Annotated in this window: 211 protein-coding genes, 1 tRNA gene, 5 pseudogenes and 1 other annotated feature (2 of these 218 running past the window's edge); of the genes and pseudogenes, 139 read left to right on the forward strand and 78 right to left on the reverse strand. The window is 71.2% G+C overall.

The genetic code is table 11. The features are described from left to right. Positions 1–402 carry the end of a TauD/TfdA family dioxygenase gene (locus ACQEVB_RS36355; protein WP_432982828.1) on the forward strand. The gene continues 591 nt to the left of window position 1, outside the view, so only the last 402 of its 993 coding nucleotides appear in the window; the start codon falls outside the window, past its left edge; the stop codon is at positions 400–402. After that, on the forward strand, positions 399–1,442 hold the full coding sequence (gene sbnB / locus ACQEVB_RS36360) for a 2,3-diaminopropionate biosynthesis protein SbnB (RefSeq protein WP_432982831.1): 1,044 nt from the start codon (positions 399–401) through the stop codon (positions 1,440–1,442). The genes ACQEVB_RS36355 and sbnB overlap by 4 nt, the downstream gene beginning before the upstream one ends. 106 nt (positions 1,443–1,548) lie before the next feature. On the opposite strand, the gene ACQEVB_RS36365 is transcribed toward sbnB, so the two are convergent. Beyond that, the gene (locus tag ACQEVB_RS36365) at positions 1,549–2,265 is read right to left on the reverse strand and encodes an SDR family NAD(P)-dependent oxidoreductase (RefSeq protein WP_432982834.1); all 717 of its coding nucleotides are present in this window, start codon (positions 2,263–2,265) and stop codon (positions 1,549–1,551) included. A 118-nt stretch (positions 2,266–2,383) separates the two neighbouring features. Between ACQEVB_RS36365 and ACQEVB_RS36370 the strand changes: the two genes are divergently transcribed. Genes ACQEVB_RS36370 through ACQEVB_RS36380 form a run of 3 tightly spaced genes read left to right on the forward strand, consistent with a single transcriptional unit; the run spans position 2,384 to position 5,340 of the window. Beyond that, on the forward strand, positions 2,384–3,178 hold the full coding sequence (locus ACQEVB_RS36370) for an alpha/beta fold hydrolase (protein ID WP_432982837.1): 795 nt from the start codon (positions 2,384–2,386) through the stop codon (positions 3,176–3,178). Positions 3,179–3,202: 24 nt separating this feature from the next. Continuing rightward, positions 3,203–4,555 (forward strand): MFS transporter, encoded by a 1,353-nt coding sequence (locus ACQEVB_RS36375; RefSeq protein WP_432982840.1) that lies wholly within the window; start codon positions 3,203–3,205, stop codon positions 4,553–4,555. Next, positions 4,552–5,340 (forward strand): class II aldolase/adducin family protein, encoded by a 789-nt coding sequence (locus tag ACQEVB_RS36380; RefSeq protein WP_432982843.1) that lies wholly within the window; start codon positions 4,552–4,554, stop codon positions 5,338–5,340. The genes ACQEVB_RS36375 and ACQEVB_RS36380 overlap by 4 nt, the downstream gene beginning before the upstream one ends. A 37-nt stretch (positions 5,341–5,377) precedes the next feature. Here ACQEVB_RS36380 and ACQEVB_RS36385 read toward each other — a convergent pair whose 3' ends face one another. Next, positions 5,378–6,454, reverse strand: a complete 1,077-nt coding sequence (locus ACQEVB_RS36385; protein WP_432982846.1) for an iron-containing alcohol dehydrogenase family protein — start codon at positions 6,452–6,454, stop codon at positions 5,378–5,380. A 2-nt stretch (positions 6,455–6,456) separates the two neighbouring features. Continuing rightward, positions 6,457–6,954, reverse strand: a complete 498-nt coding sequence (locus tag ACQEVB_RS36390; RefSeq protein WP_432982849.1) for a MarR family winged helix-turn-helix transcriptional regulator — start codon at positions 6,952–6,954, stop codon at positions 6,457–6,459. A gap of 223 nt (positions 6,955–7,177) precedes the next feature. Between ACQEVB_RS36390 and ACQEVB_RS36395 the strand changes: the two genes are divergently transcribed. From ACQEVB_RS36395 to ACQEVB_RS36515, 25 genes are all read left to right on the forward strand, one after another. Next, a complete protein-coding gene (locus tag ACQEVB_RS36395) occupies positions 7,178–8,716 on the forward strand; it encodes a class I adenylate-forming enzyme family protein (RefSeq protein WP_432982852.1) in 1,539 nt (512 codons plus the stop codon). A gap of 2 nt (positions 8,717–8,718) precedes the next feature. Then, positions 8,719–9,501: an enoyl-CoA hydratase/isomerase family protein gene (locus ACQEVB_RS36400; protein ID WP_432982855.1), complete on the forward strand. Its 783-nt coding sequence runs from the start codon at positions 8,719–8,721 to the stop codon at positions 9,499–9,501. Beyond that, positions 9,498–10,235: an SDR family NAD(P)-dependent oxidoreductase gene (locus tag ACQEVB_RS36405; RefSeq protein ID WP_432982858.1), complete on the forward strand. Its 738-nt coding sequence runs from the start codon at positions 9,498–9,500 to the stop codon at positions 10,233–10,235. The genes ACQEVB_RS36400 and ACQEVB_RS36405 overlap by 4 nt, the downstream gene beginning before the upstream one ends. Before the next feature lie 17 nt (positions 10,236–10,252). Continuing rightward, the gene (locus ACQEVB_RS36410; RefSeq protein ID WP_432982861.1) at positions 10,253–11,425 is read left to right on the forward strand and encodes an acyl-CoA dehydrogenase family protein; all 1,173 of its coding nucleotides are present in this window, start codon (positions 10,253–10,255) and stop codon (positions 11,423–11,425) included. Positions 11,426–11,433: 8 nt separating this feature from the next. Beyond that, the gene (locus ACQEVB_RS36415) at positions 11,434–12,222 is read left to right on the forward strand and encodes an SDR family NAD(P)-dependent oxidoreductase (protein ID WP_432982864.1); all 789 of its coding nucleotides are present in this window, start codon (positions 11,434–11,436) and stop codon (positions 12,220–12,222) included. Continuing rightward, entirely contained in the window at positions 12,219–12,548 is a 330-nt protein-coding gene (locus ACQEVB_RS36420) for a Zn-ribbon domain-containing OB-fold protein (RefSeq protein ID WP_432982867.1), read from the forward strand. The genes ACQEVB_RS36415 and ACQEVB_RS36420 overlap by 4 nt, the downstream gene beginning before the upstream one ends. After that, positions 12,545–13,687 (forward strand): thiolase family protein, encoded by a 1,143-nt coding sequence (locus ACQEVB_RS36425; protein ID WP_432982870.1) that lies wholly within the window; start codon positions 12,545–12,547, stop codon positions 13,685–13,687. The genes ACQEVB_RS36420 and ACQEVB_RS36425 overlap by 4 nt, the downstream gene beginning before the upstream one ends. A 12-nt stretch (positions 13,688–13,699) precedes the next feature. Further along, entirely contained in the window at positions 13,700–15,226 is a 1,527-nt protein-coding gene (locus ACQEVB_RS36430; protein WP_432982873.1) for a class I adenylate-forming enzyme family protein, read from the forward strand. Then, positions 15,223–16,320: a CoA transferase gene (locus ACQEVB_RS36435; RefSeq protein ID WP_432982876.1), complete on the forward strand. Its 1,098-nt coding sequence runs from the start codon at positions 15,223–15,225 to the stop codon at positions 16,318–16,320. The genes ACQEVB_RS36430 and ACQEVB_RS36435 overlap by 4 nt, the downstream gene beginning before the upstream one ends. Beyond that, positions 16,317–17,192, forward strand: coding sequence for a 2-dehydropantoate 2-reductase (locus tag ACQEVB_RS36440; RefSeq protein ID WP_432982879.1), 876 nt, complete (start codon positions 16,317–16,319; stop codon positions 17,190–17,192). The genes ACQEVB_RS36435 and ACQEVB_RS36440 overlap by 4 nt, the downstream gene beginning before the upstream one ends. A 150-nt stretch (positions 17,193–17,342) precedes the next feature. Beyond that, complete coding sequence (locus ACQEVB_RS36445; RefSeq protein ID WP_432982882.1) at positions 17,343–18,140, forward strand: alpha/beta fold hydrolase; 798 nt, start codon at positions 17,343–17,345, stop codon at positions 18,138–18,140. Positions 18,141–18,152: 12 nt separating this feature from the next. Further along, entirely contained in the window at positions 18,153–19,871 is a 1,719-nt protein-coding gene (locus ACQEVB_RS36450; RefSeq protein WP_432982885.1) for an N-acyl-D-amino-acid deacylase family protein, read from the forward strand. Further along, positions 19,868–21,379 (forward strand): flavin-containing monooxygenase, encoded by a 1,512-nt coding sequence (locus tag ACQEVB_RS36455; RefSeq protein WP_432982888.1) that lies wholly within the window; start codon positions 19,868–19,870, stop codon positions 21,377–21,379. The genes ACQEVB_RS36450 and ACQEVB_RS36455 overlap by 4 nt, the downstream gene beginning before the upstream one ends. A 60-nt stretch (positions 21,380–21,439) precedes the next feature. Continuing rightward, the gene (locus tag ACQEVB_RS36460; RefSeq protein ID WP_432982891.1) at positions 21,440–22,417 is read left to right on the forward strand and encodes an AraC family transcriptional regulator; all 978 of its coding nucleotides are present in this window, start codon (positions 21,440–21,442) and stop codon (positions 22,415–22,417) included. A 115-nt stretch (positions 22,418–22,532) separates the two neighbouring features. Then, positions 22,533–23,453, forward strand: a complete 921-nt coding sequence (locus ACQEVB_RS36465; protein WP_432982894.1) for an alpha/beta hydrolase — start codon at positions 22,533–22,535, stop codon at positions 23,451–23,453. 27 nt (positions 23,454–23,480) lie between these two features. After that, positions 23,481–24,329 carry a mycofactocin-coupled SDR family oxidoreductase gene (locus ACQEVB_RS36470; protein WP_432982897.1) on the forward strand — a complete coding sequence of 283 codons (849 nt, stop codon included), beginning with the start codon at positions 23,481–23,483 and terminating at the stop codon, positions 24,327–24,329. A gap of 299 nt (positions 24,330–24,628) precedes the next feature. Continuing rightward, a complete protein-coding gene (locus ACQEVB_RS36475) occupies positions 24,629–24,820 on the forward strand; it encodes a hypothetical protein (RefSeq protein ID WP_432982900.1) in 192 nt (63 codons plus the stop codon). A 122-nt stretch (positions 24,821–24,942) separates the two neighbouring features. After that, on the forward strand, positions 24,943–26,823 hold the full coding sequence (locus ACQEVB_RS36480; protein ID WP_432982903.1) for a hydantoinase/oxoprolinase family protein: 1,881 nt from the start codon (positions 24,943–24,945) through the stop codon (positions 26,821–26,823). Beyond that, positions 26,820–27,203, forward strand: a complete 384-nt coding sequence (locus ACQEVB_RS36485; protein WP_432982906.1) for an acetone carboxylase subunit gamma — start codon at positions 26,820–26,822, stop codon at positions 27,201–27,203. The genes ACQEVB_RS36480 and ACQEVB_RS36485 overlap by 4 nt, the downstream gene beginning before the upstream one ends. Beyond that, positions 27,200–29,404 carry a hydantoinase/oxoprolinase family protein gene (locus ACQEVB_RS36490; protein ID WP_432982909.1) on the forward strand — a complete coding sequence of 735 codons (2,205 nt, stop codon included), beginning with the start codon at positions 27,200–27,202 and terminating at the stop codon, positions 29,402–29,404. Before ACQEVB_RS36485 ends, ACQEVB_RS36490 begins: the two co-directional genes overlap by 4 nt. A 2-nt stretch (positions 29,405–29,406) precedes the next feature. Beyond that, positions 29,407–31,461, forward strand: a complete 2,055-nt coding sequence (locus ACQEVB_RS36495; protein WP_432982912.1) for a hydantoinase B/oxoprolinase family protein — start codon at positions 29,407–29,409, stop codon at positions 31,459–31,461. Between the two features lie 13 nt (positions 31,462–31,474). Next, positions 31,475–32,104: a hypothetical protein gene (locus ACQEVB_RS36500; RefSeq protein ID WP_432982915.1), complete on the forward strand. Its 630-nt coding sequence runs from the start codon at positions 31,475–31,477 to the stop codon at positions 32,102–32,104. Between the two features lie 99 nt (positions 32,105–32,203). After that, positions 32,204–33,391 carry a thiolase family protein gene (locus ACQEVB_RS36505; RefSeq protein ID WP_432982918.1) on the forward strand — a complete coding sequence of 396 codons (1,188 nt, stop codon included), beginning with the start codon at positions 32,204–32,206 and terminating at the stop codon, positions 33,389–33,391. 2 nt (positions 33,392–33,393) lie between these two features. After that, on the forward strand, positions 33,394–35,256 hold the full coding sequence (locus ACQEVB_RS36510; RefSeq protein ID WP_432982921.1) for a feruloyl-CoA synthase: 1,863 nt from the start codon (positions 33,394–33,396) through the stop codon (positions 35,254–35,256). Positions 35,257–35,590: 334 nt separating this feature from the next. Beyond that, positions 35,591–36,907 carry an MFS transporter gene (locus tag ACQEVB_RS36515; RefSeq protein WP_432982924.1) on the forward strand — a complete coding sequence of 439 codons (1,317 nt, stop codon included), beginning with the start codon at positions 35,591–35,593 and terminating at the stop codon, positions 36,905–36,907. A 257-nt stretch (positions 36,908–37,164) separates the two neighbouring features. Here ACQEVB_RS36515 and ACQEVB_RS36520 read toward each other — a convergent pair whose 3' ends face one another. From ACQEVB_RS36520 to ACQEVB_RS36535, 4 genes are all read right to left on the reverse strand, one after another. After that, on the reverse strand, positions 37,165–38,109 hold the full coding sequence (locus tag ACQEVB_RS36520) for an RICIN domain-containing protein (protein WP_432982927.1): 945 nt from the start codon (positions 38,107–38,109) through the stop codon (positions 37,165–37,167). A gap of 147 nt (positions 38,110–38,256) precedes the next feature. Then, the gene (locus ACQEVB_RS36525) at positions 38,257–38,514 is read right to left on the reverse strand and encodes a hypothetical protein (RefSeq protein WP_432982930.1); all 258 of its coding nucleotides are present in this window, start codon (positions 38,512–38,514) and stop codon (positions 38,257–38,259) included. 76 nt (positions 38,515–38,590) lie between these two features. Beyond that, positions 38,591–40,081, reverse strand: a complete 1,491-nt coding sequence (locus tag ACQEVB_RS36530; RefSeq protein WP_432982933.1) for a protein kinase domain-containing protein — start codon at positions 40,079–40,081, stop codon at positions 38,591–38,593. Between the two features lie 84 nt (positions 40,082–40,165). Continuing rightward, positions 40,166–40,390 carry a CGNR zinc finger domain-containing protein gene (locus ACQEVB_RS36535; protein WP_432982936.1) on the reverse strand — a complete coding sequence of 75 codons (225 nt, stop codon included), beginning with the start codon at positions 40,388–40,390 and terminating at the stop codon, positions 40,166–40,168. 390 nt (positions 40,391–40,780) lie between these two features. Between ACQEVB_RS36535 and ACQEVB_RS36540 the strand changes: the two genes are divergently transcribed. The 10 genes from ACQEVB_RS36540 (at position 40,781) to ACQEVB_RS36585 (ending at position 54,501) form a co-directional block, all read left to right on the forward strand. After that, positions 40,781–43,276 (forward strand): hypothetical protein, encoded by a 2,496-nt coding sequence (locus ACQEVB_RS36540; protein WP_432982939.1) that lies wholly within the window; start codon positions 40,781–40,783, stop codon positions 43,274–43,276. A 179-nt stretch (positions 43,277–43,455) separates the two neighbouring features. Further along, positions 43,456–44,277 carry a PaaX family transcriptional regulator gene (locus ACQEVB_RS36545; RefSeq protein WP_432982942.1) on the forward strand — a complete coding sequence of 274 codons (822 nt, stop codon included), beginning with the start codon at positions 43,456–43,458 and terminating at the stop codon, positions 44,275–44,277. A gap of 108 nt (positions 44,278–44,385) precedes the next feature. After that, entirely contained in the window at positions 44,386–45,717 is a 1,332-nt protein-coding gene (locus ACQEVB_RS36550) for an MFS transporter (RefSeq protein ID WP_432982945.1), read from the forward strand. A gap of 44 nt (positions 45,718–45,761) precedes the next feature. After that, positions 45,762–46,847 (forward strand): cupin domain-containing protein, encoded by a 1,086-nt coding sequence (locus ACQEVB_RS36555; protein WP_432982948.1) that lies wholly within the window; start codon positions 45,762–45,764, stop codon positions 46,845–46,847. Further along, positions 46,844–47,656: a fumarylacetoacetate hydrolase family protein gene (locus ACQEVB_RS36560; RefSeq protein ID WP_432982951.1), complete on the forward strand. Its 813-nt coding sequence runs from the start codon at positions 46,844–46,846 to the stop codon at positions 47,654–47,656. Before ACQEVB_RS36555 ends, ACQEVB_RS36560 begins: the two co-directional genes overlap by 4 nt. A 3-nt stretch (positions 47,657–47,659) precedes the next feature. Continuing rightward, the gene (locus tag ACQEVB_RS36565) at positions 47,660–49,234 is read left to right on the forward strand and encodes an FAD-dependent monooxygenase (protein ID WP_432982954.1); all 1,575 of its coding nucleotides are present in this window, start codon (positions 47,660–47,662) and stop codon (positions 49,232–49,234) included. Then, positions 49,231–51,297: an acetate--CoA ligase family protein gene (locus ACQEVB_RS36570; protein WP_432982957.1), complete on the forward strand. Its 2,067-nt coding sequence runs from the start codon at positions 49,231–49,233 to the stop codon at positions 51,295–51,297. Before ACQEVB_RS36565 ends, ACQEVB_RS36570 begins: the two co-directional genes overlap by 4 nt. Beyond that, a complete protein-coding gene (locus ACQEVB_RS36575) occupies positions 51,297–52,979 on the forward strand; it encodes a (2,3-dihydroxybenzoyl)adenylate synthase (protein WP_432982960.1) in 1,683 nt (560 codons plus the stop codon). The genes ACQEVB_RS36570 and ACQEVB_RS36575 overlap by 1 nt, the downstream gene beginning before the upstream one ends. A gap of 32 nt (positions 52,980–53,011) precedes the next feature. Continuing rightward, entirely contained in the window at positions 53,012–53,668 is a 657-nt protein-coding gene (locus ACQEVB_RS36580; RefSeq protein ID WP_432982963.1) for a maleylpyruvate isomerase family mycothiol-dependent enzyme, read from the forward strand. A 41-nt stretch (positions 53,669–53,709) separates the two neighbouring features. After that, on the forward strand, positions 53,710–54,501 hold the full coding sequence (locus ACQEVB_RS36585) for an alpha/beta fold hydrolase (protein WP_432982966.1): 792 nt from the start codon (positions 53,710–53,712) through the stop codon (positions 54,499–54,501). Positions 54,502–55,129: 628 nt separating this feature from the next. Here ACQEVB_RS36585 and ACQEVB_RS36590 read toward each other — a convergent pair. Together ACQEVB_RS36590 and ACQEVB_RS36595 are read right to left on the reverse strand one after the other, a co-directional pair. Further along, positions 55,130–56,101, reverse strand: a complete 972-nt coding sequence (locus ACQEVB_RS36590; protein ID WP_432982969.1) for an NAD-dependent epimerase/dehydratase family protein — start codon at positions 56,099–56,101, stop codon at positions 55,130–55,132. A gap of 101 nt (positions 56,102–56,202) precedes the next feature. Then, positions 56,203–56,343, reverse strand: a complete 141-nt coding sequence (locus ACQEVB_RS36595; protein WP_432982972.1) for an NlpC/P60 family protein — start codon at positions 56,341–56,343, stop codon at positions 56,203–56,205. A 724-nt stretch (positions 56,344–57,067) separates the two neighbouring features. On the opposite strand from ACQEVB_RS36595, the gene ACQEVB_RS36600 reads away from it, so the two are divergent. Further along, positions 57,068–57,268 carry a cytochrome P450 gene (locus tag ACQEVB_RS36600; protein ID WP_432985490.1) on the forward strand — a complete coding sequence of 67 codons (201 nt, stop codon included), beginning with the start codon at positions 57,068–57,070 and terminating at the stop codon, positions 57,266–57,268. Positions 57,269–57,336: 68 nt separating this feature from the next. On the opposite strand, the gene ACQEVB_RS36605 is transcribed toward ACQEVB_RS36600, so the two are convergent. Further along, a complete protein-coding gene (locus ACQEVB_RS36605) occupies positions 57,337–58,902 on the reverse strand; it encodes an MFS transporter (RefSeq protein WP_432982975.1) in 1,566 nt (521 codons plus the stop codon). 377 nt (positions 58,903–59,279) lie between these two features. Between ACQEVB_RS36605 and ACQEVB_RS36610 the strand changes: the two genes are divergently transcribed. From ACQEVB_RS36610 to ACQEVB_RS36620, 3 genes are read left to right on the forward strand one after another with little or no spacing between them, the layout of a single operon-like run. Next, positions 59,280–61,031, forward strand: a complete 1,752-nt coding sequence (locus ACQEVB_RS36610) for an FAD-dependent monooxygenase (RefSeq protein WP_432982978.1) — start codon at positions 59,280–59,282, stop codon at positions 61,029–61,031. 36 nt (positions 61,032–61,067) lie between these two features. After that, entirely contained in the window at positions 61,068–61,934 is an 867-nt protein-coding gene (locus tag ACQEVB_RS36615; RefSeq protein ID WP_432982981.1) for a fumarylacetoacetate hydrolase family protein, read from the forward strand. 33 nt (positions 61,935–61,967) lie between these two features. Continuing rightward, the gene (locus tag ACQEVB_RS36620) at positions 61,968–62,699 is read left to right on the forward strand and encodes a GntR family transcriptional regulator (protein ID WP_432982984.1); all 732 of its coding nucleotides are present in this window, start codon (positions 61,968–61,970) and stop codon (positions 62,697–62,699) included. Here the strand turns inward: ACQEVB_RS36620 and ACQEVB_RS36625 are convergent. After that, positions 62,647–63,477 (reverse strand): SDR family oxidoreductase, encoded by an 831-nt coding sequence (locus ACQEVB_RS36625; RefSeq protein ID WP_432982987.1) that lies wholly within the window; start codon positions 63,475–63,477, stop codon positions 62,647–62,649. The two genes, ACQEVB_RS36620 and ACQEVB_RS36625, sit on opposite strands and share 53 nt — an antisense overlap. 71 nt (positions 63,478–63,548) lie before the next feature. Between ACQEVB_RS36625 and ACQEVB_RS36630 the strand changes: the two genes are divergently transcribed. The 4 genes from ACQEVB_RS36630 (at position 63,549) to ACQEVB_RS36645 (ending at position 68,419) form a co-directional block, all read left to right on the forward strand. After that, on the forward strand, positions 63,549–64,682 hold the full coding sequence (locus ACQEVB_RS36630; protein ID WP_432982990.1) for a DUF3500 domain-containing protein: 1,134 nt from the start codon (positions 63,549–63,551) through the stop codon (positions 64,680–64,682). Between the two features lie 76 nt (positions 64,683–64,758). Continuing rightward, positions 64,759–65,976 carry an acetyl-CoA C-acetyltransferase gene (locus ACQEVB_RS36635; RefSeq protein WP_432982993.1) on the forward strand — a complete coding sequence of 406 codons (1,218 nt, stop codon included), beginning with the start codon at positions 64,759–64,761 and terminating at the stop codon, positions 65,974–65,976. A gap of 120 nt (positions 65,977–66,096) precedes the next feature. Beyond that, entirely contained in the window at positions 66,097–66,855 is a 759-nt protein-coding gene (gene fabG, locus ACQEVB_RS36640) for a 3-oxoacyl-ACP reductase FabG (RefSeq protein WP_432982996.1), read from the forward strand. Positions 66,856–66,898: 43 nt separating this feature from the next. Then, positions 66,899–68,419 (forward strand): long-chain-fatty-acid--CoA ligase, encoded by a 1,521-nt coding sequence (locus ACQEVB_RS36645; protein ID WP_432982999.1) that lies wholly within the window; start codon positions 66,899–66,901, stop codon positions 68,417–68,419. Positions 68,420–68,670: 251 nt separating this feature from the next. Here the strand turns inward: ACQEVB_RS36645 and ACQEVB_RS36650 are convergent, their stop codons facing one another. Next, a complete protein-coding gene (locus ACQEVB_RS36650) occupies positions 68,671–69,345 on the reverse strand; it encodes a hypothetical protein (RefSeq protein ID WP_432983002.1) in 675 nt (224 codons plus the stop codon). Between the two features lie 128 nt (positions 69,346–69,473). On the opposite strand from ACQEVB_RS36650, the gene ACQEVB_RS36655 reads away from it, so the two are divergent. The 8 genes from ACQEVB_RS36655 (at position 69,474) to ACQEVB_RS36690 (ending at position 79,588) form a co-directional block, all read left to right on the forward strand. Next, a protein-coding gene (locus tag ACQEVB_RS36655) for an IS3 family transposase (protein ID WP_432983005.1) occupies positions 69,474–70,750 on the forward strand; the annotation gives its coding sequence in 2 pieces (ribosomal slippage) (positions 69,474–69,777 and positions 69,777–70,750; 1,278 coding nt in all). After that, positions 69,764–69,895, forward strand: a sequence feature (AL1L pseudoknot). It overlaps the preceding gene by 132 nt. A gap of 561 nt (positions 70,751–71,311) precedes the next feature. Beyond that, positions 71,312–72,043 (forward strand): carboxymuconolactone decarboxylase family protein, encoded by a 732-nt coding sequence (locus ACQEVB_RS36660; protein WP_432983008.1) that lies wholly within the window; start codon positions 71,312–71,314, stop codon positions 72,041–72,043. Further along, positions 72,040–72,813: an SDR family oxidoreductase gene (locus ACQEVB_RS36665; RefSeq protein ID WP_432983011.1), complete on the forward strand. Its 774-nt coding sequence runs from the start codon at positions 72,040–72,042 to the stop codon at positions 72,811–72,813. Before ACQEVB_RS36660 ends, ACQEVB_RS36665 begins: the two co-directional genes overlap by 4 nt. Before the next feature lie 52 nt (positions 72,814–72,865). After that, complete coding sequence (locus ACQEVB_RS36670; protein ID WP_432983014.1) at positions 72,866–74,869, forward strand: ABC transporter permease subunit; 2,004 nt, start codon at positions 72,866–72,868, stop codon at positions 74,867–74,869. After that, positions 74,866–76,494 carry an ATP-binding cassette domain-containing protein gene (locus tag ACQEVB_RS36675; protein WP_432983017.1) on the forward strand — a complete coding sequence of 543 codons (1,629 nt, stop codon included), beginning with the start codon at positions 74,866–74,868 and terminating at the stop codon, positions 76,492–76,494. The genes ACQEVB_RS36670 and ACQEVB_RS36675 overlap by 4 nt, the downstream gene beginning before the upstream one ends. A gap of 13 nt (positions 76,495–76,507) precedes the next feature. Then, on the forward strand, positions 76,508–77,767 hold the full coding sequence (locus tag ACQEVB_RS36680) for an ABC transporter substrate-binding protein (RefSeq protein ID WP_432983020.1): 1,260 nt from the start codon (positions 76,508–76,510) through the stop codon (positions 77,765–77,767). Positions 77,768–78,342: 575 nt separating this feature from the next. After that, positions 78,343–79,377 (forward strand): alpha/beta hydrolase, encoded by a 1,035-nt coding sequence (locus ACQEVB_RS36685; protein ID WP_432983023.1) that lies wholly within the window; start codon positions 78,343–78,345, stop codon positions 79,375–79,377. 61 nt (positions 79,378–79,438) lie between these two features. Further along, complete coding sequence (locus ACQEVB_RS36690; protein WP_432983026.1) at positions 79,439–79,588, forward strand: hypothetical protein; 150 nt, start codon at positions 79,439–79,441, stop codon at positions 79,586–79,588. A gap of 6 nt (positions 79,589–79,594) precedes the next feature. On the opposite strand, the gene ACQEVB_RS36695 is transcribed toward ACQEVB_RS36690, so the two are convergent. Continuing rightward, complete coding sequence (locus ACQEVB_RS36695; RefSeq protein ID WP_432983029.1) at positions 79,595–80,497, reverse strand: LysR family transcriptional regulator; 903 nt, start codon at positions 80,495–80,497, stop codon at positions 79,595–79,597. A 214-nt stretch (positions 80,498–80,711) separates the two neighbouring features. On the opposite strand from ACQEVB_RS36695, the gene ACQEVB_RS36700 reads away from it, so the two are divergent. The 18 genes from ACQEVB_RS36700 (at position 80,712) to ACQEVB_RS36785 (ending at position 99,587) form a co-directional block, all read left to right on the forward strand. Next, a complete protein-coding gene (locus tag ACQEVB_RS36700; protein WP_432983032.1) occupies positions 80,712–81,950 on the forward strand; it encodes an acyl-CoA dehydrogenase family protein in 1,239 nt (412 codons plus the stop codon). Then, on the forward strand, positions 81,947–82,519 hold the full coding sequence (locus ACQEVB_RS36705; RefSeq protein WP_432983035.1) for a flavin reductase family protein: 573 nt from the start codon (positions 81,947–81,949) through the stop codon (positions 82,517–82,519). The genes ACQEVB_RS36700 and ACQEVB_RS36705 overlap by 4 nt, the downstream gene beginning before the upstream one ends. Positions 82,520–82,773: 254 nt before the next feature. Beyond that, positions 82,774–83,298, forward strand: coding sequence for a MarR family winged helix-turn-helix transcriptional regulator (locus ACQEVB_RS36710; protein WP_432983038.1), 525 nt, complete (start codon positions 82,774–82,776; stop codon positions 83,296–83,298). Between the two features lie 188 nt (positions 83,299–83,486). Further along, a complete protein-coding gene (locus ACQEVB_RS36715) occupies positions 83,487–85,070 on the forward strand; it encodes an FAD-binding oxidoreductase (protein WP_432983041.1) in 1,584 nt (527 codons plus the stop codon). 103 nt (positions 85,071–85,173) lie between these two features. Then, positions 85,174–86,496, forward strand: coding sequence for an ABC transporter substrate-binding protein (locus ACQEVB_RS36720; RefSeq protein WP_432983044.1), 1,323 nt, complete (start codon positions 85,174–85,176; stop codon positions 86,494–86,496). Positions 86,497–86,498: 2 nt separating this feature from the next. Further along, a complete protein-coding gene (locus ACQEVB_RS36725; protein WP_432983047.1) occupies positions 86,499–87,374 on the forward strand; it encodes a branched-chain amino acid ABC transporter permease in 876 nt (291 codons plus the stop codon). Positions 87,375–87,384: 10 nt separating this feature from the next. Beyond that, on the forward strand, positions 87,385–88,524 hold the full coding sequence (locus ACQEVB_RS36730; RefSeq protein WP_432983050.1) for a branched-chain amino acid ABC transporter permease: 1,140 nt from the start codon (positions 87,385–87,387) through the stop codon (positions 88,522–88,524). After that, positions 88,521–89,237, forward strand: coding sequence for an ABC transporter ATP-binding protein (locus ACQEVB_RS36735; RefSeq protein WP_432983053.1), 717 nt, complete (start codon positions 88,521–88,523; stop codon positions 89,235–89,237). The genes ACQEVB_RS36730 and ACQEVB_RS36735 overlap by 4 nt, the downstream gene beginning before the upstream one ends. Next, positions 89,234–90,004 (forward strand): ABC transporter ATP-binding protein, encoded by a 771-nt coding sequence (locus ACQEVB_RS36740; RefSeq protein ID WP_432983056.1) that lies wholly within the window; start codon positions 89,234–89,236, stop codon positions 90,002–90,004. The genes ACQEVB_RS36735 and ACQEVB_RS36740 overlap by 4 nt, the downstream gene beginning before the upstream one ends. Next, positions 90,001–91,707, forward strand: coding sequence for an FAD-binding oxidoreductase (locus ACQEVB_RS36745; protein WP_432983059.1), 1,707 nt, complete (start codon positions 90,001–90,003; stop codon positions 91,705–91,707). The genes ACQEVB_RS36740 and ACQEVB_RS36745 overlap by 4 nt, the downstream gene beginning before the upstream one ends. Before the next feature lies 1 nt (position 91,708). Then, entirely contained in the window at positions 91,709–92,464 is a 756-nt protein-coding gene (locus ACQEVB_RS36750) for an SDR family NAD(P)-dependent oxidoreductase (protein ID WP_432983062.1), read from the forward strand. Beyond that, positions 92,461–93,315, forward strand: a complete 855-nt coding sequence (locus ACQEVB_RS36755) for an SDR family oxidoreductase (protein WP_432983065.1) — start codon at positions 92,461–92,463, stop codon at positions 93,313–93,315. The genes ACQEVB_RS36750 and ACQEVB_RS36755 overlap by 4 nt, the downstream gene beginning before the upstream one ends. After that, entirely contained in the window at positions 93,312–95,117 is a 1,806-nt protein-coding gene (locus tag ACQEVB_RS36760; protein ID WP_432983068.1) for a thiamine pyrophosphate-binding protein, read from the forward strand. The genes ACQEVB_RS36755 and ACQEVB_RS36760 overlap by 4 nt, the downstream gene beginning before the upstream one ends. Before the next feature lie 21 nt (positions 95,118–95,138). Beyond that, entirely contained in the window at positions 95,139–95,603 is a 465-nt protein-coding gene (locus tag ACQEVB_RS36765) for a VOC family protein (RefSeq protein ID WP_432983071.1), read from the forward strand. Further along, positions 95,600–96,355, forward strand: a complete 756-nt coding sequence (locus ACQEVB_RS36770; RefSeq protein ID WP_432983074.1) for a glucose 1-dehydrogenase — start codon at positions 95,600–95,602, stop codon at positions 96,353–96,355. The genes ACQEVB_RS36765 and ACQEVB_RS36770 overlap by 4 nt, the downstream gene beginning before the upstream one ends. Before the next feature lie 55 nt (positions 96,356–96,410). Beyond that, positions 96,411–97,028: a hypothetical protein gene (locus tag ACQEVB_RS36775; protein ID WP_432983077.1), complete on the forward strand. Its 618-nt coding sequence runs from the start codon at positions 96,411–96,413 to the stop codon at positions 97,026–97,028. A 39-nt stretch (positions 97,029–97,067) separates the two neighbouring features. Then, positions 97,068–98,528, forward strand: coding sequence for a benzaldehyde dehydrogenase (locus ACQEVB_RS36780; RefSeq protein ID WP_432983080.1), 1,461 nt, complete (start codon positions 97,068–97,070; stop codon positions 98,526–98,528). A gap of 87 nt (positions 98,529–98,615) precedes the next feature. Beyond that, positions 98,616–99,587 (forward strand): oxygenase MpaB family protein, encoded by a 972-nt coding sequence (locus ACQEVB_RS36785; RefSeq protein WP_432983083.1) that lies wholly within the window; start codon positions 98,616–98,618, stop codon positions 99,585–99,587. Between the two features lie 381 nt (positions 99,588–99,968). Here the strand turns inward: ACQEVB_RS36785 and ACQEVB_RS36790 are convergent. After that, a pseudogene (locus ACQEVB_RS36790) lies at positions 99,969–100,085 on the reverse strand (hypothetical protein); the annotation flags it as partial. A gap of 24 nt (positions 100,086–100,109) precedes the next feature. Beyond that, entirely contained in the window at positions 100,110–102,062 is a 1,953-nt protein-coding gene (locus tag ACQEVB_RS36795) for an acetoacetate--CoA ligase (RefSeq protein WP_432983086.1), read from the reverse strand. Positions 102,063–102,132: 70 nt separating this feature from the next. On the opposite strand from ACQEVB_RS36795, the gene ACQEVB_RS36800 reads away from it, so the two are divergent. The 10 genes from ACQEVB_RS36800 to ACQEVB_RS36845 are packed head-to-tail and all read left to right on the forward strand — an operon-like array spanning position 102,133 to position 111,924. Beyond that, entirely contained in the window at positions 102,133–103,128 is a 996-nt protein-coding gene (locus ACQEVB_RS36800; RefSeq protein WP_432983089.1) for a VOC family protein, read from the forward strand. Between the two features lie 29 nt (positions 103,129–103,157). Continuing rightward, positions 103,158–104,345 carry a CaiB/BaiF CoA transferase family protein gene (locus ACQEVB_RS36805; RefSeq protein WP_432983092.1) on the forward strand — a complete coding sequence of 396 codons (1,188 nt, stop codon included), beginning with the start codon at positions 103,158–103,160 and terminating at the stop codon, positions 104,343–104,345. Further along, entirely contained in the window at positions 104,338–105,135 is a 798-nt protein-coding gene (locus ACQEVB_RS36810) for an enoyl-CoA hydratase/isomerase family protein (protein ID WP_432983095.1), read from the forward strand. Before ACQEVB_RS36805 ends, ACQEVB_RS36810 begins: the two co-directional genes overlap by 8 nt. Continuing rightward, positions 105,135–106,358, forward strand: coding sequence for an acyl-CoA dehydrogenase family protein (locus ACQEVB_RS36815; RefSeq protein ID WP_432983098.1), 1,224 nt, complete (start codon positions 105,135–105,137; stop codon positions 106,356–106,358). Before ACQEVB_RS36810 ends, ACQEVB_RS36815 begins: the two co-directional genes overlap by 1 nt. Continuing rightward, positions 106,355–107,110 carry an SDR family NAD(P)-dependent oxidoreductase gene (locus ACQEVB_RS36820; RefSeq protein ID WP_432983101.1) on the forward strand — a complete coding sequence of 252 codons (756 nt, stop codon included), beginning with the start codon at positions 106,355–106,357 and terminating at the stop codon, positions 107,108–107,110. The genes ACQEVB_RS36815 and ACQEVB_RS36820 overlap by 4 nt, the downstream gene beginning before the upstream one ends. Positions 107,111–107,127: 17 nt before the next feature. Continuing rightward, entirely contained in the window at positions 107,128–108,003 is an 876-nt protein-coding gene (locus ACQEVB_RS36825; protein WP_432983105.1) for a 3-hydroxyacyl-CoA dehydrogenase family protein, read from the forward strand. A 22-nt stretch (positions 108,004–108,025) separates the two neighbouring features. After that, the gene (locus ACQEVB_RS36830) at positions 108,026–108,901 is read left to right on the forward strand and encodes a 3-hydroxyacyl-CoA dehydrogenase family protein (protein ID WP_432983108.1); all 876 of its coding nucleotides are present in this window, start codon (positions 108,026–108,028) and stop codon (positions 108,899–108,901) included. Beyond that, positions 108,898–109,677 carry an enoyl-CoA hydratase-related protein gene (locus tag ACQEVB_RS36835; RefSeq protein WP_432983111.1) on the forward strand — a complete coding sequence of 260 codons (780 nt, stop codon included), beginning with the start codon at positions 108,898–108,900 and terminating at the stop codon, positions 109,675–109,677. Before ACQEVB_RS36830 ends, ACQEVB_RS36835 begins: the two co-directional genes overlap by 4 nt. Then, positions 109,674–110,669, forward strand: a complete 996-nt coding sequence (locus tag ACQEVB_RS36840; protein WP_432983114.1) for an acyl-CoA dehydrogenase family protein — start codon at positions 109,674–109,676, stop codon at positions 110,667–110,669. The genes ACQEVB_RS36835 and ACQEVB_RS36840 overlap by 4 nt, the downstream gene beginning before the upstream one ends. A 46-nt stretch (positions 110,670–110,715) precedes the next feature. Then, a complete protein-coding gene (locus tag ACQEVB_RS36845; protein WP_432983117.1) occupies positions 110,716–111,924 on the forward strand; it encodes an acyl-CoA dehydrogenase family protein in 1,209 nt (402 codons plus the stop codon). Positions 111,925–111,962: 38 nt separating this feature from the next. Here the strand turns inward: ACQEVB_RS36845 and ACQEVB_RS36850 are convergent, their stop codons facing one another. Beyond that, a complete protein-coding gene (locus ACQEVB_RS36850) occupies positions 111,963–112,715 on the reverse strand; it encodes a FadR/GntR family transcriptional regulator (RefSeq protein WP_432983120.1) in 753 nt (250 codons plus the stop codon). A 90-nt stretch (positions 112,716–112,805) separates the two neighbouring features. Between ACQEVB_RS36850 and ACQEVB_RS36855 the strand changes: the two genes are divergently transcribed. After that, a complete protein-coding gene (locus ACQEVB_RS36855; protein ID WP_432983123.1) occupies positions 112,806–113,966 on the forward strand; it encodes an alcohol dehydrogenase catalytic domain-containing protein in 1,161 nt (386 codons plus the stop codon). Here ACQEVB_RS36855 and ACQEVB_RS36860 read toward each other — a convergent pair. Next, positions 113,957–115,144 carry a flavin reductase family protein gene (locus ACQEVB_RS36860; protein ID WP_432983126.1) on the reverse strand — a complete coding sequence of 396 codons (1,188 nt, stop codon included), beginning with the start codon at positions 115,142–115,144 and terminating at the stop codon, positions 113,957–113,959. The two genes, ACQEVB_RS36855 and ACQEVB_RS36860, sit on opposite strands and share 10 nt — an antisense overlap. A 203-nt stretch (positions 115,145–115,347) precedes the next feature. Here ACQEVB_RS36860 and ACQEVB_RS36865 point away from each other — a divergent pair, with 203 nt between their 5' ends. The 6 genes from ACQEVB_RS36865 (at position 115,348) to ACQEVB_RS36890 (ending at position 122,337) form a co-directional block, all read left to right on the forward strand. Further along, positions 115,348–116,925 (forward strand): ABC transporter substrate-binding protein, encoded by a 1,578-nt coding sequence (locus ACQEVB_RS36865; RefSeq protein ID WP_432983129.1) that lies wholly within the window; start codon positions 115,348–115,350, stop codon positions 116,923–116,925. A 23-nt stretch (positions 116,926–116,948) separates the two neighbouring features. Further along, positions 116,949–117,539 carry an SDR family NAD(P)-dependent oxidoreductase gene (locus ACQEVB_RS36870; RefSeq protein WP_432983132.1) on the forward strand — a complete coding sequence of 197 codons (591 nt, stop codon included), beginning with the start codon at positions 116,949–116,951 and terminating at the stop codon, positions 117,537–117,539. 103 nt (positions 117,540–117,642) lie between these two features. Further along, positions 117,643–118,584, forward strand: coding sequence for an ABC transporter permease (locus tag ACQEVB_RS36875; protein WP_432983135.1), 942 nt, complete (start codon positions 117,643–117,645; stop codon positions 118,582–118,584). After that, the gene (locus ACQEVB_RS36880; protein ID WP_432983138.1) at positions 118,581–120,536 is read left to right on the forward strand and encodes a dipeptide/oligopeptide/nickel ABC transporter permease/ATP-binding protein; all 1,956 of its coding nucleotides are present in this window, start codon (positions 118,581–118,583) and stop codon (positions 120,534–120,536) included. The genes ACQEVB_RS36875 and ACQEVB_RS36880 overlap by 4 nt, the downstream gene beginning before the upstream one ends. Next, on the forward strand, positions 120,529–121,512 hold the full coding sequence (locus ACQEVB_RS36885) for an ABC transporter ATP-binding protein (protein ID WP_432983141.1): 984 nt from the start codon (positions 120,529–120,531) through the stop codon (positions 121,510–121,512). The genes ACQEVB_RS36880 and ACQEVB_RS36885 overlap by 8 nt, the downstream gene beginning before the upstream one ends. 21 nt (positions 121,513–121,533) lie before the next feature. Beyond that, on the forward strand, positions 121,534–122,337 hold the full coding sequence (locus ACQEVB_RS36890) for a nuclear transport factor 2 family protein (RefSeq protein ID WP_432983144.1): 804 nt from the start codon (positions 121,534–121,536) through the stop codon (positions 122,335–122,337). Positions 122,338–122,397: 60 nt separating this feature from the next. Here ACQEVB_RS36890 and ACQEVB_RS36895 read toward each other — a convergent pair whose 3' ends face one another. After that, positions 122,398–123,288, reverse strand: coding sequence for a fumarylacetoacetate hydrolase family protein (locus ACQEVB_RS36895; RefSeq protein WP_432983147.1), 891 nt, complete (start codon positions 123,286–123,288; stop codon positions 122,398–122,400). Positions 123,289–123,506: 218 nt separating this feature from the next. On the opposite strand from ACQEVB_RS36895, the gene ACQEVB_RS36900 reads away from it, so the two are divergent. Further along, a complete protein-coding gene (locus ACQEVB_RS36900) occupies positions 123,507–125,750 on the forward strand; it encodes a zinc-binding dehydrogenase (protein ID WP_432983150.1) in 2,244 nt (747 codons plus the stop codon). A gap of 25 nt (positions 125,751–125,775) precedes the next feature. On the opposite strand, the gene ACQEVB_RS36905 is transcribed toward ACQEVB_RS36900, so the two are convergent. Beyond that, positions 125,776–126,312 carry a cupin domain-containing protein gene (locus tag ACQEVB_RS36905; RefSeq protein WP_432983153.1) on the reverse strand — a complete coding sequence of 179 codons (537 nt, stop codon included), beginning with the start codon at positions 126,310–126,312 and terminating at the stop codon, positions 125,776–125,778. 121 nt (positions 126,313–126,433) lie between these two features. Between ACQEVB_RS36905 and iolM the strand changes: the two genes are divergently transcribed. Beyond that, positions 126,434–127,603, forward strand: coding sequence for a scyllo-inosose 3-dehydrogenase (iolM, locus tag ACQEVB_RS36910; protein WP_432983156.1), 1,170 nt, complete (start codon positions 126,434–126,436; stop codon positions 127,601–127,603). Positions 127,604–127,799: 196 nt separating this feature from the next. Here iolM and ACQEVB_RS36915 read toward each other — a convergent pair whose 3' ends face one another. After that, complete coding sequence (locus ACQEVB_RS36915; protein ID WP_432983159.1) at positions 127,800–129,323, reverse strand: FAD-binding oxidoreductase; 1,524 nt, start codon at positions 129,321–129,323, stop codon at positions 127,800–127,802. Positions 129,324–129,476: 153 nt separating this feature from the next. Between ACQEVB_RS36915 and ACQEVB_RS36920 the strand changes: the two genes are divergently transcribed. The 5 genes from ACQEVB_RS36920 to ACQEVB_RS36940 all read left to right on the forward strand — a co-directional run bounded on the left by ACQEVB_RS36920 (position 129,477) and on the right by ACQEVB_RS36940 (position 135,529). Continuing rightward, the gene (locus tag ACQEVB_RS36920) at positions 129,477–131,123 is read left to right on the forward strand and encodes an FAD-dependent monooxygenase (RefSeq protein ID WP_432983162.1); all 1,647 of its coding nucleotides are present in this window, start codon (positions 129,477–129,479) and stop codon (positions 131,121–131,123) included. Positions 131,124–131,128: 5 nt separating this feature from the next. Next, complete coding sequence (locus ACQEVB_RS36925) at positions 131,129–131,536, forward strand: carboxymuconolactone decarboxylase family protein (protein ID WP_432985493.1); 408 nt, start codon at positions 131,129–131,131, stop codon at positions 131,534–131,536. A 254-nt stretch (positions 131,537–131,790) separates the two neighbouring features. Then, positions 131,791–132,921 carry a sugar ABC transporter substrate-binding protein gene (locus tag ACQEVB_RS36930; RefSeq protein WP_432983165.1) on the forward strand — a complete coding sequence of 377 codons (1,131 nt, stop codon included), beginning with the start codon at positions 131,791–131,793 and terminating at the stop codon, positions 132,919–132,921. 35 nt (positions 132,922–132,956) lie between these two features. Next, the gene (locus ACQEVB_RS36935; protein ID WP_432983168.1) at positions 132,957–134,441 is read left to right on the forward strand and encodes a sugar ABC transporter ATP-binding protein; all 1,485 of its coding nucleotides are present in this window, start codon (positions 132,957–132,959) and stop codon (positions 134,439–134,441) included. Then, positions 134,438–135,529 (forward strand): ABC transporter permease, encoded by a 1,092-nt coding sequence (locus ACQEVB_RS36940; protein WP_432983171.1) that lies wholly within the window; start codon positions 134,438–134,440, stop codon positions 135,527–135,529. Before ACQEVB_RS36935 ends, ACQEVB_RS36940 begins: the two co-directional genes overlap by 4 nt. A gap of 45 nt (positions 135,530–135,574) precedes the next feature. Here ACQEVB_RS36940 and ACQEVB_RS36945 read toward each other — a convergent pair whose 3' ends face one another. The 12 genes from ACQEVB_RS36945 to ACQEVB_RS37000 form a co-directional block, all read right to left on the reverse strand. Next, positions 135,575–136,837 (reverse strand): MFS transporter, encoded by a 1,263-nt coding sequence (locus tag ACQEVB_RS36945; protein ID WP_432983174.1) that lies wholly within the window; start codon positions 136,835–136,837, stop codon positions 135,575–135,577. 35 nt (positions 136,838–136,872) lie between these two features. Beyond that, positions 136,873–137,382 carry a VOC family protein gene (locus tag ACQEVB_RS36950; protein WP_432983177.1) on the reverse strand — a complete coding sequence of 170 codons (510 nt, stop codon included), beginning with the start codon at positions 137,380–137,382 and terminating at the stop codon, positions 136,873–136,875. Between the two features lie 13 nt (positions 137,383–137,395). Beyond that, positions 137,396–139,075 carry a thiamine pyrophosphate-binding protein gene (locus ACQEVB_RS36955; protein ID WP_432983180.1) on the reverse strand — a complete coding sequence of 560 codons (1,680 nt, stop codon included), beginning with the start codon at positions 139,073–139,075 and terminating at the stop codon, positions 137,396–137,398. Next, on the reverse strand, positions 139,075–139,848 hold the full coding sequence (locus tag ACQEVB_RS36960; protein WP_432983183.1) for an SDR family NAD(P)-dependent oxidoreductase: 774 nt from the start codon (positions 139,846–139,848) through the stop codon (positions 139,075–139,077). The genes ACQEVB_RS36955 and ACQEVB_RS36960 overlap by 1 nt, the downstream gene beginning before the upstream one ends. Then, complete coding sequence (locus ACQEVB_RS36965) at positions 139,845–140,720, reverse strand: SDR family oxidoreductase (RefSeq protein WP_432983186.1); 876 nt, start codon at positions 140,718–140,720, stop codon at positions 139,845–139,847. The genes ACQEVB_RS36960 and ACQEVB_RS36965 overlap by 4 nt, the downstream gene beginning before the upstream one ends. A gap of 5 nt (positions 140,721–140,725) precedes the next feature. Beyond that, positions 140,726–142,132, reverse strand: coding sequence for an FAD-binding oxidoreductase (locus ACQEVB_RS36970; RefSeq protein ID WP_432983190.1), 1,407 nt, complete (start codon positions 142,130–142,132; stop codon positions 140,726–140,728). 141 nt (positions 142,133–142,273) lie between these two features. Beyond that, on the reverse strand, positions 142,274–143,563 hold the full coding sequence (locus tag ACQEVB_RS36975; RefSeq protein ID WP_432983193.1) for a PucR family transcriptional regulator: 1,290 nt from the start codon (positions 143,561–143,563) through the stop codon (positions 142,274–142,276). A gap of 92 nt (positions 143,564–143,655) precedes the next feature. After that, positions 143,656–145,122, reverse strand: coding sequence for an aldehyde dehydrogenase family protein (locus tag ACQEVB_RS36980; protein WP_432983196.1), 1,467 nt, complete (start codon positions 145,120–145,122; stop codon positions 143,656–143,658). A gap of 49 nt (positions 145,123–145,171) precedes the next feature. After that, positions 145,172–146,008, reverse strand: coding sequence for a fumarylacetoacetate hydrolase family protein (locus ACQEVB_RS36985; protein ID WP_432983199.1), 837 nt, complete (start codon positions 146,006–146,008; stop codon positions 145,172–145,174). Between the two features lie 7 nt (positions 146,009–146,015). Then, the gene (locus ACQEVB_RS36990) at positions 146,016–146,957 is read right to left on the reverse strand and encodes a VOC family protein (protein ID WP_432983202.1); all 942 of its coding nucleotides are present in this window, start codon (positions 146,955–146,957) and stop codon (positions 146,016–146,018) included. Positions 146,958–146,995: 38 nt separating this feature from the next. Continuing rightward, positions 146,996–148,633, reverse strand: a complete 1,638-nt coding sequence (locus tag ACQEVB_RS36995) for a bifunctional 3-(3-hydroxy-phenyl)propionate/3-hydroxycinnamic acid hydroxylase (protein ID WP_432983205.1) — start codon at positions 148,631–148,633, stop codon at positions 146,996–146,998. 48 nt (positions 148,634–148,681) lie between these two features. Beyond that, positions 148,682–150,193, reverse strand: coding sequence for a carotenoid oxygenase family protein (locus tag ACQEVB_RS37000; protein ID WP_432983208.1), 1,512 nt, complete (start codon positions 150,191–150,193; stop codon positions 148,682–148,684). A gap of 164 nt (positions 150,194–150,357) precedes the next feature. Here ACQEVB_RS37000 and ACQEVB_RS37005 point away from each other — a divergent pair, with 164 nt between their 5' ends. Beyond that, positions 150,358–151,143 carry an IclR family transcriptional regulator gene (locus ACQEVB_RS37005; RefSeq protein ID WP_432983211.1) on the forward strand — a complete coding sequence of 262 codons (786 nt, stop codon included), beginning with the start codon at positions 150,358–150,360 and terminating at the stop codon, positions 151,141–151,143. A gap of 16 nt (positions 151,144–151,159) precedes the next feature. Here ACQEVB_RS37005 and ACQEVB_RS37010 read toward each other — a convergent pair whose 3' ends face one another. The 5 genes from ACQEVB_RS37010 to ACQEVB_RS37030 are packed head-to-tail and all read right to left on the reverse strand — an operon-like array spanning position 151,160 to position 156,089. Further along, positions 151,160–151,942, reverse strand: coding sequence for an ATP-binding cassette domain-containing protein (locus tag ACQEVB_RS37010; RefSeq protein WP_432983214.1), 783 nt, complete (start codon positions 151,940–151,942; stop codon positions 151,160–151,162). 5 nt (positions 151,943–151,947) lie between these two features. After that, positions 151,948–152,997 carry an ABC transporter permease gene (locus ACQEVB_RS37015; protein WP_432983217.1) on the reverse strand — a complete coding sequence of 350 codons (1,050 nt, stop codon included), beginning with the start codon at positions 152,995–152,997 and terminating at the stop codon, positions 151,948–151,950. Positions 152,998–153,002: 5 nt separating this feature from the next. Continuing rightward, entirely contained in the window at positions 153,003–153,950 is a 948-nt protein-coding gene (locus ACQEVB_RS37020; protein WP_432983220.1) for a sugar ABC transporter substrate-binding protein, read from the reverse strand. Continuing rightward, a complete protein-coding gene (locus ACQEVB_RS37025; RefSeq protein ID WP_432983223.1) occupies positions 153,947–154,894 on the reverse strand; it encodes an alpha/beta hydrolase in 948 nt (315 codons plus the stop codon). Before ACQEVB_RS37025 ends, ACQEVB_RS37020 begins: the two co-directional genes overlap by 4 nt. 37 nt (positions 154,895–154,931) lie before the next feature. Then, positions 154,932–156,089 carry a flavin reductase gene (locus ACQEVB_RS37030; RefSeq protein ID WP_432983226.1) on the reverse strand — a complete coding sequence of 386 codons (1,158 nt, stop codon included), beginning with the start codon at positions 156,087–156,089 and terminating at the stop codon, positions 154,932–154,934. Positions 156,090–156,190: 101 nt separating this feature from the next. On the opposite strand from ACQEVB_RS37030, the gene ACQEVB_RS37035 reads away from it, so the two are divergent. From ACQEVB_RS37035 to ACQEVB_RS37060, 6 genes are read left to right on the forward strand one after another with little or no spacing between them, the layout of a single operon-like run. Further along, on the forward strand, positions 156,191–157,717 hold the full coding sequence (locus ACQEVB_RS37035; RefSeq protein WP_432983229.1) for an SDR family oxidoreductase: 1,527 nt from the start codon (positions 156,191–156,193) through the stop codon (positions 157,715–157,717). A gap of 52 nt (positions 157,718–157,769) precedes the next feature. Continuing rightward, positions 157,770–158,879 (forward strand): LLM class flavin-dependent oxidoreductase, encoded by a 1,110-nt coding sequence (locus ACQEVB_RS37040; protein WP_432983232.1) that lies wholly within the window; start codon positions 157,770–157,772, stop codon positions 158,877–158,879. After that, complete coding sequence (locus tag ACQEVB_RS37045; protein ID WP_432983235.1) at positions 158,876–160,120, forward strand: hypothetical protein; 1,245 nt, start codon at positions 158,876–158,878, stop codon at positions 160,118–160,120. The genes ACQEVB_RS37040 and ACQEVB_RS37045 overlap by 4 nt, the downstream gene beginning before the upstream one ends. Further along, entirely contained in the window at positions 160,120–160,962 is an 843-nt protein-coding gene (locus ACQEVB_RS37050) for a hypothetical protein (RefSeq protein ID WP_432983238.1), read from the forward strand. The genes ACQEVB_RS37045 and ACQEVB_RS37050 overlap by 1 nt, the downstream gene beginning before the upstream one ends. A 34-nt stretch (positions 160,963–160,996) precedes the next feature. Further along, positions 160,997–161,725: a helix-turn-helix domain-containing protein gene (locus tag ACQEVB_RS37055; RefSeq protein WP_432983241.1), complete on the forward strand. Its 729-nt coding sequence runs from the start codon at positions 160,997–160,999 to the stop codon at positions 161,723–161,725. 44 nt (positions 161,726–161,769) lie between these two features. Beyond that, the gene (locus tag ACQEVB_RS37060) at positions 161,770–162,681 is read left to right on the forward strand and encodes an SDR family oxidoreductase (protein WP_432983244.1); all 912 of its coding nucleotides are present in this window, start codon (positions 161,770–161,772) and stop codon (positions 162,679–162,681) included. A gap of 274 nt (positions 162,682–162,955) precedes the next feature. Here the strand turns inward: ACQEVB_RS37060 and ACQEVB_RS37065 are convergent, their stop codons facing one another. The 6 genes from ACQEVB_RS37065 to ACQEVB_RS37090 all read right to left on the reverse strand — a co-directional run bounded on the left by ACQEVB_RS37065 (position 162,956) and on the right by ACQEVB_RS37090 (position 169,327). Then, a complete protein-coding gene (locus tag ACQEVB_RS37065; RefSeq protein WP_432983247.1) occupies positions 162,956–163,747 on the reverse strand; it encodes an SDR family NAD(P)-dependent oxidoreductase in 792 nt (263 codons plus the stop codon). Positions 163,748–163,766: 19 nt separating this feature from the next. After that, a complete protein-coding gene (locus ACQEVB_RS37070; protein WP_432983250.1) occupies positions 163,767–165,056 on the reverse strand; it encodes an acyl-CoA dehydrogenase family protein in 1,290 nt (429 codons plus the stop codon). Continuing rightward, positions 165,053–165,886, reverse strand: a complete 834-nt coding sequence (locus ACQEVB_RS37075) for a hypothetical protein (protein ID WP_432983253.1) — start codon at positions 165,884–165,886, stop codon at positions 165,053–165,055. Before ACQEVB_RS37075 ends, ACQEVB_RS37070 begins: the two co-directional genes overlap by 4 nt. A gap of 45 nt (positions 165,887–165,931) precedes the next feature. Continuing rightward, on the reverse strand, positions 165,932–167,209 hold the full coding sequence (locus ACQEVB_RS37080) for an MFS transporter (RefSeq protein ID WP_432983256.1): 1,278 nt from the start codon (positions 167,207–167,209) through the stop codon (positions 165,932–165,934). A 172-nt stretch (positions 167,210–167,381) separates the two neighbouring features. Then, positions 167,382–167,840, reverse strand: a complete 459-nt coding sequence (locus tag ACQEVB_RS37085) for a nuclear transport factor 2 family protein (protein WP_432983259.1) — start codon at positions 167,838–167,840, stop codon at positions 167,382–167,384. Between the two features lie 5 nt (positions 167,841–167,845). Next, positions 167,846–169,327: a carotenoid oxygenase family protein gene (locus ACQEVB_RS37090; RefSeq protein WP_432983262.1), complete on the reverse strand. Its 1,482-nt coding sequence runs from the start codon at positions 169,325–169,327 to the stop codon at positions 167,846–167,848. A 201-nt stretch (positions 169,328–169,528) separates the two neighbouring features. Here ACQEVB_RS37090 and ACQEVB_RS37095 point away from each other — a divergent pair, with 201 nt between their 5' ends. Continuing rightward, the gene (locus tag ACQEVB_RS37095) at positions 169,529–170,632 is read left to right on the forward strand and encodes a FadR/GntR family transcriptional regulator (protein WP_432983265.1); all 1,104 of its coding nucleotides are present in this window, start codon (positions 169,529–169,531) and stop codon (positions 170,630–170,632) included. Between the two features lie 27 nt (positions 170,633–170,659). On the opposite strand, the gene ACQEVB_RS37100 is transcribed toward ACQEVB_RS37095, so the two are convergent. Beyond that, positions 170,660–171,301 (reverse strand): 3,4-dihydroxy-2-butanone-4-phosphate synthase, encoded by a 642-nt coding sequence (locus ACQEVB_RS37100; RefSeq protein WP_432983268.1) that lies wholly within the window; start codon positions 171,299–171,301, stop codon positions 170,660–170,662. Further along, positions 171,298–171,915 (reverse strand): TetR/AcrR family transcriptional regulator, encoded by a 618-nt coding sequence (locus ACQEVB_RS37105; RefSeq protein WP_432983271.1) that lies wholly within the window; start codon positions 171,913–171,915, stop codon positions 171,298–171,300. The genes ACQEVB_RS37100 and ACQEVB_RS37105 overlap by 4 nt, the downstream gene beginning before the upstream one ends. 55 nt (positions 171,916–171,970) lie before the next feature. Here ACQEVB_RS37105 and ACQEVB_RS37110 point away from each other — a divergent pair, with 55 nt between their 5' ends. After that, entirely contained in the window at positions 171,971–172,117 is a 147-nt protein-coding gene (locus ACQEVB_RS37110) for a hypothetical protein (RefSeq protein WP_432983274.1), read from the forward strand. Between the two features lie 182 nt (positions 172,118–172,299). Here ACQEVB_RS37110 and ACQEVB_RS37115 read toward each other — a convergent pair whose 3' ends face one another. Together ACQEVB_RS37115 and ACQEVB_RS37120 are read right to left on the reverse strand one after the other, a co-directional pair. Further along, the gene (locus ACQEVB_RS37115; RefSeq protein ID WP_432983277.1) at positions 172,300–172,434 is read right to left on the reverse strand and encodes a hypothetical protein; all 135 of its coding nucleotides are present in this window, start codon (positions 172,432–172,434) and stop codon (positions 172,300–172,302) included. A 354-nt stretch (positions 172,435–172,788) separates the two neighbouring features. Beyond that, on the reverse strand, positions 172,789–173,490 hold the full coding sequence (locus tag ACQEVB_RS37120; RefSeq protein WP_432983280.1) for an ArsR/SmtB family transcription factor: 702 nt from the start codon (positions 173,488–173,490) through the stop codon (positions 172,789–172,791). A 29-nt stretch (positions 173,491–173,519) separates the two neighbouring features. Here ACQEVB_RS37120 and ACQEVB_RS37125 point away from each other — a divergent pair, with 29 nt between their 5' ends. Further along, positions 173,520–174,161 (forward strand): class I SAM-dependent methyltransferase, encoded by a 642-nt coding sequence (locus tag ACQEVB_RS37125; protein WP_432983283.1) that lies wholly within the window; start codon positions 173,520–173,522, stop codon positions 174,159–174,161. Between the two features lie 116 nt (positions 174,162–174,277). Here ACQEVB_RS37125 and ACQEVB_RS37130 read toward each other — a convergent pair whose 3' ends face one another. Then, positions 174,278–175,405: a flavin-containing monooxygenase gene (locus ACQEVB_RS37130; RefSeq protein ID WP_432983286.1), complete on the reverse strand. Its 1,128-nt coding sequence runs from the start codon at positions 175,403–175,405 to the stop codon at positions 174,278–174,280. Beyond that, a complete protein-coding gene (locus tag ACQEVB_RS37135; protein ID WP_432983289.1) occupies positions 175,402–176,028 on the reverse strand; it encodes a class I SAM-dependent methyltransferase in 627 nt (208 codons plus the stop codon). The genes ACQEVB_RS37130 and ACQEVB_RS37135 overlap by 4 nt, the downstream gene beginning before the upstream one ends. Positions 176,029–176,089: 61 nt before the next feature. Here ACQEVB_RS37135 and ACQEVB_RS37140 point away from each other — a divergent pair, with 61 nt between their 5' ends. Continuing rightward, positions 176,090–176,680 carry a TetR/AcrR family transcriptional regulator gene (locus ACQEVB_RS37140; protein WP_432983292.1) on the forward strand — a complete coding sequence of 197 codons (591 nt, stop codon included), beginning with the start codon at positions 176,090–176,092 and terminating at the stop codon, positions 176,678–176,680. 40 nt (positions 176,681–176,720) lie between these two features. Here the strand turns inward: ACQEVB_RS37140 and ACQEVB_RS37145 are convergent, their stop codons facing one another. From ACQEVB_RS37145 to ACQEVB_RS37190, 10 genes and pseudogenes are all read right to left on the reverse strand, one after another. Next, complete coding sequence (locus tag ACQEVB_RS37145) at positions 176,721–177,368, reverse strand: maleylpyruvate isomerase family mycothiol-dependent enzyme (RefSeq protein WP_432983295.1); 648 nt, start codon at positions 177,366–177,368, stop codon at positions 176,721–176,723. A 5-nt stretch (positions 177,369–177,373) separates the two neighbouring features. After that, positions 177,374–177,709, reverse strand: a complete 336-nt coding sequence (locus tag ACQEVB_RS37150; RefSeq protein ID WP_432983298.1) for an SRPBCC domain-containing protein — start codon at positions 177,707–177,709, stop codon at positions 177,374–177,376. Positions 177,710–177,884: 175 nt separating this feature from the next. Beyond that, positions 177,885–178,196, reverse strand: a complete 312-nt coding sequence (locus tag ACQEVB_RS37155; protein ID WP_432983301.1) for an ArsR/SmtB family transcription factor — start codon at positions 178,194–178,196, stop codon at positions 177,885–177,887. A 153-nt stretch (positions 178,197–178,349) separates the two neighbouring features. Next, positions 178,350–178,841 carry a YdeI/OmpD-associated family protein gene (locus ACQEVB_RS37160; RefSeq protein ID WP_432983304.1) on the reverse strand — a complete coding sequence of 164 codons (492 nt, stop codon included), beginning with the start codon at positions 178,839–178,841 and terminating at the stop codon, positions 178,350–178,352. A gap of 144 nt (positions 178,842–178,985) precedes the next feature. Next, positions 178,986–180,017 carry an alkylmercury lyase family protein gene (locus ACQEVB_RS37165; protein ID WP_432983307.1) on the reverse strand — a complete coding sequence of 344 codons (1,032 nt, stop codon included), beginning with the start codon at positions 180,015–180,017 and terminating at the stop codon, positions 178,986–178,988. Further along, positions 180,014–180,256, reverse strand: a pseudogene (locus tag ACQEVB_RS37170) (MerR family DNA-binding protein); the annotation flags it as partial. The gene ACQEVB_RS37165 and the pseudogene ACQEVB_RS37170, both read right to left, overlap by 4 nt. A 21-nt stretch (positions 180,257–180,277) precedes the next feature. Continuing rightward, the gene (locus ACQEVB_RS37175; RefSeq protein ID WP_432983310.1) at positions 180,278–180,763 is read right to left on the reverse strand and encodes a hypothetical protein; all 486 of its coding nucleotides are present in this window, start codon (positions 180,761–180,763) and stop codon (positions 180,278–180,280) included. Further along, a complete protein-coding gene (gene istB, locus ACQEVB_RS37180; protein ID WP_432983313.1) occupies positions 180,760–181,584 on the reverse strand; it encodes an IS21-like element helper ATPase IstB in 825 nt (274 codons plus the stop codon). The genes ACQEVB_RS37175 and istB overlap by 4 nt, the downstream gene beginning before the upstream one ends. Continuing rightward, complete coding sequence (gene istA, locus ACQEVB_RS37185) at positions 181,581–183,314, reverse strand: IS21 family transposase (RefSeq protein WP_432983316.1); 1,734 nt, start codon at positions 183,312–183,314, stop codon at positions 181,581–181,583. Before istA ends, istB begins: the two co-directional genes overlap by 4 nt. Positions 183,315–183,515: 201 nt before the next feature. Further along, positions 183,516–183,698 (reverse strand): MerR family transcriptional regulator, encoded by a 183-nt coding sequence (locus ACQEVB_RS37190; protein ID WP_432983319.1) that lies wholly within the window; start codon positions 183,696–183,698, stop codon positions 183,516–183,518. 303 nt (positions 183,699–184,001) lie between these two features. Between ACQEVB_RS37190 and ACQEVB_RS37195 the strand changes: the two are divergent. Both ACQEVB_RS37195 and ACQEVB_RS37200 read left to right on the forward strand, forming a co-directional pair. After that, positions 184,002–184,292: pseudogene (locus tag ACQEVB_RS37195) on the forward strand (arsenate reductase ArsC); the annotation flags it as partial. Next, positions 184,289–184,732 carry a low molecular weight phosphatase family protein gene (locus ACQEVB_RS37200; protein WP_432983322.1) on the forward strand — a complete coding sequence of 148 codons (444 nt, stop codon included), beginning with the start codon at positions 184,289–184,291 and terminating at the stop codon, positions 184,730–184,732. The pseudogene ACQEVB_RS37195 and the gene ACQEVB_RS37200, both read left to right, overlap by 4 nt. On the opposite strand, the gene ACQEVB_RS37205 is transcribed toward ACQEVB_RS37200, so the two are convergent. Next, positions 184,699–185,226 (reverse strand): hypothetical protein, encoded by a 528-nt coding sequence (locus ACQEVB_RS37205; RefSeq protein ID WP_432983325.1) that lies wholly within the window; start codon positions 185,224–185,226, stop codon positions 184,699–184,701. The two genes, ACQEVB_RS37200 and ACQEVB_RS37205, sit on opposite strands and share 34 nt — an antisense overlap. A gap of 113 nt (positions 185,227–185,339) precedes the next feature. Here ACQEVB_RS37205 and ACQEVB_RS37210 point away from each other — a divergent pair, with 113 nt between their 5' ends. The 3 genes from ACQEVB_RS37210 to ACQEVB_RS37220 all read left to right on the forward strand — a co-directional run bounded on the left by ACQEVB_RS37210 (position 185,340) and on the right by ACQEVB_RS37220 (position 188,255). Continuing rightward, positions 185,340–185,678: a PadR family transcriptional regulator gene (locus ACQEVB_RS37210; protein ID WP_432983328.1), complete on the forward strand. Its 339-nt coding sequence runs from the start codon at positions 185,340–185,342 to the stop codon at positions 185,676–185,678. Further along, complete coding sequence (locus tag ACQEVB_RS37215) at positions 185,660–186,328, forward strand: permease prefix domain 1-containing protein (protein WP_432983331.1); 669 nt, start codon at positions 185,660–185,662, stop codon at positions 186,326–186,328. The genes ACQEVB_RS37210 and ACQEVB_RS37215 overlap by 19 nt, the downstream gene beginning before the upstream one ends. A gap of 712 nt (positions 186,329–187,040) precedes the next feature. Beyond that, positions 187,041–188,255, forward strand: a complete 1,215-nt coding sequence (locus ACQEVB_RS37220; RefSeq protein WP_432983334.1) for a recombinase family protein — start codon at positions 187,041–187,043, stop codon at positions 188,253–188,255. 409 nt (positions 188,256–188,664) lie between these two features. Here the strand turns inward: ACQEVB_RS37220 and solA are convergent, their stop codons facing one another. The 4 genes from solA to ACQEVB_RS37240 all read right to left on the reverse strand — a co-directional run bounded on the left by solA (position 188,665) and on the right by ACQEVB_RS37240 (position 193,668). After that, positions 188,665–189,792, reverse strand: coding sequence for an N-methyl-L-tryptophan oxidase (gene solA, locus ACQEVB_RS37225; protein WP_432983337.1), 1,128 nt, complete (start codon positions 189,790–189,792; stop codon positions 188,665–188,667). Between the two features lie 61 nt (positions 189,793–189,853). Then, positions 189,854–191,194, reverse strand: a complete 1,341-nt coding sequence (locus ACQEVB_RS37230; RefSeq protein ID WP_432983340.1) for an aspartate aminotransferase family protein — start codon at positions 191,192–191,194, stop codon at positions 189,854–189,856. 52 nt (positions 191,195–191,246) lie between these two features. Beyond that, positions 191,247–192,185, reverse strand: coding sequence for a phosphotransferase (locus ACQEVB_RS37235; protein WP_432983343.1), 939 nt, complete (start codon positions 192,183–192,185; stop codon positions 191,247–191,249). A 31-nt stretch (positions 192,186–192,216) separates the two neighbouring features. Continuing rightward, a complete protein-coding gene (locus ACQEVB_RS37240; protein WP_432983346.1) occupies positions 192,217–193,668 on the reverse strand; it encodes an APC family permease in 1,452 nt (483 codons plus the stop codon). Positions 193,669–193,860: 192 nt separating this feature from the next. Between ACQEVB_RS37240 and ACQEVB_RS37245 the strand changes: the two genes are divergently transcribed. From ACQEVB_RS37245 to ACQEVB_RS37275, 7 genes are all read left to right on the forward strand, one after another. Beyond that, complete coding sequence (locus tag ACQEVB_RS37245; protein ID WP_432983349.1) at positions 193,861–194,496, forward strand: TetR/AcrR family transcriptional regulator; 636 nt, start codon at positions 193,861–193,863, stop codon at positions 194,494–194,496. Positions 194,497–194,856: 360 nt separating this feature from the next. Then, positions 194,857–195,186, forward strand: a complete 330-nt coding sequence (locus tag ACQEVB_RS37250; RefSeq protein WP_432985496.1) for a helix-turn-helix domain-containing protein — start codon at positions 194,857–194,859, stop codon at positions 195,184–195,186. Positions 195,187–195,682: 496 nt separating this feature from the next. Beyond that, on the forward strand, positions 195,683–197,401 hold the full coding sequence (locus ACQEVB_RS37255; protein WP_432983352.1) for an APC family permease: 1,719 nt from the start codon (positions 195,683–195,685) through the stop codon (positions 197,399–197,401). A gap of 38 nt (positions 197,402–197,439) precedes the next feature. Then, positions 197,440–198,756, forward strand: a complete 1,317-nt coding sequence (locus ACQEVB_RS37260; RefSeq protein ID WP_432983355.1) for a flavin monoamine oxidase family protein — start codon at positions 197,440–197,442, stop codon at positions 198,754–198,756. A 21-nt stretch (positions 198,757–198,777) separates the two neighbouring features. Continuing rightward, positions 198,778–199,071: an antibiotic biosynthesis monooxygenase gene (locus tag ACQEVB_RS37265; RefSeq protein WP_432983358.1), complete on the forward strand. Its 294-nt coding sequence runs from the start codon at positions 198,778–198,780 to the stop codon at positions 199,069–199,071. Between the two features lie 28 nt (positions 199,072–199,099). Further along, on the forward strand, positions 199,100–200,539 hold the full coding sequence (locus tag ACQEVB_RS37270; protein ID WP_432983361.1) for an aldehyde dehydrogenase family protein: 1,440 nt from the start codon (positions 199,100–199,102) through the stop codon (positions 200,537–200,539). A gap of 43 nt (positions 200,540–200,582) precedes the next feature. Beyond that, the gene (locus tag ACQEVB_RS37275) at positions 200,583–201,191 is read left to right on the forward strand and encodes a TetR/AcrR family transcriptional regulator (protein WP_432983364.1); all 609 of its coding nucleotides are present in this window, start codon (positions 200,583–200,585) and stop codon (positions 201,189–201,191) included. Between the two features lie 113 nt (positions 201,192–201,304). Here ACQEVB_RS37275 and ACQEVB_RS37280 read toward each other — a convergent pair whose 3' ends face one another. After that, positions 201,305–201,496, reverse strand: coding sequence for a hypothetical protein (locus tag ACQEVB_RS37280; RefSeq protein WP_432985520.1), 192 nt, complete (start codon positions 201,494–201,496; stop codon positions 201,305–201,307). Between the two features lie 86 nt (positions 201,497–201,582). Beyond that, positions 201,583–202,089: pseudogene (locus ACQEVB_RS37285) on the reverse strand (NAD(P)/FAD-dependent oxidoreductase); the annotation flags it as partial. Between ACQEVB_RS37285 and ACQEVB_RS37290 the strand changes: the two are divergent. Further along, positions 202,070–202,951: an IS5 family transposase gene (locus ACQEVB_RS37290; protein ID WP_432983367.1), complete on the forward strand. Its 882-nt coding sequence runs from the start codon at positions 202,070–202,072 to the stop codon at positions 202,949–202,951. The pseudogene ACQEVB_RS37285 and the gene ACQEVB_RS37290 overlap by 20 nt on opposite strands. A 13-nt stretch (positions 202,952–202,964) precedes the next feature. Here the strand turns inward: ACQEVB_RS37290 and ACQEVB_RS37295 are convergent, their stop codons facing one another. Further along, positions 202,965–203,468, reverse strand: coding sequence for an FAD-dependent oxidoreductase (locus ACQEVB_RS37295; RefSeq protein WP_432983370.1), 504 nt, complete (start codon positions 203,466–203,468; stop codon positions 202,965–202,967). Between the two features lie 206 nt (positions 203,469–203,674). After that, on the reverse strand, positions 203,675–204,268 hold the full coding sequence (locus ACQEVB_RS37300) for a TetR/AcrR family transcriptional regulator (RefSeq protein ID WP_432983373.1): 594 nt from the start codon (positions 204,266–204,268) through the stop codon (positions 203,675–203,677). A gap of 209 nt (positions 204,269–204,477) precedes the next feature. Here ACQEVB_RS37300 and ACQEVB_RS37305 point away from each other — a divergent pair, with 209 nt between their 5' ends. Genes ACQEVB_RS37305 through ACQEVB_RS37335 form a run of 7 tightly spaced genes read left to right on the forward strand, consistent with a single transcriptional unit; the run spans position 204,478 to position 211,692 of the window. Further along, the gene (locus ACQEVB_RS37305) at positions 204,478–205,737 is read left to right on the forward strand and encodes a cytochrome P450 (RefSeq protein ID WP_432983376.1); all 1,260 of its coding nucleotides are present in this window, start codon (positions 204,478–204,480) and stop codon (positions 205,735–205,737) included. Next, positions 205,734–206,057 (forward strand): 2Fe-2S iron-sulfur cluster-binding protein, encoded by a 324-nt coding sequence (locus tag ACQEVB_RS37310; protein WP_432983379.1) that lies wholly within the window; start codon positions 205,734–205,736, stop codon positions 206,055–206,057. Before ACQEVB_RS37305 ends, ACQEVB_RS37310 begins: the two co-directional genes overlap by 4 nt. Continuing rightward, on the forward strand, positions 206,054–207,346 hold the full coding sequence (locus ACQEVB_RS37315; RefSeq protein ID WP_432983382.1) for an NAD(P)/FAD-dependent oxidoreductase: 1,293 nt from the start codon (positions 206,054–206,056) through the stop codon (positions 207,344–207,346). The genes ACQEVB_RS37310 and ACQEVB_RS37315 overlap by 4 nt, the downstream gene beginning before the upstream one ends. Continuing rightward, positions 207,343–208,812: an NAD-dependent succinate-semialdehyde dehydrogenase gene (locus ACQEVB_RS37320; protein ID WP_432983385.1), complete on the forward strand. Its 1,470-nt coding sequence runs from the start codon at positions 207,343–207,345 to the stop codon at positions 208,810–208,812. The genes ACQEVB_RS37315 and ACQEVB_RS37320 overlap by 4 nt, the downstream gene beginning before the upstream one ends. Beyond that, positions 208,809–209,297, forward strand: coding sequence for an HtaA domain-containing protein (locus ACQEVB_RS37325; RefSeq protein ID WP_432983388.1), 489 nt, complete (start codon positions 208,809–208,811; stop codon positions 209,295–209,297). Before ACQEVB_RS37320 ends, ACQEVB_RS37325 begins: the two co-directional genes overlap by 4 nt. A 44-nt stretch (positions 209,298–209,341) precedes the next feature. Beyond that, positions 209,342–210,622, forward strand: coding sequence for an alpha/beta fold hydrolase (locus ACQEVB_RS37330; RefSeq protein WP_432983391.1), 1,281 nt, complete (start codon positions 209,342–209,344; stop codon positions 210,620–210,622). Beyond that, on the forward strand, positions 210,619–211,692 hold the full coding sequence (locus ACQEVB_RS37335; RefSeq protein WP_432983394.1) for a hypothetical protein: 1,074 nt from the start codon (positions 210,619–210,621) through the stop codon (positions 211,690–211,692). Before ACQEVB_RS37330 ends, ACQEVB_RS37335 begins: the two co-directional genes overlap by 4 nt. A 475-nt stretch (positions 211,693–212,167) precedes the next feature. Here ACQEVB_RS37335 and ACQEVB_RS37340 read toward each other — a convergent pair. The 3 genes and pseudogenes from ACQEVB_RS37340 to ACQEVB_RS37350 form a co-directional block, all read right to left on the reverse strand. Then, a pseudogene (locus ACQEVB_RS37340) lies at positions 212,168–212,506 on the reverse strand (Crp/Fnr family transcriptional regulator); the annotation flags it as partial. A 111-nt stretch (positions 212,507–212,617) separates the two neighbouring features. Next, positions 212,618–213,784 carry an acyl-CoA dehydrogenase family protein gene (locus ACQEVB_RS37345; protein WP_432983397.1) on the reverse strand — a complete coding sequence of 389 codons (1,167 nt, stop codon included), beginning with the start codon at positions 213,782–213,784 and terminating at the stop codon, positions 212,618–212,620. Next, positions 213,781–214,491, reverse strand: a complete 711-nt coding sequence (locus ACQEVB_RS37350) for an ABC transporter ATP-binding protein (protein ID WP_432983400.1) — start codon at positions 214,489–214,491, stop codon at positions 213,781–213,783. Before ACQEVB_RS37350 ends, ACQEVB_RS37345 begins: the two co-directional genes overlap by 4 nt. A gap of 97 nt (positions 214,492–214,588) precedes the next feature. Between ACQEVB_RS37350 and ACQEVB_RS37355 the strand changes: the two genes are divergently transcribed. After that, positions 214,589–215,956 carry a recombinase family protein gene (locus ACQEVB_RS37355; protein WP_432983403.1) on the forward strand — a complete coding sequence of 456 codons (1,368 nt, stop codon included), beginning with the start codon at positions 214,589–214,591 and terminating at the stop codon, positions 215,954–215,956. A gap of 47 nt (positions 215,957–216,003) precedes the next feature. Here the strand turns inward: ACQEVB_RS37355 and ACQEVB_RS37360 are convergent. Further along, positions 216,004–216,088: transfer RNA gene (locus tag ACQEVB_RS37360), tRNA-Leu, on the reverse strand. 95 nt (positions 216,089–216,183) lie between these two features. Between ACQEVB_RS37360 and ACQEVB_RS37365 the strand changes: the two genes are divergently transcribed. Genes ACQEVB_RS37365 through ACQEVB_RS37375 form a run of 3 tightly spaced genes read left to right on the forward strand, consistent with a single transcriptional unit; the run spans position 216,184 to position 219,247 of the window. Further along, positions 216,184–217,494, forward strand: coding sequence for a M20/M25/M40 family metallo-hydrolase (locus ACQEVB_RS37365; RefSeq protein WP_432983406.1), 1,311 nt, complete (start codon positions 216,184–216,186; stop codon positions 217,492–217,494). After that, positions 217,494–218,270, forward strand: a complete 777-nt coding sequence (locus tag ACQEVB_RS37370; protein WP_432983409.1) for an SDR family oxidoreductase — start codon at positions 217,494–217,496, stop codon at positions 218,268–218,270. Before ACQEVB_RS37365 ends, ACQEVB_RS37370 begins: the two co-directional genes overlap by 1 nt. Continuing rightward, a complete protein-coding gene (locus ACQEVB_RS37375; protein WP_432983412.1) occupies positions 218,270–219,247 on the forward strand; it encodes an NADPH:quinone oxidoreductase family protein in 978 nt (325 codons plus the stop codon). The genes ACQEVB_RS37370 and ACQEVB_RS37375 overlap by 1 nt, the downstream gene beginning before the upstream one ends. A 6-nt stretch (positions 219,248–219,253) precedes the next feature. Here ACQEVB_RS37375 and ACQEVB_RS37380 read toward each other — a convergent pair whose 3' ends face one another. The 3 genes from ACQEVB_RS37380 to ACQEVB_RS37390 all read right to left on the reverse strand — a co-directional run bounded on the left by ACQEVB_RS37380 (position 219,254) and on the right by ACQEVB_RS37390 (position 222,103). Next, positions 219,254–220,645, reverse strand: coding sequence for a hypothetical protein (locus tag ACQEVB_RS37380; protein ID WP_432983415.1), 1,392 nt, complete (start codon positions 220,643–220,645; stop codon positions 219,254–219,256). Between the two features lie 115 nt (positions 220,646–220,760). After that, positions 220,761–221,015, reverse strand: coding sequence for a DUF5703 family protein (locus tag ACQEVB_RS37385; RefSeq protein WP_432983418.1), 255 nt, complete (start codon positions 221,013–221,015; stop codon positions 220,761–220,763). A gap of 137 nt (positions 221,016–221,152) precedes the next feature. Further along, the gene (locus ACQEVB_RS37390; RefSeq protein ID WP_432983421.1) at positions 221,153–222,103 is read right to left on the reverse strand and encodes an aldo/keto reductase; all 951 of its coding nucleotides are present in this window, start codon (positions 222,101–222,103) and stop codon (positions 221,153–221,155) included. A gap of 52 nt (positions 222,104–222,155) precedes the next feature. Here ACQEVB_RS37390 and ACQEVB_RS37395 point away from each other — a divergent pair, with 52 nt between their 5' ends. Continuing rightward, entirely contained in the window at positions 222,156–222,986 is an 831-nt protein-coding gene (locus tag ACQEVB_RS37395) for an undecaprenyl-diphosphate phosphatase (protein ID WP_432983424.1), read from the forward strand. 21 nt (positions 222,987–223,007) lie between these two features. Further along, complete coding sequence (locus ACQEVB_RS37400) at positions 223,008–223,712, forward strand: histidine phosphatase family protein (RefSeq protein WP_432983427.1); 705 nt, start codon at positions 223,008–223,010, stop codon at positions 223,710–223,712. A 6-nt stretch (positions 223,713–223,718) separates the two neighbouring features. Here the strand turns inward: ACQEVB_RS37400 and ACQEVB_RS37405 are convergent, their stop codons facing one another. Then, positions 223,719–224,042 carry a hypothetical protein gene (locus ACQEVB_RS37405; RefSeq protein WP_432983430.1) on the reverse strand — a complete coding sequence of 108 codons (324 nt, stop codon included), beginning with the start codon at positions 224,040–224,042 and terminating at the stop codon, positions 223,719–223,721. Between the two features lie 175 nt (positions 224,043–224,217). Between ACQEVB_RS37405 and ACQEVB_RS37410 the strand changes: the two genes are divergently transcribed. Together ACQEVB_RS37410 and ACQEVB_RS37415 are read left to right on the forward strand one after the other, a co-directional pair. Continuing rightward, positions 224,218–224,784 carry a DUF3090 domain-containing protein gene (locus ACQEVB_RS37410; protein ID WP_432983433.1) on the forward strand — a complete coding sequence of 189 codons (567 nt, stop codon included), beginning with the start codon at positions 224,218–224,220 and terminating at the stop codon, positions 224,782–224,784. A gap of 16 nt (positions 224,785–224,800) precedes the next feature. Further along, on the forward strand, positions 224,801–225,592 hold the full coding sequence (locus ACQEVB_RS37415) for an SCO1664 family protein (RefSeq protein WP_432983436.1): 792 nt from the start codon (positions 224,801–224,803) through the stop codon (positions 225,590–225,592). A gap of 4 nt (positions 225,593–225,596) precedes the next feature. Here the strand turns inward: ACQEVB_RS37415 and ACQEVB_RS37420 are convergent, their stop codons facing one another. After that, the gene (locus tag ACQEVB_RS37420; RefSeq protein WP_432983439.1) at positions 225,597–226,124 is read right to left on the reverse strand and encodes a hypothetical protein; all 528 of its coding nucleotides are present in this window, start codon (positions 226,122–226,124) and stop codon (positions 225,597–225,599) included. Between the two features lie 52 nt (positions 226,125–226,176). Between ACQEVB_RS37420 and ygiD the strand changes: the two genes are divergently transcribed. Both ygiD and ACQEVB_RS37430 read left to right on the forward strand, forming a co-directional pair. Beyond that, positions 226,177–227,037: a 4,5-DOPA dioxygenase extradiol gene (gene ygiD / locus ACQEVB_RS37425; RefSeq protein ID WP_432983442.1), complete on the forward strand. Its 861-nt coding sequence runs from the start codon at positions 226,177–226,179 to the stop codon at positions 227,035–227,037. Positions 227,038–227,080: 43 nt separating this feature from the next. Then, positions 227,081–227,683: a DJ-1/PfpI family protein gene (locus tag ACQEVB_RS37430; protein ID WP_432983445.1), complete on the forward strand. Its 603-nt coding sequence runs from the start codon at positions 227,081–227,083 to the stop codon at positions 227,681–227,683. Here ACQEVB_RS37430 and ACQEVB_RS37435 read toward each other — a convergent pair. Continuing rightward, positions 227,680–228,100, reverse strand: partial view of a hypothetical protein gene (locus tag ACQEVB_RS37435; RefSeq protein ID WP_432983448.1) — the 3' portion only. The gene runs 320 nt beyond the window's last position; only the last 421 of its 741 coding nucleotides appear in the window; its start codon lies beyond the right edge, outside the window — the gene reads right to left on this strand; it ends in the stop codon at positions 227,680–227,682. The two genes, ACQEVB_RS37430 and ACQEVB_RS37435, sit on opposite strands and share 4 nt — an antisense overlap.

Consider the following 228,100-nt stretch of genomic DNA (forward strand, 5'->3'; position numbering starts at 1 on the left):
GACGGCGGGCTGCGCACCTGGCAGCGCCGCTCGGCCGTGATGACCCACGCCCCCACCGGCCGCCGCAGCTGGTTCAACCAGATCGCGTTCCTCAGCGAGTGGACGATGGACGCCGACGTCCGGGAGTTCCTGGTGGACACCTACGGTCCGCAGGGCCTGCCGTTCACCACCCTGTTCGGCAACGGCGAGCCCGTCGGCAAGGGCATCGTCGACCTCATGACCGAGGTCTACAACGCGCACACGATGCGCGAGCCGTGGCGGCCCGGCGACGTGCTGCTGGTGGACAACCTGCGCTGCGCGCACAGCCGGGAGCCCTACGAGGGGCAGCGCGAGGTGCTCGTCGGGATGGCCGAGCCGATCCGTCCGGCGCTGCCGGCGCCGCTGCCTGGGCGGCCGGCATGACCGCGCCGCTCATGCCGCCGCCGTTCGCCGTGATCTCCGGGGCGCAGGTGCAGGGCGCCCTCGCCGGGCGCGAACGGGAGATCGTCGACCTCGTCGAGGCCACCTACCACTGGCACGGCGCCGGGGACTCGGTGAACCCGCCGTCGTACTTCCTGCGGTTCCCGGACCGGCCCACCGCGCGCATCATCGCCCTGCCCGCGTCGCTGGGCGGCAAGGTGCGCGTCGACGGCCTGAAGTGGATCTCCAGCTTCCCGGACAACGTCGCCGCCGGCATCCCGCGCGCCTCGGCCGTGCTGATCCTCAACGACCACGACACCGGCTACCCGTTCGCCTGCCTGGAGAGCTCCATCATCAGCGCCACCCGCACCGCGGCCTCGGCCGCGCTGGGCGCGCAGACCCTCTCCTCCGGCCGGCCGCGGCCGCGTCGCGTCGGGTTCATCGGCACGGGACTCATCGCCCGCTACATCCACACGTTCCTCGCCGGGACGGGCTGGACCTTCGACGAGATCGGCGTGCACGACACGCACGCCGAGAGCGCCGCCGGGTTCGCCGCCTACCTGGATCAGTCCGGGTCGGGCAAGGCCACCGTGCACGACAGCGCCGAGTCGCTCATCCGCGCGTCCGACCTCGTGGTGTTCGCGACGATCGCGCCGAAGCCGCACGTCGAGGACCCGACGTGGTTCGAGCACCACCCGCTCGTGCTGCACATCTCCCTGCGCGACCTGGCGCCGGAGATCCTGCTCGACGCCGTCAACATCGTCGACGACATCGAGCACTGCCTGAAGGCCGACACCTCCCCGCACCTGCTGGAGCAGCTCACCGGCAACCGCGACTTCCTCGGCGGTGATCGCGGGGGCACCCTCGACGACGTCATGACCGGGCAGGTGCAGATCCCGGCCGACCGCACGGTGGTGTTCTCACCGTTCGGCCTCGGGGTGCTCGACCTCGCCGTCGGCAAGTACGTCTACGACCGGGTGCGCGCGGCGGGCGACCTGCACGTCGTCGAGGACTTCTTCCACGACCTCCGCAGGCACGGGTGAGGTCTCCGACCCGACAGCGGCGGCGGGGAGCGCCCAGGACGAGCAGGTCGCCGCTGCTGGTGACGGGTCGCGGAGCGATGTCGCCCGCTCTCGGTCTGCGGTGCTGTCAGGCGCAGCGGCCACCGTCGACGAGGTACGTCTGGCCGGTGACGTAGGACGCGGCGTCGGAGAGCAGGAACGCGACGAGTGATGCGACTTCGGCGGGTGTGCCGAGCCGACCCAGCGGGGTCCGCGCGGCCGTCTCGGCCCGCATCTCCGGGGTCAGGTCCCCGGCGAGCGGGGTGTCGATCAGCCCCGGCGCCACCGCGTTGACGCGGATCCCGTCGCCGGCGTACTCGAGCGCGGCCTGCCGGGTCAGCATGCTCACCGCCGCCTTGGACGCGGTGTAGGCGGCGAACCCGGGCCGCGCCCGGACCGCTCCGACCGAGGCCGTGTTCACCACCGCGCCACCGCGGGCGAGCATCAGCGGCAGTGCGGCGCGCAGCACGAGGAACGCGCCCCGCAGGTTGACGGCGAGCACGCGGTCCCACTCCGCGGCCTCGTACTCGTGCACCCGCCGGGCGGGCGCACCGCTGATCCCGGCGTTGTTGAACAGCAGATCCACCCGCCCGAACCGCTCGCGGCACACGTCGAACAGCCGTCGCACGTCGCCTTCGTCGCTGACGTCGCACGCCACGCGGACCCAGTCCGGTTCGGTGATCTCGCTCCGGTCGGCGGCCACCACCGTCGCACCCTGCTCGCGGAGCCGTCGCGCCACTTCGGCGCCGAGCCCGCTCGCGGCGCCGGTGACCACCCCGATCCTGCCCTCGAACTCGTTCCGCATGCGCGCTCCCGTCGGCAACTCGTCCTAAATCTAATGATGGGATCCTTGACAATCACAGACCACGCTTCCTACCGTTCTGCGGGTCGCCGGTCAACGCCGACCTGGTTGGAGGTCAGAGATGACGCGCTTCGCCTCGGTGGCCACGGGCCCCCGGATCGCCTACCGCGACAGCGGAAGGGGTGTTCCCCTCGTGCTCGGGCACGGGTTCATGCTGGATTCCGACCTGTTCGACGAGCCGTCCGCGCTGCTGGCCGACCGCTTCCGGGTCGTCACCTGGGACGCGCGCGGCCACGGGCGCACCGCGCACGACGGCGGGCCCTTCACCCTGTGGGACAGCGCGCGCGACCTGATCGCCCTCCTCGACGCCCTCGGCATCGACCAGGCCGTCGTGGGCGGGCACAGCCAGGGCGGCTTCGTCGCGATGTCGGCCGCGCTGCTCGCGCCGGAGCGCGTCGCCGGTCTCGTCCTGATCGACACCACGCCCGCCGGTCAGGACGGCAGCTCCCTCGGCGAGCTGACGGCGTTCGGCGACGCCTGGCAGGCCGCCGGACCCACCCCGGAACTGTGCCAGGTCCTCGGCGCGATGGTCTTCGGCGACGGCGATGTCGAGCCCTGGATCGAGAAGTGGATGAAGCGGCACCCCGCGGAGTTCGCCGACCCGTTCCGCGCGGTGATGGAGCGAGACGACCTGTCGCCCCGCCTGTCCGAGATCACCGCACCGGCGCTGGTGGTGCACGGGAGCGCGGACTCGGCCGTTCCGGTGGCCGAGGCGCGGCAGTGGGCGTCGCACCTGCCCGGCGCTGATCCGGTCGTCGTGATCGACGGCGCGCCCCACGCCAGCCCGGCCACCCATCCCCGGGAGGTGGCGTCCGCCATCGCCCGGTTCCTGTCCGAGCGCTCGCCCGCGCTCTGATCCGCCCTGCGAACGGACGACACCATGCCCGAGATCAGCTCGGCACCCGACCTCCCGAAACTGTGGCGCAAGGTCGCCCTCCGCACGTTCCCCCTGCTCGGCGCCGCCTACGTGCTCGGCTACATCGACCGCGTCAACATCGGCTTCGTCGCCGCACCGATGTCGCGCGACCTCGGCCTCACGAACATCCAGATCGGACTGACCTCCACGCTGTTCTTCATCGGGTACATCGTCGCGACCGTCCCGAGCAACCTGGCGCTGCGGCGGTTCGGCGCGCCGACCTGGATCGGGTGCACGCTGCTCGCCTGGGGGACGGTCACGGCGGTGATGGCGGCCGTCGACTCGGCCGGCGAGCTGTACGTCCTGCGGGTCCTGCTCGGACTCGCCGAAGCCGGCCTCGCCCCCGGGGTCCTGCTCTACATCACCTACTGGTTCCCGGCGAAGCAACGCGCCTGGGCCTACCCGGTGTTCGTGTCGGTGATCGCGGTGTCCGGCATCGTCGGCGCGCCGCTGACCGCCGGCCTGCTCGAATGGGGGCAGCACCTCACCGGGATGGTCGGCTGGCGCTCGGTGTTCCTCGTCGAGGGCGCGATCACGGTGGTCCTCGGGATCCTGCTGATGACGCGCCTCGCCAGGAACCCTGCCACCGCGAAGTGGCTCTCCGCCGCGGAACGACAGCACATCCAGGACCAGCTCGACGCCGAGGCCGCGCAGAAGCGGGACACCGCGGTGCCGGCCCGCATCGCCGACGCGCTGCGGAGCGGACGGGTGTGGGCGCTGGCCTTCGCGTTCTTCGCGCTCACCTTCGGCATCTACGCCTTCAGCTTCTTCCTGCCCCAGATGCTGCAGCTGCTCACCAACACCCGCGGCGCGTCCCCGACCGATGCGACCAGCGTGCTGCTGTCGGCCATCCCGTCGGCCTTCGCACTGCTGGTCATGCTGGTGTGGCCGAAGGTGTTCGCCCGCCGCAGCGCCGTCTTCTCCACCGCTCTCCCGCTGTGCGTCGGCACGGCCGGTGTGGTCCTCGCGGCGATGACGGACGACCGCGTCGCGTTCCTGGTCGGTACCTGCCTGAGCTTCGCCGGGATCTACACGTCGCTGTCGCAGTTCTGGCGCATCCCGGTGCTCGGCCTAACCGGCGCCGCGGCGGCGGCCGGGATCGCGGTGATCAACTCGGCGGGCAACCTGACCGGCATCGTCAGCCCGCTGCTGACCGGCAGCATCCAGCAGGCCACCGGCAGCTTCCGCGCAGCCCTGCTGCTCATCGCGGTGGTCATGGTCCTGGGGGTCGTGACGGTGCTGGCCGTCGGGCCCCGGATCGAGCGGATGAACGGCGGATCCCCCACGCAACCGCAGGAGAGAAGGGAAACCGTATGAGCACGGTCCTGCCGACGTTCGACGACGCCGCCTACCGGCTTCCGACGCCACCCGTGGCGAGCTCTCCGGAGGAGGAGCGCCTGCGCCGCAAGCGCGAACTGGCCGCGACGTTCCGGCTGTTCGGAAAGTTCGGGTTCGGGGAGGGCGTCGGCGGGCACGTCACCGCCCGTGACCCGATCCATCCCACCTGCTTCTGGGTGAACCCGTTCGGCGTGCCGTTCGAGCACATCCGGGTCTCCGACCTCCTGCTGGTCGACGAGCACGGGCGGCTGGTGGAGGGCGCGGGGCTGGTCAACCTGGCTGGCTTCTACATCCACTCGCGGGTGCACGCCGCCCGACCCGACGTGCAGGCGGTGGCGCACGCGCACTCCCTGCACGGCAAGACCTTCTCCGCGTTCGGTCGCCCGCTCGATCCGATCACCCAGGACTCGCTCGCGTTCTACGGCGACCACAGCGTCTACGACGGGTTCGGCGGGCTGGTGTTCGACCCGGAGGAGGGCAACCGCATCGCCAAGGCGCTCGGTGACCACAAGGCCGTCGTCCTGCAGAACCACGGTCTGCTCACGGTCGGGCGGACGGTGGCCGAGACCGCGTGGTGGTTCATCTCGATGGAGCGGTCGTGCCAGTCGCAGCTGCTCGCGATGGCCGCCGGTGATCCGATCCTGATCGACGAGGCGGAGGCGCGTCAGGTCGCGAGTGTCACCGGCACCCCGGAGTTCGGGTGGTTCAACTTCCAGCCGCTGCACCAGAAGATCCTGCGGCTGGAGCCGGACCTCCTCGACTGACGGACGGGAGCGGGCCGCGGGGCGCGGCCCGCTCCCGTCACCAGTCCTGCGGCAGTTCGCCGCTCCAGGCGTGGTCGAGGATGCGCAGCAGCCCGTCGCGGCCGTCGATCGGGCGCGGGTTGCCCGGCAGCCCGGACTCCAGCAGTGCGTCGGCGACCAGGGACAGCTGCGCGCGGTCCACCCCGGCCGCGCGCAGCCCGCGCGGCACGCCGAGGGTGTCGAGCACCGAGGTCACGCCGTCGAGCGCGGTGTCGGCGCGCAGCGCGTCGGCGATCAGGGCGTGCCGGTCGGGCACCGCCGGGGCGGTGTAGCTCATCACCGTCCGGCCCACGACGCCGTGGGCCACGGCGTGCCCGACCCTCGCCAGCGGGGCGAGGACGTGCACGACGGCGTGCGCGGCCGCCATCCCGACGCGGGGGAGGGCGGCGAGCACGGCAGCGGACTGGAACGCGCTCATCGCCTCGCCCGGCTCGTCCAGCCGGTCCACGCCGTCGCGGATCAGCGCCAGTGAGCGCAGGTAGAAGGCGTCCGTCAGCGGCGAGCGGCCCGTGCCGACCAGTCCTTCCACGCAGTGGGCCAGCGCGTTGGCGACGGAGACGTGCGTGAGCCGGGACGGCAGCGCGGCCGGCACCCGCGGATCGAGCACGACGGCGGCCGGCACGATCCGCTCGTCGCTCAGCCCGACCTTGCGGCCCTCGTCGGTCACCCCCGCGCGTGGGGTGACCTCGGCGCCGCCGAACATCGCCGGGACCGCGACCGTCCGGCGGCGCGTCGTGTCCAGGTCGAGCCACATGGCGGCCTTCGCGGTATCGATGACGCTGGACCCGCCGAGCGCGACGTAGCCGTCGGCCCCGCGCGCGACGGCCATGTCGCGCAGCGTGCGCACGTCCGTCATCGGTGAGTGCGGGGTGACCGTCGCGTGCACGCCGACGATCCGGTCGCCCGCCTGCTCCCGCAGCGTCGCGAACACCGGGCTGCGGGCCATCGACGGGCTGGTCACCAGCACGACGCCGGCCAGGTCCAGATCGGCCAGCAGCCCGGCGAGCGAGTCCAGGGCCCGCGGCGCCGAGACGATCCGGCCGGCGACCGGTGGCGACCAGTCGAAGGTCTGCACGATCAGCCGGCGTGGTGCTCGATGAGGCGGCGCAGGAGGTCGGCGAGCGTGCGGCGGTCGGCCGGTGAGAGCCCGCTCGTCCACGCCCGCTCGCGGTCGTGGTGGCTGCCGAAGGTCTCCAGCACCGTCTCCAGGCCGCGCTTGGTCAGCTCCACCGTCACGATGCGGCGATCGCTGGAGTCCCGCCGCCGCGCGACGAGCTCGGCGTCCTCCAGGGTGTTGAGCACGCTCGACACGCTCGACCTGGTGACGGCGGCCAGCTGCGCGAGCTGCCGGGGCTCGCTCTCGCCCACGACCCACAGGGCGAACAGCACGCGGAAGCCCGCGTAGCTCACCCCGCGCGCCCGGTAGACGTTCTGCTCGAGGTCCGCGACGAGCTTGTTCGCCGCGCGGACGAGGTTGAACGTCACGGCGAGCACGTCGAGGTCGACCTCGACGCCGGAGCGCTCGGCGCGCTCGACCATCAGCTCCTCGTACTCCTTGGCGTGGATGTGGTTCATGAACACCCCTGTCGTCACTGAGGCGCCGGTCGAGGTCTGACCATCAGCACCCACTCCATCCGAGCTCTCGTCATCCTACGGGATCCTGGCCAAGCCAGATAATCAGGATTGCGATGATTCGATCCTTGACGAGCCGGGGGCGATGGGGGACCGTAGAGGCGTCCGGGCCGCTGCTCGGGCGCCGACCACGTGCAACGGTGCCGGGAAGGAAGTGGATGCTGGCGTGCGCACACTGACCGATGTCACGCGCCGGGGAGCGAGACGGTTCGCAGACCGGACGGCGGTCTCGACGAGCGGGTCCGCCCTCACCTACGCCGAGCTCGACCGCGACACCGACCGGTTGTCCGCGGCGCTGCGGGAGCTGGGGGTCCGGCGCGGCGACCGCGTCGCGATCATGGCGGAGAACTGCGTCGAGCTCGTGGTGGTGGCCTTCGCCGCGATGAAGGCGGGCGCCTGGTTCGTCCCGCTCAACTTCCGGTACGGGCCGGAGGAACTGGCCTACGTCCTGGCCGACACCACGCCGCGCGTGGTGGTGACCGGCCCGGGCTACACCGACGCCGTCGAGGCCGCGCTCCCGCAGGACCGGCCCACGGTCGTGGCCGTCGACGACCGCGAAGCCACCCGGGGGCGGCTGTCCTATCGCGACCTCCTCGCCGCGCACCACGACGCCGCGCCGGAGGACCTCAGCGAACCGCTGGACATCGCCACGGTGCTCTACACCAGCGGCACCACGGGATTCCCCAAAGGGGTGCTCGCCACGCACGACTCGACCGTGCGGCTCCTGCCGGTCTACGCGATCGAGGGCGACCTCGGCGAGGGCGACGTCATGCTGATCTCGATGCCGCTGTTCCACGGTGGTGGCCTGGTCATCCAGCTACTGCCGGCGCTCGCGCTCGGCGCGACGGTCGTGCTCACCGGTCGGGGCTTCTCCGCCGACGGCGCGCTCGACCTCGTCGAGCAGGAACGGGTGACCGTCACGCTCTGGTCGCCGACGATGCTCGCGATGATCGTGCGGGACGCGGACGTGGCGGCCCACGACACCAGCTCGCTCACCAAGATCTGGTACGGCTCCTCCGCCATCGCCGCGGCGACGTTGGAGCGGGCGCGGCGCGCATTCCCTCGGGCCGGGTTCTACCAGTGGTACGGCACCACCGAAGCCACCACGATCGCGGTGCTGCGCCCCGACGACCACCGCGACCGCGCTGCCCAGACCGGCCGCGAGGCCTACGGGGCCCATGTGCGCATCGTGGACCCGTCGGGCACGGACGTGGCGGTGGGGGAGACCGGCGAGGTCGTCGTCAGCACCGCCGGCACCTGCATGGTCGGTTACCACCACCGACCCGACGCGACCGCCGAGGCCATGCGCGATGGCTGGCTGCACACGGGCGACCTCGCGGTGCGCGGCACGGACGGCTACTTCACCGTCGTCGACCGCATCGACGACGTGATCATCTCCGGCGGGGAGAACATCTACCCGCGCGAGGTGGAAGAGGCGCTGCACAGCCACCCCGCGGTCGCGGAGGCGTCCGTGTTCGGCGTGCCGGACGAGGTGTACGGCGCGGCGGTCGCCGCCGCGGTCGTCCTCGTCCCGGGCGCGGAGGCGACCGCAGAGGAACTCGGCGCGCACGTCGCCGGCCGCATCGCCCGCTACAAGCGCCCCACCCGGTGGCAGCTGGTGGATCAGCTGCCGCGCAACGCCTCCGGCAAGGTGCTCAAGCGGGCACTGCGCGACCAGGTCGCCGGGTGGGCGGGGGCGGTGTGATCGTGCCGGAGCTGGAGACCGTCCTCGTCACCGATCGCGAGCAGGTCCGGTGGATCACCCTGAACCGGCCGGAGCGGCGCAACGCGATCTCCCCGCTGATGCTCGACGAGCTGGAATCCGTCCTGACCGCCACCGCGGGCGACGACGCCGTCCGCGCGCTCGTCGTCACCGGAGCCGGCAGCGCCTTCTGCGCCGGCGCCGACCTCACCGTCGACCCGGGCGACCCGGACGCGCTGCCCGACGTCGACCTGGCCCGCAGCGACGCCGTGTTCGCCCTGCTGGAGCGCCAGCCCCAGCCGGTGATCGCCGCGGTGAACGGAACGGCCGCGGCCGGCGGCCTGGAACTGCTGCTGTGCTGCGACGTCGTCCTCGCCGCCGAAGGTGCCCGGATCGGTGACCTGCACGCCAACGCCGGTCTCCTGCCCGGCGCCGGCGGGACCTACCGGCTGCCCCGCCGCATCGGGCGCAACCCCGCGCTCTGGCTGATGTTCAGCGGTGACACCGCGCCGGTGGAGGACTTCCAGCGCTGGGGCCTGATCCACCGCGTCGTACCGGGGGCGGAGCTGATGTCCGAGGCCGAGCGGCTGGCCGTCGCGCTGACCCGCAAGAGCCCGCTCGGGCTGCGGCGGATGAAGGAACTGGTCCAGGACGGCTTGGAGCAGGACCGGTCGACCGGGCTCGCCCATGCGCTCGACATCGCCCAGGCGCACCAGGGATCCGCCGACTACGCCGAAGGAGTGCGGGCCTTCGCCGCCCGCCGCGCACCGAGGTTCACCGGACGATGACGAACCTCGCTGGGAAGATCGCCCTGGTCACCGGCGCCTCCTCGGGTCTGGGGGCGCACATCGCCCGCGTCCTCGCCGAGCGGGGCGCCACCGTGATCGGCGCCGCGCGGCGGCCCGATCGCGTCCCCCGCGACGGCGACCGGATCGTGCCGCTGGCACTGGACATCACCGACCGCGCGGCGGTGCGGGAGGCGGTTCCGCGGGTCGCCGAGGAGCTCGGCTGGCCCGAGGTGCTGGTCAACAACGCCGGAGCCGGCGCCGTCCTGCCGGCGCTCGAGCACACCGACGCCGACTGGGACGACGCGCTGGCGGTCAACCTGACCGGCGCCTGGACGGTGTCGACCGTGGTCGCCGACGGTCTGCGCCGGCTCGGGCGTCCCGGCTCGATCGTCAACGTCGCCTCCGCGGCCGCGCTGCAGCCGGTGGCCGACACCGCTGCCTACGGCACCAGCAAGGCGGCGCTGGTCCACCTGACCCGGCAGCTCGCCCTGGAGTGGGCGCCGCTGGGCATCCGCGTCAACGCGATCTGCCCCGGCCACTTCCCGACCGAACTCAACGCGGACTTCCTCGCCGACGACCGCTTCCGTGACCGGATCACCCGACGCGTCCCGCTGGGCCGCCTGGGCCGGCTCGACGACCTCACCGGGCTGGTGCTCCTGCTGGCCTCCGACGCCTCGGCCTACCTCACCGGGGCCGTCATCCCGCTCGACGGCGGACTGAGTCTGCGTTCCTGACACCGACAAGGACAGCCATGGACGACACCGACCACCAGAAACTGCGCCAGGCGATCGCCAAGGCGATGACCGAGCTGATCCCCCCGATGGAGGAGCGGATCGAGGACACCGACTGGATCCCGAAGGACGTCCTCGTGCCCGCGCTGCGCGAGGTGAACGCGTTCGGGCTGCTGCTGCCCGAGCGGTACGGCGGCTCGGGTCTCACCGTGTCGCAGTACCTGCCGATCCTCGCCGACCTCTCGCGCATCCACGGCGGACTGCGCGGGTTCGTGCACGCGCACAACTCCTCGGCGCACGTCTTCGAGATGCTGGCCGGCGAGGAGCAGAAGGACGCGCTGCTGCCTGCGGTGGCCACCGGCCACGCCTCCTTCGGCATGGGCATCACCGAACCCGACCACGGCACCGGCGCCGACATCGGCACCCGTTGCCTGCGCGACGGCGAGGACTACCGCATCGACGGGCAGAAGTGGCTGACCACCAACTCCGACTGGGTGAGCCACTTCATCGTCTTCGCCAAGACCGACCCCGACGCCGGGGCGCGAGGGGTGAGCGCCGTGCTCGTCGAACGGGACCGGCCCGGCCTGACGATCGCGCCCCTGCCGGGCACCCTCGGCACCCGCGGCCTCCAGCACGGCCACCTGACCTTCGACGACGTCGTCGTCCCGGTGACCAACCGGCTCGGGGAGGAGGGCCAGGGACTCGGCCTGATCGAGCGCGGCATGGAGGTCAGCCGCGTCTTCGTCGCCGCGTCGTCGCTCGGCACCGCGGAGGAGGCCCTCGCGCTGAGCGTGGCCCGCGCCAACGAGCGGGTCACGTTCGGCAAGCCGATCGGCACCCGCCAGTCCATCCAGCGCTACCTCGCCGAGATGGCCACCGACGTCTACGCCCTGCGCACCATGCTGGAGGACGCCGCCGCCAAGCTCGACGCCGGCCAGCGGATCCCCATCGAAGCCTCGGCCTGCAAGCTGTTCGGCTCCGAGGCGGTCTGCCGCGTCACCGACCGGGCCCTGCTCGTGTTCGGCGGGATCGGGTTCACCCGCAGGTTCCCCGTCGAACGCATGTTCCGCGACGCGCGCGCGAACGTCGTCGAGGAAGGCCCGCCCACCATCCAGCAGTTCGTGATCGCCCGCAGTCTCCTGGACGGCAACACCCTGAGCGGTCCGTCCATCTTCGAGCCGACGCACCTGTGAGGCACGTGATGAACCAGAACCCACTGTCCATGCAGGGCCGGGTCGCCCTGGTGACCGGCGCCGGCCAAGGCGTCGGCCGGGCGGTCGCCCTGCACTTCGCCGCGCACGGCGCCCGCGCCGTGGTGGTCAACGACTTCTACGCCGACCGCGCCGAGAAGACCGCCGAGGAGGTCCGCGGCCAGGGCGTCGAGGCCCTTCCGCTGGCGTTCGACGTCACCGACTACGCCCAGGTCGCCGACGCCTTCGGCCGTGTCGAGAAGGAGTACGGCGAGCTGCACGCACTGGTGAACAACGCCGGCAACGCCGGACCCGGCGGCCGCGCCGGGTTCTCCGACTTCTGGTCCGAGGAACCGCAGGACTGGGACCGGTGGCTCGGCACCAACCTCTACGGGGTGCTCAACTGCGTCCGGCACGGGGTGCCGCTGATGCGCGAGCACGGGACCGGCCGGGTCGTCACCGTGATCTCCGACGCGGGCCGGCAGGGCGAGCCGGGCCTGGAGGTGTACTCCGCGGCCAAGGCCGGCGCGGCCGGGTTCACCCGTGCCGTGGCCCGCAGCTCCGGCCGATACGGCATCACCGCCAACGCCGTGTCGATCGGCGCCACCCGCACACCCTTCGTCGAGGACATCCTCAACGACGAGGCGACGGCGAAGGCGCAGCTCAAGCGGTACATGATCCGCCGCTTCGGCGAGCCGGAGGACATCGCCAACATGATCCTCTTCCTCAGCTCGAACGCGGGCTCGTGGGTGACCGGGCAGACGATCCCGGTCAACGGCGGCTACTCGGTGGCGCTGTGAGCGCGCCCGGCCTCGATGCCCACCGCTGTGCCCGCTGCGGGACGGTCTTCCCGTCCGCGGACACCAGCGGCCGGTGCCCGTACTGCGGCGGCACCCAGCTGTCGGACACCACCCTCGCACCGACCGGGGAGGTCGTGACCAGCACGGTGGTCCGCGTCGCGCCTCCCGGGACCGACGTGCCGTACACGCTGGCCTACGCCGACTTCGCGCCCGGTGCGCGGCTGTTCGCGCGGGTGCGCGGCAGCGCGCCGATCGGCTCGACCGTCCGGCTGGTCGCCGCGTCGGCACCCGACCACTACGTCTTCGAGGCGGAGGAGAAGCGATGACGACCAGGCGGGTGGCCGTGATCGGCACCGGTCTCGTGCCGTTCGGCAAGCACGAGGACACCGCACTCGAGGAGCTGGGGATCGCCGCGACGGAGGCCGCGCTCGCCGAGGCGGGGTTCGGGCCCGACCGGATCGGCGCGGTCTGGTCGTCGAACGTCCTCGGCGGCGGTGGTGCCGGGCAACGCATCCTGGCGGGCACGGGGGTGTTCGACGTGCCCGTGGTCAACGTGGAGAACGCCTGCGCGAGCGGGACGACCGCGGTGCACCTCGCACGCCTGGCGATCGAGGCCGGCCAGCACGACGTCGTCCTCGTGGTGGGGGCGGAGAAGATGACCGGCAGGTTCCAGGGCGGGATCACCCTGGACCGGACCGACCGTCCCACCGCGCTGGGCCTGACCATGCCCGCGATCTACGCGCTCAACGCCCAGCGCTACGCCCACGACACCGGGGCGGACCCGGACGACATCGCCGAGGTGAGCGTGAAGAACCGGGCTGCCGGTGCGCGCAACCCGCAGGCGATGTTCCGGAAGCCCGTCACCCGTGAGGACGTGCTGGGCTCCCGGCCGATCGCCGACCCACTGACCCTGCTGCAGTGCTGCGCCAACGCCGACGGCGCTGCGGCGCTGGTGCTGGTCGCCGAGCACGTCGTGGAGTCCCGGCACGATCCGGTGTGGCTGCTCGGTTCCGGGCTCGCGTCGGGCACCACGACGGGCCCGCGGACGGAGTTCGGGACCTCCCGACCCTCGGCACTGGCGGCCAGCCGGGCCTACGCGGCTGCCGGACTGGCCGCAGCCGACATCGACGTCGCGGAGGTGCACGACGCGTTCACGATCGGCGAGATCACCTCGGTCGAGGCGCTGGGCCTCGCGAGCCCGGGCAAGGCGCTGCCCGCGGTGATGGCCGGCGAGCTCAGCCTGGGCGGGCGCGTGCCGGTCAACGCCAGTGGCGGGCTGCTCGCCAAGGGGCATCCCGTCGGCGCCACCGGAGTCGGGCAGGTCGTCGAACTGGCCACCCAGCTGCGCGGGGTCGCGGGGGAGCGACAGGTCGCCGGTGCCCGGATCGGCTTGTCCCACACGGTCGGCGGCGGGGTGGCGACGCTCGACGCGATCGCCAGCGGCGTCGTGATCGCGGGCGTGTGAGCGGGGCCCGTGATGGCTGTCCCTCCGACCCTCGCCGGCCTGCTCAGCCGCGCGCACGACCGGTACGCCGCCCTCGTCGCCCTGCGCGACGGGCCCACCGCTTCGACCTACGGCGAGCTGGGCTCGCTGGTGCGCCGCGCGATCGCCGGGCTGACCGAACGCGGACTGCGCCCCGGTGACCGGGTGGTCACGATCGCCGCGAACTCCCTGGAGTACGCGGTCCTGGACCAGGCCTGCTTCCTCGGCGGGTTCGTGCGGGCCGGCGTGAACCGGCGCCTGAACCCGCAGGAACTCCCGTCGATCCTGGCCACCGCGAAGCCCGCGCTGCTTTGCGCGGACGCGGAATGGGCCGCGCGGCTCGCCGCCGATCCGCACGTGCGGGGCGGCCTCCCGGTGCTCGACCTGGACACCGACGTCGCGGCGCTGACCGACCGTGCCGACCCGGGGCCCGTACCGCTGCCGTCGCCGGACGCCCCGGCGGCCCTGCTGTTCACCTCCGGCACCACCGGGGAGCCCAAGGCCGTGGTCGCCACCCAGCAGGCCATGGCCTCGATGGTCCGCAACGTCCTGGTCGCCTTCCCGGTCCAGCCCGGCGACCGGGTCGTGCAGGCGATCCCCCTGAGTCACGCCGCGGGGCACCTCGTGCCCGCGTTCGCCTGCCACGGGGCCGACCAGGAGGTGTTGCCCGCGTTCGTGGTGGACGACGTGCTGCAGCGGCTGATGCGCGACCGGGTCTCGGTGGTCACCGCGGTGCCCACCGTCGTGGGGCCGCTGGCCCGCGCGGCCCTGGCCGGTGGGCACGATGTGTCCGCGTTGTCGGCGATCGTCTACGGCGGGTCGCCGATCGGCCGGGCCGACCTCGCGGTCGCGGTCGAGGCGTTCCCGCACGCCCTCCACCAGGTGTACGCGCAGAGCGAGAGCCTGCTGCCGGCCACCGTGCTCACCCCCGCCGACCACCGTGCGGCAGTGGGTGACCGACCGGAGCTGGCCGGTTCGGCCGGGCGTGCGGTGCCCTTCCTCGACCTGCGCATCATCGACGCCGCCGGGAAGCCCTGCCCGGCCGGCGAACCGGGGGAGGTGCAGCTGCGCGGCGACACCGTGATGACCGAGTACTTCGAGAACCCCGCGGCGACGGCGAAGGCGCTGGACCCGGACGGCTGGCTGCACACGGGCGACGTCGGGTACCTGGACACCTCGGGTTACCTCCACCTGGTCGACCGCCTCAGCGACGTGATCATCACCGGCGGGTTCAACGTCATGCCGTCGGAAGTGGAGCAGGTGCTGACCACGATGCCCGGCGTGCGCGGCGCCGCCGTGTTCGGGCTACCGGATCCGCGGTGGGGTGAGACCATCTGCGCCGCGCTCGCGGTGGACGGCCCCGCCCCGGAGCTGGCGGAGGTGCAGGAGTTCTGCCGGGCGCAGCTCGCCCGGTTCAAGGTTCCGCGGCGGCTGGTCGTCCTCGACGAGCTGCCCCACAACGCCACCGGCAAGCTCGATCGGCGCGGCCTGCGGGCCCGGTACCGGACGGTGCCGGCGTGAGCGGGGCCCCGCTCGACGGGGTGCGGGTGGTCAACCTCAGCGAGACCGTGCCCGGCCCGCTCGCGGCGCTGCTGCTCGCCGACCTGGGCGCGGACGTGGTCACCGTCGAGCGCCCGCCGCCGGGGGATCCCGCCCGCCGGTTCCCGGCGGTGTTCGCCGCCCTGTCGCGCAACCAGCGGTCGGTCTCGCTCGACGTGGCCGACCCGCGCGGCCTCGAGCTCCTCGACCGCCTGGCCGAGGGCGCCGACGTCGTCCTGACGGGTGCTCGACCGACCACCGCGCGGAAGCTGGGCGTGCATCCGGACCAGTTGCGGGCCCGCTGCCCGCAGGCCTGCGTCGTGAGCGTGTCCTCCTACGGGCTGACCGGTCCCGGCGCGTCGCGACCTGGTCACGACCTGGTGTTCCAGGCCGTCGCCGGGCTGCTCGACGGCCCGGCGGCGGCGGTGCCCGTGGTGGACATGGTGTCTGGGTTCCTGACCGCGCTCGCCGCCGTCGCCGCCGTCGCGGGCCGGTGCCGCGACGGGCGGGCACGCACGATCGAGACCGCGATGGTCGACGGCGCACTGGCGCTGAACGCCTTCGCGCTCACCCGCGAGCTCGCCGGCCTGCCGGCGGACGCCACCCCCGTCGCGCCCGCGGGGTACGGCGTCTACCGGCTCGACGACGGTTCGCGACTGTGCCTGGCGGTCTCCTACGAGACCCACCACTGGCGCGCCCTCTGCGCGGCCCTCGACCTCGCGGACCTGGCGGGCCTGTCGTTCGAGGAGCGCGTGGCGGACCGCGACCGGATCGACCGGAAGCTCGCCGAGCGGCTGCGTCGGCAGCCCGCGGACGAGGTCCGCGACGTCCTCGCCGCGGCCGGTGTGCCGGCGGAACCGGTCCGCCGGCCCGCGGACGTCGTGCGCACGGCCGAGTTCGCCGAACGCACCGTGGGCGGCCACCTCGCCGCCCCGTTCCGGATCGACGGGCGGCGCGCGGGCGCGGCGCGGGGCGTCCCGAGGATCGGTCGCGACACCGCGGACGTGTTCGCGGAGCTGGGCATCGGGACGGCCGAGCTCGCCCGGCTCGCGGACGAGGGAGTGATCACCCTGTGACCTCGGTCGCCGTCGTCGGGGCCGGCGGCATCGGCACCGTCCTGGCCGCGACGGTCGCCGACGCCGGGCACGACGTGGTCGTGTGCGCCCGGTCCGGGCCCGGGCCGCTGGTCCTGGACCGCGACGGGACGTCGACCACGCTGGACGTGCGCGTGCTGACCGACCCCGACGGGCTCTCGCACGTGGACTGGGTGCTGCTCTGCACCAAGGCCCACGACACACCGACGGCGGCCGCGTGGCTGGAGCGGTCCTGCGCCGCCGCGACGACGGTGGTCGTGTGCCAGAACGGGATCGGCCATGCCGAGCGCGTCGCCGGCATGATCGGGCCCGCGCAGGTGCTGCCCGCGCTGGTGTACATCGCGGCGGAGCGGGTCGCGCCCGGACGGGTGCGCCACCACCGCGGCGCGCGGCTCGTGGTGCCGGCCGGGGACGCGGCCGCCCGGCTGGCGCGGCTCGCCCCGGGCCTCGACATCGCCGTCGAGGCGGACTTCCGCACCGCGTCGTGGCGCAAGCTGCTGACCAACGTCGCCGCCAACGCGGTGACGGCCCTGACCTTGCGGCGGATGGACGTGCTGGGGGAGCCGGAGATCCGTGACCTGGTGACGGCCCTGCTCACCGAGGCCGTCGCCGTCGGGCGGGCGGTGGGCGCGGACCTCGGCCCGGCGGACGTCGCCGGCATCCTCGCCTTCTACGACCAGCTCGGGCCGGAGGACGGAACGTCGATGCTCTACGACCGCCTGGCCGGACGGCCCACGGAGTACGAGTTGTTCAACGGCGCCGTGACCCGCCTCGGTCGCCGGCACGGCGTCGCGACCCCGGCCAACCAGGCGGTCTACGCCCTGCTGGGCGCCGGCGATCCCGCCATTCATTAGGTCTGAGATGATGTGATTCTTGACTATGTGACCTGCTACATCTATGCTCTGGTTCACATCGGCGACCATCCGGGCGGGCATCCACGACCCGCCGACGGCATGCCCTGTTCGGCGACTCCGAGACGCCCGTTCCGTACCGCAGAGGTGCTCATGGCTACCGCGACGCTGCCCACCGGTCCGACGATCGCCTACACCGACACCGGGGGGCCGGGACTGCCGGTCGTCCTCGCCCACGGCTTCATGCTCGACTCCGACCTGTTCGCCGCCCAGGTCGAGGCGCTGTCCTCGCAGTTCCGCGTGATCACCTGGGACGCGCGCGGACACGGCGGCACGACCTACGACGGCCGGCCGTTCACCGAGTGGGACAACGTCGAGGACCTCGTCGCCCTCATGGACGCCCTGGGCATCGATCGGGCCGTGATCGGCGGCCACAGCCAGGGCGGGTACATCTCGCTGGCCGCAGCCCTGCGGCACCCCGGCCGGGTGCTCGGCCTGGTGCTCATCAACACGACCTCGCACAGCCAGGTCGCCAGCACCGCCGACACCGGCGAACGGGAGCACCTGGCCGCCCGGTGGGAGATCGAGGGTCCGACCGACGAACTGTGCCGCGCGCTGGCGCACATGGCCTTCGGCGGCGACGACGTCGAACCGTGGATCGCGAAGTGGAAGGCCCGGCCGCCGGACAGCGTCCTCGTGCCGTTCCGCGCCGTGCTCCACCGCGACGACCTCACCGACCGGCTGAGCCGGATCACCGCGCCCGCCCTCGTCATCCACGGCACGGCCGACGCCTCCATCGCGCTCGACGAGGCCCGCGACTACGCCGCCCGGATCCCGAACGCCGGCCCGGTCGTCGCCGTGGACGGAGCGCCGCACGCGAGCTGCTACACGCATCCGCGGCCGGTGAACGAAGCGATCCTCGAGTTCCTCGGCGGCCTGCCCGCACAGTGAAAGGACTGCACCGTGGCAGACTTCGACCTGATCATCCGCGGCGGATCCGTCGTGGACGGCACCGGCGGACCCGAGTTCACCGGTGACGTCGCCGTCACGGGCGGGCGCATCGCCGCCGTCGGCCGCGTCGACGGCGCAGGACGGCGGGAGGTCGACGCCGACGGCGCGACCGTCACCCCCGGCTTCGTCGACATCCACACCCACTACGACGGCCAGGCCACGTGGGACTCCACCCTGCAGCCATCGTCATGGCACGGCGTCACCACGGTGCTGGCCGGCAACTGCGGCGTCGGTTTCGCCCCGGCGCGCGCCACGGATCACCACCGGCTCATCAAACTGATGGAGGGCATCGAGGACATCCCCGAGGTCGCCCTCACCGAAGGGCTGCGCTGGGACTGGGAGTCCTTCCCCGAGTTCATGGACGTGCTGGCCCGGCGGCCGCGCGACATCGACATGGCGGTGCAGATCCCGCACGCGCCGCTGCGGGTCTACGTCATGGGCGATCGCGCCGCCGCCCGGGCCGACGCCACCGACGACGAGATCGCGCAGATGGCTCGACTGGTCCGGGAGGCGATCTCGGCCGGCGCACTCGGGTTCAGCACCTCCCGGACGCTCAAGCACAAGGCGAAGGACGGGGAGAACACCCCCTCCTACGGGGTCGGCGACGCCGAGCTCTCCGCCATCGCGCGAGCCCTCGGCGAGACCGGCACCGGAGTCCTCCAACTGGTCGCCGACTTCGTCGACCTGGACGACGACTTCCGCGTCATCGAGGGCATGGCCCGCTCGTCGCGTCGTCCGGTGTCGGTGTCCCTCGCGCAGGAGCGGGACCGCCCCGACACCTACCGCGCGGTGCTGGCGCGGATCACCGCACTCAACGCGCAGGGGCACCAGGTCAAGGCGCAGGTCGCCGCGCGCGGGATCGGCATGCTGCTGGGCCTGCAGTGCTCCCTGCACCCGTTCATGACGAACCCGGTGTGGAAGGCCGAACTGGCCGGCAGGCCGGTGGCCGAGCAGGCCCGGCTCATGGCCGAGCCGACCATGAAGGCGAAGGTGCTGGCTGCGCACACGGGGCACGCCGACCCGACCGTACTCGGCGGCGACCGCATCTACCGGTGGGAGGCGATGTTCCCGCTCACCGATCCGCCGGACTACGAACCGCCGTTGGACCGTTCGGTGGCCGCGATCGCGAGCCGCACGGGGCGCAGCGCGGTCGAGGTCGCCTACGACCTCGTCGTCCAGGACGGCGGACGGGCGATGATCTACGAGCCGTTCACCAACTACGCGGACGGATCCCTCGACCCCGTCCGGGAGATGCTGGTGCACCCGCACAGCCTCCCGGGGCTCTCCGACGGCGGCGCCCACATCGGCGTGATCTGCGATGCCAGCTTCCCGACCAGCCAGCTGCAGTACTGGGCGCGGGAACGACCGTCCGGCCGCCTCCCGCTGACCTACGTCGTCCAGCGGCAGGCCCGCGACACCGCCCGCTTCGTCGGCCTGGGCGACCGCGGCGTCATCGCGCCCGGGTACAAGGCCGACCTCAACGTCATCGATCTCCCCCACCTGCGGCTTCGGCTGCCGGAGGTCCACTTCGACCTCCCGGCCGGGGGCCGGCGACTCCTGCAGCGGGCGGACGGCTACGTGCACACGTTCGTGTCCGGTGTCGAGACGTACTCGCACGGTGCGGCCACCGGGGAGCGCCCGGGGCGCCTGGTGCGTGGCGGAACCTCGTGAACGCCCCGGACCACGAGATCGCGATCATCGGCGCGGGGATCTCCGGCATCGGCGCCGGAGTCGCGCTGCTGCGGCACGGCCGTCGTGACTTCGTCGTCTTCGAGCGCAAGGGCGACATCGGCGGGGTGTGGCGGGACAACACCTACCCGGGCGTCGGCGTCGACATCCCCTCCCACGCGTACCAGTTCGGCTACCACCTGGGGAGGTGGTCGCGGATGTACGCCAAGGGACACGAGGTGAAGGCCTACGTCGACGAGCTCGCCGACCGCTTCGGCGTCCGCGGCCACGTGCGCCTGAACAGCCCGGTCACCGGCCGGCGGTGGAACGAGGACAGCCACTGGTGGGAGCTCACCGTCGGGGAGGAGGTGGTGACGGCCCGTTGGGTGATCAGTGCGATCGGCAACTTCCCGATGGTGCGTGAGCCCTGCCTGCCCGGTCTGGACACCTTTCGCGGGCAGGTCCTGCGCAGCGCCGACTGGGACCACGGGTACGACCTGACGGGCAAGCGCGTGGCCCAGATCGGCACCGGCGCCAGCGGGGTCCAGCTCCTCCCCGAGATCGCCCGGGTCGCCGACCACGTCACGGTGCACCAGCGGACCCCGATCTGGGTCATGCCGAAGTTCGACCCGCGGTTCGGCCCGCTCACGCGCGCGGCGTTCCGCCGGTGCCCCGGCATCGAGCAGGCGCTGCAACGGCACATCACGACGGCGATGCGGGCGATGATCGCCGCCTGGGTCGAGTTCGAACGGCCGTCGGTCCGCCGACCCGTGCACGCACTCACCTGGCTGCTCCGCGACGTGTTCTACCGGCTCAGCGTCCGGGACCCCGAGCTGCGCAGGAAGCTGACCCCGAGCTACGGCCTGCTGTGCAAGCGGCCGTCACTGTCCAACGCCTACCTGCGCACCTTCAACCGCCCGAACGTCGAGCTGGTCACCGAACCGATCGAGAGCATCACGCCGCGGGGCGTGCGCACCGCAGACGGCGCCGAGCGCGAGGTGGACGCGCTGGTCCTCGCGACCGGGTTCTACAACGCCTACGACCCGGAGCCCTACCGCGCAGAGCCGGTCCGCGGCGCCGGCGGATTCGACCTGGCGACCTTCTTCGCCGAGGAGCGCATCGTCTGCTACGAAGGCGTCACCGTTGCAGGGCTGCCCAACACCGTCCTCATCTGCGGCCCCTACTCGCTGACCGGCGGGACGTGGCACGACATCGTGGACGTCTCGGTCCGGCACGCGATCCGCCTGATGGACGAGGCCGGTTCGCGGGACGCGACCCGGGTCGAGGTGCGCCGTGCGGCTGCCCAGGCGTGGACCGACCGGGTGCGGGCCAAACTGGCGAGATCGCTGCTGCAGCTCAACTCCTGCGAGACGTCCAACAGCTACTACTTCGACCGGCACGGCGACACCCCGTTCCTGCGACCCACGACCTTCGCCGAAGCCGTCGCTGCGCACGAGAACTTCCCGTTCGACGACTACAGCTTCCAGCGGCTGCCGGCCGCGGTCGGCTGACACGGCGTCTGCGTGACGGCGGGGGTGTGCGGGAGGCGGAGGGTGTCCTACATTCCGCGGATGAGCGCCACCACCGGTCCGCGGCCGGGAGGGGAGTGGGTGAACAGCGGTGAGGTCGCCGACCTCGTCGGTGTCCCGGCTGCTGATCGAGAGGCCCGCCTGGAGGACCTGGTCTCCGCCACGCACCTCGACATGGCCGTCCGGATCGATCCGGGGTGGTCGCCGGCGGTCTTCCGGGCCTCGATCCGCCGACGGTGGGTGGAGGACCTCGTCCTCGTCGAGGTCGCGTGCGATCCGTGCAGCGGCGCGCGCGGCCGGCGGCGAGCGGCTCGCACTGACGGCCTCCACCTCGGTGTCATGGTCGTGCGCGACGGGCGGGAGAGCGTCGCACTGGACGGTGTCGTCGCCGAGCTCCGCGCCGGCGACGTGCTGGTGTGGCGGAGCGACCAGCCGGCGCGGTTCCGCGTGCACGAGCCGCAGCACAAGCAGACCGTGATCATTCCGGCCATCGCGCTGACCGAGGTCACCGGCCCGAAGGACCTGCTCGGTCCCGCGGTGCTCCACGGGGATGCGCCCGCCACGCAGCTGCTCACCGGGTACCTCGACGTCCTGTCCCGCACGCTGGACCAGCTGGCTCCTGCCGCGTTGTCCGCTGCTCGCCGGGCGACGCTGGACCTCGCCGCTGCCGCGCTGCAACCCGGTGCGCCGGTGAGCGCCCCCCTCGTGGTCATGAAGGCGTGGATCGAGCGTCGCCTCCCGTCGGGAGACGTGACCCCGGCGGCGATCGCGGCGGCGCACGGGATGTCGGTGCGCAGCGTGTACCGGGTCTTCGAGGAGACCGGCGAGACGGTGAGCGCCTTCGTCCAGGCGCGGCGGCTGGTCCGGGCGCGGCGTGACCTCGCAACCGGTCGGGATGCCGTGTCCGACATCGCGGCGCGGTGGGGGTTCGCCGACGCCAGCCACTTCAGCCGCGCCTTCCGGGCGCGGTACGGCCGGACGCCCCGCGACTTCCGCGCGGAGGTGGCGGCGCGGCGCTGATCGTCGCGGCGGCCGCCCTGGCAGGGAGAGTCCAGCCCCTGACAGCCAGGTACAAGCACCCGGAGCGCTGGTCGGCGACCCTTCCTCCACACCGTCGACAGCCGAGGAGGGTTTCGTGGTGCGTGAGGATGTCGAGTTCACGGCGCAGGGCACGACGCTGCGCGGGTGGTTCTACCCGGCCGAGGGGGCGACCGGCGAGTCCCCGTGCGTGGTGCTCCAGCACGGGTTCTCCGGGGTCAAGGAGATGTACCTCGACGACTTCGCCGAGGTGTTCCAGGCGGCCGGCCTGAGCTGCCTCGTCTACGACCACCCCGGGTTCGGTGCCAGCGATGCCGTACCGGGGTGTCCCCGCCAGGAGATCGATCCCTGGCAGCAGATCCGGTTCATCCAGCACGCGATCACCTACGCACAGTCCCGCCCGGACGTCGACGCCGAGCGCATCGGGCTGTGGGGTTCGAGCTTCGGAGGCGCACACGCACTGGTGGTGGCGGCGACGGACCGGCGGGTCAAGGCCGTCGTCAGCCAGGTTCCCCCCGTCTCCGGGGCGGCGACCTTCAAGGAGCTGATCCGCATCGACCACTGGGCTGCCCTGGATGCCGCGTTCGCGGGGGAGCGGCTGGCTCGCCTGAACGCGGCGGACCCGACGATGCTGCCGGTCGTCACGGCGGACCCGGAGACGAACGCGGCGCTGCCCACCCGCGACTCCTACGAGTGGTGCGCGACGGCCGCGAGGGACCGGGCACCGAGTTGGCGCAACGAGGTCACGTTGCTCTCGATGGAGTTCTTCCGCGGCTACGAGCCCGGGAGCTGGATCCCGCTGATCGCGCCGACCCCGCTGCTCATGATCGTGGCACCGCACGACCGGCTGGCCGACGGGCAGCTGGCGACCGCGGCGTACGAGACGGCGCTGCACCCCAAGAAGCTGGTCCTCGTGCCGGGCGGGCACTTCGACGCCTACACCGGTCCGGGGTTCGCCGCCACGTCCGCGCCGGCGCGCGACTGGTTCGTCGAGCACCTGCTGACCAAGCACATCTGACCGGATCCGCCAGGAGGAGGAGTCCACATGGGACGATTCGAGGGAAAGGTCGCCTTCGTGACCGGCGCTGCTCGCGGTCAGGGCCGCTCGCACGCCATCCGGTTGGCGGAGGAGGGAGCCGACGTCGTCGCTGTCGACATCTGCTCCGACGTCGAGACGGTGCCCTACCCGGGGGCCGACGACAGCGATCTCGCGGAGACCGTCAAGCAGGTGGAGGCGCTCGGTGGACGCATCGTCGCCCACCAGGTCGACGTGCGCGACCTCGCCGCACTGGAATCGGTCGCCCGACACGGCGTCGAGGAGTTCGGCAGCCTCGACATCGTGTGCGCGAACGCCGGGATCGCGAGCTTCGGGCAGGCGCTCGAGCTGGACGAACGGACCTGGCAGACGATGATCGACATCAACCTGACGGGGACGTGGAAGACGGTCAAGGCGACCGCACCGCTGATGGTCGAGGGTGGTCGCGGTGGCTCGGTGGTCCTCACGTCCTCGGTCGCCGGTCTCATCGCGTTCCCCAACATCAGCCACTACGTCGCCGCGAAGCACGGCGTCACGGGCCTGATGCGCGCGTTCGCGATCGAGCTCGCGCCCTTCGGGATCCGGGTCAACTCCGTCCACCCGGCGACCGTGGACACCCCGATGGTGGCCAACCAGGCGTCCTGGTCGCTGTTCCTCGGCGGGGTGGAGGGGGCGACGCGAGAGCAGGCCGCCGCCGGGATGACGGCCATGAACGCACTGCCGGTGCCGTGGGTCGATCCGGTCGATGTCACCAACGCGGTGCTGTACCTCGCCTCGGACGAGGCTCGCTACGTCACGGGGACGACCACCGTGATCGACGCCGGAGCCATGGCGCCGTTCAAGATCCCGCACGCGTGAACCGCGCCGGGGTGGCCGCTGGGCGGTCCTCGGCACCGGCGACGACCTGTCCTCCCGGGTACGCCGCAGGTCAGGGCGGGCGACCGGTGTCGGATCCGGCCCTCGCGAGCTGGCCGCGCCTGCCCAGGGCCGAGATCGATCACTGAGCGCCACCCCGGCGCCCGCGCGTGCAGCGAAGGTGAACGGGTCGACTGGGTCGACGGCGCCGAAGGTGAACTCGTCGTCGCGCACCTGCGCCGGGAATGCGTGCCGCTGGTCCGCTTCCGGGTCCGGGACCGGGTGATCGTGCGGACCGACCCGTGCCCGTGCGGCCGCCGCTGCGGGTCCAGGTCGAGTACGGACCCGGCGAGGAGGACCTCGACGGGCTGCGCGGCGCGGTGGAGCAGGAGCTGCGCGACAGGTTGGTCGTGAAGGCGGCGGTGGAGCTCGTCCCGCCGAACGCGCTCCCACGGTGGGAGATGAAGGCCCAGCTGGTGAGGAGACGGAGATGAAGGCGAGCGCAGCGAGCCGGAATCGACCATGGAGACGGAGATGAAGGCGAGCGCAGCGAGCCGGAATCGACCCTCGGGGAGGAGGTAGGCGTGACGCCGAAGTCAGCAATGGAGGTGACGAGGTGCTGAACATCGACATCGACACCGGCGGGACCATGACCGACGGTCTGGTCAGCGGTGACGGCACGGTGTTCTCGGTGAAGGTCGAGACCACTCCGCACGACGTGACGATCGCGTTCGTCGAGGTCCTGGAGGCCGCGCGAGCGCGGGTCGGGGCGGCCAGCCTGCGTGACCTGCTGGACGACGTGGCTCTGATCCGCTGGTCGTCGACGATCACGTCGAACGTGCTGGCGCAGAGGTCCGGGCCGAAGCTGGGGCTGCTCGTGAGCGCCGGCCACGAGGACGACCTCTACACGAGCGCGGGCGAGGCCGCGACGGTGGTGGGGCCGCTGATCGACCGGGAGAACATCACCGGCATCTCCGACGACGCGGACGACGACGAGGTCCGCACCGCGGTGAAGGGGCTGTTCGACAAGGGCATCCGGCGGATCAACATCTCGCTGAAGGGCGCGTTCGAGGACAACTCGCGCGAACGCAAGGTCGTCGCGATGATCGACGCCCAGTACCCGGACCACTTCCTGGGCTCGATCCCGGCCCTGCCGGCGAGTGAGATCCTGCTGCGGCCCGACGACGCGACCCGCACGTTCGTCTCGTTGATCAATGCCTACGTCCACCCCTCCTTGGCGACCACCCTCTACCGCGCGGAGGAGACGCTCAAGCAGGAGCACTCCTGGCGCGGCAACGTGCTGGTCGGGCACATCAACGGCGGTGTGGCGCGGATCGGCAAGACCACGGCCTTCGACACCATCGAGTCCGGGCCGCTGTTCGGGACGCACGCCGGCGCTCACGAAGCCGCGGCGCGGGGCGACGGCAAGGTCCTCGCCATCGACGTCGGCGGCACCACGGCGAAGGCGTCCGCCGTCGAGTCCGGCCGTGTCGTCGACCGCGACGAGGGGCACCTGTTCGGCATCCCCGTCCGCACGAACCTCCCGCTCCTGCGCTCCATCGCGCTGGGCGGCGGCTCGGTCGCCCGGGCGAAGGACGGCGAGGTCACCCTCGGTCCCGACTCGATGGGTGCCGCACCGGGCCCGGCCTGCTACGGCCTCGGTGGGCGCAACGCCACCACGACCGACGCGTTCGTGCTGCTCGGGTACCTGTCGCCGACGGCGTTCCTCGACGGTCGCCGCACGCTGGACCTCGACGCGGCCCGGGACGCGATCGCGCGCACCGTCGGTGATCCGCTGGGCGTCACGGCCGAGGAGGCGGCGCGGCGCATCGTCGACAAGGCCTTCGACATGACCGCCGAGCTCGCTCGCGAGACGGCGCGAGAGATGGGCTGGGACCCCGCGGACACCGCCGTCTACGCCTTCGGCGGCAACGGCCCGCTCTTCGCGACCGGCGTGGCCGAGCGGATCGGTGCGCAGAAGGTCCGGCTGTTCGCCTTCGGCAACGTGCTCTCCGCCTACGGCTCGGCCATCTCCGACGTCGTGCACGTCTACGAGTCCGCCGTGAACTCCGACGACGCGGCGCGGGCCGCCGCCGCGAAGCTCACCGACGAGGCGCGCCGGGACCTGCAGGGTGAGGGATTCGATCCCGGCGCCGCGTCGCTGCACTGGGAGGTCCGGCACGACGACGGTTCCCGCACGACGGCCGACGGAGCGATCGACGCCGCGCTCGGTGGCGCACCCGCGGGCCTCGTCAGGCTCACCGCGCGCTATCCGCTGCCGAGCCTCGACAAGGTCGCCGCAGCGCAGGCCGACGGGACCGCCGGCGGCGACCGCGGGGGGATCCCGACCCGGTCGTGGGCGTCGGTGGCCGGCGAGACGGTCACCGGCCCGGCTCTGATCGACGGCGGCAGCTTCACCTGGCTGGTCGGGGCCGGGTGGGCCCTGGAGGTCGATCAGCACGGTGATGCCCTGGCGACGAGAGGAGAGCAGCGATGACGCAGCCGAGGAAGATCCACGTGGCGGAGTACCTCGACCTCGACGTCGACTCCGAGAGGTGGTCCTGCCATTCGTGCGGTCACGACATCGGTGACGCCCGGGACAACTACAAGAAGGGCCTGCTCATCCACGAGCGGGACCCGGGCGAGGTGCACCCGCCGCTGATCGAGGGCGCGTACACGTTCGCGCCCAACCCGGAGTGGATCCGCATCCTCGAGTTCTACTGCCCCGGCTGCGGCCGCCAGGTCGAGACCGAGTACCTCCCGCCCGGTCACCCGATCACCCACGACACCGAGATCGACCTCGACAGCCTCCAGCGCAAGCTCGCCGACGGCGCGCTGTGCATCGACGCCCACGGCAAGCTGGAGGTGACCGCATGAGCGCCACCCACAAGACGATCGACATCGACGTCGGGGGCACCTTCACCGACCTGGTGCTGACCTGGGGCGACCGCCGGGTCACCGCGAAGGCGCCGACGACCCCCTACGACCTGTCGGTGGGGTTCCTCGACGTCCTGACCGACGGCGCCGACCAGCTCGAGATGTCGATCGACGACCTGCTTCCGCAGATCGAGCTGGTCCGCTACTCGACCACGGTCGCGATGAACCGGCTCATCGAGCGGAAGGGGCCGCGACTGGGGCTGCTGACCACCGAGGGCCACGAGGACGCGATCCTCATCGGCCGTGGTGCGCAGTGGACCGACGGCACCCGGATCTCGGAGCGGCGCAACGTCGCCGTGCAGAACAAGCCGGCGCCGCTGGTCACCCGCGACATGATCGCCGGGGTGCGCGAGCGCGTCGACTCGTTCGGCCAGGTCCTGCGTCCGCTGAACGAGGACGATGTGCGGGCCAAGCTGCGCAGGCTCGTCGACGGCGGTGCCCGCGCCATCGCGGTGTCGCTGCTGTGGAGCTTCGCGAACCCGGCGCACGAGCTGCGGATCCGGGAGATCATCCGCGAGGAGTACAAGGCCTACCACGTGGGCTACCTGCCGGTCGTGCTCTCGCACGAGGTCGTCGGCAAGGTCGGCGAGTACGAGCGCACCATGACCGCGATCCTCGACGCCTACCTGCAGAGCTCGATCAAGGCGGAGATGGAGGCGACCTGGGACCAGCTGCGCGAGCACGGCTACCGCGGCAGCTTCCTGCTCACCCACAACACCGGCGGCTCGGCGGAGATCTTCAAGACCACCGCGTCGCGCACCTACAACGGCGGCCCGATCTCCGGGCTCATGGGCAGCTTCCACATCGGCAAGGCGCTGGGCTACCGCAACGTCATCGCCTCCGACGTCGGCGGCACCAGCTTCGACCTCGGGATGGTCGTGGACGCGTCGGTGCGCTCCTACGAGTTCCGGCCCATCATCGACAAGTGGATGGTCGGCATCTCGATGCTGCAGTCCGCGACGATGGGCGCGGGTGGCGGCTCGATCGCCTGGATCAACGAGCTGCTCGGCGGGCGGCTCGAGGTGGGCCCGCGTTCGGCCGGTTCCTACCCCGGTCCGGCGTGCTACGACCTGGGCGGCACCGAACCGACCACGACCGACGCCGACGTCGTGCTCGGCTACATCTCCCCGGACGGCTACTTCAACGGCCGGATGCCGCTGAACCGGGACAAGGCCGTCGAGGCGATCGAGCTGAAGATCGCCAAGCCGCTCGGACTCGGCGTCGACGAGGCCGCCGCGCTGATCCGCCGGATCGTCGAGAACAACATGGCCTCGGCGATCAAGCGCGAGGTGCACCTGCGCGGCTACCACCCGGAGGACTTCGTCCTGTTCGCCTTCGGTGGTGGCGGCCCCACGCACGTCGCGGGCTACGGCGCGGACGTCCCGACGTCGGTGATCTTCCCGCAGGCGCCGGTGTTCTCGGCGCTGGGCAGCTCGGTGATGGACATCATGCACGTCTACGAGCAGTCGAAGCGGCTGCTGTTCCTCAACGGGATGACCCAGCAGTACACCGACGACTACGCCGCCTACAACGCGCCGATCGAGCAGATGATCGCCCAGGCCAAGGCCGACCTCACCTCCGAGGGGCTCGACCCGGACAGCGCCGTGTTCACCGTCGAGCTGGACATGCTCTACGGCGGTCAGGTGCAGGTGAAGCGGGTCGCGTCACCGCTGTTGGCGATCCACTCCCCGGAGGACGCGCAGCGGGTGTACGAGGAGTTCGAGAAGGAGTACTCGGAGGCGTTCAGCCCGCACGTGGTCAACAAACCCGGTGGGGCCTACATCGAGAACATCGTCGTCAAGGCGACCGTGCCGACCGAGAAGCTCGACCTGCCCGTCCACGATCTGCAGGGCACGGACCCGTCAGCGGCGCAGACGGGCCACCGCAACGCCTACTGGCCGGAGCTCTCCCGCCGGCTCGACACCCCGGTGTACGCGTTCGACCAGCTGCAGCCGGGCAACCAGGTCGACGGGCCGGCGCTGGTGGAGGCGGAGTTCACCACGATCGTCCTCCCACCGGGCAAGAGCTTGTCCATCGATCGCCACGGCCTCGGGCTGATGCAGAACACCGACGTCGCCGGCACCGACGCGGCCCTGCCGGGCGCGGCGGTCACAGCTGCGCCTGCCCTGGAAGGGGTCTGATCATGGGGTACCCGAGCCTGGAGGAGAAGCTCGGCGCGCTGAAGGTGAGCGAGCCGACCGACTACGAGAAGGCCTGCCTGGAGAAGGTCGGCGCCGGTGACTACGAGATCGGCGTGCAGCGCACGGCGGACATCCTCGACGAGGGCTACGAGGTGTTCATGCGCAGCTCGCGCTCCCAGATGGGGGTCGCGGGCGACTCCATCGTCGCGCTGTTCAACGCCCAGGGTGACCTGGTCAACGCCTCGGCAGGCACCTACCTGCACGCGGTGATCCCGCCGATCGTGATCAAGTACATCCTGAAGAACTTCCGGGAGAACCCGGGCATCGCCGACGGCGACATCTGGTACACCAACGACGCCCTCTACGGCGGGATCCACAACCCCGACCAGGTCGCGATCATGCCGGTGTTCTTCGAGGGCGAGCTCGTCGCCTGGACCGCGGCCCTGTCGCACACCACCGAGACCGGCGCCTGCGAGCCCGGCGGGATGCCGGTGTCGGCGAAGTCACGGTTCGACGAGGGCATGAACCTGCCGCCGATGAAGATCGGGCACAACCACGTCCTGCGCCACGACGTGATCGAGATGTTCGCGGCGTTCGGGCTCCGGTCGGAGACCAGCGTGACCGTCGACCTGCGCGCCCGGTGCACGACGGCGGACCGCGTGCGGGTGCGGTTGCTGGAGATGTTCGCCCGCGAGGGCAAGGACTTCGTCACCGGCCTGTTCCGCCGGATGCTGATCGAGGCCGAACAGGGTGCCCGCAAGCGGCTCGCGTCGTGGCCCGACGGGGTCTACCGGTGTGCGACGTTCTCCGACGCGGCCGGTACCGAGCACGGCCTGATGCGCAACTGCTTCATGACGATGACGAAGAAGGACGACACCCTCCACATCGACTTCACCGGCACCAGCCCGGAGAACGGGTCGTCGTACAACGCGCACCCGCAGGCGGTCATCGGCCACCTGGCGAACTACATCTACGAGTACGTCTTCCACGACCTGCCGATCTCCTCGGCGACGTTCCAGCCGATCGACTTCGAGTTCCCGCCGAACTCGATGCTGTCGCCGGCGCCGAACGCCGCGACCAGCTGCGCGGTCATGGCCGCGACGGGCGCGATGAGCGCGATCGCCAACTGCGTCGGCCGGGCCCGGTTCGGCACGGTCGAGTGGCGGCAGGTCACCGCCTCGCTGGGCAACGGCGGCAACGCGTCGGTGCTGGCCGGGGTGTCGCAGTGGGGCATGCCGTTCGCCGACATGCTCGCCTACACGATCAACACCGAGGGGCAGGGCGCGCGGTCGCACTCCGACGGCATCAACGCCTACGGGTTCCCGTGGTGCGCCTTCGGGCGTGCACCGGACGTGGAGAACATGGAGAACGAGCTGCCGATGCTCGTGCCGTTCTCCCAGCACTGGCCCGACTCGGGCGGCGCCGGGAAGCACCGCGGGGGAGTGGGTACCGCGCAGCTGTGGGTGGCCCACCACGTCCCCTACGTGGTCTTCATGTCGATCGCGGACAACTCCATCGTGCAGACGCCGCAGCCGCTGTTCGGCGGCTACACGATGTGCACCTGCCCCGGGTTGTCGATGGAGGGCGTCGACATCCCCGAACTGCTGCGGGCCGGCGAGGAAGGGACGCTCGACCTGGCCAGCCTGCTGGCCGGGAAGTACGGCGGGCGGATCGTGTCGGAGACCTACGCGCGCACGGCCCGTCCCGTGATGGGCGACCAGGTGATCACGCTCGGGATCTCGACGGGCGGCGCCGGCTACGGCGACCCGCTCGACCGTGACCCGGCCGCCGTCGAGAAGGACGTCGTCGACGGGCTGATCTCCGACTGGTCGGCCACCCACGTCTACGCGGTGCGCTTCACCGAGCGCACGGGGCGCGTCGACCCGGCAGCCACGCAGCAGGTCCGCCGCGAGGTCCTCGAGGCGCGCAAGGCCCGCGGGAAGACCTGGGACGAGTTCCACGCCGGCTGGTCGCAGCGCAAGCCGCCCGAGGAGGTGCTGGCGCTGTACGGCTCGTGGCCGGACGGCGAGGTCGTCACCCCGCTGATGCGGATGTGAGCGGGGCCGGGTGATGAGTCTCGCGCCCCGCGCCCGAGCGCAGGCGATCGCGGCCCAGGGCCGACGGGTGGGGGGCGGCCAGCACACGCTGGCCGTCCCGCTGGCCCCGCGGCTCGCCGCGAAGATCGCCGAGCGCCCCTGGGACGCCTTCCTCTCCGACCCCACCCAGCTCGCCAACGGCCTCACCGACTTCATCGAGGCGGTCCGACCGGACGGCGTCGCGGTCACGCTGCCGTCGATCCTCGCCGAGGACCCCGGCGGTGTCCGCCGGGACACGGCGCTGGAGGCCACCCGCAGGCTGCGCAGCACCGTGGGGGACCACGCGGTGCTGGTGGCCGTGCTGCCCGGCGCGGATCCGGGCTTGGTGGACCAGATCAAGCTGTTCCTCGAAGCCGGCGTGGACGGCGTCGTGCTCGCGGGAGACGCCGAGCAGGCAGTGGCGCGCACCGTCGGGAACGTCGCGAGGTTCCATCGGGCGATGGCCCATGTGCTGGGGGCCGGCAGCTGTGGGCTGCAAGGAGCCGAGCTGGTGCCGCTGGACGCGCCCGTCGCGAAGACGGGCCTGGTCCTGACCGACGGCGAGGTCCCGGAGACCACCACGATCCCGGCTGTCCAGGACTGGATCCTCGCCGTCACCGGCTGACCGCATCAGCAGCGTGGACAGGGAGTCGGACGCATCGTGTGCGGACCGGCTGCCCCCGTCTCTCCGCGCTGCGAACCACGAGATCCGAGGGAGCACCACGTGCAGTACACCGATGTCGCCATCCCGCTGGGGCAGGCCTGGTCCTCGCCCTTCGCGAGGTGGCAGGGCTCGCTCAGCGAGGTCTCCAGCCTCGACATCGCCGTGGCCGTCACCTCCCGGGCACTCGCGGACCGCGGCGTCGATCCCGCCGAGTTCGACGGGCTCGTCCTGGGCTGGACCATCCCGCAGCCGGAGATCTTCTACGGCGCGCCGACCGTGGCCGCCCGGCTCGGCGCGACCGGCGTGTCGGGCCCGATGGTCAGCCAGGCCTGCGCCACGAGCGTCGCTGCGCTGCATGCCGCTGCCTGCGCCGTCGCGGCAGGTGCCGGGCCCCAGCTCGTCGTCACCACCGACCGGACCTCGAACGGGCCGACGCTGTCGTGGCCGGCCCCGTCGAGCGCGGGCGGGGCCCCCGTCAGCGAGCACTGGGTACTGCACAGCTTCGAGCGTGACCCGTGGGCCGGGGCGTCGATGATCGAGGCCGGCGAGGCCGTCGCGGCCGAGGTGGGCGCCACCCGGCGCGAGATCGACGAGCTCACCGCCCTGCGCTGGGAGCAGTACACCGCAGCGCTCGCCGACGACCGAGCGTTCCAGCGCCGCTTCATGGTGCCGGTGACGATCGCGAAGAAGCGCGGCGAGCTGCGGCTCGACGCCGACGAGGGGGTCAGGCCCAAGGAGCTGGAGACCATCGCCAAGCTCAACGCGGCGACCCCGGACGGCGTGCACACCTTCGCCTCGCAGACACATCCCGCCGACGGCAGCGCCGGCGCGGTCGTCACCACCACCGACCGAGCCCGCGAGCTCTCCGGCGGTGCCGGCGTGGTGCGGATCCTCGGATCCGGTTTCGCGCGGGTCGGCACGAGCCGCATGCCGCAGGCACCGGTGCCCGCCGCGCTCTCCGCCCTGCGCGCGGCGGACAGGACGATCAGCGACGTCGAGGCCGTCACCACCCACAACCCGTTCGCCGTCAACGATCTCTACTTCGCCGCCGAGACCGGGTTCCCGCTCGACCGGATGAACGCCTTCGGCTGCAGCCTGGTGTTCGGACACCCGCAGGGTCCGACCGGGCTGCGCTCCATCGCCGAGCTGATCGAGACGCTGCGGGCGCGCGGCGGCGGCCTCGGCCTGTTCACCGGATGCGCTGCCGGCGACACCGGAGCAGCGGTCGTCCTCGAGGTCACGGACTGACCATGGCCTCGAACATCGACGCGGGCGTGCGCACCTTCGCCCGTCCCGCGATCGTCGCGGAACCGCGCCCGGACAACTCCGTGCTGCTCCGGTCGGCAGTCCCGCTCGGACCACACGCCGAGCACCTGGGCCAGGAGCTGCGGCGCTGGGCGACGGCGACCCCGGACGCGGTCCTCGCCAGCGCCCCGCAGCCGTCGGGAGAGCGACGGACACTGACCTTCGCCCAGGCGCGACGGCAGGCCGACTCGGTGGGACAGGCGCTGCTCGACCTGGGTGCCGGGCCGGACCGGCCCGTGCTCCTGCTGTCGGGCAACTCGCTCGATCACCTGCTCCTGACGCTGGGCTGCTACTGCGCAGGCGTGCCCGCCGTCCCGGCGAGCGTGGCCTACTCGCTGATGTCGGCCGATCACCGCCAGATCCGCGCCATGGCGGAGCTCGTGTCTCCCGGCGTGGTCCACGCCGAGGACGCCGCGCAGTTCGGCGCGGCGCTCGACGCCGTACTCGCCGCGTCTCCGTCGCCGCCGGCCGTCGTGGTCTCGAGGGGGACGCGCGCCGGCGCGCACAGCTTCACCGATCTCGTCGCCACCGATGCGGGCCCGCGACTGGACGCTGCGTTCGATGCGGTCACCGCCGACACCGTCGCCAAGATCCTCTTCACGTCCGGGTCCACCGGCACGCCGAAAGGCGTCATCACCACCCACCGCATGCTGACGAGCAACCAGCAGATGATGCGGCAGGTGTGGCCGTTCCTGGTCGACGAGCCACCCGTGCTCGTCGACTGGCTGCCGTGGAGCCACACGTTCGGCGGCAGCCACAACCTGAACCTGGCGCTGACCAACGGCGGCACCCTGCACATCGACGCCGGCCGCCCGACCCCAGCGGGGTTCGACCAGACGATCGCCGCCCTTCGCCGGCACGCGCCGACCGTCTACGTCAACGTGCCGGCCGGGTACGCCATGCTCGTCCCGCGCCTGGAGCAGGACCCGGAGTTCGCCCGGCACTTCTTCTCCCGGCTGCGCCTGCTGTTCTACGCCGCCGCGGCGCTGCCGCAGGCGTTGTGGGACCGCCTCGAACGGCTGGTGGAGCAGCACTCCGACCACCCGGTGCCGTTCACCTCGTCATGGGGCACCACCGAGACGGCGCCCGCCGCCACCTCGGCGCACTGGACGGGTTCGCGCTGCGGGTGCATCGGCGTTCCGCTGCCCGGCGTGACCGTGAAGCTGGTCCCGGAAGGCGGCAAGCAGGAGATCCGCCTGAAGGGCCCGAACGTGACCCCCGGCTACCACGGCCGGCCCGATGCCACCGCCGCGGCGTTCGACGACGAGGGCTTCTACCGCACCGGGGACGCCGTCGTCGTCGTCGACGAGTCCGATCCCGACATGGGGCTGATGTTCGACGGTCGCATCGCCGAGGACTTCAAGCTGACCACCGGCACGTGGGTGAGCGTCGCGGCGGTGCGCGGCGCGCTCCTGTCGGCGACTCGGGTGTTGGCCGACGCCGTCATCGCTGGTCATGACCGAGCCGAGGTCACCGCCCTGGCCTGGCTGCATCCCGCCGAGGCGAAGGAGCTGTGCGGCGTCACCGCCGACGACGGCCTCCCACTCGATCACCCGGTCCTGCGCAGCCACCTCGCCGACACCCTCGCCGCGCTGGCCGAGGGCTCGGGCTCCGCGGGTCACGTGGCTCGCCTGCTGCTCTGCGCCGAACCACCCGACCTCGACGCAGGCGAGATCACCGACAAGGGCTACCTCAACCAACGCGTCGTGCTCGAGCGCCGCGCCGACCTCGTCGAGCGGCTGTATGCGCCTGCTCCCGATCCGGACGTGATCGTGCGCGCGCCGGCGCAGGCCCGCTCTGGCCGGTGATGGACGCGGCCGCGTCGGAGAGCAGGACACCACGCGGACTGGGCCTGGACCGAACCGCTGCCCGCAGGTGTCGGCGATCTTGCCGGCGACGGTCCCGGCGCCACACCTCCACTAGGTCATCACAGGTCTAATCATCGCAACCTTGACGATGAGAATACGACACTGTTACCGTCTACTCGATCGTTGGCACCCCGATCTGAACGTCGAGCCACGCGCCACAACCGCGGTCCCCGACGTGCTCGCGGCCGCCGCGCGCTCGGCCCGCCCACCGTCCCCCGGATCCCGGTCGCTCCGACCGACTGCTCCGGACCCCGCTTCCTCGAAGGGCAGCGCCATGAGTGGTTCCACCGTGATGACGCCGACGTTCCGGGACCATCGCCGGGTCGCCATAGCCGGCGGCATCGGCACGATGCTCGAGATGTACGACTTCCTGCTGTTCGGCACGGCAGCAGCGCTCATCTTCGACGGCCTGTTCTTCCCGACCTTCGACCCGAGCGTCGGTGTCCTGCTCGCCTTCGCCACCTTCGGTGCCGGTGTCCTCATCCGGCCCATCGGAGGCGCGTTCATCGCGCACTTCGGGGACCGGCTCGGGCGGAAGCGGATGCTCGTGCTCACGCTGTCCGTGACGGGCGCCGCCACCGTCCTGATCGGCCTGCTGCCGGGCTACGCCACCATCGGGGTCTGGGCCCCCATCCTGCTCACGGTGCTCCGGCTCGTGCAGGGGTTCTTCGTCGGCGGTGAGCAGCCCGGCGCGTTCGTGCTGGTGAGCGAGCACGTCCCGGACGAGCGCCGCGGCTGGTACGGGGGTTTCGTCTCGCTCGGCGCACCCGCTGGCCTGCTGCTCGGCACCGCGGCGTTCACCCTCTCCTCGGTGCTGACCGGCGACGCCTTCCTCAGCTGGGGATGGCGGATCCCCTTCCTCGCCAGCGTCGTCCTGATCGGCGTGGCCCTCTACATCCGCCTGCGGCTCGCCGAGTCGCCGGCGTTCGTGGACGTCCAACGGCAGAGCGCCGAGGCCCGCATCCCGATCGTGGAGGCCTTCCGCACCGCGTGGCGCCGGATCGTGCTCGGCTGCCTGGTGGGTCTGGGCGCGGCGGCCGGGGTCTACGTCGTCAACACGTTCGCGATCAACTACATGACCGCGAGCCTGGGGATCGCGCGGAACCTCGTGTTGAGCGCCCTGCTGGTCGGGACCGTCTTCATGATCGTCGGCGTGCTGGCCGGTGCGCGGCTGTCCGATCGCATCGGCCGCTACCGCGTCATCCTCGCCGGCAACCTCCTGACCATCCTGTGGGTGTTCCCGTTCTTCTGGCTGCTCGAGACCCGGTCCGTGCCGCTGTCCTTCGTGGCGATGGCGGTCGCGCTCGGCGTCCAGGGCGTGATGTACGGCCCCATCGCGGCGTACTTCTCGGAGCTGTTCGACTCCGCCCGGGTGCGCTACTCCGGCGTCGCGGTGAGCTACGGCCTGGCCACGCTGCTGGGCGGTGGGCTCTCCCCGGCGATCGCGGGCTCGCTGTTCGCCGGCAGCGGCGGGTCGTGGTACCCGGTGGCCGCCTACGTCATCGGCGTGCTGATCGTCAGCGTCGTCGCGCTCGCCGTCGGCGGCGAACCCTCCCGCGTATCTCCCGTGCCCAGCCACGCCGGGTCGTGAGCGGCCCGTGGACATCACCGAGGTCGCCTCGCGCTCGCGGCGCCGGCTGAGTGGACGTCCGCCGTCGTCGTGACGCGGCGGAAGCTGCTCCGCAGGCGAAGCCCGCCGTGCGCCGGCGGATGAGCGGGCCACAGATCGCGACGGGTTCGCTGGCGGGTTGGTCGGCGTGCTCGCCGACCGTACGTGCGAGCTGTACGGCGAACTGGGAGTGTCGATGACCTACCAGCAGCCGGCCTGCCCCGCCGCGCGGCGGCCGTTCAGAACGAGTTCCACCTCCGCGACGGGTCGGTGTCGCAGGTGTACTGCACGGCCGCCAGGCCCGCGGTCGGGCTGGTCCCGCCGGCGATGGTCAGGCACTTGCCGGTCTGGACGTTGCGGAGCTGGAAGTTGCCGTCGCCCGTGCGCACCCAGCGCCGCGATGGGTCGGTGTCGCAGTTGTACTGCACCGCCTCGACGTTGTTGTCCGCGCTGGTGCCACCGGCGATGGTGAGGCACTTGCCGCTGCGCGCGTTGCGGACCTGGAAGGCGCCGTCCGGCTGCGCGTCGAAGGCCCACTGGATGAGGGGCCCGCTGCTGCACGGGGTCTGCAGGATGCGGGCGTTGTTCTCCACCGACGACCCTTCCGGCGTGACGCACTGGCCGGTCTTCATGTTGATCAGCTCGCCGCTCTCCGGTGGGTAGTCGATCGTCCACTGGCGGGAGGTGTCGGCGTCGCAGTCGTACTGCACGGCCTCGATGTTGTTGTCGGAGCTGGTGCCGCCCGCGATGGTGAGGCACTTGCCGGTCATGACGTTCTTCAGCTGCGTGTTGCCCGCGTAGCTGATCATCTGCCACTGCCGGGACGGGTGTGAGTCGCAGGTGTACTGGACGGCGACGAGGTTGTTGGCGGAGCTGGTGCCGCCGGCGATGGTGAGGCACTTGCCGGTCTTGACGTTGCGGATCTGCACGCCGGCCCCGTACCCGGTGATGTCCCAGCGGCGGGAGGCGTCGTTGTCGCAGGTGAACTGGACGGCGTGGATGTTGTTGTCGGGCAGCGTCCCGCCGGCGATGGTGAGGCACTTGCCGGTCTTGACGTTCTTGATGAAGACGTTCGGGATGCCGTAGAGGGCGGGCCGCAGCCCACCGTCCGTGACCTGTCCGTACGCCGGTGCGGCCAACAGCAGGGCGAATGCCGATGCCAGCGCGAGCACGGCGGCTCTCATGAGCATGTCCCTCCTCGGGGATGGCGCCGGGTGCTGGCGCTGACCCGATGATCGGGACGCGAGCGCGTGCTGACATGCGTAGCGGGCTACTCGACCAGCCCCAGGTAACCAGGCACGGCGTCGGGGACCGACCCAGGCGGGCGGCGATCAGGTCGCGCGCGGCGCGGGCGGCGACCTTGACCGAGCTCCGCGGATCCATCGCCAGCACCGAGGCCGGGCCGTCGGTGAAGGGGCACTGGGCGATCGTGGCGGCGATGCCGCCGTCGCGGGCCGTGGCGACGATGGCATGGCCCTCGCCCCGAAGTGGCGGTAGTCGGAGACCAGGCAGGCGTAGCCGGCCGCGGCGAAGCGCTCGGCGTAGGCATCCAGGCGCATCTGGCGGATGCCGCCCAGGCCGTGGGCCATGACGATCACCGGATGGGGCTGCGGGCCTTGGGGCAGGTACAGCCAGGCCCGGCACTTCTCGTCACCGGACGGCAGGTCAATAGCGGAACGCGATCGACCGCACCTTCGCGAGGTCGAACCTGTGGATCGTGTTCCCGTCCTCGGCGTAGACGTCGCAGGGACGGTCGACGTCCTCCGTCGTGGGTTCCCGGCCGGCCACGACCCACCGCACCGCGACGGCCTTGGGGCCGACGAAGTACACCTCGAGGCGGACGAGGTCGAAGCCGAGGTCATCGCTCATGGGTGAGCCGCACAGCTGGACGCTCGACGGGAGGACCCGCGTCTGCGTGCCGTCCACAGCGGTGATCACTGCGTAGGTGTTTCGTGGCGGGACGGTCGGGGTCGGTTGCGCGGTCTGCTGCGCGGTGGGCTGCGACGCGGCGGCCGTCGCGTCTCCACCGCCGGGGCCGATCGGGGTCTCGGTGCGGGGCGACAGCAGCATGGCGGCGGCGAGGGTGGCCGCAGCCACGAGCACTGCGCCCACCGCGATCAGTGGGCCCCGCCGGCGCGCGCCCGGTGCCGGCTGGTGACGGTCGGTATCGGCGGCCGCCCGCACGGTCTCCGTCAGCGGGCGGGGGACGGGCCGGGCCGTGACGGTCGGCGGCGGGCTCGGGGCGACCGGCGGGGGTACCTCGGTCGTGCGGGTCGGCTCGGCGGAGCCGGGATCCGTGGTTCGCGAGGGAACGTTGAGGCACGCCTTGGCGGCGGCGCTGAGCCCGGTCGCCGTCGCGTAGCGGGCGTCGGGGTCCTTCGCGAGCGCCGTCGCCACCACGGCGTCGAGACCGGCCGGCAGTCCGGGCACCGCCGCCGAGGGGCGGGGCGGCGGGGTGTGCACGTGGGCGTACATCTTCGCCGCCGAACCCTGCACCGGGAACGGCTTCGAGCCGGTGAGCGCCTCGTGGAGCACGCACCCGAGCGAGTAGACGTCGACGCGGTGGTCACAGTGCTCGTGCAGCAGCCGCTCCGGTGCCATGTAGTCGATCGTGCCGATCGTGGAGCCGGTGGCGGTCAGTGCCGTCGAGCCGCGGTCGTGGACGATCCCGAAGTCGACGAGGTGCACGAAGTCCTCGCCGGATTCGTTGACGCTGACCAGCACGTTCGACGGCTTCACGTCGCGGTGGACCAGCCCTTCTGCGTGCGCGGCGGCCAGCGCGCTCGCCACCTGGGCGATGATGCCGATCGCCCGCGCAGCAGACAGCCTGCCGGAGCGGGAAATGACCTCGCCGAGGTCGCGGCCGCTCACCAGTCGCATGTCGATGAAGAGTTGGCCGTCGATCTCGCCGAAGTCGTGGATCGGGACGATGTGCGGCTCGGTGAGCCGAGCAGCCACCTCGGCCTCCCGACGAAACCGTGCCTCGTACGCCGGATCACCCGCGAGGTGCCGCGGCAGGCGCTTCAGCGCCACGGTCCGCCGGCGCCCGGTGTCGAACGCCCGGAAGACCTCCCCCATGCCGCCCCGGCCGAGCAGCGCCACCAGCTCGTACGGCCCGAACCGCTCGGCGCGGGCAACGGGTTCGTCGCGCCCCATCGTCAGATCCCGTCGTTGGGTGCTGCTGTGGCCCCGCATGCTCTCACGGGGCCCGGTCGTGTGACCCCAGCCGTGGGACGCCGGTCAGCGGTGGCGGCGGGCGCGCGCCCGGTTGCCGCAGTCGGCGGAGCTGCACCGGCGCCTACTGCGATTGCGGCTGCGGTCGACGAACAGCCGGCCACAGGTGTCATCGGCGCGCAACCGGACCGCCCCAGGTCCGGTGAGGTCAGGAGCTCGGCTGCTCCTGCCGGTTCGGATGGTCTGAACAGCGGTCGCGATCGGTGACGTGGGATCGGCGCGCCGAAGCATCGCGATTGCTGGCCGCGGGGACAGCAGGGACGCGCGCGGCCTGCTCGATGCCGCACTCGTCCATCAGCCGCAGCCGCGGATCCAGTCCTGCACCGGGCCGAGCAGGCCGTGGACCGGGCCCAGGACCCCGACGTCGCGACCGCCGAGATCCGCCGTGCGGTCGGCGACGAGAACACCGTCGTCTACCTCGACGACACGAGGTGCGCGCGGAAGGCGCGGCTGACGATCTCGTCCCGAGGTCGCATCCAGGTGGCCTCACCCGTTCAGCCTAATAAGTGCCACTTTCTCTCCGATCGTCACTGAGGCGTCACTTCTCGTGGATCGGCTCGTTGAGCGGTCGAACCTCGCACGGCGGTGTGCGGGGCGAAGGAGGGGCGAGGTGAACCCCACGTGAGAAGGCGATCGGGCTGGGTGGTCGTGGTGGCCGCGGTGCTGGGGGCGGGCATCGCCGCGGCAGTGCCGGCAGCAGCCGCCGACCCTGCAGCGGACGGGACCGGTCCCGAGCTGCTGCGCGCTGCGGCGTTCGACGCGCCCCAGCTGCAGAACACCGGGATCTGGCGGGCTGATCCGATCGGGATCTGCATGACCAGCGCCTACCGGGCCGGCGAGTACGTGCACCAGGGCTGCGTGTACGACGACCAGGGCGGCGGCACGCAGTGGCGCTGGCCCAACGACACGATGCTGCGCAACTACACCTATCCCGAGGACCCGGCCTACCGGCGCAACGCGGCCGACATCGTCGAGGTGCGCATCCGACCCGACGGCGACGCGACCGCGTTCCGGGTCACGATGAACACGATGACCGATCCCGAGCTGCTCGGTCTGACGCTGGCGCTCGGCGGCGATGCCCCGCGTCCGGCGCCGCACGGCGCGAACACGGTGCTCCCGGCCGACAGGTTCGTCACCGTCCACGGGACCGGGGGCGACATCATCGACGCAGGGACCGGAGCGGTCGTCGGATCGCCGCAGGTCAGCGTCGACGTCGAGCGGCGGCAGGTGCAGATCCGGGTTCCGCACGCCACGTGGGATCCCGGCGCGGGGAAGCAGCGGATCGCCGCGGCCGCCGGGCTGTGGGACCGCGCCCGCGACGCCTACCTCGTCCCTCAGGCCGTCGCCGATGCCACGCACCCGGGCGGGGCGATCGCCGGTGACCCGACGCCGTCGGCGTTCTTCGACGCGGCGTTCCGGTTCCACGAGCCGTTCGAGGCGCCCTACCGCGACAACGACCAGAAGAAGGCGATCGCCGACGGCGACCTCTCGCCGTTCTTCGCCGACGTGGACTTCGGCAAGCTCGCCGCCGGCGCCGACGACGAGTCCGGGGTCCCCAGCAGCGGCTACCTGACGCGGATCTTCGCGTCGCAGTTCGAGAAGGCGCAGGGCCGGCGGCTGCCCAGTGACCCCGGCGGCCCGCCGGCCGGCACCGGCACCCAGCAGAGCGGCATCCAGACCGGGACGGGTGCGGGCAGCGAGGGCCGGCCGAGCCTGGCGTTCGGCTGGCCGTGCCGCGACGACTGCGTGCCCGACCTGCCCGGCCGGTTGCAGCGCTACATGGTCTACGTGCCCGAGGCGCCCGCGCCGGCGGCGGGCTACTCGTCGCTGGTGTGGACCAACGGCTACGCGCTGCGGCCGGGCGACGACGTGGCCGGTGACCGCGACATCTTCCGGCAGTTCGCGCAGCGGCCGGGCGACCCGACGATGGTGATCGACGTCGACGCCCGTGGCCAGGACGAGTGGGGCTACGGGGAGAGCGGCGCCGCAGTGTTCGAGGCGATCGCCGACGCGCGGCGGCACTACGACCTCGATCCCGACCGCACGGCGATGGGCGGCTTCTCCTCCGGCGCCTACATGGCCAACAAGCTGTCGCTGAGCTTCCCGGACGTGTTCTCCCGCGCGTTCATCTGCGACGGGCTGAACGTGGCCCCGTCGTTCCCGGGGTTGAACGCGGTGGCCGACCAGGTCGGCGACGTGCTCGGCGTCGACACCCTCACCAAGCACGAGGCCGGATCGCGGGTCTCGGACATGCTGCCCAACCGGCGCAACCAGCCGGTGATGGAGTGGGCCGGGGTCAACGACGACTTCATCCCGTACAACATCACCCGCGAGCGCGCGGCGGCGTACGCGGCCGGCGAGTACGACTACGAGTTCTACAGCTGGGTCGGGCTCGCCGCCGAGCACCTCACGATGTGCAAGAACGGCATGTGGGGCATCGCCACGAAGTGGTTCGGCGACGGGCCGCGCGCGGTGGACCCGCCGCACGTCACGTTCGTGCGCAACCCGCTGATGGACGACCCGCAGTCCGGGCTGGTGGCGGACCGGGCCTACTGGCTGTCGGGCATCGACACCCGCGGAGCCGAGCTCGGCGCGATCGACGTCGTGAGCAAGGGGCTCGGGCTCGCCGACGCGCCGGTGCCGGCGGCGCAGCGCGAGGTGGGATCGACCGACGGGCACTTCTCGCCGGTCAACCCGTACCTGCGTGAGCACCGCAGCCTCGCGGCACCGGTGCCGGCGCCGAAGGCCGACGCGCTCGTGATCCGGTCGGCCGGGGTCGGCCGGGTGACGGTCGACCCGGAGCGGGCCGGGGTGAGCTGCGGGGCCCGGCTCGAGGTGGCCACCGACGGCCCGCTGACGGTGACGTTGCTGGGCTGCGACCGCACGGAGTCGTTCAACGGGACCGATTCCGGCGGCCTGGCGAAGCCGGGCACCTACCGGCCGGCCGATCCGCTGGCACCGGCCGGCGGGATCACGAAGGGCCTGCCGCTCCCCGCGGAGGTCGGCAACGCCCCGCAGCTTCCGCTGCAGGTGCTGCCCCCGCTGCGCGTGCCGCCCAACCAGCCCGGGCAGAACCCGGCGCCGGGCGACGGCGCGCAGGAGGATCCCCAGGAGTGACCGCCGGTCCGCGGCACTCGTCGGTGAATGGCGGACGGGGGACGGGCCGGCTCGACCTCGCCGCCAGTGATGCTGCGTGCGGCGAGCGACCGTCGGAGAAGTGACACGCTCGACCCTGCGCGTGGATGCGGTGGCCACCGCCTACCCTCGTCGAGGGCAAGCTGCGGAGGTGGGCCGGCATGAAGGCGCGGTCGCTGGTGTTCGACCTGTTCGGTGACTACCTCCGGTACCGGGGTGGCGAGGTCCGGCTGCGTGCGCTGGTGGCGTTGATGGGCTGCTTCGACGTGCCGGAGACCACGGTGCGGGTGGTGGTGACGCGGCTGCGCAAGGAGGGGTGGCTGCAGAGCAGGCGTGACGGCCGGGAGACGGTGTACGCGCTGACGCCCACGGCGTGGGAGCTGCTCGACGAGGGACGGGCCCGGATCTTCGACCGGGCGGCGGGGCCGTGGGACGGCTACTGGCGCACCGTCATCTACTCGGTCCCCGAGACCGATCGTGCACTGCGCGAGCAGCTGCGGAAGAAGCTGGCCTGGCTGGGTTTCGGGCCGATCGCGCCGTCGGTCTGGCTGAGCCCGCACGACCGGCTCGACGCCGTCCGCGCCGCCTTCGCGGCCGAGCCGTCCGTGCGGCTCGACACCTTCCTCTCGCGCTCGACGGGGCTGACCTCGGACCGGGACATCGCCTCCCGGGCGTGGGACCTGGAGGCGCTCGACCGTGACTACGCGGACCTGCTCCTGCGCTACCGCCCGGCTCTGGCCGGCTACCGGGCGGGAGAGCTGGCCGGCGCGGACGCGCTCGTGGAGCGCATGCGGCTGGTGATCGACTACCGGCACTTCCCGTTCCGGGACCCGGACCTGCCCGCGGAGCTGCTGCCGGAGGGCTGGTCGGGGAGGAGCGCCCACGAGGTGTTCCTCAGTGCCCACGGGTTGCTCCGCGCGCCGGCCGAGGCGTTCGTCGACGACCTCCTGCGTGGGGACGTCCCGCTCTCCGACACCGGGTGACCTCAAGGCCGAATAGTTTCACACTCTGGACGTCCGTCGGCTATTCGTTGTAGCTTCCTCCGCGCCTGCCATGGCGGCAGGAGGTGCGTCGACGGGAGTGTGGGCGACATGTCGGACCCGACCAGGAGCGCCGGACGTCGCTCACCACTGCTCGTCGTGGCGCTGTGCTTCCTCACGATCGTCTTCGACGGCTACGACCTGATCGTGTACGGGTCGATCGTGCCGAGCCTGCTCGGCGACTGGGGCCTGACCCCGGCGCAGGCGGGCGCGATCGGTAGTTACGCACTGGTGGGGATGCTGATCGGGGCGCTCGGTGCCGGCGTGCTGACCGACGCGCTCGGACGGCGACGGATCCTGCTCGTCGGCATCACGTGGTTCTCGCTCGCGATGGTCGCGTGCGCGATGGCGCCGAGTCCCGAGGTCCTCGGCCTGCTGCGCTTCGTCGCGGGGTTGGGCCTGGGCGGGGTCATCCCGAGCGCCATCGCGCTGACCGTCGAGTACGCACCGCGCGGCCGCCGCCAGTTCTACAACGCGGTGATGTTCGCCGGGTACTCGGTCGGCGGCGTGCTGGCCGCGGTGCTCGCGCTCAACCTGCTCGCCGACCACGGCTGGCGGCTCCTGCTCGGGCTCGGCGCCGCACCGCTGGTGCTGGTCCTGCCCCTGGCGTGGTGGTTCCTGCCGGAATCGGTCGGCTACCTGATGGCCAAGGGTCGCGTCGACGAGGCCGCCGCCACGGCGACGACCTACGGCCTGGACCTGGACGCGGTCCGCGCCGAGGCCGGCGGATCCGCAGCGGTCCCCGCGCAGGGTCGCGGCGTCCGCTCCCTGTTCGGGCCCTCGCTGGTCCGCGCGACGCTGCTGTTCGGTGCGGCGAGCTTCTGCGGGCTGCTGCTGGTCTACGGGCTCAACACGTGGTTGCCGCAGATCATGCGCCAGGCGGGGTATCCGCTGGGCTCGGCGTTGACGTTCCTGCTGGTGCTCAACCTCGGCGCGATCGCCGGCGCGCTGGCCGCTTCGCGGCTGGCCGACCGGTTCGGGCCGAAGTCGGTCACCGTCGCGGCGTTCGTGCTCGCCGCTGCGTGCCTGCTGGTGCTGAGCCAGCGGGTCGGCACCGGGCTGCTCCTCGTGGCCGTCGCCGTGGCCGGGCTGGGCAGCGTGGGCACCCAGATCCTCGTGAACGGCTACGTCGCCGTGCACTACCCGGCGGCCGTGCGCGCCACGGCCCTGGGGTGGGCGCTGGGAGTGGGCCGGGCCGGCGCCGTCGTGGGGCCGCTGTTCGGTGGCTGGGTGCTGGCGTCGGGGATCGGGTTCGAGTTCAACTTCTACGGGTTCGCCGTGCCGGCGCTGGCCGGGGCGCTCCTGATCGCCCTGGTCCCGCGCGTGCGAGCGGACGCGAACGCGCAGCTTCCGGCCAGTTCGTCACCCGCCGCAAAAGCGTGACAAATCATGGACGGTCGTCGCAGATTGGTTGTATTCTGGTGAGCGTGTCAGCAACGGTGCCCGAGATCACGCCGGAGGAGCAGAAGCAGCTCGACGAGCTGTACGCGAACTTCGCGGCGGCCCACATGACTCCGCTCTGGACGCAGATCGGTGGGCTGATGCCCACCAGCCCGCGGCCGGACGCGGTGCCCTTCCTGTGGCGCTGGTCGACCCTGCTGCCGCTGGCGGAGCAGGCGGGCGAGCTGGTCCCCGTCGGTCGCGGCGGGGAGCGGCGCGCTATCGCGCTGGCCAACCCAGGCCTGCCGGGCACGCCGTACGCCACCCCGACGCTGTGGGCGGCGATCCAGTACCTCGGCCCGCGCGAGGAGGCGCCCGCGCACCGGCACGTGCAGACCGCGTTCCGGTTCGTCGTCGAGGGCGAGGGCGTGTGGACCAACGTGGAGGGCGACCCGGTGGCGATGCGGCGCGGTGACCTGCTGCTCACCCCGGGCATGCACTTCCACGAGCACCACAACACCACCGACCACCCGATGGCCTGGATCGACGGGCTGGACATCCCGCTGGTCCGCACGCTCGACGCCGGCTTCTTCGAGTTCGGGCCGGACGTGCTCGCGACGAAGGAGACCCCGGCGGTCTCGCGCAACGAGCGGCTGTGGGGCCATCCCGGGCTCACCCCGGTCGGCGCGCCCGCCCCTAAGGCATCCCCGCTCATGGCGTACCGCTGGGAGCACACCGACGCGGCTTTGACCGCCCAGCTCGAGCTGGAGGCCGAGGGGTATCCGGGCGTCGTCGAGCCCGGGCACGCCGTCGTGCGGTTCACCAACCCGGCGACCGCCGGCGACTGCCTGTCGACGATGCGCTGCGAGATGCACCGGCTGCGCGCCGGCACCTCGACCGCGCTGACCCGCACCGCCGGCTCGTCGGTCTGGCAGGTGTTCGAGGGCTCCGGCGCCGTGACCGTCGGTGCGGAGCACTACGAGATCGGCAAGGGTGACCTGTTCTGCGTCCCGTCCTGGGCCGGGCTCGCCCTCGACGCCGGCCCCGACGGGCTCGACGCCTTCGCCTACTCCGACGCCCCCGTCTTCGAGGCACTCGGCCTCTCCCGCACCGCTCGAGAGGACCGTTCGTGAAGCTCGCGACCATCCGCACCACCGCCGGAACCGCCGCGGTCCGCGTCGACGACGAGGCGGCTGTGGAGCTCGGTGCCGCCGACCTGGGCGAGTTCCTGGCCCGCCCGGACTGGCGCGCCACCGCGGAGTCGGCGTCGGGCACCCGCCACGAGCTGGCCGGGCTGGACTACGCCACGCTCGTCCCGCGCCCCGAGAAGGTGTTCTGCGTCGGGCTGAACTACCGCAACCACATCCTGGAGATGGGCCGCGAGCTGCCGGAGTACCCGACGCTGTTCGCCAAGTTCGCCCGCGCGCTGGTCGGCGCCTACGACCCCGTCGAGCTGCCGGCCGGCTCGGAGCAGGTGGACTGGGAGGCGGAGCTGGGCGTCGTCATCGGCGCCGAGGTGCGCCACGCCTCTCCGGAGCAGGCCGCGGCCGCGATCGCCGGCTACACGGTGGTCAACGACGTGACCGCCCGGGACTTCCAGTTCCGATCGGTGGAGTGGTTGCAGGGCAAGACCTTCGAGCGCAGCACCCCGGTCGGGCCGTGGCTGGTGACCGATGCCCTGCCGGGGGAGATCTCCTGCACGGTCGACGGCGACGTCGTGCAGCAGGCGGACACGTCCGACCTGGTGTTCTCACCGGCGGACCTGGTCGCCTACATCTCGCAGATCATCACCCTGGTGCCGGGCGACCTCATCGCCACCGGCACGCCGGGCGGGGTCGGGCACGCGCGCAAGCCGGCCCGCTACCTCGCCGAGGGCTCGGAGCTCGTCACCCGCGTCGAGGGCGTCGGCGAGCAGCACAACGCCGTCGTCAAGGGGGACTGAGCGATGCGGGTCGCCGTCGCGGGTGGCGGGCCGGGAGGGTTGTTCTTCGCCACCCTCCTGCGCCGCGCCGACCCGTCGATCGAGGTCACCGTCTTCGAGCGGAACCGCGCCGACGACACGTTCGGCTTCGGCGTGGTGTTCTCCGACCGCACGCTGGCCGGGATCCACGAGGCCGATCCGGTGCTGCGCCAGGCCCTGACGGAGCACGGCAAGCACTGGGACGAGATCGAGGTCCGGCTGAAGGGCGAGCGCATCCGGTGCGGCGGCAACGGCATGGCCGCCGTCGTGCGCCGGACGTTGCTGGCGTTGATGCAGGCTCGCGCCCGCGACGTCGGGGCGGAGCTGCGGTTCTCGACCGAGGTCACGCTGGCCGACCTCGACGAGTACGACCTCGTGGTCGCCGCTGACGGCACCGGCTCGCGGATCCGGGAACAGTTGGAGGCGGACCTGGGCGTCGGTCTGGGTACAGCAGTCGAGACCGCCACCGCGAAGTTCATCTGGTTCGGGACCGACTACCTGTTCGACGGGTTGACCTTCGTCCACGAGCGCAACCCGGACGGGGTGTTCGCCGTGCACGGCTACCCGATCTCCGACGAGGTCTCCACCTTCATCGTGGAGACGGATGAAGCGTCCTGGCGCCGGGCCGGACTCGACGAGTTCGACGTCACCGCGCCGCCCGGCGCCAGCGACATGATCACCAAGGAGTACCTGGAGAAGCTGTTCGCCGAGCAGATCGACGGCAAGCGGCTGCTGACCAACAACTCGCGGTGGGGCAACTTCCGCACTCGTCGGACCAGCCGCTGGCACGCCATGAGCCCGCGCCCGGTCGCGTTCCTCGGCGACGCCGTCCACACCGCCCACTTCTCGGTGGGATCGGGCACGAAGATGGCGATGGAGGACGCGGTCGAGCTGGCCCGCGCGGTCGCCGCGTCGGCGGACGACCTGGGGGCGGCGCTGGCGGCGTACGAGGCGGCGGCCCAGCCGTCGGTCCGCAGGATCCAGGACGCCGCGCGACCGAGCCTGGCCTGGTGGGAGCACTTCGGGCGCTACCACGACGAGTTCGAGCCGTGGCAGTTCGCCTACCACTTCCTGTCGCGCAGCATCTCCGACGCGCGCCTGGCCCGGCGGGCGCCGGAGTTCGTGGCGGCCAGCCACCGCGGCTGGGTCGGCGCGCACGGCGCGGAACCGCTGGAGACGCCCTTCGCGCACCGCGGATGGTCGACGCCGGGCCGGTTGGTGAGCACGTCGCCGACGGCTGTCGCGGGTGACCTCCCCCTCGGAGATGAGCCGATGGCCGGCGCGTGGGCCGCCCGCATCACCGCCCCGGACGGCGAGGACGGGCTGCCCGAGGCGTTCGGGCAGCTGCGCCGGTGGGCCGCATTGGGGGAGCGCGCACCGGTGCTGGTCGCCGTGCACGGCGGGACCCCGCTGACCCGCACCCTGGTCTGCGAGCAGGCCCGGATGCAGGAACGCCTGCCCGCACTGCTCGTGGACGCCGACGGTGCCGATGGCCTGCGCGACCGTGCGATCACCACGGTCCTGTCCGGCCGTGCCGACCTGGTCGGGGTGCCGACATGAGCGAACTCGACGCGCTGTTCGCGCCCAAGGGGATCGCCGTCGTCGGCGCCTCCCGCACCACCGCCAAGCTCGGGGCGGCGATGGCCCGCTCGCTGCGCGGCTTCGCCGAGCGCGGCGGCCGGCTTGCCCTGGTCAACTCCCGTGACGACACGATGTACTCGAGCGTGGCGGCCGCCGTGGAGGACGGCCCGGTCGATCTCGCCGTCGTCTGCGTCCCGGCCGCCGCGAGCGCGGCGGTCGTGGCCGAAGCCGCAGCGGCCGGTGCCCGCGCGGCCGTCGTCTGCGGGGGCGGGTTCGCCGAGGCCGGCGGCCCCGGCGTCGGCTTCCAGGCCGGCCTCGCCGCCGTCGCGGCGGAGTGCGGCATCCGGGTGCTCGGCCCCAACACCAGCGGCTTCCTCGCTCCGCACGCCGGCGTCACCGCCAGTTTCGTGCCCGGCGCGGCGCAGGTGCGGCCGGGGCGGGTCGCCGTGGTCGCGGCCAGCGGCGGGGTCAACCACGCCCTGTCGTTCCTGCTCGCCGAGGCCGGCCACGGCATCAGCCTGGCCGTGGGCCTGGGCAACGCCGTCGACGTCTCCGCCCCGGACGTGCTCGACCACCTCGCGGACGACCCGGCGACCGGTGCCGTCGCGCTGCACGTCGAGTCCGTCGCCGACGGGCCGCGGCTCGTCGAGGCGGTCCGCGGGCTCTCCGCCGAGCGGCCGGTCGTGGCGCTGGTCGTGGGGCGCCACGACATCGGGGCGTTCGCCGCCTCGCACACCGGGGCGCTCGCCACCTCGTGGCGCACCACCCGCGCCGCGCTGGCGCAGGCCGGTGCCGTCGTCGTCGACGACATCCGCGAGCTGGTCGACGCCGTCGGGGCGCTGTCCGTGGCCCGCGCGCGGCCCGCACGGGCGGCTGGGGTGGGGGTGGTGACCGCCCAGGCGGGGCCGGGGCTGCTGCTGCTCGACGACCTGCGTGGCCGCCGGGCGCGGGTGCCGGAGCTGGCCCCCGCCACCCGGAACACGCTGGCGACGCTGCTGCCACCGCTGACGTACCAGGCCAACCCGGTCGACACCGGCCGCCCGGGGCCGGAGCTGGGGCGGATCCTGCACACGGTCGCCTCGGATCCGGAGATCGACGTCCTCGCCGCGTACGCGCTCCACGAGCCGGACGCGGTCGACCTGGTCACCGCCGCGCTGCAGGGCCGGGTCCCCGGTGTCCCGGTCGTGGTCGGCCTCGGCGGAACCGGCACGGACGTCGTCCAGCAACGCCGCGACCTGCTCGCGGCCGGCATCGCGGTCGCGACCGACCCGAGCGGCGTGGCCGCCGCGGCCGGGGCCCTGCTCGCCGACGCCCGCATCCGGGACCGCTCCGCGGTGCCGCTCAGCCCGGCCGAGGTGCCGACCGGGATTCACGGCCCGCACGACGAGGACCAGGCCAAGAGCCTCCTCGACCGGATCGGCGTCGGGACCACCCCGCGCCGGGCATGCGGTTCCCGGGCGCAGGCCCACGCGGCGCTCGGAGCGCTCGGCGGGCCGGTGGCGGTGAAGATCCTCGACGCCGCCGTCCTGCACAAGACCGAGGTCCGCGGCGTCCACCTCGGGATCCGGACCGCAGCCGAGCTCGACACCGCGCTCGACGCCCTCGCGTCGATCGGCGCCGAGCGCTACCTCGTCGAGTCCATGGCCCCCGGCGGCGTCGACCTCGTGCTCGGTGCCCGCCGCGACCCCGTCTTCGGGCCGATCCTCCTGCTCGGCCTGGGCGGCACCACCGCCGAGGCACTGGCCGACGTCGCCATCCGGCTGGCGCCGGTGGGCCCCGCCGAAGCCGCCGAGATGCCCGCCCAGCTCGCCGGACACGCACTGCTGGACGGGTGGCGCGGCGGTCCCGTGCTCGATCCCGCCGAGCTCGGCCGGGTCGTCGCGGCACTGGGCGACCTGCTCGTCGCGAACCCCGACCTCGCCGAGATCGAGATCAATCCGCTGCGCCTCACCGCGACGGGCCTGGTCGCCCTCGACGCCGTCGTCATCCCCAGCACTGTCGTCATCCCCAGCACGGCCGACTCCCCCGATGGAGGCCGATGATGCCCAGCCCGATCCGCAGCCACACCGTTCCCTGGCCACCCGACCTCGCCGCGGAGTACGTCGCGAAGGGCTACTGGGCCCAGGTCCCGATCGGCGCCGCGCTGCGACAGGTTGCTGCCGCGCACCCGGACCGCCCGGCCCTGATCGACGCCGCCGCCGGCGTGCGCCTGACCCACGCCGAGCTCGCCGACCGCGCGGACGCCGCCGCGGCGCGCCTGCTCGACCTGGGCATGGCGCCGGGGGAGCGGATCGTGGTGCAGCTGGGCAACGGGTGGGAGTTCGTGGTGCTCACCATGGCCTGCCTGCGGGCCGGGATCGTGCCCGTCATGGCGCTGCCCGCGCACCGCCGCACCGAGCTCGCCTACCTGGCGCGGCACGCGGAGGCCACCGCGATCGCCGTGCCGGACCGGATGCGGGACTTCGACCACCAGGCGCTGGCCCACGAGCTCGCCGACGACGTCCGCGCGGTGACCGACGCGCCGTGGCACGTGCTCGTCGCGGGCGACGACGTCGCCCCCGGCAGCGTCGACCTGCGCGAGCTCTGCGGTCCCGGCGACCCGCAGGCGGACCGGGTCCTGCTCGACGCGCTCGTGCCGTCCAGCACGGACGTCGCGGTCTTCCTGCTCTCCGGCGGGACCACAGGGCTGCCCAAGCTGATCGCCCGCACGCACGACGACTACCTCTACAACGCGCGGCGCAGCGCGGAGCTGGCCGGCGTCGACGCCGACACCGTCTACCTGGTCAGCCTCCCCGCGGGGCACAACTTCCCGCTGGCGTGCCCGGGCATCCTGGGCGCGCTGCTGGCGGGCGGCCGGGTCGTCATGCTCGCCTCGCCCGAGCCCTTCCGCGCCTTCGCGACGATCGAGGACGAGGGCGTCACCCACACCGCGGTCGTCCCCGCGGTCGCCGGGCGCTGGCTCGACCACGCCACCGAACACGGATCGGCGCAGGTCGCGAGCCTGCGGGTGCTCCAGGTCGGCGGCGCCCGGCTGGCCGACGAGCTGGCCCGTCGGGTCACCCCGGTGCTCGGCTGCACCCTCCAGCAGGTCTTCGGCATGGCCGAGGGGCTGCTCAACTACACCCGCCTCGACGACCCGGACGACGTCGTCTGCGGCACCCAGGGCCGCCCGATGTGCCCCGCGGACGAGGTCCGCCTCGTCGACGAGCTCGACCAGGACGTGCCGGAGGGTGCCCCGGGCTCGCTGCTCACCCGCGGCCCGTACACCCCCCGCGGCTACTACCGGGCCGCGGAGCAGAACGCCCGCGCGTTCACCGACGACGGCTGGTACCGCTCCGGCGACATCTGCCGCCGCACCCCCGAGGGCAACCTGATCGTCGAGGGCCGGGACAAGGACATGATCAACCGCGGCGGCGAGAAGATCTCCGCCGAGGAGGTCGAGAACCTCGTCTACCAGCTGCCCGCGGTCTCACAGGTGGCCGCGGTCGCGATGCCGGACCCGCAGCTGGGGGAGCGGGTCTGCCTCTACGTCGTGCCGCGGCCCGGCGCGACCGTCACCCTCGAGGAGATCCGCGGGTTCATGGACGCGACCGGGGTGGCCCGGTTCAAGCTGCCCGAGCACCTCGTCCTGGTCGACGAGCTCGCCGCCACGAAGGTCGGGAAGATCGACAAGAAGGCCCTGCGGGCCGACATCGCCGTCCGGCTCAGCGGCGCGCCGGCATGAACCGCCACGACACCTCCCGGACGCTGCCGTGGATGCGCGAGGGCACCGCGCACCTGCTCGCCGTCGTCGACAAGCTGACCGACGAGGACCTCCGCGGCCCCAGCGCACTGCCGGACTGGACGTGCGCCCACGTCGTCGGGCACGTCGCCCGCAACGCGGAGGCGCTGCACCGGCTCGCGACGTGGGCGTGCACCGGGGTGGAGACCCCGATGTACGCCGACCGCGAGCAGCGGGCGGCGGAGATCGAACGGTCCGCGACGCATCCGGCGGACCGGCTCCGTGCGGAGCTCGCGAGCACGGCCGAGGTGCTCGACGAGGCGCTCCACGCCTTGAACCCCGCCCAGTGGCAGGCCCCCGTCCGCAGCGCACTCGGCCGGGCCATCCCCGCGGCCGAGGTGCCGTGGATGCGGATCCGCGAGGTGTGGCTGCACGCCGTCGACCTCGGCGCCGCCATGGACGATCTGCCCAGCGGCGTCGTCGACCTTCTCCTCGACGATGTGAGCGCTGCCCTGTCCGCGAAGGACGGCTGCCCCTCGCTCACGCTGCACCCGACCGACCGCGACCGGACATGGTCGCTCGGCGGGCACTCCCCGCGCAGGACGGTGACGGCGAGCGCCGCCGACCTCGCGGGCCTGCTCACGGGGCGCGTCACGGTCCCGGACCGCACGGCACTTCCGCGCTGGCTCTGACCGGTTCTACCTCGACACATCAGCCCAACGAAGGGTCCGCCATGTCCGACATCGAGTTCGAGTCGACCACCTCCGCCGACGGCACCGAGATCGGCTACTTCCGCCGCGGCACCGGCCCCGCACTCGTCATCACCCACGGCAGCGTGGCCACCTCCGAGCAGTGGATCCCCGCCACCGAGCACCTCGCCCAGCACTTCACCTGCTTCGTCCACGACCGCCGCGCCCGCGGTCGCAGCGGCGACACGGCGGCCTACGAGCTGGCCACCGAGGTCGCCGACATCGCCGCGCTGATGGCCGTCGCCGGACCGGGCGCCCATCTGCTCGGCCACTCCTACGGCGCGCTCTGCACGCTCGCCTACGCCGAGCACGAGACGCTGGACGGCACGCTGGTCCTGTTCGAGCCGCCGCTGGCGATCGACCGACCGGTCGCAGGCGAGCGGCTGCCCGGCTACCGCGCACTCGTCGAGGCGGGCGACCTGGACGCGGCGTTCGAGTACGCGCTGGTCAACTTCGTGCGGGTGCCGCCCGTGGCGGTCCCGGAGATCCGCAAAACCCCGCTCTGGGATGCGTGCGCGCCGCTCACGCCGACCTGGGTCCGCGAGCTGGAGCAGATCGACGCGCTCGGCGACGACCTCAAGCACTACGCGGCGATCACCGCGCCCACCCGCCTGATCGCCGGCACCGCCACGACCCCGTTCCTGCTCGAGTCCGCCCGCGCGCTCGTCGAGGTCATCCCCGGAGCATCGATCACGGAGCTCCCCGGTCTGGATCACTTCGCCCACCTCGTCGACCCCGCCGGGTTCGCCGAGGTTGTGCGGGCCGGCATCGCCTGAGCCGTCACCTCAGGGGTAGGCGTCGAGGTCGACGACGACGCCGGGGGCTTCCCATGTGTGTCCGAGGGAGGAGCTGAACCCCCACTGGGAGCGAACCCGCGCAATTTGCGTCCATGGGACGAACTCCAGCTGTACGAGGTCCTGCCCTGTGGAAGACGCCCAACTCGTTCGAGCAGGCTGTCGATGTCATCTCGGGCTACTTTGCGCCGATGCCGCCCGGTGTCGCCGGATCCGAGGCCCAACCTGGATCGCAATGCTTGAGCTTCAGGAAGCAGGCGTGGGGACCCGTCGTAGCGCGCTGCTGGCCAGCAGCTGGACTCGCGTTGCGGCTAAATGAACAGCGGCCTGTCCTTCGGCGGGAGTCTGGTCTCGGTTGCCGGCGCCGCCGCCATGCCTGGAGACTTGCTCGTCCTAGAGCCGTGCACTACTTCGACTGTCCTGTCGGAGCGAACTTGTCGGTGTTCGGGCAAGTTGTCGGTGCTGGTGTCGGCGGGGAACGGGGTCGGTGCCCGCTTCGAGCACGCGGCGACCATTGCGCTCCTTCACTGCCCCGACTGCCGTACCCCAGGAAGCAGGCGGTGGACAGATCAGCTACGTCAGCTCATCGACGACGTCGAGTCCAGGATGCTCACTGCGCGAGAGCGGAGAGCCCGTCGTCCCGGGTGATGACCGGGGTGTAGCCGAGGTCGGTCCGGGCGCGGCTGATGTCGATGGTGCACTCGTGCGCGGAGAGCCAGTACCGCAGGCGGGTCAGCGGTGGAGTACTCGTCACCCGGGCCGCCGACCACACTGTCTCGGCCACCGATGCCAGCGGTGCAGCCACGGATGCCGGCAGGCTCCTCGCCGGTGGGACGTGGCCTGCGGTGGAGACGAGCCGGGTGACGAAGTCACGGAACTCGACGGGATCGCCGTCGGTCACGAAGTAGACCTGACCGCGCTCCCCCTGCTCTGCGGCGCGGATCAGGCCTTCGACGGCGTTGGCGACGTGCGTGGTCGCGGTCAGGTGCCGGCCGCCGCCGATCCACGTGAAGCGGCCACGCCGGATGCTGTCGACGAGTCCGGGCAGGATCGTCGTGTCCCGCGGACCCCAGATCAACCGCGGCCGCACCACGACCGTCTCGAACACGCCGTCGTCGGCGGCACGGACCAGCTGCTCGGCCATTGCCTTGGTCGCGACGTAGGGGACGGGCGAGGCCGGCTGCAGCGGTGCTGTCTCGTCGACGCGGACCAGGGGTCGGCCGTTGAGGAGCACCGCCTCGGTGCTCACGTGGACGAGCCGCTGAACCTCGGCGTCGCGGGTGCCGGCGATGACGTTCGCAGTGCCGGTCACGTTGCCGGCAACGAACTCCGCGCGTGGTGCCCACTCGCTCACGGTGGCCGCCGCGTGGAACGCGAGCTCGGCACCCGCCGCGCCGGCCCGCACGGACTCGGCGGACGCTAGATCACCGCGGACCGGCTCCGCACCGCGCGCGGCGACCGCGCTGGCCGCAGCAGCCGACCGCGCGAGGGCCCGTACCGTCCAGCCGGCACCGACCAGCCGCTCGATCAGGTGCCCGCCGACGAACCCGGAGCCGCCGGTCACGAACGCGGTACCGACCATCCACGCAGCGTAGGGGACACGAACACCCTCTACGCATGCCGATGGCGCTGGCCCGGACAGTTCAGCGCCAGGGTGCGGGTCGGGCGGCACCGACATAGCAGTCACCCTGGTAGCGGGCCGGTTGTACTCGGACGGGCTGGCCGAAACGTGGGGGCGTTGATGATCTGGCTGTTGCCCAGGTACAACGCGACGTGGGTGACCCGCTCGGTTGAGCCGTAGAAGATCAAGTCGCCGGGAAGCAAGGGTTGTCCGTCCGGGACGGGTGGTTGGGACCGGTGTCAGGCCGTAGTCGGAGTCGTTGGCGATGCGGATTGCCTCGGCGCCGCACTCGACGACCCGATCGCGCTGGTGGACCGGATCCGCGGCGCCCTCCCGGTCGGCGACGGCAGAGTCTCCGCCGGCGCGGCGGCCCCAGCCGCCCGGTGACGGCAGGTCCCCGCGTCACGCCGTCCCGACCTGTGCCTGCACCGACCGGACTGCGATAACAGTGGCGGACTGCGCGAGCCCTGTGGACGGTCGGGAGCACCGGCAGCATCGCGAGCACCGACCCGGCCGAGCGCGATCACCCACAACTGGCAACACGCAATCGCGGGTGTCCGATGCACGAACGAGGGGGCCGACGGTCGCCGTCTCCGGCCGATCGACGCCTCTGAGCAGCTGCGGTGGATCCGGCGCTGCTTGGCGTCCGCTGCAGCTGTCGGGGGTGGCGCCGCCGGGTGGTGTAGCTCGGGCGACGGCGGGAACCGCGAGCGGGTGCGCCGGCACGCGCGCCGGCAGTGGGTCGTCCGTTCTGAGTAGCCGCTACCGCGGCTTCGCCCGCACGGTGTCGCGACCGGTGACCCTGCACGGCATCGGGATCGAGCCGAACCAGCTGATCGCCCTCGCCTACGCGGCCGCGAACCGTGACCCGACCAGTTCCCGTCTCCCGACGAGTTCCGCCTCGACCGCCCGAACATCCACCAGCACCTGGGATTCGGACGCGGGCGACACCGCTGCGCCGGAGCGCCGCTGGCGCGCCTCGGCATCAGGGTTGCCCTCACGCACCTCCTGCGCGCAACGGAGTCCTTCCGCGTCAGCGGCCCGACCGTGGGCGCGCGCATGCCTGAAGTGGGCCTGACGTCGGTGCCGCTCGAGCTCTGCCCCAGCACTGCTCGAACGCAGGGTTGACGGCGATCACGCAGGAGGCGGAAGGGTCAGGGCCAACGGCCGGACGCGTCTGCGGACATGCCGGGGATTCACACCCTTGCGGTCGCGTCGGGCTTGACCACCAGCAGGGCGATCAGCGCGCCGATCAGGGATGCCACGCCGCACGCGATCAGGCCGGTGGTGAGGCCGTGGGCAAGTGCTTCGCGGGCGGCGGTGAAGATCTTGTCGGTCGCGGGGCCGAAGTCGGCCGAGACGAGGGCCAGTGGTCCGCCGTGGGCGAGCGCGCCGTCGGCCACCGCGCGGTCCGCGGCGGACAGTCCGGCCTGGTCGAGCCGGCTGCCGAGGACCGAGTCCGCTGAGCTCATCGCGACCGCGCTGATCACTGCGGCGCCCAGCGTCTGCCCGAACTCGCGGACGAGGTTGGTGCTGGCGCTGGCCATTCCGGTCAGGTGCGGCGGCACGGTGTTGATCGCCGCAGCGGTGAGCGACGTGATCACCAGGATCAGGCCGATGCCGAGCAGGAACACCGGTCCGGTCACCGACGACAGCGAGGTGTCGGTGATCGGGAGGAACGCGAGCCAGAACTGTCCCGCCGCCATCGGCACGAGACCCCCGACCAGCAACGACCGCACGCTCACCTGGTGCAGCAACCGGCTCAGAACGGGGGCGAGCAGCAACGACACCCCTCCCAGGATCACGAACGGCAGCGCGATCCGCAACGGGCTCTGGTGCTGGATGGCGCCCATCCGGATGGACAGCGAGTATCCCGCGCCGACCACGCCGAACATCCCGATCAGCCCCACCCCGGACGAACCGGCGAAGGCCGGGATCCGCAGCAGGCTCAGGCGCAACATCGGAGACTCCGACCGCAGCTCGGCGAGTACGAACAGGACGAGGAAGACCGCCGCCACGGTGAACCCGATGATCGCGGCGGCAGAGCCGAAGCCCTTCTCCGAACCTTCCTGCACCGCCCACAGCACGCTCAGCAACGCGATGGCCACGGTGATCTGCCCCGGCCAGTCCAGAGAACGACCCTCGGGCGCCTTCGAGTCGGTCACGAACACCTGGCTGATCACGGCGACGACCAGACCGATCACCAGTGCGGGCACGAACGCCCACCGGAAGCTCAGCCATGTCGCGAGCCCTCCGGACACGAGCGGTCCCAGCGCCCCGGCAGCCGTCATGCTCAGCGCCCACCGGGCCACCACCTTCGCCCGCGGCTTCGCCTCCGTCGTGCCGGCCGCGATCACCGCGAGCGAGGACGGGAACAACGCCGCCGCACCGATACCCGCGATCACCTGCCCGGTCCACAGCCATTCGATCGATCCGGAGAACACATTCACCGCGTTCCCCACCGCCATCAGCAGACCGCCGAGCACGAGCAGCCGTTTACGGCCGAAGATGTCCCCGATGACGCCGAAGTTCAACTCCAGGACCGCGGTCGGCAGAATGAACGCGGTTGCCACCCACGCCAGCTGCGACCCCGACGCCTGGAATTCCTGCTGGATCGCACCGTTGATCGGGGCCGGCAAGGTGAGGCACAGCTGCGCGATCGCCACCGACAGACAAGCCGCGAACAAGGTCCCCTTGGTCAGTTTTGCGGCGCGGGACGCATCGGCGGATGGTGAGTTGCTCTGCTCGGGTGGCGCTGACATCTCGGGCTCCTTTGCTCGTTTGTCTCGATGACTCAGACGCCCCCGGCGTCAAGCAGCAGCACGCCTCAGTGGGCGGCCTCGGACGGGTCCGGCACGGGTGAATCGCGGGCGACGGCGATGTCGAGGACGGCGGGACGCCGCCGGTGTTCGCGGCGAGCGCGCTCCAGTGCGGGCATGAGGTCCTGCTGCGCGTGACCGCCGTCGTCGCCGCCGCGTGCTCATGTCGTACGAGTACGTGCTCCAGGCCCGTGGCCTCCACGCCCTCGGCCCGGAGGATCTGGACCTCCTGGACGCTGGACGCAGCCGGATCGGAAGCTGTTTATATATATGTTTTCTTGCTACGCTCTGTCAACCTTCGATCCAAGGGAGAGGTGCGCATGCGCGACGAAGAAGTCGGGGTGCTCGTCGTGGGCGGAGGGCCGGTCGGGCTCACCGCCGCGATGCTGCTCAAGCGCCTCGGGGTGGACGTACTCGCGATCAACAAGGGGTTCCGGACGTCGGACCGGCCCAAGGCGCACATGCTGAACCAGCGCTCGATGGAGATCTTCACCGAACTCGGGCTCGCCGAGGCCATCTACGTCCACAGCGCGCCCCCGGACCGGATGGCTACCGCCGCCTGGTACGCGGGCTTCGCCGGGCCCGACCCGGACCACGGTCGACTGATCGGGAAGATCCCGGCCTGGGGAGAGGGTTATCGCGACCCGGACTACGTCGCCGCCAGCCCGTGTCGAACCGCCAACCTGCCGCAGCTGCGTCTGGAGCCGCTGCTGCACCAGCGTGCGGTCGAGCTGGTCGGTGCGGACCGGATACGTTTCGGGCACGAGCTGCTGTCCCTGGAGCAGGACGCCGACCAGGTCACCGCACTGGTCAGGGATCTTCGGTCCGGAGCCGAGTTCGCGGTCCGCGCCCGTTATCTCGTCGCCGCGGACGGTGGTCGTACAGTCGGGCGTTCGCTCGGGATCGGGATGACGGGCACCGGTGACCTGGCGCGCGTCACCACGGTGCACTTCACCGCGGACCTGTCCCCGTGGGCGCCCGATGACGACGCCATCATCCACTACCTGGTCAATCCCGCCTTCGGCCGTTCCGTCGACGGCGGCGTGCTGCAGCCCGTGGGGCCTCGGCGGTGGGGCCCGGACTCCGAGGAGTGGTCCATCAGCTTCGGGCTGCGGGACGGGGAGAGCTACGACGAAGCGAGCGTGGTGCCACGGCTCCGGGCGATGCTCGGCCTGCCCGACCTCGACTTGCAGGTCCAGGTCGTCAGCACGTGGACCATCGCCGGTGCGGTCGCCGACCGGTTCGCGGCCGGCCGGGTGTTCCTGGCAGGCGATGCGGCACACCGCAATCCACCGACCGGCGGCCTGGGCATGAACACCGGCATCGGCGATGCGTACAACCTGGCCTGGAAGCTCGCCCAGGTACTGGACGGCCGCAGTGCCGCGGACCTGCTGAACAGCTACGAGAGCGAGCGCCGGGCCGTCGCGGAGGACGTTGTCCGCGCCGCACTGGCCAACGCCACGGCGGTGTTCGAGCTCGACGCGGTCCTCGGCCTGTCCCCGGAACTGTCCGAGGCGGAGAACTGGCAGCGAATCAAGCAGGTGTGGCGGGAATCCCCGGAAACGCTGGCGTTGCGCACGGCGGTGGAAGACGCGCTGATGCAGCAGACCGCGGACTTCCGGGACCACAACCTGGAGGTCGGCCTGAGCTACGCGGCAGAGCAGTGCGACTCTCCCGATCCGGTCCGGATCTTCCGGCCCAGCACCGTTCCCGGCAGCCCGCTGCCGCACGCCCCGCTGACCCGGCTGGGCCGGCACTGCTCGGTGCGTGATCTGGTCGCCGGCGGGCGCTGGGTGCTCATCATCGGAGCGCGCGGCGCCGCCTGGCGCACGGCCGCTTCCGCACTGCGTTCGTCCCTGACACCCGCGGTGGTGCACATCGAGCACGCCCATGGCGACTGGCTGGACGTCCGGTGCGCATGGACCAAGGCGCGCGGAGTGTCCGCCGCCGGGGCGGTGCTGGTCCGACCCGATCGCTACGTGGCCTGGCGCTGGGACGAGGTTCCGACGGACCCCGTGGCGGCCCTGGCGGACGCACTGACCACCACGGGACATGCCCGGTCGACGCTCTGATCCGTGATTGCCACCTCGATTCTCCGGGAGAACTCCATGAACGACATCTTCGCTGGTACCTGGGTCGCCCGCGCCGCTCTCGCGGACGGTCCGGCTGTCCTGCTGGGCCGGGACGGCCGGACCGGCCGCGCCCTGGTGGACGGCCGGGGCTTCCCGGACCTGCCCGAGCTGATCGAAGCCTCCGGCGCGGACTGGCAGCACATCGACATGGGCGAGGACGTCGACCTGGACGCCGGTCGACTGCTCAGCGCGGTCGGCCGCCCAGGCAGGATCCTCTGTGCGGGGCTGAACTACACGGCCCATGCGGAGGAGGCGGGCCAGCCCGTCGGGGCCCACCCGGTGATCTTCCCCAAGTGGCACAGCGCGCTGACCGGCCCGTACGCCAGCATCCCGCTGCCGCCGGAGTCGGAATTCGTGGACTGGGAAGCCGAACTCGCCGTCGTGATCGGGAAGAACTGCCGCCGGGTCTCCCGCGAGGACACCGGTAGCGTCGTCTTCGGGTACACCGCGACCAACGACGTCTCCATGCGGGACTTCCAGAACCACAGCTCGCAGCACGGGCCCGGGAAGTCCTGGGATGCCGCCACCCCCTTGGGCCCTGTCGTGGCACCACTTCCGGTCGCAGATCCGGCACAGGTCGATCTGCTGCTGGAGGGCCTGCTGAACGGCGAGGTCGTGCAGAGCACCCGGACCAGCGACATGGCGCACGATGTGGCAGCTCTGATCTCCTACGTGAGCACGTGGATGACGCTGGAGCCCGGCGACGTCATCCTGACCGGCACCCCTGGCGGGGTCGGGCTCTCCTTCTCCCCGCAACGCCGGCTCATCGAGGGCGACGCGTTCGAGGTACGCCTCGAGGGCGTGGGGAGTCTGCGCAACACCTTCTACGTGGAAGAATGCTGAGGACGGTTGCCGTCGGCGCAGGATGTTCGAGCGATGAGGGGCCAGTTGAACGGCGACCGAGCCACGCAGACCATGGTCGACCGGGCAACGGCGACCATTCGCGCCGAGATCCTGCAAGGCGTGCTCGAGCCGGGAACGCGGATCCACCTGGTCCGGACCGCAGAACGGCTCAACATGAGTACCGTTCCGGTGCGCGAGGCCCTCGGCTCCCTGGTGGCCGAGGGCCTTGTGGTGGCGGTCCGGCAGCGCGGCTTCCGGGTGGCCGAGCTCGATCCGCAGGAGCTCTTCGACGTCTATCAGATGCGGCTGGTGCTGGACCCGCTGGCGGTGCGGTGGGCGGTTCCGCGGCTGACCGAGCAGGACAAGGCGGTCATCGAGGAACGGCACGCCGTGCTGGCGAACGCTCCCTTGCCCACAGCACTGCCGGACGCCGATCTCGATGCGCACCGCAGGCTGCACTTCGCCATCTACGAGCACTGCGGTTCCGAGTGGCTGCTCCGCTTCCTGAACACGCTCTGGGACCGCAGCCAGCGCTACCAGCTGATCTCGGCCGGCGAGCGCGAGCATCTGCGGCCGGGGCAGCGCACCCACTCCCATGCGCTGATCGTGCAGGCGTGCCTTGCCGGGGAGGCCGAGGCCGCGGCCTCCCTGATGGCCAGCCATCTGCGGGGGACGGTGGACCGGCTCGGCCGGTTCCTGCCCGGCGCCCAGGTCAGATCAACGCCGGATAGTTTCCGCCGTCCAGGTGCAGATTCTGTCCCGTGATGAACCCGGCATCCACCCCGCACAGGAATGCGCAGGTCGCGCCGAACTCCGCCGGGCGCCCCAGCCGGCGGGCGACCATCATCTCGACCTGACGCACCCGCGCCTGCTCGTAGCTGAGGCCGTTCTCCCCGGCGATGCGGTGGGCCATGAACTCCTGGCGTGGAGTGTCGAACCGCTCCGGCAGCAGGTTGTTGATGGTGACCCCGTCGGCGATGACCTCCCGTGAGACGCCCTTCATCACGGCCGTCAGCCCGGCCCGTGGACCAGCCGAAAGGATCATGCGCGGATCGGGGGTGGTGACCATCGCCGAGGTGATGTTGACGATGCGGCCGAAGCCGCGCTCCCGCATCGGGCCGAGGGTCGCGGAGATCAGGTCGAGCTGCGCCAGCATGGTGGACTCCAGCGCGTCGAGCCACATCTCCCGCGACGTCTCCGCCAGCGGGCTCGGTGGGGGGCCGGCGTTGTTGGTCACCAGGATGTCCGGGTCCGGAAGGGCGTCCATCAGGAGCGCGCGCCCGTCGGCCGTCGTCACATCGGCCGCGACTCCACTGACGCCACCCCCGGTACGCTCCGCCACTCCGCGCACCGCGGCGGCCAGGCGGTCGGCGTCCCGCCCGTTCATGAACACGTGCACGCCTTCGCGGGCCAGTGCTTCGGCACAGGCGAGGCCGAGCCCGCCCGTGGAGGCGCAGACCAGTGCCCGGCGTCCGGCAATGCCGAGATCCATGGTGTCTCCAGTCGTTTCGCTGGCGGATGAGCCGCGCGGCGAGCCACTCACTCAGGGTGGCGCAGCCAGGCCAAAGTGTATATATTTCTGACTCATGGTCAACGGTGATGGCAGGAGGCGACATGTCCACGCCCGACGAGCCCGACGTCTACGAGGCGCCCGAAACGATCATTCGCATGCTGTTCACGACGTGGTCGCTCCTCAACAGCCTCACCCCGGAGCTACGGGCGCAGGCGGAGTGGCCGATGGATCACCCAGGGCGACTCGACTGGGACTTCATCCCCAAGCCTGACCGACTGGGCGTTCCGCTGGCCGCCATGGACGGTCACCAGCGCACCCTGGCGCACAGCCTCCTGCGCGCCGGCTTGAGCCTGGACGGCTACACGCAGGCTTTGCAGATCATCGCCATGGAGAACGTTCTTCGCGAACGGGAGGCCGACTTCCTCCGTGTCATGGCCGGCGACTTCCGCAACCCCGACAACTACTATTTCGCCTTCTTCGGCCGTCCCGGGTTCGAGGACACCTGGGGATGGCGCGTCCTGGGTCACCACCTGTCGCTCAGCTACACCATCGTCGACCAGCGCCATCTGACCGTGACTCCGTGCAACCTCGGTGCTCAGCCTGCCAGTTGCGGCGTGCTGGCACCGCTGGCCCGCGAGGAGGATCTAGGGTTCGCGCTGCTGCACTCGCTGGACACCGCCCAGTCGGCCACAGCCGTCATCCACACGGTCGCACCGCCCGACTACGCCACCCGGCAGGTCCCCTTCGTCGGCAAGGTCGAGTACCCCGATTACGCCGACCTCGGCATCCCCTGGTACCAGATCAACGACGAGGACCGTGAGCTGCTGAAGTTCAGCAAGGACGAGCCCGCCGGCATCTGTGCCCGTGACCTTTCCACGACGCAGCAGGACCTGCTGTACTCCCTCGTCGCGCAATACCTCAAGCGGTCCCCTGAGGAACTGTGGACCAAGCAACTTGACCGCGTGCAGGCAGCCGGACCCGACGGCCTGCACTTCGCCTGGGCCGGCGGGCTGGAGAAGGGGACGCCCCACTACTACCGGATACAGGGAACGCACGTCGTCATCGAGTTCGACAACGCCATCGACAGTGGCAACCACATCCACTCCGTGTGGCGCGACTACCGCAACGACCTCGGCCACGACCTGCTCCGCGAGCACTACGCCCGGGAACGCCGCACCGGCCACCACCAGCTGAACACCCGCCTGACCTCCTCGGTCCCCGACGACGACCGCTAACGAATGCCCGTCGCCACCGGTGCCACGGCACGTCAATTGCGACTGATCAACGGCTCAATTGCAAGGAGGTGTATCGATGCCCGAAGCGGTGATCGTCGCCACCGCCCGCTCGCCGATCGGGAGGGCGATGAAGGGGTCGCTCAAGGACATGCGTCCGGACGACCTGGCCGTCCAGATGGTCCAGGCCGCGCTGGCGAAGGTGCCCCAGCTCGACCCGGCCGAGATCGACGATCTGGTTCTCGGCTGCGGCCAGCCCGCCGGCGAGTCCGGCAACAACCTGGCGCGGGTCGTCGCGGTGCTCGCGGGCATGGACCACCTGCCGGGCGTGACGGTGAACCGCTATTGCTCCTCGAGCCTGCAGAGCACCCGGATGGCGATGCACGCGATTCGAGCGGGCGAGGGTGACGCCTTCATCTCCGCAGGGGTCGAGACGGTGAGCCGCTACTTCAAGGGCAACGCCGACGGTCTGCCCGACACCCTGAACCCCGTCTTCGCCGACGCGCAGGCGCGCACCGAGAAGCTCGCCCTCGACGCCCAGGCCTGGATCGACCCGCGTACCGAGGGTCTGCTCCCCGACGTCTACATCGCGATGGGACAGACCGCGGAGAACGTCGCCCAGCTCAAGGGGATCACCCGTGAGGAGCAGGACGCGTTCGGCGTCCGGAGCCAGAACCTCGCCGAGAAGGCCATCGCCGACGACTTCTGGGCCCGTGACATCACACCGGTGACGCTCCCGGACGGGACCCAGGTCACTCGGGACGACGGTCCGAGGTTCGGCGTCACGAGGGAGGCGGTCTCCGCGCTACAGCCGGTTTTCCGGCCCGACGGGACGGTGACGGCAGGCAACTGCTGCCCGCTCAACGACGGTGCCGCCGCCCTCGTGATCATGTCCGACACCAAGGCGAAGCAGCTCGGCATCACCCCGCTGGCCCGCATCGTCAGCACCGGAGTCACCGGACTGTCCCCCGAGATCATGGGGCTCGGCCCGGTCGAGGCGTCGCGGCAGGCCCTGGCCCGCGCAGGCCTGTCCATCGACGACATCGACCTGGTCGAGATCAACGAGGCCTTCGCCGCCCAGGTGATCCCGTCCGCCCGGGAGCTGGGCATCGAAGAGGACCGGCTGAACGTGAACGGGGGCGCGATCGCGATCGGCCACCCGTTCGGCATGACCGGCGCGCGGATCACCAGCACGCTGATCAACTCCCTGCAGTACCACGACAAGCAGTTCGGCCTGGAGACCATGTGCGTCGCCGGCGGCCAGGGCATGGCGATGGTCCTCGAGCGACTCAGCTGAGAAGCAGCGCCCTCGCGCAACGCCTCCGAAGGAACGCCGATCCACCGGCTACAGACCGGTTCGCCGCTCTCCCGGCGACGGAGCTGACAACCGTCCCCTTCATCGACAGGAGCATCCGACATGGCCACCACACCTCGCACCGCTGTCGTCACCGGCGGGGCTCGCGGCATCGGTGCCGGCGTCGCGAAGCGGCTCGCCGCGGACGGATTCGCTGTCGCAGTCCTGGACCTGGACGAAGCGGCAAGCAAACCGGTGGTCGAGGAGATCGAGCGCGTCGGCGGCCGAGCGCTGGCGGTCGGCGTCGACGTCGCCGACGAGCAGGCCGTGCGGGCCGGCGTGGACCGGATCGCCGTGGACCTGGGCGAGCCCACGGTGCTGGTCAACAACGCCGGGATCCTCCGCGACAACCTGCTGTTCAAGATGACCGCCGACGACTGGGATGCCGTGATCGGCGTGCACCTGCGCGGCTCGTTCCTGATGACCCGCGCGGTCCAGGGCTACATGACCAAGGCGGGCTGGGGCCGGATCGTCAACCTGTCCAGCACGTCGGCGCTGGGCAACCGTGGCCAGGCCAACTACGCCGCGGCCAAGTCCGGCCTGCAGGGCTTCACCAAGACGCTCGCCATCGAGCTGGGCAAGTTCGGTGTGACCGCGAACGCGATCGCCCCCGGTTTCATCGAGACCGAGATGACCGCGGCGACGGCCGAGCGGGTCGGCGTGCCGTTCGAGGAGTTCAAGGCGGCCGCCGCGGCTCAGATCCCGGTTGCCCGCACCGGTGTGCCGGCCGACATCGCGCACGCCGTGTCGTTCTTCGTCAGCGAGGGTGCCGGTTTCGTGTCGGGTCAGGTGCTGTACGTCGCGGGAGGGCCGAAGGCATGAACGTCGAGCACCGGCCGGCGCCGTCGGGAGGGAACTGACTCAGATGTCCTTCAACCTGGCGACGATACTGCGCGAGTCGGCCCTCACGGCTCCCGACAGGCCCCTGGTGCACGCCGGCGACCGGTCGCTGACCTACGCCGAGGTCGACGAGGCCTCGGGGCGGGTCGCCACGACCCTGCTGGGGCTCGGCCTGGAGCCGGGCAACGCCGTGGCCGTCCAGCTGCCCAACCTGCCGGAGTTCCTGTTCAGCTACTTCGGCATCCTCAAGGCCGGGCTGGTCATGGTGCCGCTGAACCCACTGCTCACGGCGCGCGAGGTCGCCTACCACCTGAGCGACAGCGACGCCAAGCTGCTGATCACGTTCGAGCAGTTCACCGGTCCGGCGGTCGCCGGTGCTCGGGCCGCCGGCGGGGTGCCGACGTACGTCGTGAGCTCGCCCGGCAGCGCTGCGCGCCCGGAGGGCACCCACGACTTCGCCGAGCTCTGCCGCGCCGAGGACTCGGGCGAGATCCACCCAACCCGCTCGGACGACACGGCCGTGCTCCTCTACACCAGCGGCACGACCGGCAAGCCCAAGGGCGCGGAGCTGACCCACTTCCAGCTCTACATGAACTGCACGGTGTCGGGGGAGGGGTTCGGCCTGGGCCGCGATGACGTCGCGATGGCGGTGCTGCCCTTGTTCCACGTGTTCGGCCTGTCCAGCGTGCTGAACGTCGCCGTGCGGTTCGGCGGCAGCCTCGTCCTGGTCCCGCGCTTCGAGGCCGGTGCGGTGGTGGACGCGATCGAGCGGCACAGATGCACCGTGTTCTCCGGCGTGCCCACGATGTACGTCGGCCTGCTGCAGCACGACACCAGGGGGCGTGATCTCAGCAGCCTCCGCATCGCGCTCTCCGGAGGCGCCGCCATCCCGGGCGAGGTCATCCGCGCCTTCGAGGAGAAGGTCCCGGGCGTGGTGGTCCTCGAGGGCTACGGCCTGTCGGAGACCGCGAGCGCCACGACGTGCAACGTCGACGCGGAGCGGCGCAAGGTGCTCTCGATCGGCAAGCCGATCTGGGGCGTGCAGGTGCGCGTGGTCGACGGCGACGGCGCGGAGCTGCCGCCCGGCGAGGACCACGTCGGGGAGATCGTCGTCCGTGGCCACAACGTCATGAAGGGCTACTACAAGAAGCCCGAGGCCACGGCGCGGGCCATCCACGACGGGTGGTTCCACACCGGCGACCTGGCATACCGCGACGAGGACGGCTACTTCTTCGTCGTGGACCGGTTGAAGGACCTCGTCATCCGCGGCGGCTACAACGTCTACCCGCGCGAGGTCGAGGAGGTGCTGTACACCCACCGCGCCGTGGCGGAGGCGGCGGTCGTCGGCCGACCCGACGCCCGGCTCGGCGAAGAGGTGCTCGCGTACGTGGCGCTGAAGCCGGGCGAGACCGTGGAACCGCAGGAACTCGTCGCCCATTGCCGGGAGCAGCTCGCCGCGTACAAGTACCCGCGAGAGGTGCGGATTCTCGCCGAGCTCCCCAAGGGGCCGACCGGAAAGCTCCTGAAGAGAGAGCTGCGTGGCTGAGACCGCGCCGCATCCCGGCGTCCGCAAGGCTCGGCACGTGATGAACCGCACCCCGGTGAGCGGCGGCCGGGAGCCGGCCACTCGCCCAACCTTTACCAAGATCACGTGGAGACGATCTTGTACACACCTCCGTCGGGGCAGTCAGGGACAAGATCGCGCAACTCGCATCGGCTGGCGCTGCGTCTTCGATGGTGAGTTGCGTGGCCACGTCAGCGTCGGTCCGACGATGCCGATGACGAGCGCAACGATCGTCAGAGCGGCAGCACGCGATCGGCCGCACGCGTCGCGGCGGATCGCGCGTCGGCATGCACGTGCAACGCGCCGGCGCGCACGACGGCGATCGGCTGCGTCCAGTCCTCGTGCGCTGCCGGCACCAGCAGCGCGCTGCGTCGACGCTCCCGCGCGTGCCACACCAGCAGGCTGCGCACGCGGCCGAGGGCACCGCCGAAAGAGCTGAAGTCCTGGCCCGGGTGATCAGCGGGGCCGGCGACGGCGAGCGCGTAGAGATCCTCGTCGGCCCAGTAGCCGGGCGGGTCGGCATCGACGTCCAGCGGCGCGCCGTCGACCCAGACCTGTGCCGCCGACCAGGCCGCCTCGCGCCACGCCACCGCGCGGTGGGTCTGCCGGGGCGAGAAGTGCACGCTCAGTTCGACGGTGTCGCAGACGAGGGTGGCCAGCGCACCGTCGATCTGCAGGCCGGCCGCAGCGCAGTCCTCCGGTCGCGCCGCGGCCAGCCACTCGAGCATCTGCGCGCGGTAGCCGTCGGTGCCCAGCATCGCCGTGTAGCGGTCTGCCTCGCGCAGCCAGTCGAACAGATGGATCGCGCGCACCGAGCGGCGCAGCCAGTGCCGGTGCTCCCACCCGAGAGCACCCCAGCCCAGCCAAGCCTGTCGTTCAGCTTCGGACAGCTCGCCTCCGGCGCTCACCGCATCGATGGTAGGGCCGGATGGAACCGTTTAGGGCGGTCGGTGAACACGGTCGGGTCGGGAGCTGCCCGAACTGAACCGCCCTGGGCGCGGGAGAGGCTCCTGATCTAACCAAGGAGACTGGGGCTATGTCCGCTCCCCGGAAGTTCGACGACGAGACACGTGCCCGTGCGGTGCGCCTTTATCAGGACCGGTTGCGTGAGCACGGTGACTCGAAGCTGGCCGCGCGTCGCCATGTGGGCGCGCTGTTGGACATCAACCAGTCCACGATCCGGAACTGGATTCGCGCCGAGGAGGGCGAGGGATCGGCATCGGCCCGACCTGTGGCGGCTGCGGATGATGTACAGGCAGAGTTGCGGCGGTTGCGCGCGGAGAATGCGGAATTGCTCCGCGCGAACGACATCTTGAAGACGGCGTCAGCGTTTTTCGCCCAGGCGGAGCTCGACCGTCGACTTCGCTGATCTGCGAGTACATCGCAGACCATCGTGACCGTTTCGGGGTCGAGCCGATCTGCGCCGTGCTGTCGCAACACGGCGTCACGATCGCCCCGGGCACGTTCTACCGCTGGCTGACACGGCCGGTGACTGATGCACAGTTGGAGGAAGCGTATGTGGTGAACGCCATCGTCACGCTCTATCGAAAGAACAGGTCGGTGTACGGGGTGCGGAAGCTGTGGCGTGACGCCCGTCGTGCCGGGCTGCGCGTGGGCCGGGACCAGGTCGGGCGGCTGATGCGGATCGCCGGCATTCAGGGTGTCCGCCGCGGAACGCACCGGACCCGGACCACCACCCGCGACCAGGCGGCCGTGCGGCATCCCGACCTGGTCAAGCGGGGATGGTCAGCGCCGACGAAGCCGGACGCGATCTGGGTGGCGGACTTCACCTACGTGTGGACCGCGGCCGGGTTCTGCTACGTCTCGTTCATCACCGACGTGTACTCACGTCGTATTCTTGGCTGGCGGGCGTCGATGGACAAGACCGCAGATCTGGTGACCTCGGCGCTGGAGCAAGCATTGAGCACCCGACGTCGGACGGTCTATGGTTTCACCACCGATGGGCTGATCCATCAGCCCGACGCCGGCTCCCAATACACCGCCATTGCGATGACCGAGGCGTTGGCCGAGGTCGGTATCTCCGGGTCGATCGAGACGGTCGGCGATGCGCTGGACAACGCGCTGATGGAATCGACGATCGGACTGTACAAGACCGAGCTGATCAACACCCGTGACCGGGGGCGGAACTGGACCGGACGCCTCGAGGTCGAACGCGAGACCGCCGACTGGGTTCACTGGTACAACAACGACAGAATCCACTCATCAATCGACTACATGACACCCGTAGAACGGGAAATGGTGTACGCTGACACCATCACCCAACGGGTAGCCCACCCAGCCGAGGTGGCCTGAACCCGAGCCTCTCGCGAACCCAGGGCGGTTCATCCGCGCGGTGGCCGGCCGCTTCGCCGGCGAGCGCCTGCGCGTGCGCCGCACCAGCACGGGTCAGGCTTGGTCAGCTGGGCGATCAACTGCTCGTCCACGGCGTCGAGCACGTCCGCCCCGCAGCGACGGGCTTGCTGGGCTCAGCACCGGTGAGGACGTCGAGTTCAACCACCGGTTCGGGCATCACGTCTGTCATCGGGTCCACACTCCATGGTCGGAGCTGCACCGATGTTCTTGGAGTCCCATCCGTGACGCCGGTCGGGTAGCGCCCCATCACTTCGCGGTATCGCTGGTGAGTCGATCGGTGGAAGCGGGTCGGTCAGGGCAGCTCCGCGGGTCGTCGGGCTGGAGCACACAGGCGGTCATCTATCGGACATTAACAAGCTCTCGGATGTCCGACGGTGCCCCCAAGTGGGCGAACAGGGTCCCCGGCGCCTGGTCTTGGATGCGTGGTGGACCATTGACGCGAGTGGTGACCGGCGTTACGTTGGCCATCGATAAAGATCGAACATTAGACAGAGGTGTCTCGTGTCCGTCAAAACCACCCGGCGCCGTGTGGCGTTGGCATCCGGCGTCTCCGCCGTCTCGAGCGGCTCCTCGGCCGGGGGCGCGAGCGGCGGGACGTTGACCATCTCGGTCTCGGGCGATCTGCTCGATCTCGACACGGCGAACTGCGTCCCGCTGGTCTTCTGCAGCGTCGCGTACGACTCCTTGATCCACGTCTCGCCCGCCACCGGCGAGCTGCAGCCGGGTCTGGCGACGTCCTGGGAGTGGGTCGACAAGGAGCACCGCACGTTCCGCCTGACATTTCGCCAGGGGGCGAAGTTCGGGGACGGCACGCCGCTGGACGGCCAGGCCGCGGCTGCGTCGCTGAACTCGTACCTCCAGGCGCCGGGGCCGTTCGCCTCCCTGAGCTACCCGCTGCAGAAGGCTGCGGCCGCCGGGCCGGACAAGGTCGACGTGCAGTCCGCGGAGCCCGTCTCCACCCACCACGCCCTCTACCTGCTCGCCGGCCAGAGTGGTGTCGGACACGTAGTGGATCCCAAGAGCTGCATCAACCTCGCGAGCCTGACCGCCCTGGGCCGAGAGGACGCGATCGCGCTCCACATCGAGGTCGCGCTGAGGAACGGGCTCACTACTGACGACATCCGCGAGGTTCTGCTGCACACCACGCCCGATGCTGGTGTCCCCCTGGCCCGTGGAGCGGTCCTCGTTGCCGAGGAGGCGCTCGAGCGGCTCGCCACGGAGGTTGGCGAGTGACCGGCGAACCGGCGGACCGCCCGGTCGTCGTGGTGCTGGGCGCGCGCAACCTCGGCGGTGCCGTGCTGCGGCATTTCGTCGAGCAGGGGTGGCGGGGTGCTGCGATCGCGCGCACCGAGGACACGCTCGAGCAGGTGCGGGCGTCGAGAGCGCTGGGGGTCGCGGCGGACGTCACCGACCCACTGCAGCTCCGCACCGCGCTCGAGCATGTGCGTCAGGTTCTGGGGCGGCTCGACGCGCTGGTCAACGCGGCCGGCGTCGGGATCCCCAAGCCCGGTGAGCAGTACGGCGGCGGCCAGATCGCCGACGCCGACCTGGGCAGCTGGGAGCGATGGGCCGACGCGATCGGGCGGCAGGCGTTCGTCTTCCTCTCCGAGGGGGCTCGTGCCCTGCGTGCTGGCGGGGGAGGTGCTCTGGTGCAGATCGGCAACGGCCTGGCACTGCGCCCCAAGATGGGGGAGGGCCTGTGGGCCGCCGGACAGCAGGCCGCGCGGAGCCTGGTCCACGCTGCGGCGGAGGAGCTGCGCCACGACGGAGTCCGGGTGGCGACCGTCCTGGTCGATGCGCTCGTGGACTCGCCCAAGCTCGAGGCGCTGCGCGCCGATCCTCCGAAGATCGCTGCAGGGGCTCCGTACCTGCCGGATCACGAGGCGCTCGCCGACATGGGGGCCATCGCCGAAGCTGTCCACTTCGCGGCCACCCGCGACCCGCGTGGTCTCGTCGTGGAACTCGTCGTCACGGCCGCCGGCCGCCCCCCGGTCCCGAGATGAGGGTCCCGTGCGCTGAGCGTTCCCACCCGACAGAACTCCGCAAAGGACCCCCATGGCTGAATTGATGGCCTTCGCGTTGACCGGACTCGGTGCCGGCGCCCTCTTCGCAGGGCTCGCGCTCGGCGTCGTCATCAACTTCCGCGGCTGCGGTGCCGTCAACCTCGGCCTCGGTGCGGTGGCGATGCTCGCCGCCTTCGGGTTCTACGAGTTGCGGACCAACGTGGGTCTTCCGACGGTCGTCGCGGTGGCACTCACGCTCGTGGCCGCCGGCCTCGCCGGCGCGCTCTTCGACTGGGCGGCGTTCCGCCATCTCCGCGACGCACCGGCGATGAGCAAGCTGATCGCGACCCTCGGACTCCTGCTCTCTTCCCAAGCGTTCATCGCCGAGTTCTACGGCGGCACGGTGCTCAAGGCGCCTGAGGTCCTGCCCTCGGGCCCGACCGATGCCGTGATGATCGCCGGAATCCCGGTGCCGATCGACCGCTTCGTCCTGGCTGGGTTGATCGCCGTCGTCACGCTGGTGCTGATCGCCGTCTACCGCTGGACGCGCTTCGGCCTGGCGACCCGCGCGGCGTCGGAGAACGAGCGCTCGGCGCTCCTCGCCGGGTACTCCACGAACCGATTGTCCCTCACCAACACGACAGCCGCCTTCGTGATCGCCGCTGGATTCGGCGTCCTGATCGCCCCGATCACGCAGCTGGACTCGAGCACCATCTCCCAGGCGATCGTGCCGGCGCTCGCTGCGGCACTCATCGCAGGGTTCACTCGGTTCGGTGTCGCTGCGATCGCCGGCCTGTCGCTCGGCATGATCGAGGCCCTCATCGTCTACCTGCAGACGATGACGTGGTTCCCCACGGCCGAGGGCATCCCAGTCGCCGGCATCGCGGACGTCTTCGTCCTGCTCGTGATCGTCACGACCCTGTTCCTGCGCGGCAAGTCCCTCCCGCAGCGAGGGAGCGAGCTGTCGCAAAGACTGCCGAAGGCGCCGGCGCCCGGCCGGGTCGCCCGACCGGCGGTTCTCATCTCGGCAGTGGTCGTCCTCGTGCTGCTTGTCTCGTCAAGTGGTTGGCGGCAGGCGGTGATCATCTCCCTGATCGCCTTCGTCGCGATCCTCCCGTTCGTCGTCCTCGTCGGCTACGTCGGCCAGCTCTCCGTGGCACAGCTGGCCTTCGCCGGGGTGGCGGGATTCGCGACGTCCCGCATCGCCGACGCCTGGGGACTGGGCTTTCCGCTCGCGCCGGCACTGGGTATCGCACTGGCCACCGCCATCGGCACGCTCCTCGCCCTGCCCGGGCTCCGCGTCAGGGGGGTGAACCTGGCCATCGTGAGCATGGCGACCGCGGTCGCGATCGCCAGCTTCGGGTTCGGCAACGAGACTTGGGGTGCTCGGTTGGCCGGGGACCCCGTCGAGTCCCCGCACGTCTTCGGAGTCAACCTCGGGCCGGACGCGTCGTTCTTCCTCGGTGACGACGCGCTGCCCAGCGCGGTGTTCGGCTTCTTCTGTCTCGCGGTGTGCCTGGTCCTCGGGCTGCTGACCGTGAACCTCCGCCGGGGCCACCTGGGCCACTGGATGCTGGCGGTCCGCGGCAACGAGCGGGCTGCGGCCGCGAGCGGTCTGAACGTGCGCAACATCAAGGTCATCGCCTTCGCGATCTCCTCCATGCTCGCCGGTTTCGCCGGCGTTCTCTACGCCTACAACTTCAACTCCGTCTCCACACAGCGCTACGAGCTCATGGGCGCGCTGGTGTTCTTGGCGTTCGCCTACATCGCAGGGATCGGGAGCGTGGAGGCCGCCGTCATCGCGGCGATCATGGCGCTCGACGGGGTGGTCATCCACCTCACCAAGATGGCGGTGCCGATCTCCAGCCAGTGGTGGCTCATCATGGGCGGCCTGGTCCTGGTCCTCGTCGTCGCCCGCAATCCGGACGGCCTCGTCCACGCAGAGGGTGACGAACCACCGCCGCCGTTCAACTGGATCGATCGCGGGGTCAAGCGCGCCTTCCGCAGGATCCGTGAGGGCGCGCCCTCCGACGAGGTCCAGGAGGTGGCCCGATGACATCGACGTCGCCTGTTCTCGAGGTCAGGTCGCTCTCCGTGCGGTACGGCGGGGTCCGTGCATTGACCGATGTCGACCTCGAGGTTCGGCCCGGTGAGCTCGTCGGTCTGATCGGCCCCAACGGCGCCGGCAAGACGACGCTCATCGACGCCGTCACCGGCTTCGCCGCGTGTTCGGGCTCCGTCGTGCTGGACGGTCGTGAGCTCGGCGGCCAGGCGCCGTACCGACGTGCCCGGGCGGGTCTGGCACGGACGTTCCAGGCCGCCGAGCTGTTCGACGACCTCAGCGTGGCCGAGAACGTGGGCGTCCCGCGCCGGCGTTCGGTCCGCCAGGTGGCGATGGAGCTGCTGTCGGGACGCCGGATCCCCGAGCCCGTCGTGGAGGAAGCCCTCGTGCGGGTGGGCCTCGGGTCGCGGGCCGACGATCTCCCCGAGGCCCTCAGCCATGCGCAGCGCAACCTCGTCGGGGTGGCGCGGGCACTCGCCGCGGAGCCGCGACTGCTGCTGCTGGACGAGCCGGCAGCAGGTCTGGACACGACCGAGTCCGCGGAGCTGGGAAGCCGGCTGCGAGCCCTCGCCGACGAGGGCCAGGCCATCTTGATGATCGACCACGACATGAGTCTCGTCCTCTCGGTGTGTGACCGCGTCGTCGTGCTGGACTTCGGCCGGGTGATCGCGCGCGGCACCCCGAGCGAGATCCAGCTGGACCCCAAGGTCCGGTCCGCCTATCTCGGCACCGGCGACGAGGACGGCGAAGGCGACCAGGACTTCGCGAGCCTCGACGAGAGCCTCCAGGCCGCGGTCGACGCCGCGGTGGTCGAGGAGTCCGACGTCGCCACGGCCGAGTCCGACGAGCCGGGCAAACCCCTCCTCGTGCTGAATGGTCTCGCCGCCGGGTACGGCGGCGGCACGGTCGTCCGTGGCGTCGACCTGGAGGTGCGGGCCGGTGAGGTGGTCGCCCTCCTCGGCCCCAACGGTGCAGGCAAGACAACCACGCTGCGTGCGGTGTCGCGCCTGATCGAGCCCACCGCTGGCTCCGTCGACTTCGATGGCGAGGTGCTCGCGGGCACGGCCGCGCACGAACTGGTCCGGCAAGGCCTGGTCCAGGTGCCCGAGAACCGCGGCATCTTCTTCGGTCTCACCGTCGCCGAGCACTTCAAAGGTGCGCCGTGTGGCCCGCTGGACTTCGGCAAGGCTGCCGACTACTTCCCGGAGCTCGAGGTCCTCGAGCACCGGCGGGCAGGCCTGCTCTCCGGAGGTGAGCAGCAGATGTTGGCCCTCGCGCTCGCCCTCGCCCGGCAGCCAAGAGTGCTCCTGCTCGACGAGCTCAGCATGGGTCTGGCTCCGGTGGTCGTGCAACGCATGCTCCCGGTGGTCCGTTCCTACGCGAAGGAGCAGCGGGCGGGAGTCCTGCTGGTGGAGCAGCACGTGCCGCTGGCCCTCGGCGTCGCGGATCGCGCCTACGTGCTCGCTCACGGTTCGATCGTCCTGTCAGGCGACGCCCGGGACCTCCGGAGGGACGTGCACGCCCTCATGGCGAGCTATCTCGGCGAACCGCCCGCTGCTCGCAGCGGAGCACTGGAAACGGACCGTGGCGAGGCCGGCAGGCACTCGGTGATCTCCTGATGAAAGGAGCAATGTGAAGTCGACCAAGAAATGCGTGTCGGCGGCCTTGCTGGTCCTCGGCCTCGGCCTCGCCGGGTGTGCAGACAACGGCAACGCGGCAGCCGGTAAGTCCGACGTGGCCCTGGCCGACGTCGACCTCTCTGTGGCCGTTCGGTACACCGGCGGGACCGCGAGACCTGCCGACGACGGCCTCAAGCCGGTGAAGATCGGCTGGGTCAACGAAGAGGGCGGAGCGACCAGCCAGCCGGAGGCGACGGCGGGCGTCCGAGCCGCAGTGTCGCTGATCAACGACTCCCTCGGTGGCATCGGGGGCCGCCGCGTGGAGTTGGTCGAGTGCTTCGTGGCCTCCTCGGAGGAGGAGGGCCAGCAGTGCGCTCAGAAGATGCACAACGATGACGACATCGCCCTGGTGCTGACCGGTTCGACGTCTGTCGCCGCGGGATCGCTCCACAACGTGCTCGCACAGAGCAAGCCGATCCTCGGCTCCACCCCGTCGAGCCCGTCAGATCTCACCGCCGAGAACTCCTACTACGTCGGAGCGGGCCCGTTCGGCCAGAGCGCACTCGCGAAGTACCTCATCGACCACGAGAATGCGAGGAAGATCGCCCTGATCGGGCCCGACTTCGCCGGGACGACCATCGCCCTCGACACCATCAAGAAGGTGGCCGAGCCCGCAGGCGCAACCGTCAGCGCCGGCACGTACAAGCAGGGATCGGCCGACGTCTCGCCGGCTGTGCTGGCGTCGAAGGCCCGCGAGGCCGACGCCATCCTGGTCCTCGAGCCCACCGGCGCCGGTTGTGCCTCGGTCGCCAAGGCGCTGGCGCAGTACGCCGTCACTGCGCCGGTGCTGTCGCTGTCCAGCTGCGCCGAGGAGGAGACCGTGGGCGCTGCGCTGGGCGACCTGCCGAAGTGGACGTTCCCCTTGCCGACGCTGATTCCGTCGACGTCCGTCAAGGACGACACGGGTGAGGCGGCCGTCTACCTGGGCGCCATGACGGAGTACCAGCCGAAGGCGTCCCGCTGGGGACTCGCGCCGGCGAACTTCTCCCTCGGGATCTACGCGGCCAGGATCCTCAACGGGCTGGGCGGCGTCATCACCCCGGAGGCAGTGTCGTCGGCGCTCAAGGCCGGCACCGGGCCGGTGTTCATGGCGACACCGACGCTGAAGTTCGGCGGCCCGCTGCCCGCGGTCGGTTCGACATCGTTCCGCTTCTACACCTATGAGGGCGAGGGGAACTGGAAGATCGCGGCCGACGGCGAGTGGGTCTCCTGATCGAATCGTGAGCGGTGCGGTCACGGTCGCTGCCTGCGTTGTCGCCCGACCGGCGCTCCAGCGGCGTGCCCATCCGATCGGTCCAGAACGGCACATGACTGCCCCCTTCAGGCGGTGACGTCCTGGGCGGGGGTCCCGCCGGTGCGGTCGTCTCCGTCGCGGCGGTGACTGGCCGTTCCTGGTCTCCTTCAGCGCGAGGGAGACCACGACGACGAGGTACGCCACCGCGGCCGCGGCCATCACCGCACCGAGGCCGTAGCGGTCGGCGGGCGAGGTCGGCGTGATTCTCGGCGTTCACCTGGCAGCCGATGAGGTTCGCCTCAGCGTCACGTACTGCCCGGCGCGCCGTCCGTCGTCGCCGCGTCCGTGGAGTCACGCGCACCTTTCGGTGACGTAGCCGCCCTCAGGGACGCTGATGAGCGCCATGCATCACGGCGTCCCCAACCGGCATTGGACCGCCCCGGAGACGGTCACCAATAGTGCTGGGCATGGGCGCAGACGCCGTGACGGAGGTTCGCCGATGACCATCTCCCCACCACCCGGAACCGCCGAGCCGGCCCCTGCCGGCCCCGCCGTTGACGATCAGCGACCAAGGCGCGTTCTGGGTCGGTGTCGGGCGCAAGCCGACCGAGGCCGGGGCCGCCGCCGAGGCCGCGATGTACGTGCAGTACCAGATCCCGGCCGATCTCCGTCATCCGCTGCCCGTGGTGATGGTCCACGGGGGCGGCGGCCAGGGCACGGACTACCTCTCGACGCCGGACGGGCGCCCCGGCTGGGCCACCCGGTTCCTCCAGGCCGGTTACGCCGTGTACGTGGTCGACCGTCCAGGTCACGGGCGCTCCCCGTACCACCCCGATGTCCTCGGGCCCATGGAGGGCGCAGCTCCGACGTACGAGTTCATCCGCTGGCTGTTCTGCGACGGGGCGGGGCGACCCGGTAGCCAGTGGCCCGGCAGCGGCGAGATCGGCGCCGACTCCGCGCTGGACCAGTTGATGGCGAGCCAGGGACCCGCGTTGCCCACGTTCACCGAGAACGAGGAGCAGATGCGGCGCTGCGGGGCCCAGTTGCTGGACCGCATCGGGCCGGCTGTGCTCATCACCCATTCGATGGGCGGCCCCTTCGGGTGGCTCGTCGCCGACGCCCGGCCCGGGCTGGTCAAGGCGATCATCGCGGTGGAGCCGATCGGGCCGCCGTTCACCGAGCTGCCCGGCTTCGGCCGGCTGGACTGGGGGCTCACCGCGGCCCCGATCACCTACGAGCCGCCGGTCCGGGAACCGCAAGAGCTGCGCACCAGGCTCCGGGCAGCCGGAGCCGACGGGGTGCAGGACTGCCTCGTGCAGGACGAACCCGTCCGGTCCCTGCCCAACTTGAAGGGCCTCCCGATCGCCGTCGTCGTGGCCGACACTTCGCCGTTCGCGCCGTCCGGACACGGCGTCGCCGACTACCTTGCGCAGGCCGGTGCGGATGCCGAGCTGCTTCGCCTGCCGGAGATGGGGATCACCGGCAACGGTCATCTGCCCATGGGCGAGAAGAACTCCGACGAGGTGGCGGAAGCGCTGATGGCCTGGCTGGACAAGCGGCCGACAGCGGTGGAGCAGGACGCCCGATGACGATGGTGGAGGCCGATGTGCTCATCGTGGCGGGGTCAGACGCACCGGGCGCGACCCGAAGGTGTTGCCGCGCAGCGTCGTGCACGACCCGCTGCTCACGCTCACCATGCCGCCCGTGGAGTCCGCGACGAGCGGCATGAATGCGATCGCGCACGCCGTCGAGGCTCTGCAGGGCCGCGCCTGGGCGGGCGAGCCACCGTACGGCGGCTGACCCCTTCTACCGGGAGATCTCGGCGTGTGGAACGCCGGCCGCGCGTCGGGCCACCCGGCGTGCGACCTCGGCGAACGCCGGGGCGGCTGGCGAGTGGCCCGTCTTCCGGTAGGCGACCGCAGCCACCGCGTCGAGCGGCTCTTTCGGAGCGACGGTCTCCACTCCCGGGTGCTGGAACATCCGGACGCCCGACAGCGGCATCAGTCCCACCATGTGCTGGTAGGCGATCTTCAAGGCCATGTCCAGGGGCGAGCGGGCGTGGGAGCCGACCGTCGGAGCCTCGTGGTCCTCCTGGCGTCCCCCCACCCACAAGTCGTCCTCCGGGTGGGGGGTGACCCAGGGCTGGTCGTAGACCTCGGCCATGTCCACCGCGGCGGCCGAGGCCAGCGGATGCCCCTTCCGCAGCGCGAGGGAAACGGGCTCGGTGAAGATCGGGACGCGTGTCAGGCCCGGCATGTCGACGCTCAGACACAACAGCGCGACGTCGCACTCGCCGGCCAGCAGCGGAGCGAGACCCTGGTGGAAGTCCGCTTCGTGCACCCGGATCATGGCATGGGGATACCGCTCGCAGAACGCCTCGATGACCGGATGCGTCAGCTCCGCGAGAGCCACCCCGTAGAGCGCGACCCGCACCTCGTCCCGTCGCCTGGCCGTGATGGCGTCGGCCGCGGCGGCGAGCCGGTCGGCATCGGCCAGCACCTCGCCCGCCCGTTCGAGCAGTTCCGCGCCTTCGGCGGTGAGCGCCACATGCCGTTTGTCGCGGTCGAACAGCCGGACGCCCAGCTCACGCTCGAGGGCGACGATCGATCGCGTCAGCGCGGGCTGGGTGAGGTGCAGACGCTCAGCGGCGACCCGGTAATTCAAGGTCTCGGCGAGTGCCGAGAAATGGCGCAGGCTCCGGAGTTCCACTCAGCCCTCCAGAACGGCGAGGTCCACGGCGTTGTCCCCCGCGCCAGGTTACAGCGCCCTTCCGCGCACGTCACCGGGCAGAAATCCGGCCTCCGACCTGCTGTGATGCACGGCACTCATCACGCCCACGGCTACCGGCATTGGACGGTCCTTCGCCGCGCTGCCAACACTCCCTTCAGACCGACCCGGAACAGCAGCCAGGATGAGGTGCGAATTGTCCGAGACAACCGAGGTAGCCGAGAAAATCGTCGAGATTCCTCAGCCGGAGCCGGACCTGACACCGGAGGAACTGGTGCGCCGGGCCGCCGGTATGCGGGCCTGGCTACGTGATCATCAGGACGAGACCGAACAGCGGACCGGTATCTCCGAGGACACGCACAAGGCGTTCCTGGAGGCGGGTTTCTACCGGTCCCTCCAGCCGCGCCGCTTCGGCGGCTACGAGTTCGACCTGCGGACCTACTCCCGGATGGTCACCGAGGTGGCCCGCGGCTGCCCGTCCAGCGGCTGGAACCTGTGTCTGGCCGCCTCCCACAGCCTGGTGGTGGCCGGCCGCTTCCCGGAGAGCACCCAGCGCGAGGTGTTCGGGCCGGACGGTGACTTCCGGACCCCGCTGCCGATCGCCCCGAGCGCCACCGCGACGCGGACCCCCGACGGGTACCTGGTCAAGGGACGCTGGGACTACGCCTCCGGGGTCAACGTCTCCACGCACTTCCTGGGTGGCGCGCTCATCTTCGACGACGAGGGCGGCAAGCCCACCCCGGGCCTGGTGCTCGTGCCCTCCGGCTGGCGGATGCTCGACAACTGGGGCGAGATCCTGGGCTTCCGCGGCAGCGGCTCCAACAGCGTCGTGGCCGAGGACGTCCTCGTACCGTACGAGTACGTGTCCAGGATCCACCTGGCGAACGACGCCACCGACGGGCCGGGTGTGGAACTGCACGGCAACCCGATGTACGCGGGTCGGCTGATGTCGTTCTTCAACATCCAGCTGTGTTCGATCGTGGCGGGCACCGCCTGGGCCGCAGTCGACGAGTACCGGCGGATCATCACCACCAAGAGCAGCCCGCTGCCGCCCTTCACGCCGCGCAGCCACGATCCGGAACACCAGCGCAACCTCGGCCTGGCCACGGCCCTGGCCGACAGCGCGCAGCGGATCATCCTGTCGGTCGCCGACGACTACACCGCGTACGCCGCCCGGGGCCTGGCAGGGGGCGAGCCCTTCTCCGAACTGGACGACCAGGCTCTCTCCCTCACGGCCCGGCAGTCCGGCCAGCTCGCCTGCCGGGCCGTCGAGATGCTGGCCGCGGCCAGTGGCTCCAGCGCGCTGGCGAACGGCCAGCGCATGCAGCGGTACCTGCGCGACGTCGCCACGTACAAGACACACATCAACGCGCAGCACGGCTCGTGGGCTACGGGGTACGCCCGTTCGCTGCTCAGGCTGGAGACCTCGGCGTGATCCGGTCGACGCCCGCCGCGACGGCGCCCGGCAGTGGCCCGGCGGACGACCCCGAACGGTTCCGGCACGTGCTCGGCCACTACCCGACGGGTGTCACGGTGGTCACCGCGAAGGAACCCGACGGCACCCCGGTCGGCATGGTGATCGGCTCGTTCACCTCGGTGTCCCTGGATCCTCCGCTCGTCGCGTTCTTCCCCGGCCACTCCTCCATGACCTGGCGAAGGATCAGGGCCGGCGGCGCCTTCTGCGTGAATGTGCTGGCCGCGGGCCAGGAGGACCTCTGTCGGGACGTCACCGCCAAGGCACCCGACGTCTTCGACCGCCACCCGTGGCGCGACGCGGCCTCGGGCAGCCCCGTCCTGGCGGGCGTCGTCGCCTGGATCGACTGCGACATCGCCGACGTGTGGACCGTCGGCGACCACCACTTCGTCCTCGGCCGCGTCCGGGAACTCGGGGTGGAGAAGATCGGCGCCCCACCGCTGGTCTTCTCCCGGGGGCGGCTCGCCCCGTTGCCGCCCCGCCGGGACCACGACGAATCGGCCGACTACACGTGGCCCGATTGGCTCTGAACGACGTCGGGCGTCGCGAGCGTGGTGGAATGCCGCGACCCTGACCGTGTCCAGGTGCAAGATCTCGACTGCCCAGGCGGGCTGGCCGGATCTCCGGCGTCCGGGTCGCGCGGGCTCAGTTCGTCGGGGTGCGGGTGCGTGGTGAGGCGGTCCGCGGCGGCGGAGGCGAGCCGGACCGTCGCGCCGCCGGTCCGCGAGTCGACGGCGGGCGTCGTCTACAGTCGCCCTCGGACTCGCTGGCTCCGGGATGGGTGATGACGCGCTTGGCTGCTTCGGGCTCGGGCCGCCAGGGCGTGCCACCGCAGGAGTACGACGAGCTGGCACGTGAAGCGGTCCGCCAGGTCGTCCCCAACGCCGACCTGGAGGCGATGGCGTTCGGGTTCGGCATCGTCCGGGTGGCCAACCGGTTCCAGCAGGACGTCGAGGCGCATGTCATGCGTCCCGTCGGCCTGACCTACGCAGCGTTCCGGGTGATGTTCTGCATCCGGACCGTCGGACCGGTGCCGCCCAAGGAGATCGCCCGGCACTCCAACGTCTCGCAGGCGACGATCTCCAGCGTGGTCAACACCCTCGAACGCCGCGAGCTTGTCACGCGCACGCCGTCGACCGACGACGGACGCGGGGTCATCGTCGGGCTCACGCGCGCCGGCGAGACGACGGTGACGCAGCTCCTGCGCGAAATCAACGAGCGGGAGAGCTGGTGGCTCGCGGCGCTGCCCGCGGACGAGCGTGGCCGGCTCGTCGGAACGCTGCGGACTCTCCTGCACCGGGAGTTCTGAGCTTCCCTGCCCGGCGCTGTCGGTCCGGGGACCCCGAGGCCGAGGCCCTGCGGGCGGCCCCGGCCTGCCCCGGCATGCGCGGGCAGCCGGCTCTTGACGACGTCCCATGCGCGCCGTACGGTCTCGCAACAACTTAGAGGTCTAAGTACTTTTGGGGTTCGGCCGACGGCGACCGAAAGGGCAGCGCGATGACGACGACCCAGGGGCGTGCTGCTGCCGGCCTGTCCTCCGCGGCCCGCGCCGATCTCGTCGCGCTGCTCGGTGCGGACGCGGTGCTGGACGAGGATGCCTCGGGCCGTGAGTACGGCGATCCGTTCACGTTCGCCGGGTGGCACAGTCGTCGGATCTCGGCGACGGTGCTCCCTGAGACGGTTGCGGATGTACAAGGCATTCTGCGGCTCGCGGGCCGTCACGGATTCCCGCTGTGGGTCGTCTCCCAGGGACGCAACAACGCGTACGGCGGCTCGGCGCCGCGGGTGCCCGGTTCGGTCCTCGTGAGTCTGCGCCGGATGAACCGGGTGCTCGAGGTCGACGAGGAGCACGCGGTGGCCCGCGTCGAGCCCGGCGTCCGTTTCTTCGACCTGTACGACCACTTGCGGGCGGGCGGGCACCGGCTCTGGTCGTCCGCCCCGGACCTCGGGTGGGGCAGCGTCGTCGGTAACGCGCTCGAGCACGGCGTCGGGTACACCGTCCACGGCGACCACGCGGCACGGCTGTGCGGCCTCGAGGTCGTGCTCCCGGACGGCGAGGTCGTCCGCACCGGGATGGGTGCGATGGACGGCAATCCCGCCTGGAACCTGCACCCGCGCGGCTTCGGCCCCACGTTCGACGGCTTGTTCGGGCAGTCGAACCTCGGGATCGTGACGAAGGCCGGCGTGTGGATGATGCCCGAGCCGGAGCACTACTTCTCCGGGAGCATCCGGGTGCCGCGCCGCGAGGACCTGCCGGCGCTCGTGGACGCCGTGCGCCCGCTGCTCCTGTCCGGGGTCATGCAGAACCCGCCCGCCATCGGGCATCCCGCGTTCATCGCTGCACTCGTCCCGGGGGCTCCGTCCCGCAGCGAGGTGCACTCCGGTCCGGGGCCGATCCCCGAGGCCGCGGTCGAGGCGCTGGCCGCCCGCCTGGACCTCGGCCGCTGGACGATGCGGTTCGCGCTCTACGGGACCGAGTGGGTCGTCGCCGCACGGCTGGCCGCGGTCCGGGCGGCGGTCGCCGTCATCGACGGCGCACGGGTCGACGGCACAGCGTTCGCGGGGCACGAGGTGCACGACCTCGCTCGCGACCAGAACGCCCAGGTGCAGGCAGGCATCCCCAGCCTGGACCTCATGAAGGCCCTGGACTGGTACAGCGGTCCGGAGGGCGGCCATCTCGACTTCTCCGTGGTGGCTCCCTTGCGCGGCAACGACATCACCCGTCTGCACGACCTGCTCGACGGGCTGATGGCCGGCACCGGCCTGGACTTCGACTGCGCGATGATCCTCGGCCGCCGGTACGCGATCAACGTCATGCAGCTGTACTTCCACCCCGAGGACGAGGCCACGGTCTCGCGCGTCTGGGAGCTCTACCCGCGGCTCGTCCGCGCGGCCGCAGCAGAGGGGTTCGCGCTCTACCGGGCGCACCTGGACTTCATGGACGTCGGGGCGGAGCAGTTCGACGCCCACGACCACGCCCAGCTCCGCTTCAACGAACGGCTCAAGGACGCACTGGACCCCGCGGGGGTCCTGGCACCCGGCAAGCAAGGGGTCTGGCCGGCGGCCTACCGGGCCGGCTGACCCGCGCGGTCCGCACCGGACCGTGCGCACCTGCAACCCCGCTCTGCCGCGGGGGTCCTTCTTCTGCGCTCCGCCCGAACGCCTGTCTCGATGAGGAGATGCCGTGAACATCCGTATCCACGCCCGGCGGTGGCCCGCCGTCGCCGCCGTCGCAGCGGCCGCGTTGGTCCTCGCCGCCTGCGGCGGCGGCTCGACGAACGCCGCGTCCGCCACCGCATCGGGGCCCGCGAACACCGGGCCGGCGTCCTCCTGCGGGGAGGGGACGGGACAGAAGGCGACCGGGGAGCCGATCAAGCTCGGCGGTGTCGTCACCAACATCCCCGGGCTGAGCTTCACCGACGCGACGGGCATGGTGAAGGCCTACTTCGACTGCGTCAACGACAACGGCGGCATCCACGGCCGGCCGCTCGAGTACGTCCTCAAGGAGGACGCCCTCGACCCGCAGCTCACGGCCTCGCAGGCGACGAACCTGCTCGACAGCGAGAAGGTCGTGGGGCTCGTCGGCTCGATGAGCGTGCTGGACTGCGTCGTCAACGCCAAGACGTATGCGGACCGCGGTCTGCGGGCCATCAACCTGGGCAGCAGCCTCGAGTGCTTCAGCACCCCCGCGATCGCCCCGGTCAACGACGGGCCGAGCTTCAGCGCGCTGTCGACGGCGAAGTACCTGCTCGACTCCGGGGCGAAGAAGCTCGTCATCTTCACGAGCAACACCCCCGGGTCGGACGCGATCAACGAGTCGATCACGCTGCTGGCCCAGCAGGCGGGGGTGCCGGTCGAGGCCTGGCTGGAGAACGTCCCGGTGAACGACGCCAACGGGCTCGCGCTGCGCGCCGTCCAGTCGGCCGGCGACGGCGGTGGGGTCGTCGTCAACCTCAACCCCGGTGAGGCCATCAAGGTCTTCAAGGCGGTCCAGCAGCAGGGCCTGCTCGACCGGGTCAAGTGGGGCTGCCCCGCCGGCTGCAACGACGCGTCGTTCGCCAAGCAGCTCGGCGGTGCCTGGGACGGCAAGCTCGGGATCGACGCCGAGATGAACATCGTCGGCTCTGGCGGTCCTGACGACCAGCTCTACCGCACCGTCCAGGCGAAGTACGGCCCGAAGACGGCGGTCGGCAACTTCGGCCAGCTCGGCTTCACCGCCGCGAGGATCGCGACCAAGGCGCTGCTGACGATCCCGGCGGGCGGCGACGTCACGGTGTCCACCGTGTCAGCGGCCTTCCAGGGCCTCACCAACTACACGTCCGACCTCTACTGCAAGCAGTGGTACTTCGGCACCCAGGGCTTCCACGCGGCCAACAACTCCACCCGGATCGTCACCCCGAGGAAGGGTGGCTTCGAGCAGGTCCGGGGCTGCCAGGAGATCCCCGCCCTGCCGAACAACAAGTTCGCCGACGCCCGCGCGTACGAGAAGACGCTCGGGATCGGCTAGGGATGACCGTCTCGCAGTACGTTCCCTTCCTGGTCCTCGGAGTGTCGCTGGGCAGCGTGTTCGCGCTGTCCGGCGTGGGGATCGTCGTCCTGTACCGGGCCACCGGTGTGCTGTTCCTCGCCGGAGGTGCGGTCGGAGCGTTCGGCACCCTCTGCGCGTGGAGCCTGGTCGACGGGGCTGGGCTCCCGGTGGGGGTCGCGGCGGCGGTGGCGGTCGCCGTCGGCGTCGGCGTCACCCTCGCCTACGGCCTCGTGGTCGGCCCCCGGCTGGCCGACCGCGAGCCCGTGGTGAAGTCCACGGCGACGCTCGGGCTCCTGCTGGCCCTGCTCGGCACGATGTCGACCGTCTGGGGAGCGGACACGTACGACCTCACGCTGCCGAGCACGGAGTGGGGCCTGCGGCTGGGAGAGGCCTACGTCAACGGGACCCAGCTCGCGGGCCTGGTCCTCAGCCTGCTCGCGACCGTCGGGGTGTCCTGGTTCCTGCGCCGGACGAGGACGGGGACGGCGATGCGTTCCCTCGCCGAGGACCGGCAGACCACGGCGATGCTCGGCGTCGACGTGGGCCGGCTGGAGGCTCTCGCCTGGGCCGGATCGGGGCTGGTCTTCGCGGTCAGCGGCCTGCTGCTGTCGAACATGGTCGGGCTCGACATCACCGGCCTCACCTTCCTCGTGGTGTCCGGGCTGGCCGCGGCTCTGCTGGGCGGCCTCTCGTCGCTGTCCGCGACGTTCGCGGGCGGGATCGCGATCGGCGTCATGCAGTCCCTGCTCACGCCGATCTCTGCGGTGTCGTCGTACCGGGCGCTGACGCCGTTCGTCGTGGCGGTCGTCGTCGTCCTCGTCATGGCGGGCCGCCGGCCGGCCACGGCCCGGGTCTGAGGAGGCTGGAGTGCACGGGACGACCGAACAGGTCCGGCGAGTCGTGGGCGCGCCGCTCGCCGTGGCGGTGACCGCGGCCCTGGTGCTGCCGCCCGTCGTCGGGAGCTACTGGCTCCAGATCCTCACCGCCGCGGCCGTGTACTCCGTCGTGGCGCTGGGGCTGGGCATCCTCTACGGCCGGGTCGGCCTCATCTCCATGGGGCAGATCGCCATCCTCGCGATCGGCGGATGGACGGCGTTGCGCCTCGACCAGGCGTTCGCACTGCCCTTCCCGCTCCTGCTCCTGGCGGTCGGGCTGGTGACCGCAGTCGTGGGAGTGCTCATCGGCCTGCCCGCGCTGCGCCTGTCCGGTCTGCACCTGGCACTGGTGACGCTCATGCTCGCCGCCGCCCTCACCATCGTGCTGACGAACGCCGGCTTCCCCAACGGGGGCAGCGGGCTGCTCGGACACGACCCTTTGAAGCCCGGCAACGTGGCCCTGCCGCGACCGTACTGGGCGACGACGGACGAGGCGTACTTCCGGCTCACCGTGCTCGTCTGCGGGCTCATGTTCGTCCTGGCGCTGGCGCACCTGCACGGCCGTCCGGGGCGGGCGTGGGCCGCGATCCGGCAGAGCGAGTTCGCGGCGCGGGCGGCCGGGATCAACGTGACGCTGTACAAGCTCGTGGCCTTCGCACTGGCCTGCTTCATGACCGGGGTGGCGGGCGGTCTGCTCGCGGCGAGCAGTGGCGGGCTCAGCGTCTACCAGTTCGCCGCGCAGGAGTCGATCTCCCTGCTGGCCGTCGTGCTCATGGCGGGCATGGGATCGCCGTGGGGCGCGGTGCTCGCGGGCGTCCTCATGAAGGTGATGCCGGCTGTGTTCGACGGCCTCGGGGTGAGCAGCAACCTGCTCCTCGTGCTCTTCGGGCTCGGCCTCGTGCAGACCCTCGTCACGTCCCCCGGCGGGATCGTGGGGAAGCTCGGGCACGACCTGGGCCGGCTCCGCCGCACGCTGCGCGCCCGCCGTGCCGGTGCCCCCGCGCCGGAGCCCCCGGACGCCGTCCCGGCGGCCCGGCCCGGCACGTCGCCGCCGGCCCGCGTGCCCGACGACGGGCACCCCGCCGCGGGCGCCGCACCGGCGGTCACGTCGAGCCGGCAGGGGGGACGATGATCCTCATCGACGACCTCACGGTCCGGTTCGGCGGCGTGGTGTCCCTGAACGCGGTCCGGGCCGAGCTGCCGATGGGCACCGTCGGGCTCATCGGCCCCAACGGCGCCGGCAAGACGACGCTGCTCAACGTGCTCTCCGGGTTCGTCCGGCCGACGGCGGGACGGGTCGTCGCGTTCGGCGAGGACCTCTCCGGCATGCCGGCTCACACGAGGGCCCGGTGGGGCGTGCGCCGCACCTTCCAGACCGAGCAGGCGATCGGAGCGCTCTCGGTCGCGGAGAACGTCGCCATGGTCCACGAGCACTGCGGCAGCGGACGTCGCGACCGGCGAGCCGCAGTCGACCGGGCGCTGGAGTTCACCGGTCTCACCGGGCAGCGCGACCGCCCGGTCGCCGGGCTCTCGGCGGCCGACCGCCGGTTCGTCGAGCTCGCGCGCGCGGTGGTCGGACGGCCACGGGTCGTCCTGCTCGACGAGCCGGCTGCCGGCCTGCCCGAGGCCGAGACCGCGCGGATGCGCGACGCCATCCGGGAGATCCCCGAGCAGTTCGGGGCGTTGGCCATCCTCGTCGACCACGACATGGCCCTCGTGTCGGCGTGCTGCGCACGTGCCGTCGTCCTCGACTTCGGTCGGGTCATCGCGGCGGGCCCCACCACGGAGGTCCTCCGGGACGAGCACGTCCGGCGGGCCTACCTCGGGACCGAGGAGGTCGCGTGAGCACCACCGACGAGACGCCGAGCGGTCTGCGGCTGCGTGGGCTGCGGGTCGCGCGCGGCGGGAGGGAAGTCCTCCACGGCGTCGACCTCGACGTGCCGGCGGGCGAGGTGACGGCTCTGCTCGGCGCGAACGGCGCTGGCAAGTCGAGCCTCGTCCTCGCCGTCGGGGGCCTCGTCCCCGTCACAGCGGGGGAGGTGAGCCTCGGCGGTCGCCCGATCACGGGCCTGCGGCCGGAGCGGATCCGGCGGCGGGGGGTCGCCGTCGTCCCCGAAGGCCGGCGGCTGCTGAGGACGCTCACCGTCGGCGAGAACCTCGAGGTCGCCACGAGCAGCGTCTCCAAGCAGGTGGCGAAGGACCGCATCGAGGGTGCGCTGGAGCTGTTCCCCGAGCTGCGTGAGCGGTGGGGCCAGGTGGCGTCCACCCTCTCGGGCGGCCAGCAGCAGATGGTCGTGCTCGCCCAGGCGCTCGCGGGGCAACCCGAGGTCCTCGTCGTCGACGAGCTCTCGCTCGGGCTCGCGCCCGTGGTGGTGCGCAGGCTCGCACCGGTGCTCTCGACGGTGGCGCAGGCCGGCACGGCGGTGCTGCTCATCGAGCAGTTCGCGCACGTGGCGCTCGCGGTGTCGACGACCGCCCACGTGCTGTCCGGCGGGTGCGTCATCGCGAGCGCCGCCTCGCGGACCTGGCAGGACGACCCCGAGGCCTTGAGCGCCGCCTACGCGCTCGGGGCTGCGGCAGGCACCGCGCCCACGGAGAGGCAGAGCGCATGAACACCCGGACCGACGACCCGTCGACGCAGACCCGACGCAGCGGCCTCGACGTCGCCGTCGACCGCTTCGCCGCAGCACTGGGGGCAGAGCACGTCACGACCGACCCGTTGCAGGTCAGGCAGTTCCGCGACCCGTACGCCCATCCGGCCTGGGTCGAGCACCAGCCGGCCGCTGTCGTGTCGCCCGCGAGCACCGCGGAGGTCCAGGAGGTCGTCCGGATCGCCGCCGCGACGGGCGTGCACCTGTGGCCGATCTCCCAGGGCAGGAACAACGGCTACGGCGGGCCGGCCCCTCGGGTCGGCGGCGGCGTAGTCGTCAACCTGCGCCGGATGAACCGCATCCTCGAGCTCGACGAGGAGCTCGCCTACGCCGTCGTCCAGCCCGGCGTGCGCTTCTTCGACCTCTTCGAGGAGATCCGCCGTCGGCGCCTGCCGTTGTGGCCCTCGATCCCCGACCTCGGCTGGGGCAGCATCGTCGGCAACACCCTCGACCACGGCATCGGCTTCACCCCGCTCGGCGACCACCAGGCGCGGCAGTGCGGCATGGAGGTCGTGCTGGCGGACGGCTCGTTGCTGCGCACGGGGCTCGGCGCCATGACGACGGCCCGCACCGGAGCGTTGCGCAAGTACAGCTACGGGCCGTCCGCGGACGGCATCTTCATGCAGTCGAACTTCGGCATCGTCACCGAGATGGGCTGCTGGCTGGTCCCGCAGCCGGAGGTCTACGTCGCGGCGGACGTCGTCGTGGAACGGGACGAGGACCTGGCTGCGCTCATCGACGCGGTCCGGCCGCTGCTCCTCGACGGCACCATCCCCAACCACCCGATCGTCTACAACACGGCGCTCGTCGCGGGGGCGCTCAGCGACGTGCCCCGCAGCCACTGGCAGCAGGACCCGGGGCCGCTCACCCCCGAGACGCTGCTGCGGATGCGTGCCGAGACCGGGTGCGGAGCCTGGTTCATGCGGTTCGCGCTCTACGGACCGGCGGCGATCGTCGACGCTCAGCAGGCGCTGTGCGAGCAGGCGCTGGCACGGGTGCCGTCGGCGCGGACGAGCCTGCGGCGCAGGGACGGTGCCACCGCGGTCGACGAACTCCTGGACCGCGCCCGGTCGCACACACCGCCCACGGGTCCCGAGGGCGCCGTCGCGCGACTGCGCCAGCAGTCGGACTCGACCCAGGCCGGCGTGCCGTCGCTGGACCTGCTGGAGCACCTCAGCTGGGACGAGCAGGGCGCCGGCGGCCACCTCGACTACTCGCCGGTGGCACCGCTGGACGGTCGCTCGGCGCAGGACCTCTGCGACTTCCTCGACGGAGCGTGTCGGGACCTCGGCGTCGACTTCGCCGTGTCGCTCATGCTCACGCCACGAGTCATGATCGCCGTCGTGTCGCTGTGGTTCGCCACGGCGGACGAGGCCGGCACCCGGGCTGCCTACACGACGGTGCGCTCGCTCGTGCATCGCGGCGCCGAGCGGGGGTACGGCGCGTACCGGACGCACCTGGAGCACATGGACGACGTCGCCGCGACGTACGACTGGAACGACCACGCGGGGCTGCGCCTCGCCGAGCGGCTCAAGGACGTGCTCGATCCACGGGGCGTCCTGGCCCCGGGCAGGCAGGGCATCTGGCCGGGGTCGATGCGTGACCCGGCCGATCGGCCGCTGCGACCGCTGGGAACGCACGTCGACGACGGGACGGTGGACTGAGATGACCGGACATCTGGCCGGCAAGGTGGCACTCGTCACCGGCGCCTCCGGCGGCATCGGCAGGGCGAGCGCCGTCGCACTCGGGGCGGCCGGGGCCACCGTCGTCGTCACCGACGTCGGGCAGCGCGCCGACGACGGGGAGAAGACCGTCGCGCTGGTCCAGGAGGCGGGCGGCGACGCCTGGTTCGAGCCCCTCGACGTCACCGACGAAGCTGCGTGGGAACGGACGGTCCGGGACGTCGTCGCCCGGGCGGGGCGGCTCGACCTGGCGCACAACAACGCCGGCGTCGGACACGCGGCCCACCTCGTCGACACCAGCATCGAGGACTTCCATCGGGTCCTCGCCGTCAACCTCACCGGCGTCTTCCTCGGCCTCAAGCGCCAGATCCCGGCCATGCTCGCCGGTGGCGGCGGGAGCATCGTCAACACCGCCTCCCTCGCCGGGCTCAAGGGCCTGGAACGCGGCAGCGCCTACTCGGCGAGCAAGCACGCGGTGGTCGGTCTCACCCGCAGCGCGGCCCTGGAGCTGGCGGGCAGCGGGATCCGGGTCAACGCGGTCTGCCCCGCCGCCACGGAGACCCCGATGACGGCGGAGCTCCCGGCGGACCTGCGAGCCGCGATCGTCGCGCCGCAGGCGATGAAGCGCTTCGCCGCGCCGCGGGAGATCGGTGCAGTGGTCGCGTGGCTGCTCTCCGACGAGGCATCCTTCCTCACCGGGGTCGCCTTCCCCGTCGACGCCGGGGCGACCGCGGGATGACACCACCACACACACTCGGGTCCCCGGTCACCGACCGGCCGCCCGCACCGGCCGAGCTCGACGGCCTGGTCGTGCTCGTCACCGGCGGCTCCAGGGGCATCGGTGCGGCCGTGGCCGACGCCGTGCTCGCCGCCGGCGGCAGTGTCTGCCTCACCGGGCGGGACGCCGGGACGCTCCGCGAGACGGCGGATCGTCTCGGCGGTGGCGACCGGGTGCTGTCCGCGCCGGGAGACGCCGCCGAACCCGGCCATCGCGAGCGCACGGTCGACCGGCTGATGGCCCGGTTCGGCCGGCTCGACGCGGTCGTCAACAACGCCGCGGCGGCCGGGACCCCGACCCTGCTCGTCGACTCCCGGGCGGAGGACCTGCGGCAGGCGTTCGAGACGAACGTCGTTGCCCCGTGGGACTGGGTCCGGCTTGCGTGGGAGGTGTGGATGGGCGAGCACGGTGGCCGGGTCGTCAACGTCTCCTCCGTCGCCGGGCTGCACCCCGAACCGGGGATCGGGGCCTACGCGGTGAGCAAGGCCGCCCTCCACCACCTCACGCGGGCGATGGCCCTCGAGCTGGCTCCGGGCGTCCGGGTCAACGCCGTCGCCCCGGGGCTCGTCCGCACCGATGCCACCCGCCCGATGTGGGAGGGCCGCGAGACCGAGGTCGCCGCCGCCCACCCGCTCCACCGTATCGGCCGGCCGGACGACATCGCCGCCGCCGTCCGGTTCCTCCTGGGCCCCGGGGCGTCCTGGATGACCGGCCAGACGCTGGCCGTGGACGGCGGGCACACCGTCCGCCTCGCCCCCGCCGGCGACTGGCTGCAGCGCCGGCCGAGCACGTCCGCAACAGGAGCACCATGACGTACACCACGACCACCTCCGCGACCGGTGGGCAGGCAGCGAACCGCGGCGGCGCACGCCCGGACCGCACCGCCGAGCCCGGGGCCACCGTGCCGGTGGGGAAGGCGATCGTCGACGCCCTTGTCGCAGAGGGGGTCTCCCTGGTCGTCGGGATGCCCGGCGGGCACATCCTGCCGATCTACGACGCGATCCTCGACGAGCCGGCGATCAGCAGCGTGCTCGTCCGGCACGAGCACCAGGCCGCGGCGATGGCGGCGGCGCACGCCCAGCTCACCGGCCGGCCCGCCGTCGTCCTCGTCACCGCGGGACCGGGGGTGACGAACACGCTGACCGCCGTCGCCGAGGCGTGGGTCGGGACGCTGCCGCTGGTCGTGCTGGGCGGGCGGGCGTCCACGGTCACCGCGCACCGCGGGGCGAGCCAGGAGATCCCCACCGACCACGTCTTCGCGCCGGTCACCAAGTGGTCCGTCCGGGTCGACCGCGCCGAGCTGGTGCTGGACACCCTGCGCCGGGCCTTCACCCTCGCCAAGAGCGGGCGACCCGGCCCGGTCCTCGTCGACCTGCCACGCGACGTCCTGCTGCAGAGCGTCCGGGACGAGCGCTACGCGCCCTCCGCGGCGCCGGCCCGCCCGGCTGCCGACCCCGGCGCGGTCGCGCGCGCGGCGGAGCGGCTCGCGGGGGCCGCCAGCCCGGTCGTCGTGGTCGGCGGCGGGGCGATGGCCTCGGACGCCTCCGCGGCCGTCGTCCGGCTGGCCGAGTTCCTCGACGCCCCGGTCCTCACCAGCCTCGCGGGGCGGGGTGTCGTCCCCGAGGACCACCCGCTCGTCGCCGGCGGGCTCGGTGCGCACCGCAACGCCGTGTCCAAGCGCGTGCTCGCCGAGGCCGACGTCGTCATCGGTCTCGGGACGCGGTTCGAGGAGATGGAGACGAACTGGCAGCTGGGGGCCGTTCCCGGCCCGAACGCCAGCTACCTGCAGGTCGACATCGACCCGTCCGAGATCGGCCGCAGCGTCGGGGCGGACGTCGCCCTCATCGGGGACGTGCGCACCGTGGTGGAGCAGCTGCTCGGCGAGCTGTCGTCCGGATCGTCCGCGGTGCTGCGGGACGCCGCGCGCGGCGCCGCGCGGCGGGCCCGGCTCGCCGTCGACCTCGCCGAGCTCGAGGAGCACGTCGCTGCGCTGGCGCGGTCCCCCCAACGGCCCCTGCATCCGGTCCGCGTCATCCGGGCCGCGACGGAGGTGTTCGGTCGCGACGCCGTCCTGGGCTTCGACGTGGGTGCCCTCGCCCAGCAGATCGGCGGGGCCTTCCCCTTCACCAGGGTGCCCGGCCCGCGGGCCGCCGTCGTGCCGTCCAGCTTCTACGGCATGGGGTTCGTCGCCGGGGCCATGCCGGTCGCGCGCTTCGTGCACCCGGAGCGGCCGGCACTCTGCTTCGTCGGTGACGGGTCCTTCCAGATGGTGATGCCCGTGCTCCCGACCGCGGCGCAGTACCGGCTCGGGGTGACGTGGGTCGTGCTCAACGACGACGCCCTCGGTTCGATCTGGGACCAGCAGCACCTCAGCTACGGCGACCGGATCATCGACACCCTCTTCGAGCACCAGCCCGACCTCGCGGCGGTGGCGGTCGCCTGCGGCTGCGTCGGTGAGCGGGTCGAGGACCAGGACGACCTTCCGGCCGCGCTGGCCCGTGCCGCCGAGGCGAACCGGCGGGGGATCCCCGCGGTCGTCGACGTGGCCGTCGCCCGTGAGCGGTTGCCGCAGACGCTCGAGCACGCCCCCAACGTCTATCGCCAGCAGACCTGACCCGAACCACCAGGAGAACCCATGTGTGCATCCCACTCGCCCGGGCCACCGGCGACGGCGCTCGACCACGTCGGGCTGTCCGTCCGCGACCTGGAGGCGGCGATCACCTTCTACCGCAACGCCTTCGGGCTCGCCGAGGAGTTCCGGTTCACCGTCGACGGCGCGGGGATGACGGCCGTGGTGCTGCGCAGCGAGGACGGCTGGGCGGTGGAGCTGATGCACCGGTCCGACTCCGTCGACCCGGTGGCCCGGTACACCCAACCCGACGAGGCGGTCCGCAACCGCGGCTACGGCCACCTGTGTGTCCGGGTCCAGGAGCTGGAGACGGTCTTCGACCGTCTCCTGGCTGCAGGTGCCACGGTCGTCGTGCCGCCCGGGCCCGCGTGGCACCCCGCTGTCCGCTACTCCTACGTCGCGGACCCGGAGGGCAACCTGGTCGAGCTCGTCCACTTCCGCGCCGGGGTCGACCTGGCGGCGCCGGCATGACCGGCTGGTTCGACGGGCGCGCGGGCATCGTCACCGGTGCCGCCGGCGGGATCGGCCGGGCGACCGCCCTCGCCTTCGCCCGGCGTGGTGGCGCGGTCCTCGTGACCGACCTCGAGGCCTGCTCCGAGGAGGGCGAGCGCACCGTCGAGGCCATCCGCGCCGACGGCGGCACCGCGGAGTTCGTGGCGGGTGACGTCACGAGCGCCAAGGACCAGGAGAACCTCGTCGACGAGTGCGTCCGCCGGTTCGGACGGCTCGACTTCGCCCACAACAACGCGGGCATCGAGCACTCTGCGTCGCTGACGGACATGGAGGAGGTCGACTTCGACCGCGTCCTTGCGGTGAACCTCAAGGGTGTCTGGCTCGGGATGAAGTACCAGCTGCGGCACATGCTCGCCGCCGGGTCCGGTGCCGTCGTCAACACGTCCTCCCTGGCTGGGCTCGTCTCGCCGCCGCTGCTCGGTGCGTACGTCGCGAGCAAGCACGCGGTGCTCGGCCTGACCAAGACCGCCGCCGTCGAGTGCGCCGACGCCGGGGTCCGGGTCAACGCGGTCTGTCCCGCGTCGATCCGGACGCCGCTGATGGACGTCCTCACCCCGGACCAGCTCGAGCTGTGGGTCGGCCGGATGGCCATCCACCGGCTCGGCGAGCCGTCCGAGGTGGCTGCGGCCGCCACCTGGCTCTGCTCGGACGAGGCCACCTTCGTCACCGGCGTCGCGCTGCCCGTCGACGGAGGGGCGACGGCCAAGTGAACGACGTCGCCGGGCCGCCCACCTGCCCCGAACGCCCCACACCCTAGGAGCACCCGTGTCTCTCGCCCTGTCCGAGCAGCCCGCGCCGAAGCTCGACGTCCTCGCCGTCCCGCGGGAGGCGGACCGGCTCCTCGGGATCGTCACCGACGAGCGTCAGCGCACCATCCTGGAGAACTTCCGGCGGCACGCCATGCTCGAGGTGGCCGGCCGCTGGCCCGAGATCCTCGCGCCCGAGCTCACCAGCTCCCACCCGGTCTACCGGGTGGCCGCGGGGACGACGACCGAGGTCTTCGACGGCTACGACGCCGTCGCCGGCTTCTACCGCGGGATGACCGACGTCGGGCTCAACCTCATCATGCCCCTCTCGGAGCGGATGGCCGTGGCCGACTGGGGGCTCGCCTTCGAGTCCTTGCTCGCCCACGTCGTCCCGGGCCCTGCGCTGCCCCTGCACGGCGTCGTCGTCGACGGTGTCGACCCGGCAGCGACCTACGTCCTCACCGAACGGGTGGCCAACGTCTGGCCGTACGACGCCGACGCGAAGCTGTTGGGGGAGAACGTGTTCATCGACGTCGGGTCGCGCAACCTCTACCTCCTGGAGCCCGCCGACGTCATCACGACCGACCAGGCGCGGCAGGCACTGGAGCCGCTGCTGGAGGCGGCACGGACCAGCTGACGTCCACACACATCGATCTCGAGCACAGGAGGAACGGTCATGGGTCTGTTGGATCCGGCGGTCTGGTCGGAACGGGTCTTCTCGGTGGGGGGCTGGGTATCGGGCAGCGGTGGCGCGGCGGACGTCGTGGAGCCGGCGACGGGTGACGTCCTGGGGCGCGTGGGGGTGGCGACGCAGGACGACGTGACGAAGGCGGCTGCCGCCGCGGCACAGGCGCAGCGGGAGTGGGCGGCGGCGTCGTACGAGGAGCGGGCGGCGGTCCTGCGGCGTGCGGGGCAGCTGTGGCTGGACCATGCGGCGGAGATCGAGTCGTGGATCGTCCGCGAGGCAGGCTCGATCCCGCCAAAGGCCGCGCTGGAGACGCACGTGGCGAGCCAGGAGTGCTTCGAGGCGGCGGCGCTGCCGTCGTTGCCGGCGGGGTCGGTGCTGCCGAGTGCGGAGCCGCGGTGGAGCTTCGCGCGGCGGCGGCCGGTGGGGGTGGTGTCGGTGATCGCGCCGTTCAACTTCCCGTTGATCCTGTCGATCCGTTCGGTGGCGCCGGCGTTGGCGTTGGGGAACGCGGTGCTGCTGAAGCCGGACCCGCGGACCGCGGTGTGCGGTGGTGTGGCGTTGGTGCGGGTGTTCGAGGAGGCCGGGCTGCCGCCGGGCCTGCTGCACCTGCTGCCGGGCGATGCGTCGATCGGGGAGGCGGTGGTCACCGCCTCCGAGGTGCGCGTGATCTCGTTCACCGGCTCCACCCGGGCCGGGCGGATCGTCGGCAAGATCGCCGGGGAGCACCTCAAGCGGGCGCACCTGGAGCTCGGCGGGAACAACGCGCTCGTCGTCCTGCCGGGGGCCGACCTGGCGAAGGCGGCGTCGGCGGGGGCGTTCGGGTCGTTCATGCACCAGGGGCAGATCTGCATGACGACCGGTCGGCATCTGGTGCACACCAGCGTCTACGACGCCTACGTCGAGGCTCTCACCGAGAAGGCACGGCACCTGCCGGTCGGTGACCCGGCGACCGGCCAGGTCGCGATCGGTCCGCTGATCGACGCCGGTCAGCGGGACCGGGTGGATGCGCTCGTGCAGGACACGGTGCGGGCCGGTGGCCGGCTCGCGGCCGGCGGGACCTACGACGGGTTGTTCTATGCGCCGACCGTGCTGGCGGACGTGACGCCGGACATGCCGGCGTATGCAGAGGAGGTCTTCGGTCCGGTGGCGCCCGTCGTCGCGTTCGACACCGTGGAGGAGGCGGTGCGGCTGGCGTCGGACAGCGAGTACGGGTTGTCGTTGGGGATCCTGGGGGATGTGGGGTTGGCGATGCAGGTCGCCGACGCAGTGCCGTCAGGGATCGTGCACATCAACGAGCAGACGGTCGCGGACGAAGCGAACGTGCCGTTCGGTGGCGTCGGCGCGTCCGGCACCGGCTCCCGGTTCGGTGGCCCGGAGGCCAACCTGGAGGCGTTCACCGAGACGCAGTGGCTGACGGTGCGGGGCAGCATCGCCCCGTACCCGTTCTGATCCGGACCCGCAGGTAGCCGTACCAGACGATCCAGCGCTGATGCCCGACGACATCACCAGGCCCGATCAGGAACCCGAGGAGGACACGTGCCCACCAGAGTGCCCAGGGAGAAGCCGCGCAAGTGGATCGACGCCGAGATCGAGTCGCTCGACCCGGACGTCGACCACGCCCGGATCTGGCAGCTCGGCAACGCCTACCGGACCAGCCCGATGATCCTCAACATGGCGGTGTGCCAGGGCTTCCTGCGGCTCGTCGGGCCGGCCAGCGGCGCACGCACACTCGTCCGCGGCGGCACGGGCAAGGTCGTCCTGCACCAGCAGCGTCGGATAGAGCACACCATGCGGGAGGTGTGGACCTGGTACACCGGCGAGGGTGCGCACGACCCGCGCGTGCGTGAGTCGGTCGAACGGGTGAACAAGCAGCACGACGCCTGGGCGGGGAAGTACCCCGACGCGATCCTCGACGTGCGCCAGTACACGAACACGATCTGCATCATGGCCGCCGAGCCGCACCGCGTGATGCAGCGGCTCGGCCTGCCCGGCTTCAGCGCCAAGGAGCAGCGGGCCGCCTACCGGCACTGGTCGGAGATCGCCCAGCTGTTCCGCATCGGCTCGGACCAGGGCGTTCCGCTGCCGGCGGACTTCGACGGGATGCTCGACTTCCTCGCCGACTTCGAGCGCAACGACTACTCGACCGGTCCGGAGAGCAACGTCGTCGCCGAGGCGCTGCTGCAGCAGTTCAGCGACCGCTGGTTCCCGCGCCCGTTGCACGGGCTCGGTCGTGGCCTTGTGCTGTCCCTTGCGACCCCGGAGCTGCTCGCCGTCCACGGGCTCACGGCCCCGCGACCGCTCGTGGCCCGGATCCTGCGGTGGGCGCTGCGCACGCTCATCACCGTCGGGCAGCGATGGGCTCCCGATCCGGTCGAGGTGGCGCCGATCCCCGCCGCGTTCGCCGAGCCCCGCCCGGAGTCCCCGATGGGCGGCCGGCTGAAGGCCGCTCTGTCCAGCATGAGGGAACGACGGCCCGGGCCGGACGGGTCGACGAGTACGAGCGTCTGACTCGTCGGCCGGGACCGGTACACGGTCGTCGGGATCCTCGCCCGTCCGCACCGGCTCCCGAACGCGACCCGGGGCCCGAATGAGCGATCCCTCGATCCTTGCCGCGCCGCGATCGGTGCCGGCGTCGACCAGCAGCATCCAGTCACGGGTACGGAGGCCGAGTTGGTGGCGGATGCGGGCCGGCAGGCGCAGGGGACCGCGCGCTGTGCTCCTGCTGGCGCTCGCGCTCGGGATCAGCAACGCCATCTGGCCTGCACGTCGATCCGCCGGCGGCTGACGCACCCCGGGACGTCGCCCGCCGAGAGCTCCCAGGAGTGCGCGGCGAGCGGGGTGATGGGAACGGTCATGTGTGGCAACAGATGCAGGCCCGAGGATGTCGTGGAGCTGCTGGTTGTCCTCGACGGCGAAGATGCCGAGGTTGGCGTACCGGCCCGCGCACCGCCAGATCGGGCGAGAGCCTCGATCGGAGGTGGCGGTGGCGTGTCCCGAAGGCAGGATCCAACGTCACAAGAAAGATCTGGGCTAGGCGGATGTCCTGGGCACGTCGATCTTCTCGAACTGTTCCAGGAGGGTCGGGTCGTCGACCGCGTCCCGGCTGACGACGTGCTCCGGGTCGGCGCCCTGGAGGATCCGCTTGACGGGCACCTCGAGCTTCTTGCCGGTCCTCGTGTGGGGAACGGCGGCCACCTGGAGGATCGCGTCCGGCACGTGCCGCCGCGACGCGTGCACGCGCAGTCCGTCGGAGATGCGGGCGCGCAGGTCGTCGTCGAGGACGCGGTCGCCCGCGAGTGCGACGAACAGGACCATCCAGTAGCCGCCGTCCGGCTGGTCGACGCCGACGACCAGCGCCTCCGCCACTTCCGGCATCTTCTCGACGACCTCGTAGATGTCGGCGCTGCCGAGGCGGATGCCGTTGCGGTTCAGGGTCGCGTCCGAGCGGCCGTGGATCACGACGGTCCCGCGTTCGGTGATGGTGGCCCAGTCGCCGTGGCGCCAGACCCCGGGGTAGACGTCGAAGTACGCCGCTCGGTACCTCGACCCGTCCGGGTCGTTCCAGAGCTGCACCGGCATCGTCGGCATCGGCTTGGTCACCACCAGCTCGCCGACGGTTCCCCGGACGGGTTCGCCGGCTTCGTTCCACGTGTCGACGGCGACGCCCAGCGGCCGCGCCGAGAGCTCGCCGGGCCAGATCGGCTTCGTCGGAGATCCGGTGGCGAGGGCCGAGACGATGTCGGTTCCGCCGGACATCGAGACGAGCGGCATGTGGTCGCCCAGCTGCGCGCGAACCCAGTGGAACGCGGCCTGCGGCACGGGTGAGCCGGTTGCCCCGATCATGCGGAGCCGGTGGCCGGAAGGCACCCGGGTGCCGTGCCGCTCGCACGCCTGGAGGTAGCCCGGGCTCGCGCCGAGGATGGTGGCGCCGTGCTCGACGGCGACCTCCCAGAGCCGGTCCGGCGTCGGGTGGGTCGGGCTCCCGTCGTAGGCCACCATCGAGCCGCCGACGAGCAGCATGTTGACGGCGAAGTTCCACATCATCCAGTTGGTCGTCGTGTACCAGAGCATGCGGTCGGCCGCGCCGGCGTCGAGCTGCAGCCCGACGTGCTTCTGGTAGTCGAGGGTCACTGCGCCGTGACCGTGGACGAGGCCCTTCGGGATTCCGGTCGTCCCGGACGAGTAGAGCACCCACAGCGGGTGGTCGAACGGCACCGGGCTCGGCGCCAAGGCGTCGTGCGCCGTCGCCAGGACCTCGTCCCACGTGGCCACGTCGCGATCGGCCACGATCGGCGGAAGGCCGAGATGCGCCACGTGCACGACGTGCTCGACGGTCGGCAGCAGTTCGAGGAGCCGGGCGCCTTCGGCGCGGCGATCGAAGGCCCGGCCGCCGAAGTGGTAGCCGTCGGCGACGAGCAGCAGGCGCGGCTCCAGCTGCGCGAGCCGGTTCGCGGCGGCCTCGGCCGCGTAGTCCGGCCCGCAGCACGACCACACCGCTCCGACGCTGGCGGTCGCCAGGAACGCGACGACCGCAGCGGCGCAGTTGGGGATGTACGCGACGACCCGGTCACCGCGTTCGATCCCACGCTCCGTCAGTGCGGCCGCGACGGCGGCGACCTGGTCTTCGAGAGCACCCCATGTCAGCGAGCGGCTCGCCCCCGGCTCGGTCACCTCGACGACGGCGACCGCGTCGACGTCGCGTTCCCGGAAGACATGGCTGACGTAGTTGAGGTTCACGCCGGGGAACCAGGTCGCGCCGGGCATCTCTGCCGAGGCGAGCACCGTGGTCGGCGCCGGTTCGGAACGCATGTCGAAGTAGTCCCACGCGGCCGCCCAGAACTCCTCCAGGTGCTCGACGGTCCAGGCCCAGAGGTCGTCGTAGTCGCGGAACCGGATGCCGTGCGCGTCCTCGACGAGCGCCGTGAACTCCGCGAGCCGGCTGCGGGCGGCGTCCTGCGGATCGGGGACCCAGATGGGGGGCATGAGGTGCTCCAGTCACTGGTAGCCGGGGAGGAAACCTACGACGCCAACACCTTGACGCATCGTCTGAGGTTTGTCAGCATCATCATGTGGCAAATGTCAGACAGATACGGCCGAGGGAATCCGCGGCCCTCGAGGGAGAGTGATCGTGGTGTCAGCAACCGCGGCAGGCCGGCCTGCGCCGCTGGTGTCGAGCCTTGGCTATGTCGGCGTGACCGCTGCCGACCTGGGCGCCTGGGAACGGTTCGGCACCGATGTGCTCGGCCTCGAGATCGTCGAATCCAGCCCCGATCGCCTGTTGCTGCGCGCCGACGAGCGCGCGTTCCGGGTCTCGGTGACCCCCGGCGACGGGAGTTGCGAGTTCATCGGCTGGGAGGTCGCGGACGCCGCCGCGCTCGACGACGTGGTGTCGGCGCTCGGCCGCGCCGGCGTGGAGACCACGCGCGATCCGGTGCTCGCCAAGGAGCGGGGTGTCGCCGACCTCGTCCGGGCCGTCGATCCGGCCGGGACGAACCTGGAGTTCTTCCACGGCCAGGAGACGCCGGCGACGCCGTTCACGTCGCCGACGGGCGCCACCTTCGTCACCGGAGAGCTCGGGCTCGGGCATGCGGTGCTCGTCGTGCCGGACATGGACGAGGCTGAGCGCTTCTACCTGGAGACGCTCGGCTTCCGCGAGTCCGACCGCGTCCGGACGCCGCGTTTCGACGTGCTGTTCACCCACTGCAACCCGCGGCACCACAGCCTGGCGATGATGCCGACGAAGACCGGACTCGAGCCGGGTCTCCACCACTTCATGATCGAGGTCGACGACCTCGACACCGTCGGTCACGCGCTCGACGTGGTCCTGGACGGCGCCGCGCAGCTCAACAGCTCGATCGGCAAGCACATCAACGACCTGATGGTGTCGTTCTACTGCCAGACGCCGTCGAAGTGCGAGGTGGAGTACGGCGTCGGGGGCATCACGATCGACGACGCGACCTGGGTCCCGAGCGTCCACACCATCGAGAACGTGTGGGGGCACCGCCGGATGCCGGGCGCCCCGTCGGACGGCATGCCGGCCGGGATGTGAGCGCGCAGCCAGCCGGACCGCTCAGTGGTTTGCAGGTCGTCGACCTCTCCACCTCGTACGCCGGTCCGACGGCCACGATGTACTTGGCGGACCTCGGCGCTGACGTGATCAAGGTCGAGCGCCCGGGTTCCGGGGACGACGCCAGGGCGTGGGGGCCGCCGTTCGCCGACGGCGCGTCGGCGTGGTTCGCGTCGGCCAACCGCAACAAGCGGTCGATGTGCCTCGACATCCGATCCACCGCCGGTCGCGAGGTGCTCGCCCGGCTGATCGATGCGGCGGACGTGCTCGTGCAGAACACCAACCCCGCCAAGCTCGTCGAGCTCGGGATCGATCCGACGTCGGTGCTGGCGCGCAACCCGCGCATCATCTACTGCGCGCTGTCCGGGTTCGGCCTGGACGGTCCGGATGCGCATCTCCGCGGATACGACCTGGTCGCCCAGGCCCGCTCGGGCCTGATGTCGGTCACCGGAGAGGAAGGGCGCAGCCCGCAGCGCGTGTCGACGGCCCTGTCCGACATCGTCACCGGGATCTGCGCGGCGCTGGCCGTGTCGGCTGCTGCGGTCCGGCAGGCGACCACCGGCCAGGGCGACGTCATCGACGTCTCGTTGCTCGACACGGACCTCGCGCTGATGGCGCCGAGACTCGCCGCGTTCCACGCCGGCGAGCCGGAACCCCGCCCCAGCGGCGGCACCGACTCGGTCCTCGCCGTCTACCAACCGTTCCAGGCCGCCGATGGCTCGATGGTCATCGCGGCGGGGAACGACCGGATGTGGGCGCGGTTGTGCGCGGTGCTCGGGTTGGCGGAGATGGCGGCGGACCCGGCCCTGTCCGACAACGCGGGCCGGCGACGGCATCGGTCCGAGATCACGGCGCGCATCGCCGAGGTCATCAGGACCAGGCCGGTGGTCGCATGGCTGACCGCCTTCGACGCCGCCGGCGTGCCGGCTGCGCCGGTCCAGACCCTGTCGAGGGTGGTGTCCGATCCGCAGGTCCGAGCGCGACGCGGGCTGTTGCCGGTCCCGGGATCGGACGGCTCGCTCATCACGGTCCGCCCACCGTTCCGGCTCGCGTCGAACGCCGAGCCCAGGAACGAGCGGTTCCCCGAGCTCGGCGCCGACACCGAGTCCGTGCTGGCCGGCCTCGGTTTCCCGCGGGCAGAGATCGAGTCGATGTTGAGCGAGGTCGGCATCGTCGCCGAGGAGGAGTCCCATGTCTGATCTGCCCCCTCCGGTGGTCCTCATGGAGGATCAGGGGCCGGTCCGCGTGGTGACCATCAACCGGCCGAAGGCCTACAACGCGCTCAACCGGAACGTCCTCCGTGAACTGCGGTCGGCGATCGTGGACGCCCCTGGCGCAGGGGCCCGCGCGATCGTCCTGACCGGTGCCGGCACGAAGGCGTTCTGCGCCGGCGCCGACCTCAAGGAGCTCGCCGGCCTCGGGCCGGACGATGCCTACGCCGTTCTGGCGGATGGTCAGGCGACGCTGCGCGCCATCGAGCGCTCGACCGTTCCCGTGATCGCCGCGGTCAACGGGCTCGCCTTGGGCGGTGGGTTCGAGCTCGTGCTGGCGTCGACCTTCAGCGTCTTCGCCGACCACGCAACCGTCGGGCTCCCGGAAGCCGGTCTGGGCCTGATGCCGGGCTACGGCGGGACGCAGCGCCTGCCCAGGCTGATCGGCCGAGCGGCCGCGGCGCACGTCATGGTGACGGGAGCGCGGATCGACGCGGCGCGGGCCTTCGCGTGGGGGCTCACCCCGGTCGAGCCCGTGGCGGGGGACCCGTGTGCGGTGGCGCTGCACCTCGCTCGAGAGGTGGCGACCAAGGGCCCGCAGGCGGTACGGGCGATCCTCACAGCGCTCGACATGGGCGCGGGCGCGGCCATCGATGCCGGACTCGCCGTGGAGACCGGGCTGGCTGCGGTCGCGACCAGCGGTCCGGAGGGCGCCGAAGGGATCGCCGCGTTCCTGGCCAAGCGTGCCCCGGCGTTCGCGGCCGGGGGCGATGGCTGATGCAGATGCAGCCGCTCGACCTCGACAGCGTGGCCGACACCTACATCGGGCTGCACGACCTCCTCGACGAGCCTGCTGTGGACCAGTCGCTCACCGAGCGCGAGATGACGGTGCGCCGCGTGGCGCGCGGCATCGTCGCGCGCGACGTGGCTCCCCGCGCACCCGAGCTGGATCGTGCAGAGGCGTTCGCGCACGAGAGCTACCAGGCGTTGGCCTCGGCCGGGCTCGGCGGGATCGGCTTCCCCGAGGAGCACGGTGGCACCGGCGACTCCACCGTGGCCTACGCGGTGGTCGTGGAGGAGATCGCCGCAGCCTGCGGGGCGACGAGCCTCGTCTTCATGACGCAGACCCACGCCGCGTACCCGATCCTGGTCGCCGGATCGGAACCCGTCCGCGAGCAGTACATCCCGCCGCTGCTCTCGGGGACCGCCTACGGATCCATGGCGATCACGGAACCCGATGCGGGCAGTGACGTCTCCAGCCTTCGCACGACTGCGGTCCCGCAGGGCGACGGATACCGCCTCAACGGCACCAAGACCTTCATCACCACCGGTGATCGCGCGGACGTGATCGTGTGCTTCGCGACCACCGACCGATCGTCGAGGCGAGGCGGCGTGAGTGCCTTCGTCGTGGAGGCGTCGTGGCCCGGTGTCACCCACGGCAGCCCGTTCGACAAGCTGGGCATGCACGGGTCGTCGACCGCCGAGCTGTTCTTCGACGACGTGGCCGTGCCTGCCGCGAACCGCCTCGGCGACGAGGGCGAGGGCTGGTCGATCGTGATGCGGTCGGTCATCAAGTCCCGGATCAGCGCCGCGGCGCAGGGTGTCGGGTTCGCCCGGGGGGCCTATGCCCGGACGCTCGCGGTGCTGCGGCGCATCCACGGCAGCAGGGTGCCGGCCGACGCGCTGCACGAACTGGCCGGGTGGCGGAGCCGGATCGCGCAGGGGCGGCTGCTGCTGCACGCGGTCGCCCGTCAGGTCGACGCCGACCCCGACACGAGCCCGGGCCAGATCGGGCTCATGAAGCAGGCCTGCACGGACCTCGGCTGGGACGTCGCCCTCGCCGCCACGGCGCTGCTCGGGCCGTACGGCGACCTCGCCCTGCTCGGCGTCGAGCGATGCCTCCGGGATGCCCGCGTCACCCGGATCTACGACGGGACCAACGAGATCCAGCGGCTGCTGATCAGCCGCGAGATCGCGAACGTGATCAAGGAGATGCCATGACCGGGGTGCTGGACGGCAAGGTCGCCGTCGTGACAGGGGCCGGCCGCGGCCTCGGGAAGGCGATGGCTCTCGCGCTCGCCGAGGCCGGTGCTGCCGTCACCCTCGCCGGGCGCACCGCCGCGCACCTGGACGCGCTGTCGGCCGAGATCAAGGCAGCGAACGGCGAAGCACTCGCCTGCCCGACGGACGTCACGGACGAGGCCGCTGTCGAGCGGATGATCGCGGCAACCGTCGAGACGTTCGGGCGCGTCGACATCCTGGTCAACAACTCCGGTGTCCTCACCACGACGCCGCTGCTGGACCAGCCCGCCGACGACTGGGACCGGATCATCGACACCAACCTCCGCGGGACCTTCCTCGCCACGAAAGCCGCTGGTCGCCACTTCGTCGGCCAGAGATCGGGCAAGGTCCTCAACGTGGCGTCGAGCTTCGCGCTCAAGGGCACTCCGCACCACGCCGCCTACTGCGCTTCCAAGGCCGCGGTCATGGCGTTCACCAGGTCGATGGCCGTGGAATGGGCGCGCCACAACGTGCAGGTCAACGCCGTTGCGCCGGGCTACTTCGTGACCGACATCAACGCGGACGTGCGCGCGGACGAGGAACTGACGGGCAAGGTGCTCAAGACGATCCCCGCTCGCCGCATGGGCAGCCCTGACGAGCTGGCGCCGTGGCTCCTGCTCCTGGTCGGACCCCGGTCCGCGTACACCACCGGCTCGATCGTCGTCATCGACGGCGGCCAGTCCCTTCAGTGAAGGTCGACGGGAAACCCATGAACCAGCGCAGCACGGTGGCCGTCCTCGGGGCGGGCACCATGGGATCCGGTATCGCGACCGTCATGAGCCGGGCGGGCCATCGCACCCTCTTCTACGACGTGGACGAAGCGAATCTGCGTCGAGGTGTCGCCACCGTCAACGGCTTCTTCGATCGCAGCGTCGAGCTCGGCAAGCTCGACGACGAACAGGCGCTGGAAGCCAGGTCGAAGCTGGTCGGCGTCACCGACCTGCGGGAGATCGCCGATGCGGACGTCGTCGTGGAGGCCGTCTTCGAGGACCTGTCGCTCAAGAAGGAGCTCTTCGCCCGCCTCGACGAGATCGTCTCGACGAGCGCTCTGATCCACACCAACACCTCGACGCTCTCCGTCACCGGGATCGCCGCAGGTTCACGCCACCCGGAGCGCGTCGTCGGCACGCACTACTGCAACCCGGCGCCCCTCATGAAGCTCGTGGAGGTGGCGCGGGGGCGGCACACCGCGGACTGGGCGCACAAGGCCACGGTCGACTTCCTGGACGCGCTCGGCAAGACGACGGTCGTCACGAAGGATCGCCCCGGATTCATCGTGAACAGGTTCCTCATCCCGTGGGAGAACCGGTGCATCGCCGCCCTGGAGTCGGGGCTCGGCACGACGGAGTCCATCGACGCAGCGGTGACCGGTGCGCTCGGGCACCCCATGGGGCCGTTCCGGCTGCTCGACATCGTCGGTCTGGACATCCATCAGCAGGTCGCCACGAGGCTCTACGAGCAACTGCGCGACCCGCGGTTCTTCCCGCCCCCGATGGTCGAGCGCATGGTCGCGGCCGGAGACCTGGGCCGGAAGACCGGCCGCGGCTTCTACACCTACGACGACACCCGACTGTTCGGGTCCTGACGCGACGGCCGAGGAGAACCAGATGACCGACATCAACCTCGACTTCGCTCGCACGGGCGTCGTCGGATTCGGAACGATGGGCGCGGGCATCGCCCAGGTCGTCGCGCAGTCGGGGCGGGCCGTGACCGTCCTCGAGTTGGACGCGGGCCGGCTCGCGACTGGATCGGCAGCAGTGCGCACGTTCCTCGACGGCGGCGTCGCGCGCGGCAAGCTGACGGAGGACGAGCGCGACACCGTCCTGGGCAGGATCACGGGCACCACCGACGTCCGGGACCTCGCGGGCGCGGATCTCGTCATCGAGGCAGCCACCGAGAACGCCGGCACCAAGCGGGAGATCCTCGCGCGAGTCGCTGCCGAGGCCGGCGACTCCGCCGTGATCGTGACGAACACCTCGGCGCTGTCCGTCACGGACCTCGCCACCGCCCTGCCCCGTCCGGGGCGGTTCGCCGGACTGCACTTCTTCAACCCTGCGCAGCTGATGCGCGTGGTGGAGGTCGTGCGCGCGCTGCAGACCGACGAGGGCGTCGTCGAGCGGTTGGTCTCCCTCGTCGAGTCGTTCGGGAAGGACCCGGTCGTCGTGAAGGACCGTCCCGGGTTCCTCGTCAACCACCTGTTGATGCCGTACCTCAACGATGTCGTCCAGGAGTACGACGACGGTCTTGCCACCGCCGAGGACATCGACACGGCGCTCAAGCTCGGTCTGGGCTACAAGCTCGGTCCGCTCGAACTCCTCGACCTGATCGGGCTCGATGTCCATGACCATGCGACGACGAGCGCCTACGCAGCCACCCTCGATCCGTGCTACGCATCGCCGCCGCTCCTGCGTCAGATGGTGGCGGCCGGCCGTCACGGGACCAAGAACGGTCGGGGCTTCCGGACGGGGCAGGGGCCGGCATGAATGCCTACGAAGACATCCTCGTCACGGTCGACGGTCCGGTCGTCACCTGGACCATCAACCGGCCGGACGCCGGCAACAAGCTGCGCGACCGGACCTGCCGTGAGCTCACGGACGCCGTGCAGAGGTTCCGGCTCGATCCGGATCTGCGCGCGGCGGTGCTGACCGGTGCAGGGGACAGGTTCTTCTGCATCGGTGGCGAGCACGATCCGATGACGGCACTCGACCATTCACAGGTCCTGCCCATCATCGATCTCTACCAGGCGATCGACACCACGATGAAGCCCGTCGTCGCGGCCGTGAACGGGTTCTGCGTGGGCGGCGGAAACGTCCTGCACACCGTCTGCGACCTGAGCGTCGCCAGCGACAACGCCGTGTTCCGGCAGGTCGGACCCATGGTGGGCAGCTTCGATGCCGGCTACGGGACCTGGTACCTGGAGGACACGATCGGCCGGAAGCGGGCGAAGGAGATGTGGTACCTCAACCGCAAGTACACCGCTGATCAGGCGCTGGCGATGGGTCTCGTCAACGAGGTCGCCCCCGCCTCCGAGCTGGTCGGTCGCGCGCAGGAGGTCGCCGCCGAGATCGCGTCGCGGAGCCCCCTCGCGATCGCCGGGCTCAAGGCGGCGTTCTCCGGCCGCCACAACGGTGTCGCCGGTCAGGCCCGCATGGCCCACGACCAGCTCCTCACCCTCTACCTGACCACGCAGGAGGCGCACGAGACGAGCGCCGCCTTCGCCGACCGGCGATCGCCGGACCCCGGGAAGTTCTGGTCGTGAGCTGGTTCGGTCCTGCGCTGAGCCCCGACCAGCACGACGTCTGCAAGGTCGTCGACGAGTTGCTCGGTGGCGTCGATCCCGACGACGTCGCGACGGTCCGCGAGCTGCCCGGTGCGCTGGCTGCTCTCGGGTTGTGGACGGTCGGGGTGCCCGAGGAGTTCGGGGGTGGCGGCGCCGACTGGCCGATCACCGCGCTGGTGATCGAGCGGCTCAGCCGCGTGGTGCCCGAGCTGGGCGTGGCGTGCGCGCACGCCCACGCGGCGGCGCTCGCCGTACCCGGGGATGCGCACGACGACCTCCGCGCGCTGCTGCACTCGGGCGCGATCGAGGTCGTCGTGCTCGATTCCTCGGCGCGCCACGTGCGGGTCGATCGCGCAGGTGGGCAGTGGACGGGGCAGATCGATCGGTTCGACGCGTTCGATCCCGACCGCGCGCACGTCGTGGTGCTGGGGGACGAGTCGGTGCTGATCGAGCCTGCGGGGATCTCCGTCGGCCGAACACAGCGGACGACCGGTCTCACCAGCCTGCGCACGGTGACGCTCACCCTCGACTGCACCTCGACCTCCGTCCGCCCGTTGCCGTCCGACGCGGCGGCAGTGCGGTCGATCCTGCTGAGAGGACTTGCGGTGGTGGCGGCGGGGATCGCCGGCGCCGCCGTGGACGCGGCGAGCGGTTACGCCGCGCAGCGACACCAGTTCGGCGGCCCGTTGGCTGCCCTGCCCGTGGTGCGGGCGTCGTTGGACGACCACGTGCAGCGCACAGCCGCCCTCACCCACGCGGTCTTCGCCGGTGCGCCGGACTCGCTGGGTGCGATCGCTGTCGTGAGGCTGAGCTGCGACCTCGCTCTGGAGGTCGCGGACGCGGCGCTGCAGGTCCACGGCGGCTACGGCTACCTGCGCGAGTACCGGGCCGAGCGGTCGCTGCGCGACGCCCTGTCGCTGCGTGCGTCCGTCGACATCGCTGGCGCAACATCGATCCTACAATTAGGATGAGTGGATAATGTCTGACAACATCGCGCTGGACGTTCGGCGGAGTTCCGTGCCTGCCGAGCAGCACCTCACGCTCGACGTGGCGCTCGGGATCGCGCGTTCGCTCCGCCCGCAGCTGGTCGCCGAGCAGGCCGCTACCGAGGTCCGCACCACCTACTCGCCCGAGATGCACCACGTCTTCAAGGACGCCGGCTTCTACCGGCTCCTGGTGCCCAGGGCCTACGGCGGCCTGGCGTGGACGATGCCCGACTTCGTGCGACTGATGGGCGAGGTCGCGCGCGGCTGCATGTCCACCGGCTGGTGCCTGTGCCTCGGCGCGAGCCATGCGCTGCTGGTCAGCTCACTCTGGCCGAAGTCGGCCCAGGACGCGGTGTTCAAGGACGGGCACGTCGTGATCCCGTCCACGGCGCGACCGGGTGGCCCGGCGATCCGGGTCGACGGGGGATGGCGACTCAACACCACGCATCCCTACTCGTCAGGGGCGCCGTACTCCACCCACTACGTGGGCCAGGCGTTCGAGTACGGGTCGGCCGGAGGCGCGCCGGTCCAGCAGATGCTCTTCGTCGCGCCGCGGGACGCCTACGAGATCAAGGACGACTGGGGGAAGACGCTCGGGCTGAAGGGCAGCGGGTCGAACACCATCGTCTTCCACGACGCCTTCGTGCCGGACGACCACGTCCGTGAGGGCACCATGCAGGTCGACATCAGGACGTCGAACACGTCGCCGGGTTTCGAACTGCACGGCAACCCCATGCATCTGGCGCCTGGCCAGGGCTTCTTCGGCCTGGACCTGGCGACCGTGTTCGTGGGCGGGGCGTTCGGCGCGCTGGACGAGTACGAGATCCTCATGCGGGAACGACGGACCGCAGGCGACGCCGGGCGGGCGCCGGCCGCACGGCTCACCGACCCCGACTACCAGCGCTGGTTCGGCCTCGCCACCGCCCGGCTGAACTCGGCGCAGGCGATCATCCACGACGCGGCGGAGCGCTGGATGGAGACCTGCCACCGCGCCGCAGCCGGCGGCGAACCGTTCACGACGACCGACGACATGATGCTCAACATGATGTGCCGCGAGGCGACCCGGCTCGCCTGGTCGACGGTGCAGGACACGATCTTCCGCACCGCGGGCTCGTCGGCGGCGGTCAACGGGGAGCGGATGGAGCGCGCCTACCGGGACCTGTCGCAGGCGTGGGGCCACGTGAACATGATCATCGAGGATTCGATGGCCCGGGCGTGGACGGCCCGGACCCTGGACTGAGCTGATGTGCGGACGCTCTGGGCGGAGCAGGTCTCCGCTCAGAGCGCGTGGGGCTGGACGATGTCGAGCTGCGAGGTCATGGCTGCGGCCGCCTTGTCGCCGTCGCCCCGGACGATCGCGTCGACGAGCTCGCCGGTCAGGTCGCGGGCGGCTGCGGCATCGTCGGCCGACAGGTCGCGCATGTACACGGGGATGGTGACGCCACTCATCGCGGAGACGAAGGACGCGAGCAGCCTGTTGCCGCTCGCCTCGGCCACCAGCGTGAAGATGGACTGACCGAGCTCGAAGAGCTCGGGGTCGCGTGAATCGCGCGCCGGCTTGCTCATCATCTCGTTCTGCCGGTCGATCAGCCGCTTGAACTCGGCCACCTGATCCTCGGTGCGGTTCTGCGCGGCGAGCCGTGCGGCAGGCACTTCGAGCATCCGGCGGACGTCGTTGATCTCTGCCATCGTCAGGCTGCCGAACTTGAGGATGGTCTCCAACGAGCCCGAGATCAGGTTGGTGAGCGACTCGTGGTCGACGCTCTGGACGAAGCTTCCGCCGCCGGCGCCGGGGACCTTGGAGATGAGCCCCTCCGACGCGAGTACGCGCAGTGCCTCCCGGACCGTGGAACGGCTGACCTGGAACTCGCGCGACAGCTCAGCCTCGCTCGGCAGGCGCTCGCCGCGCTTGAACGTCGAGGACACGATCGCGTCGCGGAGCTGCCTCTCGACCTGCTCGCGGGGGCGACGCACCGGCTCGGGACTGAAGGGCATAACTTCGATTTTATCCACAATGCTCTTCCCTGCCACTCGGCGGATTCGTCGGCTGTTTCCACACCGAAGGCCCGTCTGGCAGCCTACCATCAGACTGTTATTTGTTGGATGTTTGGAGGTGGGGCGATGCGAGCCCTTGTCGTCACCGGAGACTGGCAGCCCCGGCCGGAATACGTGCCTGACGAGGAGGAGATCGCGAGCCGTTGCGCGCGCAACGCGAGCCAGGTGTGGCGGCACCCCCGATGGGCTGCCGCCACCGTTCCGGATCCCGTCCTGAGGTCGGCGACGGATGTGCTCGTCCGCGTCCGGGCCAGCGGCGTCGCCGTGTCGACGCTACGAATGGCAGCCTCCGATGGCGACGGCTACGTCACCCTTCCCTATCGCATGGCTCTCCCGCTCGTTCCGGGGCACGAGTTCGCGGGGGAAGTCGTCGAGGTCGGCGCCGCGGTGCGTGACCTCCGGGTCGGTGATGCGGTGGCGGTCGAGGCGCTCCGGCCGTGTGGCCGTTGCCCTGCCTGCCGGCGTGGCCGGGTCAATGCGTGCCTGGACGGACAGTTCGCCGGGTTCGACATCGACGGTGGCCTCGCGGAATACGCGGTCGTGCCGTCCGTCCACGCTCGTTCGCTGGAGGCGCTGCGCGAGTGCTTCGACGACGACGGCGTCTTCCAGGTCGGAGCTCTCTGCGAGCCCGCCGCGATCGTGTACAACGCGCTGTTCGAGGTGGATCGGCACCTGCGGCCGGGCATGCGGGTCGGGGTACTGGGGTGCGGCCCGCTGGGGCTCGCGGCGGTGGCGCTGGCCAGAGCGGCGGGGGCGGTGCACGTCCTGGCGTTCGATCCGGTGCCCGAGCGCGTCGGCCTGGCCGAGCTGCTCGGTGCGGATCGCGGCTGGTCGGAACGCGAGCTGGAGCCCGCTGCGCTGCCCGCCGCCGTTCGAGAGGAAACGGCGGGGCGCGGCGTCGATGTCGTCGTCGATGCCAGCGGAGCCCCCGGGGAGGTCCTGCCCGTTGCGCAGCAGCTGGTCGCCGTCGGCGGCCACGTGGTGCACCTTGGTGTCGGTGGTCCGCCTGGTCCGTTCCGGCCGATGGCGACGATGGGGCACGCGGTGACCCACACGTTCAGCATGGGGCACATCGGTGGTTTCGACCCGGTCATCGCGCTGCACGCCGTCGGGAGGATCGACCTGACGCCGATGGTGGGAGGTCGTTGGGCCCTCCAGGACGGCCTGACCGCGGTCGAGCACGCCGCCGACAGGAAGGTCGCCAAGACCCTCGTCGTTCAGACCTGAAGGAGGTCGCTCGCCGGCAGGCTCGCCTCGACCTGCGCCGCGGCGGTTCGCAGATCCGCGGCCCAACGCTTGATCTGCTCGCCCGAGGTGGGCGTCGGCAGCTGGGCGAGCCGGAGGAGCAGCACGACGTTGCCGTCCTTGCCGAGGACGGGCGCCATGAGACCGCCGATGTCGTAGTCCTGCTCGTCGGCGAAGTCGGCGGTGTCCAACGACGGCATGGACTCCGCCATGCGCGCCAACAGCGCTCGCTCGCGCGCCGGGGTGAGGTCGCCGGCGGCGTACTCGACCATCATGGCCGCGACGTCGGCCTGATCGCGGGAGGCGATCTGCCACGCGGCGTAGCCCCGTGCGCGGATCGCGGCCAGTCGCCGCCGGTGGGCCTCGAGCCGGTCCGGGTCCTTGCCCACCATCCTCAGCCAGCGCGCCGCAGCCTCGTCCGATGCCCATGCCGCATACGCCTCGCCGAGCGGCGGCTTCATCGGCAACCTCTCGCCGAGGAGCTCCCGCATGACGGCGGATCCGCCGTGCGCAGTCGCCGCGGTGGTCAGCTCGAACTCGTTCACGGCGACGAGCACGGCGGCCTCGCACGCCAGATCGCGGGCCAGTACCTCGATCTGCGGGCGAGCCAGGTCGGCGAGCCGGATTCCCGAGATCAGGTCGGCATCGCCGCCGGCCGTCATGCCGTGCGGCGAGAAGCCGCCGTATCCGCCCTGGAAGAAGAGCAGGGGTGTCACCTGCCGGTGCACCTCCATGGACTCGACCTCGCAGAGCTGGATGAAGTGATCTCCGGCTTCGACGGCTCGTTGCGGCGCGCAGTGGACGTGCGCCACTGCTCCGGCGATCACCGGCGCTCCGGTGGGGGACGCACGCCACTCGACGTTCGCGAACTTGCCCGGCGCCGGACTCGACATCGTCCGGCACAGCTCCACCTGGTCGTGCGCGAGCACGTTGATGCAGAAGGAGCGCGCGGTCCGCAGTCGCGCGAACGTCCTGGACGCTCGGGTGGGCAGGAACGCGACCAACGGCGGATCGAGCGAGACCGAGGTGAAGGTCCCGACGACCATGCCCACCGGTTCACCGTCGTCCGCGATCCCGGTGACGACGGTGACGCCGGTCGGGTAGTGCCCCATCACTTCGCGGTACCGCAGTGCGTCGATCGGCGGAGGTGGGTCCGTCATGGCAGCTCCTCGGGACGTCGGTACGGGTGCACATGGTCGGGCATCTGTCAGACATTCGCAAGCGATCGAATGTTCAGTACGGACTTCCCGGTGTCGGCGCCGTACAACCTGGGCCTGAGCTGGTGCATGCGGCCGTTGACGCGGGTTGCGATCGAGGTTACGTTGACGAGCGATAAACATCGCACATTAGACAGAGGTGTCTCGTGTCCGTCAAAATCACCCGGCGCCGTGCGGCATCGGTGCTCGCCGGCTTCGTGGCGTTGGCGTCCGCCGTCACCGCCTGCTCGAGCGGTGCCTCGGCCGGGGGCGCGAGCGGCGGGACGCTGACCATCTCGGTCTCGGGCGATCCGCTCAATCTCGACACGGCGAACTGCGTCCCGCTGGTCTTCTGCAGCGTCGCGTACGACTCCTTGATCCACATCTCGCCCGCCACCGGCGAGCTGCAGCCGGGTCTGGCGACGTCCTGGGAGTGGGCCGACAAGGAGCACCGCACGTTCCGCCTGACGCTTCGCCAGGGGGCGAAGTTCGGGGACGGCACGCCGCTGGACGGCCAGGCCGCGGCCGCGTCGCTGAACTCGTACCTCCAGGCGCCGGGGCCGTTCGCTTCCCTGAGCTACCCGCTGAAGGGAGCGCAAGCCGCTGGGCCGGACAAGGTCGACGTGCAGTTCGCGGAGCCCGTCTCCACCCACCACGCCCTCTACCTGCTCGCCGGCCAGAGCGGTGTCGGGTACGTGGTGGATCCCCGGAGCGCCGCCGACCGCAAGCGCCTGCTCGCGGACACGGCCGGCATCGGGCCCTACAAGCTCGATCCCGCCCAGACCATCAAATCGGTCCAGTACGTCTACGTCCCGAACCGCCAGTACTACAACCAGGACGCGATCAACTACGGCAAGGTCGTCCTGAAGCCCGTGATGAACCCGCAGACCCGGCTGAACTCGATCAGGTCGGGCGAGGTGGACTGGGCCCTCAACATCGCCCCGGCGGACGTGTCCGCCGTCAAGCAGAGCGGCGCCTCGATCGCTCGCGGGCCGCTCGGATCGTTCGCCGCGATGGCGCTGGTCAAGCGCGCGGACGGCCCGTTGGCCGACCAGCGGGTCCGCCAGGCACTCGCCTACGCGACCCCGCGCCAGGACATCGCCTCGGCGATCTTCGGAGCCGACACGGTCCCGACCGGTTCCGTGGTCGCCGAGGGCGCGGAAGGCTACAACGCCGGCGACCAGAACCTGTACGCCTACGACCCGCAGAAGGCACGGCAGCTGCTCGCGGAGGCCGGGTACGCCAACGGGCTGAAGCTCCAGGTGTTCGACCCCGCGTTCTTCGATCCCGCGAGCGCGGTCGGTCAGGCGCTCAAGGCTGCCTATCAGCAAGTCGGAGTGACGCTCGATCTCGTGCCCAGCGACGCGTCCCCGGGAGTCGTCGCCCAACAGGTGGGCAAGTACGACGCGGTGATCATGACCAACGGCGCGAACGGCCTCTCGCAGGCGGTCTACACCATGTTCCGGCCGATGGGGCTGGCCAACCCGCTGGGCGTCCCCCTCGATCCCCAGCTGACCACCCTGATGCAGGCGGCTGCCGCTTCCGCGGACCCGCAGGATCAGGAGGCGAAGATCAAGCTCGCCACGGCGCGCCTCGACGAGCTGGTCTACGCGGTCCCGATCGCCAGCATCCCGACACTGCAGGCGGTCAGCTCGAAGGTCGCCAACGTGGGCGAGAAGTTCTGGACCATCGAGATGAACCCGTTCAGCCCCGTCACGAACGAGGCCTGGCGTCCGGCGAGCTGACGAAGAAGACGGAGAGCAGGTCGATGTTCGACGGCGAAGGTCGCGTCGCGCTCGTCACCGGGGCGGCGACCGAGCCGGCGCGGCGGATCGCCACAGCCCTCGCCGGGCGCGGCATGACCCTGGTGCTCACCGACATCAACGAGGAGCACCTCGACCTCGTCGCGGCGGAGTGGCCGGGTGTCGAGAAGCCCTTGACCCGGCGCCTGGACGTGACGGACAGCGCGGGCTGGTCGAGCCTCGTCGCCGAGATCGAGGCAGCCGTGGGTCCCCTGCACGCGCTCGTCAGCGCCGCCGAGTTCGACCCGGGAGCCGTCGCCGTCGACCTCCCGCCCGCGAGCTGGGAGCGTGCCGTCGCGATCAACCTGATGGGGGTCGTCCGCGGGATCGCGGCGGTGCTCCCCGTGCTCCGCCGGCACGGCGCCGGCGGCCTCGTCGTCACGACCGTTCCTGATCGGGGTGCGGCGAGCAGTCCGCACGAGGCGACGCGGATCGGCACTGCTGTCGTGATGGAGGCTCTCGCGGTCGAGCTGGAGGACGAATCGATCCGGACCGTCGTGGTGTCGTCAACGGGCGACGCAGGGGCTTCCGTGCTCGCGGCCCTTGACGGCGCTTGAAGCATCAGAACCTCAGTGTCGAGAGTCGAGGAGAAGTCGTGTCAGCCGTTCGTACCCCGTCTCCGAGCGATCGTCCCAGATCGGACCGAACTGGTCGGCTGCGGTGACCCGGCTGGTCGTGCGCCGGCTGCTGCTCGCGGTGCCGCTCCTCCTGATCGTCTCCACGCTGACGTTCGTGCTCACCGCCGTCGCACCCGGGGATCCGGCGGCGACCATCCTGGGCAGCTCGGCCACGCCGGAGTCGATCGCCGAGCTCAACGCGAAGCTCGGTCTGGACGATCCGATCCTCGTGCAGTACGGGCGCTGGCTCGGAGATGCGGTCACGGGTGACCTCGGCACGTCGGTCGTGACCTCCCAGAGCGTCGGGCAGGCGATCGGAGCCCGGCTGCCGACGACGCTCTCCCTGGTGCTGCTCGGCACGCTGGTCGCCGCGGTGGTCGGTATCGGGCTCGGCATGGTGAGCGCTCTCGGCGGCCGCGCGCTGAGCCGCGTGACCGACGTCCTCGCCGTGGTCGGCTACGTCATCCCGAACTTCTGGCTCGGCCTCATGCTCGTCTACGTCCTGTCGGTGAAGCTCGCCTGGTTCCCGGCTACGGGATATGTCGCACTCAGCGATTCGCCGGGGGGCTGGCTCCGCTCGCTCGTCCTGCCCGTCACCGCGCTCGCGGTCATGGGAGCCACCGCCGTGGCGAAGCAGACGCGCGACGCGATGCGCGAGGTCATGGGTCGCGAGTTCATCACGGCGCTGCGCGCTGACGGCTTCTCCGAGAAGCAGATCGTGTTCCGGCATGCGCTGCGCAACGCGGCGATCCCCATCGTGACGGTGACCGGGGTGCTGTTCATCGGCATGTTCGGGGGAACCGTCCTGGTCGAGTCGGTCTTCGTCCTGCCCGGCCTGGGCGGGCTGGCGGTCACCTCTGCTCAGGCAGGTGACCTGACGATGCTCCAGGGCGTCGCCGTCGTGTTCTGCCTCGCGGTCGTCGCAGCGAACCTCGTCGTCGACCTCGCGTACGGATGGCTCAACCCGAAGGTGCGTGTCCAGTGAACGCCGCCACCACCGCCGTGCCGGTCCCGCCGCCGAACCCGCTGCAGACCGTCCTGCGCCAGTACTTCCGCAACGGCGTCGCCACCGCGTCGCTGATCCTCCTGGCCGTGATCGTCGCCGCGTGCGTGCTCGCGCCCGTGGTGACGTCGGGCGGGCCGGACCAGGTGGATCTGGGTCAGAGCCTCGCGGGGCCGAGCGCGCAGCACCTCCTCGGAACCGACCAGCTGGGACGCGACCTGTTGACCCGCCTGCTGTACGGCGGCCGGACCACGCTCCTGAACGCCTTCGTCGTCAGCGTCGTCGCCGTGGTAGTCGCGGTCCCAATCGGCGTGGTGGCGGGGTACGCCGGCGGGTGGGTCGATCGCGTCGTCATGACGGTGACCGACATCGGACTCTCGCTTCCCGCCATCGTGGTCATGCTCGTCGTGATGTCGACGTTCTCCGGGCAGCTCGGCCTGGCGATGATCGCTCTGGGGCTCCTCCTCGCACCGCCCATCGTCCGCAACGTCCGTGGCCCGGCATTGGCGGTGAAGGGCGAGCTCTTCGTCGATGCTGCTGTCGTCGCCGGTCTGCCGTCGCGACGGATCATCTTCAGGCACGTCCTGCTCAGGATCCTCGGACCGGTGCTGGTCCAGGGTGCCCTCGCCACGGCCATCGCGCTGCAGTTCACCGTCGGCCTGGCGTTCCTGGGATTCGGGGCGAAGCCGCCGAACCCCGACTGGGGCTCGATGATCTCCGAGGGGTCCCAGGTCCTCAACTCGAGTCCCTGGCCCCTCGTGTCCGGCGGCGTCGCCCTGGGGCTGGTGTCGCTCGCACTGGTGCTGATCGGTGACGGCGTCCGTGACGCTACGGCCGAGGCATGGAGCGGCGCACCGCGGAAGTCGAGCCCCGGGGTCCTCGTCAGCGATCGGGCGCAGCAGCCCGAGGACGCCGCACCGGCGCCGGCCGACGAAGCGCTGCTGACGCTCCGCAACGTCTCCGTGGCGTACTCCGGCAGCGACGGCCCGCGGTGCGTCGCGAGTGACGTCAGCTTCTCCGTCGCGGCCGGGGAATCGGTCGCCATCGTCGGCGAGTCGGGTTGCGGCAAGAGCTCGATCTCGCGCGCCATCGCACGCCTGCTCCCGCAGGGCGGGGAGATCGTCGCGGGCTCCATCCTGTTCGACGGCCACGACGTCGCGACACTGCAGGGCCGCTCCCTCCACGACCATCGCCGCAACGCGGTCAGCTACATCGCCCAGGATCCGATGACGGCCCTGGACCCGACCCTGCGCGTGGGCGTCCTGCTCCGCCGGATCGTCCACCCCGGCGGCGGACTCTCGCGCAAGCAGGCCGAGGCCCGCGTGCTCGAACTGCTCGAGCTGGTTCAGCTCCCGGATCCCGCCGGCGTGGCCAAGCGCTTCCCGCACGAGCTCTCCGGCGGCATGGCACAGCGGATCGGGATCGCGCGCGCGATCGCGACCCGACCACGCCTGCTCATCGCGGACGAGCCGACGACCGCCCTCGACGTCACCGTCCAGTCGGAGATCCTGAGCCTCCTGCGCTCGCTGCAGAAGGACCTGGGCATGGCGCTCCTCCTGGTGAGCCACGACTGGGGCGTGGTGGCGCAGGTCTGTGACAGGGCACTGGTGATGTACGCCGGCGAGCTGGTCGAGCACGGGCAGCTGGCGAGGATCACGCACGAGCCGGCGCATCCCTACACCTCGGCGCTTCTCGCGTGCCGTCCCTCCACCATCGTCGACGACGACCTGCCGCTCCCGACGATCCGCGGTTCGGTCGCAGCGCCGGGGGAGTGGTCGACCGGGTGCCGCTTCGCGTCGCGCTGCGACTTCAGCACTGACCAGTGCCGGTCGGCAGCTGTTCCTCTCCTGCAGGTGGACGGCGACCACGGTGTGCGCTGCCTGAACCCCCTCCGCGTCGGCCGCGAGCACGAGGAAGTGTCGGAACGTGTCTGAGTCCCCCCTGCTCGAGGTCGTCGACCTGGCGATCGAGTACCGGCGCGGCATCCACCGGGTCACCGCGGTCTCGGACGTGAACTTCACGGTCCGAGCCGGCCAGACCCTCGGGCTGGTGGGCGAGTCCGGCTCGGGCAAGACGACGATCGGTCGCGCCATCCTCGGCCTGGTGCCCATCAGCGCCGGACGCATCCTGTTCGACGGGCAGGACGTCAGCGGCGACGCCCATCGTCGCCGGCGCCAGGAACCGGGCCAGATCCGGGCGATCTTCCAGGACCCGTACAGCTCGCTGAACCCGTCGTTGCCGGTCGCGGTCAGCGTCGCCGAGGAGGTGCCCAGGAGCCGGCGCGTGCGGAGCGAGGCGTTCGCCAGGCTCTCCGACCTGTTCGAGCGCGTGGGGCTGCCCCGCGCGGTGGCGGCGAGCTACCCGGGGCGGCTCTCGGGAGGGCAGCGCCAGCGCGTCGCCATCGCTCGCGCGCTCATGAGCGATCCGCGCCTCATCATCTGCGACGAGCCGGTCAGCGCGCTCGACGTGTCGGTCCAGGCGCAGGTGCTGAACGTCCTCAAGGACGCGCAGCGTGCCAGCTCGCTCAGCTACTGCTTCATCGGTCACGACCTCGACGTCGTGCGCTACATGTCCGACTGGATCGTGGTGCTCTACCGCGGCCGGGTGCTCGAGGACGGGCCCGCGCAGACGGTGGCCCGCCACCCCCGCCATCCCTACACCCGGGCCCTGGTCGCGGCATCGCCCGAGCTCGACCGGCCGGCGAAGCCGGATCAGCCGATCCGCGATCCGCGCCCCGAGCCACCGCGGGGCGGCGGCTGCCCCTTCGCACCCAGGTGCGGGTTCGCCGAGGCCCGGTGCTGGGTCGAGCAGCCGCCCGTCCACCTCGCGCCCGACGGCGGACACGTCGCCTGCCACCGCTACGACGCCGCCGCGGACAGGACGGCGGCAGACCTCGTGCCGCACCTCTGATCGACCGGAGAACCACTGCTCATGCTCGAACCCGAAGGCCGACGTCGGTCGGTGCTGCGCATCTACGGCGCCCTGACCGCCGGACACCTCGACGTCGGGAGCGGCGATGTCCTCGAGACGATCTTCTGGCCGGAGGCCCGCCATCACCGCTCCTCGCAGCCGCTCGGCGACGGGCCGGCCGGAGCGCGTCAGCTCTACCGCGAGCTGCAGGCTCGCCTTCCCGGAGTCGTCGCGACGGTGAAGCGAACCGTCTCCGACGGCGAGTTCGTGGCCGTGCACTGGCACGCTGCGACGGATCCGCGGGACGAGTTCAGCGGCGAGTCCTGGTGCGAGTTCTTCCGCTTCGTCGACGACCGGGTCGCGGAGCACTGGCAGCTCCACGTCGCCGTGCCGTCGAGCACGGTCAGCGGGAGGTCGGTGTTCAGCGACGCCTACCAGCGCACGGGGCACGAGGAAGCCGCCATGGCGGCGATCAACCGCGAGGTCGCGGCGGCGGCCTTCGCCCGGTTCATCGCGTTCGACCACACCGTCGTCGCTGATCACTGGGGCGAGGTCTACCTCCAGCACAACGAGGTCATCCCCGACGGTCCTGAGGCCATCCGCCGCTCCCTGGAGGAGGTCGGCGGCCTTCCCGATGAGGTCAGACCGAGCTTCACGGTGGTCGTCACGGTCGCCGAAGGCGATCTGGTGTGGTTCCTCGAACGCGTCCGCGTCGGCGATCTGACCGGCCTCGGCGTCGACATCTTCCGGCTGGCCGATCGCCGGATCGTGGAGCACTGGGACATCCCGGCACTCAGACCGGCATCCGCCGACGCCGGGCGGTGACGGGCCTGGGGCCGACCGCCGGGGTCGAGCCAGCCCGCCCCGGCGATCGTTCCTGGCGTGTCAGACCGCGGCCGCCGCCTCGTCGTCGATCCACTCGACGGGCTCGCCCTCCTGGACGATGCGGTTCTCGACGTGACCGATCCCGTCGATCTCGACCCGCACGATGTCACCGGGCACGAGGAAGCGGTTCTCCATGACGCCGACGCCGCCGGGGGTGCCGGTCGCGATCACGTCGCCCACCTCGAGGGTCGCGGCGCTGGACAGTTCCTCGATCAGGCGGTAGCAGTCGAAGATCAGGTTCTCCGTGTTCGAGCTCTGCCGCACCTCGCCGTTGACGATCGTGCGGATCGGCAGCCGATGCGGGTCGACCTCGTCGGGCGTGACGAGCCACGGCCCGAGGACGCCGTGACCGTCGAACGACTTCCCAAGCACCCACTGGCCCCCGCGCATCTGGAAGTCCCGGACGCTGTAGTCGTTGACGACCGTGAAGCCGGCGATGACCCGGTGCGCGTTCTCCCTGCTGACGTGCCGGCAGCGCGTGCCGATCACGACCCCCAGCTCGCACTCGAAGTCGAGCCGGTCGGACACCGCCGGCCGCTCGACGTCGACGTACGGTCCGGCGACGGTGTTGGGCATCTTCGCGAAGACGGTCGGGAACTCGGGGAACGGCTTCTTGGTCTCGCGGACGTGCTCGGCGTAGTTCATCCCGATCGCCCAGAACTTCGGCGGCCGGGGAATCGGTGCCATCAGCGTCGACGGATCCAGTGCCGACCGCGCGGACCCCGACGCGATCGCGTCCGCGATCGCGGCGAGACCGACCTGGCCGAGCTCGAGGACTCCCACCAGCGTGTCGGGCAGTCCGGGCGCCGCCTTCGCGATGTCGACGATCTCGTCGCCGACGACGGCGACCGCCGCCGGGCCGGATTCCGTACGCACTGTCGCAAGCCGCATCGGGCGTCTCCCATCTCCTTCCGACCACGTCGGAAGTGCACCGTCGAAAGTGAGAGCTGAGGACCTCTCCGTTGAAGTTTGACAGCTAAAAGACCGGTTGACAAATGTCGGACAGTGGTCATAACGTGGCCCGGGGCACACGGTGTGCGCGGACGAGCGGGATCCGTCACGCGGCGGGACGCGTGCGCGCCCCTCGGGACAGCGATGGGAAGCAATCAATGACCACTGTGGACGTGGATCCGACCAGCACTCGGCAGCCCGCATCGGTGGGGGCGGGACAGCCGGACTTCGAGGAGCGCACCGACCGCCTCATCGAGAAGGCGAAGGTGCTGATCCCCACCCTGCGCGCACGCGCGCAGGAGGCCGAGGCCCTGCGCTACCAGCCGCCGCAGACCGTCAAGGACGCCGAGTTCCTCATGGATGCGCTCACCCCGCGCGTGTGGGGCGGCCAGGGGCTCGGATCCCGCGCGCTCTGCGAGGTCGCCCGCGTCCTGGCGCACGGCGACACGTCCGCGGCGTGGACGCTCGCGTTCCTGATGGAGCACAGCTGGATGGCGGCGCACCTCAACTGGGACGCGCAGAAGGAGATCTTCGACGGCCGGACCTTCATCCTCGCTTCTGCTCCGCTGACTCCGGCCGGCAAGGGCGAGAAGGTCGACGGCGGGTTCCGGGTCAGCGGCACCTTCCGCTACGCCTCCGGGCTGTGGAACGCGACCCACACCTTCCTCTCGACGATGGTCACGATCGACGGCGCCATGACGCCGACGACGTTCCTCATCGAGCTGGACCAGCCGGGCGTCACGGTCAACGACGACTGGCACATGTCCGGCATGGCGGCCACCGGGAGCGCAAGCGTCACGCTCGACGACGTCTTCATCCGCGACAGCTACAGCATCCCGCTCGAGGAGATGCTGTCCATCGACAAGCACCCCGGCACGTCGCACGAGGAGAAGTTCCTCCGCTACCCGCCCTTCGCGAGCCTCGGGATGATGATCACTGCCATCGCGCTGGGCTCTGCCGAGGCCGTGGTCGACATCGTGAAGTCGCGCCTCGGTACGACCCGGGCCTTCGGTGGCGGGACCCGCCAGGACCTGCCGCAGTCCCGGATGCGGTTCGCGGAGGCGTGGGAGAAGCTCCGCTGCGCCCAGATGCTCTACACGCACATCCTGGAGAGCTCGATCCGGAAGTGCGACGCGATGGAGCCGTGGAGCCAGGAGGAGATCGGGCAGATCGAGCTCGACCAGACCACGATCGTCCACCTCGCGCAGGAGCTGATCGGCATCCTCTGCGACGGCATGGGCTCGAGCCCGTACCAGAGCAAGGAGGCGCTGCAGCGCTACCGGCGAGACATCAACGTGATCGCCAACCACGCGTTCATGGACTGGGACCTGGTGGCCGAGCGGTCCATCCGCTACGTCCTGGGTCTCGGCACCCGGCACACCGACATGTTCCGCAGCCAGGTCACCGCGCAGGGCGGGGTCGCGAACGACCGCATCGCCGGGGCCACCGACGACGAGGAGAAGACGATGAAGGCAGCAGTCCTCAACGAGGTCGGTGGCCTTCCCGCCGCCGGTGAGTTCGAGGCCCCCCGGCCGGGTCCCGGCGAGCAGGTCGTCGACGTGATCGTCGCGGCGCTCAACCCCATCGACGTGCGACTTGCGGCGGGAGGCCCGTTCGGTCCTCCGGTGGTTCCGTCCGTCGTCGGTTCCGAGGGCGTGGGCCGGCTCGCCGACGGCACCAAGGTCTACTTCAGCGACGCGAAGGCGCCGTACGGGGCGCTCGCCGAGAAGGTCCTGCTCGGCGACCGTTCGCGCTACTACGCCATCCCCGACGGTCTCGACGACGGCCTCGCGGCGGCGCTCGGCACCTCGGGCATCACGGCGCTGAGCGCCCTGCAGTGGCGCGCCGAGCTCCGGGCGGGTGACGAGGTGCTGGTCCTGGGCGTCACCGGTGCGGTCGGCCAGATCGGCGCACAGGCCGCCAAGCTCCTCGGCGCGGGCCGGGTCGTCGGTGCGGGGCGGAATGCGGAGACGCTCGAGAAGCTCAAGAGCGACGGGAAGATCGACGACTTCGTCGTGCTCGGCGGCGAGGACGACGCGGCAGCGCTGAAGGCGGCGGCCTCGATCGGCTTCGACGTCGTGCTCGACACCGTGATGGGCCCGGCCTTCGAGGCCGCGCTCCCCGCCACGAAGATGGGCGCTCGCTACGTGGTCGTTGGCATGTCCGGCGGAACGCCCACCAGCTCGATCGCCTACCCGTTCCTGACCGGGCGGAGCGTGTTCGGCTTCCTGAAGCCCTTCGTGCCGCTCGACGAGTGGGAGGCCGCCTACCAGCAGCTGGTCGGATGGGCGAACGCCGGGCAGCTGAGCATCGAGGTCGAGCGCGTGCCGTTCGCGTCGGTCGGTGACGCGTGGGGGAGGATCCTGTCCAGTCCGCACCGCAAGCTCGTCGTCGAGATCTGATCCCGACGACGAGCAGCATGCGCGGTCAGCCGGCCTGCTCGGTTCCGATCGAGACGGCAGCGAGGATCGCGGGCTCGCCGGTCCGGTTGGTCCATGCGTGGCTGGTGCCGTTCTGGATGACGACGTCGCCGGCGCGCAGGTGGGTCTCTTCGCCCGTGTCCAGGCCGAGCCACAGCTCGCCGCTGAGCACGATCTGGTAGTCGACGGTCCGCGTCGCGTGGAAGCCCGGCCGATCGGGATCGAACGTGTCGGCGAGTCCGGGAAGCTCGCGCGCCTGCTCCGCCGCTGCCGCCTCGACGTCGACGTGCGCGAGAGCGGCGGCGGGAGGGAAGCGCACGATGGTCAGCGCCGAGCCGCCCGGGCCGGGCATGAGCGTCGTCAGGCTCGGCGTCGGGTCCGCCGGCGAGCCCGTCGGCGCGACCGCGTCGGCCAGGGCCCAGACCACCGTGTTGCTGAACCCGGGCAGGTGCTCGAAGTCGTGGGTCCGCGGCGCGGGCCCGTCGGAGACGACGCAGCTGCGCCCGTCCCGGTCGAAGCCGGTGACGATTCGGCGGATCTTCATCGGTCGGTTCTCATTCCTGTCGGGGATTGCCTCCTGCGCGCGCTCGATGATACTAAATGTCAGACGTTCAACAAGCGGCTGATGTCTGATCTCAGCCCGTGACTGCGAGGGTGTCGAGCTGATGCGTGCCGTGGTGATCAAGGGCGAGTGGGCCCCGCGCCGTGAGCTCTCCCCGGAGGAGGTCGCCGGCCGCTGGGCGCGCGATGCCACGGCGGCCTGGCGCGAGCCGACGTGGACGCTGGACGAGCGTGCGGTGCCCCGCCCGGCAGGCCCGCACGACGTGCTCGTGCGGAGCAAGGCGGTCGGCATCTGCGGGTCCGACGTCCATCTGCACGAGACGGACGACGAGAGCTACGTGCTGCTTCCGTACCGGGTGCGGTTGCCGCTCGTCCCCGGGCACGAGATCGCCGGTGAGGTGGTCGAGGTGGGCGCCGAGGTGCGGCGGGTCCGGCCGGGTGACCCTGTCGCGGTGCAGACGCTGCACTACTGCGGACGATGCGGCGCATGCCGGTCGGGGCTCCCCAACCACTGCCTCGATGCCGAGGACAGCGGTTTCACCATCGACGGCGGGATGGCCGAGTTCGTGCTGTCGAGGGAGAGCAACGTCCGCTCCCTCGCCGCCGTGCGCGAGCGGTGCTCCGAGCGCGACACGTATGAGATCGGTGCGCTCTGCGAACCGGCCAGCGTCGCCTACGTCGGACTGTTCCTGCGCGCCGGCGGGTTCCACCCGGGCGGCGTCGCGGCCGTCCACGGCTGCGGGCCGATCGGGCTCGCTGCGGTGTCCCTGGCCCGCGCGGCCGGCGCGGCGAAGGTACTGGCGTTCGACACGGAGCCGGCCCGGTGCACGCTCGCTGAACGGGTGGGAGCGGACGCTGCCTACGACGTCGACGAGCTGCGCCGTGCCGGAACGCGTCCGTCGGACGTAATCCTGGAGCATACGTCCGGTGAAGGTGCCGACGTGTGCGTCGAGGCGGCAGGGGCGGCTGCGGCCGTCCTCCCGGAGATCGAGAGGTCCGTCTCTGTCGGCGGCAAGGTCGTGCTGCTGGGATCGGAGAGCGGCGCGGTACCGATGCAGACGATGGCGTACATGCTTCGAGGGGTGAGCGTGTGCGGGTCGATCGGGAACATCGGTGGGCTCGATCCCGTCATCGCCCTGCATGCTGCGGGCCGGATCGACCTCCGCCCGATCGTGACCGCGCGCTTCGACCTGGCCGCGGCGACCGACGCTGTGCGGCAGGCTGCGCTGCGCCAGGACGCGAAGATCCTCGTGCTGCCGGACGGCAGCTCGTAGCGGAGGTCGACGGTCACGACGACCCACCGGACCGACCGGTCCGGCGGGTCTCGTGGTGCCCGGCCTACGAGTGCTCGGCAATACATCGGCGCCTGTTCCATGATCGACACGGGTGAGATGAACATGGTGGGGTTCTGGAGCCGCAAAACCCCCACCACGTCCATCTCACCCGTCTTGATCTTCAACAGCGTCTACCTCAACGCCCGCGCCGAGCGCGCAGCTCCCGTGGCCAGATCCCTTGCTTCCCGGCCTGGAGGATCCCGTTGGGGTCCACCGCGTCCTTGATCGTCTCGACGAACCGCAGGTACGCGTGGTCGTTGAAGTCGAAGGTCGCCGCCACCGCGTCCATCTTGAAGATGTGCGAGCGGTACAACCCGTATCCCTCTGCCGCGATCCGCTTGAGCATGGGGTCGTAGTTGTCGTAGATGCGCCGGGTCTTCTCGGCGTCCTTGGGATCGAAGAACATCACGGACACGACCAGGATGCTGGTGGGGAGGAGCATGCAGCCGGCGGCGTACGGCTCGCCGAACTCCTCGTACATGCTGCGCACCGTCCGGATCAGCGTGAGCACCTCGGTGCCGATGAGGGGGCCGACGGGCGAGAAGTCGAGGTGGCCGGTGTCCGGGCCGAAGGGCACCTTGTACAGGTCGAGCAGCTCCATGCCGGGGATCCCCGCCTGGACCTTGTCGTCATGGATCCCCTCGAGCGGACCGGCCCGGTCGGACCCGTCGTACATCGTGCGGCCGATCTCGACGCCGGGAATCGCGCCGAGGACCCGCTCGACGATGCGCCACTTCGCCTCGACGATCTCGTCATATCCGTAGAGCGCGAAGCGCAGCGCCCACTTCTCGCTGTTCGGGTCGAGGTCCGGCTGGCCCTCTGCGTTGGCGGCCACGCCGCGGCCGAGGAACGGGTAGTTGTTGATCGTCTCGTCGAGCATGAGCTCGCGCATGGCGTCGATGACCGGGACGATGATCTCGTCGCCGTCGAAGTGGACCCAGCAGGACGCGTACTTCTCGGGCCGCTTCATCAGCCGCCAGCCGATCTGCGTGACGATGCCCAAGTTCGACTGGAAGAACAGGCCGTCGACCATCGGGCCGAACCCGAAGGGGTAGGCGTGGAAGGCGCGGTTGCCCTCCATGGCCCCCATGCCGGTGCGCATCAGCTCGCCGTTCGGCAGCACGACCTCCATGCCGACGACGTTCTCGGCGTGCGAGCCGAAGCGGGTGTGCCCGCGGCCGTACTCGAGGCTGTTGCCGATCACCGATCCCCAGCCGAGGTCGGGGATGGACGACCACCACTCACCGCCGTGGTCCTCGAGCGCGTCGACGAGGTCGAACCAGCGAACTCCGGGTTCGACGACCGCGTAGCCCAGCTCGGTGTTGACCTCGAGCACCCGGTTCATCCGGGACAGGTTGACGAGGATGGAGCCGGGCACCCTCGGCGAAGCGCCGCCGTACCCGTAGTTGCGGCCGGTGCTCACCGTCCACAGCGGGACCTTGTACTCGTTCGCGATGCGGACGACGGCCTGCACCTCCTCGACGCCGGCGGGCAGCACCGCCGCGGCCACGTCGTTGTCGTCCGAGCCCAGGACCCAGAAGGGGTCCCGGAACTGGTCGAGGTCTGCGCGACTCCTGAGCACGGCGTCGGCGCCGAGCGCCTCCTCGATCGCGTCGACGGCCCGTGCGACCGCCTCCTGGTCCACCGGCTGAGCGTCCATCCGCCAACTCCTCTTCGCTGATCCTGTCGGGCGTTGGATGATAGTCTGACATTTGCCAATAGACGAAGGCTGGATCGATGACCTTCTAGCCCGTGCTGTGGCTGCCATGACGGACGGCCCCGGCGGTGCGGGGACGAGGAGAGGGGTTCGACGATGAGCACGACCAGGCCGGTGGATACCCCGGTGGTCATCGCGGGCGGCGGCCCCGTCGGTTCGTCATTGGCGATCGACCTGGCGTTGCGCGGTGTGCCGAGCATCGTCCTCGAACGCCGGGAGCGCGGAAAGCCGTTCCTGCTGCGCACCAACATGACGAACGTGCGCTCGATGGAGCACTTCCGCCGCTGGGGCATGGCGGACGCGCTGCGCAAGAACGACCCGGTGCCCGAGGACATCCAGCGCGACGTGTCGTTCGTGACCCGCCTCAACGGTCACCTCATCCTCAACCTGCGCCGATCGTACGAGTGGAGCGAGCCGCTGCCCTTCGCGTCCGAGGTGGCCGAATGGGCCCCGAACGAGGGCATCGAGAAGACCATGTGGGCTCGGGTCGCCGAGCTGCCCCTGATCGACTACCGCAACGAGAACGAGGTGGTCACCTTCGCGCAGGACGAGGACGGTGTGAGCGTCGAGGTCACGGGCGCGGATGGCGTCGCCTACCGGGTCCGCGGCTCCTACCTCGTGCTCTCCGACGGCTCACGCGGGAACCTGCGCCGGGTCCTCAACATGCGCCTTGAGGGCCGGACCCTGGCGATGAGCCTCTCGTGGCACTTCCGCTCCCGGCAGCTCCGCGAGGTGTGGACCGCGGGACCGGCCGTGTCGATGGCCTACTTCTACAACGAGGACCGCGGCAGCGACCTGATCACGCCGCAGGGCCCGGACACCTGGCAGTACTTCGCCGGCCCGGCGCCGCAGGGCGTCGACGGCGACGACTGGGACCAGGTCAAGGGACTCATCGTCAAGGCCGTCGGGAAGGAGGTCGACCTCGAGCCGCTCTCCGGTGGCGCCTTCGCCGAGAACTCGCTGCTCGCGCCGCGGTTCGACGTCGGGCGCGTCATGCTCGCCGGCGACGCCGCGCACATGGTCTCTCCCCAGGGTGGCTTCGGCATGAACTCCGGGATCGGGGACGCCGCGGACCTCGGCTGGAAGCTCGCCGCACTCGTGCAGGGGTGGGGCGGACCGGCGCTCATCCCGTCGTACTCCATCGACCGGCGGGAGGCCGTGCGGTTCATCCAGCTGGGCTCGGAGGCCAACCACGCCCTCGGCGCGATCGAGCTCGTCCAGGACGGCATCGAGGCCGACGGGCCCGAGGGTGACGCGGTTCGCGAGGCGGTCAAGCAGGACATCCTCGAGCGCAAGCTGGTGCAGTTCAAGCGGATGGGCGGGCAGCTCGGCTACCGCTACTCGGCCTCCCCGCTGATCGTCCGCGACGGCACCGAGCGCGATCTGCCCGAACCGACCTTCGCCGACTACACGCCGTGCGCGGCCCCCGGATACCGAGCGCCGCACGTCTGGTTGGCGGACGGGAGCTCGCTCTACGACCACCTCGGCCTCGGGTTCACGCTGCTCGACCTCGGCGGAGTCGACGCGACGGAGTTGACGAAGCGCGCCGAGGAACGCGGGATCCCCCTCGCCGTCTTCGCGCCGGCCGAGGCGGACCGCGAGTCGCTGCTCTCCCTGTACGAGCGCCGGGCCGCCCTCGTGCGCTCCGACCACCACGTCGTGTGGCGGGGGGACGAGCTGCCGGCGGACATCGAGCACCTCCTCGACATCGTCACCGGACACGCCTCGTGGGGACACCTGTGAGCGACATGGAGCGCGACCCGGATTCGGACCCGGAACTCGTGCGCGGCATGCGCGTGCGCCGGGAGGTGCTGGGTGATGACCAGGTCGACGGCACGATCGCCCGGTTGAGCCCGTTCAACCGTCCGTTCTTCGACTACCTGACCCGATCCGTGTGGGGCCAGGTGTGGAGCCGCGAGGCGCTGGACCGTCGCACGCGCAGCTGCATCACCCTCGGCATTCTCACGGCGCTCGGACGGGAGGACGAGATCGCGCTGCACACCGCGGTGGCGGTGCGCAACGGACTGACTCCCGAGGAGATCGCGGAGGTGCTGCTCCATTCCGCGGTGTACGCCGGGGTACCGCACGCGCGCGGCGCCATGCTGGTCGCCGAACGTGTGTTGGACGGGCTCGCGGCGGGTGACGGCCAGAGGTAGCGCGGGCGGGCCGCTCGGAGTGGCCGCAGGCGGGCGCCGGGGAGCCGACCATCGGCATCGGTGCTGTGCTCGCGATGGATTCGAGGCTGTACGGAACCCCGGTGCCCGTCGCGCTGACGTGGTCAGGCTGAGGGCGCGCGCCTGGCAACTGTCAGACAATCACTTGCCTGTTTTAGGTCCAATAGGCAACTATGTGTCTCCGGCCATCTCGGCCGTGCCGTCTGCTAGGAGGCAACGTGGTCACTCGGCGGTCAATGGGGAGCGGCAGGCGGCTCGGCGTCCTGATGCTCATCGGTCTCGTCCTCTCGGTCGCAGCCTGCGGTGGCGGCTCCGCGAACAACGCAGGAACCGCAGCAGCCAAGGTCGACACCGCCAAGGTCGACGAGATCCTCCGGCCCTACACCGGCACGTCGACCGCGTTCCCCGTCGACCAGCCGCTGACGAAGAAGCCACAGGGCGCCACGATCGCCTACCTCCAATGCGCGACGCCCTTCTGCGCGATCTTCAGCGACCTGCTCAAGGCCGCCGCCGACGCGATCGGTGCACGCTTGACGGTCACCAAGGCCGACGCGTCCGCCACCGGGCTCCAGAGCGCGGCCGACACCATCATCAGCCAGAAGCCCGACGCGGTGATCCTGCCCGGAATCGACCCGGCCACGATCAAGAACCAGCTCGCGGCGCTGGAGAAGTCCGGCACGCCGGTGCTGGGGAACGGCATCATCGGCGCTGCCGACTACGGCATCGACGTGAGCTTCAACGACACCAGCACGATGACCATCGTGGGTACGGTCCTCGCGGCGTGGGCGCTCAAGCAGCGTGGAGCCGGCACGAACGCCGTCTTCTACACCATCCCCGAGCTCAACTTCTCCGGCGTCGTGCAGAAGGCGTTCTCGAAGACGTACGCCGACCTCTGCCCGGACTGTGCGCTCCGCACCGAGAACATCCCGGTGAGCTCGATCGGCAGCACTGCACCCCAGAAGGTCGTGAGCGACCTGCAGGCGCACCCCGGCACCAACATCGCCGTCTTCGCCTCCGAGGAGGCGGCGACCGGTCTTCCGGCGCAGCTCAAGGTCGCCGGCCTGCACGAGCAGGTCAAGGTCAACGGCTTCGGTGCGCCGCCCGCGATCCTGGAGGACATCAAGAGCGGCAGGACCGCTGCCTCGATGGACGTGGACGTCGCCGTCTGCCAGTGGGCGCTCGTCGATGCGGCGGCACGCCTCATCACCGGACAGCCGCTGACCGACGGTGAGAAGGCCGGCATCCCCCCACTGTCACTCATCGACGCGAAGTCCCTCGACGGCAAGGACGTGTCCCGCGGGTACGCGGCCTACCCGGACTTCGTCCAGACCTTCACGAAGTTGTGGAGCGGATCCCCGGCGGCCTAGGTATGCCTACGAGCAACGGGCCCGCGCTCCTGCGCGTGCGCTCCCTTTCCAAGACCTTCGCCGGGGTCCGGGCACTCGACGACGTCGACCTGGAGGTCAACCCGGGCGAGATCGTGGCGCTGGTCGGGCAGAACGGATCCGGGAAGTCGACGCTGGTCAAGGTGCTCGCGGGTCTCCACCAGCCCGATGCAGGGAGCCGGATCGAGCTCGGCGACTCGACGATCCACTTCCTCCACCAGGACCTCGGCCTGATCCCGAGGCTGAGCACGATCGAGAACCTGGGCCTGGACCGCCGGCGCGGTCTCTCGCTGCTGCGGCCTGCCCGCCGCCAGCACGAGCGGCGGCGTGCCCGCGAGCTCATCGGCCAGATGGGCGCCTCGATCGACGTCGACGCCCCGGTGTCGTCACTGACCGCGAGCGAGCGGGCGATCGTGGCCATCGCCCGCGCTCTCGACGGGTGGACGAGCCCGCGGCAGGTGCTCGTCCTCGACGAGCCGACGGCCGCGCTGCACGGCGAGGAGGTGGGGCGGCTCTTCGACGCAGTTCGACGCGTTGCCGCCCGCGGTGCGGGGGTCGTGTTCATCTCGCACCACCTCGACGAGGTGTTGCAGCTGGCGGACCGCGTGGTGGCGCTGCGCGGTGGTCGTGCGGTCGCGGACAGCCCGGTCACCGCGGTCGACCACGCCGCGCTCGTCCGCATGATCGTCGGTCGCGACCTGGAGGATGCCGCGAGCGTCCATCGCGAGGTGGCCGGTGAGGCGCTGCGCGTCACAGGTCTCTACGGCGAGGTGGTCGACGGTCTCGACCTCCACGTCAGAGCGGGCGAGATCGTCGGGATCACCGGTGTCATCGGGTCCGGGCGGGAGGAGGTGGCCGGCCTCGTCTTCGGATCGAGCCCGGCCTACGCGGGAGAGGTCAGGGTGGACGGGACCGTCGCGACCATGGGCGACCCGCGAGCCTCCATCGCGGCGGGCATGGCCTTCGTCCCGGCCGATCGGATGGGCAAGGGCGCGGTGATGAGCCTGAGCGCGCGCGAGAACCTCACGCTCGTCGACCTGAGCGCGGTGAGTGGGCGGATCGTCGGCGTGCGCCAGCAGGCCGAGCTGGCCGAAGCCGAGCGTTGGGCTGCAGAGGTCGATCTGCGCCCGCCGGATACGAATCGCCCTCTCGGTCTGTTCAGCGGCGGCAACCAGCAGAAGGTGGTGCTGGCCAAGTGGCTGCGCACCCACCCGCGCGTCCTCTTGCTGGACGAGCCGTCGCAAGGCGTCGACGTCGGCGCGAAGGCTGCCATCTATGAGCTCATGGCGAAGGCAGCCACGGAGGGCGCCGCGATCCTGGTCTCCTCCTCGGACTCGAAGGAGCTGGCCGAGCTGTGCGACCGCGTCCTCGTCATCAGGGACGGGCGGCTCGCCGCTGAGCTGACCGGAACTGATCTGACCGAGGAGCGGCTCATGCTCGAGGCGCTCGGCGCCCCCGACAGCGCCAACCTCTACGGCACGTCGAAGGAACCCCGCGCATGAGCGACATGACCCAGGCGGCACCGCCGATCCTCGAACCGGAACGTCCGCGCTCGGCTGCACGCAGCGGCCGACTGGCCAAGGCGGCACGGGCGCTGTCCTTCCAGCGCGTGAGCGCGCTGTACATCCTCGCGGTCATCGTCGTCGTGTTCGGCATCTGGGTGCCCGACACGTTCCTCTCCCTCGGCACCTGGAAGTCGGTCCTGGACACGCAGTCGCTCACCGCCATCGTGGCGATCGGGCTCGCGATCTCGCTCTCGGCCGGTGCCTTCGACCTTGCGATCGGGATGCAGGCGGGCTTGGCGGGGATCGTCGTCGCCAAGGCTCTCACCGCCTACGACATGCCGATCCCGCTCGCGATCCTCACGACGCTCGCCGTCTCGGTCGTCGTCGGGCTGATCAGCGGGCTCGTCATCGTGCGGATGCGCATCGACTCGTTCATCGCCACGCTGGCGATGAGTTCGGTGCTGGTCGCCGTCGTCCAGTGGGTCTCCGACAGCCAGCAGATCCTCGACCTCCCCGAGGACTTCCAGTCGATGGGCACGACCCAGTTCCTCGGCCTGACGCCGCCGGTCTGGATCATGCTCGCCGTCGCACTCGTGGCCTGGTACGTCCTGGAACGCGCACCGATCGGCCGCTACATCTACGCCACGGGCGGCAACGCGGAGGCCGCCCGGTTGGCGGGGGTCCCGGTGAGAGCCGTGGTCGTCCTCAGCCTGATCGCCGGCGGCGCGATCGCGTCGATCGCCGGAATCCTCTCCAGCTCGCGCATCGGCGTCGGTGACCCGACGGTCGGCCCGGCCTACCTGCTCCCGGCGTTCGCGGCGGCGACTCTCGGTTCCACGCAGTTCCGCGGTGGTCGCTACAACATCGCCGGCACCGTGCTGTCGGTCTACGTGCTGGCCGCCGGCAGCAAGGGCCTGCAGTTGGCCGGCGCGCCGGTGTGGATCCCGGACCTCTTCAACGGCCTGGCCATCATCCTCGCCGTCGGCCTGGCCCGGTACGAGGGCACGTCCGCCCGCGCAGCCGCGATCCGCCAGACACTCCGGCGTCAGGCGAAGGCTGCTTCCTGGAAACTCCCACGTGAGTGAACGGGCCCGACCGTGTGTGACATGGTTCAGGGTGCATCGCTACCCTCAGGCGGTGAATTCCTGGGTGGTGGTTCCGCCCGTTGCGAGCGTCTCCGTCGCGGCGGGGACCGCCGCGTTCCTGGTCTCCTTCAACGCGAGGGAGACCATGGCGACGACGAGGTACGCCACCGCAGCGGCGGCCATCACGGCACCGAGGCCGTAGCGGTCGGCGAGGCTGCCCGCGCCGCCCACGACGAAGGCGCCCAGCAGTTCGCCGATGCCCATGATCAGTGCGCCCGCGGTGGCCATCACCGACGGGGGCACGCTCTCGACGGGGATGATGCTGGTGAACAGCGAGGTGAGGGTCAGGAAGATGCCGCCGAGCACGACGTAGACGACCAGGGTCGCGCCGCTCTGCGGGAACAGGAACAGCAGGGCCGGGGTGACGGCGGCCAGTGCTGCGTAGCCGATCATCGCCGGCTTGCGGCCGATCCGGTCCGAGGAGTACGGCAGGAAGACCTGCCAGAAGATCGTGAAGATGCCGAAGAGGGACATGACCAGCCCGGCGGTCGTCACCGACAGCAAGGTGACCTCGGTGAGGTAGAGCGTGATGAAGGAGTTGATCGTCCACAGCCCGGCCATCGCGAAGACGCTGATGACCACGCAGATGAGGATGTTGCGGTTGCGGACCGCCGCGCCCAGTGCGGCCTTCGTCGTCCCGCTCTGCAGTGCCGCGGACTCGGATCGGGCTGGCTCGCGGACGAAGGCCCACACCAGCAGCCCGGCCAGCGCGCTGGGCACGCTGATGACGAGGTAGGCCATCTGCCACGTGGTCGCGGCGGCGACCTGGGTCACGAGGGCGGGACCGATCGTGGACGCGATGACGGCGGCGCCGGCGTACACCAGGCCGACGTTGCGGCCCAGGCGGTGCGGTCGGGACTCCAGGGCGACGAGGGTGATCGCGATCGGCAGGACGACGCCCTCGCTGGCCCCCAGGAGTGCTCGCACCACGATGAGGAACGTCAGCGAGTCTGCCGCCATGGTCGCGGCCGTGAGCAGCGACGTCGCGAAGATCCCGATGAGGAGGACTCGCTTGCGGCTGCCGAGCCGGTCGGCCAGCAGCGCGAAGACGGGAGCGCAGATCGCGTAGCAGATGGTCTGCCACATGCTGACCTGCCCGATCTCACCGCTGGTGAGCGGGAGGTCGTGGATCATCAGGGGCAGCAGGATCGACATGGCCAACCGATCCAGGAAGATCAGCCCCCAGGCGAGGAAGAAGATCGAGACCAGTCGGTGCTCGTAGGTCAGCAGATCCTTGATCTTGCTCATGTTCTGATCTCCTGCATCGTCGGAGGGCGGTGGGGTCAGAGCGAGGCCCGGTACATCTCGGTGAACTGCTCGTTCAGGTCGGGGCCGGCTTCCAGCAGCTCGGTCATTCCGGGAAGGACGTCGCGGGTGTCGAAGTACGCGACCCGTGATCTCGGCCCGACGAAATCGCTGAACACGGTCTCGTAGCCCTTCCCGTGCATCTGCGCGACCAGCTCGTCGAACCTGGTGGTGGCGTAGCCGAAGTGGTGGAAGCCGTATCCGCGCTCGACGATCACGTCGCGGTGCACGGACGGCAGGTCGTCGGCCGGCTGGATGAGCTCGTACTGCATGTGCCCGCCGAACCCCAGTGCGATGTGGGCCCTGGCGTTGGTGGGCTCACCCCGGTAGCGCGGATCGAGCCCGGCGAAGTCGCGCAGCACCGTCCACGGGCCGATCCCGAACATGCTCGCGAACCGCTGCGTCGCCTCGTCCAGATCCGGTACCACGAATGCCGTCTGGATGACGCTGTCGGTCGGTTGCCCGAAGTCGAACAGCACGTCGCTCACCTCCGAATCGTCGTCAGAACGGGCGGCCGCCCATGATCACGCGCTCTTCCGGCGGGATCGGGTCGAGGCTCACGTGCACCTCGATGCAGGCCGGTCGGCGAACGGTCAGGGCCTTCGCGAGCGCGGGGCCGAGCTCGTCGATGTGCGTGACCTGGTAGCCGTCGGCTCCCAGTGCGGCGGCCACGGCGGCGTAGGAGCCGTTGTCCAGGCGGTTGTTGACGATCCGGTCCTTGCCGTGGGTGAGTTCCTGCGCGTGCAGCGTGGCGCCCCATGCCCGGTTGTTGAGCACGACCACCACGACGGGCAGGCCGGCGCGGACCATCGAGTCGAACTCGCCGAGGCTGTAGCCGACGGAACCGTCGCCGGTCACGAGGAGGACCGGGGTGTCGCGCTGCGCGGCCTGGGCGCCGAGTGCCACGCCCATCCCGACGCCCATCGACCCGAGGTAGCCGTGGCAGAGGAAGGCCGACAGCGGCGCGGCGGGGATCGTCTCCGACAGCCAGAGGTAGGTCAGTGCCCCGTCGGCGACGACGACCGTCCCCGGCGGGACCTGCTCGGCGATCGTCCGTACCGCGTCGAAGGGATGGATGCGGTCGTCGCGCACCACCACCTGGTCGGCCACTGCGGCTGCTCGCCGCCCGATGTGGGCGCGGAGCGTGCGCTGCCAGTCGCTGCGATCCTGCGTCCCACTCCGCCGCGCCGCGTGGACCCGGTTCAGCTCCTGGAGGACCGGCAGCGGATCCGCGGCGATCGACAGTTCGACGTCCTGGAGGAGGCCGTGCTCCCCGGCGTCGGCGTCGACCTGCACCACCTGGGCCCCGTGCGGGATCAACGTCCCGCTGCCGTGCGCGGTCGTGAGGCCGAAGCGGAGCCCGAGCATGATCACCAGATCGGGGCGTTCCCCGTCCGGGAGTCCGTACAGCGATTGGACGAGGCCGAAGCCCATGCGGCTGCCGGAGACGGCGCCGAGCCCTTCGAAGTCCGCGAGCAGCGGGACGCCGGTGCGCTCGGCGAACTCCCGGAGCTGGTCATCGGCACCGGACCGCGGTACCTCCGACCCGGCGAGGACGACCGGTCGCTCGGCGCGATCGAGCAGATCGAGGATCTGGTCGATCGCGGCCCGCGGCCCGGCGGGCCCGTGATCGGCCCGGACCGCTGGTGTCGCCGCGGGGTCGGGGAGCACGAACCGTCCGGCCAGCACGTCCCAGGGGATGTCGACGAGCACCGGCCCCCGCGGGGGAGCGAGCGCTGTGCGGATGGCTTTGGCCAGGATCCGCGGGATCAGCTCGGTGCGGGTGACCCGATGCGCCCACTTGGTCACAGGTGTTGCGATGGCCACCTGGTCCAGCCCGGCCTGCAGGGTGTTGGTCTCGTCCTCGGCGAGCGGACCGGACGCGGCGAGGTAGAGCACCGGCGTGCGGTCCCGATGGGCGTTCGCCATGGAGGTCACGGCGTTGGTGAACCCGCCGCCCGCGGTGAGCAGCGCGACGCCCAGCGCGTTCCGGACCCGGGCGTAGCCCTCTGCGGCGTGGCCTGCGTTCATCTCGTGGCGGGTGTCCACGATGGACAGGCGCGCATCGAGGGCTGCCTGGTAGACGCTGTCGATGTGGGCGCCGTTGATGCCGAACATCACGTCGACGCCCGCGTCCTGCAGGATCCTGACGACGGCCGCGCCGCCGGTGGGCTCGGTCATCAGGCGCACGTCTCGCCGCCGTCGACGGTCAGTACGTGGCCGGTGACGTAGCTGGCCAGCGGTGATGCGAGCCAGACGGCGGCCTCGGCGATCTCCCGGGGGTCAGCGGCCCGGCCGAGCGGGGTGGCCGCGGCCGCTGCCGCGACGTCGAGCCGTTCGACCTCCTCGAGGTGCCTGAGCATCCGGGTGCGGGTGAGCCCGGGGGCGAGGGCGTTGACCCGGATGCCGTGCCGGCCGTGCTCGGCAGCCGCCGATCGGGTCAGGCCGATGACGCCGTGCTTGGCCGCCGAGTAGGCCGCCGAACCCGGGTTGCCGACCAGCCCGGCCACCGAGGCGGTGTTGACGATCGCGCCGTGGCCGCGGGGCACCATGACCGCCAGCTCGTGCTTCATGCACAGCCACACGCCCCGCAGGTTGACCGCCTGAGCCCGGTCCCAGCTGTCGGGGTCGAGCTGCTCGACCGGGCCGATCGGCGGGGCGACGCCCGCGTTGTTGAAGGCGACGTCGAGGCGTCCGTACGTGGTGACCGCAGCGTGGACCATCTGCTCGACGTCGTGCTCGCGGGACACGTCGACCTGGACGGAGGTGGCCGTGCCACCGTGTGCCTCGATCAGCCGCACCGTCTCGGTGCCGGTGTCGTCCCGGTCGGCCGCGACCACCGCGGCGCCGCGCTGTGCGAACAGCTCGGCGGCCGCCCGGCCGATGCCGGACCCGGCGCCCGTCACCAGCACCACGGCGTCGCGCAGTGCGTCCGTCGGATGGGCCGCGGTCATCGGGCCGTCCGTCCCAGGGCCCGGTCATAGACCGGGTTGTGCAGGATCAACCGTTCCACCCCGGCCCGCCGCGGATCGGGCTGCTCGTCGGGGACGCACCTCAGGATCGCGTCGAACCGACGCTCCAGCAGCTCGCGGTGCTCGGCGTGGGTGATCACGTAGAGCTGCTCGTCGAGGATCGCCCGGACCACGCGGTCGCCGACCTCCCGAGGCGGCATCGCAGCGGCGTGCAGGTCGGTCTCCGCGGCGTCGCCAGGGGTGTGCACGACCACCGAGCCCGGGGGCGGGGGCCCGTTGTGGATGTTGGTGCGGACGATGCCCGGCGTGAGGATGGAGACGCCGACCGGCGTGTCGACCAGCTCGGCGGCGAGCGCCTCCATCAGGCCGACGACACCGGCCTTCGCGGCGGCGTAGGTGGAGCCGGGGGCGCCGAGCAGTCCGCCGATGGACGCGGTGGAGACGATGTGGCCGGGCCGGCCGGCGGCGAGCATCCGGGGGAGGAAGGTGCGGATGCCGTTGAACACGCCGGTCAGGTTGATGTCGAGCACCCAGTCCCACTGCTCGAACGTGGCCTCGGTGGTTGGCGCGAGGAAGCCGACACCGGCGTTGTTGACGAGGACGTCGACGCCGCCGAACTCGCGGTCCATCCGGTCCGCGAGCGCGGCGAAGCCGGCGCGGTCGCGGACGTCGAGCCGGACCGCATGCGCGGTGCCGACCGCAGCCAGCTCGCTCCCGGCCTTCTCCAGGGTCTCCTCGACGATCCCGCTGATGACGACGGACATCCCGGCGTCGCACACGGCGTGCGCGATGCCGAGGCCGATACCGCTGTCCCCGCCCGTGACGAGCGCGGTCCTTCCGCGGAGGTCGCGCATCGATCTCAGTCCCCTTCTCCGAGCGGCGGGATGTTGGCGCAGTGCCGGAAGACGTTGTCCGGGTCGTAGCGGGTCTTGACCTCGCGCAGGCGCGTCCAGGTGCGGCCGAAGCCGTCCTTGGTCTCGGCCTCGTCGGCGTCGCTGCCGCCGAAGTTGTGGTACGAGCCGGGGCCCAGGTGCGGGCGCAGGGCTGCGAAGGTGTCCTTGACCCAGGCCACGTTCGTCGCGTCGTCCTCGTCCGGGCGCCAGATGCCGCAGACGTTGACCGGCCAGAGTTCGGTGCGGTGCGGGAAGGCCGTCGCGTCGGGGGCGGTCCGCGAGATCGCCCCGCCCATGGACAGGACCTCGAGCTGCGAGTTCGCCGAGGCGATGACGCCACCCCGCGCGCAGAGCACGTCGATCGTGTCGTCGGTCAGGTCCCGCAGGAACGCCGACTTGTGGTAGTTCCGATGCCCGTGCCCGTTCAGCTCGTCGTTCAGCTGCTGGAGCTCGACGTACGGGATCGGCCCGTGGCCGGTGGCGAGTGGGCGGACGCCCAGCCTCGCCAGGTCGGCCAGGATCCCGTCGATGTGGTCGCGCCCGTCGCCGTCCCCGACCCAGGCGAGCGGAGCGAGCAGGACGGGCTCGCCGACGCGAGCACGGGGCGCCCACGGCCAGTCCGGCAGCCGGCGGAAGAACGCCGACCAGACGAGCTCGTCGGGAGCCGTGGGCATGCGGTCACGCATGGCCCGCAGGACGACCGGGGCGTCGTGCACCTCGAAGGCGTTGGCTGCCAGGTGGACCGGACCGAGCTCGTGGAGCGCGAACTCGAACTCGGTCACCACGCCGAAGTTGCCGCCGCCGCCGCGCAGCGCCCAGAACAGGTCGGGGTGCTCGGTCGCGCTCGCCCGCAGGACCTCGCCCGCGGCCGTGACGACCTCGGCGGCCAGCAGGTTGTCGATGGTCAGGCCGAACCTCCGCATCGTCCAGCCCAGGCCGCCGCCCAAGGTCAGACCGCCGACGCCGGTGTGCGAGATCGCCCCGGCCGGGGTCATGAGGCCGTGGGCCTGAGTGGCGCGGTCGAGGTCGCCGAGCAGGCAGCCGCCGCCCACCCGGGCGATGCGGGCGACGGGATCCACGAAGACGCCGTTGATGTCGGAGAGGTCGATGACGACGCCGTCGTCGATCACGCTGTGCCCGGGGATGCTGTGCCCGCCGCCGCGCACGGTGACCTCGCGGCCGGTCGCCCGCGCCCACCCGAGGCCCCGGCACACGTCCTCGGCGTCGACGCAGCGCAGGATGTGGCTCGGCCGGCGGTCGATCATGCGGTTCCAGATCGTCCGGGAGGTGTCGTAGTCCGGATGGCCGGGAGTGATGACGACACCGGCGATACCGGGCCCGGGCGTCGTGGGGGCGGCAGGTGCACGCGTCACGTGTGGTCACCTCCGTCCCCGTGGGCGCCGCCGTGGCGCCCGCCCCGAGATCCTGACCGGGGGACAGGGGAGCGCTCTGTGGCGATGACGACAGAAACGGGCCGCGTCTTTGGCGCCGACGTGCAGGTGCGGACGTGCAGCTCAGGCCTGCAGGAGATCGGGCGCCTCGGACACCAGCTTCAGCGCGAGCATCGTGTCGAGTGCCCGTTCGGTCGCCGCCCGGCCGAGCGCGTCCTCGGCCTGCTTGACGCGGTAGGCGACGGTGTTCGCCGCGAGTCGCAGCTCCTGGGCGGCGGCCGTGCGGCCGCGCCCGTGGCGCAGGTAGGCGGCCAGCGTGTCCCGCACAGCAGCCGACTTGGAGTCGCGTCCGGTCAGGCCGGCCAGCACTCCTCGCGCGAACCGGCCGGCCGACTGCTCATCGGCGAGCAGGAGGGCGAGCAGGGCTGCGTCCTCGTAGGTGGAGATGTCGGCGACCCCGCGGCGGGTGGCGACGGCGCGGGTCTGCCGCGCGCCGAGAACGCTCTGCTGCAGACCGCAGGCACCAGGGCCGACGGGCCCGAGCGCCAGTGCGGTGCGACGGGGACGCTGCACCGACCGCAGCACGTCGGTCAGCCCGCGCGGCGGGCGTGCGGAGAACGACCAGAGCACCGTGATCGAGCCGTCCACGTTGTCGAGCACGGACGCGCCGCGGGCGCCGGCCGCGGCGGTCAGCCGGTTGATGTAACGGCGGTGCTCGGCGTGACTGTCCTCGTGCGGTGGCGAATCCGTGGCCCACAGCAGGCCCGCGAGGTGGTGACCCGTGAGCAGGAAGCCCAGTACCTGCTCCGCCCCGTCCGGCGCCCGACCGGTGCGCACGATCTCGTCGACGACCTGGCGCCGCGCCGCGGCCATGCGGTCCTGCCAGACGGCGCGCTCGGCCTCGTAGGTGGCCGAGAGCTCGCGGGCCATCAGATCGGCGAACACCTGCAGATCCCGCGTGAGCTCGCGGATCTCCGCGACGACGTGCTCCGGAGGGACGGCCTCGCTGATCACCGCGAGCAACCGCTCCTGGACGCCGGTGTGGCACATCCACACCACCCGGACGACGGAGTCGATGGGGGTGCCCTGCCGGACCGCGAGCCGGACCTGCTCGACCGCCTCCTCCGGGGCGCTGACGTCGGTGTCCCGCCCGAGCCGCATCAGCCGCAGAACGGTGAGCAGACCGGCCTCGCAGGCGGACAGCTCGAGGCCGGTCAGCGGCAGGCGGGAGTCGCTGCGGGCAGCGGACACCACCTCGTCGTTGATCGCCACCGCCGCCTCGACGGCCCATCCGACGGCCGATTTCCCCAGCACGGCCTCGGCCTGCGCGAGGACGCGCGGAGAGCTCGCGGGCGTCGGGGCCGAGGCCGGATCGGCCGTCGGACGTAGTGCGGCCATCCACGCTCGCCTCATCGCGATCACGCTCCCTCTGCTGCAGGCCCCCCATTCTAGTCCTGCAAGACAGGAGTCTGATAGCGCGAATCAGGACTCCGAGTGGACGGGTATCAGAAGGGGTAGTGCGGCACCTCGCCGCGCACGGTGACCCACTGCTGCTCGGTGAAGGACTCGAGGTTGGCCGCGCCGGTGCCGTGGCGGGAGCCGTTCCCGGAGTCCCCGACGCCGCCGAAGGGGATCGTGGCCTCGTCGTTGACCGTCTGGTCGTTGATGTGGACCAGCCCGGTGGGGATGCGCTCGGCCAGTGCCAACCCCTTCATCACGTCCCGGGTCAGGATGCCCAGCGAGAGCCCGTACTCGGTGCCGGCGGCGAGCCGCGCGGCCTCGTCGAGGTCGCGGAACGGGACGACGGGGGCGACCGGCCCGAAGATCTCCTGGGCGTAGGCGGGTGCGGCCAGTGGCACGTCGGCGAGCACGGTCGGCCGGTAGAACAGCCCCTCGTAGGTGCCGCCCGCGGCGATGCGGGCGCCGGCCTCGACGCTCTCGGTGACGATGCGGTGGACACCGTCGCGTTGGGTCTCGTCGATGATCGGTCCGACGGCGACGTCCCCGCCGGCGGGGTTCCCGACCGGGAGCGCGTCGGCGTGCTGGGCGAGGAGCGCGGCGTAGTCGTCGGCGATGGAGGCGTGCACGATGTGCCGGCTGCTGGCCATGCAGATCTGGCCGGCGTGGTGGAACGAGCCGAACGACCCGGCCGACGCCGCCTTCTCCAGGTCCACGTCGTCGAGCACGACGAGCGCGGAGTTGCCGCCGAGCTCCAGGTGGACCCGCTTGAGGTGCCGGGCGGCCGCGACCGCGATGGCGCGGCCCGCACGGGTCGAGCCGGTGAACGCGATGACCGGGATCTGCGGGTCATCGACCACCGCTGCCCCTGCGTCGGCGTTGCCGGGCAGGACGTGCAGGAGCCCGTCGGGCAGCCCGGCCTCCTCGAAGATCCGGGCGATCGTGACGCCTCCGCAGATCGCCGTGCGCGGATCCGGCTTGAGCAGTACGGCGTTGCCCAGCGCGAGGGCCGGCGCCACCGCCCGGATGGCCAGCACGACCGGGGCGTTGAACGGTGCGATCACACCGACGACCCCGACCGGGCGGCGCCGGGAGAACGACAGCCGCTGCTCCTGCGAGCGCAGCAGCTCGCCGTAGGGTGCGGCCGCGAGCGCAGCAGCCTCGTAGCACTCGTCGGCGCCCCCACCGATGGTCTGGACGGTGGCGAACGGTCGGATCGCGCCGGACTCACGGACCACCCAGGTCTCGATCTCCTCCTGGTGCTCCTCGAACAGCCGCGCGGCGCGGCGCAGGACGGCGGCTCGGTCCTGGTACGGCCGGGCGGCCCAGTCGACCTGGGCCTGTGCCGCGCGCTCGGCGGCCTTGTGCACGTCGGCCGGGGTCGCCGCGCCGACCCGGCCGAGCACCTCGCCGGTGGCCGGCTCGGTCGAGATGATCTCCTCACCTGCGCCGGTGGCCCAGCCACCCGAGTAGATGCGGCCGTGCCAGCGCGGGTCGTCGAGCAGGGTTCCCATGGGATCCTCTTCTGGGTTCGTCGTTCGAGGGGTAGGGCCGTCCGCGGTCTCAGGGCTCCTGGCGGACGCGGTTGGTGAGGGAGCCGATCCCGTCCACCTCGACGGTGATCTCGTCGCCGTCGCGCAGGAACACCTGCGGGTCGCGCCGGAAACCGACGCCGCCGGGGGTGCCTGTGAGGATGAGGTCGCCGGGCAGCACGGTGGTGAACTCGGAGACCGTGGCGACCAGCGTCGGGATGTCGAAGATCAGCCGTGAGGTGTCGGAGTCCTGCAGCTTCTCCCCGTCCCTGATCGTGCGGACGCCGGCGGCGGAGACGTCGGCCTCGCCGGGCAGGACGAGGTAGGGGCCCAGCGGCGTCGAGCCGTCCCAGGCCTTGCCCTGCAACCACTGGTGGGTCTTGTACTGGTAGTCGCGCATGGTGACGTCGTTGGCCACGGTGTAGCCGAGGACGTGCTCGCCGGCCCGTTCGCGCGGGATGCGCCGGCCCGGCCGGCCGATCACGACGGCGAGCTCGGCCTCGTAGTCGACCTGATCGGACTCCGCCGGCAGCAGGATGTCGTCGCGCGGACCGATGAGGCTCGACGCGAACTTGGTGAACATGACCGGGTACGTGGGCAGGTCCCGGCCGGTCTCGTCGACGTGCGCGCGGTAGTTCAGCCCGACACAGATGATCTTGTCGGGGTGCGGGACGACCGGGCAGAGGTACACGTCGGCGGCGGCGACGGCCTCGTCGGGCAGCTCGGCCGCGGCCGCGAGGACCCCGGCGGGGGTGTCGCGGCCGAGTTCGGTGAGCCCGTCGAGCGGGATCAGGCGGTCACCGGCCGACGTGCGTTCGACGCGGCCGACGCGTCGGCGGCCGTGGTGCTCGTAGGTGGCGTAGGCCATGGCGGGATCAGTTCCCTTCGGAGGTGCGGCGCCAGCTGGCCAGCTGCCCGCCCCAGAGGTTGATCGTCGTGGGGACGGGGTCCCAGCGGCGCGGGGTGTAGGTGACGCGGTCGTCGTGGAACTTCTCCATCTCGGCGGAGAGCTCGACGTGGTTGCCGGCGGGGTCGTCGAAGAACACGAACAGGTTGTTGCCGGGGCCGTGCCGCCCCGGGCCCCAGGCGACGTCGACGTCCTGCTCGGTGAGCCGGTCGCACCAGGACTTGAAGTCCTCCCACTCGGCGAGGTCGTAGGAGTAGTGGTCGAGACCGCCGGATCGGCCGGTGCCGGCCAGCGCGAGGGTGTGGTGGTCGCGGTTGGAGCGCAGCCAGGCGAAGCGGCCGTCGGCCAGCTGGTCGGAGATGCGGAAGCCCACCACCCCGACGTAGAAGGCGACCATCGCCGGGACGTCGGCCGTGGACAGCGTGACGTGCTGGTACTTGATCGGGCGCCGCCCGGTGTCGGCGGCGTGCTCGCCGGCGCGCCGGACCGCGGTGTGGAAGTGCACGGTGTTGCCGTCGGGGTCGGTGCAGACCAGGCCGCGCGGCTGCCCGCCATCGACCGGAAGGGCGTCGTCGAGGTGGGCCGGATCCAGCTCGGTGACCGCGTGGCCGGCCCCGCGCAGCCGCTTCTCCAGGGCGGCGAGGCCGTCCGGGTCGGCGACCTCGAACCCGATGTGGTCCAGCCCCGCCGGCCCCGGCAGCAGATCGACGACGTGGTGCCCGACGCCCCATCCCAGGCGCTGCCCACCGCCGGGCAGCTCCGCCTGCGGCACGAGCCCGAGGACTCGCCCGTAGAACTCGGCGGTGCCGGCGACGTCGGGCACCCGCAGCCCGATGTGGGAGGTGGCGGTGCGGCGCAGAGCACCGGCGGCATCCGGCTCGTCGAGGATGACGCGGTCGGGGCGAGACATGTGGAGGGTCTCCTTGGTTCGAAGGACCGGCGCGGCGCTCAGGTGCGAGCGAGCACCGGGGCGTCGAGGGGCTGGGGCTGGTTGGCGAGCAACAGGGCGGTGGTCAGGTCGGGCTCGTCGCCCGGCGTCCAGGAGGCGGCGACGAAGCGGTCGGGCCTGATCAGGACGGCGCGGCCGGCGTAGGGGGCGAACTCGTCGTCGAGGTGGCCGTCCACGTCGACGATCAGGCGCCCAGGACCGACCGGCAGCCGGTCGTCGACGGCGACCCGCACCGCCCGGGGCGCGAGCCGAGCCGCCGCCGTGGCGGCGACACCGAGCTGGTCGGCGGTGATGCCGACCCCGACGAGGGCCCACCCCGGGCCGAGGACGTCGTCGAGCAGGCCGATCGTGGCGCCGGCGGTGTCGAACACCCGCGGTTGCCCCACCAGCACGCCCGCCGGCGGCCCGCCGGGCGGCGCCGGGACGGTCAGGCCGGCGCGGTAGGCGTGGTTCGGCCGGTAGCGCATCTCCTCGTAGAAGGCGCGGGTCGCAGGGTCCTGCAGCGCCGCTCGCAGGCGCGCGTCCCGCCGAGCCGCGAACCGTGGGTCGGTCGTCATGACGATGCGTCCGAGGCGCTCGGCCAGCCGGACCGTGGCTTCGGCGTGCGGCCGGCGCTCCTGCTCGTAGGTGTCGAGAGCGGCGTCCGTGAGCCGTCCGGCCAGGACGTCGACGATCTTCCAGCAGAGGTTGGCCGCGTCGCGGATGCCCGAGTTCAGTCCCTGGCCGGCGAAGGGCGGCATCATGTGCGCGGCGTCGCCGAGCAGGAACGCGCGCCCGACCCGCCAGCGGTCGGCGACCAGGCCGTGGAAGCGGTAGATCACCGCCCGCTCGACCTGTTCGCGAGCGATCGTCCGGAACGGTCCGAGCAGCCTCTTGACGAGGGCGAAGTCCACGTCGTCCTCGGGTGTGCCCTCCCCGGGGTGCAGCAGGAACTCGTACCGGCACCGCCCGTCCCGGCCGGGGATGATCACGTACGGCCGCCGCGGATCGCCGTGGTGCATGCCGTAGCGCTCATCGTGGTGGTCGTCGAGGACGTCGGCGACCAGCCACGCCTCGGCATGGCTGCGCCCGGTCATGCCGACGCCCAGCAGGGTGCGGACCGGGGATCGGCCGCCGTCGCACCCGAGGACGTTGGTCGCGCGCACCGCACCGGTCGTTCCGTCGGTGGTGTGGCGGTGACGGACCTCGACGCCGTCGGCGTCCTGGGCGAGCCCGACCAGCTCGGCCTGCATGCGGACCTCCACGTTCGGCTGCGCGCTCAGGTGTGCGTGCAGCTCGCGCTCCAGGTCCGGCTGGGCGAAGGGGTTCTTGAACGGGTGGCCGAGCCGGTAGGGCCGCGGCGAACGGGCCTGGAAGACCGGGTGTCCGTGAGCGTCGTAGTAGCGGGTGCCGATCCCCGGGACGATCACCCTCAGGATGCGGTCCACGATCCCGGCCGCCTGGTAGATCCGCAGCGCCTCGTCGTCGAGGCTGATCGCCTTCGGCTCGTCGCTCGTCGTCGCGTTCCGCTCGAGGACGACGACCCGTAGGCCCTGCGCGCCCAGCAGCGCCGCCGCGGTCATCCCGACCGGCCCAGCCCCCACCACGGCCACATCGGCGACGTCGGTTCGTGGCATGACCTGAGAGTAGGCGGTCATAATCCTGAATACAAGGACATCGGTCGTGATTTACAGGACATGACAGGATCACGCGCTGGCGTCGCGCGTGGCGATCGCCCTGTCCAGTACCGCGGCATCGGCCCAGCTGCCGTGGAAGCCGAACGGGACCCGGCTGGGCAGCTTGATCCGGGCGAGCGGCGTGCGGCGCAGGTCGGCGGCGTCGTGCACGAGTACCTCGCTGAGGTCGGTCTCCCGGTTCCACCAGACCGAGAGCAGGTACCCGTCGTCCTCGCCGCGCGCGTTCTCCCGCGGGACGAACACCGGCTCGCTCGGGCTGGTCAGGCCGTCCGGTCCCTCGACGACGGTCGTGGCGTCGAGGAGGAAGTCGTGGCGGGCCAGCCCGTCGCTCATCGTGGCGGGGGACAGGCCCCGCGTGGTCGCGAACCAGCCGTAGCGGTGCCGCCGCCCGGTGTAGGCGTCGTTGATCTTCGGGAACTCGCCGGCGATCCCGCTGACCTGCTCCTCCCGTGCACGGCCGGTGCGCAGGTCGATGCGCCACCGGTAGGGCAGCGCGGGGCCGAACCACTCGTGCGAACCCAGCGGTGCGTCGAGGCGGTCGGCCGGGTTGCCGAGCCGGTCGATCCGGTGCCCGTCGATGATCACCTCGTCGCCGGCGTCGTAGGCGTTGTAGAAGTGGGTGTTCGCGAACTGCCCGCCCACGTGGTGCCGGCTGACCTCGTGGGTGCGCCGGTCCATCAGGATGATCTGCACGCCGTCCGGGGTCGCGGACTCGTCCCAGACCACGCCGGGCCGGCCCTGCGCGACCAGGTCGAGCCGGAACTGGGCGGGTGTCACGAAGAAGATGGCGTGCCGCTCGCTGACCACGAAGTCGTGCATGAGGACGGGCACGCCCATCTCCAGCACGTGCGAGTCGATGATCTGCCCGGTGCGGGCGTCGGCCCGGTACCAGGTCAGGACGGGGCCGGTGGCGGCGAAGAACAGCATGTCACCGGTCGCCGGGTCGATCTTGTAGTGCGCGGTGCACAGGACGTCGACACCGCCGTGGAAGTCGTGGGTGCCGAGGGTCGCCAGCGTCTCGGGGTGCATCCGGTGCGGGAGCCCGCCCTCGAAGTAGACGAGCAGGTGGTCGTCGAAGATCCCGACATGGGTGTTGGCGACGTTCTTGGCCGGCGGAGCGCCCGCGGGCAGCCGGCCGGGGGTGCCGCCGTTGACGAACCCGGGGTAGATCGCCTCGCCGGCCTCGACCTCGACCTTCATCGAGTCGGTCGCCACCCATCGGGTGCGGTAGGCGGCCCGACCGTCGCGCAGGTAGACCGCGCACACCATGCCGTCCCCCTCCCACCAGTGGTACCGGTCGAGGTTGCGCGGCTGGAACCGCGGGTTGGACGAGATCCGGAACAGCGCGCCGGCGAGGTCTGCCGGGATCTCGCCGACGACCTCGAGTCCGTAGGCCTCGCTCTCCTCGGACCAGGGCGCGAAGGGACCGTTCAGGAACTTGTTGGCGGTGCCCCAGTCGGGCGAGACGGTGCGGGCGTTCCGAACGGCGTGCGGGACAACGGCCACGGGCTGCGATGCCATCGAATCGTCTCCAGGTTTCGTCGGGGGGTCCCACGACAGTCGTGAGTGAAGTCAAGCGTCGAGTCGATGCGATCGCTCTGTGCCGGACGGCAGCGTTCGGAACGGCGGTTGCGCACTCGCGACAAGGCGCCGGCGCGACGCGGGGGCTCAGTAGGCTGTCCTGCATGGCAGAACGGGTGTCGGCGTATCGCGAGCGGAACTCGACGGCGGACCGGGCGCTGGAGATCCTCGGGATGTTCGACGAGCAGCGCCCCGTCGTCTCCGGCGTCGAGGTGGCCGAGCGGCTGGGCACCTCGCGGTCCACGGCCTACCGCTACCTGCAGAGTCTGGTCGCGACCCGCTTCCTGGAGGAGGCGCCGGGGGGCGGGTTCCGGCTGGGTCTGCGCGTGCTGGAGCTGGGCCGGGTGGCCCGCCGCTCCTACGGCCTCTCCGAGGTCGCGCAGCCGATCATGGAGCAGCTGGCTGCGGACGTGCGGGAGTCCGTGCTGCTCACCCGCCGGGTGGGGAACCTGGTGGTGTGCCTGGAACGTGCGGAGTCGGTCGCTCACCCGGTCCGGATCTCCTACGAGCGGGGCAGCACGTTGCCGGTCAACGCGGGCGCATCGGCGCAGGTGCTGCTGGCCTGGGCGGACCCGGAGGAGACCGACGCGGTGCTGCGGTCGACGAGGCTGACCGCGTTCACCGAGGCGAGCCTCACCGACGTCGACGCGGTGCTGGCGCGGCTCGCCGAGATCCGCCGGCTCGGGCATTCCGTGACCCGCGGCGAGCTCGACCGGGACGTGGTGGGCATCGCCGCTCCGATCCGCGACGACGCCGGGACGGTGGTCGCCGCGGTGAGCATCGCGGCGGTGGCGTCCCGGGTCCCACCTGAGCGGGAGGACGACGTGGTGGCGGCGGTGCGCGCGGCGGCGCAGGAGATCAGCGCGCGCCTGGCGTCGGTCGCAGGCTGACCTGGGCACCTGTGCCTCAGGCGAACATGGACGGGCGGGCCCCGGTGATCCAGCCCACCAACGCCTCGGGGGTCGCCTCGGACCGGGGGATGTCGGCGTACTTGCGGCCGCGGTTGAGCACCACGAAACGGGTCGACACCGCCATGGCCAGTGGCAGGTTGTGGGTCACCAGGACCGCGGCGATGCCGGCGCCCGCCATCCGCGTGATGAGTGACTCGACCTGCTGCGTCTGCTCGTAGCCGAGAGCCGCGGTGGGCTCGTCCAGGAGGATGATCCCGTTCCGCTCGCCGGAGACCCGGGCGGCGCTGCGGGCCAGGGCGACGACCTGTCGCTGGCCTCCGGAGAGCATCTCGACCGGCCGGGTCATCGCGGCCGTGCGCACGCCGAGCCGGTCCAGGTCGGCCTGGGACCGCGTGCGCTGCGCCTTCTTGTCGACGAAGCCGAACCAGCCCAGGGGAGGCTTGCGCAGGATCTCCCGGCCCAGGGTCAGGTTCGTGGCGATGTCCTGCGGCTCTACCAGGGCCAGGTCCTGGTAGACCATCTGGATGCCGGCGTGCGTCGCCGCTGCGGGCGAGTGGAACTCCATCTCCTGGCCGTGCACCTCGATGGTGCCGCCGGTGGGCCGGTGCGCCCCGGACATCACCTTCAGCAACGAGGACTTCCCGGCACCGTTGTCGCCCAGCAGCGCGACCACCTCGCCGTTCATGACGTGGAAGTCGATCTGGTCGAGGGCACGCACGAAGCCGTAGTGCAGGTCGATCCCGCTCAGCTCGAGCGCGGGCGTCGCGTCGGTGGTCATCGCGGTCACCGCCTTCCCGAGTGCGCGGACGCCGTCGCGGCCTTCATGAGCCGCCGCTCCACCGCGGTCTTGACGCTGCTCTCCATGCCCAGCGCGAACAGCAGCAGGAGGCCGGTCACGATCGTGCTCCAGTAGGGCTGGATGCCCTTGATGGTCAGCGCGTTGGAGATCGTCGCCAGGATCAGCGCCCCCACGAGCACCCGCGGCAGGCTGCCCCGGCCGCCGGTGAGGGCCACGCCCGACAGCGCCACCGCGGTCAGCGCGGTGAAGATGATGCCGGGGGAGGCCGACGGGTTGGCCTCGGAGGACACGGCGGCGGAGACGACGCCGCCCAGGGCCGCGCACAGGCCGCCGATCGCGAAGCCCAGCACGCGGTAGACGCTGCTGTTGATCCCGCAGCGCCGGACCGCCTCCATGTTTCCCCCGACCGCCATGAACCGCAGCCCGTGGCGGGTCTGGGTGATGAACACCGTGAGCACGGTGTAGAGCACGATCACGATCCAGACCGGCGCGGGAAGGCCGAGGTACCGGGCGGTCCCCATGAACGTCAGCTGGGTGAGACCCGGGATGGCGTACCCGCCGGAGACCACCGCCGCCAGTCCGGACGTGACCGACAGCGTGCCGATGGTGATGATGAGCGGGTTGTAGCCGCGCAGCGCGATCAGCCCGTTGACGATGCCGACGGACACCCCGACCAGCAGGGCGAGGACGATGCCGATCCCGACCGAGACCTGGCTGGTCACGAGCTTTCCGCAGACGACGCCGGCCAGGGCGGCGACGCCCGGGATCGAGATGTCCAGTGCCCCCGACATCACGCCGACGCCCACGCCGGCGGCGTACAGCGCGGCCACGGCCGCGGCGTTGGCGATCAGCACGGCGTTGCCCCATGTGCCGAAGAACGGGCTCGCCCACATCGAGAAGGCGAGGATCAGGACGATCCACAGCACGACGATGCCGCGGTCGCGGACGAAGACGAGCGCCTTGATCTCCGTCGAGTCCTTGGTCTGAACGTCGTCGTCGGCCTGCGCGTCGCGGGAGTTCATCACAGCGGTCATGGCCTTCACCCGTCGGTCCTGACGACCTGCTGCGGGACGTAGAGCTGGTCGCCGACCTTCCTGGGGTCGGACCGCATCGCCAGCAGAGCGTCGAAGCACTGGCTCACGTCGTCCTGGAACTGCAGCGCGACCGTGGCGTACAGCTTGCCGGCCCTCACGGCCGCTCGGGCCTGCTCGCCGCCCCCGTTGCTGACGGCGCACGGCAGATCCTTGCCCGCCGAGGCGAACGCGCTGATCGACCCGAGCGCGACCTCGTCGACGCTCGCCATCACCGCGTTGACGTCGGGGTGGCCCTGCAGCGCGTTGCCGACGTCGGTCTGGGCCGCCTGGAGGGTGCTCGACGCGACCTCGGAGACGATCCTGGCCTTCGGAGCCGCGGCCTGGAGCGCTGCCAGCTGGGCCTTCTCCATCTCCTCCTTGCCGGCTGCACCCGCCACGGGCTTGCCCCAGACCACCGCGGCCTCGCCCCCGAGCTTCTCGGTGATGCAGGTCCCGAGCGCCGTGCCGGCGTTCTGGCCGTACTTGCCGTAGTCGATCGTGCTGAAGGTGATCCCCGGCTGCGGTCCGTCGAAGCCGTAGTCCTTCGGTGCGCCGTTGGTCACCACCGGGATGCCCTTGGCCTGCGCATCACGCAGCACCTGGGTGAGCGAGGGCGGCGAGAGCGCGATGATCCACAGCGCTCCTGCCGTGCCCGAGGCGACCACGACGCTCAATTGCTGCGCCTGCTGCTGGCCGTCCATGTTGCCGTCCTGGGCCACGACCTTCCAGCCCTTGGGCTCGACGAGGGCCTCGACCCCGGTGGCCATCTGCTTCATGGCCTCGACCTGGAGGGACGGCACCGAGAAGACGACGGTCTGGGGCAGGCTGCCGGCCTCGGTCGCGGACGACGAACCGCACGCGGTCAGCAGCAGGCACGCAAGGGCCGCGACGGCGGCGAACGGATTGATCTTCATCGGGTGGTGTCCTTCGCTAGGGACTCGAGGCAGTCGGCCAGGAACCGGTCGATCCGCGCGTTGGCCGCCGCGGCGCAGGGGTGCGGGGTCTCGATGAAGGCGTGGTCGGCGCCCGGGTAGAGGGCGAGCTCGGCCCGGCCGCCGGCCGCGAGCCAGCGGCAGTGCATGAACATCGAGTCGTCGAGCATGGCGTCGAGCGTGCCCACGGTGAACAGGGCCGGCGGCAGGCCGCCGAGGTCGGCGTACAGCGGCGACAGCGCCGCGTGCCGGCGCGTGGCTGCCTCGGGGGCGTAGGCCTCGACGATCCGCTCGATGGTCGCCGCCGTGAGCGCACCGGAGCGGGCCAGTGTCTGGCTGGGCGTCATCGTGGAGTCGTAGACCCCGAAGTTGAGGGCTGCCCCCAGGAAGCGGTCCGCGAGCCCGCGGTCGCGCAGGCGCAGCAGCGTCGCCACGGCGAGCAACGCGCCGGCCGACTCGCCGGCGATCAGGAGAGCCTCGGTCCCGAACCGCTCGCCGGCGTGCTCCAGCAGCCAGAGCGCAGCTGCGTGGCAGTCGTCCCAGGCGGCCGGGTACGGGTGCTCCGGCGCCAGCCGGTACTCGACGCTCACGCAGGTCACCCCGACCTCGTCCGCCATCCTCTCGAGGAGGGCGTCCTGGTGCGCCGCACCGCCGAGGATGAACCCACCGCCGTGGATGTGCAGCAGGACGCCGCGGGGACGGGTGCTCGGCACCACGTGCAGGGAGAGGCCATCGGCGATCTCGATGTCGAAGGCTCGCGGGGACGGTGGGGGAACCGGCCGGAGACCGCGGCTGCGCGCCGCGTCGATTCCGACGTCCCAGATGTCCGGGAGCTCGCCGAAGCGCTCGGCCATGGCCGCGTTGAATGCCGCTACGACCTCCGGAACGGCGTCCGGGCCGAAGACGTCCTTGTCCAGCTGTGGCACGAACTTCCTCCTGCTGCCCTGTCCGGGCTGGTCAGAGTTATCCGATGAGATGGGTCGCGCGGTCCGCCGCTTCCTCGAGCCTGCGCAGGCAGCGGTGGAGTTGTTCGTGGTTCTCCTGCCCGGTGAGGTTCACGATGCCGAGGCTGAGCACGACCCGGCCGGTGCCGTCGCGCACCGGGACTAAGAGCGTCGCGACATCGGAGAGCTGGTCGAGGGGGAGCCTCAGGGCGGAGTCGCGCCGGGCGACGACCTCCCGCACGACCTGTTCGAACCCGGCGGTCTCCTCCCCGATGGCGGTTCGCCGGAAGCGCTCGGCGACCTCCCGGCCGGTGGCGATCTCGCAGCCGCGACCGCGCACCGCCTCCATGGCCTCGATCGCGAGGTCGGTCACGTCCGTCCCGGCCAGGCGAGTGCCCTCGGCCACCCAACGCCGCTGCTCCTCCGGGCCGGCCCACGCCGTGAAGACCGCCGCCAGCGGCGCCACGAGCGGGAAGGTCGAGCCGACGTGCGTCCGCAAGCGTCCCGCCGGAGAGTCGATGCGGGCGTCCACGCCGGCCGCGGCGATCATGACCACGTCGCCGTCCACGGCTGCCAGCACGACGCACTCGACGCCCAGCTCCCGCGAGACCGCCTCGATCTCGGGCCGGACGGCGTCTGCCATGCGCAGGACCGGGGCCAGGCCGGCCGCCTCCACCTGCAGTGAGTCGATGCGGGGGGCGCCGTACCCGCCCCGCAGGAACAGGAGGGGCAGCGCTGCAGCCTCGCCCACACCGAGCTGGCGGACACCGCCGAGCACGAAGTCGTGGTCGCCGGCCGGCAGCACGTCGGTGATCTCGCAGTCCACCCAGAGGGCCGCGTCGTGCAGGTAGGGACACGCGGAGCTCGTGACAGCCGTCGCGTACGCGAAGCGGTCGGGGGCCTTGGTGGCGAACGCGCGGCACACGTGCTCGTGCCCGGCGCCGAGCACGCTGACGCAGAAGTGGCCGGCCGCCCTGATCCCGCGCCAGCTGGCGCTCGTGCGGTCGGCGAGGAACCCGACCAGTGGCGGATCGAGGGACACGGAGGTGAAGGTGCCCACGACCATGGACAGCGGTGTGTCGCCCGGTCCGCGAGCGGTCACCACGGCGACCCCTGTCGGGTAGTGCGCGAGGGCGCGTCGCATCTCCTGAGGCGTGACGGCGACGGTGCTGTTCATCTGTCCTCCGGTCAGAGGTGAGGCGGCTCACCCCCGTCGCCGAAACATACATAGATTCTCACTATGAGGCAATTGCTGTTCATCTGTGTTACGTTGCGGCCATGCCAAGTGACCGGCACTCGCCCGCGGCCTCTGGACGGACGGCGATCGTCACCGGCGGCGCGAGCGGCATCGGGCTCGGCATCGCCGAGGCGCTCCTCGACCGTGGCCTCAACGTGGTCGTGGCCGATGTGCGGGAGGACCACCTCGCGCACGCCGAGGCGCGGCTGGGCAACCACGCGGGTCGGCTGATGCCGCACCGGCTGGATGTCACCGACCGACGGGCCTGGCGCGAGGCCGTCGATGTGATCGGCGACCGGTTCGGAGCCGTCGACATCCTCTGCCTGAACGCCGGCATCGGCGTACTGGGGAAGATCCTGGCCAGCAGCCCCGCCGACTGGGACTGGCTGATGGGCGTCAACCTCGCCGGCGTCACCCACGGGCTGGAGACGGTGCTGCCCCTGATGCGGGAACGGGGTGCGGGCGGGCACGTCGTCGCGACCTCCTCCGCCGGCGGGCTCATGGTCGCCGCGGACGGCGGGGTGTACTCGTCGGCGAAGTTCGGCGTGGTCGCGGCGATGGACTGCCTGCGCGCCGAACTGGCGCCGGAAGGCATCGGAGTGACCACGCTCTGCCCGGCCGGGGTGAACACGAACATCCACGACCACGAGACGATGCGCCCCGAGGCCTACCGGGACAGCGGCCTGCGGGCCGACGACGCGGAGCTCGCGAGACGGCAGCAGGCTGCGCGCGCGATGCTCGCGAAGGGCGCCGACCCCCGAGCGGTCGGCCGGCGGGTGCTGCGGGCCGTCGACGCCAACGCATCCGTCGTGTTCACCGACGGCGGCATCGCGGCCGTCGTCGAGCTGCGCCGCGAAGCACTCCTGCGGGCGGCACGGGACGCGCCGCCGGTGCGGACAGGCGAAGGGCCGGAGCGGGTCGTCCTCGCGGAACCCGCAGGGGAGTCGGCGACACGGCGTGCACTCGACGCCGCGGGCGCGCGATACGACCTCCTCGACGCGGCAGTGGTCGACGCGGCGGCGGGGGCACCGGCACGACTGGGCGGGCTGTCGCACGACGCGCCCCTGGTCATCGCCGTCGCTCCCCACGGCCCGGGTAGCTCCGCCGACGTCGACTGGACCACGCAGGTGCACCATGTCCTGCGCCGCTGCTTCACGATCATGCGCGGTGTGATCCCCGACCGGGGACCGCGCGCCCTCGCCGTCGTCATCCCGGTTGAAGGACTCCTCGCCGACAGCGCCCGCTGCGCCGACTCGGTGCTCGGCCGGAGCCTGGTGGGCCTCACCGAGGGCCTCCGCGCCGAGCTGCTGGCCACGCAGCCGAAGGTGACCCTGGTCCTCACCCGCGAGGGCGAGGAGGCCGCTGCCCTCGGGCGGCGCATCCGTGCGGCGCTCCACGTCGGGCCGCTCTACTCCCTGCCCGACTCGGTCACCGAAGCGCGGGTCACGCGCGTGTTCGAGCCCTGGCTCGAGGAACTGGCGCGGACCCCGTCGGACTCCGCGCTGCCACCACTCGGCCCGATGGGCGAGGTCTACCGGGCAGCACCGGCCGCGCAGATCAGCACCTGACGATCAGCCACCACCAGAGCCACCACCAGAGCCACCTCAGTAGGAGCAGACGATGCACGTAGGTATCGCGACCGGGTTCCAGCACCAGAGCGGGGACGAGGTCGACGACCGGCAGTTCCTGAAGGCGGACCTCGAGATGGCGGTCGAGGCCGAGGGCCTCGGCTTCGACTCGATCTGGGTCACCGAGCACCACTTCTCCAACTACTCCATCTCCCCGTCGCCGTTGCAGTCGCTCGCGTACCTCGCGGGCCGGACGAAGCGGGTGAAGCTCGGGACGCAGGTCGTCGTGCTGCCGTGGAACGACCCGGTGCGCGTCGCGGAGCAGGCGCTGTGGCTCGACAACATCACCGACGGTCGGCTGCTGCTCGGCTTCGGTCGTGGACTCGGGAAGATGGAGTATGACGGCATGCGGGTCGACATCAACCAGACCCGCCAGCTCTACCGCGAGCACGCGGAGCTGGTCATCGCAGCGCTGGAGACCGGCGTCATCGAAGGGGGCGAGCTCACCCGGCAGCCTCGACGCGAGCTGCGTCCGCGACCGTCCACGAGCTTCGAGGGGCGGATCTTCGGCTCGGCCGGGTCGCCGGAGTCCGTACGGACCGTCGCCGAGCTCGGCATCGGCATCCTGATCATCAACCCGGAGCCGCGCGCCAACCTCGGTGTCGACACCGAGACCTACCACCAGGTGTGGGAGGAGGTGCACGGCGCGACCCGTGCAGCGCCCGCGCCGATGCTGTCGGGCACCATCTTCGTCGACGAGAGCAGCGACCGTGCCAAGGAGATGTCCGTCCAGTACCACCGGGTGAACTTCCGCGCCGCGGTCAAGAACTACGGCATGGCCGACGAGAGCTTCGGGACGACCAAGGGCAACGAGCACTACGCCAAGATGCGGATCTCGCCCGAGAAGATCGAGGAGATGGCCGAGACCACGGCGAGCGTGATGCCGGCCGGCAACCCGGCCGAGGTCGTCGAGGCGCTCGCCCGGATCAACTCGGACCTGAGCCTCCAGGGGTTCTTCCCCCACTTCCACTTCGGCGGCATGCCGCGCGCGGAGGCCCAGCGGAACATGCGGCTGTTCGCCGAGAAGTGCCTCCCGGAGGTCAAGAGCTGGCCCTGCGAGAGCACCCTCGACGGCCGAGCCCGCGAGCTGCAGACATCATGACCGCGCCATCGCGCGCCCAGCCGCGCACGGCACCGTTCGAGCCGATCGCGCCGCCGGAGCCCGGTCTGTCGCCCGGTGCGCTGGTCCAGCGCGCCGAGGAGCTGACCGGTTTCCTCCGTGAGCGCCAGGCCGAGACGGAGGCGTCCGGCAACGTCCTGGCCGAGACCAACCAGGTCATGATCGACGCGGGCTTCTACCGGGTGGTCCAGCCTCGACTCTTCGGCGGCTACGGCTTCGACCAGCCGACCTTCGTCCGCCTGGTCACGGCGGTGGCCCGTGGGTGCCCGGAGACCGCATGGGTGCTCTCCATCGTCTCGGGACACGTCCACCAGCTCGCGACATACCCACTCGGAGCGCAGCGGGAGGCCTACGGCACCAGCGGGGACTTCCGGGCACCCGAGGTCGCGGCCCCCCAGGGCGTCGGCGTGGCGGAGCCGGGAGGCTTCCGGGTGAGCGGCGCGTGGGACTACGCGTCGGGCTGCGCGCACGCCACCCACATCCTGCTGGCCTTCACGGTCACGGACCCGCCGGCCGGAGAGCCACCGGTACGGATGGGGCTGTTCGACCGCGCCGACTACGAGATCGTGCGGAACTGGGACGTCATCGGCATGCAGGGCACGGGATCGGACCGCGTCGTGCTGGACGACGTCGTCGTGCCGTCGTACCGGACCAAGCCCTACCCGCCGACGGAGGCGACCCTCCCGGCCGAGGTCTACCGGGACAGCCCCCTCTTCCACGGCCCCGCCCGGCCCTTCATCATCACCGAGTCCGCCGCCGTCATCGTGGGTGCCGCGCAGGGCGCGCTCGACGTCTACGAGGAGACCTTCCGGGCGCGGAAGGCGCCCGGCCCGATGGGCGCCGCCCGTGCCGACCTGGCCGAGTACCAGTTCAACTTCGGCCGCTGCCGCGCCCTGACCGACACCGCCCGTGCCGCCCTCCTGCAGACCGCGCAGGACTACATGGAGATGGCGGAGCGCACGTCGGCGACGGGCGAGCCGTGCTCCGACGACGACGTCCGACGCCTCACCATGGTCATCCTGCAGAGCATCCACCTCGCGCACGAGGCGGTCGACATCATGTTCCGCACCGCAGGCTCCTCGGCGTCGAGGACTGACTCGCTGCTGGGTCGCTACTGGCGCAACGTGGGCGTGCTCCGCGGTCATCTGGCGCACCAGTCGGACAGCGCCGCGATCAACTACGGGCGCGTCCACTTCGGGCGCCCGCCCGTCGGGATCGCCTGATGGACAGGAGCCAGCTGACCGGCTGCCTGACGGACCTGCTGTCCGCGCTCTCCGCGGGAGCGCCCGAAGCCGGACCGCTGCACCCGGCCGTCCGCTGCACCGAGAACGGTGTGGTCGTCGAGGTCGGCGAGGGTCTGTGGAGACGGGCGCCGCAGTTCGCGGGGATCCAGGCCTTCGCGGATCCGCTGACGGGTCAGGCGGTCTGCATGGGTGTGGTCACCGTCGCCGGTGGTCAGGCGCAGCCCTTCGCGATGCGCGTCCTCGTGCGCGCGGGGTCGATCCGGGAGGTCGAGGCGATCGTCGGCTCCGACTCCCACGGCCACTTCGCCGACGTCTCGCAGTTGCTCAAGCCCGACGTCATCTACGCGGCCGTCGTACCGACCGAGCGCCGCAGTGATCGCGACGGACTGCGCGCGGCGGCGAACGCGTACTGGGAGGGTCTGGAGCAGAGCGACGGGCTGATCCCGCGCTTCAACCACCGGTGCGACAAGTACGACAACGGCGCCAAGACGACCAACACGTTGCGCACCCTGCTCTCCCCGGACGCCAAGGTCCACAGCTGCGCCTCCGCCCTCAACGACACCCGGGCAGCGCGCCCGCGCGCACGTGAGCGCCGGTTCCCGGTGCTCGACACGGAGCTGGGCGTGGCAGCCAGCCTGGTGGTGGTCGACTTCCACCCCATCTCGGGCCACTCGCGACCCGACGCCGGCGCCATGTACATGCTCGGCCTCTTCAAGGTCGTCGACGACGAGATCCGGATCATCGACGAGATCCGGGAGATCCTTCCGCTGAAGGCGACCTCGGGTTGGTGGCCTGAGAGAGGACGTGGTGACGGTGGCTGACGAGGCTCCTCGACACGGGACGAGCTCGGACCGGATGCTGTCGGTGATCGACCTGTTCACCCCCGAAGAGCCGGAGTGGACGGTCGAGCGGGCGTGCGCGGTCCTGGGCCAGTCCGAGAGCACCGTCTACCGGTACTTCCGGAGCCTGGCGGCCGTGGGTCTGATCCTCAGCGTCAGACCCGGCCGCTACCTGCTCGGACCCGGGATCATCCACTACGAGCGGCGGTTGCGGATGTCCGATCCGCTGATCCGCGCCGCGCATCCCAGCATGGAGACGGTGGCCGCAGAGTTCGCCGGTCCGGGGTTGGTCTTCCTGAGCCGCATCTACCGCGACTCCGTCATGACGATGCACGAGCACCGGATCGGCGCCGAGCCGTTCCCGGAAGGGGCCTTCGCCCGAGGGCGCCTGGCTCCGCTGTTCCACGGGGCTCCCGGCCTGGCGCACCTGTCCTTCCTGGAGGTGCGGACCGTGCGAGCGCTCCACCAGCGGGCCGGACTGGGCGAGGCCGAGTGGCGCGACTACAAGCGACGGATGCGGACCGTGCGCAAGCTCGGCCACGCCGTGGGCATCGAGGATCCGGATCCGGGCATCCTGCACGTGTCGGTCCCGTTGAAGCACGAGGATCTCGGCGTCGCGGGCAGCCTGAGCCTCGCGCTCCCCAGCGGGCCCGACGACGCGGCCGTCATCGACAAGGCGGCTGCGTCGCTCGCCGCGGCAGCGGACGAGATCGACCGGCGAGCGCGCGCGTCGGCGCCGGAGTGAGGCGCGAGCTCGGCTCCCGTCGTGGACCGACCGAGAGGAATGGCATGAGAGACCTGGCCAACAGGGTCGCCTTCGTGACCGGGGGCGCGAGCGGCATCGGTCTGGGCATCGTCGAGGCGCTCCTGGACCGCGGTGTGCGAGTGGCGGTGGCGGACCTGAACGCCGAGCACCTCGACGAGGTCCGCTCCCTGCTCGGCGAGGGGGCGTCCACCGAGTTCATCCAGGTCGACGTCATCGATCGGGCGGCGATGGCCGCGGCAGCGGCCCGGGTCGTCGAGCGGTTCGGCGCCGTGCACATCCTGGTCAACAACGCCGGCGTCGGCACGGCCCCCACCGTCGAGACCGTGCGCTACGAGGACTGGGACTGGGTGCTCGGCGTCAACCTCGGCGGCGTGGTCAACGGGATCATGAGCTTCCTGCCCCACATGCTCCGCCAGAACCAGGGCGGGCACATCGTCTCGACGTCGTCGATGGCGGGTCTGCTGCCGTCGGTCGACAACTTCGTCTACGACACCTCGAAGTACGCCGTGCGCGGCCTGGGGGACTCGTTGCGGCTCTCGCTCGCGCCCCACGGCATCGGGGTGTCGACGCTCTATCCGGGACTGACCCGCTCGCGCATGCTGCTGGCCGAGCGGAACCGCCAGCCGCGGTTCGGCCCCGCCCGGACGGCCCACCAGCCCGACGGGCCGATGGAGGCCGGGATGGACCCGCGGGAGATGGGCGAGATGGTGGTGGACGCGATCCGCACCAACCAGGGCCACATCGTGAGCCACGGCGAGTTCCGCGACGAGGTGGCGGCGTACTGCGAGGAGCTGCTCGCCGCGTTCCCCGTGGGCCAGCAGGTCGGCGCCGACCGCCTGGCGTTCCAGGCCATGGTCCGCGAGCGCACCGCCGCCGCCCGCGCCGCGCTCGCCCGGATGGACGACGATGGCGACGGCACCGCCGTGCCCGGATAGGACCGCGCCGGCCACGAGCCGTTCCGGCTTGGGGTACCCGTTGCCCCGGGCCGCGTCGCTGGCGGCCTCGCGTGAGTCCGCGCGCCAGCGGTTCGTTGATCAAGGGCAGAATGTCGTCAGTTGATCTCTGCGAACGACGTTCTGCCCTTGATCAACGCTCGCTGCTCGACCTTCCCTCGCCGGCGCAGCTCTGGGCCGCCGAGCGTGCTGGCCCACTGCGATGCGGATCTGCGCACCGATCCGGCCGCGCTGCTCGTGGCCGCGGGTACCTGGGTCAGATGCAGCCGTCGACGACCAGGTTGACCCCGGTGACGAAGTCCGCCTTGGGGCTGGCGAGGTAGGCGACTGCGGCGGCGATGTCGTTCGCGCGTCCGACCCGGCCCACGGCCTGTCCGAACACCCGGAGTGCCAGGTGCTGCTCGTTGGCCTGCCAGCCCCCGACCAGCCCGGCCTGCTCCGCGATCCCCGCGAGCTCCCCGGCCGAGCCCGGGGTGTGGATGATGCCGGCGCTGATCGAGTTCGCCGTCACGCCCGTGCCGGCGAGGCTTCGGGCCAGGCTCCGCGAGAGGTTGATCTCCGCGGCCTTCGCTGCCTGGTAGTCGGCGAAGCGCGGCGGTTGGTGCAGGGCAACCGCGCTCGCGATCTGGATGACCCGGCCCCAGCCGCGCGTCGTCATGGTGGGGACCAACCGGTTGACCAGGGTGACCGCCGCGACCACGTTCAGCCGGTAGGTCTCCAGCCAGGTCGCCGGCAGTGTGTCGAGCCAGCCCGCGGGCTCCCACCCGCCGTGGCGGCCGCCCGCGTTGTTCACCAGGATGTCGACCCCGCCGGAGCCCAGCACCTGCTGGCACACGGCCTCGGCCTGTTCCTCGTCGGTCAGGTCGCCGATGACTTCTTCCGCCCGACCTCCCGCGTCCCGGATCACGGATGTCGTCTTCGCGGTGCGTTCGCTGTCGCGTCCGTGCACGACGACCGCGGCCCCTTCGGCGGCCAGCGTCGACGCGATCGCGGCACCGATCCCGGAGCTGCTGCCGGTCACCAGCACGCGCTTGCCGTTCAGTTCCATGTCCACTGCGCGTCGCCCTTCAGCCGACCGAGGCCGCCTGGCGGGACGCCTTGTCGACGCCCGGAACCGCGGCCATGCCGTCGGAGAAGGCCGGCAGGCCCATGAGGTGCCGCCCGCTGATCTCCGCGGACGGGTCGAGCCGCGTCGAGCCGTGGGTGAGCGCCACCCGGACGTCTCGTGCGTAGCGCTGAATGGGGTTCCGCAGGCTGACCGTCGACGACCCGAGGGCCATCTGGATCATGTCGATGGCCGAGCCGCAGGTGTTCCCGGCGTGAACCAGGTCCATCGTGATCTCGGCCTCCTCGGCCGGCGTGATCGGCTCTCCCGCGCGCGCCTTGCGATCGAGGTGGTCGGCGCGCCCGAACAGGAGCGCCTCGGCCGAGTTGATCATCGCGCGCACCTTGCCCGCCGTGACCTGGACGGACGGGGTGGCCGCGACGGTGTCGTAGGGCAGGTTGAACGGCTTGCGCGCCCGGGCCTGCTCGACGAAGCACTCGAACGCGCCCTGTGCCATCCCGAGCGTGACGGCCATCGTCTCGAGCGCCACGACGAGCATCAGCCCACGGGACTCCATCTCGTAACCGGGGCCGTCGAAGCGGTTGTGGAGGTCGTCGAGCCGGTCGGGGAACTCGGCGAGCGGTACGAAGCGGGACTCCGGCACGAACACGTCGTTCGGCACGGTCACGCTGTTGCTCGACGATCCGGCGAGCCCCATCACGTGCCAGTCGTCGAGGATCTCGTACTGCTCCCGCTCCAGCAGCACCATGCCGCGCAGGTGTTCGTCGGGGCTCGGCTCGAGCACGACGCCGACGACCACGTAGGCGGTGTGCTTGCAGCCGCTCCCGAAGCCCCACCGGCCGCCCGCCTCGACCACGTACCCGCCGGACACCCGGTGGGCGCGCTGGATCTTGTCCGAGAACAGCGACGCACCCGCGACGACCGGGCCGGGCCAGTCCATCGCCCGGCCGTAGACCTCGTTGACCGCTTCGTCGGAGAAGGTCAGCATCACCCGGGCGAACCCACTGGCGATCATGGTCAGCCAGCCGGCCGATCCGTCCCCTCGGGCGGCAGCGGTGACGATCTCCGCGAGATCCCGCGTGCCCATCGCGTGGCCGCCGAACTTCTCCGGCACCGACACCCTGAACACTCCCGTGTCGGCCATCGCCTCCAGCGTCTCGGGGGGTAGGCAGCCCAGCTTCTCCCCGTCGACGGCGAGCTCGCGGATGCGCGGGGCCAGTGCGGCGAGCGCGTCCCGGATCCGGCGGCCCGCTGCCGTGCTGAACGGTGACTCGTGGACGGCGTCGGTCATTCTCGCTCCTCGGGGAGGTCGTCCCAGCCGCTCGGTGCGCCGAGCGGCAGGATGTCGTAGAACTGGTCCAAGATCCGGATCTCGGAGTCGACGATCTTGAACAGGGCGGCCATGCAGAACGATCCGTTGTCCGGACGGGCGCCGGACGGCGCCGGGTGGAAGTCGACGACCGCGAAGCTGACCGCCACACCTCGCGCCACGTCCAGCACCGGGAAGCGCCGCCCGCGGACGATCGGCCTGGCGCTGCGCGTGTGGTTGAGGCAGCTCGCCACCGTGTGCACCGCGGCGTCGGGCGAGAGCAGGATCTCGAGGTTGTTCGTGATCTTCTTGCCGTTGCCGTAGCGGTCGCACCGGTAGCCCACCGGGACGAGGCTGCCGTCGCTCTCCTGCAGTCCGGTCCAGTAGCTGCCGGCGATCCGGCGCAGCCCGTCCCGGTCGGATGCGCGATCGACCGGAACGGGCGCGGCGTAGAGGACGTCAGGCCGCACGAGCTGGTCGACGTCGCAGAAGTAGCCCTTGCGCGCATTGCTCACGATCAGCTCCGCTTCGCTGATCGCGTCGCCGTGGATCCGCAACCGGACCGCGAAGGGATGGCGCTCGCCGTCGACCACGGCCACCCCGAGCTTGACCACCTGACCTTGCTCGGGATCGGTGAACACCTGCATGCCCAGGAACTCGTCGACGAGCTTCCACAGGTCCGGGCCGGGCTCGACCGTCGTCCCGTTCTTCGTGGCGCGGAAACCCGGACCGAGCCGGACGTTCCCGCCACCGTGGCGCTGCATGCGCTCGAGGAACGCCGTCGCATGCTCGCGCAGGATCGCACTGTCCACGATGATCGCCTCTCGGCAGAGGTGGGACACGGGCGCGCCGCTCGCCTATGCGGCGGGCTCGGCGGCGGGCTCGGCTGCGACCGGTGGCGCGGACTCGACCGAGTACCGGAAGGCACCCATCGTGGACACCAGGAGCAGCGAGATCACGGTCGCCGTGACGGCCAGCGACATCGGGAGCGCGTAGCTCCCCGTCGCGTCGAAGCCCACGCTGATCAGCAGGGGACCCGTGCCGATGCTGATGACGCTCAAGCCCAGGCTGACGCCGAAGACCTCGGCCGAGGCGCGCAGACCGAAGTACCGCGTGATCAGGTAGGGCAACAGCATCGTCACCGCACTGATGCCGATGCCGGTCAGGATCACCCCGACGGACTGGAGGAGGGTGCTGCCTCCTGAGAGCAGCAGGCAGCCCAGACCGAGCGGGGGCACCGCGTAGAGGGCGACGATGACCCGTTGGGTCCGCGCGCGGTCGGCGACGACCCCCGAGATCACGACCCCCGCGATGCCGGCGAGCGACAGCATCGACGTGAGCGCGGTCGCCTGGTCCGCGGAGGTGCCACGGCTGGTCAGCCAGCTGACCAGGTGGGTCTGGCTGCCGATCAGCGCCGAGACCGCGAGGCAGTCGGCCCCCACCAGCGCCCAGAAGACGCGTGAGCGGTAGACCTGCCTGGCGGTCATGCCGTCGACGGCCTCGACGCGTCCGGGCGTTGCGTCACCGGCGGGCGCGGACTGGCGTGGCTTGACGAGGAACAGAGCCGCGGTCCCCGCGACCACCAGCACGACGGAGGCCAGCACGAGGTAGGCGGTGCGCCAGCCGTGGTCCGCGATCAGGAGGTTCACGGCCGGCGCCGCAGCGGCCTGGGAGAGCTGGGGCGCGATCGCGAGCACCACCCCCAGTGCCAGGGCGCGGTTCTTGCTGTACCACGTCGAGACGACCCGGACGTACGTCACGGGTCCGCTCAGCGCCGCGCCCGCGCCGATGCACACCGCGCCCAGCCAGAAGATGACCCCGGTCGAGCGGATCTGCGAGAGCAGCGCCAGACCGCCGGCGAAGACCAGCACCCCGACTGTGGCCGGCACGCGCACGTCGACGCGGTCGACGAGTCGTCCGCACACCGGCAGGCCGATCGCGCTGACGTAGGTCGCCACCGTGAAGATGAGCGTGAAGGTCGTGATGCCGCCGCCGAGCGACGGGGAGACCGCCGGGAGGAAGACGGCGAACGATCCGACGAAGACGCCCGACTGGCCGAGCGCCATGCAGAGGAAGGCACCGATGGTCGCCCGGGCACGCCCGGCGTTCGCCGTGACGGCGCCGGCGGTCGTCATCGGGACGCGCCCGGCTCGAACGGGCTCCGAGAGCCCCGCGTTGCGATCGTGACAGACATCTTCGTCCTCCATGGTCGTGTGATGGGGGGAGCGCGCCGGGCGTCCTGGACGCCGCTGTTGCCCTGCTCCGGCCCGTGACCGCGTGCGGTGACGGGCCGGACGTCGATCTCGACTAGACGCGCGGGGAGTCGTCTCTGAGCAGACGCTCGTCCGCGCCGTCCGACGAGACCTCCTTGGGTGCGGCGTCCCAGTGCTCGGCGAGCTTGCCGTCCTCCACCCGCCACATGTCGAACCAGTACGAGCGGTAGGTCTTCGTCGGGTCGTCCGGGTCGGGGACGTCTCGGGCCAGCATCATCACGACCTTGTCCCCTTCGGCGACGAACACGGGCGCCTCCGGCGAGGGGCGCATCGACTCCCGGGCGCGTCGCGCCTCGTCGGTCTTCGTCCAGGCGATGATCGCGTCGGCACCGGAGGCGATGTTCGGGTTGTGCTGGAGGTAGCTCTCGGTCAGGTACTGGCGCGCTTCGTCGGAGGTGGCCGGATCCACCAGGAGGGACATCATCGTGCGCACGAGGTCCTTGTTGGCGGCCAGTCGGTCGGCCTCGGTTTCGGTCTCGATCTCGGTGGCCATGGTCGTCACCTCCAGCTGTCGACGAGATCGCCGTCGATCCACGTCGAGTGGATGCCGAGGCGCATGCGGACGGGGAGCCGCAGCCGCGCGAGCGGCCCACCGGCGAGGTCGAGCGTGTCGAGGATGACGAGTTCGCTGCGCCGCTCGAGCGGCCAGTTCACCACAGCGATCAGGTACCCGTCGGCCTCCGCTGCGTCAGCGGACTTGAGCACGTACGCCGGGTCCTGGAAGGTCGCGGCAGGACCGGGGAACCAGTCGTCACGAGTACCGGCGACCAGGTCGAAATGGCTGAGCTGGTTGAACATCACCGGGTAGGGACGGCCGTTCTCGTCGATCTCCAGCTTGCTGCGGTCGAGCGTCGGGACGAACACGTGCCGGTACGGCCGGAGCTGGCGGCGCGGGTCGATGTGCGGGCCCTCCCCGTTGACGACGGCGAGCACCTCCCGGTCGGAGAGGTCCGGCCCGGTCGCGTGGTAGTCGATGCGCCAGCGCACGTGCCACGTGGTGACGCTGCCCGGAGGTGTCGGCCGCCCGTGCTTGTCCGGCACGACCGGGGCGAACGCGTTGCCGTCCGACTCGTACACGTCGAAGACGATCGTGCCGTCCTCCTCGTACGCGTTCACCGTGTGCCCGGGGAACGCGGGCGGGGCCTGGAACCACCGCACGTCCGCGGCGTTCCCGAAGCGCGGGATGACACCGAAGACCTGCGGCATGTCGCCGTCGTAGACGAAGTGCGGACCCCCTGCCTCCAGGCGGGCGAGATCACTCGTGACCGGCATGATCGGGAAGAGCATGTAGCTCTCGGTCAACGCGCAGTCGTGGATCATCGCCGAGTACGGGGCCTCGAACCAGGCCTCGTGGATCACCTTGCCGGCGGCGTCGATCACGTAGTAGGCGATGTCGCGCGTCGTCTCGCCCTTCGCGGCGTAGCCGAAGCCGAACATCTCGCCCGTGGCCGGGTCGAACTTCGGGTGGGCGGTGAAGGTCAGACTCGTGATGTCGCCGTGCGCGTTCCACACACCGCGGGTCTCCAGGGTCACCGGGTCCACCTCGTAGGGCAGCCCGTCCTCCTTCGACGCGAGCATCCGGCCCGCGTGGAAATAGATCGCGGTGTTCGCCGTCGTGCGGTCCTTCCCGGCGACGCTGGGATCATCGGAGAAGGGATCTCGATAGTTCCCGAACAGCGGTCGGCGCGCCTGGCGTTCCAGCAGGAATCGCTCGGTGCGGACGTAACGACTCCGGAAATCGACGCAACCGTCCTTGAAGCGGAATGCCCGCACCGCCCCGTCCCCGCCCGCCGCCGTCGTCATCGGGTGGAGCGCCGGGACCTCGGGAAGGTAGACCTGGTCGGGAACCGCCTGGACGAGCAGGCCGTCCAGGTCGGTCGGCACGGCCCCCTCGACGACCTCGAGGTCGAAGACCTCGATATCGAACCTGCATGGCTCGTCCATTCCTCCGGTGACCTCGGCGGGGAAGGCCTTTGCCATGTGCTGTCTCCTTCGACGGTTCTGCGCCGCGGGGTCTCGCAGCTCTCAACGACGCTAGGAGACCCCGTTCGCTCAAACCAGACGGCGGAATTACCGCAGCGGCCGCGTCCGGCGAATCTGTCGGAGGTGCCGCCCGCGCCGGTAGACTCGTTCGCCGGTGGACCGGGGCCGTGACACTCCACCGCGATCGGAGGATCGGCTGTGGCCACGACCAGGCCGACCGTCGAGATCATGAAGCTGCCCTTGATCGTCGCGCGGGACCTGGAGGAGCGCTTCCTGCGTGACGGATGGCCGATCGGCAGGAACTACGGTGGCGAGGCCGAGCTCGCGGCGCACTACGGTGCTGGTCGGGACGTGATGCGGGAGGCTCTCCGCATCCTCGAGGCGCGCGACGAGATCCAGGTTCGGCGCGGGCCGCGGGGTGGGGTCGTCGTCGCCGAACCGGACGGCGCGCATCTGCAGCTGATGCTCGGTGGTTACGCCCACCTGACCGGCCTCGGCCCGGCGGAGATCGTGGAGGCGTGGGGCACCTTGCACGTCACGGCGGTCCGCGTCATCGGGTGTCGCGGGTCAGGAACGGGTCGGTCCGACGGCATGGGCACGTCGGACGCCGCGGCGCTGCTGCGGCGGTTCGGCGCGGGCCTGCTCGAGCGGAGCGGCGGCCTGCTCACGTACCTCAGCGAGGTGATGGAGCCGGTGCTCCCGTCACTCGACGTCACCCTCTCGGCGGCGTCGGTGGACGAGGCGTGGCGACAGATCCTCGATGACCTCGGGCAGGGGCGCACCGAGGACGCCGTGCGGCGTACCCGCGCGCTCTTCGGCGCCGTCGTTGCCCCTGCCCGTTCGCGGCCGGCGCTACCAGGGCTGGGCGACCGGATCCGGATCCCCGCGTTCGGGATCGTCCGACGGCTGATGTCGGAGATCGAGCCCGACGAGTGGGTGCAGGGTCGCCTGCTGGGCAACGAGTACGAGCTGGCCGAGCGGTACAGCGCGGATCGCAGCGTCATCCGCCAGGGGATCCGCATCATGGAGGATGCAGAGACGGCTGTCATGCGGCCCGGCCGTGGTCGCGGGTTGACGACCAGGCGGCCGAGTTCGGCACCGCTGAGCCGGCAGCTGTGCGTGCACCTCGCCGCGAAGGGCGCGCCGGGTGACGAGGCCAGTGTCGTCGTCCGCGAACTGCTGATCGAGATCGCCGAGCTCGCCCGGACCCGCTCGGCGCACAACGCGTTGCTGCAGCTGTTCGCGGACGGGGTCGAGGCGCACCTGGCGTGGAGCGTCGGGGAGGAGCGGGCCGCGCCGTAGCGACGACACGAGCGCCGTCTGCCCTGATCAGAGCGGGGGTGGCCCGGCGAGTCGCCGATGGGCCACGAGGTCGGCGACCGACACGAGCTCGAGGTCGTGCCGGGTGGCGAACCGGTGGAGTTCCGGTCCGTGCGCCATCTCCGCCGGGAGGTCGAGGCTGATGACTGCGCCAAAGGCGGCGGCCGGACCCAGCCCCGCGAGCAGGGTGAGCTCAACGGCAGCCTCCGCCGGCCCCGGAAAGGCGAGGAGGCCGTCCGGGTCGGTCTGCACCGGCATCACATGTCCCGGCCGGGTGAAGTCGGTCGCGACGGTCCGCTGATCGCCGAGTGCCGCGATCGTTCTGGCGCGGTCGTGCGCCGAGATGCCGGTGCTGATGCCGTGGGCGAGGTCCACCGTGACCCGCTGCGAGGGGTTGGCGTAGTGGATCGGCGGAAGCCGGAGCCGGTCGCACACCTCGGGTGTGAGCGCGACGCACACCAGGCCGGACGTGTGGCGCACCGTGAACGCGAGCTGCCGGCCCGTGGCGCTCGCCGCGGCGAACACCACGGTGCCTGTCCCGTCTGCGTCGTCGCGCACCACAACCGGCCGACCCGCCGCGATCGCGGCGACCGCCCGCTCGACCCGGGCCAGCTCGCCGTCGACGTGCCTCGACTGCGTGGCGCTGCTCATCGGGCTCGTCCGCCGTGGTGCAGTGCGGGGAGCAGCACGCTGTCGACGAAGCGTGTGAGGAACGCGTCGTCGACCGAGGCGCCTTCGATGGGCTCGACCATGAGCAGGCTGAAGACGAGCTGATGCAGGAATTCGGCGGCTGTGGGTCGTCCGGTCAGCTCACCGCGGTCGGTGGCGCGGCCGACGAAGCGCTGCAGCTGGGCCGCGACTGGCTCGAGCACCGTCGTGCGCATGGCGAGAGCGAGGGTCTCGTCGGTCAGGACGGCGTGGTGCACTGCAGCCAGGAGGGTGGCGTCGTGCTCGCCGTCGGCCTGCAGGTGGGTGACCATCGCCAGCAGGTCCCCACGCAGGGAACCGGTGTCGATCTCGTGGGTGTTCGACGGCCGAGAGGCTCGGACCGCGGCTGCGACCATCCGCGCCTTGGTCTGCCACTGCCGGTAGAGGGTGGCCTTGCTGCAGCCCGCCCGGGACGCGACCAGCTCCATCGACAATCCGCCGTAGCCGACCTCCCGGAGGGCATCGAGAGCCGCGTGCAGCAGTTCCGCCTGCCGGCCTGGTGTCATGCGCGGCCGGCGGATCACCCGACCCGCGGTCGAGCTCGTTGCGCTGACCATGCCTGCCTCCCGGAAGAACGGAACCGTTCCACCCGACATGATGGTCGAGCGTTGGGTGAGACGCAACCGTTTCTTCGAAGTGGGTTCGACCCCGCGGTCGTCGAACCGGTCCAAGCACCCGCAGGTGGTCGACGACGTCGACGTCGAGCCCACTGCAGCCGGGATCGCCGACGCAGGCCTGTTCAACGCCGGGCAGAGCTGAACTGCGGGCCACGCGGGTGCTGGTCAGAGCGCGAAGCGCTGCGTCCGCGATCCGCAGCAGCGCCGCCGGGCGCCGGCACGATCCCGGTGGCCCGAGCGGCGGATCGACCGGTCCGAGAACCGGGTGATCGTCTGACCGCGCCCCGCTTCCCAGCCCACCGCCGGCGCCAGTTCACGCGCGACCTACTCCAACGCTTCCATGGTGGCGTCCTGGCCGGGTTCGGTCGAGCGCAAGTGGACAATCAGGTCGCTCGCCTGCGCCACCACCCCGTCGGCGGCCAGTGCCGCCGTGACCTGCTCCGGCGTTCCGACGTGCACGTGAAAGTTGCCGGCAGCATGTCTGATGGCAGGTTCGAATCCCTGGTGAGGTTCGAACCCATGTGCACCCAGCTTGGCATTGTACGAACCCGAATCTGCAGGTGGAGGGCGTGTCGTTCGCCGTCGACTCGGCTCACAGCAAGCAGCGCCGTGGTGGCTGCAGGAAGGCGACCCGGCCGGCCGCCACGTCGTAGGTTCGCACCGTCGGACGGCTCGGGGCCTTCGCTCTGGCGGGCACTCTGGGTGTCGGGATCGCGATGGTTGGCAGGTTGTTGGCTCCGACCTGGTGGGCTCGATACGAATCCTGTCCGGCTTCTGCGCGGTCTACGGGCGTGATGCGGGCCCGGGGTGGGATCAGGCGGCGTCGTCGCGGGCAACGAGGTGTCCGGCCAGGCGCCATTCGAGCATTCCGTCGACGAGGCGGATGGCGTCTCGTCCGTGTCGGGTGAGCAGGCGGACGGCGTCGTAGGACAGGACGCAGTGAGGTCCGCGGCAGTAGGCAACGACGGTCGTTGATGCGGGGAGCTCGGCGAGACGGTCGGCGAGTTCGTCGGCGGGGATGGAGATGGCGCCGGGGATGTGGCCGGCGGCGTATTCGCGTGTCGGTCGTACGTCGAGCACGGTGGCGTTGCCGTCGCGTACGCGGCGCAGGAGTTCCTCGCGGCTGATCTCCCGGACGGCGGGATCGATGTTCGGGTCGTTCGTGGTGAGGCCGAGGAAGGCCCGGCGTGCGGGTTCCAGATCGTCGAGGTGGGCGGCTGCGACTGCTCGTTGGGTCGCGTAGAGCGTCGCGACGTCGTCGCCGGCGAGGGAGTACCGGATGCTGGTGCCGACGCGGCGGGTCGTGACCAGCCCGGCCCGGCGCAGGACCTGCAGGTGCGCTGATGCGGTCGACAGGCGCAGCCCGGCGGCGGCAGCGAGGGGCTCGACCGGGCATTCGCCTTGGCCGAGCAGGTCGAGCAGCTCCAGCCGTGCGGGGTGTCCCATGGCCTTGCCCACTCGGGCGACCCGTTCGAACAGTTCCGTCTTGGCCGGACTTCTCACCGATTCCTCCAATGTTCTATGGAATAGTGTAGAACGGGGTTGTGGCGGAGGTGGTTGCCGGGGGCGCGGCGCACTGGGATCGGGTGCATCGCCGGCGCGACCCGACCGAAACGAGCTGGTACGAACCGGACCCAGCCTCGTCGTTGCAGGTGCTGGGCGAACTCGGCGTCGACCCCGGCGAGGCCGTGATCGACGTGGGTGCTGGGGCGTCGGGGATCGCGGCAGCGTTGCTCGATCGCGGGTTTTGCGATGTCACGGCGTTGGACATCTCCGCGGCCGCGCTGCAGGCCGCGCGCGGGCAACTCGGTGCGCGCGCCGAGCAGGTGCGCTGGATCGAGGCGGACCTGCTCGCGTGGACGCCGCCGCGGCAGTTCCAGGTCTGGCATGACCGGGCGGTGTTCCATTTCCTGACCGAGCAGCGGCAGCGCCATCGCTACCGGACGCTGCTGGCCGACGCGGTCGCGCCGGGTGCTGCGCTGGTGATGGCCACGTTCGCCGCGGACGGGCCGGTGCAGTGTTCCGGTCTGCCGGTGCAGCGCTGGGACGCCACTGCGCTGGCCGCGGAGTTGGGTCCGGGCTGGGATGTGCGGGTCAGCCGACGCGTCGAGCACCACACACCCGCAGGAGTGGTGCAGCCGTTTCTCTATGTCGGAGCGCGTCATGTCGGAGTTCCGCGGCAATGACCCGACGAGAGGTGGCCGTGGCGCGGACTGGCCATCCGCGGCCCAGCGCCCCTCGCGGTCGTGCTGGTCGCGGCACAGGTGTTGGGCGGTCATCGGCTCTGCGCCCGGCAACCAGGTCAGCCTCGACCAGTCTCGGACCGGGACAGCCGACGGGGCCGTTGGGGTGTCTGTCGGGGTGTCTGTCGCCGGGTCGGGTGCTGCACGATGTGGCGGGCGTCGGTACCGACGCCGCCGACCAGGTGTGAGGTGATCGAGGACTGGTGGGGCAGACCGACGGCGTAGAGGCCGGGCCAGTTGGTGACGCCGCGACGGTGGATCAGCTGGCCGGCATCGTCGAGGACCGGCACGCGAACGTAGCGGTAGTCAGGGCTCAGGCCTGTGCACCACACGACGGCCGCGACCGGGGCTGTTGTGCCGTCGGCGAACAACGGGCACCCGTCGCGGACGCCGACCATTCGGGGCACTCGACGGATTCCTGCTGCCTCGAGTTCTCCGGCGCGAATGCGCCCGAGCGGTTCGGCTCCGCCGCGCAGGGCTCGGCGGGCCAAGGACGCGCCGGGGCGGCCGAGTAGCCGCATGAGCGGGTAGGTCCAGGGCCCGAGCTGGGGAATGTGCCCGACGTCGCGCCCGGACAGCTGTACCGCGTGCCCGGCGGCGAGTTCGGTGGCGATTTCGGCGCCGGAGTTGCCCGCGCCGACGACCAGCACCGCACCGGCGGGAACCTGGGCGGGTTGCCGGTAGTCGCGCGAGTGCAGCTGCAGGATCGCGGGATCGAGTTCAGCGGCGAACCCAGGGATCCGTGGCCGGCTGTGCGCGCCGCTGGCCAGCACGACGTCGCGGGCACGCCATGCTCGGCCGTTGGTGGCGGTGACCAGGAGGTGATCGCCGTCCTGGTCGACGGACGCCACGGTTGTGGCCAGCTCCACGGGCAGTGCGAAGTGTTGGGTGTAGGCGGTGAGGTAGTCGGCCATCTCGTCCTTGGTGGGCGCAGCGGCCGCCGGGCCGGGGAAGGGTAGGCCCGGCAGGTGGCTGAACCCGGCCGGGGTGAACAGCCGCAGCGAGTCCCAGCGGTGACGCCACGTCGAACCGAGCTCGGACTCCCGGTCCAGCACGACGAAGGATCGATGGCGGCGCTGCAGCCAGTAGCCGACCGCCAGACCGGCCTGACCGGCGCCCACGACGACGACATCGACGACGTCGACATCGGCCGGCGTCGGCCCGGTCTCGACGCTCTCGCTGGTCACGCCGGCTTGCGGGCGGCGAGCCGTTCCACGATGCCGCCGGCGAAGCGCTCGATCTCGACGATGTCGAGCCCGAGCCCGGGCACCAGGTCGGCGGGTCGGCGGCGGAAGTGCTCGCCCATGAACCGCACCGATGCCAGCTCGGTCAGCCATTGCACCGCACGCACCGGCGCGACGGTGGAGGCGACGTGATCGGCCAGCAGCAGCATCCCACCCGGGCGCAGCACCCGCGCCATCTCCGCGAGGGCGCGGTGGTGATCGGGGATCCCGCACAGCGAGAACGTGCACACCACCGAATCGACCGAACCGTCGGGCAGGTCCAGGTGCTCGGCATCACCGACCCGAACATCGACCTCCCGCCCGAGCTCGCTCGCCCGGGCTCGGGCGAGCTCGACCATCGCCGGGCTCAGATCGATACCGCGAACCGGTGTCCCCGGCGGGTAGTGCGGCAGGTTGAGCCCGGTGCCGATCGCGATCTCGAACACCTCACCGACCGCGCGGCTACACACCCAGGCTCGGCTGTCGCGAAACAGGACCCGGTCCATGAACTGCATCGCCGCGTCGGTGCGGGGTGCGGACCGGTCCCAGTACCGCGCCCACCGTGCCCGCTGCTCGTCGTTTGCCATGTCCACCCACCCCCACCTATGTTTACTTCATCATATACACGCGTGAGGCTACAGTGGTCGCGTGAGCGAGACGCAGCGGATGCCGCGCGCACAACGGCGCGAGCAGATCCTGGCCGCGGCCACCGAAGCGTTCGCCCGCAGCGGCTTCGCCGGGACCGGGCTCGACGACATCGCCGCCGAAGCCGGCGTCACGCGGGTCATCCTCTACCGGCACTTCGACTCCAAGGCCGACCTCTACCGCGCGGTGCTCGCTCGGGCTCGGGCCAACCTCGAAGCAGCCGTCGGGGCACCCGACTACGACGCGACGATCATCGACGCGCTGGTGGCCGGCGCGGCCCGCGACCCGGCAGGGTTTCGGCTGTTGTTCACCCACGCCGCGCGCGAGCCGCAGTTCCGCGCCGAGACCGATGTGTTCGCAGCCGAGATGACCGCCACCGCCGGGCAGCAACTCGCCGCCCACATCGATGACCCTGGGTGGCGGGAGTGGGCCGCGTACCTCACTCCGACCGCGACGATCGCCGCGGTCACCGCGTGGCTCGACGCCGGCCAGCCCGACCCCGACACCGCGGCGGACCGCATCCGCGACGCCATCTCCGGCATCGTGGCAGCCGCCGCAGCCCCAACGGCGGGTCGCGCCACCTCGACCTGCTGACGCACCCCACAGCGGCTTGCGCGCAGTGCTCGCTGTGAACCTATCCGGTGATCCGTGCGTCCAGGATGGGCACGCCCGGCCCGCTCAGCTCCGGGGTGATGCCGCGCCGGCCGACCATCGCCATGAGCAGCGGCTCGGCCGGCCCGCGCACCTGCGGGCCGTCACCGCAGCTCCAGTCGACGTCGGTCGCGGTCAGTTCCAGCCCGGTGATGCGCGGCGCGGCGCGCAGCGGACGCGCGGTCGTGGCGAACTCCAGCACGGTGGCGATCCGATCGGCCGGGATCTGGCGAGGCAAGCCCAGGGACCGGCGGATGTCCTGCTGGTGGATCATCGCGTCGGCCAGCGCGATCCGGCCCCCGAACTTCGCGGTCAGCCCGCTCGGTCGCAGATGCTTCTGCGCCAGCGCGAGCAGTTGCTCGCGGCTGTGATCGGCGTAGCGGGCCAGCCCGGCGGCGTTGGCGCGATCCAGCGACATCCCGTTGCACAGCAGCCGACCGACCGCGCCCAGGGTGGACAGCTCGTCGTAGCTGAACATGTGCGCGACGACCTCGCGCACTCGCCACCGCTCACACAGGGTGGGCGCCTCCCATTGCTCGGCGGTCAGCGACTCCAGCAGTTCGACCAGCGAGGTGCGCTCGGCGTGGGCCATCGCCATCGCATCGACCTCGGCGTTTCCGGGTGCGGCCACGATGGTCAGCCCTGCTCGGCGACGGTCTTGGCGAACCCGTCCAGCAGCTGCGCCCAGCCACCACCACTGGTGATGGCGCCGTGGATGCCCTGACCGCCCACCAATCGGCCGAAGTGGCGGTGCTCGACCTCGACCACGCTCTCCTGCGGACCGCTGGCGGTGAAGCGGGCCTCGATCTCGCTGGCGTGCTCGGGGTCGGGATCGAACTGCCACGAGCCGTTGATCTGCCAGGTGAACACCAGCCGCGACGGCGGTTCCCACAGCAGCACCCGTCCCCAGTCGCACTCGCTGCCGTCGACGCCGCGCTCGTACCAGCGGCCCCCGACCTGCGGTTCGAGCACGATCTCGGCGACCTCGGCCGCCCCGATGTGGTACTGATGCGGCCACTAGGAGTTGACCGATCCGGTGAACACCTCGAACGCGCGCTCCACCGGAACCGCCAGGGTCACGCTGCCGGTGATGGGTGGGATCGGGGCCGTGCTGGTCATTGAAACTCCTCGCGATGGTCGTCGCAGTTCAGGGTCGTGGATCCTCGGCGATCTTGTGAAAGGTGGTCAAGGCGTCGCTCCACACACCGTCCAGCCACGCCCGCAGCGCGGTGACGCCCTCGGGGTTCAGGTGGTAGATCCGCCGCGTGCCCTCGGCCCGGCTGACGACCAGTCCGCCCTCGCGCAGCACCTTCAGGTGCTGCGACACGGCGGGGCGGCTGATCGGCAGCTCGTCGGCGAGCTCCTGCACCGAGCACGGGCGGCGGGCGAGCAACTCGAAGATGGCGCGCCGGCTGGGGTCACCGAGCAACCCCAACCCACCATCTCCGTAAGTCTCCACGAACGGTAAGGCTAGACGCACGGAGATAGTTGGTGTCAAGGGTGGGCAGGCCCCCGGGGAGTGCGTCAGGATCTACGCGGCCGAGCCGCGACCAGGCAGGATGGGTGATCGGCCGACTTTTCTGGCACTGGACACCGCCGGGTCAGGCGGGGGTCAGCGTTCCTTCTTGCCCTGCTCAAGGAGATGGATCATCTCGGCGATACGGACCGGGCGCTGATCGGGGCGTCGCTTGGTGGCGTCGATCCAACGTAGGAATCCGTTGCGGTAGAACTGGGCGAGCGAGTCGAACATCGTTCCCGCGGCCGGTGACGCGTCCAACGCGGCCGCCACGTCCGGTGCCAGATCGGTGCGCTGCGGCCCCTCCGGGGTGAGCACGACCTCGACTGTGGTGCCGTCGGCTGGCCCGCACCCGCGACCCCAGGCTGGTCCGAGAACCAGGGCCACGCCGCCGCCGTAGGGTTCGAGCACGCCGCGTACCCCGACGCCGGCGATCGTGCCGGTCACGTGATGGCGCGGCTTCGGACTCCACACCGCGTCCGGGTCGAACGGGACCGGCACCCGCGTGCGGCCCTGCCGATCGACAGCCACGGTCGAGGCGAACCTCTGCTCCCGACCCGAGACCGGGCCTGGCTGATCACGCTCCACGGCGGTCCCCTCCCGTGAACCATCCCGGTTGACCGAGTCTGTCTCGGCACCAGGATCCCGCTCCGGCCGTCGTGGCGCGACCGACCCGGCCGCCCACCTGAGCCCCTCCAGCGGTCGACACGGACAACAGTTGCGACACCGTGATCAGGTCGTCAGGAGGGTGCCGAACAGGTGGGCTCCGAGTTGCTGTGCCTCGACCCGATCGAGGATTGCACCTGGCAGGTGCGGGTGTGCCGTAGTCCAGGCGGTGGCCGCCGCGTGGTCGGTGAAGAAGTTGAGGTAGTCGCAGCAGCAGTCCGCCGAAGGCCCGCCGCCGGGTTCGGCGCCGATGAACACCACGGCGCCGGCAGGAGTCCAGGTGGTGTGACCGGCGATCATGGTGACGGTCACGGGCAGATCGCTGGTGATGTCGATCGAGTCGATCCGGGTGTCGGCGCCGAGCATCGGCACGATACCCAGCGCGTCGATCGCGCACATCGCGTACGCGTCCACACGATCATCGATCCGCACCCGGTGCCGGGTGGGCCGCGCGGAGAAGGGATAGGCCACGGCGATCTGCCCGTCGCCGCCGAGACGGACCGCGTCCAGCTCGTGCAACGCGCCCAGCACCTCAACCACCGCCCGCCCGGAACCCTCGACCACCCAGGCGAGCTCCGATGAGGTGGGCGCGCGCCCGGTGGCGGCGAAGGCACGCAGGATCGTCTGGTGCACACCCTTCTCGACCGGGTCCAGGGGCAACGCCCGGGTCCGCCACGCGCTCAGCACCCTGCCCGGTCGCCCCGGCTCGCACGACCCGCAGTCCGCCACCGCCGCGACTGGTCCGGCCGTCGACGCGGCCGGGTCTGTGCTCGCGGTAGGGGTTGAGACCGGAGTGGCGGCGGCAAGCGCCGCGCGCAGTTGAGCGGTCGACGGTACTGGGACGGTGTGGCCCTGCTCGTCGCGGTAGATCCGGCACGACAGCCCGCACTCGTCCTCGCGGCCCTCGCCCGCCTTGAACGGGTCGCGGTCGTTGACCAGCAGCGTCGGTGATCCGGCCATCCCCGCCGTGATCGCTTCGGCGGTCGTGTGGATCTCCCGGGTGGTCACCGGAACATCGGTGACCTGTCGCAGCCGCTGCAGCAACGGAGCCAGGTTCGGGCAGCCGGCCACGTGCAGGATTTCCAGGGTGAGTGTCATCGCCGGCTCCCGGTCGGACGCGGGGTGGGCGGGTTGTCGATCACGTCGAGCAGCGGGCAGCGGCGGTCCGCGCGCGGGAGATCGCAGGTGGCGACCAGGTCGGCCAACGAGTCGCGCATTCGCTGCAGGTCCGCGATCCGGGCCTCCAGATCGGCCTGGCGGGCCTTAGCGAGGGCACGCGCGGCGTCGCAGCCGTCCGGGCCGCCGTAGTTGAGTTGCAGCAGCTCCTCGACCTCGTCGAGGGTGAACCCGTGGCTGTGTCAACCAGAAGTGGCCCCGGAGTTCTTCTCTGATCTGGCCCCACCGGTGGTGCGCGACGGGTCGGGTGTTCTTCTCTGATCTGGCCCCACCCGCTGTTGCGGGATCTGTAGCTGGGCTTGCTCGGCGGCGGCGCGGGCGTCGGCGGCCATCTGCCGGACTTGGCGGCTGTAGTCGTCGACGCGGGTCCGCTCGGCGTCCTGGGCGATCCGGGTGAACAGGTCGGCCTTGCGGGACAGGAACGCTGCCCGCTCGGCGGGATCGATGGTGGTGGTGATGCCGTCGCGGGGGTTGCAGCGCATCTGGGCGGCGTGGTGCAGCAGGTCGGCGATGTCGCGGGCGGTGACCCGGGTATAGGCGTTGTCGAAGTCGCGTTCGTAGGTCTGCGGGTAGCCAGGGTCGTAGCCGAAGTTCTCGCGGTTGAGGTCGTCGCGGTCGGTGTCGTCGCGGTCGGTGTCGTCGCGGTCGGTGTCGAGGTCGCGGTTCACGTGCTGCTCCTTTCCCGGTCGCGTGTGGTGGTGTTCTTGGTGTGTTTGCGCTGGCTGGAGCGCAGCCGGTAGGACTGGGTGCCGGTCTCGACGATGTGGGCTTCGAAGGTGATCCGGTCCACGATCGCGGCGCAGAGGCGGGGGTCGGTGAAGGTGCGGGCCCACTCGGAGAACGCGGAGTTCGACGCGACCGCGACCGAGGCGCGTTCCTCGCGTTCGGTGAACACCTGGAACAGCAGCTCGGCGCCGCGGCGGTCGAGTTCCAAATAGCCGAGTTCGTCGAGGCAGAGCAGGTCGACCCGGCCGTAGCGGGCGATGGTGCGGGAGAGGTGTTTGTCGTCGGCGGCCTCGACGAGTTCGTTGACCAGGGCGGCGGCGGTGACGTAGCGGACCCGGTAGCCGGCTTCGGCGGCGGCGATCCCGAGCCCGATCAGCAGGTGCGACTTCCCGGTGCCCGAATCGCCGATCAAGCACAGCGGTTGCCCGGCGCGGATCCAGGCGCCCTTGGCCAGGGTGTGGATCAGCCCGGGGTCGATCAGCGGGTTGGCGGTGAAGTCGAAGTCGTCGAGCCGTTTCGGGCGGGGGAACCCGGCCTCGCGGACCAGCCGGGACTTGCGGCGGTCCTCCCGTTCGTCGCACTCGATGGCGAGCAGCTCGACCAGGAACCCCTTGTAGCCGGCCTTCTGCCGGGCCGCGGCCTCGGCGACCCGGCCGTGGTGTTCACGGATGGTGGGCAACCGCAGGATCCGGCAGGCCTGCTCGATCGCGGCGTCGGCGGCGGCGTCGGTCAACTCGTCGCGAGTGGAGGCGGGTCTGCTCATGAGCTGCGCTCCTGACCGCTCTGATCGGTGCTGGCCCGGCGGTGTGGTGGACGGCGGTGGGCCAACAGCTGGTCGTAGTCGCGCACCGACGGCGCCGGACGCGCATCGGTAGGTAGCTCGGCCAGCACCGCGGCCTGGCGCTGCTCACGACGGGCGCCGAGGGTCACCACCGCCGCGCGGGAACGCTGCGGCCCGGCAAGCACGTCGGGCTCGAGGGCCGGGTCGCCGATAGGTGCAGGCTGGGCACCCGCGGGTGCGCAGTGGCGGTCGGATGCCTGGTGGCGGCGGGCTTCGATGGCGACCACGTCGGGGGCGACGCTGCCCGCGGCCAGCGCAGCGCGGATCCCGGCCAGCACCGCCGCGGCATCGAGGCGGCGGTGCAGCAGCAACACCTCGATCAACGCCCGGGTGCCGGCGCCGTCCCCGTGCCGGGCCCGGGCAGCGGCCCAGAACGCCTCATGCGTCGCGGTGAACTTCCCGGCTGCGCGGGCCTGCGCCAGCGCGGTCGACCCCGGCAACGCACCCGGTTTGCCCAGCAAGATCTCCAGGTAGTGGTCCAGCTCGAGCACCGCCTCGCCGCGGGAGAGCACCCGTGGGTGGGTCGCGACCCGCGCCGAACCGTCGAAGACCTGCAGCTGTGACGCCGACAGCGCAACCCGCACCCGCGTCCCGATCAGCCGGGCGGGCACCGAGTAGCGGACCTGACGGACCATGATCTGGGCGTAGCGATCCACCCGCGCGGTCAACGACAGCGCGGTGTCGAACCGCTCGCCGGGCAGCGCCAACAGCAGCGGCGCCTCGGCGGCGAACGCCGCCCCGACCGACAACCTCCGCCCGTCGATGCGGCGTTGGTCCTCCGCGGCGTCGGCGGCGATCAGCCGCGCGTTGAGCTCGGCCAGGTCGGCGACCTCGGGGACCGGGACCAGGTGGGTGCGGCGGAACCGGCCGCCGTCGCCTTCGACCCCGCCCTTTTCGTGCGCGCCCTCGACCCCGGGCTGGCAGTAGAACGCCTCGAACCCGTAGAACGCGCGAAACGCCAGCCACCGCCCGGACTCGGCGCGGTTGCGCCCGAACAGCACCCGGTGCACCGCCGACCGCAAATTGTCATAGCGGATCTTGTCGAACGGGATACCGCCCAGGACCTCGAACGCGGCCACATGTCCTTCCAGGAACGCCTCCTGCCCCTGGGAGGCGAACACCCGGTGCACCGCCTTGCCCGAGTGCGACAGCCGCAGCGTGCACAGGAAACACTTGGTCATCACCCCGGCCAGGCGCACCCACAGATCAGCGAAGTCGACCTCGGCCTCGGCGCCGGGCCGGTGATACTGCGGCACGAACCCGGCCACCACCCCCGCCCGCGCGACCTCGCGCGCGGCCGCCGCCGCGGCGATCTCCCGGCGGCGGTGATGCACGTACTTCGCCACGTAGGAGTAGGACACCGCGGCGTCATGCTCGCCGCGCAGCCGCTCGTGGATCCGCTTGGCGGTGTGGCGCTGCTTGCGCGGCGCGTCCAGATCCGCGACCAGCATGGCATCGATCAACCCGCGGACCCCGTCGAGCACCACCGTCGAGCGCACCGCCGGCCGCCGCGGCGGCGGGATCGGCGAATCGATCGCCTCACGCACCGTGCGCCGATGCACCGAGTACTTCTCCGCCAACGCCCGGATCGACATCTGATGACGCTGCCGGTCGAACCGGATCGCCGCGTAAAGCTCCACCCTCGACCCCATCCCGGCCCCTATGCGCGAGCGGACGGACGAGCAACGGACGACAACGACGATCCGCCCGAACCCGCGATCCACGAAGCACCCCAGCGGCGTGTCGACCAGCAACATCCCGCGGGTGGGGCCAACTCCCAGTGCTACGCCCGCACCGGAACACGCCCCGGGTGGGGCCAGATCAGAGAAGAACAGTGGGGCCAGATCAGAGTGCTACAGCCAGAACCCGAGCTGTTGAGCACGCTTGATGAACCGCAGCAGCTCCACCGCTGCAGCCGGGTAGTCCCGGTAGCCGGCCCGGTTGCGCGGCGGCTCGGCCAGCAGACCGCGCCGCTCGTAGTAGCGCAGCGTCTCCGCGTTCACCCCGGCCTGACCGGCCAGCTCACCCGTGCGCACGACCACATCCTCAACCCTGTACCGAAGTACGGAGTCAAGTGCGACTCTGAACGAGCCCGATGAGTCCGTGCGATGTGCACCCTCCGACCCAACGTCAGCATCTCTGACGATGGTTCCTGTCAGGTGTCCAGAACCCCACCGCCGCCTTGATCGGCTACGTCTCAGTGATCTCGCAGCATGGGCTGTCGGGACGGCCTGGGGCGCGCCGACGATCCGGCCGACGAGAGGCCGCGTCGCGGCAGACCTCGCGCAGGGTGGCGGAGGGAGGCCAGTGAGGTAGGGCGGGTTGGGCGGTAGCCGGTGGCGAGCACGATCGCGTCGGCTGCCTGCGAGGTCATGGCCGAGCTGGGCCTGGACCTGTCCAGGGAGTTCCCCAAGCCGCTCACCGACGACGTCGTCGGGCCGCCGGCGTCGTCATCAGCATGGGCTGCGGCGACGCCTGCCCCGTCTACCCCCGGCAAGCGCTATCTCGACTGGGAACTCGCCGATCCCGCCGGTAAAGCCGCGGAGCAGATTCGCGCAATCCGCGACGACATCGACGCCCGCGTCCGGGCCCTCGTCGCCGAGCTCACCAGCCAGCCCGCCGCACGATGACCATCTCGAAGCCGTCGGTGCTGTTCGTCTGCGTCCGCAATGGCGGCAGGTCCCAGATGGCGGCAGCACTGATGCGACACATCGCCGGCGACCGGGTCGAGATCAGCTCCGCCGGGACCCATCCGGGCCGCTCGATCAACGCCCTCTCGGCCGAGTCGCTCGCCGAGGTCGGCGCGGACATGTCCGGCGAGCTCCCGAAGGCGATCGACCCGGACCTGCTCGGCCGGGTCGATCTGGTCGTCACGCTCGGCCGCGAAGCCCAGCTCGACGTTCCGTCCGGGGCCGAGCTGCGCAACTGGGACACCGACGAGCCGTCCGAGCGCGGCATCGACGGCATCGAACGCATGCGCCTCATCCGCGACGACATCGCCGCTCACGTGGACCACCTGCATCGCGAGATCACCGCTCACGAGGAATCCGCGGCCATTCGGCCACGATGACATCGGTGACGGCCGGGCCTCGCACCCGGTCCGAGTCGCCGACGCGGGCCGGTGTGTCGATGCAGTGCCCGCAGCAGCAACGGCAGCCCGACCGCGGCCGGGAGGAACCAGAACGCGATCGGGGGAAGCAGGTTCCACACCGGCAGTCGCGGCCCGTTGTCGACGTAGAACGCGGTGAGCGCCGTGATGAACGCGCAGCTCATCCCCGCGATGTGCGTCGCCCGCCAGCCCGGCCATCGGCGGCGAGCGCCGAGGAACCCCACCGCCGCCAGGGTCGCCGCCGCCGTCCCCAGCACCACCAGGTGCCACCGGTGGGCCCAGTCGATGCTCGCCAGGATCGGCGCGGTGACGCACACCCCGCCCAACGCGACCAACCACACGCGGCCGGCGCGGCGGTGTCGCCGGGTTCCCTTCCTGGTCAGCATCGCGGTGACCCCGGCGACGACGGCCGTCAGCCCGCTGATCACGTGGATGCCCACGACAACGGTGATCACGTCGCGCCTCCCGGTATAAGTAGGAACGCTATGCATAGCTACTCTACTCATAGAGGCTCGGCGGCTCATCGTGCTCGTGCCGGTCTCACCTCGAAGGAGTAGCGTTGCTACGTATGCGGGCGGAGTCGCTCAAGGGGCACCTCGACGGGTTGCTGCTGGCCGTGCTCGAACCTGGCCCGCTCCATGGCTACGCGGTGATCGAAGCCGTGCGGGCGGGCAGCGGCGGCCGGATCGACCTGCCGACCGGCACCATCTATCCCGCCCTGCACCGGCTCGAACGTGCCGGGCTGATCAGCAGCCAGTGGTCCACCGGGGACGGGCGCAAGCGCCGGACCTACCAGCTGACTCCGCGCGGGACGAAGGCGCTGGACGACACCCGCGCCGGCTGGCAGGAGTTCTCCGCCGCGGTCACCGCGCTCCTGACAGGGCGACCATGCGCCCCCGCGCCATAGCCGACCCGGCGATCGAGGCCTACCTCGCCGCGGTCGCCGCACGACTGATCGGCCCCCGCGGCACCCGCGCAGCCATCCTGGACGAGCTGCGCGACGGCCTGCAGACCGCTGCCGCAACGCGCCGCACCCGCGGACTGACCCCGGACGCAGCGGTCCGCGAAGCCCTGGCGGAGTTCGGCAGCGCGCCGGAGGTCGCCGTCGCCTTCACCGGCGAGCTCGTCACCGCCCGGGCGCGCCAGATCAGCCTGTCCTACCTGCTGACCGGTCCCCTCGTGGGCGTCAGCTGGCTACTCGTGCTGGCGCCACCGGGTTGGTGGCGAGAGGGCCCGCGACCCCTCTTGACCTCGCTCCCCGCCATCCCGCTCGTCGCCGTCGGCTGCCTCGCCGGCCTGACCGTGCTCGCCGCGACCGGCCGGCTCGGCCGCTGGATCCGTCTCACGCCCCGGCACCTGCTCGACGCGACGGCGCTGCTCGCCCTCACCTGCATCGCAGGTGACGCCGTCGTGCTCACACTGCTCGGCACCGATCCCACGCACCCGGCTGCAGGCGCAATCGCCGCGGTCGCCGCCACGTCCAGCATCGCCCGCACCACCTGCGGCGTCGCCGTCATCGCCCACTGCCGGAGGGTCCGGCACACAGTGATCGCCTAGTCGCAGCACCTACGCCGGATCGCCGAGGCTTAGTGCCGACCGGACGGGACGGGCATGTTCTTCACGTCGGATGCGAAAGTAACTGAGCCCATATCCAGGGCAAATGCGCAGCGCAGGTTCGCTGGTCGGCGAAATGCGCTGCTCGCGCCCCCGGCAGGAGTCGAACCTGCGACGGCGTCGGGCTACCTGCCGATCTCGTCCTCCGCGCCGCTGTTGAGGGCCAGGCCGATTCGCGCCGGCCTGGCAGAGCTGGGAGTGGATGCGCAGGACCGCGGCGCGATTGTTGATCTTGCCTCGATCGGTGCCACGCTCGTCGGTTGGCGGGACGGGCCGCTCGAGGATTGGCACGCGAACCCGGACTCCCGAATCGGCGATGCCGATCTTATGCGGGCCGGTGTGGCGACGACCCGGCTCGTGCGACGTGAAATGACGATGCGGCTGACCGAGGTGATGTTCGAGGGCCTGAAGGACGTGCTGGGTGAACTGGCCCGTCGCCTGCCTGGCGGACGGACCATGGCGGAGATCGCGCCGTCACCTATCGAGGCCCGTCGGCACGTCGATCATGTTTCCGCCCCTGTCCGGCGTTGGACCGCCCTGGCCGTCGAGATCGGCCCGGATGCAGCGGTGGGTGTGCTGGCCTGCACCGCTGGGTGGCGGGCTCGTCGATGGTGGGGAACGCCGTGGTGGCCGGGCCGGGTCGACGCTTTCCTGGATGGTGTCGGTGCGCAGGACCGTCGGGCGCTGTGGTCCGACCACGGCGTCGACCGCGAACGGCTTGCAGCGAAGTTGCGTGACGGGCCGGACCTCATGGACACGGACCTGGTTCGGGCATGCCTGCGAGCTGGACTCGGCGACGCCGGTGGTGCAGCGGATCTTCGCGGAGTACCTGGCCGGGTACGGGATCTTCGCGATCGCGCAGCGGCTCACGGCGGACGGGGTGCCGTCGCCGTCCGCGGCCGATCCGGGGCGGGATCGGCATCGGTGCGGGGTGGCGTGGTCGAAGGGTGCGTTGCGGACGATCCTGATGAATCGGCGGTACACGGGTCGGCAGGTGTGGAACCGTCAGCGCAAGCAGGAGTCGTTGATCGACGTCGAGGATGTCGCGCTCGGGCACACGACCCGGCTGGCGTGGAACGCGTCGGACGTGTGGGTGGTGTCGGACGATGTTGCGCATCCGGCGCTGATCGACGACGACGTGTTCGAGCAGGTGCAGCGTCGGCTGGCCTCTCGTGGTGTCCGTTCGGTGCGCGAGACCGGGGCGCGGGCGCGTCATGGGTACGCGTTGCGGGGGCTGGTGCGGTGTTCGGTGTGCGGGCGGAAGATGCAGGGCACGTGGAACCACGGGAGGGCGCACTACCGGTGCCGGTTCCCGGCCGAGTACGCGCTGGCGAACCGGATCGAGCATCCCGCCGCGGTGTACGTGCGAGAGGACGTCGTAGTTGGTCCACTGGATGCCTGGTTGGCGGCGGCGTTCCATCCCGACCTCGTCGTCAAGCGGCTCTCGCGGGTCCAGGACGAGCCAGTGCTCGACGCGGGTGCCGAGGCGGCAGAGCGTGAGCTGGCTGAGTGCGACCGGCTGCTTGCCCGACATCGGGCAGCCCTGGAGGCGGGTGCGGACCCGGCGCTGGTGGCGGAGTGGACCCGGGACGTCCGCCGTCGTCGGGACTCGGCGGAAGCTGCTCTGCAGGCGAAGCCCGCCGCCCTGCAGCGTCGGATGAGCGAGCAGCAGATCTCGACCGTGGTGAGCTCGCTGGGCGGGTTGATCGGCCTGCTCGTCTCCGCGGATGCCGACCGCAAGTGCGAGCTGTACCGCGAGCTGGGGGTGTCGATGACCTACCAGCACCCGGAACGGATCGTGCTGGTGGAGGCAACGCCACGGCTACCCGTGGACTTAATGGATGTGTCCGAGGGGCGGGTCGAACCATAACCCCACCGTGCGGCACGCCGCTGACCTGCAGCTTCCATGAACGCCTTCGCCGGAGGCTCTGCGGTTCAGGTCATGCCGTCGTCAGCTCGGCAGTGGCTACCGGTTCGTCGGTGGCGGGCTGGCGAGATCGGCACCGTTGTGCCTATGTCGTCGCCACCGCCTCGGCCGCGATCACCCGCCGCCTGCCCAAGACGGTGGGTGATCTGCACGAACGCCACCGCGTCCTTCCTGATGTTCGCCGAGGTCCACGACGCGTCGCCCTTCGCGTGTGACGGATTCCGCCAGCTCGCCGCCGTCGGGCGCGGGCCTCGCCTCCGGGTTGTGGCACGGGGTGGGCTTACCTCGAAGTGATCGGGCGCCGGTGCGTGCGGGCGGTCGACGTCCAGGGGAACCTCTGTCGTCGGGGACCTCAGGACGGGGTGAGGCTGAACCGTGCCGGCGTGAATGCGTCGATGTCCGGGCGCGCGGTGCCCTCGGTCAGATCGGCGAGGATCTCCCCGATCGCGGGCGCGTAGCGGAACCCGCGACCGTTGCAGGCGGCGCCGACGACCACGCGGGGGGTGTCGGGGTGCGGGCCGAGGATCCAGTGCCCGTCGACGGCCTCGGTCCACATGCAGACGGTGGAGCGCACCGGCGGGTCGGTGATCTCGGGGATCCGGTCGCGCACGACCGCGGTGACCTTCGCGATGTCGTCCGGTGTCACGTCCTGGCTCAACGTGGAGGGGTCGATCTCGTGGCTGTTGCTCGCGACGCTGAACTTCCAGGTGCCGTCCGGCTCGATGCACCCGTAGTCGGGCGCCGCGGCGGATCCGGCCGGTCCGGCCACGTAGATCGAAGGCAGCGGCGCGGAGCCGGGCGGCATCGCGAAGTTGACCAGTACCTGGCGGTCGACCCGAGCGGGCAGGTCGAGGTGCAGTACCCGGGCGGAGAACGCGCCCGTGGTGATGACGAGGCGGTCCGCGACGTACTCGCCCCGTGCAGTGCGAACCCGCACTGTCGACGGGTCGGACGACCAGTCGAGGACGGGCTCGTCGAAGCGGAACTCCGCGCCCGCCTCCCGCGCCACCCGTTGCATCGCCCGCAGGGCGGCCGGGACGTGGGCGATGCGGGCTGCGGGCTCGAAGACAGCCAGCTCGTGATCGGCGATCCGCAGGCGCGGAAACGCCGACCGTGCCTGCTCGCCGGCCAGGACTCGGTGCTCGAACGGCGACGACTCCAGGCTCGCCACCGTGGCGTCGAACCACGGGGACCCCGGCTCGCCGATCATGACGTTGCCGGTGACCGTCATCAGCTCGGTCCCGGTGCGTGCCGCGAGGTCGTCCCACAGCTCGAACGCACGCACGGTGAGCTGGACGTACTGCGGGCCGGTGCTGTTGGACTGTCGTGCCAGGCGGGTGAGTCCGCCGTGCGAACCGTGCTCGTGCGGCGGAGTGTGGGCGTCGATCGCGAGCACGCGCACACCTCGTCGGGCGAGGTGCCATGTCGCCGCGGAACCCCACGTTCCCGCGCCGACGACGATGACGTCGTAGGTCTTCATCGTTCTGGTCCTTTCGACAAGGCTGGGAGGAGGCTGGGTGCAGTGGGTCGGACGGGCGGCGTCAGCCTGCGGGGAGCGCTTCCAGCGAGCTGGCAAGCCGGCCGAGCAGGATGTCGATCTCACTGCGCGTGACGACGAGCGGTGGCCGCATCTTGAGCACGTTGCCGGCGGGTCCGATCCTGCTGATCAGGACCTTGCGGCAACGCATGTCCTCCACGACCCACCGCGTGGCGGCTGCGTCGGGAACCGTCGGGTCGGCAGGGTCGACGAACTCGAGCCCGAAGTAGAGCCCTCGTCCCCGCACGGCGGCCACGCGCGGGTTGCCCGCCACGATCTCGTGCAGTCGCTCGGAGACGTAGTGGCCCAGCTGAGCAGAGCGCTCGAGCAGGTTCTCCTCCGCCATGACCTGGAGCACGGCCATCCCGGCCGCGGCGGAGACCGGGCTGCCGGCGAACGTGTTGAAGTAGTCGTTGCGTGCGCCGAACTCGTCCTGCAACCGAGCGGTGGTGACCAGCGCGGACAACGGGTGTCCGTTGCCCATCGGCTTGCCGAGGACGACCAGGTCGGGCTCGATGTCGAACATCTGGTAGCCCCACATCCGCCCGCCGGTCCTGCCGAAGCCGGACTGCACCTCGTCGGAGAGGACGAGGCCGCCGGCAGCATGGACGCGCGCGGCGAGCCCTTCGACGTACCCGGACGGTGGGCTGACGAGGCCTTCGGTGGAGAACAGCGGGTCGAACACCACCGCGGCCAGGCCGTGGCCCGCCTCCACCAAGGACGCGATGGCCGTGTCGACCTCGGAAAGGGACTCCGCGAGCAGGGCGCTCTCGTCGCCGACACCGGCGGCGTCGGGGATGTGCAGGGTCCGCACGTAGGGAGCGAGCCCCTCTCCCGTGGCCAGACCGGTGGTGAGCTCGGCGAGCCGGCCGGTGTTGCCGTGGTAGCTCCAGTCCGAGACCAGCACACCGGTGTTGCCGGTGTGCTGGCGGGCGATGCGCAGGGCCAGGTCGTTGGACTCCGAGCCGCTGTTGGTGAGGAAGGCCCGGTCCAGGGGCGCGTCGAAAGTCGCGAGCAGGGCTTCGGCGTAGTCCACGACGCGGTCGTTGAGGTAGCGCGTGTGCAGGTTGAGCCGGGCCATCTGCTCCGACACCGCGGCGGCGACCACCGGGTTGGCATGGCCGACGTGCGGGACGTTGTTGTACGCGTCCAGGTAGACCTCTCCGTCGGCGTCGGTCAGCCACACCCCCGATCCCGAAACGACCTCGAGGGGCGTGCTGTAGAACAGTGGTGACCGCGAGCCGAGGGTGGCGTACCTGCGACGGAGCAGGTCCGCGGTCCCAGCCGTCGGGCCGGCGGCGGCCGAGCCGGTGTCGTTCGCGGCAGCGACTGAGCTCTGCGTCATGCGGGGTCGCCTCCGTCGGGTCGGTTCAGGGGGCGCCGGTCGGTATCAGCGCTCACGCGGTCGTCCTGCGTGCGAGTGCGAGGTTCGCCCGATGGTCCGGGGCCAGCAGTTCGGCCAGCAGGCCGTGCCAGCTCCGCACCAGCTCGGCGGCGTAGTCGAAGTCGTCGTTCGGGCGCGCGTTGCCCTGCGCGACCGTCCAGAGCGCGCTGTTCGACCAGTGCGCGACGATCATGAAGAGCCGGATCCTCGCCAGGTGACGCGGATCGTCCGCGCCGTAGTAGAGGCTGGCCAGCTGCCGGGTCCGGGCCCGGTCGAAGCCGTTGTAGGCGGCCAGGAATCCCAACTCGTACGCCGGATCGGTGTTGGCGGCGAGATCCCAGTCGATGAGCCGGTAGCCGGCCCCGTCGCCGATCACGTTCGCGTCCCAGAGGTCGTTGTGGCAGGGCACGAACTCGGCCGGCCGCAGATCGAGCACCTCCTCGATCTCCTCGAGTTGTGCCTCGATGACCGGCAACCCGATCGGGATCACGTAACCGCGCTGCCGCGCAGTGGCCAGCAAGGTCCGTACGTGGACGAACGGGTTCAGGTCCCGCGCGAACCGCTCGCCGCTGGCGTGCAGCGCGTGCAGGGCGGACACGAGGTGCTCAAGTGCGTCGACGTCGCCGGCAAGGGATGGCTGGGTGCCCTCGAGGAACTCCAGCGCGATGCCGGAGGACTCCCGGCACACAGCGGCCACCGGCGCACCGACCCCGATCCGGGACGCGCACAGCGTGTTGCTCAAGATGACGTCGGCGGGCGGCAGGACGTTCACCGCCTCCCAGTAGCCGTTCCAGATCTTCACCACCCGCTTCCGGCCGGCGAGGCGCACGAGGTAGTTCTTGTGCGCGGCGCCCCCGGACAGGACCTCGACGACGGCGTCGGGTCCGCTCCACTCCGATCCCGGCTCGAACACGCGACGGACGGCTGCGTCCTCCTCGGCGGTGATGCTCATCTCGTTCCTTCTGTCGGAAGACCGCTACCGGTCAGATGATCTCGGCGGCGTAGTCGATGGACGGGGCGGTGGCGCCGCGCACCACCCCCGCCAGGAGGAACACGGGGACTGCGAGCAGCATCCATTCGGCGACGCCGCCGGACCCGCTGAGCAGCGTGTAGTTGCTGAGCGTCAGGTATCCGACGAAGGCGAGCAGCAGGATCGACAGGCTCGGCGCAGCGATCTCCTTCCAGACGTTGTCCGCGGACCGCCGACCGAAGAAGACCACGATCGCGAGCGAGGTGAGGACGAGGATGGAGATGAACGCGGCGGTCCCGAGCGCGGTGAACCAGGCGAAGACGATCCCGATCGGGTCGGCCCCGGCGAGCAGGAACGCAGCGATCACGACGGCGACCGCGCCGCTGCTGACGAGCGCCGCCACGTGGGGGCTACCTGCACTCGTGACCACGGACAGCCGCCGTGGGAGTGCGCCCGCGCGACCGAGCGCGAAGAGGTACCGGGAGAACATGTTGCACAGCCCGAGCAGCATCGCGACGAAGCTCGTGACGACGAGGATCTGCATCGCGAGGCTGAGTCCGCGTCCTGCGGCTCCCTCCGCGAGGGTGAAGATGAAACCGGCGGGATCGGCGGTGGCAGCAGCGCTCACCTCGTCGATCCCGATCGCGCCGCCGATGACCCAGGTCGACAGGCTGTAGAACGCCCCGACGAAGGCGATGACCAGGTAGAGGGCGCGCGGGATGGTGCGGCGTGGGTCGCGGGCCTCCTCGGCGAACACGACGGTGGCCTCGAACGCCGTGAAGCACAGGAACGCGAACAGCAGCGCCACTCCGAGCCCAGGGCTGAACAGGTTCTCGGCGGTGAACCCCCTGATGCTGAAGACGCTCCACCCGTGCTGTGTGACGAGTGCGACCACCAGCACCGCGATGACGGCGGTCTCGCCGACGATGAGCAGCCCGAGCAGCCGCACACTGGCGTCGACACCGCGGATCGTGAGCAGCGTGACCAGGGCCAGCACCACGAGGATCCACACCAGCGGAGGCAAGGACAGGCCGGTGAGGTCCGCGACCAGGGACTGGGTGAAGACACCGAACTGCGACCAGAGCCCGACCTGCAGGGTCAGGTAGGTGAGGACCGCCAGCCCGGCTCCGCCGGTCGCCCAGCGGTTGCCCAGCCCTTTGGCGATGTAGGCGACGAACCCCCCGGCATTGGTGATGTGGCGGCTCATCCGCAGGTAGCCGACCGCGAACAGGGCGATCATCAGTGCCGCCAGCAGGTAGACGAGCGGAGTGGCCGGGCCGACCGCGGAGAACAGCACCCCGCTCGCGCCGACCACCGCGGCCATCGGCGCAGCGGCCGCGACGACGAAGAACGCGATGGCCACGACGCCCAGCTTGTCGCGAGCCAGGCTGCCGGTTGCCTGCTCCGGCGACGTCCGCGCCGTCGCCGGTGTCACTGGATTCGAGCTGGCGCTTCCTGTGGTCATGTCCAACCCCTAGGCGAGTGGTCGTGCTCCGACGGCAGTGCCTGATGTCCCCGGTACCTCAGCGAAAAGACTGTACGATGCCGTTCACTGATCAAACAAGTCGTTCACGATTTCGCGTTTGTTAACGTGCGTCCGTGTCCGGGTGGTGAGGGGGCGTCGGTGGCGACAGGTGCCGATCGGGGACGTGCACCGATGTCGCTGCGCGAGCGCAACAAGCTGCGCACTCGACAGTCGCTGCTGGACGCGGCTCTGGAGATCTTCACCGAGCAGGGCTTCGGTTCGGCCACGGTGGAGGCGATCGCGGCACGGGCCGGCGCGTCGAAGGTGACGGTGTACAGCTACTTCCCGAACGGTCGCGAGGAACTGTTCCGCCAGCTCTACGACGAGATCAACACCGAGCTCATCGACCGCGCGCTGGCGCTGTGGGGTTCGAGCGAGGGACTCGTCGACCGGGTGACCGCTCTCGCCAAGGCGCTGCTGGAGATCGGGGCGCGCCCGCTCGTCGGGCGCTTCTACTCCATCGACGATCCAGCGCTCGAAGTCACGCTGGATCCGGTGCGAGGACACGCTTCAGGGAGCTTCCAGCAACTGATCTCCGCCGAGCTCGGGCGCTGCCGCGCCGCCGGCGAGCTCAGCAGCACCGCGGACCCCGACGCCCTCGCCCGCCTCCTGGTCGGTGCGAGTCGGGCAGCACTCACCGAGGTCGCTCGCCGTCCCGAGCGCAGCGACGAACTGCTGCAGGCCTTCGCAGACCTCGTGCGCGGCCTGCTCGGCGACCCCGACGACGCGGATCCACCGCGGACCCGACGCGCGCTGGGGAGGCCATGAGCACAGCGGTCGACGGTGCCCGGGGGGCCTCGAACATGCACTTCGAGGCCTACCGCGAAGCCGTCTCGCGCACGTTCGTACCGCTGCTGGCCGTGCGACCTTGATCGGGTGCCCGAGTCGTCGGTGCGGTTGCTGGCCGGCCACCGTATCGCGGGCGACAACGGTCCCGGGGCGCTGATGGGCCCGTTCTTGTCGGGCCTGGTCGCACGGCTCGACCCCGATGGCAGCTCCGGCCGCTCAGCGCCTGGGTGACTCCGTGCTCGACATGCTCGCCGCCGCCCTCGTCGACGAGCTGGCCATCGGGGCGGGCCCGGCGAACGGTCCCGACGGGCCATGCTGCTGCAGCGGATCTAGAACTAGATCGACGCGGAGCCGGCCAACCCGGATCTCGTCCCGGCCACCGTCGCCACCGCACACCACATCTCGCCGCGATACCTGCGCACGCTGTTCGAACGCGATGGTGAGAGCGTCGCGCGGTGGATGAGGAACCGGCGCCTCGAGCGCTGTCGGGTGGACCTGGGCCGCCCGGAACTGTGCGGTAGCCCGATCCGCGCGGTGGCCCGCCACTGGGGCTTTCCGGACCCCGCGCACTTCTCCCGGCTGTTCGAGGCGACCGACGGACAGGAGCCACGGGAGTACCGAACCGGCGTTCTGTCCTCGGCAGGCGCGCCGCCGCCGAGCTCGGCGTAGCCGGGGCGGCTCGTTCCGGGGACGTGCCCGGACCCTTGTCGAGGAAACGACGACCCTCGCCGACATCGCGTGCGCAGGTTCGACCCCTGCGCCTGTGGGCGACAGTGCCGGGACGGTCAAGCATCGGTCCGCTGCGGACGAGAAGGCCGTTGGCCGCGCGATCCATGTTCGGCCTCGGCCGTCCAGATCTCCGCGCCGGTACTCGCCCGCGCCGGCTTTCGGATCGAACCGCGACGGAAGCCATCCCCGGGAGGACGATGATGACCACGCCGCCGTCACCGCCGACGCATCGAGCACGCGATCGTACAAGAGCCCTGCTGGCGGGCATCACCGAAGCCGGCGGCTGCGAGATCCTCGTCGCGTTCGACCGTAACGCTGCAGAGTCCGCGAATGGCCGACTGCGTGGTTGCCGATGGTGGGCGTTGCGGCGCGCCGCGGAACGATTCCAGGTCGCCACGACGGCCCCCACCGAGGGCCATGGCACGGGTGGGTCGGCGTGGCGGTCGTGTTCGATCCCGAAACTTGGCAATTGACAAGGCTATCCACTTGGGTAATTCTTTCGGGGTCGTCGGCGACCCGCTGCCGCGACGGCGCCGGAACGACCGAGGCGCAGGCACTCCTCCGTGCACTTCCACGCGAGCTGGAGCACCCGATGGCCAACCCGTTCGATGTCGCCGGCGGCCACAGCACGACCGGCGACACCTCGTCCCGCCTCCGCCCGAACGCCGTCGGCGTGCTGGGCATCCTCTTCTTCGTCCTGTCCGCGCAGGCGCCGCTGACCGGCATCGCCGGCGCGTCGCCACTGACCGTCGCGATGGGCAACGGCGCCGGGGCACCGGGCGCCTACCTGCTGGTCGGCCTGATGATCATCGTTTTCGCGATCGGGTTCATCGCGATGAGCGGCTACGTGACGGACGCGGGCGCCTTCTACGCCTACGTCGGCCGCGGGCTGGGCCGCCCCGCCGCCACCGGGTCCGCACTGACGGCGCTGTGGTCCTACTCGGCGGTGCAGGCCTGCATGTACGGCCTCTACGGCGCCGTCGTCAGCGGGCTGCTCGCCACCTACGGCCAGGTCAGCATCCCGTGGTGGGCGTGCGCCGTGGTCACCATGGCGGTGGTGCAGGTCGTCGCGGCGCTCGGCATCGACACCGGCGCCCGCGTCCTCGCCGTGCTGGTCGGCCTCGAGATGTCGATCCTGATCGCCTTCGCGTTCGGCGTGCTCTTCCGCGGAGGCGGCCCCGAGGGCCTCGCTCCCGCCGCCGCCTTCTCTCCCGGGTCCGTCTTCAGCGGTGCGCCGGGAGTGGCGGTCATGTTCGCCGTGGCGTCGATGTTCGGCTTCGAGTCGACCGCGATCTACGCGGAGGAGGCGAAGGACCCCAAGCGGACGGTTCCGCGCGCCACCTTCTTGTCCGTCATCCTGATCGCGGTCTTCTTCGCGTTCGTGACGTGGATGCTGGTGGCCTACTACGGACCGACGAACGCGCCGGGCGCAGCCGGTGTCGCGCTGCAGTCCGGCGACTCGACATCCTTCCTGACTGCAGCAGTGGGGGACGTCCTCGGTTCCTGGACGGGCGATGTCGTGGGGTTCCTGCTCGCGTCGTCACTGCTCGCCGGGATCCTCGCGTTCCACAACGCGATCAACCGCTACCTCTACTCGCTGGGCCACCACGGCTCCCTGCCGCTTGCGCTGACCCGGGTGAACCGACGCGGCGCACCGGTCACCGCGGGCCTCGTGCAGACCGCCGTGGCCCTGGTGCTGGTCCTGCCGTTCGCCGTGCTCGGGCTCGATCCGGTCCTGACGCTGTTCTCGTGGCTCAGCGGCGTTTCGGTGCTTGCTCTGATGCTGCTGTACGTCCTGACCTCGGTGTCGGTCGTGGTGTTCTTCCGCCGCACCCCCGCGAGCGACGCGGGTACGTGGCGCACGCTCGTCGCTCCTGCGGTCGCGGCGCTGCTCACCTTCGGAACGGGCCTGCTCGTCGTCGCCAACTTCACCAGCCTGATCGGCGGCCAGGCCGACGTCGCGGTGTGGCTGATGCTCACTGTTCCGGTCGTCTTCGCCATCGGTGTGGCTCTCGACCTCGCCACCCGACGCCGTCGGCGCCGCTGGCGCCCCGGCGAGGACATCCCCGATGTCCCCGCGAACCCGGCACCTTCCGACGACCGGATGGCTCCGGTCCCGCCGGCCGGCACCTCTCGCCGCACCGATCAGAGCTGACCACGCTCGCGAACGCGACCGGAACCAACGGAGGTCTGATGAGCAACTCCCAACCGGTGATTGTGGTAGGTGCCGGATTCGCCGGCGTCACCGCGGCTCGCGAGCTCACCCGCCGCGGCCGGCAGGTCGTGCTCCTGGAGGCGCGGGACCGCATCGGTGGTCGCACCTACTACACCGAGAAGCTCGGCCGGAAGCTCGAGCTGGGCGGAACCTGGGTCCACTGGTTCCAGCCGCACGTCTGGGCCGAGGTCACCCGCTACGGTGCGGAGCTCACCCAGAGCCCGGCACCGGAAAAGGGCTACTGGATCGTCGGGGGGTGTCGGCACGAGGGCACCGCGGACGAGATGCTGGACCTGCTCGACACCGGCGCACGGGCCCTCGGCGAGGACAGCCTCCGGTTGATCCCCCACCCGTACGCACCGTACGAGGTCGAGGCCGGGTCCGCCGCCGAGGCCGCGTTGCTCGCCGCCGACAAGCTCACCGTCGCGGACAAGATCGCCCAGCTCGACCTCTCCGACGACCAGCGAGAGCTGCTCGACGCGTTCTGGACCCTCAGCCTCAGCGGTCCGACCAACGTCGGCGGCTACCTGCAGGCCCTGCGCTGGCACGCACTGTGCGGCGGCGACTGGCTGCTGATGTTCGAGGCCTGCGCGACCTACCGCCTCAAGAACGGCACCGCCTCGCTGCTGCAGGCGATCCTCGACGACAGCGACGCGGACCTGCGGCTGGGTGCCGAGGTCACCGCGATCGACCACGACCCGGCGGGGGTGCGGGTGCGACTCGCAGACGGCAGCACGGTCGCCGGATCCGCCGTCGTCGTCACGCTGCCGCTCAACGCGCTCGGCTCCATCACCGTGAGCCCAGCGCTGGCGGAGGGCAAGCAGGCCGCCGCGCGGGAGGGCCAGACCTCTCAGGGCGTGAAGGTGTGGGCGCGGGTCCGCGGGATCGTGCCGCCGTTCGCCGCCCTCGCGCCGGCCGGTCATCCGCTGCAACTCGCCCAGCTCGAGTACACCGTCGACGGGGACAGCCTCGTCGTCGCTCTCGGCGCGGACTCCACCGCCGTCGACTTCGCCGATCGCGAGGCTGTCCAGGAGGTCCTGCGCGCCTGGATCCCCGACATCGACGTCGTCGACGTCGCCCACCACGACTGGGTCGCGGACCCCTACACCCGCGAGACCTGGCCCATGCAGCGTGCCGGCCAGCTCACCGGTGCCCTCGCCGAGCTGCGTCGCCCGGAAGGGCGCTTCTTCCTGGCCGGCTCCGACTACGCGCGCGGCTGGATGGGATTCATCGACGGCGCCATCGAGAGCGGCCTCGACGTCGCCCGCGCCGTCGACGCCGCACTCAACTCCTGATCATCTGAGGAAGGAAGTCCCATGGCGCACTTCACCGAGTTCGTTCGCCTCCGCGTCCAGCCGGGCCGCGAGGACGAGTTCCTCGCCAACCGGGACGGCGCGATCTCCGCCATCGCCGAACGGATCCCCGGTTTCGTCGGGGCCCCGCTCCACGCCCGTGTCGGCGACCACGAATGGATCGACGTCTGGATCTACGCCACGAAGGAGGACGCCGACACGGCCAACGCCCAAGCCGAGAACATCCCGGGCTTCATGGCCTACGCGGGACTCGCGGAGATCGTCAACATCGAGGTCGGCAGCACACCGACGGCCTGAACAACCCGTGACGAGTTGGAGACCGTTCATGCGTACTGAGATGTTGATCGGCGGCAAGTGGACACCGGGGTCTGGCGGAACGTTCGCCACACGCAACCCCGCAACCGGGGAGATCCTCGCCGAGGTGCCCGAGGGCTCCGCAGCAGACGTCGACGCCGCGGTGGGCGCCGCGGTCGCGGCGTTCGAGAGTGCGGAGTGGGCCGGGCTGGCGCCCGCGTCGCGTGCGAGGCTGCTGCTGCGGGTCGCAGACCTGATCGAGGAGAACGCGGCGGAGCTCGCCCGGCTGGAGACCATCGACCAGGGCCAGCCCTTCGGCATCAGCAGCGGGATCTCGATCCCCAACGCCGTCGAGCACTTCCGGTACTACGCCGGCTGGGCAACGAAGATCACCGGCATCACGGCACCGCTTTCGGCGCCGGACGTCGACTACCGCACCCGACGCGAACCGGTCGGGGTCTGCGGCCTGATCACGCCCTGGAACTTCCCGTTGATGATCGCGGTCTGGAAGATCGCTCCCGCGCTCGCGACCGGCAACACGGTCGTGATCAAGCCCGCTGAGCAGACGCCGCTGTCGACGCTGCGCCTCGCCGAGCTCATCGAGCAGGCCGGCGTGCCTGCCGGGGTGGTCAACGTCGTCACCGGCGGACCCGAGGTCGGAAGGGCGCTGGTGGCCCACCCCGCAGTCGCGAAGATCTCCTTCACCGGCTCGACGGAGGTCGGCCGCGAGATCGCCGCCGAGGCCGGCCGGGCGTTGAAGAAGGTGTCACTCGAGCTGGGCGGCAAGGCACCGAGCATCATCGCCGCGGACGCCGACATCGATGCGGCGGTCGCGGGCAACCTGATGGGCGGACTGCTGAACTCCGGTCAGGTCTGCGCCGCCTACACCCGCTTCTACGTCGACGCCCGTCGCGCCGACGAGTTCTCGGAGAAGCTGGCCGCAGCAGCCCGGTCGATGACGATCGGCAACGGTCTGGACGCGGCAACGCAGCTCGGCCCGCTCGTCACCCCTGAGCAGGTCGATCGCGTCGACGCCTACGTCCGGATCGGGAAGGCCGAGGGCGCGCAGCTGCTGACCGGTGGCACACGCGGTGACGGGGAGCTCGCGCGGGGCAACTTCTATCGGCCGACCGTGTTCGGCGGGGTCACCCAGGACATGCGGATCGCGCGGGAGGAGATCTTCGGTCCCGTGCTGTCCGTCCTGCCCTACGACGATCCGGACCAGCTCGTCGAGTTGGCCAACGACACCGACTACGGCCTCGCCGCGGTGATCTGGAGCCGCGACGTGCGGGTCGCCAACCGGCTGGCGCAGCAGGTGAGGGCCGGCACCGTCTACATCAACATGCCACCCTTCCTCGACGCGGCCGCGGCATGGGGCGGGATGAAGGCCTCCGGTCTCGGCAGGGAGATGGGCTGGGAAGCGATCGAGGCCTTCACCGAGGTCAAGAGCATCTGGACCAATCTGGCCTGATCGACCCCGGGCCGTACCCTGGTGAGGTCGAAGGGCGGAGGGGTTGACGATCGAGGAATCTGCTGCGCAGAGCTCCCCGACTCGGGCGTACGGCACCGGTCGTGAGGCGCTGCTGGCGGCCGCGATCCGCGTGGTCGCGAAGCGCGGCCTGCGTCACCTGACCTACCGAGCCGTGGCCGAGGAAGCCGGCGTCACGCACGGCCTGGTGACCTATCACTTCGGAACGCGCGAGGCGCTCCTGGCGGAGGCCCTGCACTACTCGCTCGACCGGAGCGTGCCCGGGCTCAGTGATGCACCCGGATCAGGGCGCATCGAGAGCCTCTTCACCGGTCTCACCAACCTGGTCGAATCGGAGCCGGACACACAGGCCTTCCAGTACGAGCTGATCCTGGAATCACGCCGCAATCCCACGATGCGTCCGCTCGTGCGGGAGCTCTACGACGCCTACCGTTCGACGCTGCGTGCCGAGCTGGCGGCGGCCGGTCTCGATGGCGACGCGCTGACCCACCTGGTCTTCGCTGCTCTCGACGGACTCGTCTTCCAGCAGATCTGCGCCGTCAACGACGTCCCGACCGACAGCGCACTCGAGCAGCTGCGTCAGATCCTCGCGACGATGCGCGACCGCGCACGGCAGTCGTCCGGCGACGACTAGAGCCGCCGGACCTGATCAGCTGGGACGTCTCGGTCGATTCCACCATCACCCGCGCCCGCCACCACAGCGCCGCGCAGCGCGAGCCACCGGCGGGACCGCAGAGCCAGGAAGCGTCACCGCATCTCACCGGCTCCGACGTAGGGGTGCGGGCTGCGCAGCAGGTCGCTCTCGGCGAACCGGGAGAGCCGGAAGTCGGCCTCCGGGATCTCGGGGATGCTGCTGTGGCCATCGAGGACCAGGTCGGCGACGAGCCCCCCGACCGACGGCGAGGTCTTGAACCCGTGCCCGCTGAACCCGGCCGCCACGACCAGGCCGTCGACGGTGGTCGCCGAGATGATCGGGTGAAGTCGGGTGTGACGTCGTAGCAGCCGGCGTAGGTGGACTCGATCGACGCCTCGTCGAGGCCGGGGAAGCGGGTGCCGACCTTCTCGACGGTGAGCTCGATGAACGCCGCGGTGGCGCGGTTCGCGTAGTCGTCCGGATCGGCGGGCTCGAGCACGGCGAGGTCGGAGTTGCCGAAGAGGATCTCACCCCCGCTCTCCGGCCTGACGTACTGCAGCGACACCTGATCGGAGAATACCGGCACGGGCCCGAGGTCCATGCCGGGATCGATGAGCACGATCTGCTCCCGGTGCACCGTGATGGGCAGCTCGATGCCGTACGGGGCGAGCAGCGGCACCGACCACGGGCCTGCGGCGACGACGACCGTGTCCGTGCGGATCGCGCCGCCGTCCGCGAGCCGGACCCCGGTCGCGCGCCCGCGCTCGACGACGATGTCGGTGGCCGCCGTGCCCTGCCTCAGAGAGCGTTGATGAACCCGGTGGTGAGAGGGTGTGTCGCGGGTGGTAGTCGATCTTGATCGTCGATCATCCGGTTGGGTGTGCGTCTGCGTGTGCAAGCCTGCCTATGACTCGTCGCTGACTGATGCCCAGTGGGTCCAGATCGAGCCGTTGCTCCCGCGCACGGCGGCGGCTCTGGGTGGGCGCCCGCCGGTGATCTCGCGTCGGTTGCTGATCGACACTGTGTTGTATGTGCTGGTCAGTGGTTGTGCCTGGCGGATGGTGCCGCACGATCTTGCGGCGTGGAGCACTGCCTACCGGTGGTTCGCTGACCGCACCGCCGATGGAACCTGGGCCCGTGTTCATGAGGTCTTGCGCGATCGGGTCCGTGCCGGCGACGGGCGTGATCCGCAACCGTCGGCGGCGGTGCTGGACTCGCAGTCGGTCAAGTCCAGCGAGGGTGGCGAGCAGATCGGCTACGACGCCGGTGAGCGGGTGCGCGGCCGCAAGCGGCATCTGTTGGTTGATGTGCTCGGGTTGATGCTGGTCGGGATCGTGCACTCGGCGTCGGTGCAAGACCGTGCCGGGGCCCGGCGGGTCCTGACCGGTGCCCGAGCCCGGTTCCCGCTGCTGGGGCTGGTGTGGGTTGATGGCGGCTACATCAACTCCGTGGACGCCGGGCTGGTCGGGTGGGCGGCGCGTCAGGAGGGCATCGAGGTGGTCGCGGTGCCGCGCAACGTCGAGGTGGAAGGCTTTCAGGTACTGCCTCACCGGTGGGTGGTGGAGCGGACTTTCGGCTGGTTGACGAGGTGCAGACGGTTGGCGCGAGACTACGAACGCAAGATCGCTCATGCGGAAGCGATGATCCAGGTCGCGATGATCCGCTTGATGGCTGCCCGGTTGGCCGGTGAAGACATCGAACCGACCGGGCCGATCGAGACCGAAGCCGCTCGCCGGCTAGCAGACGACCTCGCCAACTAATCGCTGAGGTTCGTCAACACTCTCTCAGGCGCGCACCGGCGCGGCGGGCGGCGGCGGCGAACGCCTGCGCCGTCCGGTACGCGTCGCCGTCGCCGCCGCGCTCCTCCCAGGCGAAGGCGCCGAACGGCTCCAGGTCGGCCACCGGCCACAGCTTCTGCACCTCGGCCGCGTCGATCTCCTCGGTGCGGACGCCGACGGCGCGCTGGCTCGCCAGCGGCGCGCGCATGGCTTCGACGTTCTCCGGCCCGACCCCGACGACGTAGCCGGTCTGGTGGAAGCCGACGTCGACGCCGAAGACGTCCTCGGCGTTCTCGAAGACGTCGAGGGCCCGGGTGGCCATCGCGGCGAGCGAGGAGACGCCGTAGTGGCAGCGCACGACGCCCGACGACTTGCCGGTGCCGCCCGATCCGACGGTGGCGCGCTCGACGACGGTGACGTCGGTGATCCCGCGCTGCGTCAACGCCCAGTCCGCGGCGCAGCCCTCCAGGCGACCACCGATGATCACGACCTCAGGCACCGGTGACCCCCGGGATCCACGAGGTGCCGGCGAGGGGGACGCGGGCCATGGCGGCGGCCTCGATCGTCAGGGCGACCATGTCCTCGGGCTCACTGCGGGAAGGCGCACCTGCAGCACCTGTGCCGTGCTGTTGCAACACGGCGTCACGATCGCCTCGGGCACGTTCTACCGCTGGCTGACACGGCCGGTGACCGAGGCGCAGCGGGTCAGGGCAGGCGGCTGGTGAAGAGTTCGCCGGCCTTCTCGAACAGTTCATCCAGGCCTTCGAGCGGATCCAGCTGCGCGTCTCGCGCGATGTTCTCGAAGGTCACACGCGAGGTGATCTCGAATGCGATCACGGCCCAGAGGCCGGGCCGCGGGTCGTGGAGGGGGTCGACCGCGAGGCGTTCGGCCAGCACGACCGCCACCTCTTCCGCCCATCGTCGTTGCCGGTCGTAGTAGGCGGTGAGCAGCTTCGGTGTCCGCGCGATCATGAGAACGACCTGCGAACTGACGCCCTGATACCGACGGCTCGCAGCCTTCATCGCCGACGCGAGGACCTGGGCGGGCGAGAAGCCGGACGGATGGTCGCGGACGTGTGCGTGCACGACAGGGGCCACGTCGTCGAGCAGGCTGAGGACGGCGTCCTCCTTCGTGGCGAAATGCCGGTAGAAGGTCCGCTGCACCACGCCGACCCGCTCGGCGATGTCGGTGATGGCGACGTTGTCGAATCCCTGCTCCAGGAACATGGAGATGGCGGTCCGCTGCAGCTCGGCGCGGACCTCCAGACGCTGCCGTTCCCGTAACGACGGTCTGGTCACGCGGGCCCCCTCCGCTCGCCGACGCAGCAACGGCGGCCGGCGGGCGCGCCGCAGCTGTGGTGCTGCGTCCTGTGCCACCTTACGCCCCACGGCGCGGCACTGACATCAGGCGCATGACTGACATGAACCGGTTGTGCCCGTCGAGCCCCTCGCCTACTCTGAGATCGCGCTCACTGACATGATGCGCATGACTGACAGCAAGGGGCCGGATGACGATGACCGTCTTCACGCGACCGACGATCGACTTCGATCACCACTCGCTCCGCTACAAGCACGACTGGGTCGAGATGGCCCGGGCCTTCCTCGCGCAAGACCAGCCGATCGCCTGGACCGAGGCCTGGGGAGGCTTCTGGGTGGTCGCGACATGGGAGGGGGTCAACAGGGTCGGCGAGGACTGGGAGACCTTCACCTCCTACAACGACGTCGAGGGCACCGGCAACGGCGGGAAGGGACAGCTGATCCCTCAGCAGCCCTACCGCCTCGACCTCGGCGAGTCCGATCCTCCGCTGCACACCGAGCGCCGCCGCCTCGAAGTGCCGTTCTTCACGCCCAAGGCCATCCGGCAATGGCGTCCCAAGGTGCAGGAGCACCTGGTCGAGGCGCTCAACGGCGTCGTGTCCCGTGGCCACTGCAATCTGATCGACGACGTCATCCTGCCGACCGCCGCACGGACGACCCTCTACATGACGGGGTACGGGGCTGACGACTGGCGCGACGCCGCGACGGCTGCGCACCTGGCGTTCGTCTTGCAGCCGACGGACGAGGGCTACCCGGCGGCAGAGATGGCCCGCATGCGCGGCAAGTTCCGCGACATGCTCACCGATCGCAGGACGACGCCGACCGGCGACCTGATCTCCGCTCTCGCGCACGGCACCGTCGACGGGCGCGATCTGACCCTCGACGAGGGCGAGAGCATGATGAACGCCCTCATCTTCGGCGGGTTCGACACCGCTGTCGCCACGACGGCCCACGCGCTCATCCGCCTCGAACGATCACCGGAGTACCGCGACCGCATCGTCGAGGACGAGGCGTTCCGCAAGAACTTCGTCGAAGAGGTACTGCGTCTCTGCCCGCCCCCGGCCGGCATGGCACGCACCGTTGTGCGCGACACCGAGTTCATGGGGCAGCGCATGACCAAGGGCGAATCGGTGTTCATGTGGTTGGCCGCGGCGAACCGTGACCCGCGCAAGTTCACCGACCCAGACTTGTTCGACCCCGAACGCGTCAACGCTCGGGACCACGTCTCGTTCAGCACCGGACACCACCGCTGCCTGGGCTCGCCGCTCGCCAAGGTCGAGGTCGCCGACATCCTGCGAGTCGTCTGCACGGCGCTTCCCGATCTGCGGATCGACCTCGACGAGGTCGTCGCGTACCCCAGGCTGGGCGGCGCCAACGGCTTCAGCAAGGTCCCGGCGACCTTCTCCCCGCGCGCGCCCCTGACCATCGACGCCGACGGAGTGGCCCGGTGACGACCTTCATCTACACCTCCCACGACGGTCAGGTCACCACGATCGAGGCCGCGCTGGGGGAGTCCGTCATGCGTGCTGCCACCACCAACGGTGTTCCGGGTGTCGTCGGCGAATGCGGCGGGGTGCTCTCGTGCGCGACGTGCCACGTCTTCGTCGACCCGGAAGTCGTCGACGTGCTGCCGCCGGTGACCGATCGCGAGGACGAGATGCTCGAGGGCACCGCGGTCGACCGCGAGCCGACGTCGCGGCTCTCCTGCCAGCTGCAGGCAAGCGATCAACTGGAGACGTTGCGGGTCACGACGCCGGAGTACCAGGAATGAGCACGGGAGCGATCGGCGGACCCGGCATCCTGGTGGTGGGTGCGTCACAGTCGGGCGCGCAGCTCGTCGCCTCCCTTCGCGAGATGGGCCACGACGGTCCGGTGACCCTCGCAGGCGCAGAGAGGCACGCGCCGTACCAGCGGCCACCGCTGTCGAAGAAGGCACTGCGAGAAGGCTTGACACCGGACCTGGTCCAGCTGCGCAACGAGCGCTTCTACGAGGACCGCGGCGTCGTCTTGAAGCTGGGCTGCCGGGTGGACCGGGTCGAGCGAGGGCCGGACGGATCCGGCGTGGCATGGACCAGGGACGGCGAGGCACTGCCCTTTCGCCGCCTCGCCTTGACGGTGGGAGCCCGGGCCAGGCATCTGCGCCTGCCCGGCCACGACCTCGACAACGTCGTGGTGTTGCGCAGCGTCGACGACGCCACAGCGCTGCGGACCCGGATGCAGGCCGCGCAGCAGGTGGTCGTCATCGGGGGTGGGTTCATCGGTCTCGAGGTCGCAGCGAGTGCACGACTTCTCGGCAAGGACGTGACGGTCGTCCTGGCCGACGACCAGCTCATGGCGCGATCGGTCGGCGCGTTGGTCGGCCGGCACTTCCTCACGGCGCACCGGCGTAGCGGAACGCGGGTCCACTTGGCGGCGCGGCCCAGGGCCTTCGTCGACGACGGAGCGGGTGCGGTTGCTGCCGTCGAGCTGGAGGACGGGCGCGAGCTCGAAGCCGACCTGGTCGTCGTCGGCGTTGGAGCGAGTCCCCGGACCGAGCTCGCCGAGCAGATGGGCCTCGTCGTGAACGACGGCATCGAAGTCGATGATCGATGCCTTGCATCGGATCGGTGGACCGTCGCCGCGGGTGACTGCGCAAGCATCCTGTCACCGATGTCGGGACAAGGCCCCGAACGGCTCCGCTTCGAATCGGTCAGCACCGCGGTCGAGCAGGCGAAGGTCGCGGCCAGCACGCTCCTCGGCGGCACCGCGACCTACCGTGCCGTGCCGTGGTTCTGGTCCGACCAGGGCGCGGACAAGCTGCAGGTGGCCGGGCTCACCCACGGATCCGATCGACTGGTCGTACGAGGGTCGGTCGACGAGGGATCGTTCGCCGTTCTCCACTACCAGGGCGAGCGCCTGATCGCTGCCGAGTGCGTGAATCGCCCCGGCGACTTCGTGGCCATCCGCCGCGCGCTCAACGCCGGCGACACCATCGACATGGCCGGGGCCACGGATACCACCGTATCCATGAAGGCCCTGCGTCGACGGTTTGACACGACGCTGGCCGGGATGACGGCATGACGACCCTTGCTGTCGGCGCGGCACCCGCGTTCGAACCCGGACCGACCGACCTCTACATCGATGGCACCTTCGTGCCCGCACAGTCGGGTGGCCGCTTCGCGGTCCTTGACCCGGCCACCGACGAGATCCTCGCTTCGGTGGCCGACGCCGACGAGCATGACGCACGGCGAGCGCTCGATGCCGCCGTCGCCGCTTCGGCGGCCTGGGCCAGCACCGCGGCTCGTGATCGGGGCGAGATCCTCCGGCGGGCCTTCGACCTGTTGATGACCCGTCGTGAGCGGTTCGCCATGACGATGTCGTTCGAGATGGGCAAACCCCTCGACCAGGCGCAGGGCGAGATCGGCTACGGCGGTGAGTTCCTGCGCTGGTTCGGAGAGGAGGCACCGCGCATCGCCGGTCGGATCTCCGACAACCCCGAGGGCACCGGGACGATGGTGATCCGCCGTCGACCAGTCGGTCCGTGCCTGCTCGTCACCCCCTGGAACTTCCCCTTGGCCATGGCGACCCGCAAGATCGCCCCGGCGCTCGCCGCCGGCTGCACCGTTGTGATGAAGCCGGCCGAGCAGACCCCGCTCACGACGCTGCTGCTGGCCGAGCTCCTGGCGGAGGCGGGGGTGCCCGACGGTGTGGTCAACGTCGTGACGACGACGCGGTCCCCCGAGGTCGTCGGATCTCTGCTGGACGACCCGAGGCTCCGAAAGCTGAGCTTCACCGGTTCCACCCGGGTCGGGCGTGAGTTGATCGCGCGAGCCGGCCGCAACGTCCTGCGGACATCGATGGAGCTCGGCGGCAATGCGCCGTTCCTGGTCTTCGAGGACGCCGACCTCGATGTGGCTGTCGCGAGCGCCATGCTCGCGAAGTTCCGCAACATGGGCCAGGCCTGCACCGCCGCCAACCGGTTCCTCGTACACCGGTCGATCAGCGCGGCGTTCACCGATCGCCTCGTCGACGAGATCGCGCAGTTGCGGGTCGGCCCCGGGACCGAACCGGGCGTCGACATCGGTCCGCTGATCACCCCAGAGGCGGTCGCCGAGATCGAACGGCTCGTCGGGGACGCCGCGCGTCGCGGGGCCTGCGTGCGGCGCGGCGGCAACGCACTGCCGGCCACCGGCTCGTTCTACCAGCCCACTGTCGTGACCGCGGTTCCCGTCGACAGCGCCATCTGCCGCGAGGAGATCTTCGGTCCGGTGCTGCCCATCGCGGAGTTCGACACCGAACAGGAGGCGCTCCGGCTCGCCAACGACACCGAGTACGGGCTGGTCGCCTACGCCTTCACGCAGGACATGAGCCGGGTCGGTCGCCTCATGGACGGGCTGGAGACCGGGATGCTCGGCATCAACACCGGAATCGTCTCCAACGCCGCCGCCCCCTTCGGCGGGGTCAAGCAGTCGGGCACGGGCCGCGAGGGCGGCATCGAGGGAATCGACGAGTACCTCGCCACCACCTACACCCTGGTGGCTCGATGAACCGGCCGCCCACACTCGAGTGGACGATCAAGCTCAGCTTCCTGCGCTACATCGCGAGCATGCCGGACGGCCGGTGCTCCGTGACCGACGGCGCGGACGTCGTCATGACGCCGGACGCCGGCCACGGGCCGTTCAGCTTCGCCCTCGACAGCGCCGACAAGACCGACGGCACATGGCGCCTGCACTATCGCGGAGACGTCCGCTTCGCCGGACACCACGGGTTCCTCTTCGTGCGCATCGCCGACCCCGCTGTCGTCATCCAGGGCGGGTTCGGGCAGCTCAGTGTCTGCGGGGAACACGACGGCCCGACCCGGGTGCCGCTGGTCCGGTTCACCGTTCCGACCCACGACGCGGCAGCCACCACGACGTGGCGCTGCACCGACGTACGGCTCACCGCCGAGGGTGCCGAGCTCTTCGGCGGCGTCTACCACGAGGACGACGTCTTCGACGACCTGACGATCACGCTCCCGTCCGTGACGACCTGAAGCCGTGACGAACGTCCCTCACCACGTACCGAAGGACACCTCTGATGACCAACTTCCAGCACGACAAGGTCCTCGAAGCACTGCAGGCGGATCGCGAGTTCACCTACGCCATCCGGGACTGGACCGTCGTCATCCGCCTGCAACGCGGATCCGCTGCCGATGATCTCACGATCGAGGGCGGCCGCGCCGTCGCCTTCGCCGCCGCCACCGGCGATGCGTTCGACGTCCGGATCATCGGCACCGAGGACGGATGGGCCAAACTCCTTTCCGGTGATCCGGCAGCGAGATACGCCCTCCTCACCGGAACCGGCCCCGGCCTGCAGGTCGAGTCCGACTTCATGGAGCACCAGGTCGGGTACGGCCAGGCGCTCCGCCGGCTCGTCCGGGTCCTGCGTCAGCTCGAAGGCACCCCTGCCGAGGAGGGCACGCTGACCGAGGACCCGTTCGCCGAGACCGACATCGCAGTCGGCCGATACCTGCGGTTCGAGGTCGACGAGGTGCAGTACCGGATGTACTACGAGGAGGCCGGCGCGGGGGAGCCCCTGCTGCTGCAGCACACCGCAGGCGCAGACTCGCGGCAGTGGCGTCATCTCCTCGCCGACCCCGAGCTGCAGAAGCGGTACCGGATGATCGCCTACGACCTGCCGTTCCACGGCCGCTCGCTGCCGCCGGTCGTCGGCGCCCGCTGGTGGGAGCAGGCCTACGAGCCGGGTCGGGAGCTGCTCATGAAGTGGGTCGTGGCGTTCAAGAACGCCCTCGGGCTCGACCGGCCCCTGATCATGGGTGTCTCGGTCGGGGGACAGCTGGCATCGGACATCCTGGCCTTCCAGGGCGACGAGATCGGGGGTGCCATCTCGGTCAACGGCACCTACCACAACGACTCGCTCGGGTACCTCGACAACAGCCCGTTCGACAACCCACGAGTCCCGCGTGAGTACTTCTCCTCGCTGATGTACGAGATCAGCTCACCGATCGCACCGGAAGCCCTGCGCCGCGAGAACCAGTGGATCTACTCCAGCAACGGCCCCGGCGTCTACAAGGGCGACAACCTCTACTACAGCGGCGAGCACGACCTGCGCGTCGACGGGCACCTGATCGACACCGCCAGGACACCGATGTACGCGACCGTCGGCGAGTTCGACCCGGTCAACGGAATCCCGGGGGGACCGCAGGAGATCCCCGACAACATCCCCGGCGCCCGATTCGCGGTGCTGCCGCAGCTCAGCCACTTCGCGATGGCAGACGATCCGGTGCGGTTCAACGCGGCCATCGCACCCATCCTGGACGAGGTCGCAGACGAAATGCGAAAGGTGCAAGGACGATGACCCGGCCCGACCCGACCGCCTGGCCGACGACGTGTGACGCCGAGCGGCTGGAGGATTTTCGGCGGGCCCGCGACCTCGGGGTGAACTGGCTCGTCGCGCAGATCGGGAACGACGGCGAACCGATGGGTGCAGCTCGCGCCAACTCATGGTGGCGCGCGCCCTGGGCCCTCGTGGTCGGCGGCGCGCCGGACGCCGCAGCGCGCATGATGGGCTGGATCGAGAGAACGGCACTGACCGAAAAGGGGACGTTCCGCCCCGGGCCGTACGGGCCGCCGGGACCGCACACACCGGTCTACCACCTGTCCCCGATCGCGATCGCAGCGTGGCTGCTCGCCCGCTACGACATCGCGGGCGCTGTCATGGTCGCGATGTCGTCGTACGTGGACCCCCACACTGGCGGGGTCTACCAACTGCTCGACCACCGCACGGACCCCGTCCAGGACACCCTGCTGACCGCCCAGGTGGGCGTCTCAGCTCTCGTCACGGGGAGGCGGGACATCGCCGACGGCGTGGCTCGATGGCTCATCACCAACTACGACGAGCAGACGGAACTGCCCACGCGGCTGTACACCAGCCGCCGTCACGACAAGGTGATGACCGAATTCCCGGCAGAGAGCGCGTTCTTCCGCGTGCTGGACTACACCCGCCCTCACCAGCCGTACTTCAATCCAGGAATCGCCGCGGCCTTCCTGGTGGGTCAGCACGAGCAGACCGGCGACACCGTCGCCCTCGACCGGGCACGAAAGTACTTGGACATCACAACAGCTGGTGGGGACCTGCAGTTCGACGACCCGACATCGGTGCAGATCTGCAAGTTCGGCTGGGGTGTCGCCGCGACGTACGCTGCGACCGGCGACCCCGCGCTGCGGCCGTGGGTCGTGCGGTCGGGCGACTGGTTCGTCCGTCGCCAGAACGACGACGGATCGTGGGCGCCGGCGTCGTTCATGACTCCCGAGCCCGGCCCGCTCGACTTCTACTGGAAGACGGCCGAGCACGTCATGGAGCTCTCCTACATCGTCCACGCGCTCGCTGCCCAGCCGCTCGATCTCAGTTGGTCACTGGACGGATAGGTCGGAACTGGTTCTGCGGGTCGCAGCATCGGTCTCCCGATGGCGTGATCTCGCCCTGCTCGTCCAGGGCCGCCGTGGGAGGCCGAGTCCGTGATCGTGGGGTGGGTGCCCGCGTTGCCACCTGCGAAACCGGATGGCGCAACTGCCGTCGAAGTGCGGGTTCATCGGAGCCCGGCCCGCCAGCGAGCTGGTATGGATGCCCGTTCGCCACGCCGTACACGGCGGAGGTCCGACGCCGCGTGGCACGCTTCACCGCCGGGGCTCGCGGCGTGATCGACGTGGGCTTCGTCCCCGGGGAATGATCAACGCGTCCGCCCTGGGCGGGGCAACATCCTGCAGTGGATCTACCCGACCGAGTCGTTCGTCACCAGCACCATCAGTCGGATCTGGCCGGGAGTGGACCGGGTCTCCCTGGCGTCCTGGTTCACGGTCGTGGCGCGGGACGGCCCTCGTGTGTGCCCTGCGGGCGAGCCTGTTACCGAGCGCGGCGGGCGAGTCGCTCGGGCTCGAGGATCAACACGCTCTTCCCATCCAGCTGCAACCACCCGCGGTGGGCGAAGTCGGAGAGGGCCTTGTTGACGGTCTCCCGGCTCGCCCCGACGAGCTGGGCGATCTCCTCCTGGGTGAGGTCATGTGCGACGCGCAGCATGCCGGATTCCCGCGAGCCGAACTTGCGGGCCAGCTGCAACAGCGACTTCGCCGCCCGGCCCGGAACGTCGCTGAAGATCAGGTCGGCGAGCATGTGGTTGGTCCGCCGCAGCCGCCGCGCGAGTACGCGCAGCAGCTGCTCCGCGATCTCGGGGTGCTCGCCGATCCGCGCACAGCCTCGCCCGCGCCGCCGGTGCACGGTGGTTGGCGAGCCACCGGAGGCCCGCGACGACACCGTGCGTGCCCTCGTGGCGTCGCAGGGCGACCCGGCAGCACTTCACCCGCGCACGCTCTCCCACGCGCGCTGCACCCAGGTGCTCGGCGAGGTGTCGTTGAGCAGGTGGTCGCCGAGGATCGTCTGGCGGGTGATCGCGGGGTTGTGCGAGGCGAGGGTGCGGGCGTTGCGCCAGTGCCGGTCCAGCCGGAAGCGGTCGGTCACCGCGGACGCCCCGCCGACCTCGAACAGCTCGGTCGTCAACCCGAGCACCAGATCGATGACGGCGGACTGGGCCGCGAACACCGCGGCGTCCGCGGCGTCGCCCGGCCCGCGTTCGACCACGTCGACGGCGGCGAGCGTGGTCGCGGTGGCAGCGAACGACCGGCTCTCCAGCCGGCCGATCACCTGCTGCACCTGCGGATCGAGGCGCGGGTTGGGCTGGGCGGGGTTGGCGAGGTTGCGGGTGCGCTGGTTGACGAACGCGACGGCCTCGGCGACTGCGGCCTGCCCGATGCCGGCGAGGGTCGCGAGGTGCACGAGCTGGTAGATCGCCGGTTGCCGCGACGGGGCGGAGGTGCCGTTCGCGTACGGCTCGACGTCCTCGTCGGCGATCGGGACGGCGTCGAAGACGGTGGTGCCGCTGCCGGTGAGCCGCTGGCCGAAGCCGTCCCAGTCGTCGTCGCGGCGCACCCCGGGTGCGTCGGTGGGCACGAGGACGGTCGCGCTGTTGTCGGCGTCGATGGTCGCGGTGGTGAGGATCCAGTCGGCGAACAGGGATCCCGTCGAGTAGAACTTGCGGCCGTCCAGCCGCCAGCCGTCCCCGTCGCGGCGGATCGTGGTGGCGTTCTGCCAGAACGACGGGCTGGCGTCCTCGCTCTGCGCATTGCCGACCAGGGCCCCGTCGACGATCCGGCGCAGCCACCGCTTGCGCACGTCGGGATCGGCGTGGTCGAGCCGCGACTCGACGAACCCGATGTGGCCGCGCAGCAGCTGCGGCAGGTTGGAGTCGGCCCGGCCCAGGGCGATGAGCTGGCGGAAGAACTGCGGCAGGGTGGCGCCCAGCCCGCCGTCTTCCGCCGGCACCCGGATGCGTCCGAAGCCGGCGGCGCGCAGCCACTCCACCTCGGGGAACGGCAGCCGTCGCTCGGCCTCCCGGTCCAGCGCTCCGGCTGCGATCCGTTCGTAGACCGGGGCGAACCGCGCGGTCAGTGCCTCGTCGGTGCTCATGCCGCCCTCAACCGCGGCAGCGCCGTGAGGAGGCGCTGCGTGTACGGGTGCTGCGGCCGCTCGAAGACGTCGTCGGCGCTGCCGTGCTCCACGACCCGCCCGTCCTTCATGACCAGGATCCGGTCGCTGACGTGGTGGATGACGCCGAGGTCGTGGGAGATGAACACGTAGCTCACGCCGAGCTCGTCCTGCAGGTCGGTGAGCAGGTCGAGCAGCTGGGCCTGGATGGAGACGTCGAGGGCGGAGACGGGCTCGTCGCAGACGATGACCTCGGGCTCCGGCGCGAGCGCGCGCGCGATCGCGACGCGCTGCCGTTCCCCGCCGGACAGCCGCAGCGGCGCCGCGGTGAGGCGTTCGGGGTCCAGCCCGACCTGCTCGAGCAGCCGCACCGCCCGGGCCCGTGCCTCCTCCCGGGACGCGGGTGGCCGCGGTCCGGTGGCGAGCGCGTCGACGAGCACCCGCCCGACCGGCCAGCGCGGGTCGAAGGAGCTGAGCGGGTCCTGGTAGATCACGCCGATCCGCCCGCGCCGTGGACGGCGCTGCGTCCTGGTCAGCGCCGTCCACGGCTGGTCGTGCAGCAGCACCTCGCCGGCCGTCGGTTCGAGCAGGGCGAGCGCGATGCGGGCCGTGGTGGTCTTGCCGGAGCCGGACTCGCCGACGATGCCGAGCGTCTCGCCGGCGAAGAGCTGGAACGACGCGTCGTCCACGACGGTGCGGTCGACCTGAGCAACATCGTGGAACAGGCTGGGGTGGCGACGGCCGGGTTGATGAAGGACGCGGCGTCGGGTGGTCTCGGATAGCCCGATGGACACACTCTTCGAGGTTGATGATCGGGATCAGCTCCTGGACCAGGTGCGGAGTCGCGAACGGCATCGACGGCATGTCGCGGATCTGGCAGCAAGCCCAGCCTCGGGTCTGCGGTTCGCGTTCTATGCGCGGACCTCAACGGTGGAGTACCAGGACCCGGTGACGTCGCGGGCATGGCAGCGAGAGGTCGCCGAATCGGTGATCGATGGGCGCGGGGTGATCACGGCCGAGTTCATGGATATCGGGTGGTCGCGGGAAGTGCCGTGGGCTCGGCGCCCACAGGCTGCAGCCTTGCTGGCGGCGGCGCGCAGCCCCGGCCGGTCGTTCGATGCGGTGGTGGTGGGCGAGTACGAGCGCGGGTTCACCGCTCGGCAGTTCCTGGAGGTGGCCGAGCAGCTGGGGGAGCACGGTGTGCGGGTGTGGCTGCCGGAGGCGGACGGGCCGGTCGATCCGCGGGATCCGGGTCACCGTGCGCTGATCACGTTGCTCGGGGCGCATGCGAAGCGGGAGTTCGTGCGGGCGCGGCACCGGACGTTGGCGGCGATGCGGACGCAGACGGTGGAGCAGGGCCGGTTCCTCGGTGGTCGTCCGCCGTATGGTTACCGGCTGGTGGATGCGGGGCCGCATCCGAATCGGGCCAACGCCGCGTGGGGCCGGCGGCGTCGGCGACTGGACCCGGATCCCGCGACTGCGCCGCATGTTCAGTGGATGTTCGAGCGCAGGTTGGCGGGCTGCAGCATGGCCGGCATTGCGCGCGAGTTGAACGATCGCGGGGTCGCGTGCCCGTCACGGGACGATTCGCGCCGGCACGGTGATCGGGCGAGTGGGTTGTGGACGGCGCCGACGGTGGGGGCGATCTTGTCCAATCCGCGCTACACAGGCCGGGAAACGTGGAGTCGCCGTCAGGGCGTCGGCCGGCGTGGACGTGCAACCGTGCTTGGTGAGGCGGCGGTGTCGAAGGTGGTGTCGCATCCCGGGCTGGTCACCGAGACGGACTTCGTGGCGGCACAGCAGATTCGGGCAGCACGTGCCGGCGGCGACCCGCGGTCGAGGCGGTATGTGCTGAGCGGGTTGGTGCGGTGCGGGCACTGTGGTCGACGGATGGATGCGCACTGGGTGCACGGGCGAGCCGCCTACCGCTGTAGGCATGGGCATCGCAGCGCCAGCGCGAGATCGGCGGACCAAGTGGAGAACACCTACGTGCGGGAGGACAAGGTGCTCGACAGGCTCGCCGTGCAGCTGGCAGCCGATGATCGCTCAACCGGTCCCGCGTCACCCCGCGCCATCGTCGAGTTCATGCGCTCGAACAATATGGTGATCGAGGTGTACGACACCTCAACCTGGGCCGTGACCAGCAGCGACTGACAACCAGCCGTGCTCTCAGATGTTGGGACAGCCGTGGGGTATTTCTGTGTCCGAGGGGGGACTTGAACCCCCACCCCCCGCAAAGGGGACTAGCACCTCAAGCTAGCGCGTCTGCCATTCCGCCACTCGGACTTCGTCGCGCGAACGCGACCGGACGAGCTTAGCCCACCCCTCCGAGCCACCGCGCGGGGGTATCGGGGTGCGGCGGCGATGGTAGGAAGGCGGGCGTGACCGGCACTCCTGAGGACGAGGTCGTCGAGCTCGTCTCCTCCTTGATCCGCATCGACACGTCCAACACCGGCGATCCGGAGACGGTGACCGGGGAGCGGGAGGCGGCGGAGTTCGTCGCCGCGAAGCTGGCCGAGGTGGGGTTCGAACCCGAGATGGTCGAGTCGGGGGCGCCGCGGCGGGACAACGTGTTCGTGCGCCTGCCGGGGGCCGATCCGAGCCGCGGGGCGCTGCTGGTGCACGGACACCTGGACGTGGTGCCGGCCGAGCCGAGCGAGTGGTCGGTGCACCCGTTCTCCGGCGCCGTCCAGGACGGGTACGTGTGGGGGCGGGGCGCGGTCGACATGAAGGACATGGTCGGGATGACGCTCGCCGTCGCCCGCCACTACAAGCGCACCGGGTTCGTGCCGCCGCGCGACATCGTGTTCGCCTTCGTCGCCGACGAGGAGGCGGGTGGCGCGTACGGGGCGCAGTGGCTCGTCGAGAACCGGCCGGACCTGTTCGAGGGCTGCACCGAGGCCGTCGGCGAGGTGGGCGGGTTCTCGCTCACGCTGGCGGAGGACCAGCGCGTCTACCTGATCGAGACGGCGGAGAAGGGCATCGCCTGGATGCGGCTGCGGTCGCGCGGCAAGCCCGGCCACGGCTCGTTCCTGCACGACGACAACGCCGTCACGAAGGTGGCGGAGGCGGTGGCGCGGCTGGGCAACCACACGTTCCCGCTGATCGTGACGGACACGGTCCGGGAGTTCCTCGCCAGCATGAGCGAGCTGACCGGGATCGAGTTCCCCGAGGACGACCTCGAGGGGGCGCTGGCGAAGCTGGGGCCGCTGTCGCGGATCGTGGGCGCCACCGTGCGCGACACCGCGAACCCGACGATGCTCAAGGCCGGCTACAAGGCCAACGTGATCCCGTCCTCGGCGGAGGCCGTGGTCGACTGCCGGTTCCTGCCGGGCCGCGAGGAGGCGTTCCTGCGCGAGGTCGACGAGCTGATCGGGCCGGACGTGACGCGGGAGTGGGTGACGCGGCTGCCGGCCGTCGAGACGGCGTTCGACGTGCCGCTGACCGAGGTGATGCTGGCCGCGCTGCGCGAGGAGGACCCGACGGCGAAGACGGTGCCGTACATGCTCTCGGGCGGCACCGACTCCAAGTCGTTCCACACGTTGGGCATGGAGTGCTACGGGTTCGCCCCGCTGCGGCTGCCCCCGGACCTGGACTTCGCATCGCTCTTCCACGGCATCGACGAGCGGGTGCCGATCGACGCGCTCACGTTCGGCACGCGCGTGCTCGACCGCTTCCTGAGGAACTGCTGATGGACCTCTCGGGCAAGGTCGCGCTGGTCACCGGCGGGGCGTCGGGCATCGGCGCGGCGAGCGCGCGGCGCATGGCCGACGCCGGGGCGACGGTGGCCGTGGTGGATCTGGACGCGGACGCCGCGGCTCTCGTGGCCCGCGAGGTCGGCGGCATCGCGCTGCCCGGCGACGTGACGGACCCGGCGACCATGCCGGTGGCGGTCGCCGCGGTCGAGGAGCAGTTCGGGCACCTCGACGTGGTGTTCCTCAACGCCGGGATCACGGCGGGCCAGTCGGGCATCGAGGACCTCGACCTCGACGGTTACCGCCGCATCATGGGCGTGAACCTCGACCACGTCGTGTTCGGGCTGACGGCGGCGGTGCCGGCGCTGCGCCGGACCGGTGGCGGGCGGGTCATCGCGACGTCGTCGCTGGCCGGGCTCACCGGCATGCCCGGCGATGCGCTGTACACGGCCACGAAGCACGCCGTCGTCGGTTACGTCCGCGCCGCGGCGCCCGTGCTGGCCGGCGACGGCATCGTCGTCACCGCGCTGTGCCCGGGGTTCACCGACACCCCGCTCATCGCCGCGGCCGCGGGATCGTTCCGCGACGCCGGTTTCCCGCTGCTCACCGTCGACGACATCGCCGACGCGGTGACCGCGATCCTGGAGCGCGGGGCGCCGGGGGAGTGCTGGTACGTGCAGCCCGGTCGCGAGCCCGGCCCGTACGGGTTCCGCGGCGTGCCGGGCCCGAAGGGTGGCGCGGCGCCGCCGTCGATCTCGTGGGAGGACCACTGATGAAGGGCTGGCAGGTCCGCGAGCTGGGCGAACCCGACGACGTCCTCACGTTCGGCGAGCTGCCCGACCCCGAGCCCGGTCCGGGTCAGGTGCTGGTGCGGGTGGCCGCGGTGGCGTGCAACTTCGCCGACATCCTGCTCTGCCAGGGCCGCTACCAGGAGAAGCCACCGCTGCCGTTCACCCCCGGGTCCGAGATCGCCGGCGAGGTCGTCGCTGCCGGGCCCGGCGCGGTCGCCGCCGTCGGGGACCGCGTGCTCGGTGCCCCGCCGGTGGGCCGTGGCGGGTACGCGGAGCTGGCCGTGCTCGACGCGGAGTCGACCCTGCCCTGGCCGGACGGCATGACGGCCGGTCAGGCGGCCGGCCTGTTCGTCACCTACCAGACCGGCTGGTGCGCGCTGCACCACCGCGGCGCGCTGCAGCCGGGCGAGACGTTGCTGGTGAACGCGGCCGCCGGTGGCGTGGGCACGGCGGCCGTCCAGCTCGGCCTGGCCGCGGGTGCCCGGGTGATCGGCACCGCGGGCGGCCCGGACAAGTGCGCGCTGGTGCGCGGGCTCGGCGTCGACGACGTGATCGACTACCGGTCGGAGGACCTCGTCGCCCGCGTGAAGGAGCTCACCGGCGGCCGCGGCGCCGACGTCGTCTACGACCCTGTCGGAGGCGACGTGTTCGACGCGTCCCGGCGGGTCGTGGCGTTCGAGGGGCGCCTGCTGGTGATCGGGTTCGCCGGTGGCCGCATCGCGGAGGCGCCCACCAACCACGTGCTGGTCAAGAACTACTCCGTCGTGGGCGTGCACTGGGGGCTGTACAAGTCGCAGCCGGAGCTGATCCGCCGCTGGCACGACGAGCTGGCTGCGCTCTGGGCCGAGCGGAGGATCGATCCGCTGGTGGGTGCCGAGTACCCGCTCGCGGACGCCAAGGAGGCGCTGGCCGCGCTCGGCGCACGCGGCACCACCGGCAAGGTCGTGCTGCTGCCCTGACGGTCCTCAGGCGTCGGCCGTCGCGCCGAGCTGCAGCGGGTGGCCCTTCATGTAGTCCGGCTGCGCCACGCCGAAGTGCGCGAGGATCGTCGGCGCGATGTCGGTGAGCGAGACGTGCCCGGGCACCACGCGGTGCTCCCCGGTGCGGAACCACAGGGCCCCGTCGCGGTGGTGGCGGCCGCTGCGCGTGGTGTGGATCGCGTAGAACAGCTCGTCGTGCGGCTTCGTGGCGCCGGTGACCGGGTTGCTGACGACGGCTCCGTCGTGCGCGGCCGCGCGGCGGGCCCCGACCTGCAGCTGGTTGCCGTCGCGGTCGAGCTTCAACACCGGCTCGTCCCCGACGACGAGCGCGGCGAGCTGCTCCTCGGCACGGATCGCGGCCGCCTCGTCGGGCAGGGCCACGACGAACTGCTCGGCCATCATCGGCTTCGCCACGCCGCCGGTGACGCCGGCGAACGCGAGCAGCTCGGCGAAGTCGCGTGGGCGGAACGTGCGCTTCTCCGTGTCGGTCCACGGCTCCTGCGACAGCGCGGTGGCGAGGATCAGCAGCGCGTCCGGGTAGTCGGCCATGATCCGGCCGAGCAGGGTGTCCATCGACTTGTACCCGTGCAGGACGGCCTCGGCGTGCTTGCCGTCGCCGGCCTCGGTGAACAGCTCCGGCTCCATGTCGCGCCAGTAGTAGTGCTGGTAGTGGGCGGTGGAGTTGGAGAAGAACGTGGCGAAGCGCACGTCGTACTTCTTGTTGAGGGCGCGGAAGACGTCGTAGTTCAGCGCGTCGAGCACCGACGCGCGCCGCCACTTCACCCCGCCCTTGCGCCTCTCGTCGACGAGCTGGGCGACGGCCTGCTTCACGGTGGCCGGGCGCAGCCCGTTGCGCAGCAGGAACAGCCCGAACCTCGCCAGGTCCTTCGGCCCCGGCAGCCCGTCGCGGGAGGACTCCTGAACGGTGGCCGACACCGTCTCGTAGAACGGCTGCAGCTCCTTCGGGTGAGCCTCGCCCTCGACGTCCCACGGGTCGGGGACGACGTAGCCGGCCTCGCCGGGCCGGCGGGTGTAGTTCGTGTTCATCGACGAGAAGATCCCGACCGGGACCCCGGCGCGGGCGAGCACGTCGCCGAGCAGCGGCTCGGTGAGCTTGCGGCGGCCGTCGCCCAGCGCGAACACCTGGTGCTCGGAGTAGGGCAGGCCGCTGTGCACGGTGACCCACTGGATCCACGGCTCCAGCGCGGGCGGGTCCTCCCCGGCGTCGGTGGTGAACACGACGGAGGAGTCACGGAAGGCCTGGAACGCCGGCAGGTGGCCGGCCGCGATGAACTTGTCGAGCAGCTGGGGGCTCAGCTCGTTGAACTCGACGAGGACGGTCCTGGCGGTCGGCCGGCTGGACCCTGACTGCTGCACGTTGTGACTTCCCCTCACGTTCCTGGCTCTTGCGCTCACCCATCGGTGTCGCCCCGAGATCCATTACATCGACCGTGCGTGGCGAGACCGGCGTGGAGACTACGGCGTAGATCCCTCAGGAGATCGTCGGCTCCGGCAGCATCGCGGATGTGCGGCGGCGGCGCAGCCACACCTTCCGGACCCCGCCCGGGTACAGCCGGACCCTGGAGAGCTCCCAGCCACCGAACTCCGCCTGGATGGCGAGCCGCACCGCGGCCGTCATCCGCGAGACGTCGCCGGCGAGCTGGACGGGGCGGTACTCCCAGTCGCCCTCGATCCGATACCCATCGGCATCGGCCTCCGCCGTCGTGCCGGTCGAGCTCCCTGCCACCCGGCCACCTCCTCGTGCATCGCCGCTTCCGCTGCGCCGTGGCCCCCGTGCGCTGTGCCATCCGGCAGGTGAACACCAGGTGGACGCCCCCACTGTAGGACGAGCCGACGGGTGCGGCCACACGTTCTGAGGGGTTCTCAGTCGAGCGGCGGGATCCCGCTCACGTCGTCGAGCGCGGCCCTGATCTCGGCGGGGAGCGTGACGGGTTCGGCGGCCAGCGACGCCGCCAGCTGGGCGGTGTCGCGGGCCCCCACCAGCGCGGACGCGACGCCCGGCCGGTCGCGCACCCATGCCAGCGCGACGGCCAGCGGGGAGGTGCCGAGCCCGTCGGCGGCCGTCAGCACGGCGGCGACGATGCGTCCCGAGCGCTCGTTGCGCCGCGCCTGGACGTACGGGGCCATGGCCGGCGAGGCAGCGCGGGAGTCGGCGGGTGTGCCGTCGGCGTACTTCCCGGTCAGCACCCCGCGCCCCAGCGGCGCCCACGCCAGCAGGCCGACGCCGTGGTGCCCGGCGGCGGGGAGCAGGTCGTGCTCGGCCGTGCGGTGCAGCAGCGAGTACTCCGCCTGCACCGCCGCCGGCACCGTGACGGGCCCGAGCGCGCGGGCGCGCTCGGCGACGGTGGCCAGCTGCCAGCCTCGGGGCGCGATCAGGCCGCAGTGGCGGGCCTTGCCCGCGTACACGGCCACCTGCACGGCCGAGAGCGTCTCCTCCAGCGGCACGGTCGGGTCGAACGCCGGCAGCTGCCACAGGTCCACGTGGTCGGTGCCGAGCCGGGCCAACGTCGCGTCGAGGGCGGTGAGCAGCGCCGCACGGCCCGGGCCGTCGCCGAGCGCGCCGCCGGGCAGGGTGCACCGGACGGCGAGCACCAGCCGCTCGCGGCCGACGTCGGCGAGCAGCCGCGCGAGCACGCACTGGGCGGCGCCGTCACCGTAGGCGTCCGCGGTCTCGACGAGCGTGCCGCCCGCGTCGACGAAGGCCGTCAGCACCTCGCCGGCCGCGTCCGCGTCGGTGTCGGTTCCCCAGGACATCGTGCCCAGCCCGAGCCGGGAGACCTCCAGCCCGCTCACCCCGACCCGACGCCGCTGCACCTGGGGGAGCCTATGCGGGCACGCTCAGCTACCCCCGGTACGGTCACGCGCCGTGACGTGGCTCGAAGTGGTCGTCCTCGGACTGGTGCAGGGGCTCACCGAGTTCCTGCCGATCTCGTCGTCGGCGCACCTGCGCATCGTGTCGGAGGTGTTCTTCGGGAACGACCCGGGCTCGTCCTTCACGGCGGTGAGCCAGCTGGGCACCGAGGCGGCGGTCCTCATCTACTTCGCGCGTGACATCGGTCACCTCGTGGCGACGTGGTTCCGCGGGATCACCGACGCGGAGGTCCGCCGCGACCCCGACTACCGCCTCTCCTGGCTGGTGATCGTCGGCACGATCCCGATCGGCCTGCTCGGGTTCGCGTTCAAGCACCAGATCGAGACGGTCGCGCGCAACCTGTGGATCGTCGCGACCACGATGCTGGTGTTCGGCATCCTGCTCGGGCTCGCCGAGTTCCTCGGCCGGCAGAAGCTCGAGCTGCGCGACATGTCGTGGCGCGACGGCGTCCTGCTCGGGTTCGCGCAGGCGATGGCGCTCGTGCCGGGCGTGTCGCGCTCCGGCGGCACGATCACCGTCGGGCTGGCACTGGGCTACACGCGCGAGGCGGCGGTGCGGTACTCGTTCCTGCTGGCCATCCCTGCCGTGGTCGCCGCCGGCCTGTTCCAGATCCCCGACATCGGGGTCACGCCCACCGGGCCCGACGTGCCGCAGATGGTCGTCGGCACGCTGATCGCGTTCGTCGTCGGCTTCGCGGTGATCCACTGGTTGCTCGGCTTCGTGAAGCGGCACAGCGTGTACGTCTTCGTCTGGTACCGCATCGTGCTGGGCGTGCTGCTGTTCCAGGCGCTGGTGTCGGGCTGGCTGGCCGCGACGTCGACCTGACGACCCGTAGGCTCGGAGATCGTGACCGCACTGATCCTCCTGCGCCACGGGCGCTCCTCGGCCAACGTCGCCGGGGTGCTCGCCGGGCGCACCCCCGGCGTCGAGCTGGACGAGGTGGGCCGCGGTCAGGCGCAGAAGGTCGTCGAGCGGTTCGCCGGCGTCCCGGTCGCGGAGATCGTGTGCTCGCCGATGCAGCGCTGCGCGCAGACCGTCGCGCCGCTCGCCGCCGACCGCGGGCTCGAGCCGGTCACCGAGCCGGAGCTGGCGGAGGTCGACTACGGGGCCTGGACCGGCGGGAAGCTGAGCGCTCTGGCCAAGGAGCCGTTGTGGAAGGTGGTGCAGGCGCACCCGTCCGCGGCGGTGTTCCCCGAGGGCGAGGGCCTGGCCGCCATGCAGCACCGGGCCGTCGCGGCGGTCCGGCGGCACGACGCGCGCATCGCCGCCGCGCACGGTCCGCACGCCATCTGGATCGCCTGCACGCACGGGGACGTGATCAAGGCCGTACTGGCCGACGCGCTGGGCACGCACCTGGACAACTTCCAGCGGATCATGGTCGACACGTGCTCGATCTCGGTCGTGCACTACACGCAGACCCGGCCGTTCGTCTCCCGGATGAACGACGTCGGCGGCGACCTCAGCGGCTTCGTCCCGCCCAAGCGCAAGCGGCGGCGCACCGCGAAGCCGGCGAGCTCCGACGCCGTGGTGGGCGGCGCCACCAACGCGTGAGCCCGCTCAGCCGCGGGTGAGCTTGTTCACGCGATCGGTCAGGCGCTCGACCCGCCGCCGGGCGTCCTCGGCTTCGAGCGCCTCCCGCTGGGCGTCGTTCGGCGGGTGGGCGAAGGTCGGCTGGTGGTCCTCGGGGATCGCGCCGACCATCGTCGCCGGCGGCCCCTCGTGGTGGGCGGGGTCGTCGCAGACGTAGCCGCCCTCGTAGTCCACCCAGGACCACGTGACGCCGTGCCGGCAGTAGATCGGCAGCAGGTCGACGGTGTCGGCCGGCGGGGCGGGCCCGGTCGCGTCGACCTCGGGAGAAAAGCGGTCACCGGGCAGGCTCATGGCCGCTCCTTCGCGCATCGATGGTCGTGCACGGAGGGTTCCCGCCCGACCAGCGGCCTAGCTGGTGCTTTCGGCCGTTTCCTGCGCCCCGGGCCGCCGCCGTTCGCGCCGTCGCGTTGCTCCGTCCTGTATCGACGTGCTCCGACGCCGCAGGCGGACTACTCTTGACGGGGTCATGTCACGCGTCATCCACGTCTTCCGCCAGCCGGAGCGCTTCGTCGCCGGCACCGTCGGCGAGCCCGGCGACCGCTCGTTCTACCTGCAGGCCGCCGAGCAGGCGCGCACCGTCAGCGTGCTGCTGGAGAAGCAGCAGGTGTCGGTGCTCGCCGAGCGGATCAGTGCGCTGCTCGCCGAGGTCGCCCGCCGGTTCGGGGCCGAGGAGAGCACCCCGGCCGAGACCGCCGATCTCGACCCCCTGATCGTGCCGCTCGAGGAGGAGTTCCGGGTGGGCACCATGGGGCTGGGCTGGGACTCCGACAGTCGGTCCATCGTGGTCGAGCTGCTCGCCGTCACGGAGGAGGAGGTCGACGAGTCGGTCGTGCTCGACGACACCGAGGAAGGGCCCGACGCGCTGCGGGTGTTCCTCTCGCCCGTGCAGGCCCGCGCGTTCGCCGACCGGGCCGAGCTGGTCGTGTCGGCGGGCCGGCCGCCGTGCCCGCTCTGCGCGGAGCCGCTCGACGCGCAGGGCCACGTCTGCGTGCGGCTCAACGGGTACCGCCAGCGCACCACCGCGGGCGAGTGACGCGCTGACCGAGCACGTGGACCCTCGCGACCCGGCGGTCCCGGGACTGCTGCGGCACGGCCGGATCGAGGTCACCGGACGCCTCGTCGACGCCTCCAACGCCACCCTGTTCGGCTCGATCGCGCACGATGGCCTCGAAGCCGAGTGCGTCTACAAGCCGGTGCGCGGCGAGCGGCCCTTGTGGGACTTCCCCGACGGCACGCTGGCCGGGCGCGAGGTGGCGAGCTACCTGGTGTCGGAGGCGATGGGGTTCCACGTCGTGCCGCCCACCGTGCTGCGCGACGGCCCGTTCGGGCCGGGGATGGTGCAGCTGTGGATCGACACCGACGAGCAGGAGTTCGTCGACGTCTGCAGCCCCTCTGAGCTGCGCGAGGGCTGGCTGGCGGTGCTGCGGGCCCGCTCGGAGCGCGGCCGGCCGGCGGTGCTCGCGCACGCCGACACGCCCGCACTGCGCCGCATGGCCGCCTTCGACGTCGTCGTGAACAACGCCGACCGCAAGGGCGGCCACGTCCTGTCAGGCACGGACGGGCACGTCTACGGCGTCGACCACGGGCTGACGATGCACGTCGATGACAAGCTGCGCACGGTGCTGTGGGGCTTCGTCGACCAGGAGCTGTCGGCCGAGGTCGTGGCCGGCATGGAGAAGCTGCGCGCGGGACTGGACGGCGGCCTGGCCGACGCGCTCGGCGAGCACGTCACCCGGCGCGAGACGCGGGCGTTCGCCGACCGCGTCGACGCGCTGCTGGAGGCCCGCCGCTACCCCGAGCCGTCCGGCTACGGGCCGTCGATCCCCTGGCCGGCGTTCTGACGGGTCAGATGCGCTCGTAGCGGTAGCGGATCCGGCTCGGGTACAGCTCGTCGGTCACCACGGAGACGGTCCGCACCAGCGAGTCGGCGTCGGCCAGCACGGCGTCCGTGATCCGGGTGTCGCCGTCGTCGACGCGGCACAGCACCTCGGGCCGTCCGTCGACCGGACGCGGCTCCACGCCGTCGGCCACGAGGTAGCCGGCACGGGTGACCGTGCCGGCGAACGGCACGGCCGACGCCTCCAGCACCCCGTCGACGTCGAACCAGGGCACGTCGGCGCTGCCGGACTCGGTGAACGCGGTGTCCTCGGCGATGCGGAGCACCAGCCCGGACGCCGGTGCGGGCACGGGCACCGGACGGAACTCGGCGCCGGCGAGCCAGCGGTGCAGCAGCTCGTCCAAGGGCAGTGTGACCTCACCGAACCTGGCGATGCCGGGCTGTCCGTCGGGGAACTCGACGTCCCAGTCGACGCGCAGCCGGGGTTCGTCCTGCGAGACCGCGGTGAGTGCCCAGCGTCCGACCGGATTGTCCATGCCAGCAGCGTAGGGGCGGCTATCCTTGAGCACTCACATCAGGGAGGTCGCCATGGCCGGGACGACACTCATGCCGGCCGCGTTCGTCGGCCACGGCAGTCCGATGAACGCGCTGCAGCGCAACCGCTACACCAGCTCGTGGGCGGAGCTGGGGGCGGCGCTGCCCGTCCCGCGGGCGATCCTGATGATCTCCGCGCACTGGTACATCCACGCCACCGCGGTCACCGCGATGCCGCGGCCGCGCACCATCCACGACTTCTTCGGGTTCCCGCAGGAGCTGTTCGACCTGAGCTACCCGGCGCCGGGCGCGCCGGAGCTGGCGGCCGAGGTCGCCGAGATCGTGAAGCCGACCTGGGTGGGCGCCGACGTCGACAGCTGGGGCATCGACCACGGCACCTGGTCGGTGCTCGCGCACATGTTCCCCGCCGCCGACGTGCCCGTCGTCCAGCTCGCGATCAACGCGATGAAGCCGCTGGAGTACCACGTCGAGCTCGGGGCCGCGCTCGCCCCGCTGCGCGAACGCGGGGTGCTGGTGCTCGGCAGCGGCAACGTGGTGCACAACCTCGCCGGCATGGACCCGGCCCACCGCGACGACGGGTTCGACTGGGCCCGCCGCTTCGACGACGCGGCCCGCGGGTTGATGCTCGACGACCCCGGCCGCCTCGGCGCGCTCACCGACTCGCCGGACTGGGACGCTGCCGTGCCCACGCCCGACCACTTCCTCCCGCTGGCCTACCTCGCCGGTCTGGGCGCCGCGGCCGGCACCGGCACCGGCGTGCTCGTCGACGGCTGCCAGTACGGCTCGCTGTCGATGACGTCGTACACGCTCGGGATCGCGCCGCCGCCGGCCCGGTCGGACGCGAGCGGGCCGGCCGTCGCGACCGACCCGGCGCCGCAGGACCAGAACATCTGAATTGGCCCTGGCCGAGCGGCGCCGCGTGCCTAGCGTCGAGGGCATGCAGATCGCGGTGGTCACGTTCGACGGGTTCAACGAGCTCGACAGCTTCATCGCCTCGGCGCTGATCAACCGGGCCCGCCCGGCCGGGGTGCACGCCTACATCACCACGCCCACCCCGTCCGTCACGTCGATGAGCGGGGTGGAGGTGGTGGGCCAGCGCGGGTTCGACTTCGCCGCGGAGGCCGATGTCGTGCTCATCGGCAGCGGCATCCGCACCCGGGACGTCGTCGCCGACCCGGACCTGCTCGCCGCGCTGCCGCTCGACCCGTCCCGTCAGCTGATCGGCGCGCAGTGCTCGGGCGCCCTGGTGCTCGCGAAGCTCGGGCTGCTCGGCTCGATGCCGGCGTGCACCGACACCACCACCCGTCCGTTCGTGGAGGAGTGCGGGATCACGGTGCTCGACGCCCCGTTCCACGCCAAGGGCTCGATCGCCACCGCCGGCGGCTGCCTGGCCTCGCTGTACCTGGGCGCGTGGGCGATCACCCGCACCGTCGGGGAGGACGCGGCGCGCGCGGCCGTCGACTACGTCGCGCCGGTGGGGGAGAAGGACGCGACGGTGGAACGCGTGTTCTCCGCGATCAGGGAGTCCGTCGTCGGCTAGCGGCCGAACGACTCGAACCAGGCGCGGTCGATCCACGGCGGCAGGTGCGCCGGCACCGTCGTGGCGACGGTGTGCTCGCGGAAGGTGACGCGGGCGGCGTCGCCCGTGATGCGCACCCGCACGTCCTCCAGGTTGTGGGGCTCGCCGGCGTCGTGGCCCAGCGTGGCGGCGACGAACGCGCGCATCGGCGCCGAGTGCGTCGCCGCCACCACCAGCAGCGGGCCGTCGGCGGGGTCGTGCCCGTCCGCGGCCGTGGCGATGCCGCGCCACATCCGGTGCGCCGCGACGTGCGGCGGCTCGAAGTGCAGCGTCGGGTTGTGCAGCCAGTACTCGATGGGGTGCCGGTCGGGGTGGTCGAAGCGGTCGAACTCGCGTGCCCAGTCGGGCAGCTCGCCGGGCGGCAGGGCATGCCGGGCC

It is taken from the genome of Pseudonocardia sp. CA-107938, from assembly GCF_050936315.1.
Classification (GTDB): Bacteria; Actinomycetota; Actinomycetes; order Mycobacteriales; family Pseudonocardiaceae; genus Pseudonocardia.

Excerpts from the sequence above, each read along its gene's own strand:
- ACQEVB_RS36570 (WP_432982957.1), top strand. The coding sequence starts at position 49,231 with ATGAGCGAACTCGACGCGCTGTTCGCGCCCAAGGGGATCGCCGTCGTC.
- ACQEVB_RS36980 (WP_432983196.1), bottom strand. The coding sequence starts at position 145,122 with ATGGGAACCCTGCTCGACGACCCGCGCTGGCACGGCCGCATCTACTCG.
- fabG (WP_432982996.1), top strand. The coding sequence starts at position 66,097 with ATGGCCACCACACCTCGCACCGCTGTCGTCACCGGCGGGGCTCGCGGC.
- ACQEVB_RS37070 (WP_432983250.1), bottom strand. The coding sequence starts at position 165,056 with ATGACCGACGCCGTCCACGAGTCACCGTTCAGCACGGCAGCGGGCCGC.
- ACQEVB_RS36565 (WP_432982954.1), top strand. The coding sequence starts at position 47,660 with ATGCGGGTCGCCGTCGCGGGTGGCGGGCCGGGAGGGTTGTTCTTCGCC.
- ACQEVB_RS36920 (WP_432983162.1), top strand. The coding sequence starts at position 129,477 with ATGAGCACGACCAGGCCGGTGGATACCCCGGTGGTCATCGCGGGCGGC.
- ACQEVB_RS37345 (WP_432983397.1), bottom strand. The coding sequence starts at position 213,784 with ATGAGCACCGACGAGGCACTGACCGCGCGGTTCGCCCCGGTCTACGAA.
- ACQEVB_RS37265 (WP_432983358.1), top strand. The coding sequence starts at position 198,778 with ATGGCGCACTTCACCGAGTTCGTTCGCCTCCGCGTCCAGCCGGGCCGC.
- ACQEVB_RS37050 (WP_432983238.1), top strand. The coding sequence starts at position 160,120 with ATGGACAGGAGCCAGCTGACCGGCTGCCTGACGGACCTGCTGTCCGCG.
- ACQEVB_RS36765 (WP_432983071.1), top strand. The coding sequence starts at position 95,139 with ATGTGTGCATCCCACTCGCCCGGGCCACCGGCGACGGCGCTCGACCAC.
- ACQEVB_RS36535 (WP_432982936.1), bottom strand. The coding sequence starts at position 40,390 with ATGCTTCGGCGCGCCGATCCCACGTCACCGATCGCGACCGCTGTTCAG.
- ACQEVB_RS37375 (WP_432983412.1), top strand. The coding sequence starts at position 218,270 with ATGAAGGGCTGGCAGGTCCGCGAGCTGGGCGAACCCGACGACGTCCTC.
- ACQEVB_RS36960 (WP_432983183.1), bottom strand. The coding sequence starts at position 139,848 with ATGACCGCGGCCCATCCGACGGACGCACTGCGCGACGCCGTGGTGCTG.
- ACQEVB_RS36905 (WP_432983153.1), bottom strand. The coding sequence starts at position 126,312 with ATGAAGATCCGCCGAATCGTCACCGGCTTCGACCGGGACGGGCGCAGC.
- ACQEVB_RS37165 (WP_432983307.1), bottom strand. The coding sequence starts at position 180,017 with ATGACACTCACCCTGGAAATCCTGCACGTGGCCGGCTGCCCGAACCTG.
- ACQEVB_RS36585 (WP_432982966.1), top strand. The coding sequence starts at position 53,710 with ATGTCCGACATCGAGTTCGAGTCGACCACCTCCGCCGACGGCACCGAG.
- ACQEVB_RS37420 (WP_432983439.1), bottom strand. The coding sequence starts at position 226,124 with ATGGACAATCCGGTCGGACGCTGGGCACTCACCGCGGTCTCGCAGGAC.
- ACQEVB_RS37215 (WP_432983331.1), top strand. The coding sequence starts at position 185,660 with ATGCGCCCCCGCGCCATAGCCGACCCGGCGATCGAGGCCTACCTCGCC.
- ACQEVB_RS36620 (WP_432982984.1), top strand. The coding sequence starts at position 61,968 with ATGAGGGGCCAGTTGAACGGCGACCGAGCCACGCAGACCATGGTCGAC.
- ACQEVB_RS36760 (WP_432983068.1), top strand. The coding sequence starts at position 93,312 with ATGACGTACACCACGACCACCTCCGCGACCGGTGGGCAGGCAGCGAAC.
- sbnB (WP_432982831.1), top strand. The coding sequence starts at position 399 with ATGACCGCGCCGCTCATGCCGCCGCCGTTCGCCGTGATCTCCGGGGCG.
- ACQEVB_RS36630 (WP_432982990.1), top strand. The coding sequence starts at position 63,549 with ATGTCCACGCCCGACGAGCCCGACGTCTACGAGGCGCCCGAAACGATC.
- ACQEVB_RS37355 (WP_432983403.1), top strand. The coding sequence starts at position 214,589 with ATGGACACACTCTTCGAGGTTGATGATCGGGATCAGCTCCTGGACCAG.
- ACQEVB_RS36430 (WP_432982873.1), top strand. The coding sequence starts at position 13,700 with ATGGCTGTCCCTCCGACCCTCGCCGGCCTGCTCAGCCGCGCGCACGAC.
- ACQEVB_RS37090 (WP_432983262.1), bottom strand. The coding sequence starts at position 169,327 with ATGGCAAAGGCCTTCCCCGCCGAGGTCACCGGAGGAATGGACGAGCCA.
- ACQEVB_RS36940 (WP_432983171.1), top strand. The coding sequence starts at position 134,438 with ATGAGCGACATGACCCAGGCGGCACCGCCGATCCTCGAACCGGAACGT.
- ACQEVB_RS37325 (WP_432983388.1), top strand. The coding sequence starts at position 208,809 with ATGAACCGGCCGCCCACACTCGAGTGGACGATCAAGCTCAGCTTCCTG.
- ACQEVB_RS36525 (WP_432982930.1), bottom strand. The coding sequence starts at position 38,514 with ATGGCCCACGGCCTGGGCGGCATCCGCCAGATGCGCCTGGATGCCTAC.
- ACQEVB_RS36915 (WP_432983159.1), bottom strand. The coding sequence starts at position 129,323 with ATGGACGCTCAGCCGGTGGACCAGGAGGCGGTCGCACGGGCCGTCGAC.
- ACQEVB_RS36870 (WP_432983132.1), top strand. The coding sequence starts at position 116,949 with ATGTTCGACGGCGAAGGTCGCGTCGCGCTCGTCACCGGGGCGGCGACC.
- ACQEVB_RS36460 (WP_432982891.1), top strand. The coding sequence starts at position 21,440 with ATGAGCGCCACCACCGGTCCGCGGCCGGGAGGGGAGTGGGTGAACAGC.
- ACQEVB_RS36590 (WP_432982969.1), bottom strand. The coding sequence starts at position 56,101 with ATGGTCGGTACCGCGTTCGTGACCGGCGGCTCCGGGTTCGTCGGCGGG.
- ACQEVB_RS36530 (WP_432982933.1), bottom strand. The coding sequence starts at position 40,081 with ATGGGGCGCGACGAACCCGTTGCCCGCGCCGAGCGGTTCGGGCCGTAC.
- ACQEVB_RS36380 (WP_432982843.1), top strand. The coding sequence starts at position 4,552 with ATGAGCACGGTCCTGCCGACGTTCGACGACGCCGCCTACCGGCTTCCG.
- ACQEVB_RS36710 (WP_432983038.1), top strand. The coding sequence starts at position 82,774 with ATGACGCGCTTGGCTGCTTCGGGCTCGGGCCGCCAGGGCGTGCCACCG.
- ACQEVB_RS37100 (WP_432983268.1), bottom strand. The coding sequence starts at position 171,301 with ATGAGCAGCGCCACGCAGTCGAGGCACGTCGACGGCGAGCTGGCCCGG.
- ACQEVB_RS36995 (WP_432983205.1), bottom strand. The coding sequence starts at position 148,633 with ATGACCGCCTACTCTCAGGTCATGCCACGAACCGACGTCGCCGATGTG.
- ACQEVB_RS36575 (WP_432982960.1), top strand. The coding sequence starts at position 51,297 with ATGCCCAGCCCGATCCGCAGCCACACCGTTCCCTGGCCACCCGACCTC.
- ACQEVB_RS36945 (WP_432983174.1), bottom strand. The coding sequence starts at position 136,837 with ATGAGCAAGATCAAGGATCTGCTGACCTACGAGCACCGACTGGTCTCG.
- ACQEVB_RS36670 (WP_432983014.1), top strand. The coding sequence starts at position 72,866 with ATGGCTGAATTGATGGCCTTCGCGTTGACCGGACTCGGTGCCGGCGCC.
- ACQEVB_RS36510 (WP_432982921.1), top strand. The coding sequence starts at position 33,394 with ATGGCCTCGAACATCGACGCGGGCGTGCGCACCTTCGCCCGTCCCGCG.
- ACQEVB_RS36860 (WP_432983126.1), bottom strand. The coding sequence starts at position 115,144 with ATGACGGACCCACCTCCGCCGATCGACGCACTGCGGTACCGCGAAGTG.
- ACQEVB_RS37240 (WP_432983346.1), bottom strand. The coding sequence starts at position 193,668 with ATGACCACAGGAAGCGCCAGCTCGAATCCAGTGACACCGGCGACGGCG.
- ACQEVB_RS37320 (WP_432983385.1), top strand. The coding sequence starts at position 207,343 with ATGACGACCCTTGCTGTCGGCGCGGCACCCGCGTTCGAACCCGGACCG.
- ACQEVB_RS37040 (WP_432983232.1), top strand. The coding sequence starts at position 157,770 with ATGCACGTAGGTATCGCGACCGGGTTCCAGCACCAGAGCGGGGACGAG.
- ACQEVB_RS36830 (WP_432983108.1), top strand. The coding sequence starts at position 108,026 with ATGACCGACATCAACCTCGACTTCGCTCGCACGGGCGTCGTCGGATTC.
- ACQEVB_RS36990 (WP_432983202.1), bottom strand. The coding sequence starts at position 146,957 with ATGTCTCGCCCCGACCGCGTCATCCTCGACGAGCCGGATGCCGCCGGT.
- ACQEVB_RS36370 (WP_432982837.1), top strand. The coding sequence starts at position 2,384 with ATGACGCGCTTCGCCTCGGTGGCCACGGGCCCCCGGATCGCCTACCGC.
- ACQEVB_RS36930 (WP_432983165.1), top strand. The coding sequence starts at position 131,791 with ATGGGGAGCGGCAGGCGGCTCGGCGTCCTGATGCTCATCGGTCTCGTC.
- ACQEVB_RS36410 (WP_432982861.1), top strand. The coding sequence starts at position 10,253 with ATGGACGACACCGACCACCAGAAACTGCGCCAGGCGATCGCCAAGGCG.
- ACQEVB_RS36580 (WP_432982963.1), top strand. The coding sequence starts at position 53,012 with ATGCGCGAGGGCACCGCGCACCTGCTCGCCGTCGTCGACAAGCTGACC.
- ACQEVB_RS36895 (WP_432983147.1), bottom strand. The coding sequence starts at position 123,288 with ATGCGGCTTGCGACAGTGCGTACGGAATCCGGCCCGGCGGCGGTCGCC.
- ACQEVB_RS37035 (WP_432983229.1), top strand. The coding sequence starts at position 156,191 with ATGCCAAGTGACCGGCACTCGCCCGCGGCCTCTGGACGGACGGCGATC.
- ACQEVB_RS36890 (WP_432983144.1), top strand. The coding sequence starts at position 121,534 with ATGCTCGAACCCGAAGGCCGACGTCGGTCGGTGCTGCGCATCTACGGC.
- ygiD (WP_432983442.1), top strand. The coding sequence starts at position 226,177 with ATGGCCGGGACGACACTCATGCCGGCCGCGTTCGTCGGCCACGGCAGT.
- ACQEVB_RS37305 (WP_432983376.1), top strand. The coding sequence starts at position 204,478 with ATGACGATGACCGTCTTCACGCGACCGACGATCGACTTCGATCACCAC.
- ACQEVB_RS36825 (WP_432983105.1), top strand. The coding sequence starts at position 107,128 with ATGAACCAGCGCAGCACGGTGGCCGTCCTCGGGGCGGGCACCATGGGA.
- ACQEVB_RS36495 (WP_432982912.1), top strand. The coding sequence starts at position 29,407 with ATGGGGTACCCGAGCCTGGAGGAGAAGCTCGGCGCGCTGAAGGTGAGC.
- ACQEVB_RS36985 (WP_432983199.1), bottom strand. The coding sequence starts at position 146,008 with ATGGCCTACGCCACCTACGAGCACCACGGCCGCCGACGCGTCGGCCGC.
- ACQEVB_RS36375 (WP_432982840.1), top strand. The coding sequence starts at position 3,203 with ATGCCCGAGATCAGCTCGGCACCCGACCTCCCGAAACTGTGGCGCAAG.
- ACQEVB_RS36610 (WP_432982978.1), top strand. The coding sequence starts at position 59,280 with ATGCGCGACGAAGAAGTCGGGGTGCTCGTCGTGGGCGGAGGGCCGGTC.
- ACQEVB_RS36500 (WP_432982915.1), top strand. The coding sequence starts at position 31,475 with ATGAGTCTCGCGCCCCGCGCCCGAGCGCAGGCGATCGCGGCCCAGGGC.
- ACQEVB_RS36445 (WP_432982882.1), top strand. The coding sequence starts at position 17,343 with ATGGCTACCGCGACGCTGCCCACCGGTCCGACGATCGCCTACACCGAC.
- ACQEVB_RS37245 (WP_432983349.1), top strand. The coding sequence starts at position 193,861 with ATGTCGCTGCGCGAGCGCAACAAGCTGCGCACTCGACAGTCGCTGCTG.
- ACQEVB_RS37045 (WP_432983235.1), top strand. The coding sequence starts at position 158,876 with ATGACCGCGCCATCGCGCGCCCAGCCGCGCACGGCACCGTTCGAGCCG.
- ACQEVB_RS37065 (WP_432983247.1), bottom strand. The coding sequence starts at position 163,747 with ATGGAACTGAACGGCAAGCGCGTGCTGGTGACCGGCAGCAGCTCCGGG.
- ACQEVB_RS36750 (WP_432983062.1), top strand. The coding sequence starts at position 91,709 with ATGACCGGACATCTGGCCGGCAAGGTGGCACTCGTCACCGGCGCCTCC.
- ACQEVB_RS36715 (WP_432983041.1), top strand. The coding sequence starts at position 83,487 with ATGACGACGACCCAGGGGCGTGCTGCTGCCGGCCTGTCCTCCGCGGCC.
- iolM (WP_432983156.1), top strand. The coding sequence starts at position 126,434 with ATGCGTGCCGTGGTGATCAAGGGCGAGTGGGCCCCGCGCCGTGAGCTC.
- ACQEVB_RS37210 (WP_432983328.1), top strand. The coding sequence starts at position 185,340 with ATGCGGGCGGAGTCGCTCAAGGGGCACCTCGACGGGTTGCTGCTGGCC.
- ACQEVB_RS36470 (WP_432982897.1), top strand. The coding sequence starts at position 23,481 with ATGGGACGATTCGAGGGAAAGGTCGCCTTCGTGACCGGCGCTGCTCGC.
- ACQEVB_RS36855 (WP_432983123.1), top strand. The coding sequence starts at position 112,806 with ATGCGAGCCCTTGTCGTCACCGGAGACTGGCAGCCCCGGCCGGAATAC.
- istB (WP_432983313.1), bottom strand. The coding sequence starts at position 181,584 with ATGAGCAGACCCGCCTCCACTCGCGACGAGTTGACCGACGCCGCCGCC.
- ACQEVB_RS37370 (WP_432983409.1), top strand. The coding sequence starts at position 217,494 with ATGGACCTCTCGGGCAAGGTCGCGCTGGTCACCGGCGGGGCGTCGGGC.
- ACQEVB_RS36820 (WP_432983101.1), top strand. The coding sequence starts at position 106,355 with ATGACCGGGGTGCTGGACGGCAAGGTCGCCGTCGTGACAGGGGCCGGC.
- ACQEVB_RS37000 (WP_432983208.1), bottom strand. The coding sequence starts at position 150,193 with ATGGCATCGCAGCCCGTGGCCGTTGTCCCGCACGCCGTTCGGAACGCC.
- ACQEVB_RS37200 (WP_432983322.1), top strand. The coding sequence starts at position 184,289 with ATGACCATCTCGAAGCCGTCGGTGCTGTTCGTCTGCGTCCGCAATGGC.
- ACQEVB_RS37010 (WP_432983214.1), bottom strand. The coding sequence starts at position 151,942 with ATGACCACCGACGCGACGCCCGCGCTCGAGCTGAGCGGGATCGACCTG.
- ACQEVB_RS36550 (WP_432982945.1), top strand. The coding sequence starts at position 44,386 with ATGTCGGACCCGACCAGGAGCGCCGGACGTCGCTCACCACTGCTCGTC.
- ACQEVB_RS36405 (WP_432982858.1), top strand. The coding sequence starts at position 9,498 with ATGACGAACCTCGCTGGGAAGATCGCCCTGGTCACCGGCGCCTCCTCG.
- ACQEVB_RS36390 (WP_432982849.1), bottom strand. The coding sequence starts at position 6,954 with ATGAACCACATCCACGCCAAGGAGTACGAGGAGCTGATGGTCGAGCGC.
- ACQEVB_RS36795 (WP_432983086.1), bottom strand. The coding sequence starts at position 102,062 with ATGCCCCCCATCTGGGTCCCCGATCCGCAGGACGCCGCCCGCAGCCGG.
- ACQEVB_RS36925 (WP_432985493.1), top strand. The coding sequence starts at position 131,129 with ATGGAGCGCGACCCGGATTCGGACCCGGAACTCGTGCGCGGCATGCGC.
- ACQEVB_RS36515 (WP_432982924.1), top strand. The coding sequence starts at position 35,591 with ATGAGTGGTTCCACCGTGATGACGCCGACGTTCCGGGACCATCGCCGG.
- ACQEVB_RS36545 (WP_432982942.1), top strand. The coding sequence starts at position 43,456 with ATGAAGGCGCGGTCGCTGGTGTTCGACCTGTTCGGTGACTACCTCCGG.
- ACQEVB_RS37020 (WP_432983220.1), bottom strand. The coding sequence starts at position 153,950 with ATGAAGATCAATCCGTTCGCCGCCGTCGCGGCCCTTGCGTGCCTGCTG.
- istA (WP_432983316.1), bottom strand. The coding sequence starts at position 183,314 with ATGGGGTCGAGGGTGGAGCTTTACGCGGCGATCCGGTTCGACCGGCAG.
- ACQEVB_RS37330 (WP_432983391.1), top strand. The coding sequence starts at position 209,342 with ATGACCAACTTCCAGCACGACAAGGTCCTCGAAGCACTGCAGGCGGAT.
- ACQEVB_RS37030 (WP_432983226.1), bottom strand. The coding sequence starts at position 156,089 with ATGAACAGCACCGTCGCCGTCACGCCTCAGGAGATGCGACGCGCCCTC.
- ACQEVB_RS37270 (WP_432983361.1), top strand. The coding sequence starts at position 199,100 with ATGCGTACTGAGATGTTGATCGGCGGCAAGTGGACACCGGGGTCTGGC.
- ACQEVB_RS36615 (WP_432982981.1), top strand. The coding sequence starts at position 61,068 with ATGAACGACATCTTCGCTGGTACCTGGGTCGCCCGCGCCGCTCTCGCG.
- ACQEVB_RS36770 (WP_432983074.1), top strand. The coding sequence starts at position 95,600 with ATGACCGGCTGGTTCGACGGGCGCGCGGGCATCGTCACCGGTGCCGCC.
- ACQEVB_RS36735 (WP_432983053.1), top strand. The coding sequence starts at position 88,521 with ATGATCCTCATCGACGACCTCACGGTCCGGTTCGGCGGCGTGGTGTCC.
- ACQEVB_RS36635 (WP_432982993.1), top strand. The coding sequence starts at position 64,759 with ATGCCCGAAGCGGTGATCGTCGCCACCGCCCGCTCGCCGATCGGGAGG.
- ACQEVB_RS36975 (WP_432983193.1), bottom strand. The coding sequence starts at position 143,563 with ATGAGGCGAGCGTGGATGGCCGCACTACGTCCGACGGCCGATCCGGCC.
- ACQEVB_RS37080 (WP_432983256.1), bottom strand. The coding sequence starts at position 167,209 with ATGACGACCGCCGGCGCCGTCACGGCGAACGCCGGGCGTGCCCGGGCG.
- ACQEVB_RS36425 (WP_432982870.1), top strand. The coding sequence starts at position 12,545 with ATGACGACCAGGCGGGTGGCCGTGATCGGCACCGGTCTCGTGCCGTTC.
- ACQEVB_RS36415 (WP_432982864.1), top strand. The coding sequence starts at position 11,434 with ATGAACCAGAACCCACTGTCCATGCAGGGCCGGGTCGCCCTGGTGACC.
- ACQEVB_RS36955 (WP_432983180.1), bottom strand. The coding sequence starts at position 139,075 with ATGACCGAGCCCACCGGCGGCGCGGCCGTCGTCAGGATCCTGCAGGAC.
- ACQEVB_RS37315 (WP_432983382.1), top strand. The coding sequence starts at position 206,054 with ATGAGCACGGGAGCGATCGGCGGACCCGGCATCCTGGTGGTGGGTGCG.
- ACQEVB_RS36755 (WP_432983065.1), top strand. The coding sequence starts at position 92,461 with ATGACACCACCACACACACTCGGGTCCCCGGTCACCGACCGGCCGCCC.
- ACQEVB_RS37085 (WP_432983259.1), bottom strand. The coding sequence starts at position 167,840 with ATGGCCACCGAGATCGAGACCGAAACCGAGGCCGACCGACTGGCCGCC.
- ACQEVB_RS37220 (WP_432983334.1), top strand. The coding sequence starts at position 187,041 with ATGGTGTCGGTGCGCAGGACCGTCGGGCGCTGTGGTCCGACCACGGCG.
- ACQEVB_RS37060 (WP_432983244.1), top strand. The coding sequence starts at position 161,770 with ATGAGAGACCTGGCCAACAGGGTCGCCTTCGTGACCGGGGGCGCGAGC.
- ACQEVB_RS37105 (WP_432983271.1), bottom strand. The coding sequence starts at position 171,915 with ATGGTCAGCGCAACGAGCTCGACCGCGGGTCGGGTGATCCGCCGGCCG.
- ACQEVB_RS37005 (WP_432983211.1), top strand. The coding sequence starts at position 150,358 with ATGGCAGAACGGGTGTCGGCGTATCGCGAGCGGAACTCGACGGCGGAC.
- ACQEVB_RS36675 (WP_432983017.1), top strand. The coding sequence starts at position 74,866 with ATGACATCGACGTCGCCTGTTCTCGAGGTCAGGTCGCTCTCCGTGCGG.
- ACQEVB_RS36745 (WP_432983059.1), top strand. The coding sequence starts at position 90,001 with ATGAACACCCGGACCGACGACCCGTCGACGCAGACCCGACGCAGCGGC.
- ACQEVB_RS36780 (WP_432983080.1), top strand. The coding sequence starts at position 97,068 with ATGGGTCTGTTGGATCCGGCGGTCTGGTCGGAACGGGTCTTCTCGGTG.
- ACQEVB_RS36810 (WP_432983095.1), top strand. The coding sequence starts at position 104,338 with ATGTCTGATCTGCCCCCTCCGGTGGTCCTCATGGAGGATCAGGGGCCG.
- ACQEVB_RS37235 (WP_432983343.1), bottom strand. The coding sequence starts at position 192,185 with ATGAGCATCACCGCCGAGGAGGACGCAGCCGTCCGTCGCGTGTTCGAG.
- ACQEVB_RS36900 (WP_432983150.1), top strand. The coding sequence starts at position 123,507 with ATGACCACTGTGGACGTGGATCCGACCAGCACTCGGCAGCCCGCATCG.
- ACQEVB_RS37260 (WP_432983355.1), top strand. The coding sequence starts at position 197,440 with ATGAGCAACTCCCAACCGGTGATTGTGGTAGGTGCCGGATTCGCCGGC.
- ACQEVB_RS36485 (WP_432982906.1), top strand. The coding sequence starts at position 26,820 with ATGACGCAGCCGAGGAAGATCCACGTGGCGGAGTACCTCGACCTCGAC.
- ACQEVB_RS36965 (WP_432983186.1), bottom strand. The coding sequence starts at position 140,720 with ATGCGCGACCTCCGCGGAAGGACCGCGCTCGTCACGGGCGGGGACAGC.
- ACQEVB_RS36815 (WP_432983098.1), top strand. The coding sequence starts at position 105,135 with ATGCAGATGCAGCCGCTCGACCTCGACAGCGTGGCCGACACCTACATC.
- ACQEVB_RS36645 (WP_432982999.1), top strand. The coding sequence starts at position 66,899 with ATGTCCTTCAACCTGGCGACGATACTGCGCGAGTCGGCCCTCACGGCT.
- ACQEVB_RS37230 (WP_432983340.1), bottom strand. The coding sequence starts at position 191,194 with ATGACGCAGAGCTCAGTCGCTGCCGCGAACGACACCGGCTCGGCCGCC.
- ACQEVB_RS37335 (WP_432983394.1), top strand. The coding sequence starts at position 210,619 with ATGACCCGGCCCGACCCGACCGCCTGGCCGACGACGTGTGACGCCGAG.
- ACQEVB_RS36490 (WP_432982909.1), top strand. The coding sequence starts at position 27,200 with ATGAGCGCCACCCACAAGACGATCGACATCGACGTCGGGGGCACCTTC.
- ACQEVB_RS36835 (WP_432983111.1), top strand. The coding sequence starts at position 108,898 with ATGAATGCCTACGAAGACATCCTCGTCACGGTCGACGGTCCGGTCGTC.
- solA (WP_432983337.1), bottom strand. The coding sequence starts at position 189,792 with ATGAAGACCTACGACGTCATCGTCGTCGGCGCGGGAACGTGGGGTTCC.
- ACQEVB_RS37135 (WP_432983289.1), bottom strand. The coding sequence starts at position 176,028 with ATGGCAAACGACGAGCAGCGGGCACGGTGGGCGCGGTACTGGGACCGG.
- ACQEVB_RS37055 (WP_432983241.1), top strand. The coding sequence starts at position 160,997 with ATGCTGTCGGTGATCGACCTGTTCACCCCCGAAGAGCCGGAGTGGACG.
- ACQEVB_RS36725 (WP_432983047.1), top strand. The coding sequence starts at position 86,499 with ATGACCGTCTCGCAGTACGTTCCCTTCCTGGTCCTCGGAGTGTCGCTG.
- ACQEVB_RS36605 (WP_432982975.1), bottom strand. The coding sequence starts at position 58,902 with ATGTCAGCGCCACCCGAGCAGAGCAACTCACCATCCGCCGATGCGTCC.
- ACQEVB_RS37015 (WP_432983217.1), bottom strand. The coding sequence starts at position 152,997 with ATGACCGCTGTGATGAACTCCCGCGACGCGCAGGCCGACGACGACGTT.
- ACQEVB_RS36520 (WP_432982927.1), bottom strand. The coding sequence starts at position 38,109 with ATGAGAGCCGCCGTGCTCGCGCTGGCATCGGCATTCGCCCTGCTGTTG.
- ACQEVB_RS37410 (WP_432983433.1), top strand. The coding sequence starts at position 224,218 with ATGTCACGCGTCATCCACGTCTTCCGCCAGCCGGAGCGCTTCGTCGCC.
- ACQEVB_RS36365 (WP_432982834.1), bottom strand. The coding sequence starts at position 2,265 with ATGCGGAACGAGTTCGAGGGCAGGATCGGGGTGGTCACCGGCGCCGCG.
- ACQEVB_RS37430 (WP_432983445.1), top strand. The coding sequence starts at position 227,081 with ATGCAGATCGCGGTGGTCACGTTCGACGGGTTCAACGAGCTCGACAGC.
- ACQEVB_RS37405 (WP_432983430.1), bottom strand. The coding sequence starts at position 224,042 with ATGAGCCTGCCCGGTGACCGCTTTTCTCCCGAGGTCGACGCGACCGGG.